We start from the raw sequence: 225455 nt of genomic DNA, 5'->3' as shown, positions 1-225455 counted from the left end.
GCGGAGTACGGAAGGGGAACGGCATGAGCGACGAGACGCGGAGCGACACCTACGCCGAACTGGCCGCGCTGGGGCCGTACGGCGTCCATCCCGGCCACGCGCTGATCACCATGGTGGAACCGCACCCGGGCCATGAGTACGGGTACAACCGCTGGTACGAGGACGACCACTACTACGCGGGCGCGATGGCGATGCCCTGGATGTTCTCCGGGCGCCGCTGGGTGGCCACCCGGGAGCTCCAGGAACTGCGCTACCCGGAGGCATCGGCGGTCGCGCAGCCCGTCACGGCTGGCTGCTACCTGTCGACGTACTGGGTGACGGACGGGCGCTACGACGACCACATGAAGTGGACCGTCGGCATCAACAAGCGGCTCAACCGGGACGGCCGGGTCCACCAGGCCCGGACCCATGTGTTCACCGCGTTCCAGGACCACGAGGCGACGGTCTACCGGGACGGTGCGGCGGGGCCCCGGGACTTCCACGCCCTGGACCACCCCTACCGGGGGCTGGTCCTCGAAGTGATCGACGCGGAAGGGGCCGGGGCGCGGCGGGAGTTGCTGGAGTGGCTGCGGTCGCGGCAGCTGCCGAAGCTGCTGGCCGGCTCGCCCGCCGCGATGGTGACCGTCTTCCGCCCCACGCCGCTGCCGGGCGACCGGATGAGCTATGTGAAGCAGGTCGAGGGTGTCGACACCCGGCTGACCCTGCTGTGGTTCCTCCAGGAGGACCCGAGGGAGTGCTGGAACGAGCACTTCACCGGGCTCGACGCGGCGGTCGCGGAATCCGGCCTGGGGCGGGTGGAGCTGGTGGCACCGTTCATCCCGACGGTGCCGGGTACCGACCTGTACGTGGATCGGCTGCGCTGAGCGGCTTCACCGGGCGGTACCGGTCGCCCGGTCTCCCGTCGGGTCGAGCATCGAGCCCCCTCGGCCAGGACGGCGGACCAGTCGAGAGGGCTGACGGCGGCACCGGATCCGGCGCCGCGATGCGCATGGGAAATCGTCGGTCAGGCGTCGACCGCATCCTTGCCGACATCACGCACGAATGCGTTCCAGGCGGCGGGGACGAACGTGATCGAGGGGCCCTCGGGGGCCTTCGAGTCACGCACCGCAATTGCCTGGGTGAGAGGGGACTTGACTTCGACGCAGGCGCCGTTGCCCCCGGAATACGAGGACTTCGTCCACTTGTCCGTAGCACCCTGACGAATGGCCATGTTCACTCCGGTTCAAAGAGTCGCGTGAATGACACCAACAGCGTTCCGGTTGGTGTGATCGACGCTACTCGCCAAGCTCCTTGCGCGAAGGGGGCGTTCACTCGACCGAGTGGTATATACCAGGTAGATCTTCCACCCGGGAGGGGCGGCGGTGTACCTTACCGCCGCCCCTCCCGTAACATCACTTCATTTTCCGCATTCCGGACCTTACGGGCCGTGCGGTGAACGGTGTTCGGCGTTCAGTCGATGCCGGGCCGGGTGTAGTCCTTCATGATCTCGGTGATGAAGTGCCGGGTCTGCTCCACATTCAGCGCCTGCGCCCGAAGATGCTCGTACATGACGCTGTAGCGCTGAACGTCATTGGCTTTCTCCAGATAGAGATCGCTGGTGACGCCCTCGATGTAGACGACGCTGGAATCGGCGGCGTCCGGGAATTCCAGAATGGCGTACTGCCCGTTGATACCGGGGTGTGCGCCCATGTCGAACGGCAGCACCTGCACGGTGACGTGCGGCAGCTGGGAGAGCTCGATGAGTTGCTCCAGCTGCTCGATCATCACCTGCTTGCTGCCGACCGTCCGGCGCAGCGCGGACTCGTCGATGACCGCCCACAGCCGCAGCGGATGCTCGGGGTCGGTGATCCGGTCCTGGCGGCGGGCCCGGACGCTGACGCGCTTGTCGATGTCGTTCGGCGGGGCCTCCGGCAGCGCTCCGTTGATCAGCGCCTCGGCGTAGCTCCGCGTCTGCAACAGCCCCGGGACCACCTGGGGTTCGTACACCCGCAGCGATTCGGCGTCGGTCTCCAGACCGATGTAGACGCTGTACGGGATGTCGCCGAACGCGTGCCACCAGCCCTGCTGGCGCGAATCCTTGGCCATCTGCATGAGCGAGTCGACGATCCGGACGTCCTCGACCTCGTACACCCCGCAGAGGTCACGGACATCGCGCTGGCTGATGGAGCGGCGGCCGTTCTCCAGGCGGCTGATCTTCGACTGCGAGACCAGCAGTCGCTCCGCCACCTCCTCGGCCGTCATGCCCTTCAGCTCGCGCAGTCGGCGCAATTCCTGGCCCAGCCGGCGTCGTCTGACGGTGGGATTGACGTTGGTCGGCACGGAAACGGCACCTCCGGCTATGTAGCTGTGCGTATCTACTGCTCAGCAGATTGCCACCCCTGGCCCCGGCCGCGCTGGGAAATGGCCACAAGCATGCGCGCGCGGGGCAGCCATGATCGTGGCTGCCCCGCGCTTGGTGCGGCTCCCGAACCGGGTCTTGGGGACGACGGTGCGGCGGTATTCGGTTGGTGCTGCCGTGCGGTGCTCAAGGTGTTGACGCGCCCGGGGTCCCTAGCCCGCCGCGGTGTGCGCCATGCTGCCGCGACGTGACTGCGACTGCACTTGCGGTTGCAACGGAACTCCGGCCGTCTGGTTGCGGCGGGGCTGTGCGACCGCCCCGTTCTGGACGTCCATCACGGCATGCGCCACGAGTCCGCCCATGGGGTCGTGTCTGATCAGGTCCCGGAGCCTGGAGCGTGATGAACGCCCCTCGTTCCCGGGATACAGGTGCTTGCCGAGTCCGACCGCGTGGGCCAGCGCGGCGAGCGCCGCGGTCCGCGGGTCCGGCGGTACGCCGGTGCGGATCGCACTGTCCAGCCTGGCTCTGATGTCCCGGCTGATTGCCGTGTCCGTCGCCTGGTAGCGAGTCGTCGGCAGCACTCCGCACATCTGGCCCGCCACGGCATGCACCATGCCGCATCGCTCCAGATGAGCGAGGTAGATCTGACGCAGCCCCAGCCGGGGCCCGCCAATCCAGTGGACCGCCCGAACCGGGCTGCCGCGTCGCCGCAGCAGTTCCAGTGCGGAGTCCAGAGTCGGATCTCCTGTCGGCCGTGGCATCACCACGGCGATACGATCCCCGTCAGGGGCTATCCGTCCTGCCAGAGCCAGCTCTACTAGCTGAGCCCCGGCGAGGCCGAGGTCGAGCGACTGCGGCTGCGCTGTGGTACCCGTGGTCGGGTCCAGAGCGAGCAGCAGAAGCTCCTCCGGAATTGTTCTGCGGCTCCTGCCCATCCATGCCTCCCCGCGTGGATGAATGACAGGGTGACCCCTCTCACATTGGTCTGTCGAGAGTGCCTGGGTGCTTTGTACGGGAACCAGTAGGTATGTCGTTCCCGTCTAGCAGCCGGGCCGGTGGTTCACACGGGACACTGGTAGATGGTTCGGACAGCGCGGGGGGTGTCCCCCGTGCCGCATGGAGGAGGCATCGGTGGCGGGCGAGTCCCCCGACAAGTCGGAGCAGCAGAAGTCGTCGGGTACGGCTCTGAGCGAAAGCGATCCGCGGCTTGCCGTCTTCCGTGAACCGTCCGCCGATGACGCGGCCGCCGGGAACGGAAGCGGAAAGACGGACACGGCCACGGCGGTCTTCCGTACGGACGCGGTGACGGACGCGGCAGCCGGGACCGGCAGGAGCGCCGACGCCGAGGCCGATTCGGACTCGGCCACGGCCGTATTCCGCGCGATGCCGTCCGAGGACGGCAAGGGCGGGAACGGCAAGGGCGGGAACGGCAAGGGCGAGAACGGAGACGGCGCGGACAACGCGGAAGCCGATGCGGATTCGGCGGCTTCGGCGGCCGAGGACGCCGAGGACTCCGAGAGCGCTGACGGCGCTGTGGGCGCCGAGGAGACCGAAGAGGCCGCAGGGGCCAAGAAGCCCGCTGTCGCTCCGGAGGAGGCGCCTGAGGCCTCTGAGGACGCGGATGCGGCTGAGGCGGCGGATGCGCCGGAGACCGCGAAGGCGGCCGAGGCCGCTGACGAGCCCGAGGGCGACGCGGCGGAGACCCCTGAAGGTGCCGAGGAGGGCGATGCGCGGCTGCGTGCGGCCGTCGTCGCCTGGGTGTCGAAGGACGGGGACGAGGCCGACGAGGCCACGGAGGGCGACGACGTCGACACGAAGGCCGCCACGTCGGAGGGCGGTGACGGTGACGGTGACGACGCGAAGGACCCGGAGGCGGACGGCGTAGCCCCGGAACCGGCGACTTCGTCGGCCGACGCGGATACGGATACGGATACGGACACCGGCGCTGATGCCGAGTCCAAGGCTGATGACGACGCGGACGAGCCGTCCGGCGACAAGTCCGGCGACGACAAGGCTGCCTCCGGCAAGGAGAAGAAGCCCGGCGCCGGGGAGGAGAAGCCCGGCGGCGAGGGCGACAAGGACGCCGACGCCGCCGAGGACAAGGGCGGGATCGATCAGCCGACCGCCATCTTCAGGGCGCCCGCCGCACCCAAGGTCGACCAGCCGACGACCGCGCTGAAGATTCTCCCGTCCGAGTCGAAGCCCGAGCCGAAGGCCGAGTCCGCCGCCGAGCGGACCAGTAAGTTCGTACCCCTGCGCGGGGACGACGCGCGGCCGGCGCCGACGCCCCCGCCCCGCACGCCGCAGACGCCCGCCGCGCAGACGCCCGCCGCGCAGACGCCCGCCGCGCCGGCTCCCGCCTCGCTGTCCACCGCCGAGCGGACCACGCAGCAGCCGATGCCGCCGAGGCCGCCGCTCGACCTGCTGGCCGAGCTGACGAACACGCCCCCGCCGCCGGAGACCCCGGTCCGCACCGCCGTCCGCAGGGTCAAGATCTGGACCCCGCTGGTGCTGCTCCTGCTGATCGTCTTTGCGATCGCGCAGGCGGTGCGCCCGCTGCCCACGCCCACTCTGGCGCTCTCCGTGAACCCCACGTACACCTTCGGCGGTGGGAAGCTGGAGATGCCGTGGCCCGGTGAGGGACAGGGCGCGGTCGAGGTCGAGGGCGTCGGTTCGCTGGGCACGTACGGCAACCAGAAGGCCGCGCCGATCGCGAGTGTCGCGAAGATCATGACCGCGTACGTGATCCTCAAGGACCACCCGATCACGGGCAAGCAGAACGGTGGCCTGATCGAGGTCGACAAGAAGGCGGGCGAAGAGGCCAACCGCCCGGACGAGTCGACCGCGCCGATCCAGGAAGGGCAGAAGTACACGCAGCGCCAGATGCTGCAGCTGCTGATGATCCCCTCCGGGAACAATGTGGCACGGCTGCTCGCCCGCTGGGACGCCAAGACCGAGGAGGCCTTCGTCGAGCGGATGAACGCGGCGGCCAAGGACCTCGGCATGACGAACTCGACGTACACGGACCCCAGCGGTCTGGAGTCCACCACCAGGTCCACGCCCGCCGACCAGCTCAAGCTGGCGAAGGCGGTCATGCAGAACGACGTCTTCCGCGAGATCGTGAACATGCCCCAGGCCGACATCCCGGGCATCGGCAAGACCATCTACAACAACAACGTGATCCTGCTTGAGCCCGGGGTGAGCGGCATCAAGACCGGCTCCTCGACCCCGGCCGGCGGCAACCTGGTCTGGGCGGCCGACACGGTCATCGACGGCAAGAGCCGCCGGATCGTCGGTGCGGTGATGGGGGCCCAGCTGGACGGCACCCTGGACGCCAAGCTGCAGCGGGCCATACAGAACAGCCTGAAGCTGATCAAGGCCGCTCAGAAGGGCGTCGTCTCCGCCCCCGTCGTCAAGAAGGGCGATGTCGTCGGGTACGTCGACAACGGAGTCGGCGGCCGGACCCCGGTGGTCTCCACCAAGGACCTCAAGGCGATCGGCTGGGGCGGACTCACCGTGAGTCTCAAGCTCGGAGCGGGCGACAAGCCGATCCCGCACTCAGCGAAGGCCGGCACCACGGTCGGCGAAGTGACGGTCGGCACGGGTACCGGGAAGGTCTCGGCGCCGGTCACGCTCCAGTCGGAGATGACCGAACCGACCTTCGGCGACAAGCTGACCCGGATCGGCTGACCGGCCACCGGGAACGGCACCGTGGCCGGAACGGTCCGATGACGGAAGGGGGCGCCGATCCCGGCGCCCCCTTTCGTACTGCTCGTACTGCGTACGTGTTAGCGTCCCGAGGCAACTCGATGACGCCGGGACGGCGTCCTCACAGGCGCACGGGGACGGGGTACGGGGCGCGCAGGCAGGCGGATCCGGGGAGACGGGGAGAGCCGTAGTGACCACCGCGGAGCCGGGACCCGGCCATGGGGCGGCCGAGAGCACAGACATGAGGGGCAGCGACATCGGCGGCGACGGCGGCGGAAGCACGCGGACGGCCGCGCCCGCCCGGGAGGACACGGGAACCGCGGACGCCTCCGCGCCGCGCACCGGCCCGTCGCGCCGGGCCCGTGCCGAGCGGCTGCTGCGGCATCCGGTGACGATCGCGACGGCCGCCGCCGCGGTCACCCACCTGCTCTGGGTCTTCTTCTTCGCGAACAGCGGCGGCGACCTCGCGGCGCAGGACGCCTGGGCCGAATTCGTCGGCCGGCATCCCGGTACGGCGTACAACCTCGCCTGGTACGGGGGCATGCACCCCGTCTCGTACAGCGTCGTCTCGCCGTATCTGATGTCGCTGCTCGGTGTGCGTACGACGATGATGGTCGCCGGGACCGTGTCGGCGGCGCTGACCGCGCTGATCCTGGTCCGGGTGCGGGCCGTCCGCAATCCGCTGGCCTGCTCGCTCGCCGGGGCGTTCGCGTATCTGTGCAACGCGCTGTCGGGGCGGGTGACGTTCGGGCTCGGGATGATGTTCGCGGTGGGTGCGACCGCCGCGGTGTTCTGCTGGCCGTATCGCTGGCGCTACAAGAGGTGGGCGAAGGCAGCCGTCGCCGCGCCGCTCGCCGCGCTCGCGACCGCGAGCAGCCCGGTGGCCGGGCTGTTCCTGGGCGTGGTCGCCGCCGCGCTGTTCCTGAACAAGCGGCGCCCCGGCGCCTACGCGCTGGGCCTGGCCCCGGTCGCGGTGGTGGCGCTGTCCGCGTGGCTGTTCCCGTTCTCCGGCACGCAGCCGATGTCGGTCGCCACGCTCTCGCTGCCGTTCATCTTCTCGGTGCTCGTCTTCGTCCTCGTACCGCGCGACTGGAAGACGGTCCGCACCGCCGCCGCCGTGTACGGCGTCGGGACGCTGCTGACCTACTTCATCGACTCGCAGATCGGCTCGAACATCACGCGGATGGCGATGCTCTTCGCCGGGGTGGTGTTCCTCGCCGCGCTGCCGTACACCGCGCCGCGCTCCCGGCGCTGGTACGCGCTGGTCATCGCGTTCACCGGGCTGAACTTCTGGATCGGTTTCAAGGGCGTCGACGACATCGTCCGCACCGCCCCCACCGCCTCCTGGGCACGCGAGCTCGCCCCGCTGGTCAACGAGCTCCAGCAGGTCGGCGCCGAGCGGGGCCGGGTCGAGGTCGTGCCCGCGAGCAGTCACCGGGAGGCGTCCGCGCTCGCGCCGTACGTCAACCTCGCCCGCGGCTGGAACCGGCAGGCGGACATGAAGCGCAACCCGCTCTTCTACGACGACACCCTGAACAGCGCCAACTACCGCCAGTGGCTCGACCGCTGGGCGGTGCACTACGTGGTGCTTCCCACGGGGACCCCGGACTCCAACGGCGCGGTGCAGGAGGCGCAGCTGGTCGACGGCGGGCTGCCGTACCTGAAGCCGGTGTGGTCCGACGCCAACTGGCGGCTCTTCGAGGTGGACGGCCCGGTGCCGCTGGCCGATCCGCCGGCCACGGTGGACCGGGCCGAGGCGGGCGAGCTGACCATCCACGTGAGGACGCCGGGCCGGATCCTGATCCGCATCCCGTACTCGCGCTGGCTCGCCGTCGTCGACAGCGAGGGCCGGGGGGTGGAGCGGCCGCAGGAGACCGAGGAGTCCAAGCAGCGCGAGGACGAGAACACACCGCGGACCTTCGTCAACACCAACGGCTGTCTGTTCAAGGTCGAGGAGGACGCGGACGGCGACGAGTGGACGGAGCTGCTCGCGCCCCGGCCGGGCGTGTACCGGCTGGCCGCCCCGTACCAGCTGTCACCCGGCACGCCGTGCCCGGAGGAACTGCGCTGACCCCCGCGCCGCCTGGCGCGGCGCGGGGGTCGCAAAGGCCGTGGGACTGAGGCCGACCGGTCCCGCTACAGGCGCTTCGCGCTGCGCAGCGTCGCCGCGTAGTAGCCGTTCCCGTCGAGCCGGGACGTGCCGCCCTTGTCGCCGATGGTCGGGCCGTTGGCCTCCTCGCGGCTGGATATGAAGATCTTGTGGCCCTCGGAGTCGTGCCCGACGTACATGCCGACGTGGTCCAGACGCTCCTTGGTCCGCTGGTCGAGCTTGAAGAAGACCAGGTCACCGGGTTGCAGGACGTCGATGTTCTTCGGGCGGTCGGCCGAAGTGATGCCCTTCAGCTCGATCACGTCGGTGCCGCGGTCGGAACGGGCCATGCCGTTGGCGGTGCGCGGCAGGCCGTCGCCGGACTTGTCGGTGGCCATCAGCGGGTAGCGGGCCCGGTAGCCGAACACCGTACGGATGAAGCCCGAGCAGTCCATCGAGCGGGCGCGCTCGGTGCGCGGCTGCATCGTCATGCCGTTGCGGAAGGTGTACGGGATGCCGAGGTAGTCGAAGAAGTCGGACTCCTCCAGCCGCAGGTCGTTGCCCTCGCTGCCGTTGGGGTTCAGCGGACCGAAGTTGGCGTCACCGGCGTACGGGACCCCCTCGTCGTCCTTCTTGACCGGGGCCTCGGCGATGTACTGGAAGGCGGTGGCGAAGAGGTCGTCCTCCTCGCTGCCGAAGAACTCCTTGAACCAGTCCTTGAACCACTTCTCGTTCTCGGAGCCCTTCTTCCACTGGTACGGCATCAGCCGCACCCAGTCCTCCGTGACGATCTTGGTCGTGGTGGTGGTGGGCTCGGTGAAGGTACGGCTGGGGCCGGTGAGGGTGGCGGTGCGGGCGCCGTCCGTGAAGGTGGCGAGGACCTCGCCGTCGGTGCCGCGCAGCAGGGTGCGGTTCGGGTTGCGCAGCCGTTCCCAGCGCTGCTCGCCGGACTTCAGGTTCGACGACTTCAGCGCCGGGTTGTCGGTGACGGCCTGCACGGCGGGGGCCTTGGCCTGTTCGTCCTTGCGCAGTTCCACGGTGAGGTAGGCACTGCCCGCGAGCAGAGCGGTCACCGTGACGGCGTGCAGCACCTGGCGGGGGCGGCGCTTGGTCTTGGCACTCATGAGTCAGTCAGCTCCGGAAGGTTCGGGTCAGACGGTCGGCAGCGCGCCGAGCAGGATTCCTGCGGTGAGAACGACATAGGCCATGAGCGTCACCGAGCCGGTCGCCAGCAGGGTCGCGCCCTTGGGCTGGCGGACGAGCTGGTACGCGATCAGGCCGGGGACGATGAAGCCCAGGGTCTGGTTGGTGTACATCAGCGGGAACTCGATCGACAGCACGATCATCAGCGTCGCCTGGAAGATGACACCGGTGAGGACGACGGTGGAGAACAGCCGCTTGCCGTAGAGGATCACGACCTTCTGGAGGCCGAGCACCGCGACGTACGTCAGCACGGTCACGCCGACCACCATGGCCGCGCGCTGGAGGTCCTCGACGAGGGTGAGCGCCAGCCAGCCCGGGGTGATCATCCCGCCGGGGGAGAGGTTGGTCGTCAGGTAGCAGACCAGCGAGAACATCAGCCCCAGGGCGATGCCTATGGCGGCAATCTCGGGGGTGAGGACGGAGGGGATCAACGGGGCTCTCCTGGGTATTCCTGCTGGGCCGGGTGTTCCTGTCGGGCCGGGTCTTCCTCAGCAGGGGCGGGCGGCAGAACGGGCTCGAACAGACCGCGTACGCGAGGCGCGGCGGGCGGCTGCGGCTGCGGCTGCTCGGCCGGGGTCTGCGGACTCCGATGCGGTGGCTCGTGCCGGTTCTGCGGGTGGCTCTGTGCGTGACTCGGTGCGTGGCTCTGCTGGTGCTGCGTCTGGTGCTGCGGCTGAGGGCGTGGGGGCTGCTGGTAGCGGGCCTCGTACGCCTCGGGGTACGGCTGGAACGGGTCGATGTGCGGGGTGTAGCGGGGGAGCGCCAGGGTCTCGTCGTGCCGCGGCTGCTGCCGGCTGTGCTGCGCCTGCTGTGGCTGCTGCGTGTGGGACGGCTGCTCGGCCTGGGGCTGAGGTGACTGCTGCCGTTGGGGCGGGACCGGCGGGAAGAGGGCGGCGGAAGGGGTGCCGACCGGGTTTCCGGCAGGCCCCCCGGCGGGGTTTCCGACGGGGTTCCCGTCCGGGCCGGTGGCGTCGGCCGCCTCCGGGAACGGCGCGGTGGCGGCAGGCGCGGTGGCGGCGGTGTCGGCCGGTGCGGGGGCGGACTGCTGCTGCGGGGCCTCGTCCAGGACCTCGTCCGGGGTCTCGTCGGCCGGCAGTTCGGCGAGGTGTTCGAGCAACAGCTCGCCCTGCCCGTGGATGTTGCCGATCGCGACCAGCGAGGACTCCGGCCCGAGGTGTCCGAGCAGCTCGTTCATGAACTCCTCGGGGTCGCGCTTGTCACCGCCGAGGTCGACCGCGGTGTGGCGCCACTCGGAGGGGATCGCGTCGATGGCGCTCTTCGCCGGGTGACCGATCACGAACACCTTCTCCGGCTGGAGCTCGGGGATGATCTGCCCCATCTGGCCGTTGCGCTCGACCCGGTCGGGGCGGCAGTTGATCACGACGTTCAGCGGCCGGTCGATCGCGCCCAGGTCGAGCAGCTGGTTGATGTTCATCAGCGTCGACTCGGGGTCGTTGGCCGCGAAGACGTTGGCGAAGCGCAGCCGCTTGTCGTCGTGGGTGCGGTACCGCTCGACCGAGAGGACACCCGGGTCCGGCGGGGCGTCGTACATGCCCTGGAGCGCCGTCTGCCGGTCCACACCGAGGAGTTCGGCGACGGTCAGCGCGATCGCCACGTTCTCCTTGAACGTGAACCAGCTGAAGCCGCGCAGCTCCTCGTCGCTGACCGTCTCCGGATCCGCGTAGATCAGCTTGCAGTCCCGGGCGTCCGCCTCCTCCTGGAGGATGTGGAAGCGGTCCTGCTCGGCGGTGACACAGATGCCGCCCTCCGGCATGGAACGGCACAGCGAGCGGGCCACGTCGTCGAGCGTGGGGCCCATCTCGGCCAGGTGGTCCTCACGCACGTTGCACAGCACGCCGATCGTCGACCGGATCAGCTTGGACTGGTTGATCTCCTGGAGCGCCGGCATGACCGCCATGCACTCGATGACCAGCGCGTCCGGGTTGTAGGAGGCCGCACGCCGCACGATGCCGATCTGCTCCACGACATTGGCGATGCCGAACTTGCGGTAGACCGGTTCCTCGGTGGCGTCCGGGTGGATGAAGCGGGCCGCGGTGCCGGTCGTCTTGGCGACGGTGACGAGGTCACCGCCGCGCAGGGCGCCCGCGCACAGGCGGGTGATGGAGCTCTTGCCGCGGATGCCGTTGATCAGCACCCGGGTCGGTATCCGCTCCAGATTGGTGAAGTGGCGCCGCTGTTCGACGATGCCGGAGATCAGGAGGATCGCACAGCACACGACGAGCACGCCGTAGAGGAAGAGCACGGCCGTTCAGTTCCTTCCGACCAGGGGAGCGCTGTCTCGTTTGCGCTGCTCCTGGAGCTGCTGCCGGACAATTTCCAGACTGCGGGTGACCGCGCCGACCTCGTCGTGGTGGTGCGGGAAGAGCACGGTGCGGCGGTCGCCGTCGGCCAGCGACTCGGCCTGTCCGGCCAGTTCGCGCAGCGGACGTACGACCACGATGTACAGCCAGCCGAGGCAGGCCACGGCAGCGGTGACGCCGAGCAGGCCGGCGAGAACGGTGCGGTTCTGCAGGTTGTACTCGGGGATGGCGAGGCCGGACGCGGGCTGCCAGCTGACCACCGTCCAGCGGAGCTGCTTCGCGGCGCCGCCACCGGCGAAGGGCGAGGCCGCGGCGACCTGGACGCCGTCACCGTCGCGGTAGACGACGGCTCCCGCGGGGGCGTTCATACCGACCCGCTGGTTGGTGCCGGAGACCAGTTCGTCCAGCCGCTCGGGCAGGGAGTCGAAGGCGAGGTAGCCGGTGTTGCCGCCGATGACCCGGTGCTCGCTGTCGACCACCCGGACCTGGCCGAGCCCGGGGCGCTTGAGCAGCGCGTTGATGAAGTCGATCCGGAACTCGCCGATCACCATGGCGCCGTTGCGGCCGGGGATCTCCGCGTACCCGGCGACGGAGGGCTCCTTGCCGGACTCGTTGAGGACGGTGATGGGCTGGGAGAGCGGCTTGCCCTTGGAACCGCCGGGCAGCGCGTGCGGCTTCTCGCCCGCACGGGCCTGGATGGTGCCGTCGGCGGAGCGTACGTAGATCGAGCGGTAGCGCTGGTGCTCGGTACGGGTGCGCTCCAGGACCTTCTCCATGTCGTCGGGCGAGGTGCGGTTGCCGATCAGCGAGGAGACGGAGACCAGGTCGGCGTGGCCCTCGTTGAGTGCGCGCCGGACCCGGTCGGAGATGGTGTGGGTGCGCTCGCGCTGGTCGCTGACGACCTGCTCCGGTACGGCGACGGTGGAGTCGGCGCGGTTGAAGAGCAGCAGCATCGGTGCGGACCAGGCCAGCAGCAGGACGCCGGAGATGACGATGAGCGCGCGGCTGCCGAGCCGGCTGCGGCGGCCGGGGCGGGACGGTCCGGAGCCGGTGTCCCCCGCGGTCCCGTCCGCCGGTTCGCCGAGGAGCTGGCGGCGCAGGCGTTCCAGGGCGCGTCCGATGCGCGCCGTCTCGCCGAACCGGGGAACGGAGACCGGGCGGGTCAGATCGCCCCGGGTCAGCCGGCGGCTCTCCAGGAACAGCTTCAGCAGCGGCCGTTGCACGGTGCCGAGCAGCAGCGCCACCGCGAGTGCGCCGATGAGCAGCAGGGCGGCGGCGGAGACCAGGCCGAAGAAGGGGCCGGCGACGCGGGTCGGGTCCTCGGCGACGTCGACCATGGCGACGACGGTGAGCCCGAGCGAGGTGGCGAGGGTGCCTTCGCCGGGCTGCGAGCCGGCGAGCGCGGCGTAGCCGGCGACGGCGCGGTCACCGCGGACGGAGTTGCCGCGCAGGCTGCCGCTGACCCCGGGGAAGCCGCCGGAGCCGGGCTCCTTGGCCTTGAGCGGGTGCTGCTTGGTCTTGGTGGCGGCCGTCTCGGCGAAGGAGTCCAGCTGCTTGGCGGAACGTTTCGCGTCCGCGCGCTGCTTCGCGGTCTTGACCTGTTCCGGCTCCGCGACACCGTCCCGGCTGAGGATGTGGCCCGTGGTGTCGACGACGGCGATCGAGCGGAACTGGCCCTTGCTGACACCGGGGAAGCGGAGGCTGTTGGAGGCGATCAGCAACTGCTGCGGCCGGTCCGGCCAGGACAGCAGGGCGAAGGCGAGCAGTCTGCTCTCGCCGTTCTGGAGCCGCACGATGCGCGGGCTGAGCCCGTCCTTCTCGGCGAGCTTGCCGGTGTCGACGGCGGTGACGGGGACGTTCTCGCCGCGTGCGGCGAGCATCCGGCCGGACTCGATCTCGACGACGGCGGTGCCGGTCCACTTCTGGTAGACGCTGCCGATCTTGTCGAGAACGGCGTCGGGCGAGACCGGGTCACCCGCACTGAAGAGCCCGGCGGTGCGGGTCAGGTCGGTGACGCTCTCGTCGATCGAGGCACGCATCGTGATGGCGCCGTCCTCGGCGAAGTGCTGCTGTGAGGTCAGCACCGCCTCGGGTACGGAATCCTGGCTCGCCCGCCCCAGCCCGAGGGCGGTGATACCGGCGAGGGAGAGCAGCAGCGCGGAGAGCACCGCGATGGGGGGCCGAATGCCACCCAGCAGCGACATATCGGCCCGTCGGCGGACCTTGTGCCGCCGCTTCGAGGACGAAGCGGCCATCGTGTTCCCCTTTGACTGTCTGCTCGGTTCCGGCGTGCTGAACGAGGCACAGCCGTTTGCTGGACATAAATGCTTTACGGAAGGTTGTGCGGAGAGTAGCGAGTGTGAGATTTCCGACGCTTGCGGCCGGGATGGAACCGCGGCCGTTCCGGGCAGCGCTTCGCAGGTCAGTGGCTTCGCCGGGTGGGCGGCCGGGCGGGCTGGGTGAGCCGGCCGGGCGGATCGGACCGGACGGGGCCGGGCGGGGCCGGATCCGGTCTACAGGACCTGATCCGGGCTCGTCCGGGGCTCACTCCGGACCGGCCCCGGACGCACCCCGAACCCGTCCAGGGCTCTTTCCGGGCTCACTCGGGACTCACTCGGGACCGCTCCGAACCCGCTCAGGGCTCTTTCCGGGCTCACTCGGGCAGGTCCTTCAGGGGTCTCAGCCCGTCATCGACGGCGCCCCGGTTGAGCAGGGTGCCCTGGGTCCGCTGGAAGGCCATCCGGTATCTGGCCCGTTCCGCGTCCGGCAGGTCCTCGTCGTTCTGCAACGCACCGGCCAGATCCACCAGCCGGTGGTCCTTCACCACCGCCGCGTCGGCCTCCTGCGCGCCGGCGGCGTCGGCGTCCGGTGGAATCGTCAGCAGCGTCGGTACGTACCGGGCGTCGACGTCCCAGGTGTCACCGCGCTTGTGGAACTCGAACCAGCCGATGACGCCTTCCTCGGTCAGCCCCGACGGCACGTCGTGCCGCGCCACCTGATTGCCCAGGCCGTACGCGATCCACGTGGAGCCGATCTTCTCCATCGGCTGCACCACATGGGCGTGATGGCCGATCACCAGGTTGATGCCGGTCTCCCGGGCCAGCTTGCGGGCCAGCTTCAGCTGCCCGTTGCTCGGGTCCGGATGGTGCTCGCGCCCCCAGTGGATGCTGAGGATCACCACCTCGGCACCGGCCTTGCGGGCGGCCTTCTCGGCGGCGGCGATCCGCTTGAAGTCGGTCTGGTTGGTCAGCCACGGCTTGTCGGCCGGGACCTCGCGCCCGTTGAAGCCGAAGGCGTAGGACAGCTGGGCGACCTTCACGCCCTTCACGTCCATGATCAGCGGCTTGGCGGCCTCGGCACTGTCGCGCGCCGACCCGGTGTGCTTGAGCCCGGCCTCGTCGAGCGCGTCGAGAGTGCGCCGTACGCCGGAGGCACCGTGGTCGAGAGTGTGGTTCGAGGCCGTCGAGCAGGTGTCGTAGCCGACGTCCTTGAGCGCCGTGGTGATCTGCGGCGGCACGGTGAAGTCGGGGAAGCCCTCGAACGGGCCGTTGGGCTTGCCGGCGACCGGCTCGAAATGGCAGATCGCCAGGTCGGCCTTGCTGATCACGGGTTTGACCCCGGCCATCAGCGGACGGAAGTCGATCTTCTCGCCGGCGCCCTTGGCACCCTTGGCGTCCTTGCGGCCCTGCTCGGTCAGCTGGGGGTGGATCAGAACGTCGCCGGCTGCGGCGACGGTGAAGGAAGGTCCCTCCTTCGCGTCCGCGGAGTCGCTGTCACCGCCCGGAACCGAACAGCCGGCGAGGGCTGCGAGGAGGAGCACGGGCGCGGTGGCACGAGCGACGGAGGCGGAAGGCGAGTAGCGGGACACCCCTAATATTTTTATATGTCTATGGTGCGGAATCCGACAACGAAGGTAACGATCAAGCGAACACTGATCGGTATTGCCGTGACGGTCGTCACCCTGGGGGCGCTTGTGGCCCTTTTCGTACCATTCGGTGGCCGGGGGGCGGATGCCGCGAACGGGGACGGCCGCCGGGGGAGCTCCACGGCCGGCGACCCTGATCGTGACCGCGACCGCGTCGATCTCGCGCGCCGCGTCACGGACTTCACCAGGGACACGGTGGCCCGGAGTGACTATGTGCCGCCGCTGCGTGCCCAGCGCCGTACCGCCGCCGAGGCCGTCGGCCTCTTCCTCGACGGCCGGCGGGCCGAGGCGGGCCGCCGCCTCGACGACATCGACTTCGGCATCAGGACGTACACCGACACGGCGACCGGCCGCAGGTTCGCGGAGATCGCCGACCGGGCGGCGGAGGGCCGCCGGGGCTGGGGCCGGGTCTACATCGACCTGAGCGCCACGTCCCGCTGGTCGGTGCAGGTCCCGCACCCGGTCGCCGATTCGGGCAGCGAACAACTCGGCATCGGAGTACTGCGGGCCCGGCGGGGCGGCGTACTGGTCATGGCAGGCGCCCATCGCAACGCCGACAAGAAGGGCCGCGCCGACGTGGCCCACCGCAGGGACACCGTGTTCGACGCCGTCTGCGACGAACTGGCCGCACGCCGTTTCCCCGGTCTCCAGGTCCACGGCTTCGCCGACAGCACCGAACCGGACTACGACGTGATCGCCTCCCTGGGCTCGGCGGACAAGGGCCTCCCCACCGCCCGCCGCGCCGCGACGGCACTGCGCCACGAGGGCTTCGCCGTCTGCCGCGCCTGGGCCCGCCGCTGCGCACTGGAGGGCCGCGGCAACGTACAGGGCCGGGAGGCGGAGGACCAGGGCGTGCCGTTCCTGCACATGGAGTTCAGCCGCACCGTCCGCGACGACGCGGCCCGGGTGCGCCGGGCGGCGGCGGCGATGGCGGCGTCCCTGCCTTCCTGAACGGCGGCGCCGGTTCGGCCCGGAGCGGGTGGGAACGGTTCGGCGGGTGCCGAAGAGTCACCGATCTAGCGTCACCCCATGACGGAAACGAAGCACGCCCCCGCCACTTCCGAAGCCCCCGACGGCCTCGGCATCCCCGACAGCCTCGGCATCCCTGACAGAGTCGGCATCCCCGACAGCGTCGGCATCCCTGACAGGCCCTACAGCCCCGATGGTGGTTCCGATGTCGGCTCCGCCGGTTGCCTCGCCGGTGGTCCCAGCGGCGGTTCCGGCAGTGGTTCCAGCGGCGGTTCCGACATCGGCCCCGGCGGCGGTTCCGACATCGGCCCCGGCAGCGGTTCGGACGTCGGCCTCGGCGGCGGTTCGGACGTCGGCCTCGGCGGCGGTTCCGGCGGCGGTTCGGACGTCGGCCCCGGTAACGGTTCGGACGTCGGCCCCGGCGGCGGCCCCGACAGCGGTTCCGACGATGGCTCCGCCGAGACCCTGACGACGGACGAGCGCGACCCCGCGCAGCTCCTGACGACCATGGTCGACCGCGTCCTTGCCCTGGCCGCGACCTGGACCTCCTGGGACGGCCGTCCCGTCCCCGCCGGTGACCGGCTCTACACCCCGCACAAGGCGATCCGCCGCGTCGCCGACCACATGGTCGACCACCTCGCCGAGATGGAGGCCCGGCTGGCCGGCGAGCAGACGCAGCCCGATCACTGGCACGCCTCGGCGACCACCACCGCGGCCGACCTCGCCCCCTTCACCGGAGCCGACCTCGACGAAGCACGCAGTCGGCTCACCCGACTGGCCAGGATCTGGGCGAACCGCCTGGACACCCTGACCCCCGACGAGCTCGACCGCTCGGCCGGAACGGGCTGGACCTTTCGCCAACTCGCCTTTCATGTAGCCGAGTCGGACTACTACGCGGAGTCCGTAGGAGACCTGACGGACCCTCTGCACCTCTTCGGCTCCGCGTGATCCGGGAGCCTCGTTCCTGGTTGCCACGGGGTATCGGCCCTGTGCCCTGGCTTCCCGCCGCGCCCCCGCCCTCGTCCTCGCGGGCTTCGCGGCCTCCGGCTCCTGGGCCCTCGCGTTCACCGCCGGGGCGGGCTGCGGCCTCTGCCGGCTGACTGCCGTGACGGCCCGGCCGCTCACCGGTACGGTGACGGCCGAGCACCCGGGACGGACACAGGACGACGGCGACCACCCGGGCTGACGCCCGATCAAGGAACAACGGGGACGAGCACAACAGTATGGGCGCGAGCACCGATGCCAACGGGGACGCGAACGGGGACGGGAGCGCGAACGCCAACGGGAGCGCGAACGGGGACGCGAACGCCAACGGGGGCGCGAACGCCAACGCCAACGGGGACGCGGGTGCCAACGCGAACGCGGGTGCGGGCGCTGCGTCTACAGACCCCGCCACCCCGACGCCGGCATCCGAAATGCTCTCCGCCGTACGGGCCGGCGACGCCCGTTCGGTGGAAGCCCTGCTCTCGGCAGGCGCCGACCCCGACGCGTGTGACGGGAACGGAACTCCCCTGCTGTGCCTGGCGATAGAGGCGTACGCCGACGAAGTCGTCCGCCTGCTCGTCACACACGGCGCCGACCCCGACCGGTGCGGACCGGACGGCGTGCGACCACTGCGCAAGGCCGTCGACTCGGGCTCGCCCGCCGTGGTCGGTGCCACTCTGCACGACACCGCCGAGTGGCACCGCCACCGCGAGACCGAACTGCTGGAGGCGCGGAGCCTCGCCCGGCACTGGTACGAGACGGGCGTCGAGGCGGAACTGCGGCGCCGTACGGGCGCACAGGGCGCGGTCGCCCGTACTCACGTCCAGGACGACGAGTACACCGACGTCGACGAGTTCACCCTCGGCGGTGCGACCGTACGCGACGGGCCCGCGGCGATCCTGACGGAGCTGGAGAAGGCACTCGGTCTCCGAACTCCCTTCGAGGAGCTGCTGGACCGGGCGTTGACCCACCCCGACCAGCAGCACACCACCTGGGCGGCCTCCACCTTCCTCCTGTCCCACCGCCGCGACCGGGAGACCTGGGACGCGGCGGCGGCCCTCAGCGCCGACCCGGACCCGGTGCACCGGCTGTTCGGCGCCGAAGTGCTGCGGCTGACCCACCTGTTCGACGAGAGCGAGGAGGACGGGTTCGCGGCTCCCACGCTGGAACTGTTCCTGAACCGGTCGGCCCGGGAACAGGACGGTACGGTGCTCACCGAGCTGCTGACCGGCCTCGCCGAGCACGCCGACCCGCGCGGCGACGAGCGCCTGCTGTCCCATGCCGGTCATCCCGATCCCCGCGTGCGACACGCGGTGGCCTCCGGTTTCGACAGGTGGACCCCGGCCTTCTCCGCCACGGTCCGCAAGGCATTGGTGGACCTGATGGCGGACCCGGACGCGGAGGTCCGGCAGGGCGCCTGTCGCACGGTCGCCGACAGCAGGGACCGCGCCCCCGAACTGGCCGAGGCGATGGCCGCGCTGCTGGACGACGCGAGCCGCGCGGTCCGGGTCAGCGCCGTTCAGGGCCTCGCCCGCCACGACGACGAACGGTGCGTGGAAGGAGCCCGCCGCCTGCCTCCCGCACCGCCCGGGACCTCGTACGAGTACGAACTCGACGAGGTGTGGCGGTACGAACGCCGCCGCGACGGCCGCTGAAACCGGATCGGACTTCCGTGCACGCCCTAGGCTTGCCCGCGTGATCGAAAACGGAGATGGGCTCGCCTGGCTCGACCGGGGCCTGTACGGCTGCTACCTCACCTTCGCGGAGGGCATACCGGCCGAGGAACTGGCAGTGCGACTGGGCGCTCCGCCGGATTCTCCGGTACTGGACGCGGAAACCGTCGCGGCGATCGAGCGGGCCGCGCCACCGTGGGAACGGTCCGTCCCCGACATCGGCCGCATCGGGGACGCGGGCAACGGCTGGTCGTTCGTACTGCTGCCCTGCACCGCGTACTGGGAACACGGCCGCACCGGCCCCGGGAGCCCGTACGGCCACCACCCCTCGCACGGCATCCGCACCGTGAGCGCCGTCCACACCGGCATGGACCCGGCCCAGCTCGATGTCATGCACGACGGGCAGCACCTCTGGGGCTACTCCGACAGCGGATTCAACGGCTCCCGCCCCGACCTCCTGAACACCGCCCTGGCCGCCCTGGGACGGAACGCGGACGCGGACGAGGACGGCGAAGTCCCCCCGGACACCCTTTCGTACGAGCTCCTGTACACAGCCCTGGGCAACTTCTTCGGCCTCAACGGCCTGCCCCGCGCCGCCATCGAGAACGACACCCTGCCCGGCATGTTCTGCGAACCCCGTGAACTGCCCCGCCACGAGTACGCCGACGCCCCCGCCGGCCCGTACGGACCCTGCGAGCAGTGCGGCGGACCGATGACCCTGAGCCATGTGGCGAAGGAGGTGGGGAGCTACGTCCTCTACTGCGACCGGTGCCAGGCCCTCGGCGGGTACCGCGTCGAAAGCCTGACACGCACTGAGGAACGCACCGTCCCCAACCCCAAGTGGGCAGACGTCGATCCCGGTCAGTCGCGAACGAGACAGAAGGGGTGACCTGCCGGGTCCGCGTAGATCCGCCAACCACGCGTGCCCTCACCGGCATCGAGCAGCGAGGCTCCGAACCCGAGCACCTCTTCCTGGGCCAGATCGAGATCCGTGACACCCAGATCGAGATGGAACTGCTGCGGGTGAGCGGCATCCGGCCACTGCGGCGGCCGGTGGTCCTCCACCCGCTGGAACGCGAGCACGAACCCCGAGTCGGTATGGAGGGTCGACCAGCTGTCATCGAGCGACCACCGAGGGTCCGGCCGATCCACCGCGCCACCGAGAAGCGCCAGATAGAACCGGGAAAGCTCACGCACATCGGAACAGTCCAACACCACGCACTGCACCTTGGCGATCATGAGCAGCAGCGTAGACCGCCTGCGACACCCGCTTTAGGAGTTTTCCCTGATCAAGGCCGTGACCTGCATGAACGTCGGTCGAGGTATGTCTGGCCCGGGAAATCCCTCCTCCGTAGTTCTCACATGTTCGCGGTGATTCCCGGCCTCATGTGTGCTGAATCCGTTCCACTCGATCCCCTCCGCCTGCGCGGGCTACGTGAGCAGGGCACCGATCAGGCGCCCCCTCAACATGGCACGGCCACCGCCAAGAGATTGCCGTCCCCAAGGTGCAGCCATCCCCGGCCAGGAGCGATTGGCCTGCCGACAACGGAGTCTCCCGTCTTGATGCCGATCCGATCACCGGCGTGCCGCTCTTGAGGAGACAGAAGGAGGCCGCGGTGGGCCTTCTTCGCCTTGTCCAACCAGGGATAGTGCGGCCGGAGCTTGCCTTCGTCGCCGGCCAGGACCAGCGCCGTGCCCTCGTCGAAGCCGTGCTCCAGCAGGTTCCGCAGCACACGCCGGGCATCGCACTCGCCCAAGACCTCCGCGTCGTCCATCAAGGCAACGATCGGCTCCTGAGGGGACGCGCCCGACAACGCCTCCTCGAACTCGTCGTGCCCGATGTTTTCCTGATCGAAGCAGGCCACCACGCCGTCTCGGTCAGCCAACTCCCGTAGAGGCGAAGGCCTGGGCGCGGCCAACACGACTTGGGTGCCCGATGCGAGCAGAGAGCGCGCCATGGTCACCAGTGCCGTGGAGCGACCTGCCCCAGGGGGCCCGGCCACGGCGAACGCGGGTACTGTACCGGAGGCGAGATCAGGGCCATACGTGGTCAGATCCTCGCCTCCGGCGCCTCCGACTCCTGCGAGTGCCCACATCCTCGTTGCCGCCGGGTCACGCATCGACCACGCCTCGTCGAAGCTGATACTGGGCGGCAACACGTCCGAGCGCTTCTGTGCCTCCAAGGCAGCACGGGCCGCGTCCCAGAGGCCGAGCAACAGGACGTGATCCTCCATTTGGAGCCCTGCCATGTGAGAGAACGCGACGAGCGCATCGCGCTCAGGCAGTTCATCGTGGGTGTACCAGCGGATCCACGCATCCGACGAGACGCCTGTCTGGTTCTCCATGTCGGTGAAGGACCACTTGCGTTTCAATCTGTGTTCGTCGAGGCGCCTGTGCAGTGTGACCAGCTCCAGTCGTGCTGGAGAGATGGGCACCTCGAACTCTCGGCTCCTCACGCCGTAGAACGTCGCATTCGCCGGCCGTCGCTCCTCCGCGGCATCGGCCATTCTGGAGAAGCCATCGCTGCGGCGGACCACACCAAGAAACACCCTTAACGCGTCCTTGTCGTACCAAAGGGCCTGGGCTGCGTTGAGAATCAGCCCTTTCAGGGACTCCTCCGCGTAGTTGAACTGTGCAGTGGCTCGTTCACGGCTGGATGGCGTCTCTCTGCCAGTCGGTGGGTCTTCCGCTGCTTGCCCGCCCGAGTCCTTCGTGTCCTGCTTCGGCGAGTCCTCGGAAGGGGCAGCAGTGTCGTCCACGTCGTCATCGTCGGCAGATGCGCTATCCGCTGGAGGCTGTACTGACGCTTGGGTGACTGTTTCCCTGACGACTTGCTTCCACATGCCCTTGAAACGGCTGACCTCACCGTCTACATCGTCGTGTCCACCGACCTCGGCCAGCACGTGAACGATGACCTCAAGGCGGCCCCACGGTGGGCGATCTGGCTTCTGGAAGGTGTCCAGCACTGCCTGGTGATTCACGATCCAGTAGTCCTGCGCATCCTTCCCGACGCGGTCGCGAATGGTCCGCGCTGATGGGAGCCCTGCGTCAAGCCGCAGATCGTGGAGCTCGTCGTTCAGCTTCTTCAGGTCAGGCTGGTCAGCCAACTCGGGCCTCTTCCACGGCTGAGCGACCACCGTCTCTGCCCCCTTCTGATGATTCTGCGTCAGTTCGTGTAGGTCATGCGGGTCGGCGCCTGCACTCACGAGCGTCAGGATCTGTCACACGCTGTCATTGAGCGGCTGTTCTTGGCCGATGCTGTCAGCGATCGTCTTGAGCCGTCAGGGCAGTCCGTGAGGCGCCCACGCTGGTTGCACAACCCAGTCGGTGCCACATGGAAGGTAGATCCTCATGGAACAGATCAGCGTGCGCCTCGTAGTCCTCCTGTTGGTCGGAGTCCTTGTCTTCGCTCTGACCCTGAATACGCCCGAAGCCGGGGCGGCCTTGGTGGGAGCCACGGCGGTGGTGGCGCTTCTCGCCCAACTCATGAGCCGCGAGTGACTCTGCTGTGGCAGCACCATCGGTGGGCGCCGAGGTCGCTGATTTCGGGCCTACTCGTATGCCCAAGCCCGTCCGGTCTGCCGGTACTCCTCCACGGGGATCGGCTCCACTCCGGTGCGCATGCGGGTGGTGTAGAGGAAGCCGTCGAGGTGGTCGATCTCGTGGTGGATGAGGCGGGCGAGGCCGCGTTCGTACACGGTGGTCACGGTCTCGCCGGTCAGGGCGGTGGTCTCGACGGTGATTTTCAGTGGGCGGGAGACGAGGCCGCGGACGTCGAAGAAGCTCAAGCAGCCCTCGTACTGCTCATCTACCTCGTCGGAGCGGGCGGTGATCACCGGGTTGAGCAGGATGATGGCGGGGGCGTCACTGGGCGGGTGGACGACGGCGGCGGCGCGTGCGATGCCGACCTGCGGGGCTGCGATGCCCATGCCCTTGGCGAAGGGGTGGACCTGGCCGATTCGCTCCATGGCGGCGAACAGCTCGTCCACGATGCGTTCGGCCTCGTCGCGCTCGGCGGGCAGATTGAAGGCCCGGGCCGGTTCGGCGAGGATGCCGGCGCCGTGCTGGACGACTCCGAGATCTCGCATCTGCTGGCTGGGCCGCACGTCCATCAACTGAACTCCCCTTGATCCGTGTCCGTTTCGTGTTCGGGTCGCGCCCGGAACCGCCACTCCAGACGGTACCGAGCGTGCAGGGCAGGTGTGGTCGTGATCCACGTGAATTGCCGTAGTTCACCGTGGTCGCTGCGGACGGGAGGGGTTCGTAGCGGGGAGGCTTCGGCGGTCATCGAGGTCTCTGTGCCCCAGACCACGGGGTCGAGGGCGGCGGGGAAGGCGAGCTGGACTTCGAGTTGTTCGGTGGGCAGGCGTACGGCTCGCTGGAACCAGTTGCCCCATTTGTCGTCGCCGACGTTGTAGGCGTACTCGATCCACACGGACTCGCCGGGGTAGAGCGGGAAGCGGCCGTGCTCGTTGTCGAACAGCAGCCAGATTTCCTTGAAGGCGTCGCGGTCGTGTTTGGCCTGCCAGCGCATCGTCTCGCCGCGGCAGGTGGCGGTGAGGTCGAGTTCGTCCCAGGTCAGCGGGTGGGCTCGGTAGTGCGCGTTGGACTGCTCAGGGTCTCCGGGGTAGCGGTCCACGGAGATGCGGATCAGGTAGCGGGTCACCGGCTCCTCGCCGGTGTTCCGCAACCGTCGGCGCATGGTCAGCCGGTACGAGCTGCCGTCGTACTGAAGCCGTGCCGCGTCGTGTTCGACGACGAGGGCTGATCCGGTCGCATACGGCTGTTCTGGCCTGCGCTGGGCGGGTGGCGCCGCCGCCGGCCGCCGGGTACGGGCCTTTGCCTGCTCGTAGTCGCACCAGCGTCTCCAGATCGCCTTCCCGGCGTTCAGCGACTCGTCGGCGAGACGCGAGAACTCCTCGCTGGGCTTATGGCGGCCCGACTCCACGTGACTGACGTAGGACGGGTCGAAGCCCATGGCCAGCGCTAACGCCCTCTTGGACATGCCGCGTACTTCCCGCCAGCGCGCCACCTCGGCCGCGTAGTCCTCGGCCGCCTGCTCGGCGGAGGTCTCCTCGCCTTGCGCTTCCATCGAAGCCCCGCGCCATCGTTGGTGAGCATGAATGAACCGTGAGTGATCCAAGTTCACCATCCCGTCACGGCCTGCGTCGCCGTTTTCCTTCCCTTACTGGCCCGGACCGATCCTCCGGGCGAATGAGGGAGGCGAAGCAACATGCGCGTGCTGTACCTGCTGAACATCTCGAACCCCGACCGGCTTTCGGCCGACTCGGGGTGGATCTTCGCGGACCTGCTTGCCCCGGCTCTGGCGGATGCCGGAGCGGAGGTGACGGTCGCGGCCCCGGCTCCGGCCGGGGATGCCCGCTGCGGATTCCACCAGACGAAGGTGCCGGGGACGAAGTACCGGGCCCGCTTCTCCGCGGACATCGACGAGCTGGTGGCACTGATCCGGGCGGAGAAGCCCGACGTGGTCGTGGCCAACCAGATCGAGGAGACCCCGGCTATCCGCACGGCCCTGCTGGAGGCCGGATCCAACGCCCTACTGGCCGGCTACTGCCACTACCTGCCGTTCTCCTTCACGGGCGGCGGCCAGCTCCAGCTCGACCCGTCCCTGAACGACGCGGGGCTCGGGCGGCCGGTGCTGCTGGCGTTCGCCGCCGGACTGGCCGCCTGTGACCGGGTGCTGGTCCACTCCTCCACGGCCGCGTCCTGGGTGTCGGCGGCAGCCGCCCGGATGGCCGTGGACCTCGGCGAGAGGCTGCGAGTGGTGCCCGCCCCGCGTGACGAGCGTCTGGTACGCGACCCCGCCACCACGCAGCCCGCCTCCGGCGCCGGGGCGATCGGCGTCTACAACCACCGGCTCTACGCGCACTACGGCACCGGGCAGTTCGTGGACCTGGCCCGCGACCTGGTCGCGTCCGGCACCGTCAGGCTGCGGGTCATGGACCTGTTCGGCCAGCGCCGGGCGGAGCGCAAGGGCCTGGACGACAGCCCCGAGAAGATGCGTGACCAGCTTTCCGCCCTGCCGCACGTGCAGGTCGTCTCCGACCAGGGAGACCGCGTCCGCTACAAGGACCTGCTGGCCGACGCGCGCTTCGGCATCGCCCCGTTCCGGCCCGGCTGCCCTTGGTCAATGAGCGTGATCGACTGCCAGGGCATGGGCCTTCCGGTCATCTCGCCCCGCCTTGGCTGGCTCGCCGAGCACATCGACCCCGAGCTGTGCTTCACCACCCCGGCCGAGGCCGTCGCCTTGGCCGAACGGCTGGCCACGGACACCGAATTCCATGCCCTGCACGCCAAGCGGGCCCACGCCTCCACCGCCGACCTCGCCCCCGCCCTGATCGCGGCCCGCTACCTGGAGGCCGTCTCGTGAACGGCTTCGACGCGGTTCTCCTCTCGTACGACGAGCCGATGGCCACCTCTCTGCACTCCCGGCTCCAGCGCACGCTCGGCGGCACGGTCAAGCGCCTGCACGGCGTACACGGGATGCGCCGGGCCTATCGTCTGTGTGCCGAGGTCGTCGACCACGAGCAGTTCTTCCTCGCCGACGGGGACTTCGCCATCGACGCCGGCTTCGACCCCGCCACGGTGGACCCGCTGGACGAGGGCGTGTCGATGCGGGTCTGGCGGGCGGTCAACCCGGTCAACGGTCTGACCTACGGCTACGGCGGGCTGAAACTCGTCCGCCGCAGTGCCCTGCGAGAGATGGGCGAGGCCGTGGACGTGCTGGCCGCCCTGCCCGGACGGATCGAGTTCGCCCAGGAGACCGCGGGGATCACGAGGTTCAACCAGAGCCCCTTCCACGCGTGGAAGGCCGGTTTTCGTGAGTGCGCGATGCTCGCCCGCGGCAGCGAGTACGGCATGGCCGACGGCGACGCCCACCAACGGGTGGAGGCATGGACCAAGAGCCGCAACGGCGAGTTCGCCCCGTACGCCGCTGCCGGGGCCCGCGAAGGGGTTGCCTTCGCCAGGGAGTTGGCCCGCGCCCCCGGAAAGTTCGACCACCTCAACGACCCCACGTGGCTGCGGGCGAGGTTCACCGCCGCCCACGGGGACCAGGCGGTGGCTGGGTGACCGGCCCCCTGGTGCTGATCGAGCCGTACGCCGACCGCCTGGGCGGGCACCACCAGCGCACACTGGTGGCCCTCGCCCAGGCCCGGCCCGGCAGCCTGGTGATCGCCCCGCACGGGATCCTCCACGAGGCGGTGGCGGCCCTGCGCGAGGCCGGGGCCCAGCTGGTGACCGCACCGGCCGGGAACCCGGCGGCCGTACTGCTGGCCGCCTCCCGCCTCGCGGCCGGGCTCTCCAGGGCTGGGCTGCGGGTCTTCCGCTCGCGCCGCTGGCCGCACTTCCTGCGGCGGCTGCCGCACCAAATCACCCTCGTCGCCCGGTGCCTTGCGGAGGCGTCGGCCATGAGGACCGCCCGCCAGCTGGAGCCCGGCGCCGAGGCGGTGGTGATCCTGAGCGCGAGCGAGGCCCTGCACGGTGCCGTCGCTCTCCTCGGAGGGCTGCCACACCTGCGGTTCGTCCACGAACAAGTCACTACCGAGGATGCCGCCGTGCGGTTCCTCGGCCGGCTCGCCCGCCGGGGCGAGAGGCACGTTCTGGCGGTGTGCCCGACCCAGGCCGTAGTCGATCAGTTCACGGCAGCCTTCCCGGACCTGCCTGCGGTGGTGCGGGCCTTCGCGGTCGACGACGGCCGCTGCCTCACCGACGCCGAACGCGACGGCGGCCGTACCGCCTTCGACATCCCCACCAGCGAAGCCGCGGTGTGCCTGGTCGGCGGCTGGTGGCCCTACAAGGACATCGGAGGCATCGACGTCGCCCTGACCCTGCTGAAGGAGCCGCTGCACCTGGTGGTCACCGGCATCCCGCTCGACGAAGCCATGCTCGCCCGATGGTGTGACCTGCCGAACGTCCGCCTCCACACGGTGCCCGGACCGGTCAGCGAATCGGTGCTGCGGCTGGTCTACGCCGCCGCCGACGCCGCCCTGGTCACCCGCCGCCCCGGCGTCGGCAAGGAGTCCGGGCTCGTGATGGACGCCGCCCGCCTCGGCGTTCCCCTGGTCGTCTCCGACCACGACCCCGGTCTCACCGCCCGCCTGAGCGGCCGGCCCTGGGCCTTGACCTTTGCCGCCAGCGCCCCGGACGCCCTCGCCGAGGCCCTGCACAGCGTCATCCGTCAGCCGCCTGAGCGGCCCGGCCCCGAGGCGCCCCACCTGTTGGGGATGTGGTCGGCGGCCGGGCAGGCCGACTTCCTCGCCCGCACCTTCGCCTCGCTGCGTACGAAGGAGCCCCGATGCTGAGCACCCCTCCCGCGCTGATCGCCGTCGTCGGCCCGGTCGAACCCCCGCTGCTGGCCGCCTGGGTCCGCCACTACCGGTGGCTGGGCGTAGAGCGGTTCCTGATCGCCTTCCACTTCCCCGAGCACGTGCCCGACCAGCAGCGGCACGGACTACAGGCCGCCAGCCGCGAACTGGGCATCATCCCCACCGGCACGAGCGTCGGCCCGTGGCACGAGCACACCAACACCCAGCTCAGAGAAGCCCTGCGCCATCGGGCTGGCCCGGGCTGGCACCTGCTCGCCGACGCCGACGAGTTCCAGCAGTACCCCGCCCCGCTGAGTGGGGTGATCGCTCAGGCCGAGAAGTCCGGACGCCGCGTGGTGGGCGGCCTGATGCTCGACCGGATCGCCGTGAGCGGGCGCCTGACCGGCTGGAGGCCCGAAGGCGGACTGGATCTCGCCTATCCCCTCGGCGGGCACCTCACCCACCGGCTCCTGCACGGAGACCCCCGCAAGATCGTTCTCGCCCGCCACGATGTCACCGTGGCGGGCGGCAACCACAGGGCCCCCGGACAGCGTCCGGATGCCGACCGTATCTGCGCGGTTCACCACTTCAAGTGGCGCCCGGGTGTCCTGGACGACCTCCGCCGCCGGGTCCAGCACTTCTCGACCGGCACATGGCAGGAACAGACTCCGGCCGTGCGCGACGAGGCCAGCCGCCTCCTGTCGCACGTCGGCCAGCACGGCGGCGTGATCAACACCAGCGATCCGCGGTTCGCCTTCCGCCGGGTGAGCCTGGACCGCATGCCGTTCAGCTGGTCCAGCGAGGCCCGCAGCATCGTCACGGCTTGGCGACCGCACGCGCACACCGGCCAGGACCGGAGAGAATGAACGCGCCCACGGACAGCTCGTCGCGGAAGGGATGGCCACGTGCCGCTCGCCGTTCTCCTGGCCGGTATCACCGGCTCCGGGAAGACAACCGTCGCCCAGGCCCTGGCTGACCACGGCTACACGCGGCTGTCCGTGGACGAGGAGGTGCACCGCCTCCACGGCCGATACGGCGTGGACTACCCCGAGGACACCTACTTCGAGCGCGAACGGCCCGTGGTCGAGGCGATCCGGCAGCGGTTCGTCAGGGAGCTGGAGGCCGGCAACGACGTCGTCCTGGACCACGGGCTGTGGCGGCGCGCCGAGCGCGACGCCTGGCAGCAGGCCGCCCGTGAAGCGGGCGGCCACCCGGTCGTGGTCCACCTCCCTGCTGGCCGAGAAGAGCTGATTGGACGCCTAGCCGAGCGCAACCGGCGCAAGGACGCCAACGCCCTCACTGTCACCCCCGAAGCCCTCGATGACTTCTTCGCCCGATTCGACCCCCCGGCCGACGACGAAGAAGTCATCGTCTACATCGGAGACCTGGACGCGCTCGTGGCGGCGCTGTCAGCGGTCAGGCACAGGCAGGACTGAAACAGACTCCCACTGACTGCTCGGTGTCACCGACCACGGCGTGGTCCAGCCGCATCGGCAGCAAGCTGTTCGATCTCCCCCGGCACCTTTCGCTCGTCGACGACGAAGAGCCGGCCGCGACGGTCACGTCTTCCTCGGCCCCAGGGCGGACAGCTGCGGCGCAGCAACTTTCGCGACGACTGGACCAAGGCGCGTGACACGGTGGGCATCGCTGCCGATGTCCACTTTCACGATCTTCGACACGCGGGGAACAACTTGGTCGCTGCTACGGCGAGCACGTGAGCTGATGACGCGCATGAGGCACAGCACCGCCCGCGCCGCGCTGATCTATCAGCACGTGATCGCCGATCGGGACCGCGCAATCGCCGACCGGTTGGGGGTGTTGATCCACAAGCAGTAGGGGGACGCCGGGGCGCAGTGGCACATGCATGGCACGGACGTGATCATGCAAAAGGGCCAGTTCGAGAGGATCAAGCCTCTGAACTGGCCCTTAGTGCTGTGCCCCCGGCAGGATTCGAACCTGCGACACCCGCTTTAGGAGAGCGGTGCTCTATCCCCTGAGCTACGAAGGCGGAGCCTGTCGGAAGCCGGTCCGGAAACCCTGTCGGGGATGCCGCGCCCGGTGAGACAAGCGTCCTGGTCGGACCGCTACTGGCTGACTGACCGCTGACAGCCTAGCGGATCAGGCCTGCGGGGGTCGCCCTGCATTGCCGCCTTCGTGGGCTGTGCTCGGTTGTGTGCCGCGTGGGTGCGCGCGTGGCCTGGGTCTCGGTGCTGTACCGGGCCCGCGCCAGGGGCCGTGCATGGGCCCTGGCGCCTGGTCCTTTACCTGTCCTCGTCCCAGCCCCGTGCCTGGCCTCCCGGCTGTTCCCGCAGCTGGCCGCGTCCAGGCCAAGGCCCCGGTCCCGGTCCCGCCCCGGGGTGCATCACGGGCGTGCCCCGCCCCCCGCTGCCCCGGCTGTGCGTTCGTCGGTTTGGGTGGGGTTGTAAGGGGGCTGTTCGTGAGGGGAGTTGGGGGTGGGCGTACCGTTCTGACTGACCAGCAAGAACCGTTGTGCAGCAGGCACGGGGGTATTTCCGCATGTCTTGTACGCACCGCAGATCTCGGGTCTTCCCCGGAGTGGCTGGTGTCGCCGTGTGGGCGGGCGGGGTGTGGTGGTGTGTCGGGGGACGGGGACTTCCGGGCCGGGTGCCGCACGGCGGGTGACCGTCGATTCGTCGAAGGACCCCCCATGAAACGCCCCTATGTTCCCTTCCTGGCCGCCCTTGCCTTTGCCGTCGTTCTCGTCGGAGTGATCGCGTTCAGCGGCAGCAGTCCGGGTACCCCCTCGGGATACCACCGCAACAAGGACGGCACGCTGACGATAGAGAACGCGCACCGCCCGGTCTCGCCGGCCTTCATGGGGGCCGATATCGACGGGAGGCCGGTCCAGCTCTCCGACTTCGCCGGGAAGACGGTCGTGGTCAACGCGTGGTCCTCCCGGTGCGATTCCTGCCGCAAGGAGATTCCGGTTCTGGTGCGGTACCACCGGAAGATGGAGAAGCAGGGTGTCGTTGTGCTGGGGATCAACCGGGACCGGTACGCCGACGAGGCGCGGGACTTCGTGAGTGAGTTCGACATGCCCTATCCCAGCGTTCTCGATCCGGGCGGCAAGCAGTTCTTCGCGCTACCCAAGGGGTTGCTGAGCACTCAGGGGCTGCCCGTCACCCTTGTCATCGATGTGCGCGGGCGGATCGCCGCGACGGCGTCCGAGGTCGTCAGCGAAGGCCGGCTGGAGGGGCTCGTCGCCGCCGCTCGGGCGTCTTGACGCGGGGCGGGGGCGGGCATAGCGTCGCGAATGTACTGAGCAAGCGCTTAGAGAGGTCGTTCGTGCCGCACATCGACCCGGCCCCCGCCGCCCCCGACCCGGAGGCCGCCGCAGCCGCGGCCGAGGCCGCCGCGCGTATCGAAGCCGCGCTGACCGGCCCGGGCGCCCCGTTCGCCGTGGTCCGGGTGGAGGACGGGGTGCACGCCGGGTCGCTCGTGTACGCGGACGGGCCCAGGACGCTGCGGGAGTTCGTGGAGACCACCTGGGCCTTCGGGGACCGGCCGTTCCTGGTCTCGGCGGAGCGCAGCTACTCGTACGCCGAGTTCTTCGCCGCCGCTTCCGCGCTGGCCTGCCGGATGGCCGACGTGTACGGGCTCCGCCCGGGAGACCGGGCCGTCGTCGCGATGCGGAACCACCCCGAGTGGCAGATCGCCTTCTGGGCCGTCCAGCTGGCCGGCCTGGTCGCCGTACCGCTCAACGCCTGGTGGACCGAGGAAGAGTTCACGTACGCGCTCGACGACTGCGAACCCCGGGTGCTCCTGGTGGACGGGGAACGGCTGCCCAGGGTCGCCGGGTGGGCGGCCGGCAACGGGGCGCGCGTGGTCGTCTTCCACGGGGAGGGGACGGTCCCGGACGGGGGCGGGGGAGCCGGGCGGATCGAGCGGTACGAGGATCTGCCCGCGGCCGATCCACTCGCCGCGCCCCCCGAGGTCGAGATCCGGCCCGAGGACGACGCGACGATCATCTACACCTCCGGCACCACCGGCCGGCCCAAGGGCGCGGTCGCCACCCATCTCGCCCAGGTGGGAGCGGTGCTCAACCCGCGGTTCCACGCGGCCGCCTCCGCGCTCGGGCGCGGGCTCATCCCGGGGCAGGGGCCCGCCCCGGTGTCGCTGCTGACGTTCCCGTTCTTCCACGTCGCCGCGTTCACCGGCTTCTACGCGGCGATGGCGGCGGGCGGCACCCTCGTGCTGATGCGGAAGTGGGACGCCGAGGAGGCGCTGCGGCTGATCCGCGCGCACGGCGTCACCCACTACGCCGGCGTCCCGGCGACCGCGCTCCAGCTCCTGGCCGCTGCCGAGCGGACGGGCGACGGCCTGGAGGGCCTGCAGATGCTGAACACCGGCGGGGCCGCCGCACCGCCCGATCTGGTCGCCCGGCTGACCGCCCGGCACGGCGACCGCATCGAACCCCGCAACGGCTACGGCCTGACCGAGACCAGCGGCGGCGTCCTGGCGAACTTCGGCGCCGAGTACCGGCTCCACCCGGGCAGCGTCGGCCGCCCCACCCCCACCACCGAGGTGCGGATCGCCGGGCCCGCGGGCGAGGCGCTGCCCGAGGGCGAGGTCGGGGAGCTGTGGCTGCGCGGCCAGTCCCTGGTCCGCGGCTACTGGCGCGACGAGGCGGCGACGGCCCGGGCGTTCACCGGCGGGTGGTTCCGGACCGGTGATCTCGCCGTGGTGCGGGAGGGGCGGGTCAGTGTCGTCGACCGGATCAAGGACATGGTGATCCGCGGCGGGGAGAACGTGTACTGCGTCGAGGTCGAGGCCGTGCTGCACGACCACCCGGACGTCGAGGACGCGGCGGTGCTGGGGGTTTCGCACCCGGTCCTGGGCGAAGAGGTCGCCGCGGTCGTGTGCCTGCGGGCGGGTGCCACCGTCACCGTCGAGGAGTTGCGGGCGCACGTCGGGCGCAGCCTGGCCGCGTTCAAGGTCCCGGCCCATGTGCTCGTACGGGAGGAGCCGCTGCCCCGGAATCCGACCGGGAAGATCCTCAAGCGCGAGCTGCGCGGACCCGTCGAAGCCGAGGTCCGGGGTGAGTGAAGGGGACTGAGCGAAGGGGGCTGAGTGAGGGGGACCGAAGGGGGGAGTGGGCGAAGAGGAGGGGCGAAGGGGAGAGGGGGAGTGAGGGTGGGGGAGCGGTGTGTGGTCCGGGCCGAGCGGGGTCAGGGGCGTCGCGGGCGCCAGGGGGGTCAGGGGCGCGTTATGCGGACCCGGTAGTTTCCCTTCTCGTCCTTGTCGACCACGGATACGCGTATTCCGTTGCTCCGGTCGGTGAAGGTCTCGCCGGGCTGGAACGTGGCGTCGGACAGTTCGGCGTGCACATTGGGCAGCCGGGTGCAGCCGGCGCTGCCCTTGGTGCTGTCCGCCACCGACACCGGGCCCTGCCCGGTGTCGACGTCCGAGCTCACCTTGTAGATCAGCACGCCAGGCCGGCAGATGGCCCGGTCGTTGCCGGCCTGGGTCCGTACCTCCACCGCGTAGCCGGACTCGCCGCTCAGCGGTACGAACGCCAGCTTGGTGCCGCCCTTGGTGGCCAGCGGGCCGAGCACGTGCTCGCTGGTGCCGGAGCGTGCGGCGCAGCTGATCTGTTTGTTGTCCAGCCAGCCGAGCTTCCACTTGTGCCAGCCCAGCAGGTCGTTGTTGGCCCCCCAGTCCTCGGACATGATGTCCCAGTGCCCGACCGAGCCGCCGCCCTCCATCGTGTAGAGGTCGGGGAGGCCGAAGACATGGCCGTTCTCGTGCGGCAGGACCCGGTAGCCGGTCTGTTTGAACGATCCCGAGCCGTCGTCCTGGCGGCTGTAGATGAAGGACGTGTTGGCGAGGGGGACGCCGTCCGCCTTCGGGGCGTCGTCGTTGCCGGAGAAGGTCACGGACAGGACGGTGTCCAGGGCCGAGGGGCCGGCGTTCGGGGTGACCAGGATGTTGACCAGGTCGTACGCGGCGAAGTCCACCTTGGGATCGGCGGCGGTGACGATGTCCTGGACGAGGTGGCGGTAGCCCGGTTCGTACGGTGAGCCGCGCTCCATCCCGTACTCCGAGAACGGCAGTGGCATCCGCAGCCAGGACTTCAGCGGGGCGTCGGGGACATAGGTGAGGCGGCCGTACGATCCGGTCCGGAACCAGTCGGTGGTCTGCGGGAAGAATTCGGCGTACCGGTCCATCGCCTTGCCGGCACCCGGTGCGTCGGGGAAGTCGATCATCAGGTTGAGGGCGCGGATCCTGCCGGTGGAGCGGGCGTAGCCCTCCGGGGTCGGCATGCCCTCCGACATCTGTACGCCCATGGTCGCCGGTATCCGGCACGGGGCGATGCCTGCGGAACGGGCGGTGGCCACCGGTCCTGCCGAGGCCCGGCTGGCTATCGGGAGAGTGCTGCTCGCTGTGGCCATCGCGGCTATGACCAGGGCGGTTGCGGAGGCGAGCGCGATCGGGCGGCGGTGGCTGCGTATCCGGTGGCGGGGCTTCTGCATATAGCGCCTCGGGGTCCGCGGCAGTCGGCCGGCCCTGACTGCGCTCTGCGGATCAGCCTGTTGCGGGTGGTGCGGTGCCGCTCGTTGGGTGCGCCGTTCGGCTGGTTTTCCCGCACAGGGATGTGGCTCAGGTCACATCGGAATGGGGAAATAAGCGGGGAGCTGTTCCCCGTTTGAATCGGTGTCCCCCGCGAAACGGGGAGACGGTCCCCGGTTACGGGAAGCTTGCATCCTGGACAACGGCGACCGTCACAGCAGGAGTGGTGGAAGAAGCGGAAGCAGAAGGAGGCCGTCGTCGTGAAGACCGTCAGCCGAGTCGCCACCGGAGCGACGCAGCCCCGGGCGCCCCGTCCGCGGGCCGACGCGCTGCGCAACCGGGAGCGGATCGTGACGGCCGCGCGTGAGATGTTCGTCGAGTTCGGGCCCGATGTGCCGCTCGACGAGGTCGCCAGGCGCGCCGGCGTCGGCAATGCCACCCTCTACCGGAACTTTCCCGACCGGGCCGCGCTGGTGCACGAGGTCGTGCTCGCGGTCACCTCCCGGACCACCGACCGCGCCGAAGAGGCGGCGGCCGAGGAGGCCGACGCCTTCGCCGCGCTCAGCCGTTTCGTGCACGCGGCGGCCGACGAACGGGTCGGGGCGCTGTGCCCGATGCTGTCCGGCGGCTTCGACAAGGACCATCCCGAACTGCTCGCCGAGCGCCGGCGCCTCGAAGAGGCCGTCGAGGGGCTCGTGGCGCGCGCCATGTCCGCGGGGCGGCTGCGCACCGACATCGCCGTCGGTGACGTACTCGTCGCCCTCTCTCAGCTCACCCGTCCGCTGCCCGGTATCGGCTGCCTGGACATCGACCGGTTCACCCACCGCCATCTACAGCTGTTCCTGGACGGACTACAGGCTCCGGCCCGGTCCGAGCTGCCCGGAACGGCGGCGACCTTGGAGGACCTGCGGCGCCGGCCATGACATTCGCGCCGGGCTCCTGAGCCAGGGCGCGCGCGACGCGGTTGTCACGGCCGCCGCGACCGCCACGCCTTGAGCATTCCTTTCGCCTTCACCGACCGCCCGTCCACCGTCTTCTGTTCACCGTCTGCCCGTTCGCTCTCCGTCCGTTCGCTCTCCGTCCGTTCGCTCTTTGTCCGTTCACCGTCCGTCCGTTCCCTGTCTGTCCTTTACCGGCGTTTCGTCCCGGTTCACGAATCTCTTCGCGCCTTCGCGTGCCTGCGTGCGCGTGCGCGTCCTTAGGTGGGTACCCCCATGCCAAAAACAGCCGATATCCGACTCCCGGACCCCAGCCGCTGGAAAGCGCTGGCGTTCATCGCCCTCGCGCAGCTGATGGTCGTGCTCGACGCCACGATCGTGAACATCGCGCTGCCGCACGCCCAGACGGCACTGGACATATCCGATGCCAACAAGCAGTGGGTCATCACGGCGTACGCCCTCGCCTTCGGCGGGCTGCTTCTCTTCGGAGGCCGGATCGCCGACCTCTGGGGCCGTAAGCGGACCTTCGTCGTCGGTCTGATCGGCTTCGCGCTGGCGTCCGCGCTCGGCGGCGCGGCGCAGAACCAGGCGATGCTCTTCGGCTCCCGCGCGCTCCAGGGCGTCTTCGGCGCGCTGCTCGCGCCCGCGGCCCTGTCGCTGCTCGCCGTGATGTTCACCGATGCCAAGGAGCGCGCCAAGGCGTTCGGCATCTACGGTGCGATCGCCGGTGGCGGCGGCGCCGTCGGGCTGATCCTCGGCGGTTTCCTGACCCAGGCGCTGAACTGGCGCTGGACGTTCTTCGTCAACATCCCGTTCGCGATCGTCGCGGCCGCGGGCGCGTACTTCGTGATCCGTGAGCCGGCCGGCAGCCGCAACCGCGCCTCGCTCGACATCCCGGGCGTGGTCCTGTCCGCGCTGGGCCTGGTCTCGCTGGTGTACGGGTTCACCCGCGCCGAGTCCGCGGGCTGGTCGGACGGGCTGACCATCGGCATGTTCGTCGCCTCCGCGGTGCTGCTGCTCTCCTTCGTCCTGATCGAGTCCAAGGTCAAGTCGCCGCTGCTGCCACTGCGCGTCCTGCTGGACCGCAACCGCGGTGGTGTCTACCTCTCGCTGGGTCTGGCCGTCATCGCGATGTTCGGGCTGTTCCTCTTCCTGACCTACTACCTCCAGGTCGTGAAGGGCTACTCGCCGATCAGGACCGGCTTCGCCTTCCTCCCGATGATCGCGGGCATGATCACCGGCTCGACGCAGATCGGTGCCCGGCTGATGACCCGGGTTCCGGCGCGCAAGCTCATGGGCCCCGGCTTCCTGGTCGCCGCCGTCGGCATGCTGCTGCTGACGCAGCTGGAGATCGGCTCCTCCTACGTCGGTCTCATCCTGCCCGCGCAGCTGCTGCTGGGGCTGGGCATGGGTACGGCGTTCATGCCGGCCATGTCGCTGGCCACGCACGGTGTCGAGCCCCGGGACTCGGGTGTCGCGTCCGCGATGGTCAACACCTCGCAGCAGGTGGGCGGCGCGATCGGTACGGCGCTGCTGAACACCATCGCCGCGTCGGCCGCGACGGCGTACGCCACCTCGCACGCCGCGCTCGGCGCGAGGAACCCGGAGCTGCTGAAGCTCCAGTCGATGGTGCACGGCTTCACCGGCGCCATCTGGTGGGCCGTCGGCATCCTGGTGGTGGCCTCCGCGATCGCGGTGACCTTCATCAACGCCGGCCGTCCTTCGGCGGGCCCGGCGACCGGAGGCTCCGGTTCGGGTGAGACCGACGGGGTCGAGGACGAGTTCAAGGTCCCGGTCGTCGCCCACTGACGGCCGTGCGTGACGTGTGACATGGCTGTGCCCCGGTTCCGCTTCGGCGGGACCGGGGCACAGCCATGTCACGGTTCATCCGCGTCACGGTTCCTCCGTGTCACGGCTCAGGTGCGTACACGCATGTATGTGCGCGTACATGCGGGCGTGCAGGTACGCGTGCGGGAGTGCGGGCGTGCAGGTACGCGTGCATGCGGGTGCGCGGGCGTGCGGGTGCGGAGGATCTGTGCGGTTCAGCGCAGCCAGGGCAGGTCCGCGTCCGTGCCCTCCGGCTGCAGACCGGCGGCGACGACCTGCATGATCTCGCCCAGCGAGCGCACCTGCTCGGGAGTGAGCCGGTCGAACATCGCCTGGCGCACGGCGTCGACATGGCCCGGTGCGGACCGGCGCAGCATCTCGAAGCCGTCGTCGGTGAGGACCGCGTTCTGGCCGCGCTTGTCGGACGGGCAGTCCTCGCGGCGCACCCACCCGCTCTTCTCCAGGCGCGCGACGGCGTGCGAGAGCCGCGATCGGGTGATCTTGGCGTCCTTGGCCAGTTCCGTCATCCGCTTCTGGCGGCGGGGGGCCTGGGAGAGCTGGACGAGCAGTCCGTAATAGATGTGCGGCATGCCGGCATCGCGCTGCAACTGGCGGTCGAGGTGGTCCTCCATGAGCGTGGTGGCGTGGAGGTACGCGCGCCACACGCTCTGCTCTTCGTCGGAGAGCCAGTGCGGCTCGCCGGTGGATGCCGTGGTCATGTACTCCACTGTACGACCTTTTCTTGAAAGTTGAACTAGATAGAGCTAAGGTCTCCGGAGGAAGGAAGCTTGAAGATTAAAGAACCCTTCCTTCTCAAAAAGGCGCCTGTAGAAGGCCCAGTAGAAGACTTACCCGGATCAGCAGCGGATGGGGAGTGCCATGACAGTCACCGCGGAGCGCATGCCCGCCCTCTACCTCTCCCATGGCGCCCCGCCACTGGCCGACGACCCGGTCTGGCCCGGCGAACTGGCGGCCTGGTCCGCCGGACTGCCCCGCCCGCGCGCGATCCTGATGGTCTCCGCGCACTGGGAGGAGGCCCCGCTGGCCCTCGGCGCCACGGAGACGGTCCCGCTCGTCTACGACTTCTGGGGCTTCCCCGAGCACTACTACCAGGTGCAGTACGCCGCCCCGGGCGCGCCGGAGCTGGCGGAGAGCGTACGCAAGCTGCTGCGCGGCGCCGGTACGCCGGTCCAGGACATCCCGGACCGCGGGCTCGACCACGGGGCGTACGTCCCGCTCGTGGAGATGTTCCCGGGCGCGGACATTCCGGTACTCCAGATCTCCATGCCGACGCTGGACCCGCAGAAGCTCATGGACATCGGGCGCAAGCTCGCGCCGCTGCGCGACGAGGGCGTCCTGATCGTCGGCAGCGGCTTCTTCACCCACAACCTGGCCGCCCTGCGGCACGCGGGCGGCACCCCCGGTTGGTCGGCGGAGTTCGACGACTGGGGGGACCGGGCGCTGCGGGCGCAGGACATCGACGCGCTGCTCGACTTCGAGAACAAGTCCCCGGCCGGCCGGCTGGCCCACCCGCGCACCGAGCACTTCGCACCGCTCTTCGTGACGCTGGGCGCCTCGGAGGGCGAGCTGGACCGGGGGCGCAGCGTCATCGACGGGTTCTGGATGGGGCTCGCGAAGCGGTCGGTGCAGTTCGGCTGAGCCCGGCGCCGGCCGCGTCGTGGGGGCGACGGGTGGTGCAGGGCCGGTGAGTGTTACAGGGCCGGTGGGTTCAGTTCGATGGAGCGGAGTGCGGCGGCGAGGGCCGTTCCGTCGCCGACGTCCAGCGCGGTGTCGGTGAACTTGATGGTGTGATCGTCGCCGTGCGCCGCCGCCCGCGCGAACAGCTCGTCGGCGGAGGCGGTCACCGGTGTGTACGGAGCGGCCTCGGCCGGGCTGTACGCGGCGGTGACCGCGGCGCTCGCCGCCCACGCGGCCCCCAGGCTCGGCACCCAGAGCGCGCGGGGGAGCGCGGGCAGGGTGCGCAGTACGGCGTTGGGCGCGGTCGCGGCGTGCACCAGCATGATCGGCTCGCCGTGCCCGTGCGTGGCGAACCGGTGGGTCGCGGCCCGCACCAGCTCCGCCAGCCGCTCCCGCGCCTCGTCCGGGTCGTCGGTGAACCGCTGCGGCCACACCGGGAACGCGGTGAGCTGCGCCAGCCGGTCCCGGATGCCGCCGTCCTGCTCGGGCACCGGCGGCACGGCGTCCAACGCTGCCGCGGCGGTGGGTGCGGGGGCGAGCGGGGCCAGTACGGGCAGCGGCTGGTGGCGGGCGGCCCAGTATCCGAGGCCGTGGGCGAGTTCGGCGATCCGGGGCGCTGTCGCCTCGCCGGCGAGCAGGGTGCGTACGGAGTGGCCGACCCGGATCACGGGGTGGGTGGCGCCCGCCGCGATGCCGGGGAGCAGTCGCGGCCACCACTCGGTGAGGACGTCCCGCCACGGGCGCTCGGCCGTCTCCCGCTCGAAGTACGCCGTCCAGTCCGCGATCCGGCGCGGTTCGCCGAGGGCCTCGCGCCAGTTCTCCGCCGTCACCCGGGCCGCGGTGTCCGGCATGTCCTCCAGCTTGTGGCTGTAGTGGTCGAGCCAGCGGTGGACGGCCGGTGCCTGACCGTGCCGGACCAGCGCCTCGACGGCCATGGGGCCGTGGTTGCTCAGCCAGCCGTTGCGCTCGGGGCCGGATACGTGGAGGCGTTCCAGCGCCTCGTCGAGGGTGCCGGTGGTGTCGTCCGCGGTGCTTCCCGTACCGTCCGCGGTGTTCCCCGTGTCGCCTGTGGTGTTCTTCAGGTCGTCCGGCGTGTTCCTCGTGTCGTCCGCGGTGTTCCTCGTGTCTTCCATACGGGAGCACGCTAGGCGCGCGGTCCGCGCGGCGTAACGGACCTCGGACCCGGATCGGCACCGGCCGTGGGACTAGGGCTGCGGCCCCAGCCGCTTCTCGTACCAGGCCACGTCCCAGTACGTGCCGAACTTCCGGCCCACTTCTGCGTACGTACCGACATGGCGGAAACCGAAGCGGTCGTGCAGCCGGACGGAGGCGTCGTTGGGCCGGGTCACGCCCGCGTACGCGCGGTGCACGTCCTCGCCGGTGAGCGCCTCGAACAGGGCCGTGTAGAGGAGCGTGCCGATGCCTCGGCCGGTGGCCCGGGGGGCGCAGTACACGCTCACCTCGACCGAGGTCGAGTACGCCGCCTTGGGGCGGAAAGCGCTGCTGGTGGCGTATCCCAGGATCGAGGCGGGGCCGACAAGCCGGACATCCTGAGCAACCAGAAGGCGGTGCGGGCCGTCTTCAGGGTGGGAACGCAACCAGGGCAGCCGCTGTTGGGGAGTGAAGAGGGTCGTGTCGAATGTGACCGTGGTCTCACGCACGTAATGGTTGTAGATGTCCGTGAGTGCCACCAGATCACCCTCGATGCCCGGCCTGACCTGCACTTCTGCCCGGCTCTCCGGCATGCGCACCCCCTCGTGGCGGCACAGGGTACTGCATGATCGCGAAAATGAATGCCAGGCGTGGGAATTCTGTCCGGATTCCAGTCGTTGTTTCCATCGGATGCAGGGCACCCGGAAGGGTGTCGCGACCTACTCAGCAAGGGAGCACGCATGGCAACCCGTGCCGTCGCCCGTCGTTCGTCCACCACCGGTGGGACCAGCCGGGCAAGCAGCGTTCGCGCCGCGGGCGGGGAGATCGCCGATCGCGACCTGGTCGGCATGTACCTGGACGAGATCGCGCGTACGCCGCTGCTCGACGCCGCGAAGGAGGTCGAGCTGTCGCAGACCGTCGAGGCGGGCGTCTACGCCCGGCAGATACTCGACGGCTCGGTCGACAGCAAGGCCGGTGGAGCCACGCGCGAGGAGCTGGAGGCGCTGGTCGCCGACGGCGAGCGCGCCAAGGACGTATTCATCCGTTCCAACCTCCGGCTCGTCGTTGCCGTCGCCCGCCGCTATCCGCGGGCCGGGCTGCCTCTGCTCGACCTGATCCAGGAGGGCAATGCGGGCCTGGTGCGCGCGGTCGAGAAGTTCGACTACGCCAAGGGCTTCAAGTTCTCCACGTACGCGACGTGGTGGATCCGTCAGGCCATCACCCGCTCCATAGCCGACCAGTCCCGTACGATCCGGCTCCCCGTCCACCTGGTGGAGGAGCTCGGCCGGATCCGCCGGGTGCAGCGCGAGTTCAACCGCGAGCACGGCCGTGAGCCGGAGCACGCGGAGATAGCGGCCGAGCTGGACTCCACGCCGGAGCGCGTGGGCGATGTGCTGGACTGGGCGCGTGACCCGGTCAGTCTCAACATGTCCGTGGACGACGAGGGCGAGACCCAGTTCGGCGATCTGCTGGAGGACACCTCCGCGGTGTCGCCCGAGCAGTCGGTGATGACGCTGCTGCGCAGTGAGGAGCTGGAGGACCTGATCGGCAAGCTCGACAACCGCACGGCCTCCATCATCCGTATGAGGTATGGCATCGAGGACGGCCGCGAGCGGACCCTCACCGAGGTGGGCAAGCAGCATGGCCTCACCCGCGAGCGGATCCGGCAGATCGAGAAGCACGCACTGCTGGAACTGAAGCGAATGGCCCACGACACGGGTTTTGACGCTGCGGCGTGAGCCTTCGTCCAGTAACCTCCGAAATAGGTCGCTTCGAGTGACCTCCCAAAGCTGAGTCCCGGCGCCCACCCCCCCCTGGCGCCGGGGCTCATTCTTTTGCCCCGGAGTCGAGGGGGCGCCGAGGTCAGGGTGTTGCCGCGCGGGTCATCAGGGTGTCGCCGCGCGGGTCAGGCGGGCGCCCAGATCGCCCAGGTACTCCACCATCTGCGGCGGGCCGTGCACGGTGAAGTCGCAGTCCACCAGCGCCAGCCGGAGCGCCACCCACTCCAGCGAGTCCGCGAGCACCGCCCGCAGCCGGCAGGTGTTCTCGCCGGTCCGCTCCAACGGGCCGATCGCGGCCGGCAGCCGCGCGGACACGAAGTCCGCCGGGGCCGCGAAGCTCACGTCGACCTCCAGCTCCGGCTGCCGGCGGGCGATGGAACCGGCGAGGAACTTCGCCGCGTCCCCCGTGGGCAGCGCACGCGGGGTGAACCGGGCCCCGGTGGCGAACGGCTCGCTCACCCGGTCGACCCGGAACGTACGCCAGTCCTCGCGCCCCAGGTCGTACGCGACGAGGTACCAGCGCCACCCCGTGCTCACCAGCCGGTACGGCTCGGCCTCGCGCTTCGACTCGGCGCCGTCGCCCGCCCGGTACGCGAACCGCAGCCGCTCCTGGCCGGTGACCGCGGACGCCATCACGGTCAGCGTCCGCGGGTCGATGGTCGAACCGTCGCCGCGGGTCAGCGGCATCGTCGCGTTCTGCAGCGTCGAGACCCGGTGGCGAAGCCGGGACGGCAGCACCTGCTCCAGCTTCGCCAGCGCCCGCACCGACGCCTCGTCCACCCCCTCGATGGCGTGCCCGGCCCCCGCCCGCAGGCCCACGGCGATGGCCACCGCCTCCTCGTCGTCGAGCAGCAGCGGCGGCATCGCGGTGCCCGCGACGAGCCGGTAGCCGCCGATGGAGCCGCGCGAGGCCTCGACCGGATAGCCGAGCTCGCGGAGCCGGTCGATGTCCCGGCGGATGGTGCGCGGGCTGACGTCCAGCCGCTCGGCGAGCTCGCTGCCCGGCCACTCGCGGGGCGTCTGGAGGAGCGACAGCAGATTCAGCAGTCGTGCCGGGGTGTCGGTCATGGGCTCAGCCTTCTGCCTGGGTGCCGGTCCACTGCCCGGACGTGCGGGGTGCCGGTCGGCTCGTGCGGGGTGTCGGTCGTCTCATCAGGATGCCCATCCATTGGGTCATGAACTGACCTAATCGCTGTTTAGTTTCTTCATATGACTTCTTCCGCACCTCTGTCGTCCACGGCATCCGGGCCCACGGTGTCCTCGGACCCGTCGGACCGGCGACGCTGGTTCGCACTCGCCATCGTCATGACCGCGGCCTTCATGGACCTGGTCGACGTCACGATCGTCAACATCGCCATCCCGAGCATCCAGGAGGACACCGGCGCCTCGTTCAGCTCGATCCAGTGGATCACCGCCGGCTACGCGCTGGCCTTCGCGGCCGGGCTGATCACCGGCGGTCGGCTGGGTGACATCTACGGCCGCAAGCGGCTGTTCCTCATCGGCATCGGCGGCTTCACGCTGGCCTCCGCGCTCTGCGGCTTCGCCGTGAACCCGGAGATGCTGGTCGCCTCCCGCATCCTCCAGGGCGGCACCGCCGCGCTGATGGTCCCGCAGGTGCTGTCGATCGTGCACGCCACCTTCCCGGCCCACGAGCGCGGCAAGGTCTTCGGCCTCTTCGGCGCGATCGTCGGCCTCGGCGCCGTCTCCGGTCCGCTGCTGGGTGCGCTGCTCACCGAGTGGAACATCGCCGGTCTCGAATGGCGGCCGATCTTCCTGATCAACCTGCCCGTCGGTATCGCCGGACTGCTGCTCGGCCGGAAGTTCATCACCGAGTCCAAGGCCCCGAAGGCGCTCCGGCTCGACCTGATCGGCGTCGTCCTGGTGACGCTGGGCATGCTGATGCTGATCTACCCGCTGACCCGTGGGCGCGAGCTGGGCTGGCCGGTGTGGGGCTATGTGTCGATGGGCGGCAGCCTGCTGGTGTTCCTGGCCCTGGTGGTGTTCGAGCGGTCGAAGGCGCGCAAGGACGGCTCGCCGCTGGTCGAGCTGTCGCTGTTCCGGGTCAAGAGCTTCGCGGCGGGCATCGCGGTGCAGCTGACCTTCGGCATCGGGCTCGGCATCTTCTTCCTGGTCTGGACGCTCTACATGCAGATGGGCCTCGGCTGGAGCGCGCTCCGGGCCGGCACGACCGGTGTGCCGTTCTCGATCGCGGTCTCGTTCGCCGCCGGGATCTCCGTGCAGAAGCTGGTGCCCCGGTTCGGCCGCAAGGTCCTCCAGGCGGGTGCGGCGCTGATGGTCGCCGGACTGCTGATCTACATCTGGGAGTCCGACCGGTACGGCATGGGCATCACGTCCTGGCAGATGATCCTGCCGCTGGTGGTCATGGGCACGGGCATGGGCCTGATCGTGGCGCCGCTGACGGACATGGTGCTCTCCGAGGTGCCGAAGGAGCACTCCGGTTCGGCCTCCGGGCTGATCAACACCGTGCAGCAGATGGGCAACGCGCTCGGCCTCGGGCTGGTCGCGGTCGTCTTCTTCGGCTCGATCGACGACCGGCTGGCGCCGCCGCAGGTGGGCCCGGCGTTCGCGGAGGCGTTCCAGCACTCGCTGTGGTGGGTGGCCGGGGTGCTCGCGGTGATCTTCCTGGTGATGTTCGCGCTGCCCGCGCGGCCGCAGCGGCAGGCGGAGGGCGGCGAGGAGGCCGACGGCACGGGGGCAGACGCGGGTGTCGATGTGGGTGCGGGTGCGGGAGTGGGTGCGTCCGGGGCGGGCGGCTCCGACGTCGTGAAGGAGCCCGCGCTGACCTCCTGATCGGTGCCTTCCGGGGCTCCGGGGCTCCGGGTCTCCAGGTCCTCCGGGAACGCGGGTGCCCGCACCCTTCGGGGTGCGGGCACCCGCGTGTTCGTGTCGCTGTCCGTACCGGCTTTCGGAGCCGGGGCCGGGGCCGGAGGTCCAGGGGCGGGCCCGGGGTTCGGGGTCAGCAGATGCGTGTGCGGCTCTCCATGGCCCCGCGGGCGGAGTCCTCGTCGCCGTAGACCTCGCACATGTGGCGACCGTCCGGCGTGGCCGTGTGCTCGACCTCCCACAGGCTGGTCTCACTGCCGTCGAGAAGCAGGAAGGCGTGCTCGTACAGGGTGAATCCGGCGTCCCGTCCGTCCACCTGGCACTGCCGGCCGAAGACCTGGGTGATGTGGTGGGCGAAGGCGGCACGCAGCAGCCGGGCGGTCTCCTCTCCGGGGCTGTCGCTGTTCTCCGCGCGACGCAGTACGCGGCGGGCGTGGTCGGCGGAGTTGTCCGGGGCGTACATCCGGGGCAGCGGGGCCGGGGGAGCCGCCATCAGGACCGTGAGTATCTCCAGGTCGGCCTGCGGCCCGTCGTCCCCGAACACCGGGACCTCACCGAAACTGCCGGTCAGCCTGGCGGCGGCGACATGGGCATCGGCCTCGTCGTCGTACAGCTCGTGGTGCCTGGGATCGGGCTCCGCGCGGGAGTGCGGGCCGACCGCGCTCCGCTGGCCTCCGTGCACCAGCTCCCAGAGGGAGAGGGCGGTGCCGTCGGACAGCAGATACGTATGCCGGTAGGTCTCGCGGTGGAGTACGGAACTGTGGTGCGAGGAGTGCAGGGAACTGCTGTGGGCGAGCGCGGTACCGAGTCTCTCGACCGTGCTGTCGGGCAGGTCGAAAGAGTTGAGTGCCCGTCGCAGGAGTCGCTCGAGGTGCTGCTCGGTTGTCTCGTACGGATCGCTCAAGGTGCTGTCTCCAGGCCGTTGCCGCGTGTTACTTGCTGCGTGCTTAACGTAGTCCCTGGGTCCGACATCGTGACCGGGGTTCAGGAAAACGTATGGCGCACGCAGATGGTTCCTGGCGGTTCGTCCGAACTTCCTTACTCCGCAGGCGAGTCGGGCCCCGGGGTGCTGCCCGCCGAGGGGCGTGGGGCGGGCGGCGGTATGTCGTAGAGATCGCCGTACGAGGGGTAGCGTCCGCCGCCGGGGCGGCCGTCGACGCTCCGAGCTGCGCGGACGGCCTTCACGATGGCGCGCGCGAGCACATCCGCGCCGGCCGCCAGCAGGTCGTTGAGCGCGATCGGATTCCGCGGATCCAGCGGCCGCTCGCAGGTGGCCAGCGCGAAAACGGTGTCCCCGTCGGTGAGCAGATGTACGGGACGGACGGCGCGCGCCAGCCCGTCGTGCGCCGTACCCGCGAACTTCTGCGCCTGGGCCCGGGTGAGGTCGGCGTCCGTCGCGACGACGGCGAGCGTGGTGTTGAGCGGGGGGCGTGCCTCGGCGTCCCGCACCTCGGCGAGCCGCTGTTCCGCCGCACGGACTGCCTCGGGCGCCGGGTGCACCGGCGGTTCGGCGGCGCCGTACTCCCCGTACAGCACCCCGGTACGCGGATCGACCACCGAGCCCGCCGCGTTCACCACGACGAGCGCCCCCACCGTGATCCCGGAGGGCAGCAGCAGGCTCGCCGTGCCCACGCCGCCCTTGAGCTGCCCGGCGACCGCGCCCGTACCGGCGCCCACGTTTCCCTCGGAGACCGGCGCCCCCGGCTCTGTGGCCGCCGCGTCCTCCACCGCCGCACGGCCCGTCGAGGCGCCGGGGCGGGCCCGCCAGTCGCCGCCCCGCCCCAGGTCGAAGACGCAGGCGGCGGGGACCACCGGCACCACCTGCGCCGGGCCGGGGCCGACCCGCACCCCGCGCCCCTGCTCCTCCAGCCAGGCCATCACCCCGGACGCCGCGTCCAGGCCGTAGGCGCTGCCGCCCGTCAGGACGACGGCGTCGATGCGCTGCACCAGATTGCGCGGATCGAGCGCGTCCGTCTCCCGGGTGCCCGGACCGCCGCCGCGTACATCGACGGCCGCGACCGCACCGCCCTCGGGGGCGAGGACGACGGTGGTGCCGCTCAACGCGCCCTCGCCCGGCACCTGCGCATGGCCCACGCGCAGCCCCGCGACATCGGTCAGCGCGTCGAGCGGCCCGGCGGAAGGGCCTGCCGGCTTCAGGGGATCCCGGGACTTCCGGGGCTTCTGGGGTTCTTCCGTCACTGCTCGCTCCTCACCGAATGCTCCTCGCCACGCGCACCGCACCGAGCGGCCACCCAGCGGGCCACCGGGTCGGCCACCGGGTGTGCCGCGGGCTGATCCGTCGCCGTCCGTCGGCCCGGCCGTCCACGGCTCCGGCCGGTCGTCCTCCGTGCCCCACCCTCCAGGGGCTCCGGTCGTCCGTCGTGCTCACCCGGCCGGGGCTCCGGTCGTTCTTCGTGCTCACCCGGCCGGGGTGGGGCGCCGGGACAGCACCACCCCCACGGCCACGGCGGCCGCGGCGACCAGACCAGCCGCGAACACCGCCCACCCGCCGGCGAACGTGCAGGCCAGGATGGCCAGCGCGGCCACCGGGAGGGCCAGTTGCTCCGCGAGGTCGCGCTTGAAGTGGCGGGCGTGCAGCGTCCACACCGTCAGCAGGAAGAGCGCGGAGGGAATGGTCACCGCTGCGGCGGCCACCGTGTCCGAGACATGCGCCTTGCCCACGGCGTGCTCCACCGCCACCTCGATGCCCGCGCCGATGGCGGCCGCGGAACCGAAGATCAGGTAGTGCCCGTATCCCCAGATGAACGCTTCCCTGCTGCCGCGCAGGTAGTCATGGATCGGCACGGCGAAATAGATCCACCAGGCGGAGAAGACGATCAGCAGCCCGCCCGCGGCGATCGGCAGCAGTTCGCCGAGCGCGTCGTGCTCGTCCACCGCCTCCTGGACCGCGACCGTGGCCGCCGCGATCGTCTCGCCCAGCACGATGATCGTGAACAGTCCGTACCGCTCACTGATGTGGTGCGGATGCCAGCTCGTCGAGCGGTCGCGCTCGGCGATCGCGGGAACGGACATCTCCGCGAGGGCGAGCACGACGAAGGCGGCGGTACGGACCGGGCCCGAGTCGGCGGGCAGGAACAGCATGGCGATCCAGCCCAGTTGCACCACCGTGATCCCGACGGCGTACCGCAGCGCCACCCGCCGCTCGGCGCCCTCGGTGCAATTCGCGGCGCGCAGCCACTGGCTGGTCAGCGCGAGCCGCATCACCACGTAGCCGAGGACGACGACAGTCCAGTCGCCCGCGTCGAAGGCGCGCGGCACCCCGGCGGCCAGGATGAGCACACCGGTGATCTGGACGAGGGTGACGACGCGGTACAGCGGGTCGTCGGTGTCGTAGGCCGAGGCGAACCAGCTGAAGTTGACCCAGGCCCACCAGATCGCGAAGAAGACGGCCGCGTAGCTGCCGACTCCGGTGAGGGTGTGGCCCTCGGCGACGGCGTGCACCAGCCGTGCGCCCGCCTGGGCCACGGCGACGACGAAACACAGATCGAAGAAGAGTTCCAGCGGGGTCGAGGCGCGATGTTTCTCGGTGCGGCTGCGAGCCGTCATTACGGGCATGGGAGCCAGCACACCAGACGGGGAACGGCCCCGCTGAACGGGGCATGCCCCGGATGGACGATCGGGCTCACCCGGCCGAGCCGTAAATCAGGACCAACCGTCAGATACCGCCCTACGGTGACGGGGTGACCGAGCCGCCAGAACCCTCCGACGTAGCCGCGCAGCCCATCCCCGGTGCACACACCGGCTCCGCCGAGGCGCCCGGCCCGGCAGGTCCGGCCGGTCACGGCCCCACGGGCCCCGCGGGCTCTGCGGGCTCTGCCGGTCCCACTGGTCCTGTAGATCCCGCAGGTCCCGCCGGTCCTGCCGGTCCTGCCGGTCCTGCCGGTCCTGCCGGTCCTGCCGGTCCCACCGGCCCCGCCGGGGCCCGTTCCGTCACCGGCCGGGCGACCGCGGCCGGTGTCATCGTCTCCGTCCTCCTGATCCTCGCGATCGTGCTCGGCAGCCGGCTGCTGGAGAACTTCGACTCCGCCCTTCTCCCGTACGCGGTCGCCACCGTCTTCCTCGCCTTCGGCGTCGCCTACCGCTACACGGTCTGGGTCTCCGCCCCCGGCGCCCGACGGTTGTTCAACCAGGGGTGGCGGAGCTTCTTCTCGGCGGCCAACTTCCGTAAGGCGCCCACCGCGCTGCCCCGGATGATCGCCACGTACCTGGGCTTCCAGAAATTCCTCGGTGCCCGCTCGCACGCCCGCTGGGCCGCCCACCAGCTGATCTTCTGGGGCTGCATCCTCGCCGCACTGATCACCTTCCCACTGACCTGGGGCTGGTTCACCTTCACCTCCGGCACCGGCTCGGGGCCCGGCTACGAGATGCGTATCTGGGGCTTCAAGATCATCGGATTCGACTCCCTGGACATCCTGGGCTGGCTGATGTTCCACGGCCTGGACATCGCCGCCGTGCTCGTCATCCCCGGCGCCTCGTACTTCCTGTGGCGCCGGATGAAGGACCGCGGCGCCATCACCGGCCAGCGTTTCGCCTACGACCTGGTCCCGCTGATCGCACTCATCGTCATCTCCGTGACCGGTCTGCTGCTCACCTTCTCGTCGATCTTCCTGCACGGCGGCGGATACGAGTTCCTGGCGGTCCTCCACATGGTGTCGGTGGTGTTCACCCTCATCTACATCCCGTTCGGGAAGTTCTTCCACATCGTCCAGCGCCCGGCCGCGGTCGGCATGCAGCTGTTCAAATACACCGCCCGGCAGGACCAGGAGGTCTTCTCCTGCCGCCGCTGCGAGGAGCCCATCGACACCGGGCCCTATGTCGAGAACCTCCGCGGCACCATGCGCGACCTCAACCTCGACTTCGACGAGTGGGCCGAATACTGCCCGCGCTGCAAGCGGGTGCTGCGTGGCAGCGCCTATCTCTCCCAGGTGAAGAAGGGCTACAAGTGACCGCGGATCCGCGTGCGGCCGACCCCGGCAGGGCCGGTTCCCGTACGGCCGTTCCTCTCGACCCCTCCCTCGCTCCGCCCGGCACCCGCGCCTTCCGTGACGCGGGCGGGATCCCCGCCGACCGATGGCGCGCCGACCAGGACGGCGAGACACTCGTCCCCACCCACTGCTGCTTCTGCGGAGTGCAGTGCGGGATGTATCTGCGCGTCGACCGTGGCGGCAAGGTCTTCGGCGTCGAACCCCGCAACCACGACATCAACCGGATGCGGCTGTGCCCCAAGGGGATCAACGCGTATCAGCAGGTCAACCACCCCGACCGGCTCACCGCCCCGCTGATGCGCCGCTCCCGCGACGAGGACTTCCGCGAGGTCTCCTGGGACGAGGCGCTGGACTTCACCGTCGCCGAGATCAGGCGCATCCAGCAGAGCCACGGGAACGACGCCTTCGGGCTGCTCGGCGGAGCCAGTCTCTTCTCGGAGAAGACCTATCTGGTCGGCAAATTCGCCCGGGTCGCCCTCAAGTCCCGGCACGTCGACTACAACGGCCGGCTCTGCATGGTCAGCGCCGCGGGCGCCAACAAACTCGCCTTCGGTATCGACCGGGCCGGCAACCCCTTCTCCGACATCCTGCTCACCGACTGCCTGCTGATCGCGGGCTCCAACGTCGGCGAGTGCTTCCCCGTGATGACCCAGTACGTGTGGGGAGCCCGGGACCGCGGCGCGAGCCTGATCGTCGTCGACCCGAGGGAGACCGCGATCGCCCGCACGGCCGACATCCACGTCGCACTCAAGCCGGGCACCGATTCGGCCTTCTTCAACTCCGTGCTGCACGTGGTGATCGAGGAGGGCCTGACCGACGAGGCATACCTCGCCGCCCACACCACCGGCTGGGAGGAGGTGAAGGCCAAGGTGGCCGAGTATCCGCCGTACCGGGCCGCCGAGATCTGCGGTATCCCCGTCGAGCAGATCACCCAGGTCGCCCGGGCCTTCGCCCGCGCCCCCAAGGCCATGGCCTGGCACGCCCGAGGCATCGAGCACCACTCGCAGGGCGTCGAGAACTGCCTCAGCGTGATCAACCTCTGCACCGCCACCGGCCACATCGGCAGACCCGGGGCCGGCTACGGCACCATCACCGGCCAGGGCAACGGGCAGGGCGGCCGTGAGCACGGGCAGAAATCCGACCTCCTGCCCGGCGGCCGCTCGATCATGAACGAGGAGCACCGCAGGCAGATCTGCGAGATCTGGGGCATCGAGGAGTCCGAACTTCCGCCCGCCGGCACCTCGATGATGGAAATGGTCTGGCAGATGCAGCGCCGCGAGATCCGCGGCCTGATCGGCATCTGCAACAACCCCTTCGTCTCCCTCCCCAACTACAGGGTGGTCAAGGAGGGGTACGACGCCACGGAATTCCACGCTCAATTCGACTTCTTCCTTTCCGAGACCGCTGCCAACGCACATGTCGTCTTTCCCGTCACCACCTGGGCCGAGGACGAAGGAGTGATGGCCAACGCCGAGGCCCGGGTGGTCAAGCACAACAAGGCCCAGGACCCGCCGCCCGGTGTACGGACCGACACCTGGGTGATGTGCGAACTCGCCAGACGCCTCGGCGCGGGCGACAAATTCGCCTTCGCCGACTCCCGCGCCGTCTTCGACGAACTGCGGACGGCCTCCGCCGGCACCGTCAACGACTACTACGGCATCACCTACGAACGGCTGGAGGAGACCGGCGGCATCGCCTGGCCCTGCCCCACCACCGACCACCCCGGCACCCCTCGGCTCTTCGAGGACGGCAGGACCTACCACCCCGACGGCAAGATCCATCTGCAGGTCGTCGAATGGCACCCGCCGATGGACCCCTACGACGACGAGCACCCCATGTCGCTCACCACCGGGCGCACCGTCGCCCACTTCCTCTCCGGCAACCAGACCCGCCGTCTGGGCGCCCTCGTGGAACAGACCCCACGCCCCTGGGCCGAGCTCCATCCCTCCCACGGCTTCCGCGACGGCGAACCGGTCCGCGTCGTCACCCGGCGCGGCAGCACGGTCCTCCCCGCACTGGTCACCGAGGCGATCCGCCCCGACACCGTCTTCATCCCGTACCACTGGCCCGTCCCCACCGCGGCCAACGCCCTCACCATCGACGCCCTCGACCCCCGCTCCAAGATTCCCGAGTACAAGGTGTGCGCCTGCCGCATCGAGCACGCCGAGAAGATCGACGACGTCCCCGCACCGCCTGTCGCACCCGGCCAGGTCAGCTACCCGGAGACCCAGGTCTCCCGGACCGACCCGCTGCCGCCCACGGCCCCCCAGGGGCGTGGCACCTCGGAGAGGAGCTGACCGTCCCATGATGGGCAGAACGATCTTCATCGACCCGGGGCGCTGCATCGGCTGCCAGGCCTGCGTCTCCGCCTGCCGGGAATGCGACTCGCACCGCGGCAAGTCGATGATCCACCTCGACTACACCGACGAGGGCCGGTCCGTGGCCTCCCTCCCCACTGTCTGCATGCACTGCGAGGACCCGGTCGCCCCGTGCGCCGAGGTCTGTCCCGCCGACGCGATCCTGGTGACCGCCGACGGTGTGGTGCAGCAGGCCGACACCACCCGCTGCATCGGCTGCGCCAACTGCGTCAACGCCTGCCCCTTCGGCGTCCCGAAGATCGACCTCCAGGCGAAGCTGCAGATGAAATGCAACCTCTGCTACGACCGCACCGCCTACGGCCTCGCCCCCATGTGCGCGACCGTCTGCCCGACCGGGGCGCTGTTCTACGGGACCGTCGAGGAACTCCAGGCGGAGCGCCCCGGCGTCCAGGTCGCCGACACCTTCAGCTTCGGCCGGAGCGAGGTGCGCACCGGCGTGGCCATGGTCGTTCCCGCCGACCGGATGCAGTGGCCGGTGCCCGGCGGCCTTCCCGTCGTCGAGATCAACGGGAAGGACGTCCGCCGATGAGCGTCACCGAACAGCCGCCCTCCGGCGATCCGCGCGAAGCCCTGCACGACCGGATCGCCGCCGACTCCCTCACCACCCGGCGCGACTACCTCCGGATCGTGACGACCGTCTCCGGCGGGCTCGCCGTCGGCGGGCTAGGTGTGGCGGCCGGAATCCTGCCGCGCCACGGCGACCCCGACAACGACAGGACACCCTCACCGAGGAGGATCGCCGCCCAGCTCCTGCCCGGTGAGTCCGTCGCCTTCCACTACCCGGACGAGGAGGACAAGGCGGTCGCCGTCCGGCTGGACGACGGCACCCTCGTCGGCTATTCCGCGATCTGTACCCATCTCGCCTGTGCCGTGCTCTGGCGCAAGGACCGGGGTTCCGAGGGCGAGCTGTACTGCCCCTGTCACGAGGGCGTCTTCGACGCCCGTACCGGAGAGGTCACCGCCGGGCCGCCACCGCGTGCGCTGCCCAAGGTGGTGCTCATCGAGCAGGACGACGGCAGTATCTGGGCCATCGGCACGACGCGCTCGGGCGAGAGCGTCGAGCAGGGGCTGTGCCGCCGGTTCCGCGCCGACCGCCCGGACCTCGCCTCCCGCATCGGCTGCCCCGCCGTCGAAGGCGGCGGCGCGGAGGGACCTGCGGCCGCTGAGCCGGGGACCGCCCGGACCGGGGCCCGGACCGAGGGCGATACGGGGGCCCGGGCCGAGGCCGACACCAGGGTCCGGGCCGAGGCCGAGACTTCTGGCAGGCGGACATGAGCGACGCCCCTCAGCCCTGGAACCCGGAGCCCCCGGAGTACCACCCGGGAAGTGCCCGTCCCGAACTCAACCGGCCGGTCCACGAGCGCTATCCGCAGATCCGCGCCACAAGCGGCTACGGCGACCCCCGGGTCCGCCACACCGGCCCCGGGCCGGGTGCCGGTACCGACCAGGAGCCCGAGCGGTCCTCGAAACTGACGGCCCGGCTGGCCCTCGCCATGACGGTGGTCATCGGCCAGCTCTGGGGACTGACCGTCATCATCGACGCATGGATGGAGGGCAACACCGGCACGGCCTGGTGGGGCGCAGGCTTCCTGTGCCTGTCGTTCCTCGTCGTCCTCGGGCTGTGGCTGATCGACCCGAAGGACCGCTGACCGCCGCCGTACCCTTGACGTATGAGCACCGCCCCCGCCCCCGGCCCGCGCGATTCGAAGCCCTCCCGGCCGGACCGGCCGAAACCGAGACCGGCTCTGATCTTCGACGATCCGCTGGACCAGCAGTCCGCGGACGATACGGACCAGGGGTGGGGCGAGCGGGCCCCGGCCGGTGGCAGCGGCGCCGATCTGGCGCGCTTCCTCGACGAGAAGCCGCCCCACCACATCTGATTCCCCGCCCCGTGGTGGTCCGGCGGCGTTGCCGCCGGTTCTTCCGCTACGCGTCGCGCTACTCGTCCTGGCCCCGGCCCGGGGTCTTGCCGGTCTCGCCCGCCGGGCCGCCGCGCTGCGAGACGAGGGTGTCGCGGATCTCCTTCAGCACCTCCAGCTCGCTCACCTCCAGCGTCTCCTGCACCCCGTCCTTCGCGGCCTGCATCGCTGCCCGCTTGGCCAGGTACTTGGCCATGGGCAGGACCATGAGGAAGTACACGACGGCTGCCGTGATCAGGAAGCTGAGGGTGGCACTGAGCACCGAACCCCACAGGATCCGGATGCCCTCGGTCGCCTCGCCCGTCTTCGGGTCCGTGACGCAGGGGCCCTTGAGGCAGGAGCTGTAGGCCTCCAGGTCCTTGGTGCCGAACGCACCGACCAGTGGGTTGATGACTCCCTTGACGATCGAGTTCACGATCTGGGTGAACGCGGCACCGATGACGACGGCGACCGCCAGATCGATCACATTGCCGCGCGTCAGGAAGGCTTTGAACCCTTCCAGCAGACTGACCTTCTTCTCGCTCACAGGTGAGCCTTCCTTCGCGTGTGCTGTAGGCGGAGCAAACTCCTCCGCAACTTACGGCAGTACGCGTTGAAACCACCCAATTCTCGTGTTTGTTCAGGTGACTTGATCGATCGCCAGTGCGAATCAACACAAGATCACCGCCAGTTGGGACGAGATGCCCGCGCCGGCCAGTGCGGTGGCCGTTTCCCGGGGAACGGCCAGCACGATCAGCGCACCGTTCTGCGCGGAGTCGTCGGCGCCCCGGAAGCCGTCGGAATCCTCGAAGCCTGCGGCACCGTTCGCCGCGGTGTGCGGCACCTCGGTCACCCGCGCGCCCTTCGCCAGCACCCGGGCCCCGGCGCCGGTCCCGCCTCGGACCTCCCCGGCAGCGATCACGTCGACATGGTCGCCCGGCCGCAATAAGCGCACCGTCCCCGCATCCGCGATCCGGACCGGAGCGGACACCAGCCGGGCCGCTCGCCGGACCCGCTCCGGCGCCGCCCCCGCCGCGCCACCGGCTCCCGCCCCGTACGCGGCATCGCCGCCCGTGTCCGTACCGCCACCGCCCAGTCCGGTGGCGGCGAGTGCGGCGGCCGTCAGGGCCAGCCCGGCCGCGAGGGCACGACGCTGCCGCCACAACGCTCGCCGCAGCCGGTGCCCACCGCCTCCGTGCACCCGCAGCGGTTCGAACGCGGGCACCCCGCAGGGCGGTGGCGTCGGCGACGGGGGCGGCAGCGGCGGGAATGACATGGGGGACGAGGAAGGCGCGGAAGGCGCGGACGATGCGGACGATGCGGACGATGCAAGCATGGTCGATACCACCTGCTGTGAGGAGTGCGTGGGGAGTTCCGGACGAACACCCCTCACGATCCACCGTCCGCGAGATTCCCGCTGAAGTCTGTGGACAGCACCGGAGTTGTGGAAAACTCCGTCACCCGCTCCCCGGCTCACGCCGCACAGCGCCCCGTCCCGCGGCCCCGCCCCGCTAGGGCAGCTCGATCCCCGGCTTCAGCCCGTCCAGCGCGTGCGAACACGGACAGTCCCGGTCCGCTTCCGCCGGCAGTGCGGCCACCACGTCGAAGAGGACCGAGCGCAGCCGGTCCACGTTGGCCGCGAACACCTTCAACACGTCCCCGTGCGAGACGCCGTCGCCCGCCTCCGCGCCCGCGTCCAGGTCCGTCACCAGGGTCATCGTCGTGTAGCACAGGCCCAGCTCACGGGCTAGGACGGCCTCCGGGTGCCCGGTCATCCCGACCACCGACCAGCCCATCGCCGCATGCCAGCGCGACTCCGCCCGGGTGGAGAAGCGCGGCCCCTCGACGACCACCAGCGTCCCGCCGTCCACCGGATCCCAGTTCTCCGCGCGGGCCGCGGCCAGGGCCGCCCTGCGCCCTTCGGGGCAGTAAGGATCGGCGAAGCCCAGGTGCAGGACGTTCGGCTCCGCCCCGTCGGCCCGGATCTCCCCGTCGTAGTACGTCTGAGTCCGGGCCTTGGTCCGGTCCACCAGCTGGTCGGGGACGAGCAGGGTGCCAGGTCCGTACTCCGGGCGCAGACCGCCCACCGCGCACGGGCCGAGCACCTGACGTACGCCGACGGAGCGCAGCGCCCACATGTTGGCCCGGTAGTTGATGCGGTGCGGTGGCAGGTGGTGGCCGCGTCCGTGGCGGGGGAGGAAGGCGACCCGGCGGCCGCCCACCTCGCCGAGGAAGAGGGAGTCGCTCGGCGGTCCGTACGGGGTGTCCACGCGCACCTCCGTGACGTCCTCCAGGAAGGAGTACAAGCCCGAGCCGCCGATGACACCGATCTCTGCGTTCACCATGCGATCACAGTAACGGCGTGCGAAACACACCGGGATCCCCGCCCTGGGACCGGACCGCGCTGCTGAGGCCGGATCCCCGCCCTGGGACCGGACCGCGCTGCTGAGGCCGGATCCCCGCCCTGAGGCCGGATCCGGGTTGCTGAGACCGGGATCCGCCGCCCTGGCACGTGATCCCCGTCCTGGTACCGGCACGCGCCCGCATCTCCCATGCCCGGAAGCACCCGAGGTGCCCGAGGTACCCGAGGCGGTGGAAACGCCCGGAGCCCCGCCGAACGGATCGGCGGGGCTCACGGGTGGAAGTGCGGTTCGGCTCAGGCGGCCGATGTGCCGCTCGTCGAAGAAGCGGACGACGAGGACGACGTCGAGGAAGAAGAGGAGGCGGAGGACTTCGAGTCGGATCCCGTCGATGCCGACGACGTCGAAGACGACGAGGAATCGGACGAACCGGAACCGGAAGCCTTCGCCGATGACGAGGCCGGCGTGCTGCTCGACGAGGAGCCACGGCTGTCGTTCCGGTAGAAACCGGAACCCTTGAAGACGATGCCGACCGCCGAGAACACCTTCTTCAGGCGTCCATCGCAGCTCGGGCACACGGTGAGGGCGTCATCGGTGAACTTCTGCACCGCCTCAAGGCCCTCGCCACATTCGGTGCACTGGTACTGATAGGTCGGCACTTGCTCCTCCTGGCACTCTGACTCAATGAGTGCTAACGACGCTCCATACTGACGTATTCCGCAGCATCAGTCCACCGTGACCGGCTTCCGGTGACCGATCCCACGTGCCACGGTCCGTCCCGGGGCGGCCGGTACGAGCCTGGAACGCAGCGAAATCAGGGTGATCAGGGCCAGTACGGTCGCCACGAGCGGCACCAGGAAACCGGTGGCGGCACCGTGGGCGTCCGCGAGCTGCCCGGCGACCGTCACGGCCGCCGCCTGGCCGAGCGCGACCGAGCCGGTCAGCCAGGTGAACGCCTCGGTCCGGGCGGACCCCGGCACCAGCGCCTCGACCAGCGTGTAGCCGCTGATCAGGGCCGGGGCGATGGAGAGCCCGACCAGAAGTCCGAGCCCGGCCAGCAGCGGCACCGAGTGCACCGCCCACAGTCCGGACGCGGTCACGGTCAGGGCCGCGTACCCGACGATCAGCCGCCGTCGCGGCCCGCTCTTCCAGGCGATGGCACCGCAGGCGATCCCGGCCAGCATGTTGCCGGCCGCGAAGACGCCGTACAACAGGCCGTTGGCTCCCGGGCGGCCGATCTCCTCGGCGAAGGCGGTCAGCGAGACCTGCATGCCGCCGAAGACCGCACCGATCCCGAGGAAGGTCACCGCGAGCACCCGCACGCCCGGCACGGACAGGGCCGAGGCATGCCGCTGGGAGGTGCCGGAATCGGCGTTGCGCACCGCGGGCTGGGTGCGGTGCTGTGCGGCGAAGAGCAGCCCGCCGATCAGGGTCAGCGCGGCCTCCGTGATCAGACCGGCCGCCGGGTGCACGCCGGTGCACAGCGCGGTGGCGAGCACCGGGCCGATGACGAAGGTGAACTCGTCCGTCACCGATTCGAAGGCGGCCGCGGTGGACATCAGCGGCGAGGCCTCGCGGCCCGGGGCCGCACCGAGCACCGCCGCCCAGCGGGCCCGCACCATCGGTCCGACCTGCGGAACGGACGCACCCGTCGGCACGGCGGCGACGAACATCGCCCACAGGGGCGCGTCCGCCAGCGCCAGCGCCGTCAGCACCGAGACGGACGCCGCGTGCACCAGGACCCCGGGCAGCAGGACGGCACGCTGGCCGAAGCGGTCGGCGAACTTGCCGGTCTGCGGCGCGAACAGAGCCATGGAGACACCGGTCACGGCGGCGACGGCGCCCGCGCTGCCGTACGAGCCGGTGGTGTGCTGGACCAGGAGCACGATGCCGATGGTCAGCATCGCGAAGGGCTGCCGTGCGGCGAAGCCCGGAAGAAGAAATGTCCACGCACCCGGGGTGCGCAGCAACTGCCCGTATCCGGGGCGGTCGGTGACCGTGGACGCCACGGTCCATGCCTTTCTGCCGCCTGGTGGCCGAGCTCCCGCCGGACGGCCGGCACGGATGGGTGCGGGCTCGTTCGTGCGGGTGCTGCCGAGAGCTGTCCTCTTCGCGCGGAACTGCGGTAGATGCCGGGCGCTCAGCAGAGGCGGAGGACGCCACGACCGCCATACGGTCGCGCCAGCTCTGCGTCAGGCAGAGTTGGTCGTTCGGGTTGGTCGATCGGGTCGACCGGCCCCACGACGGGGGTCGATCGATCCCTTCATGATACAGGCAGGGAGCCTTGCGCACCTGTGAATGTGCGCAAGGCCTCCATCGAGGCCTCGGATCGCAAGTAAGTACCTCGGCTCTCGCACCGTCACGAGAAGCGCTCGTGCGGTCACGAGAAGTGCTCGCACGGTCACGAGAAGCGCTCGTGCGGTCACGGGAGGCACTCGTGCGGTCACGAGAAGTACTCGTGCGGTCACGAGAGGCGCTCGTACGGTGGCGGATGACACCCGAACAGTCATGGAAGCACCCGCGGTACGTGCTCTCAGCGGTGGGTCTTCGGGCCGCCTCCGCTCGTCTTCCCCAGCCGTTTCACGGCCTTCAGGGCATGTGACATGTCGTGCGTCGCATCGTGTGCCGCATGCGGCCCCGTCCGACCCGCGTCCCCGGAACCGCCGCTGCCTCCGCCGCCTCCGCTGCCGGCCCCCAGCCAGCCCGCGAGCTTGCCGCCCTGGCCGACCGCGTGCAGCCGTTCCTCCGCCGCGTCGCGCACCGGATCGGTGGTGACCACCAGCAGTTCGTCGCCGCGCCGCAGCACGGTGGAGGGCGCGGGGACGAAGCTCTTGCCGTCGCGTACGACGAGGGTGACGGCGGCCCCGGCGGGCAGCCGAAGCTCCCCCACCTCCACGCCGTGCATCTTCGACCGGCCCGGGATCGCGACCGACAGCAGATGGCCGCGCAGCCGCTCCAGGGGCGCCGACTCGATGCCCAGGTCGGCGGTCTCGCCCGGATCGTCGGCGATCTTCAGGGCCTTGGCCAGCCAGGGCAGGGTCGGTCCCTGGATGAGGGTGTAGACGATGACCAGCACGAAGACGATGTTGAAGACCCGGGTGGAGCCCTCGACCCCGGCGACCATCGGGATGGTCGCCAGGATGATGGGCACCGCGCCGCGCAGCCCCGCCCAGGACATGAGCGCCTTCTCCTGCCAGGGCAGCCGGAACGGCGCCAGCGAGATGAAGACCTCCAGCGGGCGCGCCACCACGGTCAGCACCAGCCCCACGATGACCGCGGGCCAGAAGTCGTCGAGCAGGTCGTGCGGTGTGACCAGGAGGCCGAGCAGTACGAACATGCCGATCTGCGCGATCCAGCCGAGTCCGTCCGCGAAGCCGCGGGTGGCGGGCCAGTGCGGCAGCTTGGCGTTGCCGAGGATCATCGCGGCCAGGTACACGGCGAGGAAGCCACTGCCGTGGGCCAGGGCGCCCGCCGCGTACGCGGACACCGCGATGGCCATCACCGCGATCGGGTAGAGACCGGACGCGGGCAGCGCCACATGACGCAGCCCGTACGAGCCGAGCCAGCCGACGGCGATGCCCACGGCGGCGCCGATCGCGAGCTCCAGGGCTATCTCGCCGACCAGTACGTACCAGCTGTCCACCGGCCCCCTGGTGGAGAAGGCGACCACCAGGATCACCACGGGGGCGTCGTTGAAGCCGGACTCGGCCTCCAGCACACCGGTCACCCGGGCCGGCAACGGCACCTTGCGCAGCACGGAGAAGACCGCGGCGGCGTCCGTCGACGAGACGACCGCGCCGATGATCAGCGACTGCCGCCAGTCCAGGCCGACCAGGTAGTGCGCCCCGGCCGCCGTGACACCCACGCTGATCGCGACGCCGACCAGCGAGAGCATCACCGCGGCCGGCAGTGCCGGTTTGATCTCTTTCCACTTCGTGCCGAGGCCGCCCTCGGCGAGGATCACGACCAGCGCGGCATAGCCGATGACCTGGGTCAGTTCCGCGTTGTTGAACTTGACGTCGAAGAAGCCGTCCTGCCCTATGGCGATCCCGATGCCCAGGTACAGGAGCAGGCTGGGGAGCCCGCTGCGCGAGGAGACACGCACCGCCGCCACCGCGACGAGCAGTACGAGTGAGCAGACGAGCAGGAGTTCGTTGAGCGTGTGGACAGACAGTGGCCGTTCCTTCCCTGCGTACGCCTGCCGAGTCGAACGTGTCGATCTGATCGGACGGTTCGATCCGATCGGGCGGCCCGATCCGATCGAGCGGATCGACCCTCGGCATCGGCCGTTGGCGGCCGGTACTTCGTTACCTTACCTAATCTTTAACGTTTTCTTGATGCCTTCGAGCATTCGTACGATCGCTACGCAATTCGAATCATCCCGATACCGCGTCAGAGCCGTCCCGGCGCTGCGCCTATGGTTGCTCCTGCACTCCCAGGACCACCTGCCCCTCGAAGGACAGCGATGCCCGCCAACACAACCGCCTCTTCCGGTTCCACCGGCGCCACCGGTTCCGCCGGTGCGAAGACCGGCAGGAAGAAGGGGCGACGTGCCCGCCTGATCGTGATCGTGCTGGTGCTGGCGCTCGTCGCGGGTATCGGATACGGGGCGTTCTGGTCCGTATCCACCGTGCGGGCCTCGTACCCGCAGACGACGGGGTCGACGAAGCTCGACGGCCTCGACGGGAACGTGGACGTCAAGCGCGACAGTTACGGAATCCCGCAGCTGTACGCCGACACGGACGCCGACCTCTTCCGCGCCCAGGGCTTCGTCCAGGCGCAGGACCGCTTCTGGGAGATGGACGTCCGTCGCCACATGACGGCCGGCCGGCTCTCCGAGATGTTCGGCTCGGGACAGGTCGAGACGGATTCCTTCCTGCGCACGCTGGGCTGGCGCAAGGTCGCACAGGAGGAGTACGACAACGTCCTGTCCGAGGAGACCAAGAAGAACCTCCAGGCGTACGCGGACGGTGTGAACGCCTACCTCAAGGGGCGTGACGGCAAGGACATCTCCGTCGAGTACGCGGCCCTCGGCTTCACCAACGACTACAAGCCGACCGAGTGGACCCCGGTCGACTCGGTCGCCTGGCTCAAGGCCATGGCCTGGGACCTGCGCGGCAACATGCAGGACGAGATCGACCGTTCGCTGATGGCCAGCAGGCTCGACGCGAAGCAGATCGAGGACCTCTACCCGCCGTACCCGTACGAGAAGCACCGCCCGATCGTCGACCAGGGCGCGGTCTCCCCGGTCACCGGGAAGTTCGACCCGGACGCGACCCCGTCCGACAACATCGGCTCGGACACCGCGCAGGGCGCCACCGAGGGCCTGAACACCCAGCTCTCCTCGCTCTCCGACACCCTCGACCAGATCCCGGCGCTGCTCGGCCCGAACGGCAACGGCATCGGGTCCAACTCCTGGGTGGTCTCCGGCGACTACACGACGACCGGCAAGCCGCTGCTCGCCAACGACCCGCACCTGGCGCCGCAGCTGCCCTCGCTCTGGTACCAGATGGGCCTGCACTGCCGCGAGATCAGTGCGAAGTGCCAGTACGACACCGCGGGCTACACCTTCTCCGGCATGCCCGGCGTGATAATCGGCCACAACCAGGACATCGCCTGGGGCTTCACCAACCTCGGCGCCGACGTCACCGACCTCTTCCTGGAGAAGGTCTCCGGCGACGGCTACCTGTACGACGGCAAGGTCAAGCCCTTCACCGTCCGTGACGAGGTCATCAAGGTGGCGGGCGGCAAGGACCGGACGATCACCATCCGCGAGACCAACAACGGCCCGCTGGTCTCCGACCGCAGCAGCGAGATGGAGAAGGTCGGCCAGAAGGCCCCCGTCACCAACGCGGCCCCGGACCGGGCCGACGGCTACGCGGTCGCCCTGAAGTGGACCGCGCTGGAACCGGGCAAGTCCATGGACGCCGTCTTCGAGCTGAACCGGGCCAAGGACTTCAAGACCTTCCGGGCGGCGGCCGAGCACTTCGAGGTTCCCTCGCAGAACCTGATCTACGCCGACACCGAAGGACACATCGGCTACCAGGCACCCGGGAAGATCCCGGTCCGCCTCAAGGGCGACGGCACGATGCCCAGCCCCGGCTGGTCCTCGAAGTACGGCTGGGAGAAGGATCCGATCCCCTTCGACGAGCTGCCCTACGAGTACGACCCGAAGCGCGGCTACATCGTCACCGCCAACCAGGCCGTCATCGACGAGAAGAAGTACCCGCACCTGCTGACCAAGGACTGGGGCTACGGCAGCCGCAGCCAGCGGATCGACGACCTCATCCAGTCGAAGATCAAGGGCGGCGGGAAGATCTCGACCGAAGACATGCAGAAGATGCAGATGGACAACACCAGCGAGATCGCCGCGCTGCTGGTGCCCGAGCTGATGAAGATCAACATCTCGGACAAGAGCGTCCGCGAGGCGCAGAAGCTCCTGGAGGGCTGGGACTACACCCAGGAGTCCGACTCGGCCGCGGCCGCGTACTTCAACGCGGTCTGGCGCAACATCCTCAAGCTGGCCTTCGGCAACAAGCTGCCCAAGGAGCTGCGGGTCGAGGGCGAGTGCCTCAACGTGCCCAGGGCCGGCGGTTCGGGTCCGGTGGACGAGCAGCACAGGCTGGTGCGCGAGTGCGGCCAGCGTGCCGCGGACTCCGCCCAGCCCGACGGCGGTGACCGCTGGTACCAGGTGGTCGCCGAGCTGATGGACGACCGGAACAGCGACTGGTGGAAGGCGCCGAAGAGCGGCCGGGACGAGGCGACGGACAACCGCGACCAGCTCTTCGCCCGTGCCATGGAGGACGCCCGCTGGGAGCTGACCGCCAAGCTCGGCAAGGACATCAGCACCTGGAGCTGGGGCCGGCTGCACCAGCTGACCCTGAAGAACCAGACCCTCGGCACCGAGGGCCCCGGCCTGCTCCAGCGGGCGCTCAACCGTGGCCCGTGGAACCTGGGCGGCGGCGAGGCCGCGGTGAACGCCACCGGCTGGAACGCGGCGGGCGGCTACGAGGTCGTGTGGGTTCCCTCGATGCGGATGGTGGTCAACGTGGGGGACTGGGACAAGTCCCGCTGGATCAACCTCACCGGCGCCTCCGGGCACGCGTTCAGCGCGCACTACACCGACCAGACCGACAAGTGGGTCAACGGTGAACTGCTCGACTGGTCCTTCGGCACCAACGCCGTCGGCAAGTCGACCACCGACACCCTGACCCTCAAGCCGTAGGGCGAGAGCCCCGGGGCCTCTCGTTCGGATCACGCCGGGCTCGCGTGATCCGGGCGAAGGACCCTAGCGGTTCGTCCGGCGGCTCGCCGCCGGTGTCACCACCACATCGACGGGGTGGTCGTGCGGTTCCTCCGGGACCCGCGCGACCACCTCGTCGTCGTACAGCAGGACGATCAGCGCCGGATGCGCGCCCGCCGCGGTGAGCCGCGCCAGCACCCGGTCGTAGCTGCCGCCGCCACGGCCGAGCCGCATGCCCCGGGCGTCCACCGCGAGTCCCGGCAGGAGGACCGCGTCGGCCTCCAGCACGGCTTCGCGGCCCAGTGGCTCCGCGTCCGGCTCCAGCAGCCCGCGGCCGGCCCGGACGAGACGGCCGGGCCCTTCGTACGGCGCCCAGTCCAGATCGTTGTCCGCGAGGAGCACCGGCAGCAGCACCCGCACCCCGCGGGCGCGCAGCGCGTCCAGCAGAGTGCGGGTGCCGGGCTCGGTGCCCACCGAGACGTACGCGGCGACGGTACGGGCCCCGGACAACTCCGGAAGAGACAATGCGTTCCGGGACAGAACCGTATCGGCGTTCTCCACGTCTTCCCCGGTCAGAAGGCGTCGCGCGGCCAGCAGTTCACGTCGGAGCAGCGCTTTTCGGGACATCTCTGTGCTCAATGGGCACCCCAGATCTCTCACATGTGCGTATAGGCGTACAAAGTTAACCGGAGCCTCATCTTCCTCACATACGCACCGGTTATGGTTCTGCGCATGACTCAGTCGCACCCCAGGATCAGCAAGGCTGTCATTCCGGCCGCGGGGCTCGGTACCCGCTTCCTGCCGGCCACCAAAGCCACTCCCAAGGAGATGCTGCCTGTGGTCGACAAGCCCGCGATCCAGTACGTCGTCGAAGAAGCGGTGACCGCCGGACTCTCCGACGTACTGATGATCACCGGCCGCAACAAGCGCCCGCTGGAAGACCACTTCGACCGCAATTACGAGCTGGAGTCCGCGCTCACCCGCAAGGGAGACGCCGAACGGCTCAAGAAGGTCCAGGAGTCGAGCGACCTGGCCACCATGCACTACGTCCGCCAGGGAGACCCGCGCGGCCTCGGCCACGCCGTGCTGTGCGCCGCGCCGCACGTGGGGGACCAGCCGTTCGCGGTGCTCCTCGGCGACGACCTGATCGACCCGCGCGACCCGCTGCTGGCCCGCATGGTCGAGATCCAGGAGCGCGAGGGCGGCAGCGTCATCGCGCTGATGGAGGTCGCGCCGGAGCAGATCCACCAGTACGGCTGCGCGGCCGTCGAGCCCACCGCCGAGGGCGACGTGGTGCGCATCACCGGCCTCGTCGAGAAGCCCGAAGCGGCCGAGGCGCCCAGCAACCTCGCCATCATCGGCCGTTACGTCCTGGACCCCGCCGTCTTCGGGATACTGCGCAGGACCGAGCCCGGCCGCGGCGGCGAGATCCAGCTCACCGACGCACTCCAGCTCCTCGCTGAGGACGAGAAGGCGGGCGGCCCGGTGCACGGCGTCGTCTTCAAGGGCCGCCGCTATGACACCGGTGACCGTAGCGATTACCTCCGTGCCATTGTCAGACTCGCGTGCGAACGTGAAGACCTGGGCCCGGACTTCAAGACCTGGCTCCGCAGTTACGTCACTGAGGAGATGTAGCACCTTGAGCAGCACGATCTGGTCGGTGGACGAGCACCTGGACGACATTCTCGGCGCGGTGCGACCGCTCGAACCCATCGAGCTGCAACTGCACGACGCCCAGGGCTGCGTCCTGGTCGAGGACGTCATGGTGGAGATCGCCCTGCCGCCCTTCGACAACAGCTCGATGGACGGGTACGCGGTCCGGGTCGCCGATGTCGAGGGCGCCGACGAGGAGTTCCCCGCGGTGCTCACCGTCATCGGTGACGTCGCGGCCGGCAGCGACGGACTGGCCGGCGACCGGAGCCTCGGCCCCGGCGAGGCCGCCCGGATCATGACCGGCGCCCCGCTGCCGGCCGGAGCCGAGGCCGTGGTCCCGGTCGAGTGGACCGACGGCGGTACGGGCGGCGGCCCCGCCGACACCATGCGCTCCCTGCGGGAGGACCCGGAAGGGGCGGGCGGCGAGGTCCGGGTGCACCGCCCGGTCGAGGCCCGCGCCCATGTCAGGGCCCGCGGCAGCGACGTGAAGCCGGGTGATCTGGCGCTGAGCGCCGGATCGGTGATCGGCCCGCCGCAGATCGGCCTGCTCGCCGCGATCGGCCGCTCGACGGTGAAGGTGCGGCCCCGGCCGCGCGTCGTCGTCATCTCCACCGGCAGCGAGCTGGTCCAGCCCGGCGAGGAGCTGACCGGCGGCCGGATCTACGACTCGAACAGCTTCGCGCTCACGGCCGCGGCCAAGGACGCCGGAGCGATCGCCTACCGGGTCGGCGCCGTCACCGACGACGCCGACACGCTCCGCGCCACCATCGAGGACCAGCTGATCCGGGCCGACATCGTGGTCACCACCGGAGGCGTCAGCGTCGGCGCGTACGACGTCGTCAAGGAGGCGCTGTCCTCGGTGGGCGACGAGGACGAGCCGGGCAGCGGCATCGACTTCCGCAAGCTCGCCATGCAGCCCGGCAAGCCGCAGGGCTTCGGCTCGATCGGCCCCGACCACACCCCGCTGCTGGCGCTGCCGGGCAACCCCGTCTCGTCGTACATCTCCTTCGAGCTGTTCGTACGGCCCGCGATCCGCGCCCTGATGGGCCTCAAGGAAGTGAACCGCCCCACCGTCCGGGCCGTGCTCGAAGCCGACAAGGCGCTTTCCTCGCCGTCCGGCAGGCGCCAGTTCCTGCGCGGTACGTACGACGCGGAGGCCGGCACGGTCACCCCCGTCGGCGGTTCCGGATCGCATCTGATCGCGGCCCTGGCCCAGTCGGACGCGCTCATCGTGCTGCCCGAGGACGTCACCTCCGCCGAGCCCGGCACGGACACCGAGGTGATCCTGCTCCGCTGATCCCGGGGCGGTGGCGGTACGGTGTCTGGCGCTGTGCCTTCCCGGGGACACCCCCGGGCCCCCGGCCCGCACCCCGGTGCGGGCCCAGTGCCTGTCCGGCCCTGATCCGGCGGACAGGCACTGGCGGGCAACCGGCGCCCTACCGCGAGGCGGAGTTAGTTGAGTACGCAGAACAGGCTGACGCACATCGACGAGGCGGGCGCGGCCCGCATGGTCGACGTCTCGGAGAAGGACGTCACCGCGCGGGTGGCCCGCGCGAGCGGCCGGGTCCTCGTCTCGCCGCGCGTCGTCGAGCTGCTGCGCGGCGAGGGCGTCCCCAAGGGCGACGCCCTCGCGACCGCCAGGATCGCCGGGATCATGGGCGCCAAGCGCACCCCCGACCTGATCCCGCTCTGCCACCCGCTGGCCGTCTCCGGCGTCACGGTCGACCTGGGTGTCGCCGACGACGCGGTGGAGATCACGGCCACCGTGAAGACCACGGACCGCACGGGCGTCGAGATGGAGGCCCTGACCGCCGTCTCGGTCGCCGCGCTCACCGTGATCGACATGATCAAGGCGGTCGACAAGTCGGCGGTCATCTCGGACGTACGGGTCGAGTCGAAGTCCGGCGGCAAGTCCGGCGACTACCGGCGCACCGAGGAGCTGCGGCGCGTCGAGGCGGACGGAGCGGACGCGTGACCGCGCCCGGGGCGGACCGGCCGGCCGAGCCCCCGCTCGGCGGGGCGCTGACCACCCCCTACGCCGCCCTCGTCGTCACCGCCTCCAACCGCGCCTCGGCCGGCGTCTACGCCGACAAGGGCGGCCCCCTGATCTCCGAGGCGCTCACACAGCTCGGCTTCGCCGTCGACGGGCCGCAGGTCGTGCCCGACGGCGACCCGGTCGAACAGGCCCTGCGGGCGGGAGTGGCCGCGGGGTACGACGTCATCGTCACGACCGGCGGCACGGGCATCTCGCCCACCGACCGCACCCCCGAGGCCACCCGCCGCGTCCTGGACCACGAGATCCCCGGCATCCCCGAGGCGATCCGTGCCGAGGGCCGCGAGAAGGTCCCCGCCGCGGCGCTCTCCAGGGGCCTGGCGGGCATCGCGGGCGGCACCCTCATCGTGAACCTGCCGGGCTCCACCGGCGGGGTGCGCGACGGACTCGCCGTCCTCACCCGTCTTCTGGTGCACGCCGTCGACCAGCTGCGCGGCGGCGATCACCCCCGACCGGGGAGCCCGAGCTGAACGTCTCGACCTGGCCGGTGGTCCTCAGCGACGGCGCGATCGTGCTCCGCCCGATCAAGCTGCGCGACCAGCGCATGTGGCGCGAGGTCAACCGGCGCAACCGCGACTGGCTGCGCCCCTGGGAGGCGACGGTGCCGCCGCCCGCCCCGGGCGGCCCGGTGGCCCAGCGCCCCACGTACCGTCAGATGATCCGCCACCTGCGCGCCGAGGCCAACGCGGGCCGGATGCTGCCGTTCGCCATCGAGTACGAGGGCCGGCTGGTCGGTCAGCTGACGGTCGCCGGGATCACCTGGGGCTCGATGTGCTCGGGCCATGTCGGCTACTGGGTCGACCAGGACGTGGCCGGCCGGGGCGTGATGCCGACCGCCGTCGCCCTCGCCGTGGACCACTGCTTCCGCACGGTCGGACTGCACCGGATCGAGGTGTGCATTCGGCCGGAGAACGGGCCCAGCAGAAGAGTCGTGGAGAAACTGGGATTCCGCGAGGAGGGCCTGCGCCCGCGCTATCTCCACATCGACGGCGCCTGGCGCGATCACCTCATCTACGCGCTCACCGCGGAGGAAGTGCCCGACGGGATGCTGCGGCGCTGGCACCGGTCGCGACCTGGAACGCCGCGGGAAATAAAATAAGTGTTCGATATTGATCGGCGGTTGGCCGATGAAGGACGCACAAACAGCCACGGTTGATCCGAACAATCGCAAAAAAAGTCCGTGATATCAGCCGGATCGTGCGACACACCGGGCCAATTGGCGGATGCCCCCGTGCAAACCCCTCTACGGTGTGAGACGTGAGCAGCAGCGGCCTCATCTACGCAGTCATCGTCGGGGCCTGGGCCGCCTACCTGGTGCCGATGTGGCTCCGCAGGCAGGACGAGCTCAACGAAGCCCGTCCGACGGAACGCTTCAGCACCGCCATCCGGCTGCTGTCCGGACGGGCGGCGATGGAGCGCCGGTACGCCAAGGAGCTGCGGGAGCGCACCGCCGAGGAGGCGGAGCCCGACGCCGACCCGGACGTCGCCACGGACCGAATGGTCTCCGTGGACGTCCGGGCCTTCGCCGCGCCCGACGCACAGACCGAAGCCCGGGTGCACGATCCGGAGCGCGCCGTCGAGGAGCGCCCCGAACCGGCACCGGCCCCCGCCCGGCGGGCCCGTCCGCGCCCCGGCGCGACGGACGCCGAGCGCGCCCGGCGCGCCAAGCGCCTCCAGGTCCTCGCGCGCCGGCGGCGCACCACCGTGGTCCTCTTCCTGGCCTTCACCCTCGGCGCGGTCGTCGCGGCCGTCGGCGGCCTGCACTTCCTCTGGGCGCCCGCGGTTCCGGCGGTGCTGCTGAGCACGTACATCGTGCATCTGCGGGCCCAGGAGCGGCGCCGGTTCGCCTTCACCATGGACCGTCGCCGGGCCGAGGTGGCGGCGCAGCACCTGCGCGAGAACCGCCCCCGCAGGCACCAGCCGGACACGGCGGCCCCCGCCGAGCCCGACGAGGAGCCCGAAGCGCGCCGCCCCGAACCGGAGCCCACGCCCGCGGTCTCCCCGCAGGAGGCCGGCCGCCGCGCCCTGGTCGAGCAGACGGACCACGCGGAATGGGTGGACCAGCAGCGCGAACGCGGCCGGACCCAGGGCGACAGCTGGGAGCCGGTCCCGGTCCCGCTGCCGACCTACGTCACGGCCCCGGTCGCCCCACGCGCGACCGGCGGCGTCGAGGTCGGCAACCCGGAGACCTGGAGCGCGGCCCGCTCCAGCGCCGCCGAGCCCACCCAGACGGGCACCTCGCACCCCGCGGCGCCTCCGGTCGACCCGGCGCCGCGCCAGCGCACCAACCATTCCCGCCGTACCCGCGACCGGGGCCGGACCCCGCTCTTCGACCAGTACGAGGAGGGGGACCGCCCCCGGGCGGCCAATGAGTGAGCCGGGTCCGGGCCCGTTGCGCCGCCGCCACGGCTGACCAGCGCGGACCGGATTTCCGAGCACCCCGTCGAGGGTGCTAGAGTTTCACTCGTTGCAAGGGCCTGTGGCGCAGTCTGGTAGCGCACCTCGTTCGCATCGAGGGGGTCTGGGGTTCAAATCCCCACAGGTCCACCGCACACACGAGATCCCGTCCGATCGAAAGATCGGGCGGGATCTTCGTCGTTCCGGGGGTCGTTCAATGTCTGTCCGGGGTGATGGGCGGCGGCGTACCGGGTCACGCGGGCTGCCCGGCAGGTGGCCGGCGGCTGCCGAGGGAGGCGGACCGGTCCGATCGCCCGGGGCCGGTGATCGTGATGGGTGGCCGTGATGCTGCTCGATCAGGGGTCGGCCGGCGGGTTGCCGCCCCATCCGGGCCACCTGGCCGGGTGCTCGGCGGTGCATCGGGTCGCCGGTGTCCATGCCGGCACCCTTGAAGCGACGGGCCGGCCACCGGGCTCGGGGCCCGGTGGGCGGTTGCTCGTCATGTCACGGCGTGACTGGGGCGGAACACCCGTGGCCCTTCGCCGAGCGCTCGGCGAACGCCCGCAGTGCCGCACGTTCGTAAGCGAGGTCCGCGTCGCTCACGGGGTACTTGAGATGCTCGCCCGCGTCGGCCGACGGCCGCAGGGTGAACAGCGCCGGGCCGTCCGGGCACTTGGCCGACGTCCAGCTCATCCGGCCACCGCGGTCGCGCTGATGCGCGGGTGTGTCGGCGTCCGGTGTGCCCGCGAAGGAATTCTCCGAGGCGAGGAACAACTGCTGCTGCGCGTAGGGGCCGAAGTCCGCTTCGAGTGCGTAGCGGGTCCTGTGGCCGGCGTCGGCGAGCAGGCACGTCTCGTGGGGGGCGCCCCCGCGGGCCGTCTCGGTGGCGATCGCCATGCCGTGTGCGGCGGGAATGCCGGAGCAGGTTCCCTCCGCCGTGCCGAGCGGCTCGTAATCATCCTCGGTCACCGGCAGGTCGAGGCTGCTGACGGGCTTCCCGAGTTCGGCTCCGCAGTGCCGGGCCTTCGAGGCCCTGGACGCGGTGGAGGTGGCGATCCTGGTGAACTGCGGCCTTTCGGCCGGGTCGTCCAGTGACGCGCCGCCATCTGTCGTGACGGATATGTACAAGCCCTTGGCACTGCTTGTCCCGGTGCACTTCAGGACCAGACTCGTGGTCGTGTCCTCGTACTCGGCGGCGCTGAAGAGATCCGCTGCCGCATCGTCCTTCGGCCTGGCTCCGAAGAGCCCTGTCCACCCGTGGCCGACCGGCACGGCGAACGCCCACGGAGCGCCCGTGAAGAGGGAGTCCGGGCGCTTCCCGGTCTGGGGGATGTCGAGGATGCGGATCTCGACGGCGCCGCCGTCGGACACGTCCACCTCACACCTCACCAGACCCTCGCCGCGTCTTTCGTTCTCGATCTCGACGGCTCCCGTTCCGAGGGCGCCGCGCACCACGTTCCGGTCGAGCAGGCCGTCGCAGGCTCCGTCGAGCGCCGATTCGTCGCTCCAGCGCTGGAAGTCGCCGTGCACCTGGAGGTACCCGGCGACGGCGACGGCCGCTGCGACCAGGGCCACGACCGACCGCAGGACGATCCGTCTCACCGCCATCCCTCCACCTCTCCCAGAACCTTGGATTCATGACACCCCTGCTGCCGGGGCCAGCCGTCGGGGTCGGCGAGATAGCTGTCCATCAGTTTGCGGGCGTCCTTGGAGTACTTGGTCCGCTCCGCCTCGGTGAGCGTGTCCGCGCCGAGGTCGTTGGTCTCCATGCGGACGGTGACCCGGTGGTACGTGCTGCCCGCGGCGCATTCCGACCCTGCCCACAGGGCGAGTTCGCGCATGCCCGAGTCCGGGATGTCCCTGGTCCGTCTCCCGTGGCGGAAGCCGAAGCTGTCACCGGAGCTTTCGTACTGGGCGTCGGCCGACTCCCTGAGCGGCCCGGACCAGCTTGCCGCGGAGACCTCGACGACCGCACCGTCGCGTGGTGTCGGATCGGTGTCCAACGGGTCCTCGCGGTTCAGGACGGTGGCCGTGCAGACGCTCACCAGCCGTGAGCCCTGCAGATCACCACCGGCGGTCCACTTGCCGGGGAAACCCGCTCGCCTGCCGACCCCACGGCACTTCTTGACCCCCAGACCCGGCTCGTCGATCCCCACGACCTCGATGTTGCCGCCGTCCGCGTCCTTGGTGACATGGGCCTCGTAGGTGTCGAGGACCCGGGTGGGCGGCCTCAGTGGGGAGCCGCCGCACTTCTGCGCGGCGGTGATCCCGTTGGCGACGTGGACCGCGGTACGGAAGTCGTGGAGATACCCGGCCTGCTTCCCCTTGCCGGGAACGGGCAGATCGACATCGGCCGTGACGTACATTCCCGACGCCTCGCGGGCCCGCCCCGTCAGCCCGCCGGGGCACTCGGCGACGACCCATGTCCGCCCGCGATCGTCCACCCGGCCGGTGAGTCCGGGCGCCTCGTACCCGTCGTTGCCGGCACCGGGCAGGATGTCCTCGGCCCGCAACGTCATCGGCATCTCGGAGACGAGCGCGACGGCCTGCACCCGCACCGATCCGTGCCCCGGCCAGGCGACGGAGCAGTTCACCAGGGAGTGGCTGTCCTCACCGGGATCGAGCACGGTGCCGTACTGACTCACCTCGCCCGCGACGTCATCCGGTACGAGGCCCCGAAGCTCCTCGTAGGGCAGCAGCCCGGCACAGGCATGCTTCAACTGCGCCCGGTTCGCCGCCGTACGACCATGCTCGGCCGGCCGGTCGTCACCCCCCGAGAAGAACACCACCCCGGTGACGAGCAGCACGAGCGGCAGCCCCATGAACAACGGCTTGCGCAGCCTCGACGGCACTCGGTCCACGGAGCCCCTCCCCCTGCCACTGGCGGACTCGGGTCGTCGCCGGTGGATCGAACAATGGAACCTATCAGAGCCCGCAGCCCCAACGGCCGGGTGTTTGCAGGGCCTTGGAGGACGGCCGTGCGCGGTCCTCCTCGGCTGCGGTGCAAGGTCCTCGACCGTGCAGAAGGAGACTTCATCGCTCGCCGGCAGGAGCCGGGACGGCGCGCCTTCCAGCGGTCTCGCGGCGAAGTGGGAGATCCAGCTCGTTCCGGCGGAGGCGGGGAAGCGATCTTCGCCGTTCCGTGAGAGGTGCCCCGGGAGAGGCGCTCCGGGAGTGATGCCCGGGCGTGATGCCCCTGGAGGGGTGTTCCTGGAAGGACGTTCCGATCGGCTGTGGCACTGCTGCCGCTGCTCGGCCGTCGGTCGGCCGGCCGGCAGCGGTAGCTCGGTGCCCCGTGGATCCGTGGGCCATCACTCCCGACGGATCGAGGGAAGCATCAGGTCTTTCACCTCGCCCCAGCGGTCCAGCATGTCGGCCTGTTCGTTGAGGGTGTCCGCGATGTGTTGGACGCCGAAGAAGGCCGCGACGAGCGCACGTGCGGCGGCCTCGGGCTTGAGGCCCGGGCGCAGTTGGCCGGCGCTCTCGGCGGCCCTGAGCAGATCGGTGAGCAGCAGCGTCCATCCGACGAAGGGTGCGGGAAGGCGGACGGCGAGGTTGGAGCGTTCGATCTGGAGCCGGGCGCTGGCTTGGACGATCGGCTCCTCGTGGAAGGCCCTGGCGACGCGGTCGAGGAGGAGCTCAAGGGTGCCCAACGGGCTCAGGCCCTGCGCCTTCACGTCCTTCACCAGCGATGGCCAGCGCGCGTAGTGCTCCTCCACGACGTATGCGGCGAGGTTCTCCTTGCTGATGAAGTGGTGGTAGATGGCCCCCTTGGTCACCTCTGCCTGTACGGCGATCTCCTGGAGCGATGCCTCGCGGAACCCCTTGGCGGCGAACTCCATGGCCGCGACGTCCAGGATGATCTGCCGGGTGCGCCGCGCGCGCTCCTGGCGCATGGGTGGACCCTCGTCGGCGATCTGGAACCGCCACGGACTTTCGATGTCCAGGTCGAACTCACCCGGTTCGCTGATTTCAGCCACCCTTGCGCCCCTTCCGGTCACGTGTTGTCGTCCATTGAAATATATACCTTCCGGTGGGTATCTTTTTGCTCGCCGCGGGTGCCTGCTTGTGGGTTCGATGTGGACCCTCGCTTTCGGCGCGTGCCCGGGCCTGAGTCAAGGACCCGTGGGGGGGAGATCTGTAGTGTCTGTCATCAATCATGACGTTTCCGGTCTGATGCGACCTGAACAGAACATATCGGTCCGACCGTTGTCCTTCGAACGAGCAGTGTCGAGAACCCTGGTCCACAAGGCCGCTCCGTCCGAGGTCTTCCTGACGGACATGGTTCGCGCATCGGCCGACCGGTACCGCGTCGCCGCGAAGTGGCCCGAGCGGCACACCCTTTTCGGAACGGGGCCGCGGCGTACGCTCGATCCGCTGCTGCTCGTCGAGACCGTTCGACAGGCCGGACTGTGTCTGACGCAGCGGTACTACGACGTGCCCCAGGACCATCAGTTCGTGCTCTCCAGTCTGGAGTACGAACTCGACACGTCACCCCGGTCGATCGACGCCGGGCGGGCCGTCGACACCGCTGTGATCGAGGTCCGTTGCCAGGTCGAGGTCAGCCGCGCGGACTACCTGAGCATGTCCCTCGACGCCGTGATCCTCACCGAGGACGGCATCCGGCTCGGCCAGGTCGGCTTCTGCTGGCGCTCGCTCTCCCCTCAGCGGTACGAGCAGCTGCGCTTCAGCGGCGAGGGCCCCCGCGCCCCCGCACCCGACGGCACGCTCGCCGACCCGGTGGCCACGCCGGCCGCCGTCGGGCGCTCGCACGGCAAGGACGTCATGCTGGCGCCGGGCAACAGCGTCCGCAACTGGCGGTTCAGGTTGGACCGGCAGCATCCCGTCTACTTCGACCACGCCTGTGACCACATACCCGGCATGGCCCTGCTGGAGTCCTTCCAGCAGGCGGCATGGCTGATGTCGGCCCATGCCGAAGGCGTCGACGCCGAGAACTGGCTCTGGAGCCCGACGGCAGGGGCCCTGACGTTCCAGTCCTTCGGCGAGCTGGACGCCCCGACCACGATCGACGCCGAAGTGGCACAGGAACCGTCCGCCTACGGGCAGCACGCCGTGCGCGTCTCGGCGACGCAGGGGGGCACCGTTCTGGCCACCGCGGCACTGCTGGGTTCCGGCTTCTCCGTGGCCGGTGGAGGCATGCTGTGACCACGGCCCTGTCCAGTGCGGCGCTCGACTCACTTGCCGGCCGGGCGGGCCGGGCCGCGGGGGCCGCACATGAACATCGCCGGCTTCCCGCCGAACTGGCCGAGGCCGTGTCGGCCTCCGGGTTCACCCGGCACTTCGTGCCCGGACGGTGGGGAGGCGAGGAGGGCACGTTCACCGGGTTCGCCCGGGCCGGCACGGCTCTCGCCGAGGAGTGCGCCTCGACCGCCTGGTGCGCCGCGCTCTACGCGGCGCACGGCCGACTCGCCGCGTATCTCCCGGAGGACGGGCAGCGCGACCTGTGGGGCCGGTCGCCCGATGTGCGGATCGCCGCGGCGGTGATGCCGCCCGCCGGCCGGGCGGTGGCGGAGGGCGACGGATGGTCGCTCAGCGGTGAGTGGGCGTTCGCCAGCGGCATCGACCATGCGCACTGGGCGCTGCTGGCCGGCCGGACCGGCGCGGACGAAGAGCGGACGGTCCGGGTGTTCGCCGTGCCACGCCACGAGTTCGAGGTCCTCGACACCTGGGACAGCACCGGGCTGCGGGGCACCGGCAGCAACACCGTCCGCGTGAAGGACGTCCTCGTCCCGTCCCACCGCACCCTCACGCCGGCCGAGCTCGCGCACATCGACCCCGACCGGGCGCGCTGCCACCGGGTGCCGTACCCGGCGGTCGCCGGAATCCAGTTCCTCGCGCCCGCGCTCGGGGCGGCGCGGCGGGCCCGGCAGGCGTGGATCGGCGACATGTCCGCACGGTGCCGCGCGGACGGCCGCCCCGCACACACGACGGTCACCGCCCAGCAGGTTCTGACGCGCGCCTCGGCCGAGATCCATGCCGCGGAGCTGCTTCTGGCAGAGGCGGCCCGACGGGCCGACGAGGACCCCGTCACCCCTTCCGTCGTGGCGGAGAACGTACGCGACTTCTCGGTCGCCGCCGAACTCTGCGAGACCGCGGTCGGCCGTCTGGTCCGCGCGGCGGGTGCCCGCGCCCTGACCGGGAGCAGCCCGCTGTACCGCGCCTGGCAGGACGTGTGTGTCGCCACCGGCCATGCCTCCCTCGGGTTCGAGGCGGCGAGTGCCCACTACGCGCAAGCGGTTCTCCCGGCTGCCGGGACAGAGGCATGAGGAACCCGCGCATAGCCTTCTTCGACGTCGACGAGACGCTCGTCGCCGCCAAGTCGATGCTGAGCTTCTGGAATTTCTGGCAGCGTGAATCCGGAGCGGGAAAGCCGGGCCGACCGGCCCCGATTCCGCTGGAGAGGCTCCTGGAGCTGCCACGGGAGGAAGCCAACCGGGCCTACTACAGGTATTTCGCGGGTGTACGCCGGACCGAACTGCTGGCCGCCGGGCGCCGGTGGTACAGGGCGGCGCGCGACACCGACGCCGTCTTCCTTCCCGCGACTCTGGACCGGCTCAGACTCCACCAGCGTCAGGGCTTTCGCATCGTCCTCGTCTCCGGGTCGCTGAGAGCCTGCGTGGACCCCATAGCCGAGGCGGTCGGAGCGGACAGGGTGCTCTGCACCGAGCAGGCGGTCACACGGGACGGGGTGCTGACCGGCGGGCTGATCCGCGCCATGATCGGGAGTGCCAAGGCGCGTGCTGTCGCCGAGGTCCTCGACGCGTGGAACGCGGATGCCGGGAACTGCTACGCCTACGGGGACCACCCCAGTGATCTCCCCATGCTGCGTGCCGTCGGTCATCCCGTCGTCGTGGGGCAGCACCGGCAGCACACCGAACTGGCGACGATCGCGCTCACCGAGGGGTGGCCCACCCTGCCGGCGGCTCCGGCGGGCGACCGCCGGCCGGTGGCGGCCGTTCGGACGGGCCACCGATGAAGCGACAGCGGCCCACCGGGGGATACGTGCCCCATGTGCCGCGCAGGGTGTCGCAGACCTCGCCGACGGTGGCGCCGGCGGCGAGGGCGTCCTTCATCGGGTAGAGGACGTTGTCCGTACCCACAGCGGCTCGCTCCACCTGGACCAGGGCTTCTGCGACGCGTTCACCGCACCGCCACGCCCGCAGCTTCGCGAGGCGTTCGGCCTGCCGGGTCTCGACGGCCGGGCCGACGCGGTGCGACTCGTCACCGTGGTGGCCGCAGGCCGGGACGATGCTCCACCTCGGGATCTCGGCCCGGCAGTACGTGAGGACGTCGGCGGCCAGCCGCAGTGAGGGCCCCGGCGGGAAGACGCGGGCGCCGCGCGCGATGTGCTCCTCGGGCACACCGTTCCGGGTGGTGCCGGTGAGCTTCTGGGCCGGGACGCCCTGTTCCTCGCCGACCAGTTGGTAGAGCAGCAGGAGCAGCGCGGCCGGGGCGTCGATCGTCATGGACGTGGAGACCCGGTCCAGCGGGATCCCGTCGAACAGCACCCGCATGTCGTCGACCGAGTCGATCGCGACCCCGGCCCTGCCGACCTCGCCGGACGCGATCGGCGCGTCCGAGTCGTGACCCGTCCGGGTGGGCAGGTCGAAGGCGACGGAGAGTTCCGTCGCCCCGTCGGCGATCAACCGCCGGTAGCGCGCGTTGGACTCGCCGGCCGTGCCGAAGGCCGCGTACCGCCGCGTCGTCCAGGGGCGGTACGCGCACATCGCCGGACACACGCCTCGGGCGGACGGGTACGTGCCCGGCCTCCCAGGCTGCGGATCCCGGTTCCGGCCCTGCGGCGCCGACGGGCCGTGCGCCGGCCGGACGGGCAGCCCGGAATCGGATGCGCGCGCCATGGGTGTGCCTCCTCAAGGTTGCGGTGGTGGTGCGAGGGAGCTATCGCCAGACCATCAAGAGCCTGGGGTTCTCCAGCACGGCTGCGGTGTCGGACAGCACCCGGGCGCCCAGCTCGCCGTCGACCAGCCGGTGATCGAACGTCAGGGACAGGGTGGCGACGTCGCGCACCGCCGGCTTCCCCTTGTGCACCCACGGCTTTCTCCGGACGGCCCCGAAGGCCAGGATCGAGGCCTCGCCGGGGTTGAGGATGGGCGCCCCGCCGTCGACTCCCAGAGCGCCGATGTTCGTGATGGTCGTCGTGCCGCCCCGCAGGTCGCCGGGGGGAGTCCGGCCGCTCCGGGCCTGGGCGGTAAGAGTCGCCAGGGACGAGGCGAGCCGGTCCATGGAGAGCCGTCCCGCGTCCTTGATGTGGGGAACGATCAGGCCTCGCGGGGTGGCCGCGGCGATGCCCAGGTCGATGCGCCGTCTGAGGACGATCTCCTGGTTCGGCTCGTCCCAGACGGCGTTGATCCCGGGGTGGCGCCGCACGGCCGTGAGGTACGCGGTGGCGACCAGCAGCAGCGGACCGACGGGAACGTCCCCCAGCTCACGGGAGGCCTTCAGCCGCCGGACGAGTTTCATCGAGCGCGTCATGTCGACGTCGATGAACTCCGTCGCGTGAGGTGCGGTGAAGGCCGAGGCCACCATCGCCCGGGCGGTGGCCCGACGCACACCACGAACCGGTATGCGCACCTCCGAATCCTCGGCGGCAGACCCGGCATCGGCGGGCCCGGCCACAGCCGTGGGGTCGTCCCCGCGTCGTGCGGCATCCAGAACGTCCTTCCGTGTGATCACACCGTGGGGCCCCGAGGGCCGGACGTCGGCCAGCTCCACCCCGTGGTCCTTGGCCAGCTTGCGCACCGGCGGCTTCGCCCGGGGTGTTCCGGGGGACGGCTCCGCCGGCCCGGGGCCGGCGGAGGAGAGCCCGCCGGCGGGCTTGCGGGGGCGCCGACGCACGGTTGTCGCCTCGCGCGGTCCGTAGCCGACCAGCACCTCCTGCCGTTCGGCGGGGGCCGTGGTGACCGCGATGATGGGGGATCCGACCTGGACGGTCTCACCCGGAGCGGCGAAGATCTCGGCCACGACACCGTCGTAGGGGATGGGCAGTTCGACGGCGGCCTTCGCGGTCTCGACCTCGCACACCGGTTGCCCGTCGGTCACCGTTTCGCCCACCTGGACACGCCAGTCGATGATCTCGGCCTCGACAAGTCCTTCACCCACATCGGGCATGAGGAACAACTGCCGGGTCGGGGAGGCGGCGACGGTCATCGGGGTACAGCTCCTCGGAAGTCATGGTGCGTCAGTGTTCGATGGCCCGGTCGACGGCGTGCAGCACCCGGTCGAGATCGGGGAGGTAGGCGCCCTCCACCCGGGACGGGGGATAGGGCGCGTGGAACCCGCCCACGCGCAGCACCGGAGCCTCCAGGCTGTAGAAGCACCGCTCGTGCAGCCGTGCCGCCAACTCGGCTCCGAGGCCGAGGAAGACGGGCGCCTCGTGCACCACGACAGCGCGGTGGGTGCGTTCGATCGACCGCTGGAGAGTGCCGAAGTCGACGGGTGACAGCGAGCGGAGGTCCACGACCTCCAGGCTCCGTCCCTCGTCCGCCGCGGCGGCCGCGGCCTCCAGGCAGACCTTCACGGTGGGGCCGTACGCGATGAGTGTCAGGTCCCGGCCCGGCCGCACCACGGCTGCCTCGTGCAGGCCCCGCGGAGCGGCGGACGTGTCGAGCTCCGCCTTGTCCCAGTACCGGCGCTTGGGTTCGAGGAAGATCACGGGGTCGTCGGACGCGATGGACTGGCGCAGCATCCAGTACGCGTCGTTCGCGTCGGCGGGTGACACCACCCGCAGACCGGCCGTGTGCGCGAAGTACGTCTCGGGCGACTCGCTGTGGTGCTCCACCGCGCCGATCCCGCCCGCGTAGGGGATGCGCACGGTGACGGGGAGCCGGATGTGTCCCAGGGAGCGGGCGTGCATCTTCGCCAGCTGGCTCACGATCTGGTCGAAGGCGGGGTAGACGAACCCGTCGAACTGGATCTCCAGCACCGGACGGAAGCCGCGCAGGGCCAGGCCGATGGCGGTACCGACGATCCCGGACTCGGCGAGCGGTGTGTCCACGACCCGTTCGTCGCCGAAGTCCTTGTGCAGGTGCTCCGTGACCCGGAAGACGCCACCGAGCCGGCCCACGTCCTCGCCCATGACCAGTGTCCTGGGGTTCTCTTCCAGCGCGAAGCGCAGGGCGTCGTTGAGCGCCTGGACCATGGTGGTGCGCGTCACGTGGTCGCTCCCTTCGTCCCGGGGTGCGGTGCCCCGGGCGCCGGTGTGTCGTCGGCGAACCCGGCGAGGTAGGCCGCGTGGTCGGTGCGCTCCTCGGCCACCAGGGGATGGGGCTGTGCGTAGACGTGCCGGAAGATCAGCTCGGGGTCGGGATCGGGCATGCCGCGAATGCCCGCCCGCAGCCGCCGGGCGAGTGCCTCGCCCTCCTCGTCGACCTCGTCGAAGAAGTCCTGGTCGGCCCACCGCTCGCGCAACAGGCAGGCGCGCACCCGGGCGACGGGATCGCGTCCCTCCCAGGCCTCCTGTTCGCCCGGCGGGCGGTAGCGGCTGGGGTCGTCGGACGTGCTGTGCGGCGCCATCCGGTACGTGAACGCCTCGACGAGTACGGGGCCTTCACCCGTGCGGGCCCGCTCCAGGGCCCACCGGGTCACCGCCAGGCAGGCCAGTACGTCGTTGCCGTCGACGCGCAGTCCGCGGAAGCCGAAGCCGGCGGCCCGCCGATGAAGGGGAGCACGGAACTGGCGGTCCGTCGGTTCGGAGATGGCCCACTGGTTGTTCTGGCAGAAGAAGACGACAGGGGCGCCGTACACGGCGGCGAAGTTGAAGGCCTCGCTCACATCGCCCTGGCTGCTGGCGCCGTCACCGAAGTACGCGACGACGGCGTCCCGCGAGCCTTCCTTGGCCAGGCCCATGGCGTATCCGGTCGCATGCAGGGTCTGTGCGCCGATGACGATCGTGTAGAGGTGGAAGTTCTTGTCCGCGGGGTTCCAGCCGCCGTGGTTGACGCCTCGGAACATGCCCATCAGGTCCATCGGATCAACCCCCCTGCACCAGGCGACGCCGTGCTCCCGGAACGTGGGGAAGGCGTAGTCCCCCGGGCGCAGCGCCCGCGCCGAGCCGACCTGGGCGGCCTCCTGCCCCAGGGAGGAGGTCCACAGGCCCAGCTCGCCCTGGCGCTGGAGGGACGCCGCCTCGCTGTCGAAGCGGCGGACCAGTACCAGGTCCCGGTACAGGGCGCGCACCTCGTCGGCCGATGTGTCGAGCGAGAACTCCGGGTGGGCCACCAGCTCGCCCGCGGGGGTGAGCAGCTGAACCATGGGCTCGCACGGGGCGGCAGTGCCCGGGACGTCGGCCGGGGCGGCCCCGGTACGCGGAAGATCGTCGACGGTCACAGTTCGTTCCTCGGTCGCAGGGCCGCACGGCCGGTGGCCACGGTCGTTCCGTCGCGGTCCGCCGCCATGAGCGAGACGGACCCGTGATGCGGACCGGTCCCTCGGGCCGGCCGGTCGGTCACCCGCAGTCCGGCGGATTCGCCGTCGATCACCAGGGGCCGGGAGAAGCGCAGCGAGAGCTCGTACGGACGGCCCCGGCCCGCCCCGGTCCTCAGGTGCTGCTCGGCCAGGGCGAAGGTGAGCATGCCGTGGGCGATGACTCCGGGGAATCCGGCTTCCAGCGCGGCGTCCTCGGACAGGTGGATGGGGTTGTGGTCCCCGGACACCGCGGCGTACTCGCGCACCAGCGCACGGTCCACGCAGATGCCGGGTGCGGGGTCCCGCGCGGGGCGGGGGCGGACGGGTGCGGGGGCCCTGGCGGGAGCCGCCGTGCCGGGCGCCCTGTGGACGAGCAGCGAGCCGGCTTCCGCGACGGACTCCGTGCCGACGGCCAGGTGCACCGACACCTCGGTCATGACCCCGTTCGCCAGCGCCTTCGTCGAGCGGATCGCGCACGCGCAGACCAGCTTTTCGCCCGCGTGGACCGGCCGGAGCAGACGGATGCTCTGCGCGCCGTGGAGCGCGACCGTTCCCGGCGGACCGTCCGCGAACAGCTGCCCGGAAGCGCGCACGGCGACGGCGGCCAGCAGGGCGAGCGGCAGCACCGTGCCGTCCTGGACGCTTCGGTCCCCCTCCGTACCGGAGGCCCGTTCGAGCATGGCGCGGAAGCGGTGGAGCTCTTCGGCCGGCACCGTGTGGTGCCCCGTGGCGGAACGCGGACCCTGCCGGGCGCACTGCTGGGGAGCGGTCATGGTCAGCGCCCCGGCCGCTTGCGCAGCAGGCACGTCAGACGCGCCGTGCAGACCAGCCGGTCCTGCTCGTCCCGGATGGTCACCTGGTAGGTGCCCACCTGCGAGCCCTGGTGAAGGGGCTCGCACACACCCGTCACCAGTCCGTCCCGGGCGGCGCGGTGGTGCGTGCAGTTCAGTTCGAGACCGACGAGCATCCCGTCGGGCGCCACGTACGCCCCGGCGGCCAGCGAGCCCAGCGTCTCGGCGAGCGCCGCGCTGGCGCCGCCGTGCAGGAGACCGTAGGGCTGCCGGTTGCCCGCGACCGGCATGGTGGCGACCACACGCTCCCGTGTCCACTCCTGGACCTCTATGCCGAGCCGGTGTATCAGCTGTTCCGCGAGCACCTCTTCGGGCAGGCCGGCCATCAGCTCGGCCAGGGATTCCTTCATGCCGCCTCTCCTGTCCGGCCGGCCCGCTCCGCGACCGCGACCAGGGGGAGCAGGGATCCGTACGGAGAGCTCCCGCCCTCGTACCCGGGCGGCCGGGAACCTTCCCCGGTGCCGACGGCGCGGCGCAGCAGCACCGCCACGGCCAGGTCCTGCTCCGGCGGTCGCGCCGACCGGCCGAGCCGGGCCACCTGGCCGTACGCGGCGCGGGTGCGCGGATTGACGGCCAACTCGACCCCGATCAGGAGGACCTGATCCAGTTCCGGCTCCTGCGAGAGCAGCAGCTCGGCCGCCTCCCACGCCTGCTCGGCCACGCCGTGGTCGGCGGCGACGCAGGAGACAGGTCCGGTGAGCCCGTACTCGATGGTCAGGTGCCCCAGGATCGACGTGGTGACGGACTGGAAGAAGAGCAGCGGGTTGTGCACCCGGCCGCTCACCAGCTTCCGGCTCGCCAGGTCGGACGTGGTCGCGTCGCCGGCCACCGTGGCCAGGACGACGGCCGTGGTGTCCGGGTACGGGCCGACCAGCGCGTTCCCGGTGCCGTCGGCCGGCGGATCGCCCAGACAGCGGCGCACGGTCTCATGGACCAGCGGGTTGAACGTCGAGGCGACGAACCCGGGCACCACGGGCAGTCCGGGACCGTCCGGCCGATGGGTGAGGTGCGCCGCCGCGACCACCCGCAGGGGCCCGCCGGCGGTGCCGGGCTGCTCCCGTGCGGGGTTCGGCGCTGCAGTGGATGTCACGGCTTCTCCAGAATGATCGCAGTGTTCAGGCCCCCGAAGCCGGCGTTGAGCGAGAGCACCCGGTCCAGGCGCGCCTGCCGCGGCTCATTGGGTACGCAGTCGAGGTCGCACTCCGGGTCCGGCTCGTCGTACCCCGCGGTCGGCGGCACGGTCTGGTTCTCCAGCGCCTGAAGTCCCACGACCAGTTCGACCGCGCCCGTGGCCTCCAGCATGTGGCCGGTCATGCTCTTGGTGGAGCTCACCATCAGCCGGTCCGCACGGTCGCCGAAGGCTTCTCGCAGCGCGGCGGTCTCCGCCGGGTCGTTGAGACGCGTGCCGGTCCCGTGGGCGTTGACGTACTGGATGCCGTCCGGGCCGACGCCGGCCTTGGCCAGCGCACGGCGCACCGCACGTGCCATGCCCAGCCCCCGCGGGTGCGGCTGCACGACGTGATGGGCGTCGGCGGACATGCCGTAGCCGCGGATGCGCGCCGACGACCGGGCGCCGCGCCGCAGAGCGTGTTCCTCGGACTCCAGCACGATGGCCGCGGCGCCGTCGCCGAGCAGCATGCCGCTGCGCCCCTGGGCGAACGGCCGGAGCTGCCCGTCCCTCGCGAAGGTACGACCGGAGTCGAACTTGGCGAACTGCTCCTCGTCGACCAGGTAGACACCCCCGACCACGGCGACGTCGACCTGCCCTGCGCTGATCATCCGGCAGCCGTGGATGACGGCGCCGGCGGAGGCCACACAGGCGTTGATGAACGCCAGGCGCGGCCCGGCGAAGCCGAACTCCGCCGCGATGGCCTCGGGGATGCCACCGGCGAAACTGCGGTGCACGTCCGCCGGATCGGAGGGCCGGCCCGCCGCCTCGTTCTCCCAGAAGCGGTGCAGGCCGGTGAAGTCGCCCTGCGTCCCCATGAGTACGGCCACCCGGCGGGGATCCACCGCCCCGGGGTCCTGCGGATCCAGCTTCGCCGCCGCGAGCGCGCCGCGGACGCAGCCGAGGACCGTGTCCAGCTGGCGCGGCGCGTTCTCCCGGCCGCCGTACGTCGCCGCGTACCGGTTGCGGAACGGCGTGGTGTCGAAGCGCTCGATGGGGGCGAACGCGTCGCGGCCGGTGAGGACATGGTCCCGCAGCGCGTCGACACCCGCGCCGAACGCGGTGAACACGTCGTAGCCCGTCACCCGCACCTCAGTCGGCATCGGTTCCACCCTTTCGGTGTGCGGTAGTTGTCACGGCCCCGACGGACCGCAGATAGGTGTGGATCCCGCGGACCGAGTCGAAGTGGTCGAGATCGGCCCCGTACGGGTCGATGCTGATGCCGTGCTCCTCTTCCAGTACGTGCTGGAACCACACCAGCGCGAGTGAGTCGAGGGTGATCGGGGTGTCGTCGCCCAGGGCCTCGGTGCCCGGCACGATCTCGGGGCGGCACAGCAGGCCCCGGACCTGGTCGATGGTGATCACGCAACCGCCTCGGCGGACGCGTCCTCCCGGTGGGCGGCAACCGCCGCGACGAACTCGCCGAGGGTGGCGGTCGGCTGGGCCGCCGGGTCCTCGTCGGCGATCTTGGCTCCGTACTCGTGCTCCACCTGCACCAGCAGCTCGACGAGCGCGAGCGACTCCAGCTCCAGACCGCCGGGGCCGAGCGGGAGGTCGTCGGAGACGGACTCGTCCACCTCGGGGAAGATCTCGCTGATGATGCCGATGACGAAGGAACGGATCTGGGATGCCATGACAGTTCTCCTTGACGGTGAGAGATCGGGGTTTTCGCCGGCGGGCGGTCAGCCGCGCGGGACACGCACCTGGCCATTGGTCACGCGGACCGGGTCGACGAGCGGCCGTACGGGGTCCGTCGGCGCCGTGTAGTCGACCCCCGGCAGACCGAAGCCGTTGAGGGCGAGCGCCTCGGCCCGGTGGGCCGCCGGGTCGCCGAGCTGCCCGACGGTGTCGCTGTCGACCCGCGCGAGGCGGTTGTCGACCTCCTCCTGGACGTCCGGACGCAGTTCGAGGTCGTCCAGCCGCAGACGCCCCAGCTCGTCCGTCACCACGGAGGGCACCGGCTTCGCCGAGGGGTCGAGCGCCTCCGGGTACAGCCCTCCCAGCAGCCGGTACGCCTGCTCCATGGGGCCTTCCTGCAACCCCGCCTCGCGCATGACCCGGCCGAGCAGCACGGTGTACAGCGTCTGTGCCGGGATGACCTGGCTGGCCTGGGTGACGAGGGCTCGCATCACCGCGGTCACGGCGCGGCCGCCGACGCGGCGGAGCCGGGCATCCAGGTCACGGCCGGTGGCCTCCAGGTGCTCCTTGGCCCGGCCGAGCGTGCCGGCCCGGTACGTGGGGGCCAGCGCGGTGTTGCCGACGTAGCTGAAGGCGACCGTCCGGGCTCCGGGCGCGAGGACGTCGGCGCTCTGCAGCGCGTCGATCCACCGACGCCAGTCGTCCCCGCCCATGACGGTGACGGTGTCCCGGATCTCCTCCTCGGAAGCCGGGTCGAGCGTCGCCCGGTCGACCTTGCCGGTCGCGCTGTCGTAGGTCTTCGCGCTGAAGGGCCGCTCGATCGTCTTGAGCGCGGAGCGATGGGTCCGGCCGGTCTCCGGGTGGGCGCGACGGGGTGCCGCCACGCTGTAGACGACGAGGTCCACGCTGCCCAGGTCGTCGCGGATCGTCTGGATGGTCCGGTCCTTCGTGGCATCGCTGAAGGCGTCTCCCACGACGGTGCGCGCGTAATGACCCTCGCGCTCCAGCTCCGCCTCCGCGGCAACGGTGTTGTACCAGCCGGGCGTCGCCGTCCGGTTGGGTGTGCCCGGACTCTCCTGGCACACGTTCAGCGTGGCTGCCCCGGCGCCGATGGAGACGGCGATCCGGGCCGCGAGGCCCAGCCCCGCGGAACCACCGACGACCAGGACGTTGCGCGGCCGGCCCGGTCCGGTGAACCTGTCCTGCCGACGGGCGTGGGCCACGTCGCGCCGTACGCGCTCGGCGCAGCCGTCGGGGTGGGCGTTGGCGCACAGAGCGCCTCGCAGCATCGGTTGGATGATCACGTCACGACCTCACCGCGGGTGGTTGCGGAGCCGGCCATCCGCGAGACCAGCAGTTCGCGATTGCGGATGAGCTTTCCGTTGCTCGTGCGGGGGACCGCGGGGGCGAGCTCGAACCTGCGCGGGATCTTGTAGTGGCTCAGCCGGTCCCGGCACCACGCCTGGAGCTCCCGTACGCCGATGCCGCCGCTCGTACCGACGAACGCCTCGATGGTGCCGCTGAACAGCACCACCGCCTCGGTGACATGGGGGTGCTCGGCGAGTGCCAGCTCGACCTCGCGCAGATCCACCTTGAGACCGCCGATCACCACGAGCGAGTCGGCGCGGCCGTGCACGGAGACGATCCCGGTCGGCTCGTCGATGCCGGCGAGGTCGTGCGTGCGCAGCCAGCCGTCGACGAACCTGTTGTCCACGTCGTTGGCGTAGACGTAGGGGGAGACGTCGGCACGGACCTGGAGCTCACCGCCCTGGACGCGTACCTCCATGCCGGGGGCCGGCGTCCCCACGGCGGGCGGAAGGTGCCGCCCGGCCAGGTCCGTCGCGATGATCCCGGTCTCGGTCATTCCGTAGGCCTGGCCGATCCGGATGCCGTATCGCTGCTCGAACTGCTCGTACACCTCTGGCCGGATGGCCTCCCCGCCGGAGACGGCGAGTCTCAGGGAAGGGAGCGGTACGGGCTCGGAGACCCGGTTCAGCAGTTCGAAGTGGAACGGGACACCGAACAGGACCTGCGCCCCGCTGTCGGCCAGGGTGCGCAGCAGTGTCCGGGGCTGGGCATTGGGCGTGAACACCAGCGTGGCGCCCGCCGACAGTGCGTGCAGCACGCCGCCGATCAGCCCGAAGGAGTGGGTGAGGGAGTTGCCCAGCAGAACCTTCTCGCCGGCCGTGGGCATTCCCTCCAGGCCGGCGAAGCGGTCGAGCTCGGTCAGCAGCGAGGCCCCGGTGCGACCGATGATCTTCGGGTATCCGGTGGCGCCGGAGCTGAACTGCAGCAGTGCGTTGGCGTTGCCGGCGGCGTGTCCGCCGCGGCGCCGCTCGACCTGGATCTCGCACTCGTCCTGGAAGACGACACGTACCGCCCCGGACGCTCCGGAGGTGATGAGGTACTGCGGTTCGCAGAGGTTGACCAGCCGGTTGACCTCCAGCCGGGTCAGCCGGGGGTCCATCAGGATGACCTGGGCGCCGCGCAGCCACAGCGCGAGGACGGTCCACAGGTAGCTGTAGCTGGGCACCATCTGGACGGCGACGGTCGTGCCCGGCCCGATGCCGCGGACGCCGAGGAGCTCGTTCAGCTCGGTCACCTTGCGGCGCAGGTGCTCCCAGGTGATGTCGGACTGCGCGGTGGCCCAGACCGTGTCGGCGGGCTGTGCCGACAGGGCGTTCTCGATCCAGCCGCCGAGGGCTGTCCAGTCCTTGGGTGGCGCGTTCTCCATGAGTTCTCCGTCTCAGGAATCGATGGCCGCAGGTGCGCCCGCGCACGGGCGCACCCGGGCGGTCGGCTCACTTCTCGATGCAGAACTCGCCGACGGGCCAGCCCACGTGGCGCTTGTCGGTCGGCGTGTAGCCGAGCAGCTGGTCGCCGGACTTCAGCTCGGTGACGTTGAGGACCTTGGCGCCGGGGCCGAGGACCCGCACGTGCCAGTCGTCCTGCACGGTCAGGCTGACCTCGACGCCCTCGGGCGACTTGGCCTTGATCGTCAGCAGCGGGCGGGACTCCAGCTTCACCCGGCCCACCGCTATGCGGCGGGTGCGCCCGTCGGCGCCGACGCCGAGCACGGTCGCGCCGGCCTTCAGCTCGCTCAGGTAGTTGGTGCGGTTGTCCGCGCCGTAGGTGTACGAGTGCAGGGCGCCGGCGTTGACGCGGAAGGGGCGCGTCGGCATGTACGGCAGCGGGTGGGTCTCACTGACGCAGAGCACGAAGCCGTGCGCGTAGGAGCCGACGAGGATGCCCTCGTCCTTCTCGAAGTGGGTGCAGGTGTCCACACAGACCCGGTCCCCCATGCCCGTGTGCTCGATCGACTCGACCGTCAGCGTGGTGAGTTCGAGCGGATCGGTCCGGGCGGCGAGCAGTTCGGCCAGCTTGAAGACGTCGTCGGCGTTCTTCGGGGCCATCATCACGCCCTCCGAACCCTTCTCCAGGACGCCGACGACGATCTCGGCCTCCTCCAGATCGCCGACCTCGCAGATCAGCTGCCCCTCGGAGCGGTCGGCGGCCGCGATGACGATCTCCAGCGGGATCTTGGTCGGGTCGCGGAACCTGACCACGGTGTAGGGCAGGGCCGCAGCCGCGGCGCAGGCGAGATCGAGGGTGCGCTGGTCGACGACCTCGACGAAGGAGGTGGCGGACTTCTCGCCCGCGAGATGCCGCAGGCGCAGCTCGTTGAGCTCGTCGTCGTCCGCGACGGTCACGGCGACGAGATCGGCCGGCCCGGTCTGCGCGGTGGCGGTGCCGTCCCCGTCCTGCGCCGGACGGTTCGGCGACGCGGCCTCGGCCGGCGGGAACAGCACCTTCTTGATGGTGGGCGGCAGGGTGGCGAGCACATCGGGACGGGAGTCGACGATGCCGTCGAGGCGGGCGTGCACGGCGGCGTCCACGACGGCGGGCACCTGCTCGGCGGCGACGGAACGGAGGTCGATCCAGGCGAACTTCACGGATTCCCCAAGGAGAGTAGAGGTTGGTGCGGGACGGGCGTCGGTCGGTCAGGCGGAGCGGACCGCGTCGTACAACTCGGCCACGGAAACGGGCAGTTCGGTGTTCGGGTGCGGGGCGTGGACGATGCGGGCAAGTTCCCGTACGAGGTGCTCGGGATCCCGGCTGGTGAACACCCGCCGGCCGACCGCGAGGCCGCTGCAGCCCGCGTCGAGTGCCGAACGGGCATACGTCGTGAGGTCCTCGGCGGACTGCGGGCCGCCGGCCACCAGGATGGGGACCGGGCAACTGGCCACCACATCGGCCATGGCGCTCATCGGCACGGCCGCCGAGGTCTTGATCAGGTCGGCGCCCAGGTCGACGGCGATGTTCACCACATGGGCCAGCAGCCGCGGGTCGTGCGAGTCGCTGATGCGCGGCCCGCGCGGATAGATCATCGCCAGCAGCGGCATGCTCCACCGCTGGCATTCCGCGGCCACCCGGCCGAGATCGGCGAGCTGCTGGTTCTCCGTGTCGGAGCCGACGTTGACGTGGACGCTGACGGCGTCGGCGCCCAGCCGTACCGCCTCCTCCACACTGCCCACCAGTACCTTCGCGTTCTGGTCGGCCGCGTGGGAGGTGCCGGCACTGAGATGCACGATCAGCGCGCACTCGCGCAGGTGGGCGGGGTCGATGCTGCCGACCCGGCCCTTGTGGACGATCACCGCGTCGGCGCCGCCGCTCACGAGGGCGGCCATGAGGCCGTCGAAGTCCTCGGCGTCGGCGACAGGACCGTCGGAGACGGAGTGGTCCATCGGAACGAAGAGATAGCGCCGGTCGGCTCTGCGGGAGAGCCGGCTCAAGCGGACTTCCTTTCCTGAGGAAAGGGGTCGAGACATTACATGGCCGCCCTTCATGGAAGAAGAAATCTTCCGTTCGGCAGTGATAACCGCCATGAATTCGCTGCGGTCGGAAAGGAACCTACGAGGGCCTGAGGATTCCGGTCAAGGAATCACTTCCCCCTCTTCTGTGCGACGAAAGAGCCTGGCCAGGCGGAGGGCGTCGTTTTTGAGAGGCCGTCCGGGCGCTCTGAACGGGCACCCTCGACGTGCACCTTCGGGCAGGTTCCCAAAAACCGTCGGGCAGGCATTATGGCCACCCTTTTATGGCATGCAGACTGTTTACCCGACTGTCCGCACCAACGGCGCTGGCGCCCGACTCCGATTTCCGAAGGATGGGGGATTACGACTGACAGGAAGGTGGCGGCACATGAGTTCGGCCATTCACCAGGAGACCGTCCGGCCCGCGCCTGTCGACTTCCGTCGGGCCATGGGACGGTTCTGCACCGGCGTCACCGTGATCGCCTGCGGGACCGACGACTCCACCGATGCGATGACGGCCAACGCGATGACCTCGGTCTCCATCGATCCCTTGATGCTCCTGGTCAGCATTCGCACCGCCGGGCGGCTGAGCGGTCGACTGGGCATCGGTTGCTCCTTCTCCGTGAGCGTTCTCTCGGAGGCCCAGGAGGAACTGTCCGCGCTCTTCGCCAGACCGGACCGGCCCCGGGGCGCCGAGGCGTTCGAACGGCTGGGCTCATGGCGGGGTCCGGGCGGGAGCGCTCTGGCCGCCGGGGCGCTCGCGGCGTTCGAGTGCACCGTCGAAGCCGAGTACCCGGGCGGCGACCACACCCTCTACCTGGGCCGGGTCACCGCGGTGCACCAGGGGCCGGCCGAGGCCAGGCCCCTCCTCTACTACCGGGGGGGCCACCCCAGGCTCCTCGACCCCCTATCGCTCACGGCTTTCGACCAGCCGCAAGAGGTGGAGACCATCCATGCCTGATACAGACAGGGGCCTCGCGGCCCGCACCCTGCCGGCTCCGGCCGGCGCCGACCCGGACGTCGTCATCGTCGGCGCCGGACCCGCCGGTCTGCTGCTGGGGCTGCTCCTCGGCCGTCGCGGCCGGAGCGTGCTGCTCCTGGAACGCGCGCCCCGGCCCCGGCCCGGACCCGGCAACGGCATCTGCCCCATCCTCCAGCCGGTCACGCTGGGGGTCCTCGACGATCTGGGCCTGCTCCCGGACCTCGCCGAGGGCACCACACCCGTCACCCGCGGCGAGGTCGTCGCGGGCGCGGCCGCGGTGGCCGCCCACTCCTACGGCGACCTGCCAGGGGCCCCCGTCGACCACGCGCTGCCGGTGTCGATCCTTCAGCTGCGCGACGTGCTCACCGAGGCGGTGCGTGCCACCCCCGGGGTCGAGATCGTCTACGACGCGACGGTCCACGGACTGCCCGCGCGCGCGGACGAGGAGCCGGGCGTCCGCTCCGTGCGGGTGGAGACCGAGGCCGGTGTCCGCACGCTGCGACCGGCGCTCGTGGTCGGCTGCGACGGCAAGCACTCGGCGGTCCGCGGCATGGCCGGAATCACCGCGCGGACCCGGACCTACACGCACGGCTATCTCGAACTGCGCGTACCCATGCCGGAGTTCTGGGGCACCACGATGCGTGCCTACTTCACGGCCGACGGATACATGCTGGGTACTCCCATCGCCGACGACCAGCTCCTGTTCGTGTGGATCACCGCTCCGGAGATCGCCGAGCGGGCGGTGAACGGCCCGCTGCCCGACCTCGTCGAGCGGTTCGCCGCCGGGATCCCCGACGCCGCCGGCTGGATCCGCGACCACACGCACGACCGCTCCCAGTTCCGGGAGTTCGCCCACCACATCGTGCGGCCGGAGCGCTGGGTCGACGGCAATGTCCTGCTCGTCGGTGATGCCGCGCACGGCGTGCACGTGTACGGCGGCCAGGGGCTGAACCTCTCGCTCCAGGATGCCGCCTGCCTCGCTCAGGCCTGCGACGAGGCGCTGAGCGGCAAGGACGCCGGCGCGCTGCACCGGTTCGAGGAGGTGCGACGACCGTACGTCTCGGGGTTCCAGGACATGCAGGAGGCCCATCTGGAGGCGCTCGCCACCGCGGCGACGAGCGGGCCGCGGCAGCGGGACCGCGGTGACGGGCAGCATCTGCCGGAGTTCGCCCCGCTCGCGCTCGGCCAGCCGGAACTGCGCACGGCACTCGCGCACGCCGGCCGGCCGGCCGGAACGAGGTCCTGACCCGTGGCGGACATCGACCTGAACGCCTATCTCGCCCGTATCGGCTACGACGGTCCTCTTACCCCGACGTCCGAGACGCTGCGCTCCCTGTGCTGGGCCCATGTCCGCAGCGTTCCCTTCGAGTTGCTGGACGGCCCCGACGGGATCACCCCGGCCATCGATCCCGAGGGCGTCTTCGAGAAGGTGGTGCGGCGACACCAGGGCGGGGCCTGCATGGAGGTGAACAACCTCTTCGCCACGCTGCTGAGCCGTCTCGGATACGACGTCACGCCCCTGGCCGCACGGCCGTGGCTGCCGCAGGAACGGGCGTACACCGAGTCCGCCGACCACATGGTGCTGCTGGTCCGGCTCGACGACGCCGACTGGCTGGTGGACGTCGCCTATTCCCAGCTCACCGCGGTCGACCCGATCCGGATCGACGGCACGGTGAGTCACGAGCGGGGCTGGGACTTCCAAGTGCTCCGGGAGGGCACCGAGTTCGTCGCCAGGCGCCGGGGCGCGAGCGGCCGGTGGACGCCCGTCCACCGGTTCACGCTCGAACCGCGCGGCGAGCAGCACTTCGACACGATCGTCGACCTGTACCTGAATCCGGCACGTGACTCGCCCATCCCGCGCACCTTGATGTGTTCCCGCGTGACCGCCGAGGGCAAGGTCCTGCTCGTCAACGACTTGTTCATCGAGGCCGTGGGCGGCGTGGAGCACAGCAGCAGGATCGAGACCCCGGAGGCCTGCCGTCGCGCCGTGGACAGGGTCCTCGCCGGCCATCCGCAGCTGGCCGAGCGCGCTGTGCGCATCTGGCAGCGGTTGATCGGAGACCGGCTGCTCACGGCGACTCCCGGCGCAGGCACCACAGCGCACAACCGTGAGGAGATACGCCAATGACCAGGCCGTACATCGGCTTCGGAGCCTTCATCTCGCCCCTGCATCCGCCCGGCGAGGATCCCTCGCTGCTGATGTGGCGGGACATGGAACTGGTGGAGTGGCTGGACCAGCTCGGTCTGGACGAGGCATGGGTCGGTGAGCATCACACCGGTGGGTGGGGAACCATCGGCTCGCCCGAGGTCTTCCTCGCGGCGGCCGCCGAGCGGACGAAGCACATCCGTCTGGGCACCGGGGTGACGAGCCTGCCCTACCACCACCCGTACATGGTTGCCTCCCGCATCGTGCAGCTCGACCACATGACACGCGGCCGCGTCATCCTCGGCGTGGGCGCCGGTTCGTCGCCCGGGGACGCCCACATGCTGGGGATCGAGCCGGGGGAGCAGCGCCGTATGAACGGTGAGGCGCTGGAGGCGGTGCTCGAACTCCTTGAGGGCCGAGGCCCGGTGAACCGCAAGACGGACTGGTTCGTCCTGCAGGACGCGCATCTGCAGCACCGGCCCTACCGCCGGGAGGGGATCGAAGTGGCGATCTCCAGTGCCACCTCACCCCTGAGCATGCAGCTGGCAGGCCGTCACGGGCTGAGCACGCTGTCCTTCGCCTCGCCCCGGCCGGGCGGCTCGCCGCCCGACCTGCGGCGGCAGTGGGAGTACGCGGAGGAGGCGGCGGCGGCGAGTGGGCGGAGCGTCAGCCGGGAGAACTGGCGGCTGGTGGTCAATGTGTACGTCGCCGAGTCCCGGAAGCAGGCGCTGGAGGACCTGAGGGTCGGATCGGCTGCCTGGATGCGGGGCTATTTCGGCGACATCGTGGGCTTCCCGGTCGACTCGCTCGGCGTCGAGCCCGGCCGCGAGATCGAGTTCCTGGTCGAGTCGGGAGCCGCCATCGTCGGGTCGCCGGACGAGGTGTCGGAGGGCATCGAGCGGCTCTACGAGTCCAGTGGCGGCTTCGGCAAGCTGCTCGTCACCGGCGCGGACTGGGCGTCCCGGGAGAACACCAAGCGGAGCTTCGAACTGCTCGCGCGCTTCGTGGCCCCCCGGTTCAACGGTTCGCTGAGGAGCCTCGACTCCTCGCGGGACTGGGTGATGTCCCGCCGCGGCGAGTTCGTCCCGCAGGCGTTGAACGCCGTCAAACGGGCCTTCTCCGACTCGGGCGTCGACGTTCCTCAGCTGACGGTGCCGGAGCGGCCCGAGCCGGCCTGAGCCGGCCGGGGCGGCATTCGGACGGGGCCGTGGGCAGCTGCCCACGGCCCCGTCCCGCCGCGGTCCCGCCGCCCGGTCACGTCCTTCCGTAGGCCCGGATGAACATGCTGATGCCGCGCTCGACGATCGCGTCGATCGTGGCATCGTCCAGGTCCACCTGGCCCAGCATCGAGGCCAGTTGGGCCTCACCGATCAACAGGGCGCGCAGCTGCCGGGCCGCTGCGTCGGCATCGTCCACCGAGAGGTGCCCGCCCTCGTGGAGGACCGTGAGCCGGGCGGCGACGTCCCGGATGCTCGCCTCCTGGTCGATGCCGCGCAGGGCGTTGTGCAGCGACTCCTCCAGCGGAGCGTCGGCCAGTACCCGCCAGCGCAGGGCGGCCGTCTCGTCGCAGAGCATCAGGCGCACCCAGCGACGGCCGAAGTCGACGAACTGCGCCCGGAGGTCGGTGCCTCCGTGCGCCGCGATGGTCTCCTCCATCACGGTCTGGAACTGCGCGGCCATGGGATCCATGGCGAGCTCCACGACGCAGCCGATCAGGGTGTCCCGGTCGCCGAAGTGGTTGTAGAGCGTCTGCTTCGCCACGTTGGCCTCGGCCGCGATCGTGTCGACGCTGCCCCGGGCGAATCCGTCGCGCAGGAAGACGCGGGCGGCCGCCTCCAGGATCTGCGCCCTGCGGTCCCGGCCGCCGTGCTGTCGGCGCCGACGCGGGCTCTGCGCCTCCGCCGGGACCGGTGTCTCCGTCCGCTCGCTGCCTGCCATCGGCACCGCCCCTCTCACTTGCCGACTTGACTTCTGGACGCCCCAGTCTAACATTCAGAAATAGACGGACCAGTCTAAGTTTTGTGACTGTGCGCGCTCTGACTCCACCCCCATCCGGAAGGGAAATCCAGCCATGCCCCCACGCACCCCGAAGCCGTCCGGAGCGGCACAGCCCGATCAGATCGACTCCGGGCTCTGGTGGCTGTGCGGTGTTCTCGTCCTGGGCGCCGTGACCACGCTGCTCGACGGAACCATCGTCAATGTGTCGATCGACGCGCTGTCCCACGAGTTCGACGCGTCACTCGGCACGATCCAGTGGACGATCACCGGGTACCTCCTGGCTCTCTCCCTCGTGGTGCCGCTCTCGGGCTGGGCCATGGAGCGATTCGGCGCGCGGCGGATGTGGCTGACGGCACAGGCGCTGTTCCTGGTCGGCTCGGTGCTCTCCGGCATCGCCTGGTCCATCGAGAGCCTGGTCGTCTTCCGGGTGATCCAGGGGCTCGGTGGCGGCATGGTGATGCCCATGGCCCAGGCCATGCTGGCCCGTGCCGCCGGACCTGCGCGCATGGGCCGTGTCATGGCCGTGGTCTCCGTGCCGGCGATGCTCGCGCCGGTCATCGGCCCGGTCATCGGCGGCGTCTTCGTCGACCAGCTGAGCTGGCGATGGATCTTCTTCGTCAACATCCCCATCGGCCTGGCGGCCATCGTTCTCGCCTGGATGAAACTCCCGGCCGACCGGCCGACCGGGCGCCCGCGACTCGACGTGGCCGGCATGCTGATGCTCTCTCCCGGTCTGGCCTTCCTGCTCTACGGCATGGCCCAGAGCGGCACCGAGGGCTTCACCGGCAGCGGGAGCCTGCCGTGGACCGCGACCGGTGCCGTCCTCATCGCGGGCTTCGCCGCACACGCCCTGCGCACCCGTCACGTACCGCTGATCGATCTGCGGCTGTTCGCCGACCGCGGCTACTCCGCCGCCGTCATCACGCAGTTCACCCTGAACGCGGCCGTCTTCGGCGCGATGTTCCTGCTGCCGCTCTACTTCCAGCTGGACCGCGGCGACAGCGTCCTGAAGGCCGGCCTGATGCTGGCTCCGCAGGGTGTCGGCTACGTCATCGCGATGGTCGTCGCCGGCCGGGCGACCGACCGGCTGAGTCCCGGGTCGCTCGCACTGGTGGGCGTGGTCCTCACACTGCTCGGCACCGTCCCGTTCGTGATGCTGGACAGCGGTTCCGGCTGGCTGCTGCTGGCCGCCGCGATGACGGTGCGCGGCATCGGGGTCGGAGTGGTCACCCTGCCGAGCCTGGCCGCCGCCTACCGTTCGCTGCCCCCGGCGGCGATGCCGCGTGCTTCGAGCGCGATGAACATCTTCCAGCGTCTCGGTGGCTCGATCGGCACCGCCGTCGTCGCGACCGTGCTGCAGCAGGCCCTCGCCGGCCGGGGACAGGGCGCTTCGCTCAACGACGCCTTCAACGAGTCCTTCTGGTGGGTGGTCGCCTTCACCGCGGTGACGTTCGTCCCGGTCCTTCTGCTTCCCCGTAAGCCCCCCGCCTTCGCCCCCGCGAACCAATCCCCCGTCGCCGGGCGCGAAGCGGCCTCCGCCGGTCACTGAGATCCACGACCGTCGCGAAAGGCCGTGCCGACCGCTCCGGTCCCGTGAACAGCGGGACCGGAGCGGTCACTTCCTCATCTCCGCGACGACATGGGCCCCGGACGGTACGCACACCGTCCGGGGCCCATGTCGGGTACGGAGACTCACACCAGGCAGACGACCTTTCCGAACACCTCGCCCGACTCGATCGCCGCCAGCCCCTGGCCGGCCCGGGCCAGCGGCAGGACCCGGTCGATGACCGGGCGCACTCCGGTGCGCACACAGAAGGACGCCAGCCGGGCCAGCTGAGCCGCCGTGCCCATGGTCGTACCCACCACGGACAGCTGATTGGCGAAGATGCGGCCCAGGTCGGCCGCCGGGGAGCCGCCCGACGTCGCGCCCGAGACCACCAGCCGGCCGCCCCTGCGCAGCGCCTTGAGCGAATGCGGCCAGGTCGCCTCGCCGACCGTGTCCAGCACGGCGTCGGCCTTGTGCGGAAGCCGTTCGCCGGGGGCGACGACCACCTCCGCGCCGAGCTCCGCGAGCCTGCGCCTCTTGTCCGCGCTGCGGCTGACCGCCCAGACGCGATAGCCGGCGGCGTGGCCCAGGCTCACCAGCGCGGTGCCCACGCCTCCGCTCGCGCCCTGCACCAACACCGTGGAGCCCGGCTCCGCCCCGGACTTCTCGAACAGCATCCGGTACGCGGTCAGCCACGCCCCGGGCAGGCACGCGGCCTCGGCGAAGCTGAGCTCGGGCGGCTTGGGGATCAGGCACCGGCGGGGCACCGCGACCCGCTCGGCCAGGGTCCCCGGCTGCTCCACGGACAGGAACTGCGAGCCGGGGTCGAGCGTCTCGTCCCCGCCTCCGGCCAGCGGGTCGCCGATCACGGGGTAGACGATGACCTCGTTGCCGTCCTCGTCCACGCCCGCGGCGTCACTGCCCAGTACCACCGGCAACTGCCCGGGGACCAGGGCGACACCCCGCAGCGTCCACAGGTCGTGGTGGTTCAGCGCCGCGGCGCGGACGGACACGACGGCCCAGCCCTCCGGACGCTCCGGCTCCGGCCAGGGCCCGGTGCGCAGCCCTTCCAGCGGGGCGTCCGGCACCGACCGCTCGGCCACAACGGCGTACACCGGCTCACCCCGCGCGCAGGCACAGCGTGCCCCAGACGAAGCCCGCGCCGATGCCCGAGACCAGCATCAGGTCCCCGGCCGCGATCTCCCCCCGCAGGCGGGCCTGGTGGAGCACCGTGAAGACGGTGGCGGCCCCCGTGTTGCCGTAGCGGTCCACCGTGATCCCGGCCCTGGAGCGTTCCACGCCGAGTTGGTCCATCACCTCGTGGACGATGTTCAGGTTCGCCTGGTGCAGTACGTAGTGCTGGATGTCCTGCGGCTGGAGCCCGGCGCGTTCCAGCGTCGTGCGGATGCTCCCGGGGAGACGCTTCGTCGCCTCGACCCAGACGGTCCGGCCGTCCATGCGCAGGTACTGCCCGCCGTCGGCAGCGGTCTCGGGCGTGGTGGGGAGACTCGTCCCGCCCGCCGCGATCTCCACCGCATGGGACAGGGAGGCGTCCATGTCCCAGGCGAGCAGGCCGTACCCGGGCGTCGTACGCCCCATCACCACGGCACCCGCCGCGTCTCCGAAGAAGACGCGGGTCGAGCGGTCGGCGGGATCGGTGACACGGGACAGGCACTCGGCACCGATCACCAGAACGTGGCGCATGTGGTCGTTCTGCAGGAGGTGGGAGGCGACCAGCATGCCGTAGGCGCCCCCGGCGCAGGCCGCTTGATTGAGGTCGAGCGGGAAGGCGCGGTCCGCTCCCAGCGCCTCCTTGACGATCAGGGCGGTGGACGGCAACGGCTGGTCGAAGGTGAAGGTGGCCACGATCACCGCGTCGAGGTCCGAGGCGGCGATCCCGCTGTCCGCGAGGGCCTGAAGCGCGGCGTCGACACACATGTCGGACGTCGTCCGTCCGGCCTCCAGCCACCGCCGCTCCCGGATCCCGGTCCTGGTCCGGATCCACTCGTCCGTGGTGTCCAGCGTCCCGACCAGTTCCTCATTGGTCACGACCCGGCCAGGTACGTGCGCACCGGTGCCCGTGATCCCGACGGGAACACGCAGCCCGCTCGTGGAGATGCCGGTGCCGGACGCGACGGCACCGCGCTCGATGGTCTCTTGCATGTCTGCTCGCTTCCCCGCCGGCCCTCGACCCCGGTGAACAAGGGCGGCGGCCGCAGCGGTTGTATGCCCCGCCGGCCGGCCACGACAGTGGGGGCGGCCCAGCGAGAGCTCGATTCGTGCACGGGCCAATTCCGTGGGGCTGGAGAGACGGCCTCGAACACGAGGCATCCAGCGGACAGGACCCTAGGCAGGCCGGCCGCGACGGGCCATCCTCAACCACCCGGCCCGTTCCGGGCGGCACGAGTGGTCCGGTGACGGCGCCGGCCGGACTGCCCGAACGGACACCCGCGCCACCCCTGTCGGGGCGGTGGTGATGAGGCACGCGGAATGGCCGTTCCCGTGCGTCCCGCCCGCGGCGAGACTCCTGATCGTCGGGAGACGGCCGGACCGATCGCAACCCTGGCGCCCCGCCGGCCTGGCCCTTCGTCCGCTCGCGAACCGAGCGGACGGTCGTGCCCGTACGGGCCCACCGGCCCGTACGGTCCCCGCCCCGCCTCCCGGAACGTCCCCCTCCCCGTCACGTACCGCCCAGCGACTCGCCACAAGGAGCATCGCCCGATGGAAGACATTGCAGACAGCACCCGCCGCGGCGTAGGGATCCGAGCCATCGGCGGCTACCTGCCGGAGCGCGTGGTGACCAACGCCGAGCTGGAGCAGTCGCTCGACACCACCGACGCCTGGATCCAGGAGTTCATCGGCGTGAAGACGCGCCGTTGGTCCGCGCCCGAGGAGTGGACCTCGGACCTGGGCGCCGCGGCACTCCTCGACGCCTGCCGACGGGCGGGAGTCGATCCGGAATCGGTCGACCTGGTCATCTGCGGCACCTACACGCCCGATCACCACATCCCCGCCACGGCCGTGGCCATCATGGGCAAGCTCGGAATCCGGGGCGTGCCGGGATTCGACGTCAACAGCGGCGGTTGCCCCGGCGGCACCTTCGCCCTGGACGTCGGCGCCAAGTATGTGGCGTCCGGCGCCTATCGACGCGTCGCCGTCGTCCTGGCCGACGTCAACACGAAGATCTTCGACCCGGAGGACCGCACGGTCGGCGTCATCTTCGGGGACGGCGCCGCCTGCTATCTGCTGGAGCCGGCCACGACCGGTGCCGGCGTGGGCACGACCCTGCTGCGCAGCGACCCCACGGGCTACACCACCGCGTATGTGAAGCGGGAGAAGCGCACCTGGCCGGACGGCAGTCCCAAGCAGTCGGCCTTCGGCGACAACTTCGCCCACATGCACGGCCGCGGCGTACGGGACTTCGCGCTGGACCGGGTGCCGGGCTTCGTCGAGGAGCTCGTCAAGACCAACCATCTCGCCCTGGAGGACATCGACCTGATCGTCTTCCACCAGGCCAACTACCGCCTCATCCATGTGCTGATGGAACGTCTGGGTCTGCCGGTCGACCGCACGATGACCAACGTCCAGAAGTACGGAAACACCTCGGGCGCGGGCGTCCCGCTCGTGCTGCGGGAGGCGCTGGACAGCGGCCGGATCAAGGCCGGCAGCAACGTCGTCATCGTCTCGTTCGGCGCGGGCATGAGCCACGGGGGCACGGTCATCCGCTGGGCCGCCGAAGAGGACTTCGGGCCTGCCGCATGAGCGCCGTTCCCGCTACCGCGGCCCCGCCCGGCCCGGTGGCCGTCATCGGGGCGGGCACCATGGGGGCCGGTATCGCCCAGGTGGCGGCGGCCGCGGGCCGAGAAGTCGTCCTCTACAGCCGCACCCGCGCCACGCTCGACCGGTCCATGGCCACGATGGACGCCTCCCTGCGGCGGCTCGCCCGCAGGGAGAGCGCGACCCCGGAGGCCTTCGACACCGACCGGGTGCTCGGACGCGTCACGCTCACCACCGAGCTCGACGCGTGCTCCCCGGCCGCCGTGGTCATCGAGTCCGTGGCCGAGGAACTCGGTCTGAAGCGACGTCTGTTCGCCGAGCTGGACGGAATGTGCGCCGAGGCGCAGGTGCTGGCCACCAACACCTCGCAGCTGCGCATCGGCGAGATCGCCGCGGTCACCCGCCGTCCCGAGCGTGTGGTCGGGACGCACTTCTTCGCGCCGGTACCGGTCATGCGGCTGTGCGAGATCGTGCGGGGGCCGGCGACGTCGGACCGGACCGTGGAGGCGGTGTGCGCCTTCGCCGAGGAGATCGGCAAGCAGACGATCGTCGTCCACCACGACACCCCTGGCTTCGTCACCACCCGGCTGCTCTCGGTTCTCATACTGGAGGCGATCCGCATGGTGGAGGACGACACCTGCAGCGCGGCCGACATCGATCTGGCCTGCCGGCTGGGGTTCGGCCATCCCATGGGGCCACTCGCCTCGGTCGATCTGAGCGGACTGGACGTCTTCCACTCCGTGGCCAAGGGCCTGCACGACACCACGGGCAACCCGTTGTACGAGGTCCCCGCCCTGCTCGGTGAACTCGTCGCCGCCGGCCACCACGGGCGCAAGACGGGCCGCGGCTTCCACGCGTACGCCGGGCCGGACCCGGCGGGGAGCGACCGCCCATGAACGAGCCGCGCGAGCGCGCCTTCACCAGGCTCGACGTCGAATGGGACCACGGCATCACGCATGTGACGCTGCGTCGCCCGGAGCACCGCAACGCCATCGATCTGCGGATCGCACAGGAGCTGCTGGAGGTCTGCGTGGACGAGCGGACGGCCACCGGCCGCTGTGTCCTGCTGGACGGGGCGGGCGACCACTTCTGCGTCGGGGGCGACCTGAAGTCCTTCCGGGCACAGCCAGACCTCCCCAACCACCTGATGCAGGTGACGAGTTACCTGCACGCGGCGATCGTCCGGCTGGCCGCCATGCCGGCTCCGCTGGTGGTGGCGGCCCGTGGACACGTCGCGGGAGCCGGCCTGGGACTGGCCTGCCTCGCCGATGTCCTGCTGACCGAAGAGGGGTCGACGTACCGGGCGGCCTACGGCGCCATCGGGCTCACCCCCGACGCGTCGACCAGCCATCTGCTGCCCCGGCTGGTCGGACTGCGCCGGGCCCAGCGCATGACGCTTCTGGGCCATGTCGTGGACGCCGAAGAGGCCGAGCGCTGGGGGCTGTCCAGCGAGACGGTGCCCCGCGGACGACTGCGGGAACGGGCGTGGGAGGTCGCCACCCGGCTCGCCGCCGGCCCCACCGTGGCGTTCGACGAGACCAACCGGCTGCTGCGGACCGCCTTCGCCCGGACCCTGGGCGACCAGCTGGAGGACGAGTCCAGGACCCTCAGCGCCGTGGCCGCGACGCCCGACGCGCTGGAGGGTGTCTCCGCCTTCACCGAACGCCGTGACGCCGTGTACGGGGGGCGGCGATGACCGACCCCGTCCTGCTCGTCGAGCGGCGCGGACCCGTTGCCGTGCTGACCCTCAACCGCCCGGCCGCACGCAACGCGGTCGACTCCGCGCTCGCGGCACGGCTCGGCCGCGCCCTCGAACTTCTCGACGCCGACCCGGAGCTGAGGGTGGGCGTGCTCGCCGGAGCGGGCCCGGCCTTCTGCGCCGGAGCCGATCTCAAGGCATTGGCGGCCGGGGAACCGGTGCACGATCCGGAGCACCCGGAGTGGGGCTTCGCCGGGATCACCCGTCACCCGCTGCGCAAGCCCCTCGTCGCGGCGGTGGAGGGTGCCGCACTGGGCGGCGGTACGGAGATCGTGCTCTCCTGCGATCTGGTCGTCGCCGGTGCCGAGGCGCGGTTCGGTCTGCCGGAGGTGACCCGGGGCCTGCTCGCCGGAGCGGGAGGGCTCGTCAGGCTGCCGCGGCAGATCCCCGTTCGGGCGGCGATGGAGGCCGCGCTGACCGGGGAGTCCGTTCCGGCCGGTACGGCGAGGGAATGGCACCTGATCAACCGGCTCGTCCCGGCGGGTGAAGCGCTGGCGACCGCGCTCGTCCTCGCGGAGCGGATCGCGGCGAACGCCCCCCTGTCGGTCCGGGCCGGCAAGCGGCTGGTGCGGCTGGCCGCGACAGGCTGCCCCGAGTCCGAGCTCTGGGCCGAGAACGACGAGTGGAGTGCCGCCCTCCTGGCGTCCCGCGACGCCGGGGAGGGCCTTCGGGCTTTCGCGGAACGCCGGACACCGGTCTGGACCGGGCACTGAGAGGGAGCGGCATGGACATCGAGGGAAACGTCGCGCTGGTCACCGGGGGAACCTCCGGTCTTGGACTTGCCACGGTCCGGCGGCTCGCCGCCTGCGGGGCCCGGGTGGTCTTCCTGGGGCGGTCGGCCGAGCGGGCGGAGAAGGTTCTGGCGGACCTCGGCGATGCCGCGGTCTTCGTACCGGGGGACGTCACCCGTACCGAGGACGTGGCCGGCGCGGTCGGCAGGGCCGTGTCGCTGGGGCGCCTCGGAGCGGTGGTGTGCTGTGCGGGTGTGGCACTGCCCGGCCGCACGGTCGGCCGGGACGGCCCGCTGCCCATGGAGACCTTCGAGCAGGTGGTCCGCGTGAACCTGCTGGGGACCTTCGACACGGTCCGGCTCGGTGCCCTGGCCATGGCGCGGAACGAACCGGTGGACGGGGACCGCGGCGTGGTGGTGTGCACGTCTTCGATCGCGGCGTACGAGGGCCAGGAGGGGCAGGTCGCCTATACCGCGTCCAAGGCGGCGGTGGCGGGGATGACCCTGCCGCTGGCCCGCGACCTCGCCCGGCACGCGATCCGCGTGGTCACCATCGCGCCGGGGCTGTTCGAAACACCCATGGTCGAGGGGCTCTCGCGCCCGGCCCGCGAGGCACTCACCCGGCAGACCCCCCATCCGGTGCGCCTGGGACGGCCCGAGGAGTTCGCGTCACTCGTGTCGCACGTCGTCGAGAACCCGATGTTCAACGGCGAAGTCGTACGGCTCGACGGGGCGGTGCGCCTTGGCCCGATCTAGGCACGGCTCCGCGCACATCTGGTACGCCCGCCCGTCGGCGGGGCGGCAGGACCGGGCCGCACTGCTGACTCTTCTGTCGGAGGAGGAGCTGACCCGCCACGCCCGGCTGCCGGAGCCGCTGAGGGCCTCGTACGTCACCGCGCACGCGCTGCTGCGCCTGGCCGTGGTGGAGCATCCGGGCGGTCCGGGCGGCCTCGCGCTCCGGGACGTCCCGCTCGGCCGGAACGCCATGGGGCAGCCCCGGGTGGACGGGGCACCACAGCTGCACGTCAGTCTCTCCCACACCGCGGGAGGCGTCCTGGCGGCTTGTTCCGCCGGCCCGGTCGGGGTCGACATCGAGCGCGTCAGACCGCTGACCGGGAGGGACGCACTGGCCGGGAGGGTATTCGGACCGGCCGGCCTCGCCCGTTGGCGGGCCACGCCCGGCGAGTGCCGGGATTCCACGCTGCTGAAGTGCTGGACGTGCAAGGAGGCCGTGCTGAAGGCCGCGGGGACGGGCCTGATGGGAGGGCTCTCACGCGTGCGGCCGGGGCCCGGTCCGGGGAGCTGGCTGGCGCCGGACGCACGGGGACGGGAGTACGGCGTACGCCCGTGGCGCACCGCGGCACTGCCGGTGGACCCGTCGCACGTCGCCGCGGTGGCCGTCGCCGCGCCGGACGGGTCAGACGAGCCCTTCCTGGAGGGCGAGGGCCACCGCGAGCGTGCGGTTCGGGGAGTTGAGCTTGGCCAGCAGGTTGGTGACGTGCCGTTTGGCGCCGTGTTCCGAGATGCCGATACGTCGGGCGATCTGCTTGTTGCTGAAGCCCTGCGCCAGGAGCGCGAGGACCTGCTGCTCGCGGGGGGTGAGCGAGGCCTTGCGCACCGAACCGGATGAGACCGGCCCGCGTACCCGGGCCATCAGACTGCGGGCCATTCCCGTCGGCAGGGGCATGTCACCGCCCTCCAGTTTGGCGATGGCCTGCTCAAGGCTCGACGCGGTGAGTTCCGACTGCATGAGAAATCCGTGCGCGGACAGCATGACCGCTTCGTCGATGGCTTCCAGCCGGAGATCCTCCAGCAGCAGCAGGATGCGTGCGCCGTGCTCCTCGGCGTCCTTCACGAGCGCCGGCGCCAGTGGGCTGGAGCCCTGGCACATCACGATCCCGGGCCGCCGCTCACCCATCAGCTCACGCGCGGCGATGGGGCCACTGCACGACCACACCCGGGCGACCGAGGGGAGGTCCCGCAGCATGTTGAAGACGCCGCACCGGACCAGCTCGCTCTCCAGCGCGACGAGTACGGATATTCGGGGCGGCGAGGTCTGTTCCTCCGGCCGGTTCTGCAGCTCGTCCAGCATCTTCCATTCGCAATCTGTTCGGATTGGACAGGGGCGGGGAGGGGGTGCCCTGCGCATACGTGGAAGTGCGGCGACGTCATGCCCGCCCTTGGATCATGGACCACGTCAGGTGCGAGAGACGTTGTACGGCGGCGTCGGCGGAGTCCTTGTCGGTGTCGAACTCGCCCTGCGCCCACCGGGAAATGAGGGCGACCAGTCCGCCGCTCACGTAATGGGCGCGGGCCAGCAGATCGCCCTCGGCCGGATTCTCCGTGTCGGTGGCGGTGAGCTGCTCGTACCAGGCCTGGGCGAGCCGGCGCTGCAGACGTGCGATGAAGCGCGGGCTGCCGTCCTCGCCCAGCATGCGTCCGTACAGGGCCCGGTGCCGGTCGACATGGGTGAACAGCTTGACGAGGTGCCCGGGGGCGGGGTCCGACTCCCCGGTGGGCAGGCCCGCTGCCGCGGTCAGCCGGCAGGCGCGTACGGCATCGACGATCCCGCTCATGGTGCTGTCGGTCGCGTCGAGGAGCAGGTCCTCCCGGTCCTTGTAGTGGAGGTACACCGTTGCCCGGTTGACCTCGGCCCGCTCCGCGATGTCGGCCATCGTGACCGTGTCCAGGTCACGCTCCGTCGACAGGTCCAGGACGGCTCGGCGCAGCTGCGCTCTGGTGCGCCGGGCGCGGGGGTCCCGCGAGGCGCCACGTGTGTTCGACGTGTTCTGCATGAGCCCAGTTTTCCACGACCCGTGACGCTAAAGCAACACGTGTCGCTTACTTTACGGGAGTCGCACAGTGCGGCCTTCCCCGTCGGCCCCACCGAGGAGCATGGAAATGCGTACAACGAACGAGGCGTACATCATCGACGCGGTCCGCTCTCCGGTGGGTCGCCGCGGCGGCGCGCTGGCCGGGGTCCACTCCGCCGATCTGGCCGCCCATTCCCTCTCGGCCCTGATGGACCGAACCGGCGTGGACCCGGCCGCGGTCGACGACGTGTACCTCGGCTGCCTGGACCAGATCGGTTCGCAGTCGGGCGACATCGCGCGCACCGGCTGGCTGGCCGCCGGACTCCCGGAGTCCGTTCCCGGGGTCACCATCGACCGGCAGTGCGGTTCCTCCCAGCAGGCCGTGCACTTCGCGGCCCACGCGGTCATGAGCGGGCAGTCCGGACTCGTGGTGGCCGGCGGTGTGCAGAACATGTCGCAGATCCCGCTGACCGCCGCTGCCATCGTCGGCAAGGACTTCGGTATGCCCGACCCGTACTCGGGCTCGCGCGGGTGGCGCAAGCGCTACGGGAACGAGCCCGTCACCCAGTTCCACGCCGCGGAGAAGATGGCCCGTCACTGGGGGATCGACCGTGCCGACATGGAGCGTTTCGCCCTGGACAGCCACCGCAAGGCGGTGACCGCGATCGACAGCGGCTGGTTCGACCGCGAGATCGCCCCGTACGAGGACGACGAGACCTCTCTCCTCATGGACGAGGGGCCGCGCCGTGACACGACCCCGGAGTCCATGGCGAAGCTGAAGACGCTGTCGCCGACAGGGAGGCTGACGGCCGCCACCTCGTCGCAGATCGCGGACGGCTCGGCCGCCCTGCTGATCGCCTCGGAGGCGGCCGTCCGGGAGCACGGCCTCACGCCGCGGGCCCGGATCCATCAGATGACCGTGGTCGGCGACGACCCCATCATGATGCTGAGCGCCCCCATTCCCGGCACGCGCAAGGCGCTGGAGCGGGCCGGTCTGACGACCGGCGACATCGACGCGGTGGAGATCAACGAGGCCTTCGCGCCGGTCGTCCTCGCATGGCTGCGGGACGTGGACATCGCTCCGGAGCGGGTCAATCCGTGCGGCGGCGCCATCGCCCTGGGGCACCCGTTGGGCGCGACCGGCGCCCGGCTCATGACGACACTGCTGCACCAGCTGGAGCGCACCGGCGGCCGGTACGGCCTGCAGACGATGTGCGAGGGGGGCGGTCAGGCGAACGTCACCATCATCGAGCGGCTCGGCTGACCCCGCCGCGCGGGAGGGGGCCGGCCGCCCGGCCCGCCCCCTCCCGCACCGGTGTCAGCGCTCGTAGGCGGGGGTCATGGCCGCGGCGACGCGCAGGTGCACGGCCGCCTCGGCGTCCCTGCCCCGGCGCTCCAGCGTGCGCCCCAGCAGCAGACGGGCGTAGGAGTCGTCCGGCGACTCGGCCACCAGCCGCTCCAGAACGGTCTCGGCCCTGTTCAGCTGGGCGGAGCGGAAGTAGGCGCGTCCGGCCAGCAGCCGGACGCCGCGGTCCTCCCCCTGCTCCTCCAGCAGCGGCGCCAGCAGGGTGAGACAGCCCAGCGGGTCGCCGAGGTCGAGGAGGGCCTCCGCCTGGCGGAAGCGTTCGACCTCGGCGGGCACCTCCCGCTCCTTCCTGCCTTCGCCGTGGCGCAGGAACTCGGCGATGGCCTCGGCCGGTTGGGCCCCCGTGAGGGAGTGGCCCGCGATCACGAGCGTCGGCGAGGACTTCACGCCCCGGGCCTTCCCGGAGAGCAGTGACTCGCGGACGGTCCTGTCACCCGCGCCCTCGCTCAGCAGCGTCCCGCCCTGCGGGAATCCGGCCTGCCGGGCGATGTCGGCGAGCACCTCATGGGCGCTGATGTCCCGGCCCTCGACGAAGTGGGCCCGCATGACGCCCTCCGCGACGGCACCCTGGACGAGCGGGCCGGCGGAGTCGAGGGCGAGCGCCAGGAGCCGGTGAGCGGCATGGCTGTCGGCCCGCCAGGCCGCACCCCACCGCGGGCCGATTCCCTCCTCCGCGGCGATGCGTGACACCCGCACACGGTTCTCGGCCGGCGACACCCCCGGAGCGCACTGGCTCAGCGCGGCGTCCACCACGGGGTCGCGCAGCTCCTCGGACAGCGGCACCGCGCGTTCGGGAGCCATGGGGTCGATGCGGAAGGGGCGCCAGACCACCTCCGCCCGGATCTCCGGCGAGTCGGCGAGCGCCCGCTCCAGGCGGCGCTTGCCGATGTAGGCCCAGGGGCAGACGACATCCGCCCAGACTTCGACTCTCATGCGGGCATGTTATTCGACATGAGTCGCGTACGCGACTCATGTCGAACAAATGGCTCGTGGCGGCGGCACCGGCGGCGGGCGCCCCCGCGCCCCGGTGGTCCGTCGCGCGGAAATGCGCCACCGGGGCCGGAAGTTGGGGCGGGGCGCGCGTCGCCTACGCTGGAAGCGCTTACCCGCTCATGTTTTCTCCGTACCGAGAGGAGCGCCCAGTGACGGTCGACAAGCCCGAGCTCCGGATCGACACCAGTAAGCCCCATCCCGCGCGCGTCTACGACTGGCTCCTGGGCGGCAAGGACAACTATCCGGTCGATCAGCAGGTGGCGGAGCGGCTGCCCGCTCAGGCGCGGGGCAACGCGGCGCGGAACCGGGCCTTCATGCACCGGGCCTCCGCCTGGCTGGCGCGCAACGGGGTCGATCAGTTCCTCGACATCGGTACCGGCATCCCCACCGAGCCCAATCTGCACCAGGTGGTCCAGGACATCACGCCGTCCGCCCGGATCGTCTACGCGGACAACGACCCGATCGTCCTGCGGCACGCGGAGGCGCTGCTGATCAGCAGGCCGGAGGGGGCCACCGACTACATCCACGCGGATGTGCGGCAGCCGGAGGCGATCGTCGAGCACGCCCGGGGACTGCTGGACTTCGACCGGCCGGTCGCCCTGTCCCTGATCGCGCTGCTGCACTTCCTGCCGGACGACGAGGACCCGTACGGCATCACCCGCACCCTGGTCGACGCGTTGCCGCCGGGCAGCTTCCTGGTGCTCTCGCACGGCACGGCCGACCAGCACCCGGAGCTCAAGGACGAGACCGAGGCCACGTACAAGAAGGGGGCGATCCCGCTGCGGATGCGCACCCGGAGCGAGGTGGAGCCCTTCTTCGAGGGGCTGGAACTCGTCGATCCCGGGCTGGTCTTCGCCACTCAGTGGTACCGCGAGGAGCCCGCGCCCGTGCAGGAGCGCAGCGGCTTCTACGTGGGCGTCGGCCGGGTGCGCTGAACCCGGGCCCACGAGTCGCGGGCCGACGAGTTCCGGGCCGATGAGTTCCGGGCGGTGCGGCGGTCCTTCTTTCCGGGAGCATGAACGGGAAGGTGGAGCGATGACCGAACTGAACGATGTCCTGAACGAGTACGTCGGCGACGGGGCGGCGCCCGGTGCCGTGGGGCTGGTGGCCCGGGGGGACCGGGTCGAGGTGGTGGCCGTCGGATCGGCCGATGCGCGGGGCACGGTCCCGATGGGCCGGGACTCGATCTTCCGCATCGCGTCGATGACCAAGCCCGTCGTCGCCGCCGCGGCCATGATGCTGGTCGAGGAGGGCCGGATCGCGCTGAACGAACCGGTCCGGCAGTGGCTGCCGGAGCTGGCGGCACCGGTGGTGGTCCGTACGCCGTCCTCCCCGGTCGACGACGTGGTTCCGGCCGAGCGGGTCATCACGGTGGAGGACCTGCTCACCTTCCGGGCCGGGTACGGCTTCCCGTCGGACTTCTCGCTGCCCGCGGTCGGGCTGCTGTTCAGTGAGCTGAAGCAGGGGTCGCTGGAGCCGCAGCTCGTCCCGGCGCCGGACGCGTGGATGGACGCGCTGTCCCGTGTCCCGCTGCTCCACCAGCCGGGGGAGGGGTGGCTGTACAACACCTGCTCCGACATCCTCGGGGTGCTGATCGCCCGGGTCTCGGACCGGTCGCTGCCCGAATTCCTGGCGGAGCGGCTGTTCGGGCCGCTGGGCATGGCCGACACCGGATTCGTCGTGCCGGCGGCGAAGGCCGGCCGGTTCACCAGTTTCTACCGGGCCGATCCGGAGGGCGGCGGGCTCCGGATCGCCGACGGTCCGGGCGGGCAGTGGAGCAGCATGCCCGCGTTCCCGTCCGGTGCCGGCGGGCTGGTCTCGACCGCCGACGACTGGTACGCCTTCGCCCGGATGCTGCTCGCCGGGGGAGAAGGGGGGAGCGGCGGCGTGCGCCGGCTGCTGTCGCGGGACTCGGTGCGGCTGATGACCACCGATCATCTGACCCGGGCGCAACGGGACAGCGGCGCGCTGTTCCTGGAGGGCCAGGGCTGGGGGTACGGCGGGTCGGTGGACGTCGAGGCCGTCGATCCCTGGAACGTTTTGGGGCGCTACGGCTGGGTGGGCGGCACGGGAACGGCGGGACACCTCACACCGGCCACCGGCACCGTCTCCGTTCTGCTGACCCAGCTGGCGATGACCGGACCGACCCCGCCCGCGTCGATGCGGGCGTTCTGGCGGTACGCCGCCGACGCCTGACGGCCCGGGCGTACGGCCGCTACCGCAGCGGCTTGGCGAAGCAGAGGCTGCTCTCGTACGTGCGGTAGTGGCCGAACTTCTCGCAGGGGACGTAGCCGCTGGACGTGTACAGCGCGATCGCCTCGGGCTGCTGGTCCCCGGTCTCCAGCACCATGCGGGCCCGGCCCGCCGCCCGCGCGTCGTCCTCCAGGGCGGCCAGGATGCGGCGGGCCAGTCCGTTGCCCCGGCCCTCGGGTATCACGAACATCCGCTTGAGCTCGGCGTCGCCGTCCGAGTAGCCCTCGTCGTTGCGGTCCTGGGTGCGCCAGCCGCCGGTGGCGACGGGGCGGTCCCGGGCGTCGTAGGCGAGGAGGTACAGGCCGTTCGGCGGCTCGAACATCGTGGGGTCGAGCGGTGTGACATCGCCCTCGTCCCCGTACCGCTCGGCATATTCGAGCTGCACCTGGTCGTTGAGTCTGACGGCATCGGGGTGGTCGAAGGACCGAGGGTGGATAATCATGCGGATTATGGTACATGTATGCGTGAGTTGAATGTCGGTATCGTGCCGGGATGCTGACTGTCACCACCGTCAATGTGAACGGGCTCCGCGCCGCCGCCAAGAAGGGCTTCGTCGAGTGGCTGGCCCTGACCGAAGCCGATGTGATCTGCCTCCAGGAGGTACGGGCCGAGCCGCAGCAGCTGCCCGAAGAGGTGCGTGAGCCGGTCGGCTGGCACACCGTGCACGCGCCGGCCGCCGCCAAGGGCCGGGCCGGGGTCTCCCTCTATCTGCGGCGTGCGCCGGAGCGCGTGCAGATCGGGTTCGGCGGGTTCGGGGACGCCGGGAGCGAGGAGTTCGACGCGAGCGGGCGGTACGTGGAGGTCGACCTGCCGGGCGTCACGGTCGCGAGCCTGTATCTGCCCTCCGGCGAGGTCGGGACCGAGAAGCAGGACGAGAAGGAGCGGTTCATGGCCGCGTTCCTCCCGTATCTGAAGGGCCTGAGGAAGCGCGCCGCGGCCGACGGCCGCGAGGTGGTGGTCTGCGGCGACTGGAACATCGCCCACCAGGAGGCGGACCTCAGGAACTGGAAGGGCAACAAGAAGAACTCCGGCTTCCTCCCCGAGGAGCGGGAGTGGCTGACCCGGGTCTTCGACGAGGCCGGGTACATCGATGTCGTACGGGCGCTGCACCCCGACGTGGAGGGGCCGTACTCGTGGTGGTCCTACCGGGGGCGGGCCTTCGACAACGACACCGGCTGGCGGATCGACTACCAGGTGGCGACGCCGGGACTGGCCGGGCGCGCGGTGAAGGGCTGGGTCGAGCGGGCCGCGACGCACGGTGAGCGGTGGAGCGACCACGCGCCGGTGACGGTGGTCTTCGAACAGTAGAGCGTGCGAACGAGGTGAGTGCCGGGCGGTCCGGGCCGGGAAGTATCCCGGCGTGCGATCGAGATCGAGAGAGTCCGCCCGGCAGCGGTCTTCGCGTGACCGCCCGTCAGGGTGCGGGGTCCGGCGGCGGTTCACCGGCGCCTTCGCGGCGCAGCCGCCGGTCCAGTGCCATGGACAGCTCGGCGTCCACCACCGCGCGGGCCAGCGGCCGCAGCTGCGGCGGCTCGGTCTCGTCGTCGCCCCGGCCCTCCAGGACGCCGGTGAAGAGTTCGGCGAGCGCGTCGGCGTGCTCACGGACCCGGCGGCCGGCCGCCAGCACGGTGGCGAGCGGCACTCCCTCGCGCACCAGCTGGGACGACACCTCCAGCAGGCGGCGGCTGATGTGGACGATCTCGTCGCCGTCGGTGGCGAGATATCCCAGTTCGAGGGCGGCGGCCAGATTCTCGGGGGTGGTCTCGCCCTCGAAGTAGTCCGCGAGCTGCTCGGGGGTGAGGCGCACCGGGGTCTCCTCGGTCGGCTCGCCCAGGCCCAGCACCTCGGCGACATCGCGGCCGCTCTCGAAGGTGCGGGCGAGATCGGCGATGCCGGTGAGGGTGTGGCCGCGTTCCAGCAGGCCGGTGATGGTGCGCAGCCGGGCCAGGTGGTGGTCGTCGTACCAGGCGATGCGCCCCTCGCGGCGGGGCGGCGAGATCAGCCCGCGCTCACGGTAGAAGCGCACGGTCCGCACCGGGATGCCGGCCTCCTTGGCCAGCTCCTCCATGCGGTATTCGCGGTGCTCGCGTCCTTCGGCCACCCCCGCACCCTACCGGCCCCGCCGGCGGCCCGGGCCGCTTGTTGTACCGCCGGTAACTTTCCCCTGCCGCACCCCTACCCATTGGTACGGAGCTGCTCTACTCTCCCAACAATGCCAGTGATTGCTGGCAGAGTCGTGTGACGTACCGCGGGAGGCGGCAGCATGGCCCAGCACGAGCACGTACGAGTGGCGGTGATCGGATCCGGATTCGGGGGCCTCGGGGCCGCGGTCCGGCTGCGCCGCGAAGGCATCACGGACTTCGTCGTCCTGGAGCGGGCCGATTCCGTCGGTGGCACCTGGCGCGACAACAGCTATCCGGGCTGCGCCTGCGACGTACCGTCCCACCTGTACTCGTTCTCGTTCGCACCCAACCCCGAGTGGCCGCGCACCTTCTCCGGGCAGGAGCACATCCGCGCCTACCTGGAGCACGTCGCGGACACCTTCGGGCTGCGCCCGCACCTCCGGCTGAGCCATGAAGTGACGATTATGCGCTGGGAGCGCGAGGAGCTGCACTGGGTCATCGAGACGGCGAACGGGGCCCGCTTCACGGCCGACGTCGTGGTCTCCGCGACCGGTCCGCTCTCCGACCCGAAGACGCCGGACATACCCGGCCTCGCCGACTTCCCCGGCAAGGTCTTCCACTCGGCCCGCTGGGACCACGACGCCGATCTGACCGGCAAGCGCGTCGCCGTGATCGGCACCGGCGCCTCCGCCATCCAGATCGTGCCCGCGATCCAGCCGAAGGCCGGCAGCCTGACGCTCTTCCAGCGCACCCCGCCCTGGGTCATGCCGCGCATGGACCGGAAGATCAGCGGCGCCGAGCGCTGGCTGCACCGCGCCCTGCCGGTCACCGGCACGGCCCGCCGCGGACTGCTCTGGGGCATAAGGGAGTTGCAGGTCAGCGCCTTCACCAAGCACCCGGGCGAGCTGGGTCTGGTCGAGAGCATAGCCAAGGCCAACATGGCGCGGGCGATCAAGGACCCGGAGCTGCGGGCCAAGCTGACCCCCTCGTACCGCATCGGCTGCAAGCGCATCCTGCTCTCCAGCGCCTACTACCCGGCGCTGGCGCAGCCCAACGTGGACGTGGTCGCCTCCGGCCTGGCCGAGGTGCGCGGCTCCACGCTGGTCGCCTCCGACGGTACGGAGACCGAGGCGGACGCGATCATCTTCGGCACCGGATTCCACGTCACCGACATGCCGATTGCCGAGCGCGTGGTGGGCGCGGACGGCATCACGCTCACCGAGTCCTGGAAGGACGGCATGCAGGCGCTGCGCGGCGCCAGCGCCGCCGGCTTCCCCAACTGGATGACGATCATCGGCCCCAACACCGGGCTCGGGAACTCCTCGATGATCCTGATGATCGAGTCCCAGCTGAACTACATGGCCGACTACCTGCGCCAGCTGGACGTGCTGGGCGGGCGCGTCGCGCTCGACGCGCGGACCTCGGCGGTCGGGTCCTGGAACCGCCGCGTCCAGGAGCGGATGAAGCGCACCGTGTGGAACACCGGCGGCTGCAACAGCTGGTACCTGGACGCCAACGGGCGCAACACCACGGTCTGGCCGGGCACCACCGCCGAGTTCCGCAGGGCGACGCGGCAGGTCGACCTCTCGGAGTACGAGGTCGTACGGGTACCGAAGCAGGCCCCCGCCGCAAAGGAACCGGCAGCCGGGAAGGCCGTCGCCGAGGAGGTCGTGGGATGAGCCGGCTGCTTCGGCGCGACGGCGCACCTCCGGTCCCCACGCGCGAACTCACCGTGCGCTCCGCCGACGGCGCCCGCATCCACGTCGAGGTGCACGGCCGCGACGGCGCCCCGGCCGTGGTCCTCGCGCACGGCTGGACGTGCAGCACCCGCTTCTGGGACGCGCAGACCAGGGACCTCGCGGCGGACCACCGGGTCGTCGTCTACGACCAGCGCGGCCACGGCGGCTCGCCCGCGGTCGCCCCCGGGGGATGCGGCACCGACGCCCTCGCCGACGACCTCGAAGCGGTGCTGGCCGCCACCCTGGAGCCGGGTGAGAGGGCCGTGCTCGGCGGGCACTCCATGGGCGGCATGACGATCATGGCCGCCGCCCGGCGGGCCGGTCTGCGCGAGCACGCGGCCGCCGTACTGCTGTGCAGCACCGGGAGTTCGCGGCTGCCGCACGAGTCGACGGTGGTACCGGTGCGGGCCGGTTCGGTGCGGACCCGGATGACCCGGGGGATCCTCGTGGCGTCGGCCCCGCTGGGGCCGGTCACGCCGATTACCCGGCGGGTGCTCAAGTACGCCACGATGGGAGCGGGGTCGGCCCCGGAGCGGGTGGATGCCTGCGCCCGGATCGTGCACGCCTGCCCGAGGAAGGCCCGGGCCGCCTGGGGGCGGGTCCTCGCGGACCTCGATCTCGACGCGGGCGTACGGGAGTTGCGGGTGCCCACGGCGGTGATCGCGGGTACGGCGGACCGGCTCACCCCGATCGGGCACGCCCGCGCGATCGCGGCCGCGCTCCCCGACGGCCTGGGGCTCACCGAACTGACGGGCCTGGGCCACATGACGCCGGTGGAGGCGCCGGAGGCGGTCACGGCGAAACTCCGGGAACTGGTCGCCGCGTACCTCCCGGCGGGTGCGGACGCGGGCACGAAGACGGATTCGAGTGCGGGCACGGGTACGGCCGAGAAGGAGGAGGTCGCATGAGCGGCAGCAGGAGTCTCGAAGGACAGGTCGTCGTCGTCACGGGCGCGGCGCGCGGCGTGGGCGAACTGCTGGCCCGCAAGCTCTCGGCGCGCGGCGCGAAACTCGCGCTGGTCGGGCTGGAGCCGGACGAGCTGAAGAAGGTCTCCGAGCGGCTGCACTCGGAGAGCGACCACTGGTTCGCGGACGTCACCGACCACGAGGCGATGGCGCGGGTCGCCCAGGAGGTCAAGCAGCGGTTCGGGAAGATCGACGTCGTCGTCGCCAACGCCGGGGTCGCCGCGGGCGGACCGTTCGTCGACTCGGACCCGGACGCGTGGCGCCGGGTCATCGAGGTCAACCTGATCGGCGGCGCGGTGACCGGGCGGGCGTTCCTGCCGGTGCTGATGGAGAGCCGGGGTTACTTCCTCCAGATCGCCTCGCTCGCGGCGATGACGCCGGCGCCGATGATGACCGCGTACTGCGCGTCCAAGTCGGGCGTGGAGGCGTTCGCGCACAGCCTGCGGGCCGAGGTCGCCCACCGGGGCGTGAAGGTCGGGGTCGGCTATCTGTCCTGGACGGACACGGACATGGTGCGGGGCGCCGACCAGGACGACGTGATGCGCGAACTGCGCCAGCGGCTGCCCTGGCCGGCGAACCGCACGTACCCGCTTGGCCCCGCCGTCGACCGGATCGTCGCCGGTGTCGAGCGCCGCTCCCCGCACGTGTACGCGCAGTGGTGGCTGCGCGGGATGCAGTCCGTACGGGGCTACCTGCCCTCGCTGATAGGCGTCGTCGGGCAGCGGGAGGTCCGGAAGTTCGGATCGCGGCTGGACAGTGTGAGCAAGGGCCTCGTGGGCGCCGGGGGCGCCGCCGACCAGGACGCGAGGGCGGCGGCTACGCAGCGTAAGTGATCGACATGCGGTGGATGCCGGGTCCTGCGACGCTGAACGAGGTCCTCACGGACCGCCCCCAAGCATCCACTAGGAGTGAACAGCATGGGTATCGCAGACCAGTTCAAGGACAAGGCGCAGCAGCTCGCCGACGAGGCCAGGAAGAAGGCCGAGGAAGGCCGGAACAAGGGCCAGGAGCGGATGGGCACCGAGGGCCGGGAGCGGACGCAGAACGTGTCCGAGCGGGCCTCGAAGACGTCGCAACAGGGCCGTGACAAGGCCCGGGGCACCGCGGACGAGCTCCGCGAGCGCCGCGAGCGCTGACGAGCCTCCGCGACACTGCGCGTTGTACGTGAGGGGCGCGCCCGGATCTCCGGGTGCGCCCCTTCCGCGTGGCGCGGACCGGGGGCCGGCGGCCTCGGTCCCGACGCTCTCGGTCCCGGTGGCCCCGAGGCACTCGGTGGCCCGAGGCCCCGGTGGTCCCGGCGGCCCCGGTGGTCCCGAGGCCCCAAGGTCCCGGTGGTCCTGGTAGTGGTCTTGGCGGTCTCGCCCAGCCCCGCCCCGCCCCGGCCCGGTCTGGTCTCAGTCCTGGTCCGTGGCCGGGTGCACCAGGTCGCTCGGGTCGGTGTTCGCCCCGCACAGCACCACGGCGATCCGCTCGCCTCCGCGCGGCCGGTAGCCGCCCGGCGCGGTGAGTGCGGTCAGGGCGGTGGCGGCGGCGTGCTCGACGGCGACACGGCGGTGGTCCCACAGCGCCTGGCGGGCGCGGACGATCTCGCCGTCCGGCACCAGGACGGAGTGGACGTCGTTCTCGTGTGCGGCGTGCAGGGCCAGGGCGGTGGCCCGTCGGGCGCCGAGGGAGTCGACGGCGACCGAGTCGACGGTGACGTCGACCGGGCCCCCGGCGTCCAGGGCGGCGTTCAGCGCACGGCAGTTCTCCGGCTCGACGGCGACCGTGCGGATGCCGTGGTGCCGGGCGGCGGTGGCGACGCCGGCGAACAGACCGCCGCCACCGACCGAGACCACCACGGTGTCCAGGCCGGGGATCCGGGCGTGGATCTCCTCCAGCAGAGTGCCGGCCCCGGCGGCGATCAGCGGATGGTCGTAGGCGTGCCCGGCGAGCGCGCCGGACGAGGCGGCGAACTCCTCGCACGCCTCCAGGGCCTCGGCGTACTCCGCGCCGACGAGCCGCACGTCCGCCCCGTAGCCGCGCAGCTTGGCGACCTTCACCGCCGGGGCGACGCTCGGCAGGAACACCGTGGCCCGTACGCCCTGCTGCTGGGCGGCCCATGCGCAGGCCAGCCCGGCGTTGCCGCCGGAGGCGATGGTCACGCCCGCGTCCGGCAGGGTGCCCGCCTCGCGGTGGGCCTGGATGAAGTTCTGCGCGCCGCGCGCCTTGAAGGAGCCGGTGTGCTGCATGAACTCCAACGCGTACCAGAGTTCGTAGGGCTCCTCGGACCCCGCGCGGAGCGTGTCCTGCGCGCCGGGTGCGACGGTGACCGGGCGGATGCGTCCGGCGGTCCGTTCGGTGGCGGCCTTGATGTCGTCGTACGTGAGGTTGTTGCCGAACAGGTCCGTGTCCCGGTCGCCCATGTCTTTCCACTCCAGCAGTCGTCGAATCGACCAGCTTATGCAGCGGCCGGCTCCGATGCGGTGCGGGCCCTTCCCGACGCCGTCCGCGTCCCACCGTCCCACCGTCCCGCGACGCCCTCACCATGTGCGACGTCCTCACAGGTCACAGCGTGGGACGTCCCCCGAGCGCGTCACCTGCCCGGCGGCCCTGGCAGCCCCTCCTCCCCGCCCCGCAATGTGGTTGCGGAGCCGGCCGACGGGGCCGGTTCGACTTCGGGGAGGGAACAGAATGCGAACCATGACGAGGGCGTTCGTCGGCGTCACCACCGCCATCGCGATCGCCGGTGGGGGAGTGGCGGCCGCAGGCACCAGCTTCGCGGCGACCGGTCAGGCGACGAACGCGGCGGCGAGCGCCACGGCCGTCACCCCGCAGGCGATCGTCAACCTCGGCCTCAACGCCACGCAGGCCAAGAAGCTCCAGCGCGACCTGAAGGCCAACTGGGGCTACAAGGGTGCCATCGACGGGCAGCTCGGCCCGGACAGCTGGAAGGCGATGCAGCGCTTCCTGAAGCAGTGGGGGTACAACGACGGCATCGACGGGATCGTCGGCCCCAACACGGTGAAGGCGATCCAGCGCTGGCTGAAGGCCAACTGGGGCTACACGGGCGGGATCGACGGCGTCGCCGGTGCGGGCACCAAGGCCGCGCTGAAGCGGTACTGCAACTCCTGAGTCCGTCGTACGCGCCGGGGGCGGGCTGTGCGGTCCCCGGCGCGTACGGTCCGTTCGTCCGGGGGATTCAGCCCGTGAAGCACTCGGGGCGACTGCCCGGAACCTCCAGGCAGATCCTGGTGCCCGCCCCGCTGTCACCGGCGGCCATCGGTGTCGCCAGGTACTGCCCGGCGTCGCGGCCCCCTTCGGCCGTGACCCGCTGGGTGTGGCCGGTCGGCAGCGACAGTTCGACCCGGTCGCCCGGCAGCAGCCCGGTGGACCGCACCCACACGGTGTGGCAGAGCCGGGCATGGCGCAGCTCCAGACGCCGCCCGCCGGACGCGGTGTGGGTGGCGAGGGTGGTGATCATCCCGGCGCCGCCGCAGCCCATCGCCACGGGGCTCCGGCCCTCGCAACCGGCGGCCCGGCAACCGGGGTTGCGCACGAGCGGTTCCGTGGCGGCGCGGGACCGCCCGTCCGGCCCTCCGTCGAGGAGGGCGGCCGCGGCCAGACAGGCCACCACCACCCCGGCCACGGCGACCGCCCACCACCGCACGCCCGAGCGGGAAACGGGGGCGGGCCGGCCGGTGGCGGCCCGGTCCGGTTCCTCCGGTACGGGTGCGGGCACGGGCCGGGCCCGTCCGCTCCACTCGGCGTCCGCCAGCTCCCAGAGCGCCAGCAGCCGGCCGGCCGGCGTCCCGGTCAGTTCGCACAGCGCCTCGACCGCCTGGCGCGGCACGGGCTTCTTGCCGTTGAGATAGCGCTCCCACGACGACTTGCTGTACGGGGTACGGGCCGCCAGTGCGGCCAGGCTCAGCCCGGACCGGTCCCTGATCTCCCGCAGCCGCTCCGCCAGTTGGCCGCTCACGACCGGGACCGTCATCGGCGCAGCTCCCGCCAGGTGTCCGGGCCGATGATGCCGTCCACGACCAGGTGGCGTGCGCCCTGGAACTTCTTGGCGGCACCCTTGGTGCGCTCGTCGTACAGCCCGTCGAAGACGCCGGGGCTGAAGCCCTTCTCACGCAGCAGGCACTGGGCCTCCACCACGTCGAACCCGGTGCTGTTGATGTCGAGCAGCATCTCGTGGGTGTCGCTGTGCCCCGCCCGCAGCTCGCCGCCCTTGCGCCGTACGTCGCAGGCGTAGGTCTGCCCGCGCAGGTAGCCGGACCCGGCCGCCACGGCACCGGCCTTCTCCGCCGGGGCGCCGTCGTCCCACGCCCCCGCGACCAGCAGCCCGCCCCCGAAGGAAACGGCGACGGCCAGCGCCACCGCCCCGAGCGTCCACTTCAGCGGCACGGTGCGCCCCGCCCGGGGCGGCGTCTGCTCCTGTTCGTCCTGCTTCTGTTCGTCCTGTTCCTGCTCGTCCTGTTCCTGGTCGTCCCGGCCCTGCTCCCGCGTCGGCTGGTCAGGCCGTCCGGCAGCTTCCTCGGTGCGGGCCCGCTCGGCGACCTCGTACAGCACGACGAGCCGGGTGGGCTCCGTACCGCAGACCTGCGCCAGTTCCTCGACCGCCTTGCGCGGCACGGGCTTCTTGCCGTTCAGATACCGTTCCCACGAGGAGCGGCTGTAGCTGGTCCGGGTCGAGAGCGCGGCCAGGCTCAGGCCGCTGTGGTCCTTCAACCTGCGTAAGTGGGCGAGAAGTTGGCGTTCGCTGCTGGGCAGCTCTGTGGGCAGCTCTTTCCATCGCGGCATGCGGATTCCCCCCGGTTCTTCCTGCCGTTGCCTTAAATAGTGGGGTATCCGGGCTCCACGCGCGAGGAGTTGACGCCCTCGGGCGACGCCGTCCCCGTGGTCGGGATACGGGTGGAACCGGTGTCGATCACGGAAGTGCACTTGTCCGCGCGGCCGTGGAGCCGGTAGGAACCATGCGTGACCGATCAAGGGAAATTCGCGCGCGCTGTCATAGCCCTCTCGTCCGTCGTCGTCGCCGGGTGTGCCCTCACCGTGACGATCAAGGTGATGAACACCGATACCGAGGCGCTCTACCCGCCGCGGCTGCTGGACCAGGAAGCGGTGGAACTGCAGGTCGCCCGGGCCGCGCGAGGGCCGAAGAACCCGTCCAGGGACGGGGTGAAGTGCCCGACGGCCATGGAGGCCAAGAAGGGCAACAAGTTCGACTGCGACGTCCTGGTCGGTTACAACGACAAGACGGTCACGGTCGAGGTCCTCGACGACCAGGGCGATCTCAGTACGACCGCCTCCTGACGTTGACGGCCAGAGCCCTGCCCACTGCCACGGGGCTCAGGAACCGCAGCGGACCGATCAGCCGGGCCGCGAACATGTACATGTGCCGCGCCATCGATGCGTCGCGCGCCGCCGCCGCGAACATCAGCCGTTCCATGGCCTTGAACGGGCGGGACCTGGCGTAGTCGACGGCCAGTTGCTGGTGACCGGTCAGCCGTCGCCGGTGCCTGCGTGCGTACGTCGTGAGGGATGCGTCGAGGTCTTCCCGCAGCCCGGTGGCGGCCGGGGCGGCCGGGGCGACCGCCTCGGCCAGCCATTGCGCGGTCTGTAGGGCCCACCCGCATCCCACTCCCCACAGCGGGTCGCTGGTGAGGGCGGCGTCGCCGATGAGCGCGACGCCGGGTGCGGTCGGCCTGCGGGTATGGAGCGGGTAGTCGACCGTGCCGATGAACTTCGATACGCGCTCGGCGGAGTCGATGGGCGGCGCCTCGGGCAGGGCGCGGACGAATTCCAGGAAGCTGCCCTCCAGGTTCTCCTTGAAGGCAGGCAGCCGCTTCTTGTCCGGGAGCACCGCGAGGACCGTCACTCCGTCGTCATTGGGGAACGCGTACGCCATGTCGGGTTCGAGGAACCAGGCCTGACCGATCCCGTCGACCAGCGGCAGGTCGCGGAAGTGCGCGAGATAGCCGAACCGCCCGTTCGCGTAACTCTTGGTGGGCACCTCGGCGAACTTCGCCACGGCCGAGTCCTTGCCATCGGCCCCGACCACCAGCCGGGCCCGGATCTCACGCTCGCCCTGCGGCGTCGAAACCCGCACCCCCACGGCCCGCCCGGCTTCCCGGACCAGCCCGGTCACCCGGTGGCCGAGCAGCAGATCGACCCCGGGGGTCTCGGCGGCAAGGGACCTGATCAGCGGATCGAGGGTGCTGCGCCGCACGTTGTACCCGTGCGGCAGCTCGGGACCCTCCGGTGCGGCCTTCGGCTCGATCCATCCCCAACGGGTATGCCAGCGGGCGTCGTTACGGACCGCCCCCGCCTCCTCAAGAGCGGGTACGAGGCCGAGCTCGTCCAGCACCGGGTAGGCGTTGGCCGTGATGGAGTGGGTGCAGAGCACCTTGTACGCCTCGGGGTCCGAGCGGCGTTCCAGCAGTGCGACGCGGACGCCGCGCCGAGCGAGCAGGATCGCGGCGGCGCTGCCGGCGAGGCCCGATCCGCTGATGACGACGTCGTACTCGGGTCCGGCGCTGTCAGGGATTGTCATGTGCCGATCATCCCGCAATTCCGGCTGGTTACCCGGCTTTTGGCCCGGGGAGTGCGTCAAGCCACCTTGACGGCCTCGACGAACGGCGTCCAGGCGGACGCGGGGATGAGGAGCACGGGTCCTTCGGGGCGCTTGGAGTCGCGGACGGGGGCGAGGTCAGGGTGTCCGTCTGCGACTTCGAGGCAGTTGCCGCCGGAGACGTGACTGCTCCTGTACCCGATCGCAGTATTCAAGTCCGGTGACGTGAATGCCATTTCGGTATTCCTCTGCCGCTTTCTCGATCATGGCGAGGGAATTCTCCGGCGGTAAGGCGGTGGCCATCAGAAGGTCGTACGACCTCCGATACTGCTTCACGAGGCTTGGATCGTCGACCGCGACTCCGTGGTACTGGCCCTCCGTGTAGGCGAGCGGGGGAGCGTCCGGCTCCGTGCGGCAGCGTGTGAGGCATTCGTCACAGTCGGCAACGAAAGGTGGACTTCCCCCATGGACGACACGTACGGCCTCACCGGCCACGACATCGGCCCGGACATCGACGCGCTCCGTTCCGCGCTCGCCGCGCACGGCATCACCCTGCCGACGCTCGGTGTCGATCCGCTGACCTTCGCCGCGCGGTCGACCCGGCCGCCGCTGGTCTCGCTCGGGAACTGCAATGTGGCGACCGCGCGCCGGATGGCCGAGGTGCTGCGTTCGGCGGCCGGGGGATGAGCCCGTTGCCGATCGCGGTGGACCTGCTCGCCGTGCCGAAGGCCGTACCGGAAGTGCGGCGCACCCTGCGGGAGCGGTGCGGGGGTGTGGACTCGCCCGATCTGCTGCTCTGCGTCAGCGAGTTGCTGACCAATGTGATCGTGCATCTCGGGGAGGGGACGCCGGTCACGCTCCGGGTCAGCGGCACGCGGACCGGCAGGGTCCGGGTCGAGCTGAGCGACCCCGAGCCGTGCGCCTGGCCGGCACTGCGCAACGCGGCCGGTGGTGACGAGTCGGGGCGGGGGCTGGTGCTCGTGGACGCGTTGGCACTGCGGTGGGGGATCGAGCAGCGGCCGTACGGGAAGACGGTCTGGTGCGAGCTGCGGGCCCCCGGCCCGCTCCTCGACGAGGGGCGGGCCGGTGAAGGAGGTCAGCGCAGGGTGAGCGGGGTCTCGGAGCCGACGCGGGTCAGCTTCTCCGGGTTGCGGACGTAGTAGAGGCCGGTGATGTGGGCGTCCTCGATCCGGAACGCCACGACGCCGTCGATCACGCCGTCCAGGCGCAGCAGGAACGCCGGGTTGCCGTTGGCCAGGGTGGGGCTGATGGTGATCGTGGCGGTGTTCTTGCCGGTGCCGCCGACGAGGTAACGGGCCACCTTGTCGGCGCCGATGATCGGCCGTCGGGCGGCCTGCTTGATGCCGCCGCCGTCGCCGAGGAGGACCACGTCGGGGGCGAGCACGTCCAGGAGGCCCTGGAGGTCCCCGGTCTCCAGGGCGCGCCGGAACGAGTCCACCGCCGCCCGGGACACGCTCGCCGGGACCGTCGCACGGGGGCGGCGGGCATCGACGTGCTTGCGGGCGCGGTGTGCGATCTGGCGGACGGCCGCGGGGGTCTTCTCGACGGCGGCGGCGATCTCGTCGTAGTCGACGGCGAAGACCTCGCGCAGCACGAAGACGGCGCGCTCCGTCGGCGACAGGGTCTCCAGGACGAGCATCAGGGCCATCGACACGCTCTCGGCGAGCTCGACGTCCTCGGCCACGTCCGGCGCGGTGAGCACCGGTTCGGGAAGCCAGGGGCCGACGTACGCCTCCTTGCGGCGCGACAGCGTGCGCAGCCGGTTGAGGGACTGCCGGGTGGTGATCCGGACCAGGTAGGCGCGCTGGTCCTGCACCTTTTCCGGGTCGACCTCGACCCATCGCAGCCAGGTCTCCTGGAGGACGTCCTCCGCGTCGGCCGCCGACCCCAGCATTTCGTAGGCGACGGTGAAGAGCAGGTTGCGATGGGCGACGAAGGCCTCGGTCGCCGGGTCGGTGGTGGCGTGGTCGTCGTTCACTTCTTGCCTCTCCTCGGCGATCAGCGCTCGGCCCGCGGGGCTCAGGCCGTTTGCCCGGCGGTGGCCGGTGCCTCGGCGCGTCCGGCACGCGGGCCGCTCTTGCGGGCCTCGGTCACCAGCTGCTTGACGGTGGCCCTGCAGACGATCTCCTTGAGCTTCGCACCCGGGCGGCCACCCAGGAGCAGCGGGATCGCGTGGTCGTTCACGGAGGCGAACTGGAAGATCCCGGTGCGGCGGCCCAGGCTCATGCACTGGCCGGCGAACCGCACCTTCAGGGGTGCGGGCCGCTCGCCCGCGATCCGGCTGAGCACCGTGCGGGCGGCGCGCGAGCCCAGCTGGCCCGCGGCCTGGCAGCTCATCCGGAACGGCGTGCCGGCCGGTGCCGCCGCGTCCCCGGCCGCGACGATGCGCGCGTCGTCCACGCTGGTCAGCGTCTCGTCGGTGCGCAGGCGGCCCACGGCGTCGGTGGACAGCCCGCTGCGGGCGGCCAGGTCCGGCACGCTGAATCCGGCGGCCCAGACGGTGACCCCGCTGGGGAGTTCCCGGCCGTCGTCGAGCCGTACGGCGTCGGCGGTCACGGCGGCCACCCGCGCTCCGGGGCCCTCGACCACGGTCACCCCGAGCCCGGCGAGGGTCCGGGCGACCGCGCGGCGGCCCCGGGGGTGCAGATACGGGCCGAGCTCCTCGCCGCAGACCAGGGTCACGGCCCGGCCCTCCTCGGCCAGTTCGGCGGCGGTCTCGATGCCGGTCGGGCCCGAGCCGACCACGGTCACCGGGGCCGTCGCGGGTGCGGCGTCCACCAGCGGGCGCAGCCTCCGCGCCTCCTCCAGAGTGGCGATCGGGTGGGCGAACTCCGCCGCGCCGGGCACGTCCGGTGCGGCGCTGGAGCTGCCCACCGCGTAGATCAGGTAGTCGTAGCCGACCGTCGAGCCGCCCGTCAGTTCCACGCCGCGCCCGGCCGCGTCGATCGTCGCCACGCTGTCGACCACCAGCCGGACGTTCCCGGCCAGGACCTCCGCGTAGTCGACGACGGCGTCATTGCTGCCGCCGACCAGCTGGTGGAGGCGGATGCGCTCGACGAAGTCGGGGCGCGGGTTGATCAGTGTGACGGTCACGTCGGCCTGCTGGGCCAGCCGGTTGGCGGCGGTGACGCCCGCGTAACCTCCGCCGATCACGACCACGCCGGTGTTCTTGTTCATGGTGTCTGCGTCTCCGTCCGGTTCCGTTGCCTGCTTACGGCATCAAGACACCGGACGGAGGAGAGCTGTGACAGGGCGTGAGCCAGATCACCCAGGCCGCCCCCGTAACGCCTGGTTGACCGGCGTCAGGCGTCCGGGTGAGGTGCCTCTCCACATACGGTGAATCACTATGTGTGTCTGATTGACTCCGGAAGGTTGCGAAGGCTTGCCTACGAGCCTTTGGGCCTTTCCTCAAGGAGAACTTGCATGTTCAAGAGCAGGGGTGCCCGCTCTCTCGTCCTCGGCGCTGTGGGCGTGTCCGTCCTGGCGGTCACCGCCGGGGTGGCCGTTGCTGTGGCCGACAACGTCAGGGCCCCGTACGCGCAGGCCGGCGCGACGGTCGAGAGCAACGGCACGGTGCGGCTCGCCAAGGGGGTCGAGGACGTCAAGCGCCTGGGCCCCGGTGATTACTGCGTGACCTTCAGCGACCCCGACTTCGCTCCGAACAAGGTCCTCCCCAGCGTCACGTCGCTCAGTCGCGGCAAGGTCGTGGCCTACTCGTGGGGGTCTGCCGGTACCAGCTGTGACATGACCAAGCGGCAGGCCAGGGTCTGGGCCACGGACACCGACGGCAACGTCTCCGACGCCTGGTTCTCCATCGTCATCCACTGATCGGGCTCACCGGTCAGTGATCGCTGATCGCTGAACACCGACGCCCGCCGGCCTGCTTCCGGCCGGCGGGCGTCTCGTTCGTGTGCGTCACATCGCGCCGTGCCGCCCGGGAACGCGGCCGACGCGGCCGACGCGACTACCTCGGCGGCAGCGGCGGCCGTCGCCGGTCCGGGACGTCGTCGTACGTCGGCGGGGTCGCGGCCGGCTGGGCGGCCAGCAGGTCCAGGGCGACCCGTACCGCGTCGTCGAGTACCGCGTACCGGCCCTCCGCCCAGTCGAGGGGGGTGCGCAGCGCCTCCAGGTCCGGTTCGACGCCGTGGTTCTCGACCGACCAGCCGTAGGTGTCGAACCAGGCCGCGTTCATCGGCACCGTGATCACCGTGCCGTCGCCGAGCCGGGTCCGGCCGGTCATGCCGACGACGCCGCCCCAGGTCCGCTGGCCCACCACCGGGCCGAGCTTCAGCAGGCGGAACGCGGCGGTGATCATGTCGCCGTCGGAGGACGTCGCCTCGTCGGCCAGGGCGACCACGGGGCCGCGCGGGGCGTTGGAGGCGTAACTGACCGGCTGGGCGTTGCGGGTCAGGTCCCAGCCGAGGATCCGGCGGGTCAGCTTCTCGACGACCAGCTCGCTGATGTGTCCGCCCGCGTTGCCGCGCACATCGACGATCAGGGCCGGGCGGGACACCTCCATGCGCAGGTCCCGGTTGAACTGCGCCCAGCCCGAGCCGCCCATGTCGGGGATGTGCAGATAGCCGCACTTGCCGCCGCTCAACTCCCGTACCACTTCCCGGCGTTTGGCCACCCAGTCCTGGTAGCGCAGCGGCCGCTCGTCGACCAGCGGTACGACGGCGACGCGGCGGGAGCGGCCCTCGTCCCCGGCCGGGCGGAAGGTCAGCTCGACGGTGGTGCCGCCCGCCGCCGTGAGGAGCGGGTACGGTCCGGTCACCGGGTCGACGGGGCGGCCGTCGACATGGGTGAGGACCGCACCCTCCCGGATGCCCGTACCGGCCAGCGGGGAACGGGCCTTGGAGTCGGAGGAGTCGCCCGGCAGGATGCGCCGGATCATCCACTCGCCGTCCCGGCACACCAGGTTCGCGCCGAGCAGGCCGATCGCCCGCTGGTAGTGCGGCGGGCCCTCGTTGCGGCGGGCCGGGGCCACATACGCGTGCGAGGTGCCGAGCTCGCCCAGGACCTCGCGCATCAGATCGGCGAACTCGTCGGGGGAGGCGACCCGTTCGACCAGCGGGCGGTACTGGTCGAGCACCGCCGTCCAGTCGATGCCGCACATGTCCGGCTCCCAGAAGTAGGAGCGGATGATGCGGCCGCCCTCCTCGTACGCCTGCCGCCACTCCGCCGCCGGGTCTACCTCGTGCAGGATGCGGCGCAGGTCCAGGTAGACGGTGGTGTCGCTGTCGCCGGTCTCGGTGGCGGGCACGGCGCGCAGCTCGCCCTCGTCCATGACGACCAGCCGGCTCGCGTCGCCGCTGACCGCGAACCAGTCGAGATGGGAGACCAGTTCGGTCTTCCTGGCCCTGGTGATGTTGAAGTGTTCGAGGGTGGGGCGGCCCGACATGTCCGACGGGTTGGCGAAGGTCTCGCCGAGCGCGCCGGAGATCGGCCACCGCAGCCAGACCAGCCCGCCGCCGCTCACCGGGTGCAGGGCGGAGTACTTCGACGCGGAGACCGGGAAGGGCGTCACCCGGTTCTCCAGGCCCTCGAACTCGACGGTGACCGTCGACGGCCCCTCGCCCGTGCCGATGTCGGGGGTGTCGTCGGCCGGGTCGAGCCCGCCCGCCGCCGGGCGGCCCTCCGGGGACAGGGCGAACGGGGAGGGCGTGGCGGAGGAGAGCGGCACCAGGTACGGGCGGCAGCCCAGCGGGAAGGAGAGGTCGCCGGTGTGGACGTCGTACACCGGGTCGAAGCCGCGCCAGGACAGGAAGGCGAGATAGCGGCCGTCGCCCGTGAAGACCGGGTTCTCGTCCTCGAAGCGGCCGTTGGTGACATCGACGATCACGGGCGCGCCGGTGCCCAGGATGCGGGCCAGCTTGATCTGGCGCAGCGAGCGGCCGATGCCGGGGTGGGACCAGGTCAGCCAGGCGCCGTCCGGGGAGAACGCCAGGTCGCGGACCGGGCCGTTGATGGAGCGGATCAGCTCGGTGGGTTCGCCGGTGGAGGTCTCCTCGTCGGTGTCCAGGAGCAGCAGCCGCCCGTCGTTCGTGGCGATGGCCAGGCGTTCGCCGTCCGGGTCGGCGATCAGTTCCTGCACCCTGCCGACCTGGCCGGAGGCCATCCGGCGCGGCTCGCGGTCGCCGCTGGCACGGGGCAGGTACGCGATCTCGATGGCGTCCTCGCCGTCGGCGTCGGTGACGTAGGCGACCTGGCCGCCGCTGCCGAGCATCTCGGGCAGCCGGACCCTGACCCCCGGGGTGTCGGCGATGGTGCGGGCGGGGCCGTCGCGGTGGGTCAGCCAGTACAGGCTGCCGCGTACGGTGACGGCGCTGGCCCGGCCCGTCTCGTCCACGGAGAGCGAGTCGACGTTGCTGGCGGCCGGGACCTGGTGGACGCGCCGCCCGGTGCGCGGCCCGCCGAGCCGGACCGACAGCTTGCGCGGCACCGCGTCCGGCGACGCCAGGTCGTCCACCAGCCACAGATCGCCCGCGCACTGGTAGACGACCCGGTGCCCGTCGCTGGAGGCGTGCCGGGCGTAGAAGGCGTCGTGGTCCGTGTGGCGGCGCAGATCGCCGCCGTCGGGGCGGCAGGAGTAGAGGTTGCCGACGCCCTCGTGGTCGGAGAGGAAGGCGATCCGGCCGCCGACGAACATCGGTGAGTCGAGATGGCCGCCGATGTCCGGGAGCAGCCGCTTGCCGTGCAGCCACAGCCGGCCGGTCGCGCCGCCCCGGTAGCGCTTCCAGGCGGCGGGTTCGTGCGGCGGGGTGCCGGTGAGCAGCAGGGTGCGCCGCTCGTCGTCGATGTCGGCGACGTCGATGCCGGAGACCGGGCCCCAGGGCAGCTTGCCGCCGGGGCTGCCGTCGGTGGGGACGCTGTAGGCCCAGGAGACGTGCGAGAACGGCTGGCTGTGCGAGGACACGGCGAGGATCTGGGCGGCGTCCCCGGGATCGGGGGTCCAGCCGCAGACCCGGGTGTCCGTCGACCCCCAGTAGGTGAGCCGGCGGGCCGGGCCGCCCTCGACCGGGACGAGATGGATCTCGGGATCGAGGGTGCGCCAGGTCGTGTACGCGATGCGGCTCCCGTCGGGGGAGAAGCGCGGATGGCTGACCCTGGTCCGGTCGATGGTCAGCCGCCACGCGCGGCCGGGCGGCTGCCCCTCGGGCGCGAGGGGGGCGACCCAGAGGTCGTCCTCGGCCGCGAAGCAGAGCAGATCGTCGTGGAGGTGCGGGAAACGGAGATACGCGGCGTCGTCACTCACCCTCCAATGCTTTCCGCGCGGAAGGGCCCCGGCAACTCGTGACGCGGTACCGGTTGTGGTGCGGAACACAAGCGAAACGTTTTCGTTTCGCTGGACGGCCGGGGTACCGTCGATGTGTACGAAACAGTTTCGTTCGATTGACTGACGTACGAGAACCCGAACAGGAGGTCGACACGTGGCACGCACCCGGCTCACACCCGAGCGTGAGAGCGAGCTGTACGCCGCCGTGCTCGACCTGCTCCGCGAGGTCGGTTACGACGCCCTGACCATGGACGCCGTCGCCGCCCGCACCCGTTCCAGCAAGGCCACCCTCTACCGCCAGTGGGGGAGCAAGCCGGAGCTGGTCGTCAAGGCCCTGCGGCACAACAAGCCGGTGTCCCTCGAAGAGATCGACACCGGGTCGTTGCGCGGCGACTTCCACGCCGTGGTGGGCCGTACCGACGACTGCCAGATGGAGAAGGACTCCGCGCTGATGCGGGGCCTGAGCCATGCCGTCCACGAGAATCCCGATCTCTACCAGGCCCTGCGCGACCTGCTGATCGAGCCGGAGATGACCGGCCTCGACCTGCTGCTGCGCCGAGCCGTGGACCGGGGTGAGGTGCGTCCGGACAATCCGGCGCTGAAATACGTCTCACACATGCTGATCGGCGCTTTCGCCGCCCGGCAGCTGGTCGAGGACCGCTCGGTCGACCAGGCGTTCCTCAACGATTACGTCGAATCCGTGGTCTTCCCCGCCCTCGGAGTCTGACGCCCCGGACCGCCCCGCGTGGTCCGTCCCCGTCGTACCGCCCCGCGTGGTCCGTCCCCGTCGTACCGCCCCGCGCGGTCCGTCCCTGCCGCACCGCCCCGCGCGGTCCGTCCCCGTCGCACCGCCCCTCCCCAAGCCCCACCTGACACGTCGCTCTCGTCGTCGGGCTGGTTCCTCACGCCCTTTTCCACTCACACGACCTGACCGGGAGTACGCCCCCGTGGCCACATTCCTCTACAAGCTCGGACGGCTCGCCTTCCGGCGCCGCCGCTATGTCGCCCTGATCTGGGTGGCACTGCTGGCGCTCGCCGGATTCGGCGCGGCCTCCGCGTCCACCGCCACCTCCAGCTCCTTCTCGATCCCGGGCACGGAGGCGCAGCGCGCCTTCGACCTGCTGGAACAGCGCTTCCCGGGAGGCAGCGCCGACGGTGCGACCGCCCGGGTCGTCTTCAAGGCGCCCGACAACGGGAAGATGTCCGACCCGGCGAACAAGGCCGAGGTCGACAAGGTCATCGGCGAGCTGAAGTCGGGCTCGGACCAGATCGCCTCGGTCTCCGACCCGTACACCGCCGGTGCCGTCAGCAAGAACGGCTCCACGGCGTACGTCTCGGTCTCCTACAAGGTCAACTCGATGGAGCTGACCGACGAGACCCGTGAGGCACTGGAGGACGCGGGCCACGCGGCGCAGAAGAGCGGGATGACCGTGGAGATCGGCGGTGACGCGCTCATGGTGATCCCGGAGACCGGGGCCACCGAGATCATCGGTGTCGCCCTCGCCGCGATCGTGCTGGTCATCACCTTCGGCTCGCTGATCGCCGCCGGGCTGCCGCTGCTCACCGCCCTGATCGGCGTCGGCATCGGTGTCTCGACGATCACCGCGCTGGCGAACGTGCTGGACCTGGGCTCCACCACCTCCACCCTGGCGATGATGATCGGCCTCGCGGTCGGCATCGACTACGCGCTCTTCATCGTCTCCCGCTACCGCGCCGAGCTGGCCGAGGGCAGGGAACGCGAGGAGGCGGCCGGACGGGCCGTCGGCACGGCGGGCTCCGCCGTCGTCTTCGCCGGTCTCACCGTCGTCATCGCGCTGGTCGGTCTCGCCGTCGTGAACATCCCGATGCTGTCGAAGATGGGCTTCGCCGCGGCCGGCACCGTCGCCATCGCCGTACTGATCGCGCTCACCCTGGTCCCGGCCCTGCTGGGCTTCGCGGGGAAGCGGGTCCTGGGACGCAAGGCGCGCAAGGCCGCCGGCGCCCCGGCCGGCACCGAGGACAAGCCGAACATGGGCACCCGCTGGGCGCGGTTCGTGCTGCGCAAGCCGGTGTGGGTGCTGCTGGTCGGCGTCATCGGCCTGGGCGCGGTGGCCGTACCGGTCGCCTCCCTGGAGATGGGCCTGCCCGACGAGGGCTCCCAGCCCACCAGCACCACCCAGCGGCGCGCCTACGACCTGCTGTCCGACGGCTTCGGCCCCGGGTTCAACGGGCCGCTGATGGTCGTCGTCGACACCGCGGACAGCTCCGACGGCAAGACCGCCGCCAAGCAGGTCACCGACGAGATCTCCGGCATGAAGGGCGTCGTCGCCGTCACCCCGGCCCAGTTCAACAAGGCCGGCGACACCGCGATGATCACCGTGGTCCCGAAGGACCGGCCGAGCTCCGTCGACACGGAGAACGTGGTCCACGCGATCCGGGACGCGGGCAAGGACATCAAGTCCGACACCGGCGCCGAGGTCCTGGTCACCGGCTCCACCGCGATGAACATCGACTTCTCGCAGAAGATGAACGACGCGCTGCTGCCCTACCTGGCGCTCGTCGTCGGCCTGGCCTTCCTGCTCCTGATGGTGGTCTTCCGGTCGGTGCTGGTGCCGCTGAAGGCGGCCCTCGGCTTCCTGCTCTCGGTCGTCGCGGCCCTGGGCGCGGTCGTCGCGGTCTTCCAGTGGGGCTGGCTCGGCTCGCTCTTCGGCGTGGAACAGCCCGGCCCGATCATGTCGATGATGCCGATCTTCATGGTGGGCGTGGTCTTCGGCCTCGCGATGGACTACGAGGTCTTCCTCGTGACCCGGATGCGCGAGGCGTACGTCCACGGCGAGAAGCCCGGCCAGGCGATCGTCACCGGCTTCCGGCACGGCGCCCGGGTCGTCACGGCCGCGGCCGTGATCATGATGGCCGTCTTCGCCGGCTTCATCGGCTCCAGCGAGCAGATGGTCAAGATGATCGGCTTCTCGCTCGCCATCGCCGTCTTCTTCGACGCGTTCGTGGTCCGTATGGCGATCGTGCCCGCGGTCCTGGCCCTGCTCGGCCACCGCGCCTGGTCGCTGCCGCGCTGGCTGGACCGGATCCTGCCGAACGTGGACGTGGAGGGCGAGGGGCTGCGTGAGCAGCTCGACGAGACGCCCGGCGGTGAGAGCGGGGGCGAGCGCGAGCTGACCCGGGTCTGAGCCGCGAGGCGAGAGCCGCGACGAGTCTCCGGGCCCGCGTCCGAGCGGAGCGCGGCCCCGGAAGCGCCGGTTACCTGTGGGGACGGGGGACCGGGGCAGTGGGAGAAGCCCCCGTGCGAGCGGCACGGGGGCTTCTCCCATGCGGTTCCGGGCCGGCCCGCCCGGCACGGTCCGAACGGGACGCCCCGAGGGCTGTCCCGCCAGGAATTGCGGGACAGCCCTCAGGCGTGCGCGGGCGGCTTGGTGCTCTCGGTGTGCGTCCGGTGCAGGAAGCGGATCAGCGGGGCGCTGTCGAACTGCACCACCTCGACGCCGTCGGCCGAGTGGTTCTCCACGACCAGCTGGGTCCGTCCGCACGGCCAGACGCGGATGCCGCCGCGCTCGGTGGGGCCGCGCAGTCCGCCCTCCAGCAGATCGCGGCCGAACGCCCAGTCGGCGCCGCCGGGGAAGGCGACATGGACGGTGCGCGGGTCCTTGTCGGCGTCGTACAGCAGGTCGACCGGTATCGCCGGGAGATCGGGGGTGTCGTTGACGAGCCAGGCATCCGCCTGCTCCTGGATCACGGGGGGCATGACACGACTCCTCCTGTGTGTACTGCTTCGCCCTCCAATGTCCCACATTTCCGGCCACTGGCGCGGGGAACAGCTGCGCACGGGTACGGGGGACGCGGCTGCGCACGGGTGCGGGAACGGCTGCGCACGGGTGCGGGGGACGCGGCTGCGCACGGGTGCGGGAACGGCTGCGCACGGGTACGGGGGACGCGGCTGCGCACGGGTGCGGGGAACAGTTGTGACGGAGTCGCTCTTGCGAAGGGTTTGCAACAAGGCCCTATCATTGAGCGGTTCACGACATCGTCCGCGGCCGCGCACGACCGCAGGAAGCGGAGCCCCCATGCATGTACCCGACGGATTCATCAACGCGCCCGTCTCCGCCGCCGCCGGAGTCGTCGCCGCGGGTGCGGTCGCCGTCAGCCTGCGGGGCGCCCGGCGGGAGCTGGACGAGCGCACCGCGCCGCTCGCCGGTCTGGTCGCCGCGTTCATCTTCGCCGTGCAGATGCTGAACTTCCCGGTCGCGGCCGGCACCAGCGGACACCTGCTGGGCGGGGCGCTGGCCGCGATCCTGGTCGGGCCGTACACCGGCGTGCTCTGCGTGACCGTCGTCCTGCTCATGCAGGGCATCCTCTTCGCCGACGGCGGCCTCACCGCGCTCGGCGTGAACGTCCTCGACATGGGCATCACGACCACCGTCGTCGCCTACGCACTCTTCCGCGGACTGCTCGGGGTGCTGCCGAAGACCCGGCGCTCGGTGACCGCCGCGTCCTTCGTCGCCGCCCTGGTCTCCGTACCGGCCGCGGCCGGCGTCTTCACGCTGATCTACTGGATCGGCGGTACCACCGACATCCCGATCGGCAAGGTCTTCACCGCGATGGTCGGGGTCCATGTCCTGATCGGCATCGGCGAGGCCGTGATCACCGCGCTGACCGTCGGCGCCGTCATCGCCGTACGCCCCGACCTGGTGCACGGCGCCCGCGGGCTCGGCTCCTCGCTCAAGCTCCGGATCGACGGCGAACTGGTCGACGCCCCGGCCCCGGCCACCTCCCCGGCCGCCCCGGTCGCCGCCCGCTCGCACCGGAGGATCTGGGCCGCCGGCCTGGTCACCGCCCTCGTTCTGGCGGGCTTCGTCTCGTACTACGCCTCCTCCAACCCCGACGGCCTGGAGAAGGTCGCCGCCGACCAGGGCATCGACAGGAAGACCGAGGAGCACGCGGCCAAGGACTCCCCGCTCGCCGACTACGGCGTCAAGGACGTGTCCGACGCGCGGATCTCCGGCGGCCTCGCCGGGGTCATCGGCGTCGCCGCCACCGTCGTCGTCGGCAGCGGAGTCTTCTACGTGGTCCGCCGCCGCCGTACGCCGGACGCCCCCGCGGACACCACGCACGACACGGAATCCGTCTGACATGGGCGCGGGACACGCGCACAGGCTCTACCGGCACGGCCACTCGCCGATCCACGACCTGCCGCCGCACTGCAAGATCGCCGCCGCCTTCTGCTTCGTCGTGGTCGTCGTCTCGACGCCCCGCGAGTCGATGTGGGCGTTCGCGCTGTACGCGGTGCTGCTCGGCGTGGTCACCGCACTGGCCCGCATCCCGGCGGGCCTTCTGCTCAAGCGGCTGCTCATCGAGGTGCCGTTCGTCGCGTTCGCGCTGCTCATGCCGTTCGTGGTGCCCGGCGAGCAGACCCACGTACTCGGCCTCTCCGTCAGCGTCCCCGGCCTCTGGGGCGCCTGGAACGTCCTCGCCAAGGGCACCCTCGGCGTCGCCGCCTCCGTGCTCCTGGCCTCCACCACCGAACTGCGCTCGCTGCTGCTCGGCCTCCAGCGGCTCAAGCTGCCGCCGCTGCTCGTCCAGATCGCCTCCTTCATGATCCGGTACGGCGACGTCATCACCGACGAGATGCGCCGGATGTCGATCGCCCGCCGCTCCCGGGGCTTCGAGGCGCGCGGCGTACGGCAGTGGGGCGTCCTGGCCAAATCGGCGGGCGCCCTGTTCATCCGGTCCTACGAGCGCGGCGAACGCGTCCACCTCGCGATGGTCAGCCGCGGCTACGCCGGATCCATGCCGGTCATCGACGAGGTGACCGCCTCCCGCACCCAGTGGGCGTACGCCGCGGCACTCCCCGTCCTCGCCCTCGCCGTCTGTCTGCTGGGATGGACCCTATGAACCGGCCCACCGCCCCCGCCCCGTCCCTGGAAGTCAGCGGCCTCGCCTACGCCTACCCCGACGGCCACCAGGCGCTCTTCGGAGTGGACCTCACGGTCGCCCGGGGCGAACGCGTCGCCCTGCTCGGCCCCAACGGCGCCGGCAAGACCACCCTCGTCCTGCACCTCAACGGCATCCTCGACGCCGGGGCGGGCACCGTCCGGGTCGCCGGTCTCCCGGTCGGCAAGCGCGACCTCGCCGAGATCCGCCGCCGCGTCGGCATCGTCTTCCAGGACCCCGACGACCAGCTCTTCATGCCCACCGTCCGCGAGGACGTCGCCTTCGGACCGGCCGCCTCCGGGCTGCGCGGCGCCGAGCTGGAGGCACGCGTCACCGAGGCGCTGGAACAGGTCGGCATGGCCGAGTACGCGAACCGCCCGCCGCACCACCTCTCCTTCGGCCAGCGCCGCCGCGTCGCCGTCGCCACCGTCCTCGCCATGCGGCCGGAGATCCTCGTCCTGGACGAGCCCTCCTCCAACCTGGACCCGGCCTCGCGGCGCGAACTCGCCGACATCCTGCGGTCCCTGGACGTCACCGTGCTCATGGTCACGCACGACCTGCCGTACGCACTGGAGCTCTGCCCGCGCGCGGTGATCCTCAGCGAGGGCGTCATCGCCGCCGACGACCGCACCCAGGACCTGCTCTGCGACGAGAAGCTGATGCGCGAACACCGCCTGGAACTGCCCTTCGGCTTCGACCCGCGTTCCGTGACTGTGAACATGAGGTGACCTGCCACTCCTGCCGCCCGCGACGGGATGCACCATGGGGGGATGAGCGGGAGCGCAGGAGCAGACGTGGACGTACGCGGCACGGTGGCGGCCGGATTCGAACCGGTCAGGGATGCCTTCATCCGTAACTTCGAACAGCGCGGTGAACGCGGCGCGGCCGTCACCGTCTACCGGGACGGGCACAAGGTCGTCGACCTCTGGGCCGGTACGAGAGACGTCGACGGCGCCGAACCCTGGGCCGTGGACACCGTGCAGATCGTCCGCTCGGCGGGCAAGGGCATCGCCGCCGCCGTACCGCTGCTGCTGCACCAGCGCGGCCAACTCGACCTGGACGCCCCGGTCGGCACGTACTGGCCGGAGTTCAAGGCGGCCGGCAAGGAACGCGTACTCGTCCGCCACCTCCTGTCCCACCGGGCGGGCATCCCCGCGCTCGACTGCCCGCTGACCCCCTCCGAGGCGGCCGACGGGATCTCCGGCCCGCAGGCCGTCGCCGCCCAGCGCCCCCAGTGGGAACCCGGCACCGACCACGGCTACCACGCCCAGACCTACAGCTGGCTCATCGGCGAACTGGTGCGCCGGGTCACCGGACGCACCGTCGGCCGCTGGATCGCCGAGGAGATCGCCCGCCCGCTCGGCCTGGACTTCTGGTTCGGCCTCCCGGCGGACGAGGCACACCGGGTGGGCCGGGTCGGCCCGGTCGAGACGCCCGCCGCGGGCGACGGCAACGGCGGCGTCCTGCGGCTGCGCCCCAAGCGCTCCGTCAGCGAGGCCTACCGCGACCCGCAGTCCCTCACCCGCCGCGCCTTCGGGGCCATCGACCCGCTCCCCGACGAGAACGACCCCGGCTACCGGGCGGCCGAACTCCCCGCCTCCAACGGCATCGCCACCGCCCGCGCGCTGGCCCGCTGCTACGCCGCGATGATCGGCCCGGTCGACGGCCACCGCCTGTTCGCCCCGGCCACCCTCACCCTGGCCCGCACCGAGGAGTCCGCGGGCCCCGACCGGGTCCTGGTCGTCAACACCCGATTCGGCCTCGGCCACATGCTCCACGGTCCGGCGTCCCCGCTGCTCGCCCCCGGCTCGTTCGGCCACCCCGGCCGGGGCGGCTCCCTCGGGTTCGCCGACCCCGAATCCGGCATCGCCTTCGGTTATGTGACGAACGGTCTGCAGAAGGGAGTAACCGCCGACCCCCGTGCCCAGGCCCTGATCAGGGCAGTACGGTCGGCGCCATGACTACTCCACACCCCACGGGTCCGCGATTCGACGGCCACGGCGTACTCATCACCGGAGCGGGCCAGGGCATCGGCGCGGCCACGGCCCGCCGACTGGCCTCGGAGGGCGCCCGGGTCCTGGTCACCGACCTGCAAGGGGACCGCGCGGAGCGCACCGCCGCCGCGATACGCGAGACGGGCGGCGCCGCCGAGTCGCTGCCCTGCGACGTGGCCGACCAGGCGGCCGTCGAGGCGGCGGTGGCCCACGCGGTCGCCGCCTTCGGCTCCCTGGACGTGCTGGTCAACAACGCGTACTCCTGCACCAGGGACGTCCCGCTCTTCGAGGACGAGCCCGACGAGTCCTGGCAGCGCGACCTGGACATCACCCTCACCGGCCCCTACCGCTGCGCCCGCGCCGCCCTCCCGCACCTGGTGGCCTCCGGCCGGGGCGCGATCGTCAACATCGGCTCGGTCAACGGCGAGCAGGACTTCGGCAACCACGGCTACAGCGCGGCCAAGGCGGGCCTGGCCAGCCTGACCCGCACCCTGGCCGGCCACGCGGGCCCGCGTGGCGTCCGCGTCAACCTGGTCGCCCCAGGCACGATCCGCACCGCCGCCTGGGCGGGCCGCGACGCGGAACTGACCCGGGTGAGCGCCGTCTACCCCCTCGGCCGGGTCGGCGAGCCGGAGGACATCGCCTCCGCCGTCGCCTTCCTCGCCTCCCGCGACGCGGCCTGGATCACCGGGACGACACTGCGCGTGGACGGCGGGCTGACGGCGACGAACTACGGGTTCCGGCAGGCGGTCGCGGGGGCCTGACCGAGGCGGAAACGGCCCGCCCCGCGCCCGGGTCAGGCGAGCGCGGGGTGGATGAGCCGCCCGTTGAGGATGAGGGACGCGGCCTGCTTGAGGCGGCGCACCCGCACACTGATCTCGTAACCCCTGATGCCTTCGGTACGGGCGAAGCGGCCGCTGAGGTAGCGGTAGAAGTCCGGGGTGTCCTTGCAGATGACCACGGCCATGATGTTGTGCCTGCCGCTGATGGCCGCGGCGAAGGCGCACTCGTCGTGCCTGCTGATCTCCTCGCCGATCTCCTGGAGCCGGGGCAGCTCGACCTGGAGCCAGAGGGTGGCGTTGAGCTCGTAGCCGAGGCGTTCGGGCACGGCGTCGATGTCGAAGACCAGCGACCCGCTGCCCTCCAGGGCCTCCAGCCGGCGGGCCACGCGCGGCTTGGACCAGCCGGTGGCTTCCGCGAGGCGGGTGTGGGAGGCGCGGCCGTCCTCCGCCAGCGCTTCGAGGAGCGGGTGGTCCTCCTCGGTCGGGGTGAGCGGGGGCCCGGTGGGGGTGGGGAGCTCCGCGGTCAGCAGCCGCACCTGCTCGTCGGTGAGCGAGCCCTCCCGCCCGGTCCAGCCGGCCGTGTCCGGGGAGCCGAAGCCGTGCACGAGCAGGTCGACGTTCAGGTCCAGGACCGAGGCGGCCCGGGGAAGCTGTCGCAGCAGCACGTCGTCGCGGGCGGTCCCGGCGGGCGAACGGATGATGCAGATGATCTCCGAACCGCCGGACGCGATGCTGGTGTACGCGACCTCCGGCCTGCGGGCCAGGGAGTCCGCGAGGGGCCCCACGGCGTCCGGGCGGCAGCGCAGCCGCGCGATCCACTCGGACCGGCCGTGGGCGGCCGGGCTGCTCAGCCCGACGACGCGGATCACGCCACTGCGGCGCAGGGCGTCGTAGCGGCGGGCCACGGTCTGCTCGGACACCCCGACGACCTGACTGAGGCGGCGGAAGGAGACCCGCGGCGAGCAGCTCAGGCCATGGATGATTTTGCGGTCCAGGTCGTCAGGCATGAATGAATGGTCACATGAGAAGCCCCATGATCGGCGGTTCTGTGACGTTTGCCGGGATCGCTTGGGGATTGATCGACGGTCGGGGCGAAGCTGGTCGGCGGCTCTGCGGGTGACCGGCGGACCGCGCGGAACGCGGTGGTGCACCGGTCACCCGTGAGCGGGCGCACGCCGGACGGCGGTGCCCACATCGCAGCCGGTGCCCGCGCGGCACCCACCCCGCAGCAGAAGGAACCTCTTCGTGAACTCCGCAACGACACAGGACAGATCAGGGCGGGGCGTCACGCTCGTCATGGCCTGCCTGGGCGTCTTCGTCGCCTACCTCCCCGTGACCACCGTGTCGGTGAGCCTGCCGGCCATCCAGCGGGCCCTGGGCGCCTCCACGTCCCAGCTGTCCTGGGTCTCGGACGCCTTCGTGCTGCCGATGGCCGCGCTGATCCTGACCACCGGGGTCTGGGGCGACGTCCACGGCCGCAAGCGGGTCTTCCAGGCGGGCATGGCCCTCTGCGCGCTGGGCGCGGCGATCTCGCTGTCCTCGGACTCCGTGCACGCCCTGTGGGTGGGGCAGGCCGCCTCCGGGCTGGGGGCGGCGGCGCTGCTGCCGACGACGCTGGCCCTGATCAGCCACGCGGTCCCCGACCACCGGGAGCGCGGCAGGTTCATCGGCCTGTGGGCGATGTCCCTGATGGCCTCGCTCGCCGTGGGCCCGCTGATAGCGGGCGTGCTGCTGGAGCACGTCGCGTGGCGCTGGATCTTCCTCCTGCCCGTGCCGGTCTCCCTGATCGTGCTGGTCGTCGCGGCGTTCCTGCTGCCCGACTCGCGCGCCCCGCACGGCCGCCGGCTCGACTGGCCCGGACAGATCAGTGCGGCCGTCGCGGTCACCGCGGTCGTCTACGGCGTCATCGAGGGCGGCGCGGACGGCTTCGGCGCGCCCGCCGTGGTGACGGCCCTGGTGCTCGGCGCGGTCTCCGCCGTCGTGTTCGTCGTCGTGGAGCGCCGCAGCGCCAGCCCGATGCTCGACCTGGCGCTGTTCCGCAGCCCGGCCTTCACCGCCACCGCCCTGGTCGCGATGATCAGCTTCCTCGGGCTGATCGGCTTCTTCTTCGTGCTGAGTCTCTACTTCGGCATGGTCCAGCACCTGACCACGATCGAGGCGGGGCTGCGCATGGTGGTGGTGTCCGGGGTGGCCCTCGTCGTCGGCGCGCCCATCGGACGCCTGATGCACCGGGTCTCCGCCCGGGTCCTGATCACCGCGGGCCTGGTCGTCGCGGCGGGTGCGATGCTCTCGCTGACCGGCGTCGACGCCCACACCTCCTTCGGCTCGATCGTCTGGCGGCTGGCCCTGCTGGGCCTCGGCATGGGCGCCGTGCTCACCCCGATGACCGCCTCCGCGGTGTCCTCCGTCCCGTACCACCTGGCCGGGATGGCCGCCGCCGGGAACAACGCCTTCCGCCAGGTCGGTGGCGCCCTCGGCCCCGCCGTGCTCGGTGCCCTGCTGACCACCCGGGCCCTGGACGCGCTGCCCGGCCGCCTCGCCGACGCGGGGGTGCCCGCCGAGGCGAGCGCCCGAGTCCTGGACACCGCCCGTGAGCAGGGGCTCGGCGCCGTGGCCGGACTCCGCCTGGACGCCGCCACCGGACCGGCCCTGTCGGCCCTGGGCGACTCCTTCCTCGACGGCATGCGGCTCTGCCTCACCGTCTCCGCCTCGCTCGCCCTGCTGGCTGCCCTCGCCTGCGCCGTGCTCCTGCGCCCGGCCGCCAAGCCGGCGGCTCCGGCGGCTCCGGCCGCCGAGGAACCGGCGGCCCGCCCGGCGCCGGTCCCGGCGGGCTGAGCGCCCGCCGCGCGCGGATCGGCCCGGCTCAGACGGCCCTGAACTCCCCCGCCTTGACGCCTGCCACGAAGGCGGCGAAGGAGGCGGGGGAGGTGTGCAGTACGGGTCCGCCGGGGTTCTTGGAGTCGCGGACGGGGACGGTGCCGGTGGCGAGTGCGCTGCTCGGGGCCCACTCGACGCAGGAACCGCCGTTGCCGCTGTAGGAGGACTTGACCCAGGGGAGGGAGGGGCAATCGGTCATCAAGGGGTTCCCTTTCGCGCTTCGCCGAACATGGCCACGGATGCCGCTTGGGAGAACGCCTCGGCCTGAAGCTGATGGCAGTACCTCACCAACGGCAGTACGGATGTCAGTTCCCTGTCCAAGTACCCATTGGTTTCAGACTCCACGTAGGACACCACTGAGCGGTCGGGCATGGTCAGAAGATTCACCAGCCGGTTGAACGGCCGGCGCTCACCCACGGAGCAAGGGGCCACCTGGAGCACGGTGTCCGGCCTCTCAGCGCACTCGATCGGATGGGCCATCTGGCGTTCCATGACCGCTGCCCCTCCGATCACGCGACGGATGCAGCTCTCGTCCAGCACCACGATCAGTATGGGCGGGACGCGTCGCACCAAGGCCGCCTGCCGCTCCATCAGCGCCTCGACCCGCTCCGAAGCCTGATCCGGGGTGATCGTGCCCCGCCTCGCATGCCCCTCTTCGATGGCTGTTGCGTACTCCGGCGTCTGAAGCAGCCCCGGAATCACCCCCACGTCGAACATCCGGATCTCGGCCGCACGATTTTCCTGCCCCAGGTACTCCGGAAAGCCCTCCAGCAGACTGCCGTTCCGAAGCTCTGCCCACGCACGCTCGAACGAATCGGCGGTGCCGGTGAATCCGAAGACAGTATCCGCGCTCCGCGAAAAGCGGAGCGTTGGCGGTTTGCGGCCAGTTTCGACGGCGGAGATATGCCTGCCCGAGTACCCCGCCAGGCTGGCCAGTTCGTCCTGCGTCCACCCGCACGATTCGCCGTACGAGCGTCATCCTTCCGGCCCTGAACGAGCCGGGCCTCTACCTTTCCAACGTCGCCTCGCTGGAAGGCGGCCGTGGACGGTTGGCGGAGTTCCACTACGCCGACGCAGATCTGCGTGACCTCGACCTCACCGACACCCACCTGCTCGACGGGCGGATCACCCGGCCTGAAGGCCCAGCGCGCTCGGCTGGAGAAGCTGCGCGTCGACTCCGTGGAGTTCGCCGGCTGCGACCTGACCTCCCTGCAATGGAGCGACAGCAAGGTCTCCCGGGTCGTGTTCAGTCGCTGCAAGCTCATGGGCGCCACGCTTGAGGACGTCACGCTCGACAACGTGCTCTTCGAGAACTGCAGGATCGACTACAGCACCTTCGTCCGGGTCCGGGCCGCCGGGCCGGTGATCCTCTCGAAGTGCACGCTGCGCGAGACCACCTTCACCGCCTCCGAACTGTGCGCTGCCCTGATCGACGACTGCGACCTGCGGCTGACCGAGTTCGACGGCGGGAAGTACCGCGGCCTCGACCTTCGGGACAACGACCTCTCCCAGCTCCGCGGCCTGGCCTCCCTCAAGCAGATCGTCATCGACCAGGCTCAGAAACTCCAGCCGGCCCAGGCTCTCACCACCGAGCTGGACGTCACCTTCGGCGAAGACCTCGACGACGAGTAGCCCCGAACCCGTCCGAAGAGGAACGGCCATGGGCTGTCCCGTACGCAGATCGGCACTGTCGGAGGCGCGGCGGCGGACGGGATAACCGGGGGCTGCGATCTCGACGGTGGCCCCCGCAGCCGGGTCGCGCCCCTGAACCCTGCCCCGCGGCCGCCGGGCTCAACTCGTGTGCAGCATCAGCCCGATGCCGACGACCATCAGACCCGCCGCCGCGATGCGCGGTGCGCCGAACCGTTCCTTGAAGAACAGCGTTCCGATGGCCGCGCCGACGATGATCGACGACTCGCGCAGCGCCGCGATCGGGGCCAGTGCCGCTCGCGTCTGGGCCCACAGGACGAGGCCGTACGCCGTCACCGACAGGGCCGCGCCCAGCAGTCCGCGTACGGCGAACGGGCGCAGGGAGGGCAGAAGTCCGGCGCGGCGGCGGTACAGCGCGTAGGCCGGGATGGCCAGGCCCTCCAGGATCATCAGCCAGGCGATGTAACCGAGCGGGGTGCCCGAGGCGCGTACGCCGACGCCGTCCACCGTGGTGTACCCGGCGATGGCCAGGCCGGTCGCGAGGGCGGCCAGCAGGGCGGGCCAGTCGGGGCGCCTGCCGGAACCCCGGATGCCCCAGAGGGCGAGCCCGACGAGCCCCGCCGAGGCCACCGCGACGCCGGCCGTGGCCCAGCCGTCCGGGTGCTCGCCGACGAAGACCGCGGCGAGGACCGTCACCACCAGCGGGGCCGTACCCCGGGCGATCGGATACATCTGCCCGAAGTCGCCCAGGGTGAACGAGCGCATCAGCAGCAGCATGTACGCCACATGGAGCCCGGCCGAGACCAGCAGGTACGGCCAGGCCCCGGCGGCCGGGAACGGTACGAAGCAGGCGGCGGCCGCGCCGATCAGCAGCCCGCCGCCGGAGATCAGGGTGAAGGAGAGGAGCTGGTCCTTGATCGCGTGCGCGATCGCGTTCCAGCTCGCGTGCGTGACCGCCGCGACCAGGACCGCGAGGGCGACCAGCGGGGTCACTCCGACTGCTCGCGCACGTCCACCACGGTGCCGCCGGCGTGCGCGACCAATGACTTGGGGTCGAGCGGGAAGACGGTGTGCGGGGTGCCCGCCGCAGCCCACACCACCTCGTGGTCCAGCAGCCCGCGGTCGGCCAGCACCCGGGTCCTCGTACGGTGCCCGAAGGGCGGCACGCCCCCGATCGCGTACCCGGTCGTCTCCCGCACCAGCTCGGCGCCGGCCCGCTTGACCTTCCCGGCGCCCAGCTCCGCGCGTACGAGCTCCACGTCGACGCGCGAGGAGCCGTCCATCAGGACCAGCACCGGGACGCCGTCGGCCTCGAAGATCAGGGACTTGACGATCTCGCTGAGCTCGCAGCCGATCGCGGCGGCCGCCTCGGCGGCGGTACGGGTGGCCTCCGGGAACCGGCGGACCTCGACATCGAGGCCCAGTTCCCGCAGGGCCTCGGCGAATAGGGGGTGGGCTTCGGCGGAGGCATCGGAAGTACTCATGCCCCGCACGCTAGCGAAGGCGGGCCGGGACACGCGACGGTGTTCCACGCGTCGGACCCGCCTCCGCGGGCCGGGCCGCCCGTCCGCGTCAGGGCCCCGTCCGCGTCGGGGGCCCGCGTCAGGATCCCGTCCGCGTCAGGGCCCCGTCCGCGTCAGGGGCCCACTCGCGTCGGGAACCGCCCGCGTCAGGACCCCGCCCGCAGCACCGCCGCGACCACCGGGCCCGCCGCGTCGCCGCCGTGTCCGCCGGCCTGGACGACCGCGGCCGCGGCCAGGTCGTTGTTGAAGCCGGCGAACCAGCTGTTGGAGGTGGCCTGGCCGTCCACCTCCGCCGAGCCCGTCTTGGCGCCCTTGTCGCCGACGACCGAGGCCATCGCGGCCTTGCCGGTGCCCCAACTCGCGGTCTGGCGCATCATGTTGGTGACCTGCTGGGAGACGTACGGGCGCAGCGAACGGGCGGCGGTGGCGATCGGCCGGTTGTCCAGCTCGCGGTCCACGATGATCGGCTGGCGGAAGGTGCCGGTGCGTGCGGTGGCGGTGATGGACGCCATGTTGAGGGCGTTCATCTGGACCGTGCCCTGGCCGATGTACTGGGCGGCCGCCTCGCCCCCGGTCGTCTCGGGCACGCTGCCGTCGACGGAGATGACGCCGGTCTGCCAGTTCAGGCCGATCCCGAAGACGTCACGGGCCTCCTTGGCCAGCGCCGCGTCGTCCTTCGTGTCGTCGATCAGCTTGATGAAGGCCGTGTTGCAGGACCGGGCGAAGCTGGTCGTCAGGGTGCCGCTGGGGATCGAGAAGTCGTCCAGGTTCTTGAAGGTGCGGCTGTAGTACGTCGCGGTCGGCGGGCACTCGATCTTCTGGTCGGCCGAGGCGAGGCCCTTCTCGATGAGCATCGCCGCCGTCACGATCTTCATCGTCGAACCGGGGGCCTGCTTGCCCTGCATCGCCGCGTTGAACCCGGTGGCCGGGTTGTTGGCGACCGCGCGGATCGCGCCCGTGGACGGCTTGACCGCGACGACGGAGGCCTGGCTGAACTTCTTGACGGCCACCTCGGCCGCCGCCTGGGCATCGGCGTCCAGGGTGGTCCGCAGCTTGCCGGGCCGGCCCTTGGTGAGGGTCAGCAGGGTCTTGTCGGGGCTCTTCGCGTCCGCGTTCTCGATCACGGTCTCGATGCCCGCGATGCCGCCGGCCTTCTCGCCGTACTTCGCGCGCAGCGCGTCCAGGATCGTGCCCAGCGAGGGGTACTTCTCCTTGGTGAGCGGCCTGCCGTCGTGGTCGAGGGCCTCGATCGACGGGGTGGACGCCGCCCCCGTCCGGAGCGTCGCGCCGTCCGTCAGGTCCGGGTGGATCACGGTGGGGGCCCAGTCCACCAGGGGCCTGCCGGTGGTCAGTCCGCGCACCACGGTCAGCTCCGAGGCGTACGACCAGGGCTTGGACTTCCCCTCGAAGGAGACGGTCGCCTTCACCGTGTACGGCACCTTCGCGCCGACCGCCGGGCCCGGGGTGATCACCGCCTCGGTGACATGGGCGCTCTCGCGGTAGCCGGTGAGGGCCGGTCCGGCCTCGGCCGCGTTGTTGGTGAGCTGGGACGCGGCGTCCGCGTCGCCGTCCGCCCACGCCTTGAGGAACTTCTCCGACGCGTCGTCGATCTCGGCCTTGGTGACCGGGCCCGTCTTCACCTCGGCGGACGCGGACTTGCTGTCCGTACCGCCGCCGCCCCCGCCGTTCAGCCCGTCCAGGACGTTGTACGCCCCGTATCCGACGCCGCCGACCACGACCGCGAACACTCCGCCGACTATCGCAACCTTCGCTCCACTGCGCATTGCTGCAGTCCCCCTCCCCAGGAGTTCCCCTTGAACGTGTTCAAGGGGATGCTGCTCGGCACCCTACGGGACGGTGGTGAAGGCGGGGACAGTTGTTATCGGAACGCGATATGTGCGGCCCGGGCTTGCCGGCCGTACCCGAATCTCCTGTCGGGCGCCGCGATGTCGCGTAATATGTGCCAACGGTGACTGACTATTACACGACCGTTGCTCGGGGAGGGCCTGATGGTTGCGGACATGATCGGTACCTGGGTGGAGGGCTGGGCCGTGTCACGACGGACGCCCCCGCCGGTCGCGAAGCCCTGGGGCCACTTCATCGAAGTGGCCGGCGACCCCGCCGAAGTGGGGCGCCACGTCCTGCCGGTGGCCGATGAGGCACTGGTCCGCAGCGCCGCCGCCTCCGTGACCCTGCCGCGGACCTGGATGAAGATGCCGGCGGAACCCGGGGAGCTCGAACCGTGGCTGCCGAAGGGCTGGGAGGTGGCCTGGGCGGACACCGGGCACCTGATGGCCATCGACCTGGCCGCCACGGAGCCGGTGGCGCCCGACGGGTACACCGCCACCGTGGAGACCGTCGGCTCCGTCGTCCACGTCCGGGTGCTGGACGCGCTCGGCGAACAGGCGGCCAAGGGACAGATGGCGATGCTCGGAGAGGACGCGGTGGTGGACCGGGTGGGGACCGAGGAAGCCCATCGGCGGCGCGGGCTGGGCCGGTTCCTGATGCGGGTGCTCGTCGACCACGCCCTGGAACAGGGCGCGGCCCGGGGCGTACTCGGAGCGACCCACGCCGGGCGGGCGCTGTACGAGACGCTGGGCTGGAAGAAGCACGCGACGCTGGCGGAGTGCGTCTACCGGGCGTGAGCACGACCGGGGCCGAGGCGGGGGAGTGCCGGAGGACGGGGGGCCGGTGAACCACCGAGGGGCCGCGGTCGACGACCGCGGCCCCTCGATGGTCCCGCCCGGCTAGATCCAGGTGTCCAGCCACATCCGCTCGCGCCACGACCCGTCCGGGATCGGCGTGCCCGTGTAGATCGGCCAGAAATAAATGAAGTTCCAAATGATCAGCAGGACCAGGACGCCCGCCCCGATCGCGCCCAGTGTCCGGCGGCGTTCGCCCGAGGGATCGCCGGTCATCAGGCCCAGCTCCTGTTTCGGCCCCGTACCGGCCGCCGGGCCCAGCATCGCGCCGATCATCATCGTCACCGCCAGACACAGGAACGGCACGAACACCACCGCGTAGAAGAGGAAGATCGTCCGCTCCTGGTAGAGGAACCAGGGCAGCCAGCCCGCCGCCACGCCGCAGACGATCGCCCCCGCCCGCCAGTCGCGCCGGAAGAACCACCGCCACAGCACGTACACCAGGGCGAAGCACGCCGCCCACCACAGCAGCGGCGTCCCGATGGCCAGCACCTCGCGCGAGCACTTGCCGGCCGCCGACGCCGCGCAGCCCTGCTGCTCCTCCCAGAAGTACGAGACCGGCCGGCCCAGCACGATCCAGCTCCACGGATTGGACTGGTAGGTGTGGCCGGACGTCAGGTTCACATGGAATTCGTAGACCTGGTACTCGTAGTGCCACAGGCTGCGCAGCCAGTCCGGCAGCCAGGTCCAGTCGCCTCCCCGGCCGTCGGTCTGCGCCCAGTTCCGGTAGTAGCCCTTGCCGGTGACGATCCAGCCGGTCCAGGAGACGAGGTACGTCAGGATCGCGACCGGGACCGTCGAGACGAACGCCGGCACCAGGTCCCGCTTCAGCACCGCCAGGTACGGACGGACCGCGCCCGCGGTCCGGCGCGCGCCGACGTCCCACAACACCGTCATCAGGCCGAAGCCGACCAGGATGTACAGGCCGTTCCACTTGGTGGCGAAGGCCAGTCCGAGCATCAGGCCCGCGGTGATCCGCCAGGGCCGCAGGCCGAGCCGCAGATTCTCCGCGACCTCCGCGTCGGGGCGCAGCACCCCTTCCTCGTCGACCGGCAGCGCCGCGGCCAGTCTGCGCCGGGCCCAGTCGCGGTCGATCAGCAGCGCGCCGAACGCCGCCAGCACGAAGAACATCAGCACCAGGTCGAGCAGCGCGGTGCGGCTCATCACGAAATGCAGACCGTCCACCGCGAGCAGGGCGCCCGCCAGGCAGCCCAGGAACGTCGAGCGGAACAGCCGCCGGCCGATCCGGCACAGCATCAGCACCGACAGCGTGCCGAGCACCGCCACCATGAAGCGCCAGCCGAACGGCGTGAACCCGAAGAAGTGCTCACCCAGCCCGATGATCCACTTGCCGACCGGCGGGTGCACCACGTAGCCCGGGTCCACCGGGACGTCCACCTTCGACGGGTCCGCGAGGATCAGCTTGTCGATGTCCTTGGGCCAGTCGCCCTCGTACCCCTGGTTGATCAGGGCCCAGGAGTCCTTGGCGTAGTACGTCTCGTCGAATATCAGCGCGTGCGGGCTGCCCAGGTTCCAGAACCGCAGCACCCCCGCGACCAGCGCCACGAGCAGCGGACCGCCCCACGCCGACCACCGCACCAGGCGTTCCGCCATCGGCGGGGAGATCCCGAGCACCGCCCACAACTGGACGCCGGGCCTGGCGTACGGCGGGACGAGCCGCTCGCGCAGCCCGATCCCGGGCCGGGGCGAATGGCCGAAGCGGCGCAGCCGCTGCTGCCAGGAGGCCGGATCTTCGCCGTGCGGTTCCCCGGCGTCTTGGCCCTGTCGGGCTTCGGGCGCAGTACTCGTCACCGCGCCATCGTAGGGAACACATCTGTGCGGGCGCTGTCGCCCGTGCTGGGAGGATGGCTCTTGTGACTGGAACGACTGGAACGCTGGTACTCGCAGGAACCCCCATCGGCGACGTGGCGGACGCCCCGCCGCGGCTCGCCGCCGAGCTGGAGACGGCGGACGTCGTCGCCGCCGAGGACACCCGCAGGCTGCGCCGCCTCACCCAGGCGCTCGGCATCCACACCACGGGGCGGGTCGTCTCCTACTTCGAGGGCAACGAGTCGGCCCGTACGCCCGAACTCGTCGAGGCGCTGACCGGCGGCGCCCGCGTGCTGCTGGTCACGGACGCCGGGATGCCGTCCGTCTCGGACCCCGGCTACCGGCTGGTGGCCGCCGCCGTGGAGAAGGACATCAAGGTCACCGCGGTGCCCGGCCCGTCCGCCGTGCTCACCGCGCTCGCCCTGTCCGCGCTGCCCGTCGACCGCTTCTGCTTCGAGGGCTTCCTGCCGCGCAAGGCGGGCGAACGGCTCGGCCGGCTCCGGGAGGTCGCCGACGAGCGCCGCACCATGGTCTTCTTCGAGGCCCCGCACCGCCTCGACGACACCCTCGCCGCGATGGCCGAAATCTTCGGCGCCGACCGCCGGGCGGCCGTGTGCCGGGAGCTGACCAAGACGTACGAGGAAGTGAAGCGCGGCCCGCTGGGCGAACTGGCCGTCTGGGCGGCCGAAGGCGTACGCGGCGAGATCACCGTCGTCGTCGAGGGCGCGGCCGACTCCGGACCCGAGGAACTGGACGCCGAGGAGCTGGTACGCAGGGTGCGGGTGCGCGAGGAGGCGGGGGAGCGGCGCAAGGAGGCCATCGCCGCGGTCGCCGCGGACGCGGGTCTGCCCAAGCGCGAAGTGTTCGACGCGGTCGTCGCGGCAAAGAATGCGGAGCGGGCCGCCCCCGGGAAGGGCAAAGGACTATCGTGAAAAGCAAAGCGAGAGCCGCGCACCGGGCTTTTCTGCCACGAGATGGCCAAAAGCGCTCCAACAGTCGACAGGGTCCGATGCGCTCCTGCCGGTAAGGGCGTCCACTGGTCAGGGACGCATTCTCCGGAACGTTTGTCCGGAGTGCCTGTCCGGCGGACAAAGGAGCGGGCATGAGTGAGATCGCAGAAACCACCGCGCACGAGGCGTACGCATTCGCCTGCATGAGGTGTGGACACGGCTGGGAACAGGCCTTCGAGATAGAGCACCACGTCGACGGCTCCAACAACGCATTCGTCATCTACAAGGCGGACGGGGAGCAGGTGCCCTCGCCGCTTTCCCGGCCCACGTGCACGAACTGCGGCGGACACGTGGTCCGGATCATGCGGGCCGGCCGGGTCTCGACCGTCCAGCAGCTGCTCCACAACCCCAAGCCGGCGCGGCCGGCGATCCAGGACGGCGAGGCCGTGGCCGCCGCCCCCGCGGGCACCGGACACCACTGGCACCTGTCCGACCTGCTGCACCCGTTCCACCGGAAGTAGGCACCCCCTCCGCCGACGGCGGGCACCCCTTCCGCCGGAGGCGGGCACCCGGCTCCCCGCGGGCCGGGCGCACCGGCGGGTCCTCGTACGATCGTCGTCATGAGCCGTACCGAAGCCCCGCCGCTGCCCGAACCCCTCCGGGTACCGGTCGCCGATTCGCACACCCACCTGGACATGCAGGACGCGACCGTCGAGGAGGGCCTCGCCAGGGCCGCCGCGGTCAATGTGACCACCGTGGTCCAGGTGGGATGCGACGTGGCCGGTTCGCGGTGGGCCGCCGAGACCGCCGCCGCGCACTCGAACGTGCACGCGGCGGTCGCCCTGCACCCCAACGAGGCACCGCGCATCGTGCACGGCGACCCCGACGGCTGGTCGCGCCAGGGCGCGCGGGAGGGCGGCGGGCAGGCGGCGCTGCACGAGGCGCTCGCGGAGATCGACGCGCTGGCCGCGCTCGACCACGTACGCGGTGTCGGCGAGACCGGACTGGATTACTTCCGTACCGGCCCCGAGGGCATGGCCGCCCAGGAGGAGTCCTTCCGGGCGCACATCGAGATCGCCAAACGGCACGGCAAGGCGCTGGTCATCCACGACCGCGAGGCGCACGCGGACGTCCTGCGGATCCTCGCCGACGCGGGCGCCCCGGAACGCACCGTGTTCCACTGCTACTCCGGCGACGCCGACATGGCCCGGATCTGCGCGGACGCCGGATACTTCATGTCCTTCGCCGGCAATGTCACCTTCAAGAACGCCCAGCCGCTGCGGGACGCCCTGGCCGTCGCCCCGACGGAACTGGTGCTGGTCGAGACGGACGCCCCGTTCCTGACCCCGGCCCCGTACCGGGGGCGCCCCAACGCGCCCTACCTCGTCCCCGTCACCCTGCGCGCCATGGCGGCGGTGAAGGGCCTGGACGAGGACACCCTCGCGTCGGCCGTCTTCGACAACACCGCCAGGGCCTTCGACTACTGACCGCGGCGGCCGCCGCCGTAGGCTTACCGGGTGAGCACCACTGAGCCCGACGCCCTCCTGGGCCCCGCAGACATCCGCGAGCTGGCCGCCGAGCTGGGCGTACGCCCGACCAAGCAGCGCGGCCAGAACTTCGTCATCGACGCCAATACGGTCCGCCGGATCGTGCGGACGGCGGAGGTCCGGCCGGACGACGTCGTCGTCGAGGTCGGCCCGGGGCTCGGCTCGCTGACCCTGGCACTGCTGGAGGCGGCGGACCGGGTCGTCGCCGTCGAGATCGACGACGTGCTTGCGGGCGCGCTGCCGGCCACCGTCGCCGCCCGGATGCCGGGGCGGGCCGACCGGTTCGCGCTGGTGCACTCCGACGCGATGCTGGTCCGGGAACTGCCCGGACCGGCGCCGACCGCACTGGTCGCGAACCTTCCGTACAACGTCGCCGTGCCGGTCCTGCTGACGATGCTGGAGCGCTTCCCGTCCATCGAGCGCACCCTCGTCATGGTCCAGGCCGAGGTCGCCGACCGGCTGGCCGCACGGCCGGGCAACAAGGTCTACGGCGTGCCGTCGGTGAAGGCCAACTGGTACGCGGACGTCAAGCGGGCCGGCTCCATCGGCCGCAACGTCTTCTGGCCCGCCCCGAACGTCGATTCCGGCCTGGTCTCCCTGGTCCGGCGCACCGAGCCGATCGCGACGAGCGCGAGCCGGACCGAGGTCTTCGCGGTCGTCGACGCCGCCTTCGCCCAGCGCCGCAAGACCCTGCGGGCCGCCCTGGCCGGCTGGGCCGGCTCCGCACCCGCCGCCGAGGCGGCCCTGGTCGCCGCCGGGATCTCCCCGCAGGCCCGCGGCGAGTCGCTGACCGTCGAGGAGTTCGCCGCCATCGCCGAGAACAAGCCCGCCGGGACCGCCGGGAACGAGCCCGCCGGGACCGCCCGGAACGAGCCCTCCGGGAGTGGCGAGTGAGCGTCACCGTCCGCGTACCCGCCAAGGTCAACGTCCAGCTGGCGGTCGGCGCCCCGCGCCCCGACGGCTTCCACGACCTGGCCAATGTCTTCCTCGCCGTCGGCCTGTACGACGAGGTCACCGTCACCCCCGCCGACGAACTGCGGATCACCTGCTCCGGCCCGGACGCCGTCCAGGTACCGCTGGACGCGAGCAACCTCGCCGCCCGCGCCGCGATCGCGCTGGCCGAGCGGCACGGCATCGCACCCGATGTGCACATCCACATCGCCAAGGACATCCCCGTCGCCGGCGGCATGGCGGGCGGCAGCGCCGACGGCGCCGCCGCACTGCTGGCCTGCGACGCCCTCTGGTCCACCGGCGCCACCCGGGACGAGCTCCTCGCGATCTGCGCCGAGCTGGGCAGCGACGTCCCGTTCAGCCTGGTCGGCGGCGCCGCCCTCGGCACCGGACGCGGCGAGCGGCTCACCCCGATCGAGGTCGGCTCCGCGTTCCACTGGGTCTTCGCGGTCGCCGACGGCGGGCTCTCCACCCCGGCCGTCTACGGCGAGTTCGACCGGCTGACGGCGAACACCGACGTCCCCGTACCGGAAGCCTCCCCGGCGCTCCTCGGCGCACTGCGCACCGGCGACGCCACCGCGCTCGCCGAGGCCCTCTCCAACGACCTCCAGCCCGCCGCGCTCTCCCTGCGCCCCTCACTCGCCGACACCCTCGCCGCGGGCACCGCGGCCGGCGCCCTGGCCGCCCTGGTCTCCGGCTCCGGACCGACCACCGCGTTCCTGGTGGCGGACGAGGAGTCGGCCCGCAAGGTCGCCGAGGCCCTGCTCACCTCCGGCACCTGCCGCAACGCACGGACGGCGGTGTCCCCGGCGCCAGGAGCCATGGTCGTCTGACGGCGCCCGCGATGTGTCCGGGAGCGGGGGCAGGACGGTGCCGCCCGCCGCTACCGGCCGTAGTGATAGCGGCAGGCGACGATGCGTACCTCGTCCTCCACCACGCGGTAGACGAGCCGGTGTTCCTCGCTGATCCTGCGGGACCAGTAGCCGTGGAAGCCGTGCCGCAGGGGTTCCGGTTTGCCGATGCCCTCGTTCCCGTTGCGGACGACGTCCTGGATCAAGGCATTGATCCGCTTGAGGACCTTGCGGTCCTGGGTCTGCCACCACACGTAGTCCGCCCAGGCGGATTCGTGCCAGATGAGCTTCATTCGAGGAGCTCCTGTACCTCGCCGCCGCCGTTCTCCAGATCGTCGATCGCCGTCAGGACACGACGCGCGTTCTCGGGGCTGCGGTACAGGTAGGCCGTCTCCTTCAGGGACTCGTACTCGTCGAGAGCCACGATCACCACGGGCTCGTGCCCGGCACGCGTCACTATGACTTCTTCGCGGTCGTTGACCACGGCGCTCAGGGTCTCCGCGTACTTGGCGCGCGATTCCGTGTAGGTCATGGTTCGCATACTCGTCCTCCCGGCGTGAGCCCATGTACAGGAAGCTGTACGTACAGGAAAATGTACGTACAAGGTGCCGGGAAGGCAAGGCGCCCGCGAGTCCCCGTCTCCGGAGCCCCGTACCCTGGGAAGCCGATCGATCCCCCTGGGCAGGAGTGAAATGGCCGTCAATCTGGTCAATGTCGAGCAGGTCAGCAAGGTGTACGGCACCCGTGCCCTGCTCGACGGCGTGTCCCTCGGGGTGTCCGAGGGGGACCGGATCGGGGTCGTGGGCCGCAACGGCGACGGCAAGACGACGCTCATCCGGATGCTCGCCAAGCTGGAGGAGGCGGACAGCGGACGTGTCACCCACAACGGCGGGCTGCGGCTCGGCGTCCTGACCCAGCACGATTCGCTCGACCCGCAGGCGACCATCCGCCACGAGGTGATCGGCGACCTCGCCGACCACGAGTGGGCGGGCAGCGCCAAGATCCGCGACGTACTCACCGGACTCTTCGGCGGCCTCGCGCTGCCCGGCTTCGAGCACGGCCTGGACACCGTCATCGCCCCGCTCTCCGGCGGCGAGCGGCGCCGGATCGCGCTGGCCAAGCTGCTCATCGCCGAACAGGACCTGATCGTCCTCGACGAGCCGACCAACCACCTCGACGTCGAGGGCATCTCCTGGCTGGCCGGCCACCTGCGGGCCCGCCGCTCCGCGCTCGTCTGCGTGACCCACGACCGCTGGTTCCTCGACCAGGTCTGCACCCGCATGTGGGACGTCCAGCGCGGCACCGTCCACGAGTACGAGGGCGGCTACAGCGACTACGTCTTCGCGCGGGCCGAGCGGGAGCGGATCGCCGCGACCGAGGAGTCCAAGCGGCAGAACCTGATGCGCAAGGAGCTGGCCTGGCTGCGCCGCGGCGCCCCCGCCCGCACCTCCAAGCCCCGCTACCGCATCGAGGCGGCCAACGAACTGATCGCCGATGTGCCGCCGCCGCGCGACACCAGCGAGCTGATGAAGTTCGCCAACGCCCGGCTCGGCAAGACCGTCTTCGACCTGGAGGACGTGACCGTCCAGGCGGGCCCCAAGACGCTGCTCACCCACCTCACCTGGCAGCTCGGCCCCGGTGACCGGATCGGCCTGGTCGGGGTCAACGGCGCGGGCAAGACCTCGCTGCTGCGGGCGCTGGCCGAGGCGGCCCGCACCCAGGGCGACGCACAGCCCGCCGCCGGGAAGGTCGTCGTCGGCAAGACCGTCAGGCTGGCCTACCTCTCCCAGGAGGTCGCCGAGCTCAACCCGAACCTGCGGGTGCTGGAAGCGGTCCAGCAGGTACGGGACCGGGTCGACCTCGGCAAGGGCCGCGAGATGACCGCGGGCCAGCTCTGCGAGCAGTTCGGCTTCTCGAAGGAGAAGCAGTGGACCCCGGTCGGCGATCTCTCCGGCGGTGAGCGGCGCCGGCTCCAGATCCTGCGCCTGCTGATGGACGAGCCGAACGTCCTCTTCCTCGACGAGCCCACCAACGACCTCGACATCGAGACCCTGACCCAGCTGGAGGACCTCCTCGACGGCTGGCCCGGATCGATGATCGTGATCTCCCACGACCGGTTCTTCATCGAGCGGACCACGGACCGGGTGATGGCGCTGCTCGGTGACCGCACGCTGCGGATGCTGCCGCGCGGCATCGACGAGTACCTGGAGCGCAGGCAGCGGATGGAGGAGGCGGCCACACCCTCCGCCGCCCCCGCGCCGGCCAGGGAGAGCGCCCCGGCCGCGACGGTCTCCCCGCAGGCCGCCCGTGCCGCGAAGAAGGAGCTCCAGAAGGTCGAGCGGCAGCTCGACAAGATGTCGACGCGGGAGACCACCCTGCACGCGCAGATCGCGGAGCACGCCACGGACTTCGAGAAGGTGGCGAAGCTCGACGCCGAACTGCGTGAACTGGTCGCCGAACGCGACGAGTTGGAGATGCGCTGGCTGGAACTGGCGGAGGACGCCTGATCGCCACGGTGCGTCAGGTGTGACCGCCGGGGCTTTCGGGGCTCCGTACGAACCGCGGTCCGGCCAGTACGGACAGCCTCCGCAGCCGTACGGGCAGTTCCCGCAGGGGGTGGTACGGGCAGCCTCCGCGCGGCTGACCGACCCGGTGGCCGAAAAGGCGTGGGTGGTACAAAGAAGCCCCGCTCGACAGCCGTAACACCGCGGGATCCATGCCTGATTCGCTCCTTTCCGGGGAGTCCAGGGGTTTCGGCCCCGTTGTGTTCCACGGAATCGCGGGGGAGACCGGACCGGGCACCGGACCGCACGAAGGGGGACGTGCCGATGACCCAGCCGCCCGGCCAGCAACCGCCGCAGGGAGGCTTCGGGGCTCCGTACGAACCACAGCCCGGCTCGTACGGGCCACCGGCCCAACCGCCGACGCCACCGCAGTCCCAGCCGCAGCCCCAACCGCCGGCGCCACCGCGGTCCCAGCCGCCGGCGCAGCCTTCGGGGCAGGTCGCCGGCCCGTACGGCACGCAGCCGCCCAGTCCGTTCGGGCCGCCGCCGGCCCAGCCGCCCGGCCCCTACGGGCCGCCGCAGGCCCAGCCCGGTCCGTACAACGCGCCCGCGCAGCCGGGGCTTTACGACGCGCCGACGCAGCCCGGGCCGTACGGTGCGCCGTCGTCACCGCGGTCCGGTGGCCCCACGGGCAGTGGTGGTGGCGGGTTCTTCCGGGGCAGGCGGGGCGCGGTCGTCGGTGCCGTGCTCGCCGTGGCGCTGCTGGCGGGCGGTGGCGTCTGGCTGGCGACGAGCGGGAGCGGCGGGAAGAAGCCCACGGCGAAGACGGGCGCCGACCCCGCGCCGGGTCCCTCCACCGGTGAGAAGTCCAAGGGCAAGGAGAAGGACCCGGGACCGGGCGCCCTGCGCGCGGAGGCCGACGGGATCAACGCCAAGCGCAAGGACGGCGAGGCGAAGGTCCAGTGGCTCCAGGAGGGCGGCGTCGACCTGCCCCGCAACGGCGAGAGCGTGTACGGCCCCTGGTTCGTCGGCGGCACCGTCGTCAAGGCGATGTTCCACACCGTGTCCGGCTATTCGGTCGCCGACGGCAAGCAGAAGTGGAGCCTGCGCCTGCCGGGCAGGCTGTGCGGGGCCCCCTCGCAGGCCACCACCGACGGCAAAATCGTCTTCGGGGTGCAGACCGGCAACGGCAGCGAGGCGGAGTGCAACGGCCTCCAGATGGCCGACCTCACGACCGGCAGGGCCGGCTGGTACAAGACCTTCGAGCGGCAGGGCACCTGGGACCTGCTCTCCGACATCGCGATGGCGATCAACGGCGACACCGTGACCGTCGGGCGCAAGACCAGGACGGACGCCTTCCGGGTCAGTGACGGCAAGGTGCTCTTCGGGAAACTTCCGGGCAACTGCCAGCCGTTCGGCTTCGCGAGCGGACCGCTGGGGATCGCCGCGGCCAGCTGCCAGACGGCGGCCGACGACCACAAGGAACAACTGGTGGAACGGATCGACCCGGCCAGCGGGAAGGTCCTGTGGAAGTACGAGGTCAAGAAGGGCTGGGAGGTCTCGCAGTTCTACTCGGTCAGCCCGCTGGTCGTCTCCCTGAAGAAGGGACAGGACTGGGCCATCGTCATGCTCAACGCGGACGGCACCTACCGCTCCCAGCTGGTCGGCGGCACCGAGAACTACCGGGTGGAGTGCGACACCGATCTCATCACCGGCGGCGGAAACCTCGACAACTGCCTCGGGGTGGCAACCGACGACCGGACGGTCTACCTGGCGACCAAGCTCGGCGAGTCCGACACCACCACCCCCAACAAGGTCGTCGCCTTCGACGTGAGCACCGGTCGGGTCAAATGGAAGGCCGACGCCCCGGCCGGACAGACCATGATGCCGATGCGGGTGGAGGACGGCCGGCTGCTGGTGTTCGTGGAGTCGTCGACGGACCGGGCCGGCGCCATCGCGTCGCTGCCGCCGACCGGTGGCACACCGCGGCTGCTGCTGCGGCACCCGGACGCGGGAGTACGGACCGAGCGCTCGCTCTTCCAGCCCCGGGTCGCCTACGTGAACGGCCGCTCCCTCCTGATGAGTACGAGCATCAGCGGGGTCGAGGACGGGGACGAGGAGCGGGCCAAGTCGATGGAGATGTTCGGCAACTGACGGACACCGAGGCGTAACGGAGGCATCACGGGGCGGTTCTCCCTTGGGAACAGGGGGTGGACCGCCCCGGTGCGCGGGGTCTCGCGGGTGGTACAAAGAAGCCCCGCTTGACTGACGTAACACTGCGGGATCCATGCCTGATTCGCTCCTTTCCGGGAAGTTCAGGGGGTTTCGACCCCGTTGTGTTCACGGAATCGCGGGGGAGACCGGACCGGGCACCGGACCGCACGAAGGGGGACGTGCTGATGACCCAGCCGCCCAGCCAGCAACCGCCGCAGGGAGGCTTCGGCGCGCCGCAGGAGCCGCCGCCGGGAAGTCCTCAGCCGCCCCAGGGCCCGCCGCAGACCCCGCCGCCCGCCCAGCCGGGCTACGGCTATCCGCAGGCACCCGGCCAACCGCCGGGCCAGGCCCCCGGCTACGGCTACCCGCAGCAGCCGGCCCAGCAGCCGGGCCCGTACGGCCAGCAGCAGCCGGGCCCCTATGCCCAGCAGCCGGGTCCGTACGGTCAGCAGCAGCCCGGCCCCTACGGGCAGCAGCCGGGTCCGTACGGTCAGCAGCAGCCCGGTTACGGCTACCCGCAGCAGCAGTACCCCGGCGCCCCCGCCCCGAGCGGTCCCGGCGGCGGTCCCTCCAAGCGCAAGCCCGCGATCATCATCGGTGCCGCGGCCGCCGCGCTCCTGGTGATCGGCGGCGGCATCTTCGTCGCCACGAGCGGGGGCGACGACGACAAGAAGCCCGTCGCCAAGGAGAGCGGGGACGCGAAGCCGAGCGGTTCGCCCTCCGTCAACGAGGGCAACGGAAACGGCGACGGTGACGGCCGCGAGGGCGACGACGACCTCAACGCCGGGCGCAAGGCCGGCGAGGCGAAGGTCCTCTGGCTCCAGAAGAACGACATCGACCTGCCGCGCAACGGCTCCGACGTGTACGGCCCCTGGGTGGTCGGCGACACGATCGTCAAGGGCATGTACCGCTCGATCTCCGGCTACTCGGTCGCCGACGGCAAGCAGAAGTGGACCCTCAAGCTGCCCGCCGACCTGTGCGCGGCGCCCGCCCAGCCCGCGGCCAACGGCAAGATCGTCATCGGGGTCAAGAACGGCACCACCGACAAGGCGAACTGTGCCGATCTCCAGATGATCGACCTCGCCACGGGCAAGACCGGCTGGAAGAAGTCGATCAAGAAGAACGGCACCTGGGACTTCCTGTCGGACATCTCGCTGGCCATCAGCGGCGACACCGTGACGGTCGGGCGCACCGGGAACTCCAACGCCTACCGGGTCAGCGACGGCAAGGAGCTGTTCGGCAAGCCGTCGGGCATCTGCCAGCCGTTCGCCTTCGCCGGCGGGGCCAAGCTGATCGCCGCCTCCAGCTGCCGCACCGACGACGTCGACAACCCGCAGCACCAGATCCAGCAGCTCGACCCGAACACGGGTAAGGCCATGTGGACCTACCGGCCCAAGCGTGGCTGGGAGATCGACAAGGTCTACTCGGTCAGCCCGCTGGTGATCTCGCTGAAGAAGGACAAGGAGTGGAGCGTCCTCGCGCTGAAGGAGAACGGTGCGTTCCGCACCGGCATCACCAGCGACAAGGGTGACAAGTTCGCCCCGGACTGCGGCAGCGCCTTCGCCATCTTCGGCAAGTCCCTCGACGGCTGCACCGGGGTCGCCGCCGACGCCAACACCTTCTACATGGCGACCGCGCCGGACTCCAGCGGCAGCGCCCGCACCAACAAGGTCGTCGCGTTCGACCTGAACACCGGCAAGTCCAAGTGGAAGGCGGCCGCCCCGGCCGAGCGCACGGTGAAGCCGCTGCGCATGGAGGGCGGCAATGTGCTGCTCTACGTGGAGACCGCCTACGAGAAGGGCGGCGGCATCGCCACCCTCGCACCGACCGGCGGCACCCCCCGGATGCTGCTGCAGCACCCCGCGTCGACGTCCATGATCGAGCGCGACTTCTACAACATGAAGGTCCTCTACGCGGGCGGCCGTTCGTTCATCGCGAGCGGCCGGGTCAGCGCCAGGAACGACAAGGAAGAGCTGGAGACGAAGACCATGATGGCCTTCGGCAACTGACGGCTCACGAGGCCCCTCGGCGGCAGAAACCGGCCGCCGGAGCCCCACGGCTCATGACCGGCAGCGGTCGGCGCACGACCGACCGCTGCCGGACCCGTCCCACCGACTCCCTTTCCCCCAGAGGTACGTACGCCATGACGCAGCCGCCCAACGATCCGCCCCAGGGCGGATTCGGTGCCCCGCAGGACCCCCCACAGGGTGGGTTCGGCGCCCCGCAGGAACCCCAGCCCGGTGGGTTCGGTGCCCCGACGCCGCCGCCCGCCGACCCGTTCGGCAAGCAGCCGGCCACCCCGCCCGCGGGCGGGTTCGGCGCCCCGACCCCGCCGCCCGCGGACACCCCGCCGCCCACCGGCGCCCCGCAGCAGCCGGGCCCCGGCTACGGCTACCCGCAGGCCCAGCCGCCGCAGCCCGGCTACGGCTACCCGCAGGGCCAGCCCACGCAGCCCGGCTACGGCTACCCGCAGGCGCCGGTGCCCGGACAGCCGCAGCAGGGCTACGGATTCCCCCAGGGCATGCCGCCCGGCCAGCCGCCGCAGCAGGGGTACGGCTACCCGACCACCCCGATGCAGCAGCCGCAGCCGCCCCAGCAGGACGGGAACGGCGGCAAGAAGTTCAGCACCCAGATGCAGATCATCGTCGCCGCCTCGGTGGCCGTGGTGCTGATCGTGGCCGGCGGCATCTGGTACTCCTCCGGCGGTGACGACGGGAAGAAGGAGGAGGCGTCCCGGTCCGGTGGCACCACCACCGAGGGCAAGGGCGGCCAGGGCGGCGGCAACGCCGTCGACGGCGCCGGCAAGGAGAAGGTGCCCGCGGACCCCAAGTCCAAGGTCGCCTTCCAGCTGCCGCTGCCCAAGGTCACCGACGTCACCAAGGTCGACGGCTCCTGGCTGACCGACAAGGCGTACGTGAAGACCGGGCTGAACGAGATCGTCGCCTACGACCTGGCCAAGGGCACCAAGCTCTGGTCGATCCCGCTGGCGGGCCAGGTCTGCGCCGCGTCCCGGCACATGTCCAAGGACTTCAAGACCGCGGTCGCCTTCCAGCAGAGCAAGCCGACCAAGGCGACCAAGTACCCGCCGTGCAACCAGGTCGGCGCGCTCGACCTCGCCACCGGCAAGCTGATGTGGAGCAAGTCGGTGACCGCCGCCACCAGCGGCGACGCGGAGGTCAGGTTCGACGAGGTCACGCTCAGCGGCACCACGGTCGCCGCGGCCGGAACCGAGGGCGGCGCCGCCTTCGACCTCAACACCGGCGCCGAGCGCTGGAAGCCCAAGGCCACCACCGACGGCTGCTACGACAAGGGGTACGGCGGCGGCGAAGCGCTCGCGGTGGTCCGCAAGTGCGGTTCGTACGACGACCCGCAGCTCGTCATCCAGGCGCTGAACCCCACCACCGGGGCGCCGATCTCCTCGTTCAAGATGCCGCCCGGTGTCGACTACGCGAGCATCGTCTCCACCAAGCCCCTGGTCGTCGCGGCCGACGTCGGCGACACCGCCGGTGACGGCAGTGGCATCTCGGACTTCTTCTCGATCGACGCCTCCACCGGCAAGCTGCTCACCCGGATCGCGGCGGACGCCGAGAAGTACGCCGCGCGCTGCGCCTCCACCGAGGTCGAGAGCTGCAGCCAGCTGGCCGTCGGCAACAACCGCATCTACGTGCCGACCGAGGACCACGAGGGCACCGGCGAGTACGGCGACACCAACGAGATCGTCTCCTTCGACCTCACCACCGGCAAGCCGACCAGCGACAAGGCCGACGCGGGCGACCGCTACACGATGTTCCCGATCCGCATGGACGGCGGCAACATCATCGCCTACCGGGTCCCCCCGTACGACAAGGGCGGCCAGGTCGTCTCCATCGACGGCGCCACGTTCAAGCAGACGGTGCTGATGGAGAACCCGAGCGACAAGTCGATCCGGGACGCGGAGACCAGCTTCACGCCGGACTACACCGAGTTCCGCTACAACGACGGGCACCTGTACCTGTCCAGCACGATGGTCAGCAAGCCGAGCGGTTCGCTGGACACGAGCCGACGACTGGTGGTCAGCTTCAACAGGCCGTAACAACAGGCCGTAACAACAGGCCGTAACAACAGGCCGCACGCAGGCGGGGGTGGTGTCCGGGCAACGGGCGCCACCCCCGCGCACGTTCGGGGCCGGGCACACCGCAGGCCCTGCGGAAGTGATCCGTAACGGTCGGCGGGCCGATCACAACGACGACCAGTCGGACATGACGCACCATCAACCGGTCCCGAACGCACGCCGATCCGGCGTTCCGGCTCCTTTTGGCCGGTAAGACGCCCGCGGCGTCGAACAAGCGTGTAGCTTGCCGGGTCAGGAAGGCCGGGGGGCCCGGTGTGCCGGTGCAACGGGGGTGTGCTCGATGGGCGTGCGGCTCATGGTGGTCGATGATCACAGACTGCTCGCCGAGGCACTCGCCTCGGCGCTGAAACTGCGGGGCCACCGGGTCCTCGCGGCCGCCGCACCGACCTCGGGGGCGGCGGAGCTGGTGGTCAGCAGGGCCCCGGACGTCTGCCTGTTCGGCACCGCGGCCCCGGCCGAACCCGGCGCCTTCGACCCGATCGTACGGATCCGGCGCGAGCGCCCGCAGGTGGCCGTCGTGGTGCTCGGTCCGGTGCCCAGCCCGCGCGGGATCGCGGCGGCCTTCGCGGCGGGGGCCGCGGGGTACGTCCGCCACGACGAGCGCATGGAGGGCGTCGAGCGGGCGATGGTCAAGGCGCGAGCCGGAGAGGCGGCGGTGGCGCCGCAGCTCCTCCAGGGGGCCTTCGCCGAGCTCCTCAATCCCGCCGCCGCGCCGGACGACGAGGGGCAGCGGCTGTTGCAGATACTCACCCCGCGCGAGGTCGAGGTCCTGGTGCGGGTCGCCGAGGGCGAGGACACCCGGCTGATCGCTGCCGGGATGCGGATCGCGCCCAGCACCGCGCGCACGCATGTGCAGCGGGTGCTGATGAAGCTGGGCGTCGGCTCCCGGCTGGAGGCCGCGGCGCTCGCGGCCCGCACGGGGCTGCTGGACCACGCGGCACCGACCGAACCGCCGGGGCTGCCGGGACAGGCGGGATAGCCGGGCCTGCCGGGACAGCCAGACCAGCCAGACCAGGCGGGACGGCCAGACGGGCCAGACCGGCCAGACGGGCCAGACGGGCCAGACCGGCCAGACCGGCCAGACCGGCCGGGACAGCGAGGCGGCGGCCGAAGCGTTGAGCCGTGGCTCGTTCCCGCAGACATGACGAACACCACGCACCACGCACCGGGGCCGTGCCAGGCCGCCGGGCGTGGACCACTCATTGACGTCATTGTTGACTTGTGGTTCATTGTGTTTGTTTATGTTTGGAGGAACCTGGTGAAGAAGACGGTTACGACGCTCGCCGACGGCCGGGAGCTGCTCTACTACGACAGTCGCGACGACATCGTCCGAGACGCCGTCGACCGGCGTCCCCTGGACCCGGTCTCGACCTCGTCCGAGATCCGTCGCGATCCGTTCCTCGGCGACAGCGTCGCCATCGCCTCGCACCGCCAGGGCCGCATCTACCACCCGCCGGCCGACGAGTGCCCGCTCTGCCCCTCGCGGGAGGGCCGGCAGAGCGAGATTCCCGAGGCCGACTACGACGTCGCCGTCTTCGAGAACCGCTTCCCCTCGCTGGCCGGCGACTCCGGCCGCTGCGAGGTCGTCTGCTTCACCTCCGACCACGACGCGTCGTTCGCCGACCTCACCGAGGAGCAGGCCGCCCTGGTCCTTTCGGCCTGGACCGACCGCACCACCGAGCTGGCCGAACTCCCTCAGGTCAAGCAGGTGTTCTGCTTCGAGAACCGGGGCGCCGAGATCGGCGTCACGCTCGGCCACCCGCACGGGCAGATCTACGCGTACCCCTTCGTCACCCCGCGCACCGAGCTGATGTTCCGCTCGATGGCCGCCCACCGCGCCGAGACCGGCGGAAATCTCTTCGACGACGTGGTGGCCCGCGAGGAGAAGGACGGTTCCCGGATCGTCATCGACGCCGAGCACTGGGTCGCCTTCGTCCCGTACGCCGCCCACTGGCCGTACGAGGTCCATCTGCACCCGCGCCGCCGCGTCCCCGACCTGCGGGAGCTCGACGAGGCCGCACGCACCGAGTTCCCACAGGTTTATCTGGAACTCTTGAGGCGATTCGACCGGATCTTCGGCCCCGGAGAGCCGCCGACCCCGTACATCTCGGCCTGGCACCAGGCCCCGTTCGGGGTCCCCGGACGGGAGGACTTCGGCCTCCATCTGGAGCTTTTCACCATCCGACGCACCTCCGGCAAGCTGAAGTTCCTCGCGGGTTCCGAATCCGGCATGAACGTGTTCATCAACGATGTGCCGCCGGAGGCCGCGGCCCAGCGACTGCGAGAGGTAGCGAGCGAGTGAGCAAGCCCCAGAAGAAGTACCTGGTCACAGGCGGCGCGGGATACGTCGGCAGCGTGGTCGCCCAGCACCTGCTGGAGGCCGGGCACGCGGTCACCGTTCTCGACGACCTGTCGACCGGGTTCCGGGAGGGCGTCCCGGCCGGGGCCGAGTTCATCGAGGGCCGCATCCAGGACGCCGCGAAGTGGCTGGACGCCTCCTACGACGGCGTGCTGCACTTCGCCGCGTGCTCCCAGGTCGGCGAGTCCGTCGCGGACCCGGAGAAGTACTGGGTGAACAACGTCGGCGGCTCCCTCGCGCTGCTCGCCGCGATGCGCGACGCCGGGGTCCGCACTCTGGTCTTCTCCTCCACCGCCGCCACCTACGGCGAACCGGCCACCACCCCCATCACCGAGTCCGACGCGACCGCGCCCACCAACCCCTACGGCGCCACCAAGCTCGCCGTCGACCACATGATCACCGGCGAGGCGGCCGCGCACGGACTGGCCGCGGTCTCGCTGCGCTACTTCAACGTGGCCGGGGCGTACGGCAGTTGCGGGGAACGGCACGATCCCGAGTCGCACCTCATCCCGCTGGTCCTCCAGGTCGCGCTCGGCCGCCGCGAGTCGATCTCCGTGTACGGCGACGACTACCCGACCCCCGACGGCACCTGCGTCCGCGACTACATCCACGTCGCCGACCTCGCCGAGGCCCACCTGCTGGCGCTGGACGCGGCCACCGAGGGCGAGCACCTGATCTGCAACCTCGGCAACGGCAACGGCTTCTCGGTGCGCGAGGTCATCGAGACCGTCCGCGAGGTCACCGGCCACCCCGTCCCGGAGACCGCGGCCCCCCGCCGCGCCGGTGACCCCGCCGTGCTGGTCGCCTCCGCCGCCACCGCCCGGGAGCGGCTCGGCTGGACGCCGTCCCGCGCCGACCTGACCGGAATCGTCACCGACGCCTGGACGTTCGCCCGCCGAGAGGAGCCCACCGCCCCATGACCGAGAACACCGGGACGACCGCCGCCCGCACCGAGCCGACCGCCTCCCTCGCCGAGCTGACAGCCTCCTTCACCGAGCTGTACGGACACGCGCCCGAAGGGATCTGGGCGGCCCCCGGCCGGGTCAACCTGATCGGCGAGTACACCGACTTCAACGACGGCTTCGTGATGCCGCTCGCGCTGCCGCACACCGCGCTCGCCGCCGTCGCCCGCCGCACCGACGGCGAACTGCGACTGCACTCCACCGACGTACCCGGCGGCGTCGTCCAGCTCCGGCTCGACGACCTGGCCCCGCACCAGGGGCACGGTTGGGCGGCGTACCCCGCCGGAGTCGTCTGGGCGCTGCGCGAGGCCGGTCACCCGGTCACCGGGGCGGACATCCAGCTCACCTCCACCGTCCCCACCGGCGCGGGCCTGTCCTCGTCCGCCGCGCTGGAGGTCGTCACCGCGCTCGCCCTGAACGATCTCTTCGAACTCGGTCTCTCCGCACCCGAGTTGGCGGTCCTCGGTCAGCGCGCCGAGAACGACTTCGTGGGCGTGCCCTGCGGGGTCATGGACCAGATGGCGTCCGCCTGCTGCACCGAGGGCAACGCGCTCCACCTCGACACCCGCGATCTCACCCGGCGCCAGATCCCCTTCGACCTGGCCGCCCACGGACTGCGGCTGCTCGTGGTCGACACCCAGGTCAAGCACGCGCTCGGTGACGGCGCCTATGCCGAACGGCGGGCCGGCTGCGAGGCGGGCGCGGCGGCACTCGGCGTCCGGACGCTGCGCGAGGTGCCGTACGACGGCCTCGGCGCGGCCCTGGACACCCTGGCCGGGGCCGGTGTCGACGAGTCGGTGGTGCGCTACGTACGCCATGTGGTCAGCGACAACGCGCGGGTGGAGCAGGTCATCGCGCTGCTCGACGCGGGCGATGTGCGGGCCGCGGGCCCGGTCCTGAACGCCGGACACGTCTCGCTCCGCGACGATCTGCGGGTCTCCTGCCCGGAGCTGGACCTGGTGGTGTCGGCGGCGAACGGGGCCGGGGCGCTCGGCGCGCGGATGACCGGTGGCGGCTTCGGCGGCTCGGCGATCGTGCTGGTGACGGAGGAACAGGCGGACACGGTCGCCAAGTCGGTGCTGGAGGCGTTCGCCGCGGCGGGCCACACCGCCCCGCGGATCTTCCCGGCCGTCCCCTCGGCGGGCGCCCGCCGCCTCGGCTGAACACCGCTGCCGGCCCGGCCGGGCCGGCAGCCCTTCGTCCGCTTCCGGCACAGAACGAAACACGTGCCACATCCAGGAGGCGGCCGGAGCCGGTCAGTTCTGCGAATCGGCTTCCGCCACGGCCCGTCGGTCGTACCCTGATGCACAGCACCGGTGGGGGCCGGTGCTGATTCAGGGGTACGAGACAGTCGGGTGCGGCGCCCGGGGCGGGCGGTGGCCGGGACACGGCGGCGGCCGTGGAACCATGGTCCATCTCTCCGATCCGGGGGCCGTACCCGTACTGGTTCGGTCCCTTTCGGCGGGCCGGGGGTGGCCCCAGGAACAGACGCGGCATGGGGGTGCCTGTGGTTCGTATCCGGGTTCTCGTGGTGGACGACCACCGAATTTTCGCCGAGTCGCTCGCAGCGGCGCTCGCGGCCGAGCCGGACGTCGATGTGGCGGCGGCGGGCAGTGGCCCCGCCGCCCTGCGATGCCTTGAGCGGGCCGCCGCCGAGGGGCGCGGCTACGACGTGATGCTGGTCGACGCCGAGCTGGGCATCCTGGGCACGGCGGGCGGCCGGCGGGCACCCGTGCCGGTCCCCGCCGACGGGGAGAGCGCCCCGGTGGACGGCATCTCCCTGGTGGCCGGGGTCCGTTCGGGCCGGCCGTCCGTACGCACGGTGGTGCTGGCCGAGAAGGACGACCCGGTCCGGGCCGCGCTGGCGCTCCAGGCCGGGGCGTCGGGCTGGGTCGCCAAGGACTGCTCGCTGCAACGGCTGCTCACCGTCATCCGGGGCGTGCTGCGGGACGAGACGCATCTGCCTCCGGCGCTGCTCACCGGCGTACTGCGGGAGCTGACGGCGGCGCGCAAGCACCGCACCGAGAGCGAGCAACTGGTCGAGTCGCTGACTCCGCGCGAACGCGAGGTGCTGCGCTGCATGGTGGCGGGACTGGGCCGCAAGGCGGTGGCCGAGCGGCTCTTCCTCTCCCCGCACACGGTCCGTACCCATATGCAGAACGTGCTGGGGAAGCTGGGAGTGCACTCCACGCTGGCCGCGGTCGCGCTGGCCCGGCGCGCGGGAGTCGGCCCGGCCGAACCGGGTCCGGCGAGCCCGGCGCTAACCGGGGATGTTGTCGAACGGGGCGGTCAACTGGCGTAGCAGTCCGGCCAGTTCGCCCCGCTGCTGGGTGGAGAGCTCGCTCAGGATGGCGCGCTCCTGGGCCAGCAGCCCGGCCAGCGACTGATCGGCCTTGTCGCGGCCCTCGGCGGTCAGCCGGACGAGCACGCCGCGGCGGTCGCTGGGGTCGGGGAGGCGCTCGACGAGGTTCTTCTTGGTCAGGCGGTCGATGCGGTTGGTCATCGTGCCGGAGGTGACCAGGGTCTGGGTGAGGAGCTGGCCGGGGGAGAGCTGGTAGGGGGCGCCCGCGCGACGCAGCGACGTCAGTACGTCGAACTCCCAGGGCTCCAGATTGTGCTCGGAGAAGGCGATCCGGCGGGCCCGGTCCAGATGGCGGGCCAGGCGGGAGACGCGGCTGAGCACCTCGAGTGGTTCCACGTCGAGGTCGGGGCGCTCGCGGCGCCATGCAGCGACCAGTCGGTCGACCTCGTCCTCCATGTGGATCAGTGTAGATGGTCCCTCGACATGAAGTCTCTTGAATTCAAGTGTCTTGACATCAAGATATCTCTGACGTGATCCTGAACCCATGACCACACCCACCTGGGACCCGCAGCAGTACCTGCGCCACGCGGACCACCGCACCCGCCCCTTCCTCGACCTCCTCGCCCGCATCGCGGAACTCCCGGCCACCCCCGCACCCCGCATCGCCGACCTCGGCTGCGGCGCCGGCAACGTCACCGCCCTGCTCGCCGACCGCTGGCCCGAAGCCCGCATCACCGGCTACGACAACTCCCCGCAGATGCTCGAACGGGCCCGCGCCCACGCCGGCCCCCACCTGGGCTTCGCCGAGGCCGACGCCGCCACCTGGACCCCCGCCGAGCCCTACGACCTGATCGTCTCCAACGCCCTGCTCCAGTGGGTCCCCGGCCACACCGACCGCTTCCCCGCCTGGCTGGACGCGATCACCCCCGGCGGCACCCTCGCCTTCCAGGTCCCCGGCAACTTCGACCAGCCCAGCCACGTCCTGATGCGCGAACTCGCCGGCTCCCCGCGCTGGCGCGACCGCCTCGCCGGCGAACTGCGCCACGCCGACGCGGTCCTCACCCCCACCGCCTACCTCGACGCGCTGACCGCCCCCGGCATCACCGCGGACGTCTGGGAGACCACGTACCTGCACCTCCTGCCCGGCCAGGACCCGGTCCTCGACTGGGTGAAGGGCACCGGCCTGCGCCCCGTCCTGACCGCGCTGGCCGACGACCCCGAGGCCCGCGACGCCTTCCTCACGGAATACCGCGACCTTCTCCGCACCGCCTACCCCCAAGGCCCGCACGGCACCGTCTTCCCGTTCCGCCGCATCTTCGCCGTCGCCCGCAAGGAGAAGTGATGATCGCCGCCCTCGACCACGTACAGCTCGCCGCCCCGGAAGGCTCCGAGGACGCCCTGCGCGCCTACTACGCCGACACCCTCGGCATGACCGAGATCCCCAAGCCCCCGGCCCTCGCGGCCCGCGGCGGCTGCTGGTTCCAGGCGGGCCCGGTCCAGCTCCACCTCGGCATCGAGCAGGACTTCCGCCCGGCGAAGAAGGCCCACCCCGGCCTGCGCGTCACGGACATCGAGGCGTACGCGGCCCGGCTGGAGGCGGACGGCGCACCGGTCCGGTGGGACCACGACCTGCCGGGACACCGGCGCTTCTTCAGCCACGACCCGGTGGGCAACCGGCTGGAGTTCCTGGAGCGGACGGACGGCTGACCGCCACCGTCACAACTCGTCCTGCGCCTCGCGGGTGATGTCGATGTCGATCGGGAACGGCACACCCGTCTTGAGCCGGTCGTGGTGGATCCCCGTCAGCGCATACGCCTTGGACACCGGATCCAGCTCGTACACCCGCACCACCGGGTGGTTGTCGGTGCCGGCCATGTCGACCAGCCAGAAGTTCGGGATACCGGCCGAGGCGTACTTCCCCGGCTCGGTGTCACGGTCGCGGGCCTCGGAATCGGGCGAGACGACCTCCACGGCGAGCAGGACGTCGGCGGCCTGGAAGCGGGTCTGCTCAAGATCGGTGGCGGCGTCGGCGCGGACGACGGACACATCGGGTTCCGGACCGTTGCGCTGATCCAGTACTACGGTCATCTCGCGCTCGGCCTTCTGGTCGGCCGGGATCGTGGCACGCAGGCCGTTCATCAGCAGGTCGATCATCTTGGCGTGGAAACGGCGCTGTGGACTCACAAAAACCAGGCTCCCGTCGAGCAACTCCGTGTGCGGCGGGAGATCGGGCAAGGTGAACAGATCGGCCACCGTGTATCCGTCCTGGGGCGGCACCGGCCAGCGGGAGCTGTGCGCGGTGAACGGCTCGGCGGTCATGATTCCTCCCATGGACGGGATTCTGGGCCTGCTCCCTCACGGTAGCGGTCGGAATCGAGCAGCGTCATCACAAGGAGTGACGCCGGGTCGGTGTCGATCTCGGTCCAGACGAGGAGACCGCCGCATACGCGCCGCTGACCCCAGTCGGTGGCCAGGTCGTCGACGATCAGCAGCCCGCGTCCGTCCTCCCGGTCCGGCGATGGCGCGCCCGCCGCGGTCGCACGGCCCTGTCCTTCGTCGAGCACTCCGTACGTCGTGCCGATCCTCGTTGTGTCTATTGGCTGATCCGATGGGATGGCTCGGAGCCGCAAGACAAGGCGGCATCGAGTCAGACCGACAGTAATTAAGAGAATGTCTCACGTAGAACTCGTAACACGATCTTGTGACCTCAGGCGTTGCATCGCTGTCCGGGCATAGAGATCGAGTTCCAACCCAGTGCCCAGTAGCTACTGAGAGGTCATATGGGATACGCGGGAGTTGCTGTGATGGTTATAGGTGGGCTAGGCCTGATCGTCTCAACAGGGGGGCAACGCGACTGGAACAACTGGACAAGACGCCAGAAGGCGGGGGCCTCGCTGAGTGCTGTGATCCTCGTAGCCGGACTCATTCTGATGGGCATCGACTCTGGATCTGGTGCCTGATCCTGGATGCACCGGTTCGGCCTGGGAGCGGGTGGGCTCCCAAGCCGGTAGGTGCGGGCTGCAGGGGCGGGAGGTGGGTAGGTGGCGGCCCTCACTCGGAGGCTGCGAAGAATGGCGACGACCTTCTTTTTTTGCTTGGCCCGAGATCATTGCCCGGCTGCCCCAGACGTGTTCGTAGGCCTTGTTGCCGTGCATGGCGGCCATCGCGGTCGGGCCCGCGCTCCGGCCCGACGCAAGCGGCTCCCCTTCGGACAGCTCCGCACCACCCAGTCCGCAGCGTCCGGCACCCGAGGCTTCGTCGGCGGCACCAACGACCCCACCGGCCTCACCCACCTCGGCGCGCGCGAATACGACCCCGCCCTCGGCCGTTTCCTCTCCGTCGACCCCGTCATCGACGTCAACGACCCGGCGCAGATGAACGCGTACAGCTACGCCCACAACAGGGCAGCAAATGGGTTGGCACCAGACACCCAAGAAGGACCCGGATTCCCAGAAGCGCTACCGCGCATATCGGGCCAACCCCAGCACGTACAAGGTCTACCACTACGATGCAAAGAAAGCATCGCAGTCCAAGGCCCGAGCGACGGCACGGATGAAAGCATCGCTGGCTGCCCAGGCAAAGGCTGATGCCCAACGCCGTCAGAAGGACGCCGTCCTGGAAAGCATCAGCAAGTCCATCGGGAGAATGGTCGACCAGGTCTTCGCGTCTGGTGGAGACGTGCGAACACACGGCATATGTTTGGCACTGCACGGCGGCGTCGGTGGAATGGGAAATATTGGCGGCTGCGCCCTTGCCACCAAGACATCAAATGGATCATGGGAGTTCGGGCTGAGCGGCACCGCAGGCATTTCGGGGGTGGGTGGAGGTCTGTCGGGCGATGTCTCCTACCTTCAGAGCAATGCGGACAAGATAGGTCAACTCGAAGGCTGGGGACTGGACAAGGGGGCGTCGGCTCACTACTACGGTGGTCTGACGGCAAACCATGAAGCCGCCTTCAATCTGGACGGCAGCTGGGGGCGCAATTCGCGCGGAGAGCAGGTCTGGGGCACCAACGTCGGAGGCGGCTTGGGTGTTGAGGCAGGTCTGGAAGCCGGAGTGAACCACACTTGGACTTATACACACTGAACGCAGTCTTCTGGCCTGCCACCCGCCGGTTGACGGGGGCAGGCCAGGGGGCTGTGCAATGTCTACGGTAATTGTCGCAGGAGCGTTGTGCTGTTTACTTAGCTTTCGGGGGATCTCATGCACAGTACATATCGAATTATGGATGGAGCGCCTTGATAATTATCTTCTCGTTGATCTTCATGCTAATGGGTTTCAGTCTGTGCAAGAACTGGCTAGGTGTCACCGACTGGATATCCGGCGGATACATAACTCCGACACCTTCGACTCATCATCTGTCTCTTCCATGGCGTTTTGCTCGCGGATTCGGGGCGTTGCTCATAGCGTTCGGAATCTTCATAGCGGTCGTCTTTCTCTGGGGCGTTGTGCGTGACGCCGGGGGGCTGTGATGGTCTTCCTGGTTTTCATGGCACTCTTCCTGCCTCTGGGGTTGCTGGTGCTGAGAAATTCGGACAGGTGGACACAGGGGTTCAGGGAAGCGCTTGAAGGGGCAGGGATGCGGCGGGGCCTGATCTCTGGGATCGCTGTGGGCTGGACCGTAGTCGGGGCTCTGGCCGTCGTGGCGATCCTTGTTGTGTCTATTGGCTGATCCGATGGGATGGCTCGGAGCCGTAAGACAAGGCGGCATCGAGTCAGACCGACAGTAATTAAGAGAATGTCTCACGTAGAACTCGTAACACGATCTTGTGACCTCAGGCGTTGCATCGCTGTCCGGACATAGAGATCGAGTTCCAACCCAGTGGCCAGTAGCTACTGAGAGGTTATATGGGATACGTGGGAGTTTGCTGTGATGGTTATAGGTGGGCTAGGCCTGATCGTCTCAACAGGGGGGGCAACGCGACTGGAACAACTGGACAAGACGCCAGAAGGCGGGGGCTCGCTGAGTGCTGTGATCCTCGTAGCCGGACTCATTCTGATGGGCATCGACTCTGGTGCACGCCTTCATCCGAAACGGAATGGGCTACGAGATCCGCGAAGTTGCCAACCCCAATTGCTGGGCCTACTGGCTCAACATCCCGGTTTCCTGCCCTGGCGACACCTTCGTTGTCGACCGCTCTTGACGGGACCGTCTTGGCTGCCGTGGAGCTCGTGCCGGGCCAATGTTGTTGGCGCCGATGGCCGGAGACGGTCGATGGCCAACTCTGCGAGCAGCGTCCGCCTGCGTGCCGTTCGGTCTTCGTCCGGGGGCCGGTACTGGGACGCAGGCATGCCACAGACGCTCCCGGGCTGATCCGGCCGAACGGGTGACCACCCCTCGTTCAGCTCTTGCGGTGCCCTATCAGCCTCGGCTTCGCCTCCAGGTTCTCCAGGCCGTGCCAGGCCAGGTTCACCAGATGGGCGGCGACCTCCGACTTCTTCGGCTTGCGGGCGTTCACCCACCACTGGCCGGTCAGGGCGACCATGCCGACCAGTGCCTGCGCGTACAGCGGGGCCAGCTTCGGGTCGAAGCCGCGGGCCTTGAACTCCAGGCCCAGGATGTCCTCCACCTGGGTGGCGATGTCGCTGATCAGGGAGGCGAAGGTGCCGGTCGACTGGGCCACCGGGGAGTCGCGGACCAGGATCCGGAAGCCGTCCGTGTACGTCTCGATGTAGTCGAGGAGGGCGAACGCCGCCTGCTCCAGGAGTTCGCGCGGGTGGCCGGCGGTCAGCGCGCTGGTGACCATGTCCAGGAGCTGGCGCATCTCACGGTCGACCACGACGGCGTACAGGCCCTCCTTGCCGCCGAAGTGCTCGTACACCACCGGCTTGGAAACACCGGCACGCGAGGCGATCTCCTCGACCGAGGTGCCCTCGAAGCCCTTGTCGGCGAAGAGCGTACGACCGATGTCCAGCAACTGCTCGCGACGCTCCTTGCCGGTCATCCGCACCCGGCGGGCCCGCCGGGGGGAGGAGGAAGGACGGTTTTTCTCGCTGCTGGTACTGGAGTCGGTCGCCACGTCGTCAATCATGCCGCGTCGGCGCGCTCGCGGTCGCGCCGGGCGTCGATACGGCGGGACTCGATCCGGGCGGAGTCCGGCCAGCGCACGTCGTGCGCCCAGCCCAGCATCTCGAACCAGCGGATCAACCGGGCACTCGAATCGATCTGACCGCGCATCACGCCGTGCCTGGCACTCGTCGGATCCGCGTGGTGCAGGTTGTGCCACGACTCGCCGCAGGACAGGACCGCCAGCCACCACACATTGCCCGACCGGTCACGCGACCTGAACGGGCGCTTGCCGACCGCGTGACAGATCGAGTTGATCGACCAGGTGACGTGGTGCAGCAGGGCCACCCGGACCAGCGAACCCCAGAAGAAGGCCGTCGCCGCCCCCCACCACGACATCGTCACCAGACCGCCGACCAGCGGCGGCAGCGCCAGCGAAACGATCGTGAGGGTGAGGAAGTGACGGGAGACGGCGCGCAGTGCCGGGTCCTTGATGAGATCGGGGGCGTACTTCTGCTGCGAAGTCTGCTCCTCGTCGAACATCCACCCGATATGGGCCCACCACAGGCCCTTCATCAGCGCCGGCAGGCTCTCGCCGAAGCGCCACGGCGAATGCGGGTCGCCCTCCGCGTCGGAGAAACGGTGATGCTTGCGGTGGTCGGCCACCCACCGCACCAGCGGACCCTCCACGGCCAGCGAACCGGCCACGGCCAGGGCGATGCGGAGCGGTCGCTTCGCCTTGAAGGAGCCATGCGTGAAATAGCGGTGGAAGCCGATCGTGATGCCGTGGCAGCCGATGAAGTACATCGCCACGAGCAGGCCCAGATCGAGCCAGCTCACACCGCGGCCCCAGGCCAGCGGCACCGCCGCGACCAGCGCCACGAACGGCACCACGATGAACAGCAGAAGGGCGATCTGCTCGATCGACCGCTTGTTGTCCCCGCCGAGCGTGGCGGAGGGAAGAACGCGACCGTCGGCCGACGATGGCTGGGCATCGTCGATCACAGCGGGGCTGGTGTTCATGGGGGGTCCCCTGGGGAGGAGGGATACGACGGACAGCTCTGGCTACGCACCCGTAACCTACGGCAACGTAAGTATGGCAGCGGAAGGGCGCATCGCACGAGAGCACGACGGGCCGCCCATCGAGCGGAAACCCGATCGGGCCGAGAGCGGCGCCCACGGCGTGGACACCTATCCTGGTGGGGTCGGACAGCGCGGTCCGCACTCTGCTTTCCCGGGGTGGCGTCAGCACCGCTGCCTGTCGTGGCCCCGGAGACCCTCGGGGCAGCTGCCTGCCGCGGCCCCGGGAGAACCCCCGTGCTCAACCACTGCAAGGAGCCGCACACTGTGAGCAGTGCCGACCAGACCCCTGCCGCCAGCCCCGAGCTGCGCGCCGACATCCGCCGCCTCGGCGACCTTCTCGGCGAGACCCTCGTACGCCAGGAGGGTCAGGAACTCCTCGACCTCGTCGAGCGCGTCCGCGCCCTGACCCGCACCGACGGAGAGGCCGCGGCCCAGCTCCTCGGCGACACGGACCTGGAGACCGCCGCACAACTCGTGCGCGCCTTCTCCACCTACTTCCACCTCGCCAACGTCACCGAGCAGGTCCACCGCGCCCACGAGATGCGCGACCGCCGCGCCGCCGAGGGCGGACTCCTCGCCCGGACGGCCGACCGGCTCAAGGACGCCGACCCCGACCACCTGCGCGAGACCGTCAAGAACCTCAACGTACGACCCGTCTTCACCGCACACCCCACCGAGGCCGCCCGGCGCTCCGTCCTCAACAAGCTCCGCCGCATCGCCGCACTCCTGGAGACCCCCGTCGTCGACGCCGACCGGCGCCGCCAGGACCTCCGCCTCGCCGAGAACATCGACCTCATCTGGCAGACCGACGAACTGCGCGTCGTCCGCCCCGAGCCGGCCGACGAGGCCCGCAACGCCATCTACTACCTCGACGAACTGCACGCCAACGCGGTCGGCGACGTACTGGAGGACCTCGCCGCCGAACTCGGACGCGTCGGCGTCGAACTGCCCGCGGGCACCCGCCCCCTCACCTTCGGTACCTGGATCGGCGGCGACCGCGACGGCAACCCCAACGTGACACCCGCCGTCACCTGGGACGTACTGATCCTCCAGCACGAGCACGGCATCACCGACGCCCTCGAACTCATCGACAACCTGCGCGGACTGCTCTCCAACTCCATCCGCTACACCGGTGCCACCGACGAACTGCTGACCTCGCTCGAAGCCGACCTGGAACGCCTCCCCGAGATCAGCCCGCGCTACAAGCGGCTGAACGCCGAGGAGCCCTACCGGCTCAAGGCCACCTGCATCCGGCAGAAGCTCGTCAACACCCGCGAGCGCCTCGCCTCCGGCACCCCCCACCGCCCCGGCTGCGACTACCTCGGCACCGCCGAACTCATCGCCGACCTCGCACTCATCCAGACCTCACTGCGCGAGCACCGCGGCGGACTCTTCGCCGACGGCCGGATGGACCGCACCATCCGCACGCTCTCCGCCTTCGGCCTCCAGCTCGCCACCATGGACGTCCGCGAACACGCCGACGCCCACCACCACGCACTGGGCCAGCTCTTCGACCGGCTCGGCGAGGAATCCTGGCGCTACGCCGACATGCCCCGCGACTACCGGCAGAAGCTCCTCGCCAAGGAACTCCGCTCCCGCCGCCCGCTCGCCCCCACCCCGGCCCCGCTCGACGCCGCCGGCGAGAAGACCCTCGGCGTCTTCCACACCGTCAAGGAAGCCTTCGAACGCTTCGGCCCCGAAGTCATCGAGTCCTACATCATCTCGATGTGCCAGGGCGCCGACGACGTCTTCGCCGCCGCCGTCCTCGCCCGCGAAGCCGGACTCATCGACCTGCACGCCGGCTGGGCCAAGATCGGCATCGTGCCGCTCCTGGAAACCACCGACGAACTGCGCGCCGCCGACGTCATCCTCGACGAGATGCTCGCCGACCCCTCCTACCGCCGCCTCGTCTCCCTGCGCGGTGACGTCCAGGAGGTCATGCTCGGCTACTCCGACTCCTCCAAGTTCGGCGGCATCACCACCTCACAGTGGGAGATCCACCGCGCCCAGCGCCGACTGCGCGACGTCGCCCACCGCTACGGCGTACGACTGCGCCTCTTCCACGGCCGCGGCGGCACCGTCGGCCGCGGCGGCGGCCCCTCGCACGACGCGATCCTCGCCCAGCCCTGGGGCACCCTGGAGGGCGAGATCAAGGTGACCGAACAGGGCGAGGTCATCTCCGACAAGTACCTCATCCCCGCCCTCGCCCGCGAGAACCTGGAACTGACCGTCGCGGCCACCCTCCAGGCCTCCGCGCTGCACACCGCACCCCGCCAGTCCGACGAGGCCCTGGCCCGCTGGGACGCCGCGATGGACACCGTCTCCGACGCCGCGCACGCCGCGTACCGCAAGCTCGTCGAGGACCCGGACCTGCCGACGTACTTCCTCGCCTCCACACCCGTGGACCAGCTCGCCGACCTGCACCTGGGCTCGCGGCCCTCCCGCCGCCCCGGCTCGGGCGTCTCGCTCGACGGACTGCGGGCCATCCCGTGGGTCTTCGGCTGGACCCAGTCCCGCCAGATCGTCCCCGGCTGGTACGGCGTCGGCTCCGGGCTCAAGGCACTGCGCGAGGCCGGCCTCGACACCGTCCTGGACGAAATGCACGAACACTGGCACTTCTTCCAAAACTTCATCTCCAACGTCGAGATGACCCTCGCCAAGACCGACCTGCGCATCGCCCGCCACTACGTCGACACGCTCGTCCCCGACGAACTGAAGCACGTCTTCGACGACATCGAGGCCGAGCACGCGCTCACCGTGTCCGAAGTCCTCAAGGTCACCGGCTCCACCGAACTGCTCGGCACCAGCCCCGTGCTCCAGCAGACCTTCGCCATCCGTGACGCCTACCTCGACCCGATCTCCTACCTCCAGGTCTCGCTGCTGGCCCGCCAGCGCGAAGCCGCCACACGCGGCGAGGAAGCCGACCCGCTGCTCGCCAGGGCCCTGCTGCTCACCGTGAACGGTGTCGCCGCGGGCCTGCGCAACACCGGCTGACCCACCGGAACGCGGGCGCGGCCCCGCTCACAGCGCGACGAACGTCGCCACGAGCAGGGCCGCACCCGCGATCCCGGTACCCCAACCGGTCCGCGACAGCCGCAGACCACCACCGATCACCAGCCCCGCCAGCACCAACGCACCACCCAGCGGCACCCAGGCATGCAGAAACCCCGGCGTCCCGGTCCGCACCACATCGTCCGTACCCGGCTTGACCACCACGGGGAACCGGTCACCCCGCCGCGCCGCGACGGACTTGTCGATCGTCACCCTGCTCCGTGCCGTGGCCTGCCCCGAGGGTGCGAACGGACCCGTGCAGACATCGGCACCACAACCGGTCACGGTCATCGTGCCGTGCTCACGGCCCTTGGCCAGAACGATGTGGTGGGCCTCGTCCCAGGACGACAGCACACCCGCCACCAGCAGCAACAGGACGACACAGCCCATGGCGGCGTTGCGGACGTAGACCAGGGCGCGGTGGGAGGAGCTCCGCTTCATGGGGAGCGATCCTTGGGCAGACCGGCACCACCGGTCAACTCGTGGCCGAAAATCGCCGGGGTACCGGCAGGAATGTCAGAGATGTACGCGCACCGCGAGTCGGCGGCGCCAAGAGTTGTACGCGCCACCGCGAGCCGGGCGCGCCAAGAGTTGTACACGCCACCGCGAGCCGGGCGCGCTAAGAGTTGTACGCGCTCTGCGCGCGCTCCAGACCCTCCGCGAGGAGACACTCCACCGAGTCCGCCGCCCGGTCCACCAGATACCCGAGCTCCTTGCGCTCGGCGGACGAGAAGTCCTTCAGCACGAAATCCGCGACCTGCATCCGCCCCGGCGGCCGCCCGATCCCGAACCGGACCCGGTGATAGTCCGCCCCCATCGCCTTGGTCATCGACTTCAGCCCGTTGTGCCCGTTGTCGCCGCCACCCAGCTTCAGCCGCAGCGCCCCGTAGTCGATGTCCAGCTCGTCATGGATCGCCACGATGTGGTCCGTCGGAACCTTGTAGAAGTCGCGCAGCGCCGTCACCGGACCGCCCGAGAGGTTCATGTACGACATCGGCCTGGCCAGGATCACCCGCCGGTTCGCCGGCCCGGGAGGACCCATCCGGCCCTCCACCACCTGCGCCTGTGCCTTCTGCGCCCGCTTGAACTTGCCGCCGATCCGCTCGGCCAGGAGATCGGCCACCATGAAGCCGACGTTGTGCCGGTTCGCCGCGTACTCGGGGCCGGGGTTGCCGAGGCCCACGATGAGCCAGGGGTCGGTGGCGTCGGACATCTCTCGGTCTCCTCGCGTGCGACGGCTGAAACGGCTGAACGGCTGAACGGCTGAACACGGCTGTTCGCGGCCGATCACAGGGGAACGGGGCGGCGGGTCCTCGTACAAGGAACCGCCGCCCCGTCAGTCAAGCAGTGCGGGCGAGGCTCAGGCCTCGGCGCCCTCGGCCTCGTCACCGGCGGTCGGCTCCTCGGCCTGCGCGGCGACGACCTGGAGCACCACGGCGTCCTCGTCACCGGCGAGCACGGAGCCCTTGGGCAGCGGGATGTCCTTGGCGAGAACGGACGCACCGGCGTCCAGGCCCGCGACGGAGACCGTGACGGACTCGGGGATGTGGGTGGCCTCGGCCTCGACGAGCAGGGTGTTCTGCACGTACTCCAGCAGGTTGCCGCCCGGGGCCAGGTCGCCCTCGACGTGCACGGCGACCTCGACGTTGACCTTCTCGCCGCGCTTGACGGTCAGCAGGTCGACGTGCTCGATGTCGCCCTTGAGCGGGTTGCGCTGCACAGCCTTCGGGATGACAAGGGCGTCCTTGCCGTCGATCTCCAGGCCGATCAGGACGTTGGCGGTCTTGAGCGCCATCATCAGCTCGTGACCCGGCAGGGTGACGTGGACCGGCTCGGCACCGTGACCGTAGACGACGGCGGGGACCAGGTTGGCGCGGCGGGTGCGACGGGCGGCGCCCTTGCCGAACTCGGTACGGACCTGGGCGGCGAGCTTGACCTCAGCCATGACTGCACTCCTCGTAAGGTGACGAAACTTGGACGGTCACCCGGCCCACGACAGGCCTGCTACGAAGAGCGCGTCGATAACGGACCGCCGTACATACGAGTACGGCCTCCCTCGCCGAGCAACTCGCTGAGTCTACCCGGCGGGGAGGCCGCTCCCAAAGTGGATCTTCGGAAGCGCTGTTCCCGCCGCTCCCGCTGGTCCTTTCGCTCCTGCTGGTCCTACTGCTCCTCGAAGAGGCTCGTGACCGAGCCGTCCTCGAAGACCTCACGCACCGCGCGCGCGATCGTCGGCGCGATCGAGAGCACCGTGATCTTGTCCAGCTCCAGCTCGCCCGGGGTCGGCAGGGTGTCCGTGAAGACGAACTCGCTGACCTTGGAGTTCTTCAGCCGGTCCGCGGCCGGACCCGAGAGCACACCGTGCGTCGCCGTCACTATGACGTCCTCGGCACCGTGCGCGAACAGCGCGTCGGCGGCGGCGCAGATCGTGCCACCGGTGTCGATCATGTCGTCGACCAGGACACAGACCCGGCCCTTCACATTGCCGACGACCTCGTGGACGGTCACCTGGTTGGCGACGTCCTTGTCACGGCGCTTGTGCACGATCGCCAGCGGGGCGTCCAGACGGTCGCACCAGCGGTCGGCGACGCGAACACGGCCGGCGTCCGGCGAGACGATCGTCAGCTTCGTGCGGTCGACCTTCGCACCGACGTAGTCGGCCAGGATCGGCAGCGCGAAGAGGTGGTCGACCGGGCCGTCGAAGAAGCCCTGGATCTGGTCCGTGTGCAGGTCGACGGTGAGGATGCGGTCGGCACCCGCCGTCTTCATCAGGTCCGCGACCAGACGGGCCGAGATCGGCTCGCGGCCGCGGTGCTTCTTGTCCTGGCGGGCGTAGCCGTAGAACGGCACGATCACCGTGATCGAACGGGCCGAGGCGCGCTTCAGCGCGTCCAGCATGATGAGCTGCTCCATGATCCACTTGTTGATCGGAGCGGTGTGGCTCTGGATCAGGAAGCAGTCGGCGCCGCGGGCCGACTCCTGGAAGCGGACGTAGATCTCACCGTTGGCGAAATCGAAGGCCCTCGTCGGCACGAGGCCGACACCCAGCTGGTGCGCAACCTCCTCGGCCAGCTCGGGGTGGGCGCGGCCGGAGAAGAGCATCAGTTTCTTCTCGCCGGTCGTCTTGATCCCGGTCACAGCACAGTCTCCTCAGACGTGTCACTGGCGCTGCACGCATGTGTCCCGATGCGCAACGAGCCAGCCGAAATGGGGTGAGCATCTATCACGGTACGCCGTGCGCGGCATACCTGTTTCCGGTCAGCTTTCGCTGTTGCGCTCCGATACGGCGGCCTGAGCCGCCTGCGCGGCGCCGCTCCCCGGACGCTTGCGGGCCACCCAGCCCTCGATATTCCTTTGCTGGCCGCGGGCGACGGCCAGCGAACCGGGCGGTACGTCCTTGGTGATGACCGAGCCGGCCGCGGTGTACGCGCCGTCCCCGACCGTGACAGGCGCCACAAACATATTGTCCGACCCGGTACGGCAGTGGGAGCCGATCGTGGTGTGGTGCTTGGCCACGCCGTCGTAGTTCACGAAGACGCTGGCGGCACCGATGTTGGTGTGGTCGCCGATCGTCGCGTCGCCGACGTAGCTCAGGTGCGGGACCTTGGTGCCCTCGCCGATCGTGGCGTTCTTCATCTCCACGTACGTACCGGCCTTGGCCTTCGCGCCGAGCCTGGTGCCGGGCCGCAGATAGGCGTACGGACCGACCGTCGCGCCCTCGCCGACCTCGGCCCGGTCCGCGACCGTGTTGTCCACGCGGGCGCCCGCGCGGACAACAGTGTCGGTGAGCCGGGAGTTGGGGCCCACCTCGGCGTCCTCGCCGATGTGGGTGGCGCCCAGGAGCTGGGTGCCCGGGTGCACGATCGCGTCGCGCTCGTAGGTGACGGTGGCGTCGATCAGCGTGGACGCCGGGTCCACGACGGTCACGCCGGCCAGCATGGCGCGCTCCAGCAGCCGCTGGTTCAGCAGCCGCCGGGCCTCGGCGAGCTGGAGGCGGTTGTTGATGCCGAGGATCTCGCGGTGGTCCCCGGCGATCGAGGCGCCGACCCGGTGCCCGGCCTCGCGCAGGATGGAGAGGACGTCGGTGAGGTACTCCTCGCCCTGGCTGTTGTCGGTGCGGAGCTTGCCGAGGGCGTCGGAGAGCAGCCGGCCGTCGAAGGCGAAGACCCCGGAGTTGATCTCCCGGATCGCGCGCTGGGCGTCGGTGGCGTCCCTGTGCTCGACGATCGCGGTGACCGCGCCGTCGGCCGGGGCGCGGACGATGCGGCCGTAGCCGGTGGAGTCCGGCACCTCGGCGGTGAGCACGGTGACGGCGTTGGAGTCGGCCGTGTGGGTGGCGGCGAGCGCGGTGAGCGTCTCGCCGGAGAGCAGCGGGGTGTCGCCGCAGACGACGATCACGGTGCCGTCGACGGTGCCGCCGAGCTCGTCGAGCCCGACGCGCACGGCGTTGCCGGTGCCCTTCTGTTCGGCCTGGTGGGCGGTGCGCAGCCGGTCGTCGACGGCGGTGAGATGTGCGGTGACCTGCTCGCTCCCGTGGCCGACGACCACGACGAGGTGCTCGGGGTCCAGCTCGCGGGAGGCGGTGACGACATGTCCGACGAGCGACCGCCCGGAGATCTCGTGCAGAACCTTGGGGGTCTTCGACTTCATGCGGGTGCCCTCACCCGCTGCGAGGACGACGACGGCTGCCGGGCGGTTGGCGCTCACGGGTATGTCCTTCGGCTTCGGGTGGGGGACATCCGAAGGATACCGGGGGGCTGGTGAGCGGACATGGGTGAGGGCCCCGGCCTTGGAGGCCGGGGCCCGTCATGAAGCTCCCGGGGAAGGAATCGAACCCTCATTCAATGGACCAAAACCATTTGTCCTGCCATTAGACGACCCGGGATGGATTGTCCGTCGTGTCCGATTTCGTTGATCGGCCGTCGAGGCAGCCCCTACTATGCCGTACCACCAGCCCTCGATGCGACGGTACAGGTCGGCACTTTTCAGAACTCGCACCACCAGACAGCCCCGGTAACCCTCCCCGACGTTCTTCCGGTTGGTCCTCGGGGAGTGGGTCTTGATCGTCGTCCTGCCGAACGCGGACGTGTCGGCGCCCGTCAGGTCGGTCCAGAACCGCTCCGCCGACGCGACGTCGGCCGTCCTGGATCCGGTCATAGGTCATGCCCTGGAGCCGTAACTCCCGGGCCTTCGCGCGAAGGCCGTCCTTGGCGTTCGGGCGTTTCGTCCACTCCGGGGCCGGTTCGCCCTCCAGGAGGCGGTTCAGGATGTCGTTGTTGTTCACAAGCAACCGGTCGCGGATCTGCCGGCGGCTGAGGCCCTCCCGGCGTAGGGCGATGGCCTGATCGCGCAGGTCTTCGAAGTTGGCGTACCTGCTCGTGATTTCCGTCATGCGACGAGCGTCGTCCGGAATGCGGACGTCCGGTACGAAAGTGTGCTCGATTCACCATTTCAAGCGATAAATAGTCGTTCTACCTCTGTTCGGCGGACGCACGTGCTGTCCAGGTCGCCCGAAATTGAGGTGCGGCCGCCCGTAGGCTGGACGGCATGACCGCAACGGGGGCAGACCGGGAAGCGGCGGGACCGACCACCCGCGGCTACTGGTGGTGGGAACGGCGGCGCAGTGTCGCCCTGGATGTGGGGCTCGCGCTCCTGTCGGCGCTGGAATGCGCACTGGAGGGGGTGGAGTTCGCCGGGGACACCGGGCTGCCGGTACCGGCGGGGGTGTTGTTCGGGCTGATCGCGGGGGCCGTGCTGGTGGTGCGGCGGCGGTGGCCGATCGCCGTGGTGCTGGTCGCGATCGCGACGACGCCCGCCGAGATGGGCTTCCTGATGGGCCTGGTCGGCCTCTACACGCTGGCCGCCTCCGACGTGCCGCGGAGAATCACCGCGGTGCTCATGGGCATGTCCTTCATGGGGACGTTCATCGTCACCTATGTACGGCTGCGGCAGAGCGTCGACGAGCAGGCCGATTTCGGGCCCGGCAACTGGTACGTACCGCTGATGTCCCTCTTCATGTCGCTCGGGCTGACCGCGCCGCCGGTGCTGTTCGGCCTCTACATAGGGGCCCGGCGGCGGCTGATGGAGAGCCTGCGGGAGCGGGCGGACTCGCTGGAGCGGGAGCTGTCGCTGCTCGCCGACCGGGCCGAGGAGCGGGCGGAGTGGGCGCGTACGGAGGAGCGCCACCGGATCGCCCGCGAGATGCATGACGTGGTCGCCCACCGGGTCAGCCTGATGGTGGTGCACGCCGCCGCGCTCCAAGCCGTCGCGCCGAAGGACCCGGCGAAGGCGGTGCGGAACGCGGCGCTGGTCGGTGACATGGGCCGGCAGGCGTTGACGGAGTTGCGGGAGATGCTCGGGGTGCTGCGGGCGGGGGAGTCGGTGACGGCCCGGGCGACCTCGGTGCCGCTCGCCTCGGTCGGTCAGGCCGCGGCCGCCGCGGCTGCCGCCGCCGCCAGGGAGGACGGGCCCCGGCTGCACGAGGTGGAGACCCTGGTGGGGGAGTCCAGGGCGGCGGGGATGACGGTGGAGCTGTCGGTGGACGGTGAGGCCCGCGGGTATCCGCCCGAGGTCGAGCAGACCGCGTACCGGGTGGTGCAGGAGGCCCTGACGAACGTGCACAAGCACGCGGCGGGTGCGAAGACCTGGGTACGGCTGGCGCACCGCGACGCGGAGGTCGCGATGCAGGTGGAGAACGGTCCCTCGGACGCGGCCACGGCGGACGCCGGGCTGCCGAGCGGGGGCAACGGCCTGGTCGGGATGCGGGAGCGGGTGCTGGGGCTCGGCGGTGTCTTCGTCTCGGGCCCGACGGACGCGGGCGGTTTCCGGGTGTCGGCGGTACTGCCGTCCCGCGGGGCCGCCTGAGCCGGGCCCGACGGGCCGGTGTTGTGGGGCCCGCCCGGGCCCGTGGGTTCGGGGCGGTCCGGGCCCCGGGGTGCGGGGGCGGCCCGGGATGAGGCGGTCCGGGGCGGCGCGGATTCCGGATCTGCGGATTCCGGATCTGCGGGGGTCATCCGGGACGAGGCGGCCCGGGCCGCGCGGATTCCGGATCTGCGGGGTCAGTCCGAGACGAGGCGGTCCGGTTGGATGCCTGCGAGCAGGGTGGCCAGTGCCTGGTCGATGTCCGGGCCGAGGTACCAGTCACCGGTGTGGTCGATGCTGTAGACGCGGCCCTCGGTGTCGATCGCCAGGACCGCCTGTCCGTCCCCTTCTTCGCCAAGCGGGCTGACCTCGGTCTCCAGGGCCCGGCCGAGGTCGCCGAGGGTGCGGGCGAGGTGGAGGCCGCTCAGCGGGTCGATGCGGACCGGGGCCGGTGCGATCTGGCGGCCCGGTGCGGACGCGGTGATGTGGAGTCCGCCGAATTCGGCCCACGCCTCCACCGCCGCCGGGAAGACCGCGTGCTGGTGGCCGGCGGGCGAGGCGTGCGAGCGCAGTGCGTCGGCCCACTCCTCGGCCTGCCGGATGTCCCAGCGGCCGGGCTGCCAGCCCGCGGCGCGCAGCGCGGCGTCGACGGAGACGGGGAAGCGGGTGGTGGAGTTGCGGTCGCGGTCCGCCGGGCCCGTCTGTTCGGGTACGTCTTTTCGGTCGTGCATCGGCGTGCGGTCAGCCCTTCTCGGCGGTGGTCGCCGCCCCGGTGGTCGTGAGGTCGACGGGACGTACGCCGAAGTGGGCGAGCATCGCCGTGCAGGAGCGGCACGGTGGCGCGTAGCTGCCGTGCATCGGGTCGCCGTCCTCACGGATGCGCCGTGCGGTGAGCCGCGAGTGCTTCAGGGCGCGCCGGGCTTCGCCGTTGGTCAGCGGCTTGCGCTGGGCACGCTTGGAGCGGTTCGATTCCGCGGCGGTGAGTTGCCGGGAGAGCAGTATCGCCTCGGGGCAGCGGCCGGTGAAGCGTTCCCGCCGGCTGCTGGGGAGGGTGTCGAGGAAGTCCTGGACGAGTGGGTGCAGTACGGGGGGCTGGTCGCCCTTGCCCGCGGTGCAGGTCAGTGTCTCGCCGCGGACGGACAGCGCCGCCGCGACCGCGGGCAGGATGCCGTCGCGCCGGTGTTGCAGGCGCGGTGCGCGGCCGGTCTCGGTGCTGCTCCAGCTGAGGCGTGGATCCCCGGATGTGACTGATTGTGCGGTGTGCATGGTGCTTTCCCTCCCGTGCCGGCAGCGGTAGCTGCGCGATGTGCACGCCCCCGAGTTGCGGTGACAGCCTGCCAAATGTCCCGGCTGGTGGGGAAGCTGGGGCGGTGAAACATGTGTCCGTGTCGCCCGTCCGTGGTGGGAGCGTCGCTCGTCAGTCACGCCGTTGTGACGGTTCGTGACGGATGCGGAGGGGGAGGCGTAGGACAGGTCACATGGGCGAGACCAGCCCTTGCGCCACCGCATAGGCTGTGCCCGGACCGGGCCTGCCAAGGGCTGGGCCGGTCCTCACCAGCCAGACGCAGCAGGGGGCAACCGCCATGACGACAGGTCGGCTCGGTCAGCAAGCCGCGCCACCGAACGCGGCCTACGCCGGGCAGCTCGTGCATTTCCCGGACCCGGTCCGGGCGTCCCGCCACCCGGGCGGCGTGCGCATGGACGGGAACGGCAGCCCGGACTTCGCGCCGTACGCGCGTGCCGTCGCCGAGATCGCCGAGCCGCCGCAGGGTTTCGGGGTCGACGAGCTGCGGCTCACGGACTACGTCTCGGCCAATGCGGCGCTGGCGGCGAGCGGTCACGAGCTGTGGGACACGATTCCGGCGGTCGCGACTCCGCACGGCTGGACGTGGCACCACGTGCCCGGCTGCCGGCGCATGGAGCTGGTCCCGGTCGAGGTGAAGGCGCTGCTGAGGCATCACGGTGGCCTGGCCTCGACGGCGGTCGACCACAACAAGCGGGGCACCCGCCCGTTGCAGGAGACCCGGCCCGCGCATTTCCGGCTGCCGAAGGGGGCCGTGGCGGTGAGCGAGTCGCAGGTCCTGGGGGTCGAGGAGGATCTCGGCTACCGGCTGCCGGGTGCCTACCGTTCGTTCCTCAAGGCGGCGGGCGGTTCGGCGCCGGTCGGTGCGGCGCTCGACGCGGAGCTGGGGCTGCTGGTCGACCAGCCGTTCTTCACGGTGCGCGAGCAGGCCGCGGTGAACGACCTGGTGTACGTCAACAAGTGCTTGCGCGACCACCTCACCAAGGATTTCCTGGGCGTCGGTTTCGTCCAGGGCGGGATCGTCGCGGTGAAGGTGAAGGGCGACGGCGTCGGTTCGGTCTGGTTCTGCCCGTACGACGACGCCCGGGACCAGGACGGCTGGAACGTGCAGGAGCGGGTGGACCGGCTGCTGCTGCCGTGCGGCAGTGACTTCGACGCCTTCCTGCAGCGTCTGGCGGGCAATCCGCCGGAGCTGGAGACCGTGGCGAACCTGATGGTGGACGGCGGCTTCGCGCGGGCCGTCCCGGTGGAGGGGTGAGCGCGATGGTGACCTTTGCGCAGGCGCAGGAGCGCGCGGACGAGTGGATCAACGGCGATGTGCCCGCGTACCAGCACCGTGAGGTGCGGGTGCGGGAGTTCGAGCTGGGCTTCGTGGTGTGGGGCGAGGACCGTGCCGAGGGCCCGGTCTCGGACGGTGGCCGGCAGCGGCTGGTGATCGCCAGGGACAGCGGTGAGGCCACGCTGTGGCCGGGGCTGCCGGTGGGTGAGGTGATCCGGCGGTACGAGGAGGAGTACGGCGTCGGCGCGGCTGCCGCGGCTGCTCCGGAGCCGCCGCAGCGCATCGATCTCAATCAGACGTCGTTCCTGTTGAGCCCCCCGGAGTGGCTCCAGGAAGCGGCCGACAAGCTGGGCATCCCGGATCGTCGTGAGGGCCAGGGCCAGGGCTCGTCGGCTCCCGCCGCTCCGGCGTCCCCGGCCGCGCCGGTCTCGCCGGCTCCGTCCGTCACTCCGCCGCCCGCCGTCCCGGTCGCCCCGGTCGGTCAGGCGTCGCCGGGTTCGTACGGCGGTCAGGTCGCGTACGAGCCCACTGCCAACGACGGTGTTCCGGCTGCCGTGCCGAACGTGCCCGCCGGGTCCACCCCGTGGGCGGGTACGGACACGAACGCGGACACCGATGAAGGGGCGGTGCCGCTGCCGGCCACGGTGTTCGCGCCGCCTCTCTCGGGTGCCGACGACGACGGCACTCCGCCGCCGGTCGTGCCGGCCGACGCGCCGACGGCGCTGATGTCGGGCGGCAGCCAGTTGCCGCGGACGGCGATCGTGCCGGGTCTCGGCCCGCAGGGCGGCGTACCCGGTGCTCCGTCGGGTGCTCCGGGTGCTCCGGGCGCGGGTGGTGCCGGTGACATCGCTGATGCGGCCACCAGCAAGGCCGTCGTGCCGCCGCGTGGCGCGCGTGGTGGAGGCCCGTCGGCCCCGCCGCCGCCCGGTGCTCCGGGAACCCCGGGTGCCAGGCCGGGCGCGCCCGTACCGCCGCCCTCGGGACCGGGTGCGCCCGGCGCCCCGGCGGGCGGGTACCTGCCGACGCAGCTCGCTCCTCAGACGGGCCCGCCCGGTCCGCCCGGTGCCCCCGGCGCGCCGCAGCCGCCCGGTCCTCCGGGTGCGCCCGGTGCTCCGGTGCCGCCTCCGCCGCCCGGTTCGACGCCTCCGCCCGGTGGCGGGATGCATCATGCCGCGACGATGCTGGCCGACCCGAGCATGGGCGGCACGGGTCCGCTCCAGCCGCCCGCGCCTCCCGGCCCGCCCGGCGCCCCCGGCCCCGTACCGCCGAATGGGCACACCCCGCCGCCCGCGGCGTACGGCTATCCGCAGGCGCCGAACGGTCAGCCGACCGTCGGGCCCGGCTATCAGGCCGTGCTGCGCTACCGCGGGCCCGACGGCAGCGAGCAGCAGCTGATCCGGCGTTCGGCGCCCGGCACCCCGCACCCCGAGTGGCAGATGCTGCACGAGCTGCGGGCGATGAACGTGCCGCCGCAGCAGGTCATCGAGCTGCACACCGAGCTGGAGTCCTGCGAGCTGCCCGGTGGCTACTGCGCGCGGATGATCCGGGAGACCTGGCCGCAGGTGCGGATCACCAGCGTCGCCCCGTACGGCACCGATCACGCCAGCCGTCAGCAGGGCATGCAGCATCTGCTCACCCACCAGGGCGAGCTGCACCAGGTGGCGGACGGTCCGGCCCGTCCGGCGCCGGTGCGGGCCCCGCTTCCGCAGATGCCGCCCGCGATGGCGGCGCCGCCGGAGGCCATCGCGGAGGAGCTGCTGCAGACCTTCGGGCCGCAGGGCATCTGCCGCTTCGACCAGCGCGCCGTGTCCCGTCAGGGCGTGCCGGAGACCGTGGCGCGGACGCTGGTGTGGGCGGGGCTGCCCGCCGACTTCGGGCCGTTCTTCTGGGCGCAGCCGGGTCAGCCGGTGGTGCCGACGCTGGCCGAGCTTGCCGCGCAGCGCCAGGTGCAGCCCGCCCCCGACGCGGGGTCGTACCTCGTCATGGGGTCGGACTTCGGGCGGGCGATCTGTGTCCAGTACGGGACCGCGAACATCGTGGCCGTGCCGGTCGAGGCGGGTCCGGGCGGGCAGTCGGTGCTGCCGCAGTTCGTGAACACGGGGCTGCCGGAGTTCCAGCGTTCGCTGGCGCTGCTCGGCCGGATGTGGCGGCTGCGCTTCGGGCTCAACCCGGAGCAGGCGGGCCGCTGGACCGTTGACTTCCAGGCCCAGCTGGTGGCGCTGGACCCGGCGGCGCTTGCGTCGCCGGAGAGCTGGTGGTCGGTGCTCCTGGAACAGATGTGGGACGGGTTGATCTGACCCGGCAGGCCCGCTGACGGCGCCCGGTTCCCGAGAGGGGCCGGGCGCCGTGCTGTGTGCCGCGTGTTGTCCATGTTGTCTGTGATGCCTGTCGCTTCCGTCCGGAATGCAGCCAATCGATTCCGACTTCTTGACCAATTGCCGCATCCTTGACGTATTGCTGGTGGGTCGGAGAGTCGGAAAGAGGCTTCAAGGATGAGTTCTGCACCGGTGTCCGCGCATGGCTTCGTCGGCGTACGGGGACGTGGCTACCGTCCGGAGCAGGTGGACCGCATGGTGGCCGGTCTTTCGGCCGAGCGGGACGCGGCGCTGGACGAGGTGTCCCGGCTGACGGCGCTGGTGGAGGAGCTGTCGGCGGAGTCGGTCCGGCTGAGCGAGGTCGTCGCCACGCTCGCCCCGCAGAACTACGAATCGCTGGGCGAGCGCGCCCAGCAGATCCTGGCCCTCGCCGGGAGCGAGTCGGAGGCCGTACGGGGCGCAGCCCAGGAGGAGGCGCAGGCGCTCACGGACGCGGCGGACGAGGCGGGCCGGGCGCTTCGCGCCTCGGCGCGGGCGGACGCCGAGGCGATGCGGGCGGCGGCCGTGGCCCACGCCGAAGAGGCGCTGGCCACGGCGCAGAGCACCGCCGACGAGGCGGTCGCCGAGGCCCGTACGGAGGCCGCGGAGGTGCGGGAGCGGTCCGAGGCCATGATGACGGAGACGAGCCACCGCACCGAGAGCGTCCTCGCGCACCAGGAGCAGGAGCACTCCGAGCGGTGGCAGGCGGCGGAGCTCGAACTGGCCGGCGCCGAGGCCGCGCAGTCGGCGCACCACGACGAGCTGACCGAGCAGGCGGAGGCCCGGTTGGAGGAGGCGCGGCGGGCGCTGGCGGAGACGGAGGAGGCCGCCCGGCACGGCCAGGAGGACGCCGAGGCGCGGGCCGCGGAGCTGATCGCGGAGGCCAGGGTCGGTGAGGAGCGGGTGGTCCGGGAGACGGAGCGGATCGTGCGGGAGCACGAGGAGGGCCGCGACGAGGTGCAGGCGCACATGGCCCACGTACGGAATTCGCTCGCGGCGCTCACCGGACGGGTGGCCCCGGCGGAGGACTGAACCGGCTGCTCGGCGGATCGCGATCCGATCCGATCTGACCCGGCCCGGCCCGATCTGGTCCGACCCGGCCCGACCAGGCCCGGTCCGCCCCGACCCGGTCCGCCCCGACCCGGTCCGATCCGACCCGGCTATGCGGGCGTTTCCGCAGCCGCACGGAACCGTCCGAGGAGTTCCTGCGCGGGCGCGCTGTCCGCGTCGAAGCTGTGGAGCCCCGCCCGCTCGTCCGGGACGGCCGGTCCCCACAGCCGTACGTCGTGGCAGTGGAAGCAGAAGGCCAGCTGGAAGAGCAGACCGGTGGCACTGTGGACCCGGATGCCCCAGCCCGGGGTGAAGCAGCGGCGCATCTCGCCGTCCGGCAGGTCGGCGACCAGTGCCAGGACCTGATCGACCTGGGGTGCCTCCCAGTGGGCTACCTCGTCCCCGGTCAGGTCCTCGGCGCCGAAATGCCTGTTCGGGTCGGTGATGCGGACGACCTCGATCAGTTCGGCCGTCTTGTGGATGATCGGGAGCAGCATGCGAACAGAATCGCCGACCTGGTTCGCCTGTGCCAGGGGCGTACGCGCCTCGCATCGAGATCCGAGATCCGGGAGCCGTGTTCCGGGCTTCGGGCTTCGGGCTTCGGGAGCCGGGCTTCGAGCTTCGGACAGGACCTGTGCACTCTTTCGGGTGACGGGGCGGAGGTCCGGGGCCGGGTCTTGAGCTTCGGGCTTCGGGGGCCGGGATCCGGGTGTCGGGATTCGAGCGATGTCATACAACCGGTAGGGAAATGAAGGGGGTTGGGAAAACCTCCCCACCCTCCCGGACCCGTCGCGGCCAGCAAGTATGACTAGTCGTGACCGACTTGCGGCGCGGAGTCGCGGCTGCTTACGGTGCCAACGCAACGACCCCGACGCGGTGTTACCAGCACCGGCCGGGGTCTGACCCCAAGATCGAAGAGAGCGATCCCGTGGCTGTTTCAGACCTTAGCCCTGCCCTGCGTGCGTCCGCATCCTCGCGCCCGCACCCGAAGGCCCGCCCCGGCTACGGAAAGCGATCCGTTCCGGAGCAATGTCCGCCGCCCGAGGCCGACTTCACGTTGCTGCCCGAGCGCGAGCGGCACATCGCGGGTTATGTGGACGCGCTGCCCGAGGGGGCGGCGATGGACATCAAGTCGCTGGGGAAGAGCCAGCCCCTGTACGGACAGATGGCCATCGGCAGCGCGCTGCGGGCCCTGGGAGTGGCCGGTCATCTGCGGCACGTCCGGTGCCTGAGTGGCGAGAGCGACGGCCAGGTCCGCTGGGTCACGCGTACCTTCTGGTCGCGGGCCGCTCACGACAACGAGTGGTGGGACGCCTTCCTCGCTGCCGAGGAGCGCCGGTCCGCACCGCTGCCGACCGCGAAGCCGGTGGAACCCCCGGCGCCTGCGCCCGCGTCTGAGCCCGAGCCCGTACACGTACCGCAACAGCGCACTGCGGAGCCCCAGCCGCAGCCGCAGTCACGGCCAGGACCTTCTCCCGCCTTCGCCGCCCTGGCCCGCCTGGGCCGTACCGACTCCCGCCTGGCCCTCTCGGCGGCGGACTGCGCTGCACTGGAGCGGGCGGCCGCCGAGTGGTTCGCGCGCGGCGTGGACGCCGACTACCTGACGCACGCACTCACCGCCGGGCTCCCAGCGTCCGTCGACTCACCCTTCGGCTTCGTCCGCCGCCGCCTCCACGACAAACTCCCGCCCCGCCTGCCCGCCGCGCCCCCGACCGCGCAGGCAACTCCCGTACGCCGCCTGATGGTCGAGTGCACCGAGTGCGGTGCGCCCGGGAGGCCCGAGGCGTTCCGTGACGGCCTGTGCAGGCACTGCCGGGAGTCCGGTCCGGCGGTCTGACCGATGCCGTGGGGTGGCGGTCTCCGCCCTGGGCGACGGCAGTCCCGTGCAACGACGACAGCCCCGCGTACCCTCCACCCGGAGTGTGCGGGACTGTCGTCGTGCCGCCTGCCGACAGCATGCCGTGGAGCGTGCGGCGGCCGGGTTCAGCGCCGGGCCGCCGGTGGTACTCCCGCGAGGATCCGGGGCTCCTCGCTCTGGTAGAGGCGGCGTGCCGCCGGGGCCGTGTGGCGGGGGAGCACCGTGCCGAGCCAGCCCGCCAGGAATCCGGCCGGGATGGAGACGAGCCCGGTGGTGGTGTACGGGAACCAGTTGAAGTCGTGGTCGGGGAAGACCGAGCTCGGGGAGCCGGAGACCAGGTTGGTGCCGGTGATCAGCACCAGGGTGGTGAGGGTGCCGACGATGAGGGTGCAGAGCAGTCCGGTACGGGTGAAGCGTCGCCAGAACATGCTGTAGAGGAGCGCCGGGGCGAGCGCGGACGCGCCGACGCAGAACGAGAGCGTCGCCAGCGCCTGTACGTTCCAGTGCCTGGCCACGACCGCGAGTGTGGTGGCGAGCAGCCCGATCACGATCGCCGAGGCCTGTGCCGTACGCATCTCGGAGAGGCCGGCCAGCGGCTTGCGGTCCGGGTCGCGCACCCCGTGCAGTCCGTGTGCGAACAGGTCGTGGGCGAGGGAGTTGGCGCAGGACAGGATCATTCCGGCGACCGAGGCGAGCAGCGTCAGGAAGATCGCCGTCGTCATCGTCGTGATGATCAGGGCCCCCAGTTGCGTACCGTTGGCGACCTCTCCGCTGATCTGGAGGATCGCGCTGTTCCCCGAGGCCCCGGCGGCGGTGATGCCCTCGTGGCCGACGAGCGCGCCCGCGCCGAAGCCGATCACGACGAGCAGCAGGCAGATCCCGGCGACCACGGAGACCGCCCAGGACATCGAGCGCCGGACGGCCTGTGTGGAGCGGGCACTCGACATGCGCATGGTGACGTGCGGCAGGCAGGCGGCGCCGAGCACCACGGTCAGCTCGGAGCTGACCATGTCGAGCCCGCTGCCCTCGAACTGGAGCCCCGAGCGCAGATAGTCGGCGCCCGCGCCGCTGCTCTGGCGGGCGGCCGAGATCAGTGAGTCGGTGTTCCAGTCGAACCGGTTCATGATCATCACGGCGATGGTGAACGCGGCGACGAAGAGGACCACGGTCTTCACGATCTGGATCAGCGAGGTGCCCTTCATGCCGCCGATCGCCGCGTAGCCGATCATCAGGGTGCCGAGCCCGATGATGGCGCCGGTGCGGAATCCGGAGGTGTCGAATCCCAGGATGAAGGCGAGGAGATCGCCGCTGCTGGCGAGCTGGACGACCATCATCGGGATGAGCGCGGCGAGGGTGGCCGCGCAGGCGGTGATGCGGACGGCGCGGCCGGGGGCGCGGCGGATCAGTACGTCGCCCATGGTGAACCCGCCCGCGTTGCGCAGCGGTTCGGCCAGCAGGAACATCAGCAGCACGAGCGAGAGGGTGATGCTCAGGGCGAGGATCATCCCGTCGTAGCCGGTGAGGGCGATGATGCCGGTGGTGCCGAGCACGGTGGCCGCGGAGAGGTAGTCGCCCGCGAGGGCGAGCCCGTTCTGCAGAGGTGAGAGCGAGCGGGAGCCGGTGTAGAACTCGTCGACGTCGTCGCGGTCCGGACCGGTCATCACGCAGAGCAGCAGTGCCACGGTGCCCACGGCGAGGAAGGCCACCAGGGACATCGACTGCGCGGAGTTGTCGAATCCGTTCACCGGGCCGCTCCCGCTCTTCGTATCCGGGCGGCGAGCGGGTCGACCGTGCGCCGGGCGGTCCGCTCGTACAGGTGGATGGCGAGCAGGGTCACGGGGAGCTGGCAGAGGCCCAGCGCCAGGCCGAGGTTGAGGCCGCCGAACAGGGGGCGGTCCAGCAGCTCCTTGGCGTATCCGGAGAGCAGCAGGAAGACCACGAAGTAGCCGAGCGCGGTCAGTGCCGCGGTGCGCCGCAGCAGCCGGTACGCGGTGCGCAGCCGGCGCAGGTCGCTGTGGCGGCCGGGGGTGGTCGCGGGGGTGTCGGCCCCGTTCGGTGAGCCGGGGTCCGGTGTGGTGTCCGAGCTCTGCCAGGGCAGCAGGTAGTCGGGGTGGTGCGGGGGCGGCGGCCGATGCTGCGGGGCGGGCTTGGGCAGCGGTCCGGGCCAGGAGGAGTGGGGGGTCGGGGGCGGGTTTCCGTGCGACATCGGGGTGCTGCTCCTTGCATGGCTCGGGTCCTGGGGCGGGCGGCAAGGCAGGAGTGCGGGTGCGTGCGGATGCGCGAACATTACTCGTGGGTACGGTAGTTGGGGAATGGGTGGCGCGAATTACCAGCGGTAATGGCTCAGTTGTGTGAGGCCGGGTGAACCGGAGATGGCGTCCGGCTGTGAACGCGGCCTTCCGGCGCGGTCCCCGGTACACCTTTGATCGAAGCCCCTGACACCGGTCTCCACCCACGGGTCGAGACCCTTAGGGGGAGCTCCTTACAACTGGGCAGGGGCGGTTCCTCCCGGCGGAGGACGTGACGGCGGGGGCCCGTTCCTTAACGTGTTTCCTACACCACGGAAAGCGGCTGAATCCGAGCGCCGGGGCGGTGGGAACCGGGGGTACGGGTGGGGAAAACCCCACCCGGGAACTGCGCCGGGCACCAGTGCGCCGGACCCGCATCCGACACCAGAATCTGTACGTGCGCCGACACATGCCGCATGATGACCGACATAGGAGATAAACCGTGACAACGGCTGTAGCCACTCCCAGGCACGGGGGCACTGGAAGGAACGCGGCCGTCGCTGCTCGGGCGCGGCAGGTCGTCAAGGCGTACGGGGCGGGGGAGACCCGGGTCGTCGCGCTGGACCATGTGGACGTGGACATCGCCCGTGGGCAGTTCACGGCGATCATGGGCCCGTCCGGCTCCGGCAAGTCGACCCTGATGCACTGCCTGGCCGGCCTGGACACCGTGAGCTCGGGGCAGATCTTCCTCGACGAGACCGAGATCACCGGGCTCAAGGACAAGAAGCTCACCCAGCTCCGCCGGGACCGGATCGGCTTCATCTTCCAGGCGTTCAACCTGCTCCCCACGCTGAACGCGCTGGAGAACATCACGCTGCCGATGGACATCGCGGGCCGCCGGCCCGACGCCGACTGGCTGCGGCAGGTCGTGGAGACCGTCGGTCTCGCCGAGCGGCTGAAGCACCGCCCCACCGAGCTCTCCGGCGGCCAGCAGCAGCGCGTCGCGGTGGCCAGGGCGCTCGCCGCCCGCCCGGAGATCATCTTCGGCGACGAGCCCACCGGGAACCTGGACTCCCGGGCCGGCGCCGAGGTGCTGAGCTTCCTGCGCAGGTCGGTCGACGAGCTGGGCCAGACCATCGTCATGGTCACCCACGACCCGGTGGCCGCCTCCTACGCGGACCGGGTCCTCTACCTCGCCGACGGACGCATCGTCGACGAGATGCACAGCCCGACGGCCGACCAGGTCCTCGACCGGATGAAGGACTTCGACTCGCGCGGGCGGACGTCATGACCGTCTGGAAGACATCACGGCGGAACTTCTTCGCCCACAAGGGACGCATGGCGCTCTCCGCCGTCGCCGTCCTGCTGTCGGTGGCATTCGTCTGCGGCACCCTCGTCTTCACCGACACCATGAGCACCACCTTCGACAAGCTCTTCGCGGTGACCTCGGCCGACGTCACCGTCAGCCCGAAGACCTCCCGGGACGACGACCGGCTCCCGGAGAACGGCAAGCCCGCCACGATCCCCGCGTCCGCCGTCGGGAAGGCCGCGAAGGCCACCGGCGCGAAGTCGGCCGAGGGCGCGGTCTCCAGCATGTCCGTCACCGTCGTCGACAGCCACGACAAGAACATGGGCTCCACCACCGGCGCCCCGACGATCGCGGGCAACTGGACGCGCAACGACCTCCGTTCGATGGAGATCACCTCCGGCCACGGACCGCGCGGCCCGACCGAGGTGATGGTCGACGCCGACACCGCCGAGAAGCACCACCTGAAGCTCGGCGACGAACTGCGCACCATCACCGCCAACGGCGACATCGAGGCGCGGATCAGCGGCATCGCCACCTTCAAGGTCACCAACCCCGGTGCCGCGGTTGTCTACTTCGACACCGCCACCGCCCAGACCAAGCTGCTCGGCCGGCCCGATGTCTTCAGCCTGATCTCCGTCACCGCCGAACCGGGCGTGGCCGACGAGCAGCTGAAGAAGAACGTCGCCACCGCGCTCGGCGACACCTCCGCGTACAAGCTCCAGACGCAGAAGCAGGCGGCGGCCGCCAACAAGGACTCGATGGGCTCCTTCCTCGACGTCATGAAGTACGCGATGCTCGGCTTCGCCGGGATCGCCCTCCTCGTTGGCATCTTCCTGATCGTCAACACCTTCTCGATGCTGGTCGCCCAGCGCACCCGCGAGATCGGCCTGATGCGGGCCATCGGCTCCAGCCGCAAGCAGGTCAACCGGTCCGTGCTGATCGAGGCGCTGTTCCTCGGCGTCGTCGGCTCACTCCTGGGCGTCGGCGCGGGCGTCGGCCTCGCCGTCGGCCTGATGAAGCTCATGGGTGCCATGGGCATGGAGCTGTCCACCGGCGACCTCACCGTCGCCTGGACGACCCCGGTGGTCGGCCTGGTGCTCGGCGTCGTCGTCACCGTCGTCGCCGCGTACTTCCCGGCCCGCCGCGCCGGGAAGATCTCCCCGATGGCCGCCCTGCGCGAGGCCGGAACCCCGGCGGACGGCCGGGCCGGCCGGGTCCGGGCCGCGATCGGCCTGGTCCTCACCCTGGGCGGCGGCGCCGCGCTCCTCGCCGCGACGAGGGCCGACAGGTCGAGCGAGGGCTCGCTGCTCCTCGGCGTGGGCGTGCTGCTCACCCTCATCGGCTTCATTGTGATCGGCCCGCTGCTGGCCGGCCTCGTGGTCCGGGTGCTGAGCGCGGTCATGCTGCGGATGTTCGGCCCCGTGGGACGGCTCGCCGAACGCAACGCGCTGCGCAACCCGCGCCGCACCGGAGCCACCGGCGCCGCCCTGATGGTCGGTCTCGCCCTGGTCGCCTGCCTCTCGGTGGTCGGCTCCTCCATGGTCGCCTCGGCCACCGAGGAGCTCGACAAGTCCGTCGGCGCCGACTTCATCGTCCAGCCGGCCGGCGGCGACGGCGCACCGATCGTCGACCAGGCGGCGAAGGCCGTCGAGGCGGCGGGGGACATCGAGCACGTCACCTCGTACAAGTCCGTCAGCGCCTCGCTCACCGCCCCCGACGGCACCACCGCGAAGGACGCCCTGGTCGCCGCCGACCCCACGTACAAGGACGACGTCCGCCGCGAGACGGTCTCCGGCGACCTCTCCGACGCGTACGGCAAGGACGCCATGTCGGTCGGCGACACGTACGCCACCGAGCACCACGTCAAGGTCGGTGACCGGATCACCGTCGCGTTCAAGGGCGGTGGGACCGCGAAGCTGAAGGTCGCCGCGATCACCTCGGACGACGTCAACATCGACAAGGGCGCGATGTACACCAACATCACGACCGCCGCGCGCTACGTCCCCGCCGACACCCTGCCGCAGAACATGATCATGTTCGCGAAGGCCGCGGACGGCAAGGAGAAGGAGGCGTACGCCGCCCTCAAGGGCGCCCTCGCCAAGTACCCGCAGTACGAGGTGAAGAATCAGGCCGACTTCAAGCAGCAGCTCAAGGACCAGATCGGCCAGCTGCTGAACATCGTCTACGGCCTGCTGGCGCTCGCGATCATCGTCGCCGTGCTCGGAGTGGTGAACACCCTGGCCCTGTCGGTGGTCGAGCGGACCCGGGAGATCGGCCTGATGCGGGCCATCGGGCTCTCCCGCCGCCAGCTGCGCCGGATGATCCGCCTGGAGTCGGTGGTCATCGCGGTCTTCGGGGCCCTGCTCGGTCTCGGCCTCGGCATGGGCTGGGGCACGGCGGCCCAGAAGCTGCTCGCCCTGGAGGGCCTGGGCGTCCTGGAGATCCCCTGGCCGACGATCCTCACGGTCTTCGTCGCCTCGGCCTTCGTCGGACTGTTCGCAGCCCTGGTACCGGCGTTCCGGGCGGGCAGGATGAACGTCCTGAACGCGATCGCCACCGACGGGTGACGCGGGCGGCCCGCGTAGACTGACCGTTCCGGCCCCGGGGTGTTCCTCCAAACACCCCGGGGCCGGATTTCGTATGCCCCTACAAGGCCGCCCGGCCGTACGGAGCACCGCGTTGCGCCCCTGCCCGGAGGGACGTCGTCCGGTTGCACGATGCTGCCGTGACCTGTGCAGCAAGCTGACACGGACGCCTCTGCTGCCGCGCCTTCCCCGCTGGCATCGTCGTCCTGCCGGGACACCCCCGGCGGGACGCCACTGTCGAAGGGGACACACGTGTTCAGTTCCTCGCTCTCACGTCGGCCGGCCATCGTGACCCGTACCGCCGCCGCCGTCACCGGTATCGCCCTCGCCTCGCTCGTGCTGGGCGCCCCCGTGGCCTCCGCCGCCCAGGGGCCCTCGGCGGACGGACCGCGTCCCGCGCACGGCGCCTCGCGGGTCTGCGAGGACTTGGAGGCGATCCTCGCCCAGCTCCCGGTGTCCGCCCCGGTCCCGGTGTGCAAGCTGGTCAACGGCTGGGACTAGGGCCCGCCCCCGATGCGGTTCCAGCTGCTCGGTCCCCTGACCCTCGCCGACGGCTCCCAGGCCGTCGTACTCCCGCCGTCGAAGCCGACGATCCTGCTGGCGGCGCTCCTCCTGCGCGCCAACTCCGTCGTGTCCGCCGACTACCTCCAGCGGGCCGTATGGGGAGAGGAACAGCCGGCCACCGCCAAGGCCGCACTCCAGACCTGTGTGCTGCGGCTGCGCAGGCTCTTCACCAAGCACGGTGTGACCGAGACGTCGATCGAGGCGGTCCCCGGCGGCTACCGGATCACCGCCGAACCCCACACGCTCGACCTGCTCGGCTTCCGGGACCAGGTGCGCCGCGCCGTACTGCTCTCCCACGACCCGGAGACGGAGCTCTGCGAACTGAAGGACGCGCTGTCGCTGTGGCAGGGCGCGCTGCTCGCCAACGTGCGCTCCGACGTGCTCCACCGGGACGAGGTGCCGCGCCTGGCCGAGGAGCGGCTACGGAGCGTGGAACGGGTCTGCGACCTGCTGCTGGGCCTGGGCCGCCATGGTGAGGCGCTCGTCGAACTCTGGACCGCTACGCGCGTATACCCGGGGCACGAGCGGCTCCACGAGCAACTGATCGAGGCGCTCTACCGGACCGGGCGGCAGACCCAGGCCCTCGCCGAGTACCGGAGGGTCAAGGAGTTCCTGCTGGACGAACTGGGGGTCGATCCCTCGCCCGCCCTCCAGCAACTGGAACTCACGATCCTGCGCGGCGAGGACCTGGGGCCCGGTGGCGTCCGGGCGCCGCTGCCCTCGCTCCCCGGGGCGGGGGTGGTGGAAGGGGCGGTGGTGCCGGTGCCGCGCCCGGATCCGGCTGCGGCCCTGGTTCCGGCCCCGGTTCCCGCTCCGGTGGAGGAAGTGGCCGATGAGGTGGCCGTGGTGCCTGTGGCACCCTCCGGTACGCCCACGGCTGCCGCGGTCCGGCCGGTGCCGAACTTCACCGGCCGGGAGGCCGAGACCGCCGCGATGACCGCCAGGCTGACCGCGTACGCCGCCGACGCCGACCGGCACCCGCCCATCATCCTGGTGTCGGGGGCCCCAGGTGTCGGCAAGTCGGCCCTCGCCCACCACGTCGCCCACCTGATGCGGGACGCCTTCCCCGGCGGGCGGCCGGTCGTCCGGGCGACCCGCCCGGACGGCGAGGCCCGCCCCGCCACCGAACTCGCCGCCGAGGTGAACGCGGCCCTCGGTGCGGGAGGCGCGGGAGGTGCGGGAGGTGCGGGGGATACGGACGGTGCGCGGGTCCTGCTCGTCCTCGACGACGTCGTCGACGCCGACCAGGTACGCCCGCTGCTGTCCGCCGTCGCACAGGCCCGGGGCGCGGTGATCGTCACGAGCCGGATGGGTCTCGCCGGACTCGTCGCCACACACGGCGGCTGGGTGCACCGGCTCTCCGTGTTCACCGCGGCCGAGTCGTACGCCCTGCTGGTCTCCGTCCTCGGAGCCGAACGCGTCGAGGCGGAACCGGAGGCGGCCCGCCGGCTGACCGGGCAGTGCGGCCACCTGCCGCTCGCCCTGCGCATCCTGACGGCCCGGCTGCTCACCCGGCCCGCCCTGTCGCTCGGCGACGCCGTCGACTGGTTCGGCGACGACCCGCTGGCCCGGCTCGCCCTCCCCGACGCCCCCGGCCTGTCCGTGACCGCCGTCCTCGACGGGGCGCTGGCCCGGCTCGACCCGAGGCTGTCCGAGGCGTTCCGCCGGGCCGCGACCGGCACCGGGTCCGCCTTCACCGCCGACGACGTCCCGGGCACCACCGAGGCGGTGCTGGAACGGCTCGCCGACGCCGGGCTGCTGGAGGACGGCCCGCCCGGCCCGTACCGGATCCATGAACTGCTCCGCGCCCACGCGCGAAGAACCGACCAGGAACGCATCCGCCGCACAGAGAAGGTGTGACCCCCATGGCCGAGACCGCCGCCACCACCGAGCGCGCCCCCGACGCCGCGCCGACGGCCGACACCGCCCCCGCCGCATCGGCCTTCGACACCCTGGCCGGGACCAGGCCGCGCATCCGCCGCGACGTGCTGTTCACCGAGACCCCGGGCGGGGTGCTCTTCCACAACGCCGACGGCGGCTTCCACCTGACCGGCCGCACCGCCTACCGCTTCGCCTCGCTCGTCGTGCCCCATCTGACCGGCCACCACCGGCTCGCCGACCTCTGCGCGGGCTTCGGCCCCGCCCAGCGCGCGATGGCCGCGGAACTCGTCAGGACGCTCTACGCCCGCGACTTCGCCCGCGACGTACCCGCGCCCGCCACCGGACCGGCCCCGGTGGACGACGACGTCGCCGAGCGCTTCGCCGCGCAGATCGCCTACATCGACCACTACACCGACGAGGCACCGGAACGCTTCGCCCGCTTCCGCGCCACCCGGGTCGCCGTGCTCGGCGACGACGAGACCGCCCGCTGGTGCGCGCTGAGCCTGCTGCGCAACGGCTGTGTGCGCATCGGTACCAGCACGGCGTTCGACGACGTCACCGCCGAGGCCGGCCGGGCCGCCGCGCACACCGAACGGATCAGCGCCGGGGCCGGGGCGGACTGGGCCGGGCTGGACGGCTACGACGTCGTCGTGGTGACCGGTGCCGGGGCCGGGGCGCGCACCCACCGGCTGCTGGCCGCCGGGGTGCCCGAGGGCCGGACCCTGATCCCCGCCTGGCTGTTCGGCGAGCGCCTGGTCGTGGGCCCGCGGTCCACCGCCACCTCCACCGGCTGCTGGGCCTGCGCCGTGCTGCGGCTGGGCGGCAACGTGGACGCGGGCGCGGCGGCCGAGCTGTGGAGCGCGGCGGCGGGGGCGGTGCCCGCCGCCACGGACACCGTGACCGGGCCGGTCGCCGCGATGGTGGGCAACCTCCTGGGGTACGAGATCTTCCGCCTCACCACGGGCGCGCTGCCCGCCGAGACCGAGCGCCAGGTCCTGATCCAGGACCTCACCTCGCTGGACGTCATGGCCGAACCGGTCGCCCCGCACCCCCGCTGCGCGCGCTGCGCGGGCCCGGTCGCCGCCGGGTCCGCCCCGGCCCGGCCGGACGGACTGGCCCTGCCGGTCACCGCGACCGTGGAGACCGCCCGCGACGCCGAGGGGCTGGTCGACGAACTGAACCGGCGCGGCGCGGCGATGGTCCGCCCGCACACCGGGATCTTCCGGAGCTGGGACGACGAGTCGCTGACCCAGACCCCGCTGAAGATCAGCCGGATCGAGGTGGCCCTCGGCGCCGGGGAGCGGCGCCGGATCGCCGCCTTCGACGTGCACCACCTGGCGGGGGCGCGGACCCGGGCCCTGTACGCGGCGGCGACCGCGTACGTCGAGCACGTGGTGCCGCTCGACGCCTCGGCGTCGGGAGCCGGGCAGGTGCCGGGAGTTGGACGGGAGCCGGGTGCCGGGCAGGTGCCGGAAGCCGGACGTGCGCCGGAGGCCGGGGCGGTGGGCCGGGTGTTCGGGCCGGACGTGCTGACCACCGGCGGCGGGACCGGCGCGGTCCCGGCCGCCTGGATCACCGCCACCTCGCTGACCGGCGGGGAGACGGTCCGGGTGCCCGCCGCGGCCGTGCGGCCCTTCGGCGCGTACAACCGGGACCGCGTCCACCTCGCGACGGCGGCCGGATCGGGCGCCGGGGCCGACGCACGGGAGGCGGCGGGCACCGGGCTGATGTCGGCGCTCGCGCACGACGCCCTGCTGCGGGCGGTCCGCTCCGCCACCGAGGTCCGCCCGGTCGCGGCCGACGGCGACGACCCGGAGCTGGTGTTCCTGCTGAAGTCCGCCGCCAACCTGGACCTCGCCGTGGAGCTGCTGGACCTGGGCGAGCAGGCGCGCACCACCGCCCAGGTGGTGCTGGCCCGCGAGGCAGACGGCGGCGCGGCCCGGGGCCGCTGGGCGGTCGGCGCGGGGCTCTCGCGCCGGGCGGCGGCCTGCGCGGCGCTGCGGGACCTGCTCGGGCAGGCCCAGCTGGCCGCCGAGGACCCGGACACCCCGGTGGACACCGGCGACCCGCTGGTCCGGGACCTGGCTGCGGCGAGCGTCGCGGTGGCCGGGGAGCCGGTCGCGGTGGACGGGCCCGACACCACCTTCGAAGCGGTGCTGTACGCGCTGCGGGCGGCCGGCCGGGACGCCCTGTACGTGCCGACGACCCCGGCCGACCTCGCCGCGGGCGGCATCAGCACCGCCCGGGTGCTGCTGACCGCGGACGGCGGTGCGGCGGACGCGGAGGGCGGCTCCGATGCCCGTTGACGCCCCGGCCCGGGAGACCTCCGCACCGGCCCGGACCGCGCACGCCCTCGCGGCGGCGCTCCGGGAGGCGCTGGCCCGGCACGGCACCCCGCCCCCGCTGGACGTGGCCCCGCTCGGGGTGGACGACGCCTTCGCCGAGGTACCCGGGACGGCGGACGCGTACGCCTCCGGCACCGTGCCCGCCGTGCCCGTGCGGCTCTACGGGCGGCACGCCGTCGTCGGTCCCTTCGCGCCCGGCGCGAATACGGCGCCGGTCTGCGTACGGTGCCTGGAGCGCCGCTGGCAGGCGGCCCGCTCCGTCGCGCTGCGCGAGGCGCTGGAGCTCGGCTCCGGCACCCGGGCGGCCGGGGAGTCCCCGTACCCCACACCGTTCGCCGTGCACGCCCTGGCCGCGCTCGTCGCCGCCCGGCTGGCCGGGACCGGGCCGCGGACCGGGGCCCGCCCGGCCGTCCACCTGGTGGACCTGGAGACGCTGACGGTCCGCCACTACCCGTTCGTCCCCGACCCCGAGTGCCCGCGCTGCGGAACGAGCGAGCCGGACACCGCCGGGGCGGCGGAGCTGGTGCTGCGCCCCGCGCCCAAGCGCCGCCCCGGCGGCTTCCGGGTCCGGGACATCGAGGCGTACGACCTGCCGGTCGAGCCCTACGCCAACCCGGTGTGCGGCTCGCTCGGCCCCTCCGTCGTCCAGGACGTCTCCTCCACCTCCACCTCCGCGACCATCGGCTGCTTCTCCATGCGCTCCGGCGAGTACCTGCGCGAGACGTTCTGGGGCGGCCACGCCGACAGTTACGCCGAGTCCATGCGGATCGGGGTGCTCGAAGGGCTGGAGCGGTACGCGGGCATGCGGTCCCGGGCCAAGCGGTCCGCGACGACGGACTCCCTGAACGCCCTGCGGGCCCGCGGCGAGCACGCCCTCGACCCCCGGACCTGCGGGCTGTACTCGGACGCCTTCCACCGGGCCAACCCCCGGGTCGTCCCCTTCACCCCGGACCGGCGCATCCCCTGGGTCCAGGGCTGGTCGCTGCGCGACCGGCGCACGGTCCTGGTGCCCGAGGTCCTCACGTACTACCACGCCCCCGGGCTGGAGAACCGCTTCGTCCAGGAGAGCTCCAACGGCTGCGCCTCCGGCGGCTGCCTGGAGGAGGCCGTCTACTTCGGGCTGATGGAGGTCATCGAGCGCGACGCCTTCCTGCTCACCTGGTACGGGCGGGCCGCGCTGCCGGAGATCGACCCGGCCACCAGCCGCCGTCCCGCCACCCGGCAGATGATCGACCGGCTGGAGATGTACGGCTACGAGGCCCGCTTCTTCGACACCCGGATCACCTTCCCCGTCCCGGTCGTCACCGGGGTGGCGGTGCGCCGCGACGGCGGGACCGGCCTGATGTGCTTCGGCGCCGGGGCCGGGCTCGACCCGGAGGCGGCACTGGCCGGGGCACTCTGCGAGATCGCCACCGACGCCGTCAACCTGGCCCACCGCACCGAGCGCGACCGGGAACGGCTGCGCGCCATGGCCGCCGACTTCGACCGGGTCGAGGCGCTGCACGACCACCCGCTGGTCTACGGGCTGCCCGAGATGGGCCACCACGCCCACTTCCTGACCGGCGTACCGGGCGCGCCCCGCCCGCCGAAGCACTCCTTCGACGAGCTGTACGGGAACGGGTCGGTGCTCCCGGTCTCCGACGACCTGCGCGAGGACCTGACCCGGTGCGTGGACGCCGTCACCGCCGACGGCTTCGACGTGATCGTCGTCGACCAGACCATGCCGGAACAGCGCGGACTGGGCCTGACCACGGTCGGCGTCCTGGTGCCGGGGCTGCTGCCGATCGACTTCGGCCGGAGCCGGCAGCGCGCCCTCGGCATGGACCGGCTGCGCACCGCGCTGCGCGCCGCCGGGCTGCGCGACCGCGACCTGACCGACGCCGACCTCAACCCCGCCCCGCACCCCTTCCCGTGACCGAGGAGCCCGCCATGGGGTACGCCCATGAATACGCCACCGCGATCCTGCATCGCGGCCGCATCCCGATGGACCCCGCCGACTTCGTCCCGAACTGGTCGGACGGGCCGCGCAAGACCAAGTTCTACCCCGGCACCGACAGCCTGCCGCTGCCCGACTGCGGCTACCCGGCCGACGCCGACCTGGACCGGGGGCTGGCCCAACACGCCTGCGGGGACGGGGCGTTCGACCTGCCGCTGCTGTCCGGGATGCTCCGCGACTCCTACGGGCTGACCGGCCGCCGCCTCGGCGTCCAGGCCAACACCGACCTGAACGCCCTGCCGTTCTACCCGCTCGCCAACTGGTCCCGGGGCACCGCCTCCGGCGGCGGCCTCTACCCGGTCGCCGTGCACTGGGTCTCCGGGCCCGGCGCCCCCGTACCGCCCGGGGTGCACTACTACTCCGCCCGGCACCACGCCATGCGGCGGCTGCTGACCGGCGACGTGACCGGCGAGGTGCGGGCGGCGCTCGGCGACGGGGCGCCCGGCCCGGACACCGACCAGTACCTCGTCCTGTCCGTCAAGTACTGGCAGAACGCCTTCAAGTACAACAACTTCTCCTTCCACGCCGTGACGATGGACATCGGCGCCTGCGTGCAGACCTGGCGGATGTGGGCCGGGGCGCGCGGACTCCGCGTCGAGCCCGCGCTCTGGTTCGACGAGGAACGGCTCGGGCGGCTGCTCGGCGTCGACACGGCACAGGAGGGCGTCTTCGCCGTCGTCCCGCTGAAGTGGTCCGGCGCCGCCACCACCGGCACCCCCGCTCCCGCCCCGGCGCCGGTGGCCGTGCGCCACCGCGACCAGGAGCGCTCGCGCACCGTCCTCACCTTCGACGCGCTGCGCCGGATGCAGGCCGTGACCGCCGCCGGGGCCACCGAACGCCCCGCCCCCGAAGCCCTCGCCCCGGCCGCCGCGCACCCCGCCCCGCCGGACCGCCCCGTTACGGCGCTGCCGCCCTGTCCGCCGCTCACCACCGACGTGCGCACCGCGCTGCGCGACCGGCGCAGCAGCTTCGGCCGCTTCGACGCCCGGCACCCCATGACCGCCGGGCAGCTGGCGGCCTGCCTGGCGGCCTCGGCGGCCGGTTCGACGATCGGCGGGGACACCGGCGGGCAGCGGCTGGCGAAGCTCTACGCGTTCGTCGGCCATGTCGACGGGATCGAGCCGGGGGCGTACGAGTACGACCCCGGGGCGCACACCCTGTGCCTGGTGAAGGCGGGCGCCCCGGGCGCCTTCCTCCAGAAGAACTACTTCCTGTCGAACTACAACCTGGAGCAGGCCGCGGCCGTCCTGGTGCCGACCGTGCGCACCGGAGCGGTCCTCGACGCCGTCGGGGACCGCGGCTACCGCCTGGTCAACGCCGTCGTCGGGGCGATCGCCCAGACCACGTACACCGCCGCGTCCGCGCTCGGCGTCGGCTGCGGCGTCGCGCTCGGCTTCGACAACATCTCGTACATCGAGGAACTCGGCCTGGACGGCACCGGCGAGGCCCCGCTGCTGATCATGATGATCGGCAACGAGCGGCCCGCCCCGGCCGACTTCCGGTACGAGATCGCCTGAGGGCGCGGTGAGCACCACGACACGACGACCGGAACGAGAAGGGGAGACCTCGCCATGACGCCGGACCACCCGGCCACCGCCGCCCCCGCGGCGGTCACCCGACCCCGCTTCATGCTGCGGGTCGCCGGACTGCCGCTCGACAGTGTGCGGGGCCTGCGCTGCCCGGACAGCCGTCGCTGGGCCGACGACGTCCTGCGCGCCACCGAACAGGTGCGCGCCGACGGCGAACGGCTCGCCGACCTGCTCCACGACCTGGTCGGCGGCAGCGAGGACGAGACGCTGCGCCGCACCCTGCTCGCGTTGCGCCGCGACATCTTCAACAACCGGCTGCCCCGGCCCGCGGCCGCCGACCACGCCCTTCGCCTGGTGCGCGGCCTCGACGCGGCGGCCGGCACCCGGGCCGGCGAGGCGCTCGACTCCTGGCTCACCGGCCGGCGCGGCCTGGAGGAGCGGCGGGCGGCGGGCGCCGCCCTGCTCGCCGAGGAGACCGTCCGGGCCCGCTCACACCTGCGCGCCCTGGCGGGGGAGGAGCGGCTGCGCCGGGCGCTGCCGCTCGCCTCCCCGGACCTGGACGCCCGGCTGGACACGTACGTACGGTCCGACGCCGCCGTCCCGCCGGACAAGAGGCAGCGCAAGATCGAACGCTCGCTGCTCTCGTACCTGTACCGCACGGCCTGCAAGACCAGCCCGTTCTCCACCTTCACCGGGGTCGCCCTCGGCACCTTCTCGGACGGCGACCAGGGCCTGCGGGCCCGGGTCGAGGACACCTGGGACGGGCGGCTGCGGCTGAACGTCGCCGCGATCGGACGGCTCACCGAGGCCGTGGTCGCCGACCCGGTGCGCCGGGCCGACCTGCCGGTCGCCCCCGCCTCCGGCTGGGGCCGTGACGACGACCGGGTCCGCTACGTCCGCCGCTGGATCACCCAGGGCGAGGAGGACACCGCCGTCACCTTCGACGCGGTGAAGGACCGGCTGTTCTTCCTGCGCCGCAGCGGCACGCTGGAACGCCTCCTCGGCCTGTTCGAGGAGCGCACCACCCTCCGGTACGGGGAGCTGGCCGACTGGCTCGCCGAGGACCGGGGCGCGGACCCGCAGGAGTGCGCCCAGTACCTCCGGGCGCTGCTGGACATCGGCATGGTGCAGGTGCCGTGCCTGCGTACCGAGGTCCACGACACCGACCCGCTGAGCGCCCTCCAGGACTCGCTGCGCGGCCTCGGCCGCCCCTGGGCCGACCGGCTCGCCGGGCGCCTGACGGACCCGGCGTCCGCCGTCGCGGCCTTCGCCGGCGCGGACCCGGCCGGACGCCGGGCGCTGATGGGCGAGTTGCGCACCTCGCTGCGCCTCCTCCAGGAGGAGGAGCTGGGCGTGGACGGGGCCCGCGTCCCGCAGACCCTGCTCTACGAGGACGTGGCGGCCGGGCGGCACACCGAACTCTCCGCCGCCGCCTGGGAACGGCTGGCCGCCGCACCGCTCGGGGCGGTGGAGCGCGTCCTGCCCGCCTTCGACCTGACCCTGCCGCAGCGCATCACGTTCAAGGGCTTCTTCCTCGCCCGGTACGGGCAGGGCGGACGCTGCGACGACCTGCTGAAACTGGTCCACGACTTCCACGAGGACTTCTTCGACCAGTACATGTCGTTCACCGCCAAACGCACCACGTTCGACGCGGACGGCACATACGTCCCCGAGGAGAACTGGCTGGCGCTGCCGCAGCTCAAGGCCCTCGACACCGCCCGGCAGACCTTCGTCGAGCGGATGCGCGCCCTGTGGGCGGACTGGGAGTCCGACCCGGCCGGCGGCGAGGAGATCCAGGTCGACGGCGAACTGCTGGACGAGGTGGCCGCCCGGCTCGACACCCTGCGCGGCGGGTTCGCCCCGCTCGCGCACCATGTGCAGATCGCCGACCGGCCCGGCGACCCGCTGGTCGTGCTCAACCGCTCCTACGGCGGGGTGTCCTTCCCGTTCAGCAGGTTCACCCATCTCTTCGACGGCCTCGACGAACAGCTCCTCGCCGCCACCACGGAGCTGCTGCCCGCCGGAGCCGTCCTCGCCGAGGTCACCGGCGGGCCCGTCACCAGCAACCTCAACCTGCACGGCCGGCTCACCGAGTACGAGATCGTCTGCCCCGGCGAACGCGGCACCCTGCCCGAGGCGAACCGCATCCACCTGGACGACCTCCACCTCGTCCACGACCCCGGCGAGGACCGGCTGGTGCTGCGCTCCACCCGGCTGGGCAAGGAGGTCGTGCCGGTCTACCTCGGCTACCTCGTCCCGCTCGCCCTGCCCGAACTGCCCCGCACCCTGCTCCTGCTCTCGCCGACCTCGATGTCCCCGCTCAACGTGTGGGGCGGCGTCCCCGAGGGCGCGGCCACGGGCGGGGTCACCGGACGGCCCCGGGTCCGGCACGGCAGCGTGGTCCTCGACCGCCGCAGCTGGAGCGCGCCCGCCGCCGTGCTGCCGCTGCGCGCCCCGGGCGCCGCGGACGACGTCTGGTTCCTGGACTGGCAGGCGTTCCGCCGGACCCACGGACTGCCGGACCGGGTCTTCGCGACGATCGCCGACAGCGGGGCGCGCGGCGCGACCGGCGCCAAACCCACCTACGTCGACTTCGACAGCCCGCTCTCGCTGGGCGCGTTCGAGGCCCTGATCAAGGCCGCCGGGGCCCGCGTCGTGTTCCGGGAGATGCTCCCCGACGAGAACGGCCTGCACACCGTCTCCGGCCGGGGCCACCACGTCGCCGAACTCGCGGTGGAGACCGCCACCCCCGTCGAAAGGACCGACCCGTCATGAGTACGGCGCCACCCGCGCGGACCGCCACCGCCGCCCCCGCCGCCACCGGCAGTGCGGGGGCCTGGCAGGCCACCCACATCTTCTACGCCGCCAACCCGCGCCCCATGCTGACGCAGTGCGTGCGCCCACTGGTCGAGGAACTGGAGGCGGACGGCCTGATCGACGGCTACTTCTTCATCAACTACTGGCTGGAGGGCCCGCACGTCCGGCTGCGGATCAAAGCCGCGGCCCCCGGCGCCGAGGCCGAGGTCAGACGCCGCACGGAGGCGGCGGTGGACGCGTTCCTGACCGAGCGCCCCGCCCTGTACGAAGTGGACTCCGGCTTCCTCAACGACTTCTACAACACCCTGTTCGACATCGAGTTCCCGGGCGCCGAACGCGGCCACTACACCGACGACCGGGGCCGGATGCGGCTGCGCCCCAACAACTCGCGCAGCGCCGAACCGTACGAGCCGGAGTACGGCAAGTACGGCGGCCCGGCCGGGATCGAGCTGGCCGAATGGCACTTCCGGCACTCCAGCGACCTGGTCATCGACGCGTTCCGGACGAAGAACCTCCATCTGCGGACCGTGCTGCTCGGCACCTCCGCGCAGCTGATGATGGTGATGGCCGCGGCGTTCCTGCCGGACCGCACGGAACTCGCCGACTACCTGGACAGCTACTACGAGTTCTGGCACAAGGCGTTCCCCGGCACCGGGTTCATCGGCAGCGAGGAGTACGACCGCAACTACGCCGCCATGGCGCCCGGCCTGGCCGCCCGCTTCACCCGCGTCCGCGCCGCCACGGCCGAACGGGGCGAGGGGGCGGCGCGACTGCCCGGCTTCCTCGCCGGCTGGGCCGAGCACTGCGCCGAACTGCGGGAACGCGCGGTCTCGTTGAGCCGCGACGGCGATCTGGTGTTCCGGTCCTGGGACGGCGAACGGGACGAGGTCGTCACCGACCCCGCGGCCGCGCTGCCCCTGCTCCTCTCCCCGTACATGCACATGACCAACAATCGGCTGCATGTGACCATCCGGGACGAGGCGTACCTCTCGCACGTGCTCGGCCGGGCGCTGCGGGAGCCGGGATGAGCACCACCCCGCCCGGGGCCGCCCGGGGCCTCGACGACTACCGGCCCGAGCTGCGCCCCCAGGTCCTGCTGAGCGACGCGCTGCTCCAGGGCACGGCGACGGTCCACCTGATCAAGGACACCTCCGGCGGCGGCTCCTTCAGGGTCGGCCCCAAGGAGCACTTCCTGATCGCCCGGATGGACGGCAGCCGCAGCCTGACGGAGATCGGCGAGGAGTACGCGCGGGAGTACGGGCGAAGGCTGGACGGGGCCCGCTGGCAGCAGATCCTGCGGATGCTCGGTACGCGCGGACTGCTGGCCGGGGCGCCTTCGCCCGCGCCGGGGTCCGCTGCCGCCCCCACCGCTCCCGTTCCCGCTGCCGCTGCCGCTGCCGTTCCCGCTCCCGCTCCCGCTCCCGTTCCCGGGCGCGGGCTGCTGCGGGGCAGCGTCCGGCTGGTCGCCGACGCCGACGCCACCACCGACCGGCTGCACCGGGCGGTCGGCTTCCTGCTGTCGCCCGGCCGGCTGGCGCCGCTGCTCGCCCTGGTGCTGGCGATGGAGGCGGTGGTCGCCGTCCGGTCGGGTGAACTCCTCGACGCCACCGCCGAGTTGTTCACCAACCCGGTACTGCTCGTCGGCATTGCCACGCTCCTCTGGTTCAGCACCGCGCTGCACGAACTCGCCCACGGGGTGGTCGCCCGGCACCACGGCGGTACCGTGGCCGAAATCGGACTGCGCTGGCGGCTTCCTGTGATCATCATGTATTGCACCGTCGACAACTACCTCTATCTGGGCTCCCGTTGGCAACGCATCCAGACGGCGGCGGCCGGCGCGGTGATGAACCTGCTGTTCCTGCTCCCGTTCTGTGCGCTGTGGCTGTTCGCCCCCCTGGACACAGCCACGCACGACGCGCTCGGCGCGCTGCTGCTCCTGGGCAGCGTGCAGGCGCTGGCCATGCTCGTACCGCTCCCGCCGCTCGACGGCTACCGGATCGCGAGCCAGCTGTGCGGGGCCACCGAACTGGCCGCCTCGACCCTGGTCTACCTGCGCCTGGCCGCCCGCCGCGACCCGGCGGCGGCCGGCTACCCGCGCCGGGCCCGGACCGTGTACCGCGCCTACGGGCTGAGCGCGGTGCTGACGCTCGCCGCAGTCCTGGCCGCCGCCGTGGCGGTGGCCCACCACCTGCTCCCCACCTGACCCCCGCCGCCCCGCACCCCGCGCAAGGAGAGTTCCATGACCCCCACCGCCCCCTCCGCCTCCCCGGGCAACCAGGCAGGCCCGGACGGCGACCGGTCCGCACCCGCCGTCGTCCTCGACACCGTGCGCAAGACGTACGGGGACCGGCACGCCGTCGACGGGGTGTCGTTCACCGTGCGGCGCGGCGAGTTCTTCGGACTGCTCGGGCCCAACGGAGCCGGCAAGACCACCCTCGTGGAGATCATGGAGGGCCAGCGCAAGGCCGACTCCGGCACCGTCACCGTCCTCGGCACCAGCCCCTGGCCGCGCAATCCCGAACTGCTGCCCCGGCTCGGCGTGCAGACCCAGAGCTCGGCGTTCTTCGTCCGCCTCACCGCCCGCGAGCACCTGCGCACCATGGCCGCGCTCTACCGGACGGACCACGCGGCGGCCGACCGGGCCCTGGCCTCCGTCGGCCTCACCGAACAGGGCGGAACCCGGGTGGACGACCTCTCCGGCGGCCAGCGCCAGCGCCTGGCCATCGCCTCCGCACTCGTCCACGAGCCCGAACTCATCTTCCTGGACGAGCCCACTGCCGCCCTGGACCCGCAGGCCCGGCGCGCGCTCTGGCAGGTGCTGCGCGAACTCAAGAGCGAGGGCCGCACCATCATCTACACCACCCACCACCTCGACGAGGCCGAGGCGCTCTGCGACCGCGTCGCGATCATGGTGGAGGGCTCCGTCGTCGCCCTGGACAGCCCCGCCCACCTCGTCGCCGCCGCCGCACCCACCACCCGGCTCGTCGTCCCCGACGACCGGATCACCCCCGAACAGGCGCGGGCCATCGACGGCGTCGACGCCGTCACCGAGGAGCCCGGCGCCCTCGTGCTGGAAACCCTCGAATCCGGCAAGGTCCTCGCCGCGATCGACGCCCTGGCCGGGCTGCGGGGCGTACAGACCCGCACCGCCGGTCTGGAGGACGTCTACCTGACGCTCACCGGCTCCACCCCAAAAACCCCCTGACCCCCCACGCACCGCACCGACTTCAGCAGCGATACGGAGACCCCCGATGAGCGCATACGCGGCGCTGAGCCAGGCCGGATACCGGGCCTACACGCGCGACAAGACCACACTGTTCTTCACCTTCGCCTTCCCGCTCATCTTCCTCGTCGTCTTCGGCCTGATCTTCCACGGGCAGACGGTCGAGGAGAGCGGCCGCCCCTACATCAACTACATCGCCCCCGGCGTCCTGTCCTGGGGCGTCGGCAACGCCGCCGTGTTCGGCGTCGGCTTCGTCCTCATGCAGTGGCGGCGCGACGACATCCTGCGCCTCATCCGGATGACCCCGACACCGGTCTCCGCCGTCCTCGCCTCCCGGTACGTCCTGGCGCTCGGCATCGGAGCCGTCCAGGCCGTCCTGTTCGTGGCCATCGCCCTGCTGCCCTCCTTCGGCCTGGAGCTGGACGGCCGCTGGCCGCTCGCCCTGCCCGTCCTGGTGCTCGGCATCACCGCGTTCCTCGCCCTGGGCGTCATCGTCGGCAGCTACGCCCGCACCCCGGAGGCCGTCGCCGCCGTGGCCAACTGCCTGATGATCCCCATGGCGTTCCTGTCCGGCTCGTTCTTCCCGCTGGACGCGATGCCGGGCTGGATGCAGAACCTCTCCCGGGTGCTGCCACTGCGCTACCTCAACGACGGGATCTCCGGTTCCCTCACCGGCGCCGGCGCCCCCGGCGACATCGGGGTGGCCTGCGTGGTGCTCGCCGGGTTCGCCGTCGTCCTGGGCGCGATCGCGATGAAGACCTTCCGCTGGAGCGACAAGTCATGACGGCGGCGCCCGCCATACCGCCGGTGCGCGGCGAGACCCCGGTACGCGGTGAGCCCCCGGTGCGCGGCGAGACCCCGCTGGAGGACGCCCGTGCCGCCCTGCACGCCGAACTCGCCCGCCGCCACCGGGACCTGCCCGCCCCGACGGCCCTGCCCGTACCGCTCGTCGTCCCGCTCGGCGCCGCCGACACCCTCGGCTTCGGCGCCCCCGACCCGTACGCGGAACTCCGCCCGGCCGCCAACGTCCAGCTCACCTCCCGCGCCGTACTGATCGGCCCCTGGGGCGGCGGGCCCGGGGCCGCCGCCTGCGGCCAGTGCCTCGCCATGCGCTGGCAGCGGCTGCGCAGCCGCTCCGAGCGCGAGGCCCTGGAAACCGGCCGGTCACCGCACGGCGCCGCGCACTGGCCGGTCCTCACCGCCTACGCCGCCGACGCCGTCTGGGCCCTCTACCGGGCGGCCCTCGGCGGCGGCCACGACCTGCCCGACGCCACCCCCGCCGACCGCGCGCTGCCCCGGGTCAGCCGGATCGACCTCGTCACCCTCGCCACCGCGACCTTCCCGGTCCTGCCCGAACCGCTCTGCCCCTCCTGCGTCCAGGAGGTCCCCGACACCGCCGAAGCGGCCCGCATGCACCTGGGCCCGGCCCCGAAACCCGACCCCGGCGGCTACCGGCTGCGGCCCCTGTCCTCGTACCCGCTGCCGACCGCCGCGCTCGTCAACCCGGTCTGCGGCACCCTCGGTTCGGACCTCTGGATCAACCCGACGTCCACCACCACCGCACCCGCCGCGGGCACCCACTTCGTCCGCGGCTACGCCGGGCTCAACGACGTCACCTGGAGCGGCCAGGCCAACAGCTACGGCACCAGCCGCGTCCTCGCCCAGCTGGAGGGCCTGGAACGCTACGCGGGCACCACCCGCAGACGCGGCACCTCACCCGTCGTGGACAGCTACCACCGCGTCGCCGGCCACGCCGTCGACCCCGCCGCCTGCGGCCTCTACGCCCCCGAGACCTACGCGAACGACCCGATGGTCTCCCCGTTCGACCCCGACCGCCCCATCCCCTGGGTGTGGGGCCACTCCCTGCGCGACGACCGGCCGGTCCTGGTACCCGCCCGGCTCGCCCACTACAGCGCCGGGGTCGAGGCCGACAACTTCGTCTTCGAATGCTCCAACGGCTGTGCCACCGGCGGCAGTCCGGAGGAAGCGATCCTCTACGGCCTGCTGGAGATCATCGAACGGGACGCCTTCCTGCTGGCCTGGCACAGCCGGACCCCGCTCACCGCCATCGACCTCACGACCTGCCGCTCCCCGGCCGTCCGCAGCATGACCGACCGGGCCGGCCTGCACGGCTACGACGTCCACGCCTTCGACACCCGGATGGACCTGGGCGTGCCCGTCGTCACCGCCCTCGCGGTCCGCCGGGACGGCGGGTACGGCACCCTGTCGTTCGCCGCCGCCGCCGGATTCGACCCGGAGGCCACCGTCGAGTCCGCGCTGTCCGAGGTCCTCACCTACATCCCGCACCTGCCCTACCAGGTCGCCGAACGGCACGCCGAACTCACCGCCATGGCCGCCGACTTCGGCCGCGTCCGCCAGCTCAAGGACCACGCCCAGCTGTACGGGCTGCCGGAGATGACGGAACACGCCCGGGAGTACCTGGAACCCGTCGCCGTCCGCCCGCTGGCCGACACCTTCGCCGACTGGCAGCCCCACCGCCCGCGCACCGGGGATCTGCTGGACGACCTGAACCTGGTGCGCGACCGGCTCGCCGCCGCCGGGCACGATGTCATCGCCGTCGACCAGACCACCCCCGAACAGCGCCGCATGGGCCTGTACACGGTCGCCGCCGTCGTCCCCGGCCTGCTGCCGCTGGACTTCGGCTGGGCCCGCCAGCGGGCCCTGCTGATGCCCCGGCTGCGCACCGCGCCGCGGGTGGCCGGACGGCGCGCCGACGACCTGCCGGAATCCGCGGTCAAGCGGGTCCCGCACCCGTTCCCGTGAGACAGCGCACAGGCCCTCTCCGTGCCGTGGGCACGGAGAGGGCCTGCGGCCCCGCGGACGGCGTACGACCGGTGAACCGGTCAGGCGCAGCAGGAGGTGGTGCTGGTGGTGCTGGAGCAGGTCGAGGTCGAGGAACAGGACGTCGAACCGGCGAGCACGACCTCGGCGGCGTCCGAGTAGTCCGAGATCTCGAAGGTCTCCGACTCCAGCTCCAGGATCTCGTCGGCGAGGGTGGCGAGCTCGGTCTTGGGGGCCATGGTGTTCTCCCTTGGTTCCCGGGGACGGGCCGGCCGCTCCGGCGCCGTTCCCCTGCGACGAGGCCATTCCAGCGGCGGCCGCTGTCGGATCGGCAGCGGTTTCGCTGTCAGACCGCTGACACCCCCTCTCAACCGCTGACACACCCCGTCAGCGGAACGCCGCGCTGCTGAAACCGGGGCGGCGCACGCTGAACCGGTCGGCCCCCCACGGACCCGGCGGACCGGGACGACCACGACGACCGGGTCCGCCCGGCGGAACGAGGTGAGATGACATGCAGGAGACAGCCCAGTCCCCGCCCGGCCGCCCGCCGGTCCCCCCACCGGGCCCCGGGCCCGGCGCTCCGGGGCCCGCGGTGGAGCGGGAGGTCCTGCGCCCGGCACTGGAGCTGTACCTCGACGCCCATGCCCACCCCGAGCTCCCCGGCGCCGAGCGGCGCACCGCCGGACTGCTCGCCGCCCGGCTGGAGTCGAGCGGCTGCACGGTGACCCGGAACGTCGGCGGCGGGCACGGACTCGTCGGCGTCCTGCGCAACGGGGACGGCCCGACGGTCCTGCTCCGCACCGAACTCGACGCCCTCCCCGTCACCGAACGCACCGGCCTGGCCTACGCGAGCACCGTGCCCGGGGTGATGCACGCCTGCGGCCACGACCTCCACCTCGCCGCGCTCGCCGGGGCGGCGGACACGCTCGCCCGGACCCGGTCCGCCTGGCGGGGCACCGTCCTGCTGGTGGGCCAGCCCGCCGAGGAGACCCTGACCGGGGCACGGGACATGCTGGCCGACGGCCTGTACGAACGCTTCGGCACCCCGGACGCGGTCCTCGCCCAGCACACCTCGCCCGCCCCCGCGGGCACCCTCGCGCACGCCGAGGACCCCCGTACGCCCCTGATGGCGGCGAGCGCCTCGGTGGACATCACCATGTACGGGCGCGGCGGCCACGCCGGGACGCCGCACCTGGCCGTCGACCCGGTCCTTACGGCGGCGGCGACGGTGCTGCGGCTCCACTCCTCCGTCACCCGGGAGACCGCCCCGGCCGAGCACCCGGTCCTGACCGTCGGCAGTCTGCGGGCCGGTGGCCCCGGCAACGTGATCCCGGAGACCGCGGACCTCTCGCTCTGTGTGCGGGCGCTCTCCGAACCGGCCGTGGACCGGATGGTGGCCGCCGTGCTGCGGATCGTCCGGGCCGAGTGCGCGGCGGCCGGCTGCCCGGCGGACCCGGACGTCACCGTCACCGCCCGCTCACCCGCCCTGCCGACCGACCCGGCCGCCGGCGCCGAGGTGCGCCGGGCGCACGAGGAACTGTTCGGCCCGCACCGGGTCGTCGGCACCGGACCGCTCACCGCCACGGAGGACTTCGCCCGGTTCGGCACCGGTGGCGTACCGACGGTCTACTGGCTGCTCGGGGTCACGGGGGCGGCGCGGTGGCGCCGGGCCCGGGACGGCGAGCCGGTACCGCCGAACCACTCGCCGGAGTTCGCCCCCGATGTCCGTACCGCCCTGCCCGCCGGGATCGCGGCCATGGCGTCGGCCGCGCGGCGGCTGCTGGCCCGGCCGGAAGGCGGCCCGGCATGAGCCGCCGGGGCGAGACCGCGTACGGCACCGGCCATGTCGACCTGGTCGCCGTCCGCCGCGACGGGACGGCCGCGACCGGCGAGACCACCGTCGTACGGCTGCTGAGCCTGCTGCCCGCCCACTGGCTCTGCACCCTGCGCTCGGTGGGCCCCGACCGGATCGACCTGCGCATCGACCTCGACGGGCACGTCGACCGGGGCACGGTCCGCCGGGCCGTCGCGGCAGCCCTCGCCGACCGGGCCCTGGACGGCTGGACCGAGGAGCCCTGAACGGAGACCGCGCGGATCCGAGGGGCTGCGCGCGGCCTCCGTTCAAGGCTCCTCGGATCCGCGCAGCCCCTCGATTCCGGCCGGCCCCTCGGATCCGGCCGCGCACCCCTCGGGGCCACGCAGCCGGTCAGATCCAGCCGGCCGCCCCTGCATCCGGCCCCGCACCCCTCAAGCCGCGCAGCCCGTCAGATCCAGCCGCGCTCCCGGGCGAGCAGCGCGGCGTGGGCGCGGCTCGCGGCGCCCAGGGTCTGCATCAGATCGGCCACGTGCCGCCGGTAGGTGCGTACCGAGACGCCCAGTTCGCGGGCGCCCGCCTCGTCCTTGCCCACGGAGCACATGGACACCAGCACCCGGCGCTCGGTCTCCGACAGACGGTCGTCCGGGGCCGGTGCCACCGGGCCGTCCGCCCGGTCGAGGTCCGCCGCCTGGTCCCAGATCTTCTCGAAGAGGGCGATGATGTTGCTGACCAGACCGCCGCGGTGGGCCAGCAGCGCGCCACGCGAGGTGTCGCGCGGATCCACCGGTACGAGCGCCGCCTTGCGGTCGTAGACCAGCAGCCGCTCGGCGCTGTGCTCCGTCACCCGGATCATCGCCCCGTGCTCGGCCAGCTCCCGCAGATAGGCGGCGGTCGGCCGGTCCCGCAGGGCGTCCTGGACCACCACGTTCCGGATCTTCACACCGCGCCGCAGACAGCGCAGGTCCAAGGGGCGCGAACGGGCGATGTTCTCCGGCGACAGCCGGGTGTACGGCTCCACGGAGAGGATCTCGTCCCGAGCGAAGAACGCGAGGTCGTCGATCCGGTTGCGGATCTGCGCGAGCCCCTCCAACTGCTCGATCCCGAGCGGGGGAGGCTTACGGGTGTACTGCTCCGCGCGCAGACCGTCGATGACGTGCCGGGACCGGGTGACCCGCTGGAACTCCTGGTGCAGGGCGTGCAGCCGCAGGTCGATCAGCCGGGCCACGGCGGTCTCGGGATCGGTCGGGTGGACCCGCAGATCGGCTTCCTCGGGGTGGAGCAGCTTCAGCTCCTGGAGCCGCTCGACACAGGCACGGGCGGCCTGCGGGGTCGTGTGCAGCAGCAGGTGCAGGTCATCCGTGGTGGTGCCGGGATTGCGCAGGAAATGCCGGTAGATCTCTTCCTCGGCCGCCGAGACTCCGTACACGGACATCTCGTTGTCGCCCACGTGTGCCCCCGCTGCCTGGTCCCTGCACGGCCGCGCACCCCCGGTGGTCGATCATGAGTGTGGGTCCGCGGCTGCCGCGCTGACTGCCCGTGCACCTGCTTGTGGAATCTTTCGGCCAAAGAGTAGACGCTGAGATCTTTTCTGTGAGGACCCCAGACACAACTGTGTACGGGGCGGAGATGAACGGTGTGTGTTCTGCGACAAGTGGCCGTCCACGTACGACGGACGGTCACCTCCGTCTTTGCCTCCGTCTTCGCCCCGCACCACCGCCCCGCGACACGATTCCGGTCGGCGACAAGGGCCTCGGCCGACGCGCGACGCCCCGGGGAGGGCACGTCGTCCGGTGCGCCGGGCGGGCCGGCAGCAGCATCCCCCGGCAGCCGCCACCACGTCCGGCAGCCACCACAATGCAACGGCAACGGCAACGGCAACGGCAACAGCCCTCGTCCTCGCTCTCGCCCTCGCCATCGCCCCGTCCCCGCCCCGCCCCGGGGCCGCTTCCGGCCTGTCGGCGCCCCGTGCGGCGATGATCGCGGGCGCGGCTGTCGTACGGGCGTCGTACGCTGGATTCACCCCGGCCCGTGATACGTGTCGGGCCCTTCGCGTTGCCCGTCCCTGGCAGCAGCCGGCTGTCGGGACCTGCCCTTCGTTACCGGACGGAAGCCCTTCATGAGCCTGCACGGTCTGCTGGATGTCGTCGTACGTGATCCGGCGCTCGACGAAGCGGTGAAGGCCGCCGGCGACGGCCACCGGATGCATGTCGACCTCGTCGGCCCGCCCGCCGCCCGCCCCTTCGCCGTCGCCGCGCTGGCCCGCGAGACCGGGCGCACCGTGCTCGCCGTCACCGCGACCGGCCGGGAGGCCGAGGACCTGGCGGCCGCGCTGCGCACCCTGCTGCCGCCGGACACGATCGCCGAGTTCCCGTCCTGGGAGACGCTGCCGCACGAGCGGCTCTCACCCCGCTCGGACACGGTGGGCCGCCGTCTCGCCGTGCTGCGGCGCCTCGCGCACCCGAGGGCGGACGACCCGGAGACCGGGCCGGTCTCCGTCGTCGTCGCGCCGATCCGCTCCGTGCTCCAGCCGCAGGTCAAGGGGCTCGGCGACCTGGAGCCGGTGGCGCTGCGCATCGGGCAGAGCGCGGATCTCGGCAAGACGGTCGAGGCGCTCGCGGCGGCCGCGTACTCCCGGGTCGAACTGGTCGAGAAGCGCGGCGAGTTCGCCGTACGCGGCGGCATCCTGGACGTCTTCCCGCCGACCGAGGAGCACCCCCTTCGGGTGGAGTTCTGGGGCGACGACGTCGAGGAGATCCGCTACTTCAAGATCGCCGACCAGCGGTCCCTGGAGATCGCCGAGCACGGGCTCTGGGCGCCGCCCTGCCGCGAGCTGCTGCTCACCGACGAGGTGCGGGAGCGGGCCGCCGCGCTCGCCGAGGCCCACCCCGAGCTCGGCGAACTCCTCAACAAGATCGCCGAGGGGATCGCGGTGGAGGGCATGGAGTCCCTCGCCCCGGTCCTGGTCGACGACATGGAGCTGCTGCTCGACGTGCTGCCGGAGGGCGCGATGGCACTGGTCTGCGACCCGGAGCGGGTCCGCACCAGGGCCGCCGACCTGGTCGCCACCAGCCAGGAGTTCCTCCAGGCGTCCTGGGCGGCCACCGCGGGCGGTGGCGAGGCCCCGATCGACGTGGGCGCGGCCTCGCTGTGGGGCATCGCGGACGTCCGGGACCGGGCCCGTGAGCTGGGGATGATGTGGTGGTCGGTCTCCCCGTTCGCCGCCGACGACGAGCTCGACGAGGACACCCTCAAGCTCACGATGCACGCCCCGGAGGCGTACCGCGGCGACACCGCCCGCGCGCTCGCCGACACCAAGGGGTGGATCGCCGACGGCTGGCGCACGGTGTACGTCACCGAGGGCCAGGGCCTCGCCTCCCGCACCGTCGAGGTGCTGAGCGGCGAGGGCATCGCCGCCCGCCTCGACCCGGACCTGGCGGAGATCTCCCCGTCCCTCGTCCATGTCTCCTGCGGCGCGATCGACCAGGGCTTCGTCGACCCGGCGCTGAAGCTCGCCGTGCTCACCGAGACCGACCTCACCGGCCAGCGCACCGCCACCAAGGACCTGGGCCGGATGCCGGCCCGCCGCCGCAAGACGATCGACCCGCTGACGCTGGAGACCGGCGACTACATCGTCCACGAGCAGCACGGCGTGGGCCGGTACATCGAGATGGTGCAGCGCACCGTGCAGGGCGCCACCCGCGAGTACCTCCTCGTCGAGTACGCCCCCGCCAAACGCGGCCAGCCCGGCGACCGGCTGTACATCCCGACCGACCAGCTGGAACAGGTCACCAAGTACGTCGGCGGCGAGGCACCCACCCTGCACCGGCTCGGCGGCGCCGACTGGACGAAGACCAAGGCGCGCGCCAAGAAGGCCGTCAAGGAGATCGCCGCCGACCTGATCAAGCTCTACTCGGCCCGGATGGCGGCCCCCGGCCATGTCTTCGGCCCCGACACCCCCTGGCAGCGCGAGCTGGAGGACGCCTTCCCGTACGCGGAGACGCCGGACCAGCTCTCCACCATCGCCGAGGTCAAGGAGGACATGGAGAAGTCCGTCCCGATGGACCGGCTGATCTGCGGCGACGTCGGCTACGGCAAGACGGAGATCGCGGTCCGGGCGGCGTTCAAGGCGGTCCAGGACGGCAAGCAGGTCGCCGTCCTCGTACCGACGACCCTCCTGGTCCAGCAGCACTACGGCACCTTCACCGAGCGCTACTCCCAGTTCCCGGTCAACGTGCGGGCGCTCAGCCGCTTCCAGTCCGAGTCCGAGTCCAAGGCGACCCTCGAAGGGCTCCGCGAGGGCTCCGTCGACCTGGTCATCGGCACCCACCGGCTCTTCTCCTCCGAGACCAGGTTCAAGGACCTGGGCCTGGTCATCGTCGACGAGGAGCAGCGCTTCGGCGTCGAGCACAAGGAGCAGCTGAAGAAGCTCCGCGCCAACGTGGACGTCCTCACCATGTCCGCGACGCCGATCCCCCGTACGCTCGAAATGGCCGTGACGGGCATCCGCGAGATGTCGACGATCACCACGCCGCCCGAGGAGCGCCACCCGGTCCTCACCTTCGTCGGCCCGTACGAGGAGAAGCAGATCGGCGCGGCCATCCGCCGTGAACTGCTCCGCGAGGGCCAGGCGTTCTACATCCACAACCGGGTCGAGTCGATCGACCGCGCCGCCGCCCGTCTCCGAGAGATCGTCCCGGAGGCCCGGATCGCGACGGCCCACGGACAGATGTCCGAACAGGCCCTGGAGCAGGTGGTGGTGGACTTCTGGGAGAAGAAGTTCGACGTCCTGGTCTCCACCACGATCGTCGAGTCCGGCATCGACATCTCCAACGCCAACACCCTGATCGTGGAGCGCGGCGACAACTTCGGCCTCTCCCAGCTCCACCAGCTGCGCGGCCGCGTCGGCCGTGGCCGCGAGCGCGGCTACGCGTACTTCCTCTACCCCCCGGAGAAGCCGCTCACCGAGACGGCCCACGAGCGCCTCGCCACGATCGCCCAGCACACCGAGATGGGCGCGGGCATGTACGTGGCGATGAAGGACCTGGAGATCCGCGGCGCCGGAAACCTCCTGGGCGGCGAGCAGTCCGGCCACATCGCGGGCGTCGGCTTCGACCTGTACGTACGCATGGTGGGCGAGGCGGTCGCCGACTACCGGGCCTCCCTCGAAGGCGGCGTGGAGGAGGAGCCGCCGCTGGAGGTCAAGATCGAGCTCCCGGTGGACGCCCACGTCCCGCACGACTACGCGCCCGGGGAGCGGCTGCGCCTCCAGGCGTACCGCGCCATCGCCTCCGCCAACACGGAGGACGACATCAGGGCCGTCCGCGAGGAGCTCACCGACCGCTACGGCAAGCTCCCCGAACCGGTCGAGAACCTCCTCCTGGTCGCCGGCCTGCGCATGCTGGCCCGTGCCTGCGGCGTCGGCGAGATCGTCCTGCAGGGCCCGAACATCCGGTTCGCCCCGGTCGAGCTGCGCGAATCGCAGGAGCTGAGGCTGAAGCGCCTCTACCCGAAGACGGTCATCAAGCCCGCCGTCCACCAGATCCTCGTCCCGCGCCCCACCACCGCCAGGGTCGGCGGCAAGCCGGTCGTGGGGCGTGAACTGCTGGCCTGGACGGGGGAGTTCCTCACTACGATCCTGGGGTCGTAGCTCCGGAACGCCTCGCGCCTCGGCCCCGTCGGATTTCCGGCGGGGCCGAGCTTTTTCATGGGGTGGCCGGTCTCTTGAACGCGAGCCAGACGGTCTTGCCGACGATGTGGTGGTCGACGCCGAACTCCGCGGCAAGTTCATCGACCAGGAATAAGCCGCGCCCCGAGCAGCAGTCGTCTTCCGCGTGCTGGATCGCCGGTCGTCCGCCACCGCTGTCCCGCACTTCCAGGCGCACAAGATCCTCTGTTGCGCGGAGGCGGACGGCGAACTCCCTTCCCGGCGGGACGCCGTGCAGCAGGGCATTGGTCGCCAGTTCCGAGACGCAGAGCCTTATGTCCTCGATCAAGGGTGTGAGCTGCCACTCCGTGAGTACTTCGACGACGAAGTCGCGTGAGGCACCGACAGAGGTGCGTCGTCGGGGAAAGCGCCGTTGCTGCGACAGAGACACGGTGGTCCACCGTCTTGCTCGTGGGGCATCGGTCGCGAGTAACAGCGGTACAGCGGTTAGCGCTAAGGAATGATCTTCGATGCCGGGGGCGGCCCGGCCGGAACGGGCGCACGCTGGAGGTGTGGCTGAGGACCGGAACGCCGAGCTTGCCGCTCTCGCCCGCCAGGCCGTGGCAGCCGCGGGCGGCCTGCGGCTGCTGGTCGAGCGGATGGGCGATCTCGGCTGGCGGATGCAGGACTACCGCGACGAGGACCTGCTGAACGTCGCCTCCGCCCTGCGCGGCACCGCGATCCTGATCGCCCTCGACACCGAGGACATGGACCTGCACGAGGAAGTCACCGGGCGCCGGGTGCACGAGGTGCACGATGTCGCCGAGTGGCTCCGAGAGCACGGCGAAGGCGACGGCCGGCCGTTACCCTGCCGACCCGGGCCGGTTGTCCCGGCCGCCGGGGATGACCCGCAGGACGGGGCCGGCGGGGGCGAACTCGCCGAGGTCGAGAGCGGCGTCGCGTCCGCCCGCGCGGGACGCCGGGCCCCGCCCCCACCCCGGGCGGCAGCGGCGCGAGGTCCTGGGACACCCTTCCGTCCCAGCTGTGATTCACGTCACTGCCGGCGGCTCGGTGCAGCACCCGGCCCCGTTCCGCCGTCATGGGGGCAGTGATCGGGACGGGACGAGGAGAGGAGGTCGGCGGGTGAGGTTTCGCAGGAGCGGTCCGGGCAACGGATTCACGGAGTTCGTCGCACAGCGGTCGGGAGCGTTGTTCCGCACCGCGTATGCGCTGACCGGTGACGTGCACGTGGCCGAGGATCTGGTGCAGGAGGCGCTGGAGCGGGCGTGCCGACACTGGCGGAAGGTCGAGGTGGCGGACTCGCCGGAGGCGTACGTGCGCAAAGTGCTGGTCAACCTGGCCAACGACCGCTGGCGGCGGCTGTCGCGCCTGGGCGAGCGCCCCGGGCTGTCGGGGGTGCCCGAGACGGCCGACCCCCGGGACCGGTTCGGGCAGGTGGATCTGCGCGCGGAACTGATCGAGGCACTGCTCGGGCTGCCGATGGGCATGCGCAGCGTGGTGGTCCTGTACTACCTGCACGATCTGGACGTCCGGCAGGTCGCCGGCGTCCTGGACATCTCTTCGAGTGCGGTGAGGTCCCAGCTCGCCCGCGGCCTGGCCAAGCTGCGCGATTCCGTATCGGGCGCCCAGGCGCCGCACACCCCGTCGGCCGCTTTCGGAGGTACGAAGTGAGGAACACGTCGTCCGGACCCGCCCCGTTCGAGCCGGGCCTCGAAGCCGAGCTGCGTGCCGCGGTGGCCTCCTTCGTCGACGGGCCGACGGCGCCGGTCGTCGACGCGGCCGCGATCGAGCGAGCCGTCAGCCGCAGCCGCACCCGCCGGGCGCTCCTCGGCACCGCTGCGGCTTGCTGCGTGCTGGCGTGCGCCACGGTGGGGTTCTTCGCGCTGAAGCCCGTGCCGCCCGCGCCCGGCGCCTCCCCGTCCCTGTCCCCACCGGCGAACGGGGCGTGCACCCCGCTCGCCACCGGCACCCCCAAGAGCGGAAGCGCCGATGCGACTCCGACACAGGAGCAGGAGCAGACCGCGGGAGCGGGCATCGCGCTGCCGGACCTGGCCGGCATGCCGGTCGAACAGGCCGGAAGCCTGCTGCGCGGACTCGGACTGAGCTGCACGATCATGCGGCACACGGACTGGAACGCTCCCGCCGGGCAGGTGATCAGCAGTGCCCCCCGGGGCGGCGCAGAACCGGTGGCACCGGGCTCGTCCGTCCTCCTGCTGGTCTCGACGGGCAAACCCGGCAGAACCTGAGCGACCGGGCCCTTCGGCCCGCGCACCGGCAGGACGGCGCCCCGTCCTGCCGGGCAGGGGAGCCACCCGGAGCGGGGGAACGGCTGCGGGTGGCGGGCTCCGATGCCGTCAGCCGCGCAGCTCGCTCGGCATCGTCTTTGGGTCGCGGAGGTCCTGCCCGAGGCGGCGGCCCCGACCGGCGCGGACGCGGGCCCGGCGCGCCGCGTCCGCGCAGGTCGTACCGGACGCCGGTCGACCGGCGTCCGGTGGTGCTGACGCCCTGTAGAAAGAACCGGGTAAAAGAACCCGCCCTCCCTCCCGGAGCGGGAAGGGAGGGCGGGTGGGGGCGTTGCCCCGACGTCGAGGTACCCCTTGAGCTCGGCGACCAGCATCACGAGGCACCGCCGGCGGCGAAGGTGGCCGGCACGGACGGCACCGCCTGGGCAGGCACGGGCGAGCCGGCGGGGGCATCGTCCGGGCCCATGACGTCCTCGCCGTGGTTGCAGCAGGCCCCGCACAGCAGGCGCCAGCCGCCGGGCCTTCTCGGGATGTTGTAGGCCACGTGGTCGTCATCGCCGTCGTTCTTGCGCAGGTCCCAACCGCACTCGGCGCACAACAGGCCCGTCCGGGCGGCCTGCTTCTCGCTCCACCACGGCCAGGCCGCCGCCATGTTCGTGCGGATGCAGAGCCCCATCTGCCCGGGGGAGGGCTGGAAGTACACGAAGCCCCAGCCGGGCGCGTCCTCGGGCATCGGGGTGCGACGCTCCTTGAGGGAGGGCATCCACACCTCCGGCGAGGGCAGGTCCTTGGTCGCGATCCGCACCTCCTAGCCCTTGCGGGCCCGCTTGGAATGGTCGTTCGCCAAGGGGAACCGGTAGGCCGTCACGATCTCGCAGGGCACCTGCAGCACCGCCAGGTCCGCGGCGACCTCGTCGGCGTCGGGCCAGTACTCCCCGCAGTCGGCCTCGCGCCAGAACGCCAGACCGTCACGGTTGAGCACCCCGCCGCAGTTGACCCGCCCGACCATGCGGCGCTGGGCCGCCCTCTGAGGCGGGCGACGTCCTCGTCCAGGACGTCGTGCTCGCGCTGGTCGGCGGGCAGCGCCCGCAGCTGCTCGACGGCGGCGTCGAGGTAGCGGGTGTTCCACAGCACCACGGCATTGAGGACCAGTCCGAGGCTGGCCAACTGGTCCTCCTGGCCGTCCTTGTAGGCCTGCTGGATGTGGCCGCGCTGGCCGTGGCAGATCGCGCGGGCCAGGGTGTGGCGGGACTCCTGCACGGTGAGCTGGCGGTTCATCCGGCGCCGGTAGGTGTCGTCCACCGGGTCGACCAGGTCGAAGAG

Annotated in this window: 201 protein-coding genes, 3 tRNA genes and 7 pseudogenes (1 of these 211 running past the window's edge); 115 read left to right on the top strand and 96 right to left on the bottom strand. The window is 71.3% G+C overall.

All coding sequences use genetic code 11. The features are described 5' to 3' along the window. The first annotated feature begins 23 nt into the window (after positions 1-23). On the top strand, positions 24-863 hold the full coding sequence (locus ACGF8B_RS23565) for a hypothetical protein (protein WP_392741751.1): 840 nt from the start codon (positions 24-26) through the stop codon (positions 861-863). A 140-nt stretch (positions 864-1003) separates the two neighbouring features. Here the strand turns inward: ACGF8B_RS23565 and ACGF8B_RS23560 are convergent, their stop codons facing one another. The 3 genes from ACGF8B_RS23560 to ACGF8B_RS23550 form a co-directional block, all read right to left on the bottom strand. Continuing rightward, positions 1004-1210 (bottom strand): DUF397 domain-containing protein, encoded by a 207-nt coding sequence (locus ACGF8B_RS23560; RefSeq protein WP_259928426.1) that lies wholly within the window; start codon positions 1208-1210, stop codon positions 1004-1006. Between the two features lie 239 nt (positions 1211-1449). Beyond that, complete coding sequence (locus ACGF8B_RS23555; protein ID WP_342285409.1) at positions 1450-2319, bottom strand: helix-turn-helix transcriptional regulator; 870 nt, start codon at positions 2317-2319, stop codon at positions 1450-1452. Between the two features lie 231 nt (positions 2320-2550). After that, positions 2551-3273, bottom strand: coding sequence for a GPP34 family phosphoprotein (locus ACGF8B_RS23550; RefSeq protein ID WP_350982622.1), 723 nt, complete (start codon positions 3271-3273; stop codon positions 2551-2553). Between the two features lie 196 nt (positions 3274-3469). Here ACGF8B_RS23550 and ACGF8B_RS23545 point away from each other — a divergent pair, with 196 nt between their 5' ends. Both ACGF8B_RS23545 and ACGF8B_RS23540 read left to right on the top strand, forming a co-directional pair. Beyond that, the gene (locus tag ACGF8B_RS23545) at positions 3470-6028 is read left to right on the top strand and encodes a D-alanyl-D-alanine carboxypeptidase (RefSeq protein WP_392741746.1); all 2559 of its coding nucleotides are present in this window, start codon (positions 3470-3472) and stop codon (positions 6026-6028) included. 208 nt (positions 6029-6236) lie between these two features. Beyond that, positions 6237-8117, top strand: a complete 1881-nt coding sequence (locus tag ACGF8B_RS23540; protein ID WP_392741743.1) for an MFS transporter — start codon at positions 6237-6239, stop codon at positions 8115-8117. 65 nt (positions 8118-8182) lie between these two features. Here ACGF8B_RS23540 and ACGF8B_RS23535 read toward each other — a convergent pair whose 3' ends face one another. From ACGF8B_RS23535 to ACGF8B_RS23515, 5 genes are all read right to left on the bottom strand, one after another. After that, entirely contained in the window at positions 8183-9259 is a 1077-nt protein-coding gene (locus ACGF8B_RS23535; RefSeq protein WP_392741740.1) for a C40 family peptidase, read from the bottom strand. Between the two features lie 27 nt (positions 9260-9286). Further along, positions 9287-9769, bottom strand: coding sequence for a poly-gamma-glutamate biosynthesis protein PgsC/CapC (locus ACGF8B_RS23530; RefSeq protein WP_093540014.1), 483 nt, complete (start codon positions 9767-9769; stop codon positions 9287-9289). After that, complete coding sequence (gene pgsB, locus ACGF8B_RS23525; RefSeq protein WP_392741736.1) at positions 9766-11601, bottom strand: poly-gamma-glutamate synthase PgsB; 1836 nt, start codon at positions 11599-11601, stop codon at positions 9766-9768. Before pgsB ends, ACGF8B_RS23530 begins: the two co-directional genes overlap by 4 nt. 6 nt (positions 11602-11607) lie before the next feature. Continuing rightward, positions 11608-13914, bottom strand: coding sequence for a HAMP domain-containing protein (locus ACGF8B_RS23520; protein ID WP_392741733.1), 2307 nt, complete (start codon positions 13912-13914; stop codon positions 11608-11610). 398 nt (positions 13915-14312) lie between these two features. After that, positions 14313-15527 (bottom strand): CapA family protein, encoded by a 1215-nt coding sequence (locus ACGF8B_RS23515; protein ID WP_392741730.1) that lies wholly within the window; start codon positions 15525-15527, stop codon positions 14313-14315. 78 nt (positions 15528-15605) lie between these two features. Here ACGF8B_RS23515 and ACGF8B_RS23510 point away from each other — a divergent pair, with 78 nt between their 5' ends. From ACGF8B_RS23510 to ACGF8B_RS23495, 4 genes are all read left to right on the top strand, one after another. Further along, positions 15606-16535, top strand: coding sequence for a hypothetical protein (locus ACGF8B_RS23510; RefSeq protein WP_392741727.1), 930 nt, complete (start codon positions 15606-15608; stop codon positions 16533-16535). A gap of 78 nt (positions 16536-16613) precedes the next feature. Next, positions 16614-17501, top strand: coding sequence for a hypothetical protein (locus tag ACGF8B_RS23505; RefSeq protein ID WP_392741724.1), 888 nt, complete (start codon positions 16614-16616; stop codon positions 17499-17501). A gap of 275 nt (positions 17502-17776) precedes the next feature. Further along, positions 17777-19192, top strand: coding sequence for an ankyrin repeat domain-containing protein (locus tag ACGF8B_RS23500; protein ID WP_392741722.1), 1416 nt, complete (start codon positions 17777-17779; stop codon positions 19190-19192). Positions 19193-19232: 40 nt separating this feature from the next. Then, positions 19233-20099: a hypothetical protein gene (locus ACGF8B_RS23495; RefSeq protein ID WP_392741719.1), complete on the top strand. Its 867-nt coding sequence runs from the start codon at positions 19233-19235 to the stop codon at positions 20097-20099. On the opposite strand, the gene ACGF8B_RS23490 is transcribed toward ACGF8B_RS23495, so the two are convergent. Together ACGF8B_RS23490 and ACGF8B_RS23485 are read right to left on the bottom strand one after the other, a co-directional pair. Next, positions 20072-20449 (bottom strand): VOC family protein, encoded by a 378-nt coding sequence (locus tag ACGF8B_RS23490; protein WP_392741716.1) that lies wholly within the window; start codon positions 20447-20449, stop codon positions 20072-20074. The genes ACGF8B_RS23495 and ACGF8B_RS23490 overlap by 28 nt on opposite strands. A 224-nt stretch (positions 20450-20673) precedes the next feature. After that, complete coding sequence (locus tag ACGF8B_RS23485) at positions 20674-22416, bottom strand: ATP-binding protein (protein WP_392741714.1); 1743 nt, start codon at positions 22414-22416, stop codon at positions 20674-20676. A gap of 145 nt (positions 22417-22561) precedes the next feature. Here ACGF8B_RS23485 and ACGF8B_RS23480 point away from each other — a divergent pair, with 145 nt between their 5' ends. Beyond that, positions 22562-22711, top strand: coding sequence for a hypothetical protein (locus ACGF8B_RS23480; protein ID WP_392741711.1), 150 nt, complete (start codon positions 22562-22564; stop codon positions 22709-22711). Positions 22712-22761: 50 nt separating this feature from the next. Here the strand turns inward: ACGF8B_RS23480 and ACGF8B_RS23475 are convergent, their stop codons facing one another. Both ACGF8B_RS23475 and ACGF8B_RS23470 read right to left on the bottom strand, forming a co-directional pair. Next, positions 22762-23322 carry a peptide deformylase gene (locus tag ACGF8B_RS23475; protein WP_392741709.1) on the bottom strand — a complete coding sequence of 187 codons (561 nt, stop codon included), beginning with the start codon at positions 23320-23322 and terminating at the stop codon, positions 22762-22764. Beyond that, the gene (locus ACGF8B_RS23470) at positions 23322-24302 is read right to left on the bottom strand and encodes a multiprotein-bridging factor 1 family protein (RefSeq protein WP_392741706.1); all 981 of its coding nucleotides are present in this window, start codon (positions 24300-24302) and stop codon (positions 23322-23324) included. The genes ACGF8B_RS23475 and ACGF8B_RS23470 overlap by 1 nt, the downstream gene beginning before the upstream one ends. A gap of 141 nt (positions 24303-24443) precedes the next feature. On the opposite strand from ACGF8B_RS23470, the gene ACGF8B_RS23465 reads away from it, so the two are divergent. The 6 genes from ACGF8B_RS23465 to ACGF8B_RS23440 all read left to right on the top strand — a co-directional run bounded on the left by ACGF8B_RS23465 (position 24444) and on the right by ACGF8B_RS23440 (position 29373). After that, entirely contained in the window at positions 24444-25601 is a 1158-nt protein-coding gene (locus tag ACGF8B_RS23465) for a glycosyltransferase (protein ID WP_392741703.1), read from the top strand. Then, positions 25598-26302 (top strand): hypothetical protein, encoded by a 705-nt coding sequence (locus tag ACGF8B_RS23460; protein ID WP_392741700.1) that lies wholly within the window; start codon positions 25598-25600, stop codon positions 26300-26302. Before ACGF8B_RS23465 ends, ACGF8B_RS23460 begins: the two co-directional genes overlap by 4 nt. Beyond that, the gene (locus ACGF8B_RS23455; RefSeq protein WP_392741698.1) at positions 26299-27534 is read left to right on the top strand and encodes a hypothetical protein; all 1236 of its coding nucleotides are present in this window, start codon (positions 26299-26301) and stop codon (positions 27532-27534) included. The genes ACGF8B_RS23460 and ACGF8B_RS23455 overlap by 4 nt, the downstream gene beginning before the upstream one ends. Continuing rightward, positions 27528-28403 (top strand): glycosyltransferase family 2 protein, encoded by an 876-nt coding sequence (locus tag ACGF8B_RS23450; protein ID WP_392741695.1) that lies wholly within the window; start codon positions 27528-27530, stop codon positions 28401-28403. Before ACGF8B_RS23455 ends, ACGF8B_RS23450 begins: the two co-directional genes overlap by 7 nt. 39 nt (positions 28404-28442) lie before the next feature. Further along, positions 28443-28973 carry an AAA family ATPase gene (locus ACGF8B_RS23445; protein ID WP_392741692.1) on the top strand — a complete coding sequence of 177 codons (531 nt, stop codon included), beginning with the start codon at positions 28443-28445 and terminating at the stop codon, positions 28971-28973. 295 nt (positions 28974-29268) lie between these two features. Then, positions 29269-29373: an integrase gene (locus ACGF8B_RS23440; RefSeq protein WP_392741689.1), complete on the top strand. Its 105-nt coding sequence runs from the start codon at positions 29269-29271 to the stop codon at positions 29371-29373. 99 nt (positions 29374-29472) lie between these two features. Here the strand turns inward: ACGF8B_RS23440 and ACGF8B_RS23435 are convergent. Beyond that, positions 29473-29545: transfer RNA gene (locus ACGF8B_RS23435), tRNA-Arg, on the bottom strand. 660 nt (positions 29546-30205) lie between these two features. On the opposite strand from ACGF8B_RS23435, the gene ACGF8B_RS23430 reads away from it, so the two are divergent. Continuing rightward, a complete protein-coding gene (locus ACGF8B_RS23430; RefSeq protein WP_392741686.1) occupies positions 30206-30781 on the top strand; it encodes a TlpA family protein disulfide reductase in 576 nt (191 codons plus the stop codon). A gap of 62 nt (positions 30782-30843) precedes the next feature. Continuing rightward, positions 30844-32604 (top strand): class I adenylate-forming enzyme family protein, encoded by a 1761-nt coding sequence (locus tag ACGF8B_RS23425; RefSeq protein WP_392741682.1) that lies wholly within the window; start codon positions 30844-30846, stop codon positions 32602-32604. 149 nt (positions 32605-32753) lie between these two features. On the opposite strand, the gene ACGF8B_RS23420 is transcribed toward ACGF8B_RS23425, so the two are convergent. After that, positions 32754-34031: a M6 family metalloprotease domain-containing protein gene (locus ACGF8B_RS23420; protein ID WP_392741680.1), complete on the bottom strand. Its 1278-nt coding sequence runs from the start codon at positions 34029-34031 to the stop codon at positions 32754-32756. Between the two features lie 297 nt (positions 34032-34328). On the opposite strand from ACGF8B_RS23420, the gene ACGF8B_RS23415 reads away from it, so the two are divergent. Together ACGF8B_RS23415 and ACGF8B_RS23410 are read left to right on the top strand one after the other, a co-directional pair. Further along, positions 34329-34991: a TetR/AcrR family transcriptional regulator gene (locus tag ACGF8B_RS23415; protein WP_392741678.1), complete on the top strand. Its 663-nt coding sequence runs from the start codon at positions 34329-34331 to the stop codon at positions 34989-34991. 291 nt (positions 34992-35282) lie between these two features. Beyond that, entirely contained in the window at positions 35283-36815 is a 1533-nt protein-coding gene (locus ACGF8B_RS23410; protein WP_392741675.1) for an MFS transporter, read from the top strand. A gap of 233 nt (positions 36816-37048) precedes the next feature. Here the strand turns inward: ACGF8B_RS23410 and ACGF8B_RS23405 are convergent, their stop codons facing one another. Further along, positions 37049-37561, bottom strand: coding sequence for a MarR family winged helix-turn-helix transcriptional regulator (locus ACGF8B_RS23405; RefSeq protein WP_266418153.1), 513 nt, complete (start codon positions 37559-37561; stop codon positions 37049-37051). 151 nt (positions 37562-37712) lie between these two features. On the opposite strand from ACGF8B_RS23405, the gene ACGF8B_RS23400 reads away from it, so the two are divergent. Continuing rightward, positions 37713-38492: a dioxygenase gene (locus ACGF8B_RS23400; RefSeq protein ID WP_392741671.1), complete on the top strand. Its 780-nt coding sequence runs from the start codon at positions 37713-37715 to the stop codon at positions 38490-38492. 53 nt (positions 38493-38545) lie between these two features. On the opposite strand, the gene ACGF8B_RS23395 is transcribed toward ACGF8B_RS23400, so the two are convergent. Beyond that, a complete protein-coding gene (locus tag ACGF8B_RS23395) occupies positions 38546-39664 on the bottom strand; it encodes a questin oxidase family protein (protein ID WP_392741668.1) in 1119 nt (372 codons plus the stop codon). A 72-nt stretch (positions 39665-39736) separates the two neighbouring features. Further along, a complete protein-coding gene (locus ACGF8B_RS23390; protein ID WP_392741665.1) occupies positions 39737-40276 on the bottom strand; it encodes a GNAT family N-acetyltransferase in 540 nt (179 codons plus the stop codon). A 147-nt stretch (positions 40277-40423) separates the two neighbouring features. On the opposite strand from ACGF8B_RS23390, the gene ACGF8B_RS23385 reads away from it, so the two are divergent. Further along, positions 40424-41422, top strand: a complete 999-nt coding sequence (locus ACGF8B_RS23385; protein WP_342282210.1) for a sigma-70 family RNA polymerase sigma factor — start codon at positions 40424-40426, stop codon at positions 41420-41422. 147 nt (positions 41423-41569) lie between these two features. Here ACGF8B_RS23385 and ACGF8B_RS23380 read toward each other — a convergent pair whose 3' ends face one another. Beyond that, complete coding sequence (locus ACGF8B_RS23380) at positions 41570-42532, bottom strand: helix-turn-helix transcriptional regulator (RefSeq protein WP_392741661.1); 963 nt, start codon at positions 42530-42532, stop codon at positions 41570-41572. 141 nt (positions 42533-42673) lie between these two features. On the opposite strand from ACGF8B_RS23380, the gene ACGF8B_RS23375 reads away from it, so the two are divergent. Next, positions 42674-44275, top strand: a complete 1602-nt coding sequence (locus ACGF8B_RS23375; protein ID WP_392741658.1) for an MFS transporter — start codon at positions 42674-42676, stop codon at positions 44273-44275. Positions 44276-44441: 166 nt separating this feature from the next. On the opposite strand, the gene ACGF8B_RS23370 is transcribed toward ACGF8B_RS23375, so the two are convergent. From ACGF8B_RS23370 to ACGF8B_RS23360, 3 genes are all read right to left on the bottom strand, one after another. Then, positions 44442-45212, bottom strand: coding sequence for a DUF6227 family protein (locus ACGF8B_RS23370; protein ID WP_392741655.1), 771 nt, complete (start codon positions 45210-45212; stop codon positions 44442-44444). A 134-nt stretch (positions 45213-45346) separates the two neighbouring features. Continuing rightward, positions 45347-46465: a P1 family peptidase gene (locus ACGF8B_RS23365; protein WP_392742033.1), complete on the bottom strand. Its 1119-nt coding sequence runs from the start codon at positions 46463-46465 to the stop codon at positions 45347-45349. Between the two features lie 261 nt (positions 46466-46726). Continuing rightward, positions 46727-47884: a low temperature requirement protein A gene (locus ACGF8B_RS23360; protein ID WP_392741652.1), complete on the bottom strand. Its 1158-nt coding sequence runs from the start codon at positions 47882-47884 to the stop codon at positions 46727-46729. A gap of 404 nt (positions 47885-48288) precedes the next feature. On the opposite strand from ACGF8B_RS23360, the gene ACGF8B_RS23355 reads away from it, so the two are divergent. The 6 genes from ACGF8B_RS23355 to ACGF8B_RS23330 are packed head-to-tail and all read left to right on the top strand — an operon-like array spanning position 48289 to position 53572. Then, positions 48289-49275, top strand: coding sequence for an MFS transporter (locus ACGF8B_RS23355; protein ID WP_392742030.1), 987 nt, complete (start codon positions 48289-48291; stop codon positions 49273-49275). Then, positions 49272-51611: a molybdopterin oxidoreductase family protein gene (locus ACGF8B_RS23350; RefSeq protein WP_392741649.1), complete on the top strand. Its 2340-nt coding sequence runs from the start codon at positions 49272-49274 to the stop codon at positions 51609-51611. Before ACGF8B_RS23355 ends, ACGF8B_RS23350 begins: the two co-directional genes overlap by 4 nt. Before the next feature lie 7 nt (positions 51612-51618). After that, positions 51619-52221, top strand: coding sequence for a 4Fe-4S dicluster domain-containing protein (locus tag ACGF8B_RS23345; protein ID WP_259928467.1), 603 nt, complete (start codon positions 51619-51621; stop codon positions 52219-52221). Beyond that, positions 52218-52967: a ubiquinol-cytochrome c reductase iron-sulfur subunit gene (locus tag ACGF8B_RS23340; protein WP_392741645.1), complete on the top strand. Its 750-nt coding sequence runs from the start codon at positions 52218-52220 to the stop codon at positions 52965-52967. Before ACGF8B_RS23345 ends, ACGF8B_RS23340 begins: the two co-directional genes overlap by 4 nt. Then, a complete protein-coding gene (locus tag ACGF8B_RS23335) occupies positions 52964-53341 on the top strand; it encodes a hypothetical protein (RefSeq protein WP_342282203.1) in 378 nt (125 codons plus the stop codon). The genes ACGF8B_RS23340 and ACGF8B_RS23335 overlap by 4 nt, the downstream gene beginning before the upstream one ends. A gap of 21 nt (positions 53342-53362) precedes the next feature. Then, positions 53363-53572 (top strand): hypothetical protein, encoded by a 210-nt coding sequence (locus tag ACGF8B_RS23330; RefSeq protein ID WP_392741642.1) that lies wholly within the window; start codon positions 53363-53365, stop codon positions 53570-53572. Positions 53573-53630: 58 nt separating this feature from the next. Here ACGF8B_RS23330 and ACGF8B_RS23325 read toward each other — a convergent pair whose 3' ends face one another. The 6 genes from ACGF8B_RS23325 to ACGF8B_RS23300 form a co-directional block, all read right to left on the bottom strand. Next, positions 53631-54137, bottom strand: a complete 507-nt coding sequence (locus tag ACGF8B_RS23325; RefSeq protein ID WP_392741640.1) for an MscL family protein — start codon at positions 54135-54137, stop codon at positions 53631-53633. Between the two features lie 123 nt (positions 54138-54260). Further along, the gene (locus ACGF8B_RS23320) at positions 54261-54866 is read right to left on the bottom strand and encodes an RcpC/CpaB family pilus assembly protein (RefSeq protein WP_392741637.1); all 606 of its coding nucleotides are present in this window, start codon (positions 54864-54866) and stop codon (positions 54261-54263) included. A gap of 235 nt (positions 54867-55101) precedes the next feature. Next, positions 55102-55935: an S-methyl-5'-thioadenosine phosphorylase gene (locus ACGF8B_RS23315; protein WP_392741634.1), complete on the bottom strand. Its 834-nt coding sequence runs from the start codon at positions 55933-55935 to the stop codon at positions 55102-55104. A 311-nt stretch (positions 55936-56246) separates the two neighbouring features. Beyond that, positions 56247-56609 carry an FmdB family zinc ribbon protein gene (locus tag ACGF8B_RS23310; RefSeq protein ID WP_392741632.1) on the bottom strand — a complete coding sequence of 121 codons (363 nt, stop codon included), beginning with the start codon at positions 56607-56609 and terminating at the stop codon, positions 56247-56249. Positions 56610-56675: 66 nt separating this feature from the next. Further along, the gene (locus ACGF8B_RS23305; protein WP_392741629.1) at positions 56676-57959 is read right to left on the bottom strand and encodes an MFS transporter; all 1284 of its coding nucleotides are present in this window, start codon (positions 57957-57959) and stop codon (positions 56676-56678) included. A 524-nt stretch (positions 57960-58483) separates the two neighbouring features. Continuing rightward, positions 58484-60064, bottom strand: coding sequence for a potassium/proton antiporter (locus ACGF8B_RS23300; RefSeq protein ID WP_392741626.1), 1581 nt, complete (start codon positions 60062-60064; stop codon positions 58484-58486). 351 nt (positions 60065-60415) lie between these two features. Between ACGF8B_RS23300 and ACGF8B_RS23295 the strand changes: the two genes are divergently transcribed. Further along, on the top strand, positions 60416-63175 hold the full coding sequence (locus ACGF8B_RS23295) for a penicillin acylase family protein (RefSeq protein WP_392741623.1): 2760 nt from the start codon (positions 60416-60418) through the stop codon (positions 63173-63175). Positions 63176-63238: 63 nt separating this feature from the next. On the opposite strand, the gene ACGF8B_RS23290 is transcribed toward ACGF8B_RS23295, so the two are convergent. Beyond that, positions 63239-63820: a 5-formyltetrahydrofolate cyclo-ligase gene (locus ACGF8B_RS23290; RefSeq protein WP_392741620.1), complete on the bottom strand. Its 582-nt coding sequence runs from the start codon at positions 63818-63820 to the stop codon at positions 63239-63241. Between the two features lie 105 nt (positions 63821-63925). Between ACGF8B_RS23290 and galU the strand changes: the two genes are divergently transcribed. The 7 genes from galU to ACGF8B_RS23255 all read left to right on the top strand — a co-directional run bounded on the left by galU (position 63926) and on the right by ACGF8B_RS23255 (position 69446). Next, entirely contained in the window at positions 63926-64828 is a 903-nt protein-coding gene (gene galU, locus ACGF8B_RS23285) for a UTP--glucose-1-phosphate uridylyltransferase GalU (RefSeq protein WP_317867664.1), read from the top strand. A gap of 4 nt (positions 64829-64832) precedes the next feature. Further along, positions 64833-66143 (top strand): gephyrin-like molybdotransferase Glp, encoded by a 1311-nt coding sequence (glp, locus tag ACGF8B_RS23280; RefSeq protein WP_392741616.1) that lies wholly within the window; start codon positions 64833-64835, stop codon positions 66141-66143. Positions 66144-66302: 159 nt separating this feature from the next. Then, complete coding sequence (moaC, locus tag ACGF8B_RS23275; protein ID WP_392741613.1) at positions 66303-66821, top strand: cyclic pyranopterin monophosphate synthase MoaC; 519 nt, start codon at positions 66303-66305, stop codon at positions 66819-66821. Then, on the top strand, positions 66818-67369 hold the full coding sequence (locus ACGF8B_RS23270) for a molybdenum cofactor biosynthesis protein B (RefSeq protein ID WP_392741610.1): 552 nt from the start codon (positions 66818-66820) through the stop codon (positions 67367-67369). Before moaC ends, ACGF8B_RS23270 begins: the two co-directional genes overlap by 4 nt. Before the next feature lie 17 nt (positions 67370-67386). Further along, positions 67387-67998: a GNAT family protein gene (locus ACGF8B_RS23265; RefSeq protein ID WP_342282191.1), complete on the top strand. Its 612-nt coding sequence runs from the start codon at positions 67387-67389 to the stop codon at positions 67996-67998. A gap of 158 nt (positions 67999-68156) precedes the next feature. After that, positions 68157-69275 (top strand): gephyrin-like molybdotransferase receptor GlpR, encoded by a 1119-nt coding sequence (glpR, locus tag ACGF8B_RS23260; RefSeq protein ID WP_392741607.1) that lies wholly within the window; start codon positions 68157-68159, stop codon positions 69273-69275. Positions 69276-69372: 97 nt separating this feature from the next. Then, positions 69373-69446, top strand: a tRNA-Ala gene (locus ACGF8B_RS23255). A 354-nt stretch (positions 69447-69800) separates the two neighbouring features. Here ACGF8B_RS23255 and ACGF8B_RS23250 read toward each other — a convergent pair. The 3 genes from ACGF8B_RS23250 to ACGF8B_RS23240 all read right to left on the bottom strand — a co-directional run bounded on the left by ACGF8B_RS23250 (position 69801) and on the right by ACGF8B_RS23240 (position 73276). Then, positions 69801-70898: a hypothetical protein gene (locus ACGF8B_RS23250; RefSeq protein WP_392741604.1), complete on the bottom strand. Its 1098-nt coding sequence runs from the start codon at positions 70896-70898 to the stop codon at positions 69801-69803. Further along, complete coding sequence (locus ACGF8B_RS23245; RefSeq protein WP_392741601.1) at positions 70895-72157, bottom strand: hypothetical protein; 1263 nt, start codon at positions 72155-72157, stop codon at positions 70895-70897. Before ACGF8B_RS23245 ends, ACGF8B_RS23250 begins: the two co-directional genes overlap by 4 nt. Before the next feature lie 450 nt (positions 72158-72607). After that, complete coding sequence (locus tag ACGF8B_RS23240; RefSeq protein WP_392741598.1) at positions 72608-73276, bottom strand: ScbR family autoregulator-binding transcription factor; 669 nt, start codon at positions 73274-73276, stop codon at positions 72608-72610. Between the two features lie 247 nt (positions 73277-73523). On the opposite strand from ACGF8B_RS23240, the gene ACGF8B_RS23235 reads away from it, so the two are divergent. The 3 genes from ACGF8B_RS23235 to ACGF8B_RS23225 are packed head-to-tail and all read left to right on the top strand — an operon-like array spanning position 73524 to position 76293. Next, on the top strand, positions 73524-74462 hold the full coding sequence (locus tag ACGF8B_RS23235; RefSeq protein WP_392741596.1) for a ScbA/BarX family gamma-butyrolactone biosynthesis protein: 939 nt from the start codon (positions 73524-73526) through the stop codon (positions 74460-74462). Then, positions 74459-75583 carry an acyl-CoA dehydrogenase family protein gene (locus tag ACGF8B_RS23230; RefSeq protein ID WP_392741593.1) on the top strand — a complete coding sequence of 375 codons (1125 nt, stop codon included), beginning with the start codon at positions 74459-74461 and terminating at the stop codon, positions 75581-75583. The genes ACGF8B_RS23235 and ACGF8B_RS23230 overlap by 4 nt, the downstream gene beginning before the upstream one ends. Beyond that, on the top strand, positions 75580-76293 hold the full coding sequence (locus ACGF8B_RS23225) for an HAD-IB family hydrolase (protein ID WP_392741591.1): 714 nt from the start codon (positions 75580-75582) through the stop codon (positions 76291-76293). The genes ACGF8B_RS23230 and ACGF8B_RS23225 overlap by 4 nt, the downstream gene beginning before the upstream one ends. On the opposite strand, the pseudogene ACGF8B_RS23220 reads toward ACGF8B_RS23225, so the two are convergent. From ACGF8B_RS23220 to ACGF8B_RS23150, 15 genes and pseudogenes are all read right to left on the bottom strand, one after another. Further along, a pseudogene (locus ACGF8B_RS23220) lies at positions 76211-76519 on the bottom strand (methylmalonyl-CoA mutase family protein); the annotation flags it as partial. The gene ACGF8B_RS23225 and the pseudogene ACGF8B_RS23220 overlap by 83 nt on opposite strands. 12 nt (positions 76520-76531) lie before the next feature. Beyond that, positions 76532-77176: pseudogene (locus ACGF8B_RS23215) on the bottom strand (methylmalonyl-CoA mutase family protein); the annotation flags it as partial. Between the two features lie 40 nt (positions 77177-77216). After that, positions 77217-78485, bottom strand: a complete 1269-nt coding sequence (locus ACGF8B_RS23210; protein WP_392741588.1) for a dihydrolipoamide acetyltransferase family protein — start codon at positions 78483-78485, stop codon at positions 77217-77219. Between the two features lie 31 nt (positions 78486-78516). After that, complete coding sequence (locus tag ACGF8B_RS23205; RefSeq protein ID WP_392742027.1) at positions 78517-79476, bottom strand: alpha-ketoacid dehydrogenase subunit beta; 960 nt, start codon at positions 79474-79476, stop codon at positions 78517-78519. 11 nt (positions 79477-79487) lie between these two features. Beyond that, a complete protein-coding gene (gene pdhA / locus ACGF8B_RS23200; protein ID WP_392741585.1) occupies positions 79488-80663 on the bottom strand; it encodes a pyruvate dehydrogenase (acetyl-transferring) E1 component subunit alpha in 1176 nt (391 codons plus the stop codon). Then, entirely contained in the window at positions 80660-81514 is an 855-nt protein-coding gene (locus ACGF8B_RS23195; protein WP_392741582.1) for a MaoC family dehydratase, read from the bottom strand. The genes pdhA and ACGF8B_RS23195 overlap by 4 nt, the downstream gene beginning before the upstream one ends. 2 nt (positions 81515-81516) lie before the next feature. After that, positions 81517-81942, bottom strand: a complete 426-nt coding sequence (locus ACGF8B_RS23190) for a PaaI family thioesterase (protein ID WP_392741579.1) — start codon at positions 81940-81942, stop codon at positions 81517-81519. Then, on the bottom strand, positions 81939-82682 hold the full coding sequence (locus ACGF8B_RS23185; RefSeq protein WP_392741576.1) for a ketosynthase: 744 nt from the start codon (positions 82680-82682) through the stop codon (positions 81939-81941). Before ACGF8B_RS23185 ends, ACGF8B_RS23190 begins: the two co-directional genes overlap by 4 nt. Beyond that, positions 82679-83863: a beta-ketoacyl-[acyl-carrier-protein] synthase family protein gene (locus ACGF8B_RS23180; protein WP_392741573.1), complete on the bottom strand. Its 1185-nt coding sequence runs from the start codon at positions 83861-83863 to the stop codon at positions 82679-82681. The genes ACGF8B_RS23185 and ACGF8B_RS23180 overlap by 4 nt, the downstream gene beginning before the upstream one ends. Then, on the bottom strand, positions 83853-84125 hold the full coding sequence (locus tag ACGF8B_RS23175; protein ID WP_392741570.1) for an acyl carrier protein: 273 nt from the start codon (positions 84123-84125) through the stop codon (positions 83853-83855). The genes ACGF8B_RS23180 and ACGF8B_RS23175 overlap by 11 nt, the downstream gene beginning before the upstream one ends. After that, a complete protein-coding gene (locus ACGF8B_RS23170) occupies positions 84122-84394 on the bottom strand; it encodes an acyl carrier protein (RefSeq protein ID WP_317860540.1) in 273 nt (90 codons plus the stop codon). Before ACGF8B_RS23170 ends, ACGF8B_RS23175 begins: the two co-directional genes overlap by 4 nt. 48 nt (positions 84395-84442) lie before the next feature. Next, positions 84443-85687: an enoyl-ACP reductase FabV gene (fabV, locus tag ACGF8B_RS23165; protein WP_392741567.1), complete on the bottom strand. Its 1245-nt coding sequence runs from the start codon at positions 85685-85687 to the stop codon at positions 84443-84445. Between the two features lie 11 nt (positions 85688-85698). Next, on the bottom strand, positions 85699-87132 hold the full coding sequence (locus ACGF8B_RS23160; protein ID WP_392741565.1) for a class I adenylate-forming enzyme family protein: 1434 nt from the start codon (positions 87130-87132) through the stop codon (positions 85699-85701). Between the two features lie 67 nt (positions 87133-87199). Further along, a complete protein-coding gene (locus ACGF8B_RS23155) occupies positions 87200-88351 on the bottom strand; it encodes a 3-dehydroquinate synthase II family protein (RefSeq protein WP_392741563.1) in 1152 nt (383 codons plus the stop codon). Between the two features lie 48 nt (positions 88352-88399). After that, complete coding sequence (locus tag ACGF8B_RS23150) at positions 88400-89227, bottom strand: 2-amino-3,7-dideoxy-D-threo-hept-6-ulosonate synthase (protein WP_392741560.1); 828 nt, start codon at positions 89225-89227, stop codon at positions 88400-88402. Between the two features lie 370 nt (positions 89228-89597). Here ACGF8B_RS23150 and ACGF8B_RS23145 point away from each other — a divergent pair, with 370 nt between their 5' ends. The 4 genes from ACGF8B_RS23145 to ACGF8B_RS23130 are packed head-to-tail and all read left to right on the top strand — an operon-like array spanning position 89598 to position 93515. Then, the gene (locus ACGF8B_RS23145; protein WP_392741554.1) at positions 89598-90170 is read left to right on the top strand and encodes a flavin reductase family protein; all 573 of its coding nucleotides are present in this window, start codon (positions 89598-89600) and stop codon (positions 90168-90170) included. Further along, positions 90163-91437 carry an FAD-dependent monooxygenase gene (locus ACGF8B_RS23140; RefSeq protein ID WP_392741552.1) on the top strand — a complete coding sequence of 425 codons (1275 nt, stop codon included), beginning with the start codon at positions 90163-90165 and terminating at the stop codon, positions 91435-91437. Before ACGF8B_RS23145 ends, ACGF8B_RS23140 begins: the two co-directional genes overlap by 8 nt. A gap of 3 nt (positions 91438-91440) precedes the next feature. Continuing rightward, complete coding sequence (locus ACGF8B_RS23135) at positions 91441-92319, top strand: arylamine N-acetyltransferase (protein ID WP_392741549.1); 879 nt, start codon at positions 91441-91443, stop codon at positions 92317-92319. Then, positions 92316-93515, top strand: coding sequence for an LLM class flavin-dependent oxidoreductase (locus tag ACGF8B_RS23130; protein ID WP_392741546.1), 1200 nt, complete (start codon positions 92316-92318; stop codon positions 93513-93515). The genes ACGF8B_RS23135 and ACGF8B_RS23130 overlap by 4 nt, the downstream gene beginning before the upstream one ends. A 76-nt stretch (positions 93516-93591) precedes the next feature. Here ACGF8B_RS23130 and ACGF8B_RS23125 read toward each other — a convergent pair whose 3' ends face one another. Then, entirely contained in the window at positions 93592-94275 is a 684-nt protein-coding gene (locus tag ACGF8B_RS23125) for a TetR/AcrR family transcriptional regulator (RefSeq protein ID WP_317860556.1), read from the bottom strand. Positions 94276-94408: 133 nt separating this feature from the next. Here ACGF8B_RS23125 and ACGF8B_RS23120 point away from each other — a divergent pair, with 133 nt between their 5' ends. After that, positions 94409-95884 (top strand): DHA2 family efflux MFS transporter permease subunit, encoded by a 1476-nt coding sequence (locus tag ACGF8B_RS23120; protein ID WP_392741543.1) that lies wholly within the window; start codon positions 94409-94411, stop codon positions 95882-95884. Between the two features lie 143 nt (positions 95885-96027). Here the strand turns inward: ACGF8B_RS23120 and ACGF8B_RS23115 are convergent, their stop codons facing one another. Both ACGF8B_RS23115 and ACGF8B_RS23110 read right to left on the bottom strand, forming a co-directional pair. Beyond that, positions 96028-96996 carry a zinc-binding dehydrogenase gene (locus tag ACGF8B_RS23115; RefSeq protein WP_392741540.1) on the bottom strand — a complete coding sequence of 323 codons (969 nt, stop codon included), beginning with the start codon at positions 96994-96996 and terminating at the stop codon, positions 96028-96030. 4 nt (positions 96997-97000) lie between these two features. Next, a complete protein-coding gene (locus ACGF8B_RS23110) occupies positions 97001-98044 on the bottom strand; it encodes a 3-oxoacyl-ACP synthase III family protein (protein ID WP_392741537.1) in 1044 nt (347 codons plus the stop codon). Positions 98045-98602: 558 nt separating this feature from the next. Here ACGF8B_RS23110 and ACGF8B_RS23105 point away from each other — a divergent pair. The 6 genes and pseudogenes from ACGF8B_RS23105 to ACGF8B_RS23080 all read left to right on the top strand — a co-directional run. Beyond that, positions 98603-99643 carry a 3-oxoacyl-ACP synthase III family protein gene (locus ACGF8B_RS23105; RefSeq protein WP_392741535.1) on the top strand — a complete coding sequence of 347 codons (1041 nt, stop codon included), beginning with the start codon at positions 98603-98605 and terminating at the stop codon, positions 99641-99643. Further along, positions 99640-100554, top strand: a complete 915-nt coding sequence (locus tag ACGF8B_RS23100; RefSeq protein ID WP_392741532.1) for a 3-hydroxyacyl-CoA dehydrogenase family protein — start codon at positions 99640-99642, stop codon at positions 100552-100554. The genes ACGF8B_RS23105 and ACGF8B_RS23100 overlap by 4 nt, the downstream gene beginning before the upstream one ends. Further along, the gene (locus ACGF8B_RS23095) at positions 100551-101354 is read left to right on the top strand and encodes an enoyl-CoA hydratase/isomerase family protein (RefSeq protein WP_392741529.1); all 804 of its coding nucleotides are present in this window, start codon (positions 100551-100553) and stop codon (positions 101352-101354) included. The genes ACGF8B_RS23100 and ACGF8B_RS23095 overlap by 4 nt, the downstream gene beginning before the upstream one ends. Next, positions 101351-102130: a crotonase/enoyl-CoA hydratase family protein gene (locus ACGF8B_RS23090; protein WP_392741526.1), complete on the top strand. Its 780-nt coding sequence runs from the start codon at positions 101351-101353 to the stop codon at positions 102128-102130. The genes ACGF8B_RS23095 and ACGF8B_RS23090 overlap by 4 nt, the downstream gene beginning before the upstream one ends. An 11-nt stretch (positions 102131-102141) precedes the next feature. Continuing rightward, positions 102142-102903 (top strand): SDR family NAD(P)-dependent oxidoreductase, encoded by a 762-nt coding sequence (locus ACGF8B_RS23085; RefSeq protein WP_392741523.1) that lies wholly within the window; start codon positions 102142-102144, stop codon positions 102901-102903. A 229-nt stretch (positions 102904-103132) separates the two neighbouring features. Continuing rightward, positions 103133-103417 (top strand): annotated as a pseudogene (locus ACGF8B_RS23080) (4'-phosphopantetheinyl transferase family protein); the annotation flags it as partial. A gap of 147 nt (positions 103418-103564) precedes the next feature. Here ACGF8B_RS23080 and ACGF8B_RS23075 read toward each other — a convergent pair. Next, positions 103565-104239 carry a response regulator transcription factor gene (locus tag ACGF8B_RS23075; RefSeq protein WP_392741520.1) on the bottom strand — a complete coding sequence of 225 codons (675 nt, stop codon included), beginning with the start codon at positions 104237-104239 and terminating at the stop codon, positions 103565-103567. 76 nt (positions 104240-104315) lie between these two features. After that, a complete protein-coding gene (locus ACGF8B_RS23070) occupies positions 104316-104942 on the bottom strand; it encodes a TetR/AcrR family transcriptional regulator (protein ID WP_392741517.1) in 627 nt (208 codons plus the stop codon). 106 nt (positions 104943-105048) lie between these two features. Between ACGF8B_RS23070 and ACGF8B_RS23065 the strand changes: the two genes are divergently transcribed. Further along, on the top strand, positions 105049-106224 hold the full coding sequence (locus tag ACGF8B_RS23065; RefSeq protein WP_392741514.1) for an acetyl-CoA C-acetyltransferase: 1176 nt from the start codon (positions 105049-105051) through the stop codon (positions 106222-106224). 54 nt (positions 106225-106278) lie between these two features. Here ACGF8B_RS23065 and ACGF8B_RS23060 read toward each other — a convergent pair whose 3' ends face one another. Further along, the gene (locus ACGF8B_RS23060; protein WP_392741511.1) at positions 106279-107259 is read right to left on the bottom strand and encodes a DsbA family protein; all 981 of its coding nucleotides are present in this window, start codon (positions 107257-107259) and stop codon (positions 106279-106281) included. A 209-nt stretch (positions 107260-107468) separates the two neighbouring features. Here ACGF8B_RS23060 and ACGF8B_RS23055 point away from each other — a divergent pair, with 209 nt between their 5' ends. After that, positions 107469-108254: an SAM-dependent methyltransferase gene (locus tag ACGF8B_RS23055; RefSeq protein ID WP_392741508.1), complete on the top strand. Its 786-nt coding sequence runs from the start codon at positions 107469-107471 to the stop codon at positions 108252-108254. Between the two features lie 100 nt (positions 108255-108354). Further along, on the top strand, positions 108355-109515 hold the full coding sequence (locus tag ACGF8B_RS23050; protein WP_392741506.1) for a serine hydrolase domain-containing protein: 1161 nt from the start codon (positions 108355-108357) through the stop codon (positions 109513-109515). Between the two features lie 19 nt (positions 109516-109534). Here ACGF8B_RS23050 and ACGF8B_RS23045 read toward each other — a convergent pair whose 3' ends face one another. Then, a complete protein-coding gene (locus ACGF8B_RS23045) occupies positions 109535-110014 on the bottom strand; it encodes a GNAT family N-acetyltransferase (RefSeq protein ID WP_392741503.1) in 480 nt (159 codons plus the stop codon). 50 nt (positions 110015-110064) lie between these two features. On the opposite strand from ACGF8B_RS23045, the gene ACGF8B_RS23040 reads away from it, so the two are divergent. Continuing rightward, the gene (locus ACGF8B_RS23040; protein WP_392741500.1) at positions 110065-110880 is read left to right on the top strand and encodes an exodeoxyribonuclease III; all 816 of its coding nucleotides are present in this window, start codon (positions 110065-110067) and stop codon (positions 110878-110880) included. Positions 110881-110986: 106 nt separating this feature from the next. Here ACGF8B_RS23040 and ACGF8B_RS23035 read toward each other — a convergent pair whose 3' ends face one another. Then, positions 110987-111640, bottom strand: a complete 654-nt coding sequence (locus ACGF8B_RS23035) for a MerR family transcriptional regulator (RefSeq protein WP_392742024.1) — start codon at positions 111638-111640, stop codon at positions 110987-110989. Between the two features lie 195 nt (positions 111641-111835). On the opposite strand from ACGF8B_RS23035, the gene ACGF8B_RS23030 reads away from it, so the two are divergent. The 4 genes from ACGF8B_RS23030 to ACGF8B_RS23015 all read left to right on the top strand — a co-directional run bounded on the left by ACGF8B_RS23030 (position 111836) and on the right by ACGF8B_RS23015 (position 115535). Then, on the top strand, positions 111836-113374 hold the full coding sequence (locus ACGF8B_RS23030; protein WP_392741498.1) for a flavin-containing monooxygenase: 1539 nt from the start codon (positions 111836-111838) through the stop codon (positions 113372-113374). After that, positions 113371-114342 carry an alpha/beta fold hydrolase gene (locus tag ACGF8B_RS23025; RefSeq protein WP_392741495.1) on the top strand — a complete coding sequence of 324 codons (972 nt, stop codon included), beginning with the start codon at positions 113371-113373 and terminating at the stop codon, positions 114340-114342. Before ACGF8B_RS23030 ends, ACGF8B_RS23025 begins: the two co-directional genes overlap by 4 nt. Beyond that, positions 114339-115232 carry an SDR family oxidoreductase gene (locus ACGF8B_RS23020; protein ID WP_384750171.1) on the top strand — a complete coding sequence of 298 codons (894 nt, stop codon included), beginning with the start codon at positions 114339-114341 and terminating at the stop codon, positions 115230-115232. Before ACGF8B_RS23025 ends, ACGF8B_RS23020 begins: the two co-directional genes overlap by 4 nt. A gap of 84 nt (positions 115233-115316) precedes the next feature. Next, positions 115317-115535 carry a hypothetical protein gene (locus ACGF8B_RS23015; RefSeq protein WP_392741492.1) on the top strand — a complete coding sequence of 73 codons (219 nt, stop codon included), beginning with the start codon at positions 115317-115319 and terminating at the stop codon, positions 115533-115535. Positions 115536-115793: 258 nt separating this feature from the next. Here ACGF8B_RS23015 and ACGF8B_RS23010 read toward each other — a convergent pair whose 3' ends face one another. Next, positions 115794-116804: a threonine/serine dehydratase gene (locus tag ACGF8B_RS23010; protein ID WP_392741490.1), complete on the bottom strand. Its 1011-nt coding sequence runs from the start codon at positions 116802-116804 to the stop codon at positions 115794-115796. A gap of 268 nt (positions 116805-117072) precedes the next feature. On the opposite strand from ACGF8B_RS23010, the gene ACGF8B_RS23005 reads away from it, so the two are divergent. Next, the gene (locus ACGF8B_RS23005) at positions 117073-117513 is read left to right on the top strand and encodes a peptidoglycan-binding domain-containing protein (protein ID WP_392741488.1); all 441 of its coding nucleotides are present in this window, start codon (positions 117073-117075) and stop codon (positions 117511-117513) included. A 67-nt stretch (positions 117514-117580) separates the two neighbouring features. Here the strand turns inward: ACGF8B_RS23005 and ACGF8B_RS23000 are convergent, their stop codons facing one another. Both ACGF8B_RS23000 and ACGF8B_RS22995 read right to left on the bottom strand, forming a co-directional pair. Beyond that, positions 117581-118360: a helix-turn-helix domain-containing protein gene (locus tag ACGF8B_RS23000; RefSeq protein WP_392741486.1), complete on the bottom strand. Its 780-nt coding sequence runs from the start codon at positions 118358-118360 to the stop codon at positions 117581-117583. Between the two features lie 11 nt (positions 118361-118371). Then, a complete protein-coding gene (locus ACGF8B_RS22995) occupies positions 118372-119184 on the bottom strand; it encodes a helix-turn-helix domain-containing protein (RefSeq protein ID WP_392741483.1) in 813 nt (270 codons plus the stop codon). A 177-nt stretch (positions 119185-119361) separates the two neighbouring features. Between ACGF8B_RS22995 and ACGF8B_RS22990 the strand changes: the two genes are divergently transcribed. Further along, positions 119362-119697: a DUF4333 domain-containing protein gene (locus ACGF8B_RS22990; protein ID WP_342282172.1), complete on the top strand. Its 336-nt coding sequence runs from the start codon at positions 119362-119364 to the stop codon at positions 119695-119697. Here the strand turns inward: ACGF8B_RS22990 and ACGF8B_RS22985 are convergent. Genes ACGF8B_RS22985 through ACGF8B_RS22975 form a run of 3 tightly spaced genes read right to left on the bottom strand, consistent with a single transcriptional unit; the run spans position 119678 to position 121450 of the window. Then, positions 119678-120937, bottom strand: coding sequence for an NAD(P)/FAD-dependent oxidoreductase (locus ACGF8B_RS22985; RefSeq protein ID WP_392741480.1), 1260 nt, complete (start codon positions 120935-120937; stop codon positions 119678-119680). The genes ACGF8B_RS22990 and ACGF8B_RS22985 overlap by 20 nt on opposite strands. Positions 120938-120993: 56 nt before the next feature. Continuing rightward, positions 120994-121170 carry a DUF397 domain-containing protein gene (locus ACGF8B_RS22980; RefSeq protein WP_342282170.1) on the bottom strand — a complete coding sequence of 59 codons (177 nt, stop codon included), beginning with the start codon at positions 121168-121170 and terminating at the stop codon, positions 120994-120996. After that, on the bottom strand, positions 121094-121450 hold the full coding sequence (locus ACGF8B_RS22975) for a Scr1 family TA system antitoxin-like transcriptional regulator (protein WP_392741476.1): 357 nt from the start codon (positions 121448-121450) through the stop codon (positions 121094-121096). The genes ACGF8B_RS22980 and ACGF8B_RS22975 overlap by 77 nt, the downstream gene beginning before the upstream one ends. Here ACGF8B_RS22975 and ACGF8B_RS22970 point away from each other — a divergent pair. Both ACGF8B_RS22970 and ACGF8B_RS22965 read left to right on the top strand, forming a co-directional pair. Continuing rightward, positions 121421-121642, top strand: a complete 222-nt coding sequence (locus tag ACGF8B_RS22970; protein ID WP_392741473.1) for a hypothetical protein — start codon at positions 121421-121423, stop codon at positions 121640-121642. The two genes, ACGF8B_RS22975 and ACGF8B_RS22970, sit on opposite strands and share 30 nt — an antisense overlap. Then, complete coding sequence (locus tag ACGF8B_RS22965; protein ID WP_392741470.1) at positions 121639-122115, top strand: ATP-binding protein; 477 nt, start codon at positions 121639-121641, stop codon at positions 122113-122115. Before ACGF8B_RS22970 ends, ACGF8B_RS22965 begins: the two co-directional genes overlap by 4 nt. Here the strand turns inward: ACGF8B_RS22965 and ACGF8B_RS22960 are convergent. Both ACGF8B_RS22960 and ACGF8B_RS22955 read right to left on the bottom strand, forming a co-directional pair. Next, a complete protein-coding gene (locus ACGF8B_RS22960; RefSeq protein ID WP_392741467.1) occupies positions 122052-122954 on the bottom strand; it encodes an RNA polymerase sigma-70 factor in 903 nt (300 codons plus the stop codon). The two genes, ACGF8B_RS22965 and ACGF8B_RS22960, sit on opposite strands and share 64 nt — an antisense overlap. A 41-nt stretch (positions 122955-122995) precedes the next feature. After that, positions 122996-124153 carry an NAD(P)/FAD-dependent oxidoreductase gene (locus ACGF8B_RS22955; protein ID WP_392741464.1) on the bottom strand — a complete coding sequence of 386 codons (1158 nt, stop codon included), beginning with the start codon at positions 124151-124153 and terminating at the stop codon, positions 122996-122998. Positions 124154-124399: 246 nt separating this feature from the next. Between ACGF8B_RS22955 and ACGF8B_RS22950 the strand changes: the two genes are divergently transcribed. Next, positions 124400-124804: a hypothetical protein gene (locus tag ACGF8B_RS22950; RefSeq protein ID WP_392741462.1), complete on the top strand. Its 405-nt coding sequence runs from the start codon at positions 124400-124402 to the stop codon at positions 124802-124804. 136 nt (positions 124805-124940) lie between these two features. On the opposite strand, the gene ACGF8B_RS22945 is transcribed toward ACGF8B_RS22950, so the two are convergent. Next, positions 124941-128231 carry a S41 family peptidase gene (locus ACGF8B_RS22945; RefSeq protein ID WP_392741459.1) on the bottom strand — a complete coding sequence of 1097 codons (3291 nt, stop codon included), beginning with the start codon at positions 128229-128231 and terminating at the stop codon, positions 124941-124943. 175 nt (positions 128232-128406) lie between these two features. Between ACGF8B_RS22945 and ACGF8B_RS22940 the strand changes: the two genes are divergently transcribed. Beyond that, entirely contained in the window at positions 128407-128979 is a 573-nt protein-coding gene (locus ACGF8B_RS22940; RefSeq protein WP_392741456.1) for a TetR/AcrR family transcriptional regulator, read from the top strand. A gap of 220 nt (positions 128980-129199) precedes the next feature. After that, positions 129200-131416, top strand: coding sequence for an MMPL family transporter (locus ACGF8B_RS22935; protein ID WP_392741454.1), 2217 nt, complete (start codon positions 129200-129202; stop codon positions 131414-131416). 221 nt (positions 131417-131637) lie between these two features. Here ACGF8B_RS22935 and ACGF8B_RS22930 read toward each other — a convergent pair whose 3' ends face one another. After that, on the bottom strand, positions 131638-131988 hold the full coding sequence (locus ACGF8B_RS22930) for an SsgA family sporulation/cell division regulator (RefSeq protein ID WP_342283840.1): 351 nt from the start codon (positions 131986-131988) through the stop codon (positions 131638-131640). Between the two features lie 319 nt (positions 131989-132307). Between ACGF8B_RS22930 and ACGF8B_RS22925 the strand changes: the two genes are divergently transcribed. The 5 genes from ACGF8B_RS22925 (at position 132308) to ACGF8B_RS22905 (ending at position 136932) form a co-directional block, all read left to right on the top strand. Beyond that, complete coding sequence (locus ACGF8B_RS22925; protein ID WP_392741451.1) at positions 132308-133372, top strand: energy-coupling factor ABC transporter permease; 1065 nt, start codon at positions 132308-132310, stop codon at positions 133370-133372. A 1-nt stretch (position 133373) separates the two neighbouring features. Further along, the gene (cbiQ, locus tag ACGF8B_RS22920) at positions 133374-134135 is read left to right on the top strand and encodes a cobalt ECF transporter T component CbiQ (protein ID WP_392741448.1); all 762 of its coding nucleotides are present in this window, start codon (positions 133374-133376) and stop codon (positions 134133-134135) included. After that, positions 134132-134902 carry an energy-coupling factor ABC transporter ATP-binding protein gene (locus ACGF8B_RS22915; RefSeq protein ID WP_392741445.1) on the top strand — a complete coding sequence of 257 codons (771 nt, stop codon included), beginning with the start codon at positions 134132-134134 and terminating at the stop codon, positions 134900-134902. The genes cbiQ and ACGF8B_RS22915 overlap by 4 nt, the downstream gene beginning before the upstream one ends. A gap of 66 nt (positions 134903-134968) precedes the next feature. After that, positions 134969-136135, top strand: coding sequence for a serine hydrolase domain-containing protein (locus ACGF8B_RS22910; RefSeq protein WP_392742021.1), 1167 nt, complete (start codon positions 134969-134971; stop codon positions 136133-136135). After that, positions 136132-136932, top strand: a complete 801-nt coding sequence (locus ACGF8B_RS22905) for an SDR family NAD(P)-dependent oxidoreductase (RefSeq protein ID WP_392741443.1) — start codon at positions 136132-136134, stop codon at positions 136930-136932. The genes ACGF8B_RS22910 and ACGF8B_RS22905 overlap by 4 nt, the downstream gene beginning before the upstream one ends. Positions 136933-136964: 32 nt before the next feature. Here the strand turns inward: ACGF8B_RS22905 and ACGF8B_RS22900 are convergent, their stop codons facing one another. Next, positions 136965-137957: an Lrp/AsnC family transcriptional regulator gene (locus ACGF8B_RS22900; protein ID WP_392741440.1), complete on the bottom strand. Its 993-nt coding sequence runs from the start codon at positions 137955-137957 to the stop codon at positions 136965-136967. A 289-nt stretch (positions 137958-138246) separates the two neighbouring features. Here ACGF8B_RS22900 and ACGF8B_RS22895 point away from each other — a divergent pair, with 289 nt between their 5' ends. Continuing rightward, positions 138247-139785, top strand: a complete 1539-nt coding sequence (locus tag ACGF8B_RS22895; RefSeq protein WP_392742017.1) for a DHA2 family efflux MFS transporter permease subunit — start codon at positions 138247-138249, stop codon at positions 139783-139785. A 28-nt stretch (positions 139786-139813) separates the two neighbouring features. Here ACGF8B_RS22895 and ACGF8B_RS22890 read toward each other — a convergent pair whose 3' ends face one another. From ACGF8B_RS22890 to ACGF8B_RS22880, 3 genes and pseudogenes are all read right to left on the bottom strand, one after another. Then, positions 139814-140026, bottom strand: a complete 213-nt coding sequence (locus ACGF8B_RS22890) for a DUF397 domain-containing protein (RefSeq protein ID WP_392741437.1) — start codon at positions 140024-140026, stop codon at positions 139814-139816. Continuing rightward, a complete protein-coding gene (locus tag ACGF8B_RS22885; protein ID WP_392741434.1) occupies positions 140026-140544 on the bottom strand; it encodes a DUF5753 domain-containing protein in 519 nt (172 codons plus the stop codon). Before ACGF8B_RS22885 ends, ACGF8B_RS22890 begins: the two co-directional genes overlap by 1 nt. A 114-nt stretch (positions 140545-140658) precedes the next feature. Beyond that, positions 140659-140778: pseudogene (locus tag ACGF8B_RS22880) on the bottom strand (helix-turn-helix domain-containing protein); the annotation flags it as partial. Between the two features lie 132 nt (positions 140779-140910). Between ACGF8B_RS22880 and ACGF8B_RS22875 the strand changes: the two are divergent. After that, a complete protein-coding gene (locus ACGF8B_RS22875) occupies positions 140911-141459 on the top strand; it encodes a pentapeptide repeat-containing protein (RefSeq protein ID WP_392741431.1) in 549 nt (182 codons plus the stop codon). Positions 141460-141618: 159 nt separating this feature from the next. On the opposite strand, the gene ACGF8B_RS22870 is transcribed toward ACGF8B_RS22875, so the two are convergent. The 3 genes from ACGF8B_RS22870 to ACGF8B_RS22860 form a co-directional block, all read right to left on the bottom strand. Then, positions 141619-142470 carry an EamA family transporter gene (locus tag ACGF8B_RS22870; protein WP_392741428.1) on the bottom strand — a complete coding sequence of 284 codons (852 nt, stop codon included), beginning with the start codon at positions 142468-142470 and terminating at the stop codon, positions 141619-141621. Continuing rightward, on the bottom strand, positions 142467-142961 hold the full coding sequence (locus ACGF8B_RS22865; protein ID WP_392741425.1) for a YbaK/EbsC family protein: 495 nt from the start codon (positions 142959-142961) through the stop codon (positions 142467-142469). Before ACGF8B_RS22865 ends, ACGF8B_RS22870 begins: the two co-directional genes overlap by 4 nt. A 185-nt stretch (positions 142962-143146) precedes the next feature. After that, the gene (locus tag ACGF8B_RS22860; protein ID WP_392741422.1) at positions 143147-144784 is read right to left on the bottom strand and encodes a penicillin-binding transpeptidase domain-containing protein; all 1638 of its coding nucleotides are present in this window, start codon (positions 144782-144784) and stop codon (positions 143147-143149) included. A gap of 237 nt (positions 144785-145021) precedes the next feature. On the opposite strand from ACGF8B_RS22860, the gene ACGF8B_RS22855 reads away from it, so the two are divergent. Continuing rightward, positions 145022-145645, top strand: coding sequence for a GNAT family N-acetyltransferase (locus tag ACGF8B_RS22855; protein WP_392741419.1), 624 nt, complete (start codon positions 145022-145024; stop codon positions 145643-145645). Between the two features lie 102 nt (positions 145646-145747). Here ACGF8B_RS22855 and ACGF8B_RS22850 read toward each other — a convergent pair whose 3' ends face one another. Next, complete coding sequence (locus ACGF8B_RS22850; RefSeq protein ID WP_392741416.1) at positions 145748-147514, bottom strand: dolichyl-phosphate-mannose--protein mannosyltransferase; 1767 nt, start codon at positions 147512-147514, stop codon at positions 145748-145750. A gap of 53 nt (positions 147515-147567) precedes the next feature. Between ACGF8B_RS22850 and rsmI the strand changes: the two genes are divergently transcribed. The 5 genes from rsmI (at position 147568) to ACGF8B_RS22825 (ending at position 151813) form a co-directional block, all read left to right on the top strand. Then, entirely contained in the window at positions 147568-148464 is an 897-nt protein-coding gene (rsmI, locus tag ACGF8B_RS22845) for a 16S rRNA (cytidine(1402)-2'-O)-methyltransferase (protein ID WP_392741413.1), read from the top strand. A gap of 170 nt (positions 148465-148634) precedes the next feature. After that, positions 148635-149003, top strand: coding sequence for a hypothetical protein (locus tag ACGF8B_RS22840; RefSeq protein WP_342283828.1), 369 nt, complete (start codon positions 148635-148637; stop codon positions 149001-149003). Positions 149004-149102: 99 nt separating this feature from the next. After that, positions 149103-149969, top strand: coding sequence for a TatD family hydrolase (locus ACGF8B_RS22835; RefSeq protein WP_392741410.1), 867 nt, complete (start codon positions 149103-149105; stop codon positions 149967-149969). A 30-nt stretch (positions 149970-149999) separates the two neighbouring features. Further along, positions 150000-150923: a 16S rRNA (adenine(1518)-N(6)/adenine(1519)-N(6))-dimethyltransferase RsmA gene (gene rsmA, locus ACGF8B_RS22830; RefSeq protein WP_392741407.1), complete on the top strand. Its 924-nt coding sequence runs from the start codon at positions 150000-150002 to the stop codon at positions 150921-150923. Next, positions 150920-151813: a 4-(cytidine 5'-diphospho)-2-C-methyl-D-erythritol kinase gene (locus ACGF8B_RS22825; RefSeq protein WP_392741404.1), complete on the top strand. Its 894-nt coding sequence runs from the start codon at positions 150920-150922 to the stop codon at positions 151811-151813. The genes rsmA and ACGF8B_RS22825 overlap by 4 nt, the downstream gene beginning before the upstream one ends. A 50-nt stretch (positions 151814-151863) precedes the next feature. On the opposite strand, the gene ACGF8B_RS22820 is transcribed toward ACGF8B_RS22825, so the two are convergent. Next, positions 151864-152124 carry a Txe/YoeB family addiction module toxin gene (locus ACGF8B_RS22820; RefSeq protein ID WP_392741401.1) on the bottom strand — a complete coding sequence of 87 codons (261 nt, stop codon included), beginning with the start codon at positions 152122-152124 and terminating at the stop codon, positions 151864-151866. Next, positions 152121-152372 carry a type II toxin-antitoxin system Phd/YefM family antitoxin gene (locus ACGF8B_RS22815; RefSeq protein WP_392741398.1) on the bottom strand — a complete coding sequence of 84 codons (252 nt, stop codon included), beginning with the start codon at positions 152370-152372 and terminating at the stop codon, positions 152121-152123. Before ACGF8B_RS22815 ends, ACGF8B_RS22820 begins: the two co-directional genes overlap by 4 nt. Positions 152373-152523: 151 nt before the next feature. Here ACGF8B_RS22815 and ACGF8B_RS22810 point away from each other — a divergent pair, with 151 nt between their 5' ends. The 9 genes from ACGF8B_RS22810 (at position 152524) to ACGF8B_RS22770 (ending at position 166283) form a co-directional block, all read left to right on the top strand. Continuing rightward, complete coding sequence (locus ACGF8B_RS22810; protein ID WP_392741395.1) at positions 152524-154338, top strand: ABC-F family ATP-binding cassette domain-containing protein; 1815 nt, start codon at positions 152524-152526, stop codon at positions 154336-154338. A 321-nt stretch (positions 154339-154659) separates the two neighbouring features. Continuing rightward, positions 154660-156489, top strand: coding sequence for a PQQ-binding-like beta-propeller repeat protein (locus ACGF8B_RS22805; RefSeq protein ID WP_392741392.1), 1830 nt, complete (start codon positions 154660-154662; stop codon positions 156487-156489). A gap of 245 nt (positions 156490-156734) precedes the next feature. Continuing rightward, positions 156735-158558 (top strand): PQQ-binding-like beta-propeller repeat protein, encoded by a 1824-nt coding sequence (locus ACGF8B_RS22800; protein WP_392741389.1) that lies wholly within the window; start codon positions 156735-156737, stop codon positions 158556-158558. A 134-nt stretch (positions 158559-158692) separates the two neighbouring features. Then, complete coding sequence (locus ACGF8B_RS22795) at positions 158693-160621, top strand: PQQ-binding-like beta-propeller repeat protein (RefSeq protein WP_392741387.1); 1929 nt, start codon at positions 158693-158695, stop codon at positions 160619-160621. A gap of 319 nt (positions 160622-160940) precedes the next feature. Then, positions 160941-161639 carry a response regulator transcription factor gene (locus ACGF8B_RS22790; RefSeq protein WP_392741384.1) on the top strand — a complete coding sequence of 233 codons (699 nt, stop codon included), beginning with the start codon at positions 160941-160943 and terminating at the stop codon, positions 161637-161639. A 279-nt stretch (positions 161640-161918) separates the two neighbouring features. Further along, positions 161919-162962 (top strand): galactose-1-phosphate uridylyltransferase, encoded by a 1044-nt coding sequence (galT, locus tag ACGF8B_RS22785; protein WP_392741381.1) that lies wholly within the window; start codon positions 161919-161921, stop codon positions 162960-162962. Further along, positions 162959-163939, top strand: a complete 981-nt coding sequence (gene galE / locus ACGF8B_RS22780; RefSeq protein WP_392741379.1) for a UDP-glucose 4-epimerase GalE — start codon at positions 162959-162961, stop codon at positions 163937-163939. Before galT ends, galE begins: the two co-directional genes overlap by 4 nt. After that, positions 163936-165144 (top strand): galactokinase, encoded by a 1209-nt coding sequence (gene galK, locus ACGF8B_RS22775; RefSeq protein ID WP_392741376.1) that lies wholly within the window; start codon positions 163936-163938, stop codon positions 165142-165144. The genes galE and galK overlap by 4 nt, the downstream gene beginning before the upstream one ends. A gap of 332 nt (positions 165145-165476) precedes the next feature. Continuing rightward, entirely contained in the window at positions 165477-166283 is an 807-nt protein-coding gene (locus ACGF8B_RS22770; protein WP_392741373.1) for a LuxR C-terminal-related transcriptional regulator, read from the top strand. Here the strand turns inward: ACGF8B_RS22770 and ACGF8B_RS22765 are convergent. Continuing rightward, positions 166242-166739 carry a MarR family winged helix-turn-helix transcriptional regulator gene (locus tag ACGF8B_RS22765; RefSeq protein ID WP_072487439.1) on the bottom strand — a complete coding sequence of 166 codons (498 nt, stop codon included), beginning with the start codon at positions 166737-166739 and terminating at the stop codon, positions 166242-166244. The genes ACGF8B_RS22770 and ACGF8B_RS22765 overlap by 42 nt on opposite strands. 88 nt (positions 166740-166827) lie before the next feature. Between ACGF8B_RS22765 and ACGF8B_RS22760 the strand changes: the two genes are divergently transcribed. Together ACGF8B_RS22760 and ACGF8B_RS22755 are read left to right on the top strand one after the other, a co-directional pair. After that, complete coding sequence (locus ACGF8B_RS22760; RefSeq protein ID WP_392741369.1) at positions 166828-167625, top strand: trans-aconitate 2-methyltransferase; 798 nt, start codon at positions 166828-166830, stop codon at positions 167623-167625. Then, complete coding sequence (locus ACGF8B_RS22755) at positions 167625-167990, top strand: VOC family protein (RefSeq protein WP_392741366.1); 366 nt, start codon at positions 167625-167627, stop codon at positions 167988-167990. Before ACGF8B_RS22760 ends, ACGF8B_RS22755 begins: the two co-directional genes overlap by 1 nt. A gap of 9 nt (positions 167991-167999) precedes the next feature. Here ACGF8B_RS22755 and ACGF8B_RS22750 read toward each other — a convergent pair whose 3' ends face one another. Together ACGF8B_RS22750 and ACGF8B_RS22745 are read right to left on the bottom strand one after the other, a co-directional pair. Then, a complete protein-coding gene (locus tag ACGF8B_RS22750; protein ID WP_392742014.1) occupies positions 168000-168602 on the bottom strand; it encodes a Uma2 family endonuclease in 603 nt (200 codons plus the stop codon). Then, positions 168599-168847 carry a hypothetical protein gene (locus ACGF8B_RS22745; protein WP_392741363.1) on the bottom strand — a complete coding sequence of 83 codons (249 nt, stop codon included), beginning with the start codon at positions 168845-168847 and terminating at the stop codon, positions 168599-168601. Before ACGF8B_RS22745 ends, ACGF8B_RS22750 begins: the two co-directional genes overlap by 4 nt. A gap of 507 nt (positions 168848-169354) precedes the next feature. Between ACGF8B_RS22745 and ACGF8B_RS22740 the strand changes: the two are divergent. Both ACGF8B_RS22740 and ACGF8B_RS22735 read left to right on the top strand, forming a co-directional pair. Next, a pseudogene (locus tag ACGF8B_RS22740) lies at positions 169355-169633 on the top strand (RHS repeat-associated core domain-containing protein); the annotation flags it as partial. Between the two features lie 61 nt (positions 169634-169694). Then, the gene (locus ACGF8B_RS22735; protein ID WP_392742055.1) at positions 169695-170369 is read left to right on the top strand and encodes a hypothetical protein; all 675 of its coding nucleotides are present in this window, start codon (positions 169695-169697) and stop codon (positions 170367-170369) included. A gap of 1256 nt (positions 170370-171625) precedes the next feature. On the opposite strand, the gene ACGF8B_RS22730 is transcribed toward ACGF8B_RS22735, so the two are convergent. After that, on the bottom strand, positions 171626-172315 hold the full coding sequence (locus tag ACGF8B_RS22730) for a TetR/AcrR family transcriptional regulator (RefSeq protein ID WP_342285153.1): 690 nt from the start codon (positions 172313-172315) through the stop codon (positions 171626-171628). Then, positions 172312-173313, bottom strand: coding sequence for an acyl-CoA desaturase (locus ACGF8B_RS22725; RefSeq protein ID WP_392741360.1), 1002 nt, complete (start codon positions 173311-173313; stop codon positions 172312-172314). The genes ACGF8B_RS22730 and ACGF8B_RS22725 overlap by 4 nt, the downstream gene beginning before the upstream one ends. 324 nt (positions 173314-173637) lie before the next feature. Here ACGF8B_RS22725 and ppc point away from each other — a divergent pair, with 324 nt between their 5' ends. Next, on the top strand, positions 173638-176367 hold the full coding sequence (gene ppc, locus ACGF8B_RS22720) for a phosphoenolpyruvate carboxylase (RefSeq protein WP_392741357.1): 2730 nt from the start codon (positions 173638-173640) through the stop codon (positions 176365-176367). A 27-nt stretch (positions 176368-176394) separates the two neighbouring features. On the opposite strand, the gene ACGF8B_RS22715 is transcribed toward ppc, so the two are convergent. The 7 genes and pseudogenes from ACGF8B_RS22715 to ACGF8B_RS22685 all read right to left on the bottom strand — a co-directional run. Next, on the bottom strand, positions 176395-176865 hold the full coding sequence (locus tag ACGF8B_RS22715) for a hypothetical protein (protein WP_392741354.1): 471 nt from the start codon (positions 176863-176865) through the stop codon (positions 176395-176397). A gap of 178 nt (positions 176866-177043) precedes the next feature. Then, on the bottom strand, positions 177044-177637 hold the full coding sequence (gene pth, locus ACGF8B_RS22710; protein ID WP_259933959.1) for an aminoacyl-tRNA hydrolase: 594 nt from the start codon (positions 177635-177637) through the stop codon (positions 177044-177046). A gap of 147 nt (positions 177638-177784) precedes the next feature. Further along, the gene (locus tag ACGF8B_RS22705; RefSeq protein WP_392741351.1) at positions 177785-178369 is read right to left on the bottom strand and encodes a 50S ribosomal protein L25/general stress protein Ctc; all 585 of its coding nucleotides are present in this window, start codon (positions 178367-178369) and stop codon (positions 177785-177787) included. A gap of 218 nt (positions 178370-178587) precedes the next feature. Next, on the bottom strand, positions 178588-179562 hold the full coding sequence (locus tag ACGF8B_RS22700) for a ribose-phosphate diphosphokinase (protein ID WP_266915380.1): 975 nt from the start codon (positions 179560-179562) through the stop codon (positions 178588-178590). 120 nt (positions 179563-179682) lie between these two features. After that, positions 179683-181131 carry a bifunctional UDP-N-acetylglucosamine diphosphorylase/glucosamine-1-phosphate N-acetyltransferase GlmU gene (gene glmU, locus ACGF8B_RS22695; RefSeq protein ID WP_392741347.1) on the bottom strand — a complete coding sequence of 483 codons (1449 nt, stop codon included), beginning with the start codon at positions 181129-181131 and terminating at the stop codon, positions 179683-179685. Between the two features lie 107 nt (positions 181132-181238). Continuing rightward, positions 181239-181309 (bottom strand) — tRNA-Gln (locus tag ACGF8B_RS22690). A gap of 20 nt (positions 181310-181329) precedes the next feature. Continuing rightward, positions 181330-181816 (bottom strand): annotated as a pseudogene (locus tag ACGF8B_RS22685) (hypothetical protein); the annotation flags it as partial. Between the two features lie 155 nt (positions 181817-181971). Between ACGF8B_RS22685 and ACGF8B_RS22680 the strand changes: the two are divergent. Continuing rightward, the gene (locus ACGF8B_RS22680; protein ID WP_392741344.1) at positions 181972-183288 is read left to right on the top strand and encodes a sensor histidine kinase; all 1317 of its coding nucleotides are present in this window, start codon (positions 181972-181974) and stop codon (positions 183286-183288) included. A gap of 194 nt (positions 183289-183482) precedes the next feature. Here the strand turns inward: ACGF8B_RS22680 and ACGF8B_RS22675 are convergent, their stop codons facing one another. Next, positions 183483-184016: an SUKH-3 domain-containing protein gene (locus tag ACGF8B_RS22675; RefSeq protein WP_392741342.1), complete on the bottom strand. Its 534-nt coding sequence runs from the start codon at positions 184014-184016 to the stop codon at positions 183483-183485. A gap of 10 nt (positions 184017-184026) precedes the next feature. Continuing rightward, the gene (locus ACGF8B_RS22670; protein ID WP_342285166.1) at positions 184027-184551 is read right to left on the bottom strand and encodes a YwqJ-related putative deaminase; all 525 of its coding nucleotides are present in this window, start codon (positions 184549-184551) and stop codon (positions 184027-184029) included. Positions 184552-184868: 317 nt separating this feature from the next. Here ACGF8B_RS22670 and ACGF8B_RS22665 point away from each other — a divergent pair, with 317 nt between their 5' ends. The 3 genes from ACGF8B_RS22665 (at position 184869) to ACGF8B_RS22655 (ending at position 189253) form a co-directional block, all read left to right on the top strand. After that, complete coding sequence (locus tag ACGF8B_RS22665) at positions 184869-185846, top strand: SMI1/KNR4 family protein (protein WP_392741339.1); 978 nt, start codon at positions 184869-184871, stop codon at positions 185844-185846. 5 nt (positions 185847-185851) lie between these two features. Next, a complete protein-coding gene (locus tag ACGF8B_RS22660; protein ID WP_392741336.1) occupies positions 185852-188164 on the top strand; it encodes an SUKH-4 family immunity protein in 2313 nt (770 codons plus the stop codon). A gap of 195 nt (positions 188165-188359) precedes the next feature. Beyond that, positions 188360-189253, top strand: coding sequence for a cellulose-binding protein (locus ACGF8B_RS22655; protein ID WP_392741333.1), 894 nt, complete (start codon positions 188360-188362; stop codon positions 189251-189253). 128 nt (positions 189254-189381) lie between these two features. On the opposite strand, the gene ACGF8B_RS22650 is transcribed toward ACGF8B_RS22655, so the two are convergent. Next, entirely contained in the window at positions 189382-189768 is a 387-nt protein-coding gene (locus ACGF8B_RS22650; protein WP_392741331.1) for a hypothetical protein, read from the bottom strand. 431 nt (positions 189769-190199) lie between these two features. Here ACGF8B_RS22650 and ACGF8B_RS22645 point away from each other — a divergent pair, with 431 nt between their 5' ends. Then, on the top strand, positions 190200-191108 hold the full coding sequence (locus ACGF8B_RS22645) for a MarR family transcriptional regulator (protein WP_392741328.1): 909 nt from the start codon (positions 190200-190202) through the stop codon (positions 191106-191108). Between the two features lie 146 nt (positions 191109-191254). On the opposite strand, the gene ACGF8B_RS22640 is transcribed toward ACGF8B_RS22645, so the two are convergent. Both ACGF8B_RS22640 and ACGF8B_RS22635 read right to left on the bottom strand, forming a co-directional pair. Next, positions 191255-192874, bottom strand: coding sequence for a cation acetate symporter (locus ACGF8B_RS22640; RefSeq protein WP_392741325.1), 1620 nt, complete (start codon positions 192872-192874; stop codon positions 191255-191257). Then, positions 192871-193335, bottom strand: coding sequence for a DUF485 domain-containing protein (locus tag ACGF8B_RS22635; protein ID WP_392741322.1), 465 nt, complete (start codon positions 193333-193335; stop codon positions 192871-192873). Before ACGF8B_RS22635 ends, ACGF8B_RS22640 begins: the two co-directional genes overlap by 4 nt. A 524-nt stretch (positions 193336-193859) precedes the next feature. On the opposite strand from ACGF8B_RS22635, the gene ACGF8B_RS22630 reads away from it, so the two are divergent. The 13 genes from ACGF8B_RS22630 (at position 193860) to ACGF8B_RS22570 (ending at position 214390) form a co-directional block, all read left to right on the top strand. After that, a complete protein-coding gene (locus tag ACGF8B_RS22630; protein ID WP_392741319.1) occupies positions 193860-194648 on the top strand; it encodes an ABC transporter ATP-binding protein in 789 nt (262 codons plus the stop codon). Next, complete coding sequence (locus ACGF8B_RS22625) at positions 194645-197233, top strand: ABC transporter permease (RefSeq protein ID WP_392741317.1); 2589 nt, start codon at positions 194645-194647, stop codon at positions 197231-197233. The genes ACGF8B_RS22630 and ACGF8B_RS22625 overlap by 4 nt, the downstream gene beginning before the upstream one ends. A 270-nt stretch (positions 197234-197503) precedes the next feature. Then, complete coding sequence (locus tag ACGF8B_RS22620) at positions 197504-197752, top strand: hypothetical protein (protein ID WP_392741314.1); 249 nt, start codon at positions 197504-197506, stop codon at positions 197750-197752. 12 nt (positions 197753-197764) lie between these two features. Then, positions 197765-199675, top strand: coding sequence for a BTAD domain-containing putative transcriptional regulator (locus ACGF8B_RS22615; RefSeq protein ID WP_392741311.1), 1911 nt, complete (start codon positions 197765-197767; stop codon positions 199673-199675). A gap of 5 nt (positions 199676-199680) precedes the next feature. Then, a complete protein-coding gene (locus tag ACGF8B_RS22610) occupies positions 199681-202002 on the top strand; it encodes a TOMM precursor leader peptide-binding protein (protein WP_392741308.1) in 2322 nt (773 codons plus the stop codon). Further along, on the top strand, positions 201992-203956 hold the full coding sequence (locus ACGF8B_RS22605) for a TOMM precursor leader peptide-binding protein (protein WP_392741305.1): 1965 nt from the start codon (positions 201992-201994) through the stop codon (positions 203954-203956). Before ACGF8B_RS22610 ends, ACGF8B_RS22605 begins: the two co-directional genes overlap by 11 nt. A gap of 14 nt (positions 203957-203970) precedes the next feature. Further along, a complete protein-coding gene (locus ACGF8B_RS22600) occupies positions 203971-205554 on the top strand; it encodes a nitroreductase family protein (RefSeq protein ID WP_392741302.1) in 1584 nt (527 codons plus the stop codon). Positions 205555-205608: 54 nt separating this feature from the next. Next, on the top strand, positions 205609-208341 hold the full coding sequence (locus ACGF8B_RS22595; RefSeq protein WP_392741299.1) for a lantibiotic dehydratase: 2733 nt from the start codon (positions 205609-205611) through the stop codon (positions 208339-208341). Then, positions 208338-209411, top strand: coding sequence for a lantibiotic dehydratase C-terminal domain-containing protein (locus ACGF8B_RS22590; RefSeq protein ID WP_392741295.1), 1074 nt, complete (start codon positions 208338-208340; stop codon positions 209409-209411). Before ACGF8B_RS22595 ends, ACGF8B_RS22590 begins: the two co-directional genes overlap by 4 nt. Further along, positions 209408-210586, top strand: a complete 1179-nt coding sequence (locus tag ACGF8B_RS22585) for a M50 family metallopeptidase (RefSeq protein WP_392741292.1) — start codon at positions 209408-209410, stop codon at positions 210584-210586. Before ACGF8B_RS22590 ends, ACGF8B_RS22585 begins: the two co-directional genes overlap by 4 nt. Positions 210587-210622: 36 nt before the next feature. Beyond that, complete coding sequence (locus tag ACGF8B_RS22580; protein WP_392741289.1) at positions 210623-211588, top strand: ABC transporter ATP-binding protein; 966 nt, start codon at positions 210623-210625, stop codon at positions 211586-211588. A gap of 46 nt (positions 211589-211634) precedes the next feature. Continuing rightward, a complete protein-coding gene (locus tag ACGF8B_RS22575; RefSeq protein ID WP_392741286.1) occupies positions 211635-212390 on the top strand; it encodes an ABC transporter permease in 756 nt (251 codons plus the stop codon). After that, complete coding sequence (locus ACGF8B_RS22570) at positions 212387-214390, top strand: TOMM precursor leader peptide-binding protein (protein ID WP_392741283.1); 2004 nt, start codon at positions 212387-212389, stop codon at positions 214388-214390. Before ACGF8B_RS22575 ends, ACGF8B_RS22570 begins: the two co-directional genes overlap by 4 nt. A gap of 80 nt (positions 214391-214470) precedes the next feature. On the opposite strand, the gene ACGF8B_RS22565 is transcribed toward ACGF8B_RS22570, so the two are convergent. After that, positions 214471-214647: a thiazolylpeptide-type bacteriocin gene (locus tag ACGF8B_RS22565; RefSeq protein WP_073790073.1), complete on the bottom strand. Its 177-nt coding sequence runs from the start codon at positions 214645-214647 to the stop codon at positions 214471-214473. 272 nt (positions 214648-214919) lie between these two features. Here ACGF8B_RS22565 and ACGF8B_RS22560 point away from each other — a divergent pair, with 272 nt between their 5' ends. After that, positions 214920-216218, top strand: a complete 1299-nt coding sequence (locus ACGF8B_RS22560; RefSeq protein ID WP_392741280.1) for an amidohydrolase — start codon at positions 214920-214922, stop codon at positions 216216-216218. Next, the gene (locus tag ACGF8B_RS22555) at positions 216215-216487 is read left to right on the top strand and encodes a hypothetical protein (protein ID WP_392741277.1); all 273 of its coding nucleotides are present in this window, start codon (positions 216215-216217) and stop codon (positions 216485-216487) included. Before ACGF8B_RS22560 ends, ACGF8B_RS22555 begins: the two co-directional genes overlap by 4 nt. 185 nt (positions 216488-216672) lie before the next feature. Here the strand turns inward: ACGF8B_RS22555 and ACGF8B_RS22550 are convergent, their stop codons facing one another. Beyond that, entirely contained in the window at positions 216673-217671 is a 999-nt protein-coding gene (locus ACGF8B_RS22550; RefSeq protein ID WP_392741275.1) for a helix-turn-helix transcriptional regulator, read from the bottom strand. 669 nt (positions 217672-218340) lie between these two features. On the opposite strand from ACGF8B_RS22550, the gene mfd reads away from it, so the two are divergent. Next, positions 218341-221871 carry a transcription-repair coupling factor gene (gene mfd / locus ACGF8B_RS22545; protein WP_392741273.1) on the top strand — a complete coding sequence of 1177 codons (3531 nt, stop codon included), beginning with the start codon at positions 218341-218343 and terminating at the stop codon, positions 221869-221871. 55 nt (positions 221872-221926) lie between these two features. Here the strand turns inward: mfd and ACGF8B_RS22540 are convergent, their stop codons facing one another. Continuing rightward, positions 221927-222319, bottom strand: coding sequence for an ATP-binding protein (locus ACGF8B_RS22540; protein WP_392741270.1), 393 nt, complete (start codon positions 222317-222319; stop codon positions 221927-221929). Between the two features lie 121 nt (positions 222320-222440). On the opposite strand from ACGF8B_RS22540, the gene ACGF8B_RS22535 reads away from it, so the two are divergent. From ACGF8B_RS22535 to ACGF8B_RS22525, 3 genes are read left to right on the top strand one after another with little or no spacing between them, the layout of a single operon-like run. Then, positions 222441-222980 carry a hypothetical protein gene (locus ACGF8B_RS22535; protein ID WP_266738324.1) on the top strand — a complete coding sequence of 180 codons (540 nt, stop codon included), beginning with the start codon at positions 222441-222443 and terminating at the stop codon, positions 222978-222980. A gap of 31 nt (positions 222981-223011) precedes the next feature. After that, positions 223012-223560, top strand: coding sequence for a SigE family RNA polymerase sigma factor (locus ACGF8B_RS22530; RefSeq protein ID WP_392741267.1), 549 nt, complete (start codon positions 223012-223014; stop codon positions 223558-223560). Next, positions 223557-224135 carry a PASTA domain-containing protein gene (locus ACGF8B_RS22525; RefSeq protein ID WP_392741264.1) on the top strand — a complete coding sequence of 193 codons (579 nt, stop codon included), beginning with the start codon at positions 223557-223559 and terminating at the stop codon, positions 224133-224135. The genes ACGF8B_RS22530 and ACGF8B_RS22525 overlap by 4 nt, the downstream gene beginning before the upstream one ends. A gap of 370 nt (positions 224136-224505) precedes the next feature. Here the strand turns inward: ACGF8B_RS22525 and ACGF8B_RS22520 are convergent, their stop codons facing one another. Beyond that, positions 224506-224937, bottom strand: a complete 432-nt coding sequence (locus ACGF8B_RS22520; protein ID WP_392741261.1) for a hypothetical protein — start codon at positions 224935-224937, stop codon at positions 224506-224508. Between the two features lie 224 nt (positions 224938-225161). After that, a pseudogene (locus ACGF8B_RS22515) lies at positions 225162-225455 on the bottom strand (Tn3 family transposase); its annotated part runs 1911 nt beyond the window's last position; the annotation flags it as partial.

Source organism: Streptomyces sp. NPDC047917 (genome assembly GCF_043204345.1).
GTDB classification, from domain to species: Bacteria; Actinomycetota; Actinomycetes; order Streptomycetales; family Streptomycetaceae; genus Streptomyces; species Streptomyces sanglieri.
This window is presented reverse-complemented; position numbering and strand designations above follow the sequence as displayed.

What these genes read in the sequence shown, in the direction of transcription:
- ACGF8B_RS22670 (WP_342285166.1), bottom strand. Translation starts at nt 184,551, where the DNA reads ATGCACACCGCACAATCAGTCACATCCGGGGATCCACGCCTCAGCTGG.
- ACGF8B_RS23380 (WP_392741661.1), bottom strand. Translation starts at nt 42,532, where the DNA reads ATGACCGACACCCCGGCACGACTGCTGAATCTGCTGTCGCTCCTCCAG.
- ACGF8B_RS23095 (WP_392741529.1), top strand. Translation starts at nt 100,551, where the DNA reads ATGAACGAGCCGCGCGAGCGCGCCTTCACCAGGCTCGACGTCGAATGG.
- ACGF8B_RS22885 (WP_392741434.1), bottom strand. Translation starts at nt 140,544, where the DNA reads ATGTTCGACGTGGGGGTGATTCCGGGGCTGCTTCAGACGCCGGAGTAC.
- ACGF8B_RS22755 (WP_392741366.1), top strand. Translation starts at nt 167,625, where the DNA reads ATGATCGCCGCCCTCGACCACGTACAGCTCGCCGCCCCGGAAGGCTCC.
- ACGF8B_RS23550 (WP_350982622.1), bottom strand. Translation starts at nt 3,273, where the DNA reads ATGGGCAGGAGCCGCAGAACAATTCCGGAGGAGCTTCTGCTGCTCGCT.
- ACGF8B_RS22725 (WP_392741360.1), bottom strand. Translation starts at nt 173,313, where the DNA reads ATGAACACCAGCCCCGCTGTGATCGACGATGCCCAGCCATCGTCGGCC.
- ACGF8B_RS22635 (WP_392741322.1), bottom strand. Translation starts at nt 193,335, where the DNA reads ATGTCGCACGGAAACCCGCCCCCGACCCCCCACTCCTCCTGGCCCGGA.
- ACGF8B_RS22970 (WP_392741473.1), top strand. Translation starts at nt 121,421, where the DNA reads ATGGACGACACGTACGGCCTCACCGGCCACGACATCGGCCCGGACATC.
- ACGF8B_RS22950 (WP_392741462.1), top strand. Translation starts at nt 124,400, where the DNA reads ATGTTCAAGAGCAGGGGTGCCCGCTCTCTCGTCCTCGGCGCTGTGGGC.
- ACGF8B_RS22985 (WP_392741480.1), bottom strand. Translation starts at nt 120,937, where the DNA reads ATGACAATCCCTGACAGCGCCGGACCCGAGTACGACGTCGTCATCAGC.
- ACGF8B_RS22905 (WP_392741443.1), top strand. Translation starts at nt 136,132, where the DNA reads ATGACTACTCCACACCCCACGGGTCCGCGATTCGACGGCCACGGCGTA.
- ACGF8B_RS23410 (WP_392741675.1), top strand. Translation starts at nt 35,283, where the DNA reads ATGCCAAAAACAGCCGATATCCGACTCCCGGACCCCAGCCGCTGGAAA.
- ACGF8B_RS23210 (WP_392741588.1), bottom strand. Translation starts at nt 78,485, where the DNA reads ATGACCGTCGCCGCCTCCCCGACCCGGCAGTTGTTCCTCATGCCCGAT.
- ACGF8B_RS23505 (WP_392741724.1), top strand. Translation starts at nt 16,614, where the DNA reads ATGACGGAAACGAAGCACGCCCCCGCCACTTCCGAAGCCCCCGACGGC.
- ACGF8B_RS22650 (WP_392741331.1), bottom strand. Translation starts at nt 189,768, where the DNA reads ATGCTGCTCCCGATCATCCACAAGACGGCCGAACTGATCGAGGTCGTC.
- ACGF8B_RS23140 (WP_392741552.1), top strand. Translation starts at nt 90,163, where the DNA reads ATGCCTGATACAGACAGGGGCCTCGCGGCCCGCACCCTGCCGGCTCCG.
- ACGF8B_RS23035 (WP_392742024.1), bottom strand. Translation starts at nt 111,640, where the DNA reads ATGGAGGAGCTGGCCAAGGAGGCCGGCATCCCGGTGCGGACCGTGCGC.
- ACGF8B_RS23335 (WP_342282203.1), top strand. Translation starts at nt 52,964, where the DNA reads ATGAGCGACGCCCCTCAGCCCTGGAACCCGGAGCCCCCGGAGTACCAC.
- ACGF8B_RS22605 (WP_392741305.1), top strand. Translation starts at nt 201,992, where the DNA reads ATGCCCGTTGACGCCCCGGCCCGGGAGACCTCCGCACCGGCCCGGACC.
- ACGF8B_RS22565 (WP_073790073.1), bottom strand. Translation starts at nt 214,647, where the DNA reads ATGGCCCCCAAGACCGAGCTCGCCACCCTCGCCGACGAGATCCTGGAG.
- ACGF8B_RS23100 (WP_392741532.1), top strand. Translation starts at nt 99,640, where the DNA reads ATGAGCGCCGTTCCCGCTACCGCGGCCCCGCCCGGCCCGGTGGCCGTC.
- ACGF8B_RS23290 (WP_392741620.1), bottom strand. Translation starts at nt 63,820, where the DNA reads ATGTCCCGAAAAGCGCTGCTCCGACGTGAACTGCTGGCCGCGCGACGC.
- fabV (WP_392741567.1), bottom strand. Translation starts at nt 85,687, where the DNA reads ATGCTGCGAGGCGCTCTGTGCGCCAACGCCCACCCCGACGGCTGCGCC.
- ACGF8B_RS23225 (WP_392741591.1), top strand. Translation starts at nt 75,580, where the DNA reads ATGAGGAACCCGCGCATAGCCTTCTTCGACGTCGACGAGACGCTCGTC.
- ACGF8B_RS23010 (WP_392741490.1), bottom strand. Translation starts at nt 116,804, where the DNA reads ATGGGCGACCGGGACACGGACCTGTTCGGCAACAACCTCACGTACGAC.
- ACGF8B_RS23030 (WP_392741498.1), top strand. Translation starts at nt 111,836, where the DNA reads ATGGCCCAGCACGAGCACGTACGAGTGGCGGTGATCGGATCCGGATTC.
- ACGF8B_RS22890 (WP_392741437.1), bottom strand. Translation starts at nt 140,026, where the DNA reads ATGACCGATTGCCCCTCCCTCCCCTGGGTCAAGTCCTCCTACAGCGGC.
- ACGF8B_RS23450 (WP_392741695.1), top strand. Translation starts at nt 27,528, where the DNA reads ATGCTGAGCACCCCTCCCGCGCTGATCGCCGTCGTCGGCCCGGTCGAA.
- ACGF8B_RS23195 (WP_392741582.1), bottom strand. Translation starts at nt 81,514, where the DNA reads ATGACCGCTCCCCAGCAGTGCGCCCGGCAGGGTCCGCGTTCCGCCACG.
- ACGF8B_RS22915 (WP_392741445.1), top strand. Translation starts at nt 134,132, where the DNA reads ATGAACCGGCCCACCGCCCCCGCCCCGTCCCTGGAAGTCAGCGGCCTC.
- ACGF8B_RS22610 (WP_392741308.1), top strand. Translation starts at nt 199,681, where the DNA reads ATGGCCGAGACCGCCGCCACCACCGAGCGCGCCCCCGACGCCGCGCCG.
- ACGF8B_RS22750 (WP_392742014.1), bottom strand. Translation starts at nt 168,602, where the DNA reads ATGACCGCCGAGCCGTTCACCGCGCACAGCTCCCGCTGGCCGGTGCCG.
- ACGF8B_RS23015 (WP_392741492.1), top strand. Translation starts at nt 115,317, where the DNA reads ATGGGTATCGCAGACCAGTTCAAGGACAAGGCGCAGCAGCTCGCCGAC.
- ACGF8B_RS23340 (WP_392741645.1), top strand. Translation starts at nt 52,218, where the DNA reads ATGAGCGTCACCGAACAGCCGCCCTCCGGCGATCCGCGCGAAGCCCTG.
- ACGF8B_RS22995 (WP_392741483.1), bottom strand. Translation starts at nt 119,184, where the DNA reads ATGCCGCGATGGAAAGAGCTGCCCACAGAGCTGCCCAGCAGCGAACGC.
- ACGF8B_RS22600 (WP_392741302.1), top strand. Translation starts at nt 203,971, where the DNA reads ATGGGGTACGCCCATGAATACGCCACCGCGATCCTGCATCGCGGCCGC.
- ACGF8B_RS23160 (WP_392741565.1), bottom strand. Translation starts at nt 87,132, where the DNA reads ATGGAGAACGCGCCACCCAAGGACTGGACAGCCCTCGGCGGCTGGATC.
- ACGF8B_RS23395 (WP_392741668.1), bottom strand. Translation starts at nt 39,664, where the DNA reads ATGGAAGACACGAGGAACACCGCGGACGACACGAGGAACACGCCGGAC.
- ACGF8B_RS22835 (WP_392741410.1), top strand. Translation starts at nt 149,103, where the DNA reads ATGAGCCGTACCGAAGCCCCGCCGCTGCCCGAACCCCTCCGGGTACCG.
- cbiQ (WP_392741448.1), top strand. Translation starts at nt 133,374, where the DNA reads ATGGGCGCGGGACACGCGCACAGGCTCTACCGGCACGGCCACTCGCCG.
- ACGF8B_RS23400 (WP_392741671.1), top strand. Translation starts at nt 37,713, where the DNA reads ATGACAGTCACCGCGGAGCGCATGCCCGCCCTCTACCTCTCCCATGGC.
- ACGF8B_RS22795 (WP_392741387.1), top strand. Translation starts at nt 158,693, where the DNA reads ATGACGCAGCCGCCCAACGATCCGCCCCAGGGCGGATTCGGTGCCCCG.
- ACGF8B_RS22560 (WP_392741280.1), top strand. Translation starts at nt 214,920, where the DNA reads ATGCAGGAGACAGCCCAGTCCCCGCCCGGCCGCCCGCCGGTCCCCCCA.
- ACGF8B_RS23430 (WP_392741686.1), top strand. Translation starts at nt 30,206, where the DNA reads ATGAAACGCCCCTATGTTCCCTTCCTGGCCGCCCTTGCCTTTGCCGTC.
- ACGF8B_RS23085 (WP_392741523.1), top strand. Translation starts at nt 102,142, where the DNA reads ATGGACATCGAGGGAAACGTCGCGCTGGTCACCGGGGGAACCTCCGGT.
- ACGF8B_RS23075 (WP_392741520.1), bottom strand. Translation starts at nt 104,239, where the DNA reads ATGCTGGACGAGCTGCAGAACCGGCCGGAGGAACAGACCTCGCCGCCC.
- ACGF8B_RS22575 (WP_392741286.1), top strand. Translation starts at nt 211,635, where the DNA reads ATGAGCGCATACGCGGCGCTGAGCCAGGCCGGATACCGGGCCTACACG.
- ACGF8B_RS23520 (WP_392741733.1), bottom strand. Translation starts at nt 13,914, where the DNA reads ATGGCCGCTTCGTCCTCGAAGCGGCGGCACAAGGTCCGCCGACGGGCC.
- ACGF8B_RS22815 (WP_392741398.1), bottom strand. Translation starts at nt 152,372, where the DNA reads ATGCGAACCATGACCTACACGGAATCGCGCGCCAAGTACGCGGAGACC.
- ACGF8B_RS23440 (WP_392741689.1), top strand. Translation starts at nt 29,269, where the DNA reads ATGAGGCACAGCACCGCCCGCGCCGCGCTGATCTATCAGCACGTGATC.
- galK (WP_392741376.1), top strand. Translation starts at nt 163,936, where the DNA reads ATGACCGAGAACACCGGGACGACCGCCGCCCGCACCGAGCCGACCGCC.
- ACGF8B_RS22855 (WP_392741419.1), top strand. Translation starts at nt 145,022, where the DNA reads ATGATCGGTACCTGGGTGGAGGGCTGGGCCGTGTCACGACGGACGCCC.
- ACGF8B_RS23005 (WP_392741488.1), top strand. Translation starts at nt 117,073, where the DNA reads ATGCGAACCATGACGAGGGCGTTCGTCGGCGTCACCACCGCCATCGCG.
- ACGF8B_RS23500 (WP_392741722.1), top strand. Translation starts at nt 17,777, where the DNA reads ATGGGCGCGAGCACCGATGCCAACGGGGACGCGAACGGGGACGGGAGC.
- ACGF8B_RS22895 (WP_392742017.1), top strand. Translation starts at nt 138,247, where the DNA reads ATGGCCTGCCTGGGCGTCTTCGTCGCCTACCTCCCCGTGACCACCGTG.
- ACGF8B_RS22595 (WP_392741299.1), top strand. Translation starts at nt 205,609, where the DNA reads ATGACGCCGGACCACCCGGCCACCGCCGCCCCCGCGGCGGTCACCCGA.
- rsmI (WP_392741413.1), top strand. Translation starts at nt 147,568, where the DNA reads ATGGCTCTTGTGACTGGAACGACTGGAACGCTGGTACTCGCAGGAACC.
- ACGF8B_RS22660 (WP_392741336.1), top strand. Translation starts at nt 185,852, where the DNA reads ATGGTGACCTTTGCGCAGGCGCAGGAGCGCGCGGACGAGTGGATCAAC.
- ACGF8B_RS23020 (WP_384750171.1), top strand. Translation starts at nt 114,339, where the DNA reads ATGAGCGGCAGCAGGAGTCTCGAAGGACAGGTCGTCGTCGTCACGGGC.
- ACGF8B_RS23390 (WP_392741665.1), bottom strand. Translation starts at nt 40,276, where the DNA reads ATGCCGGAGAGCCGGGCAGAAGTGCAGGTCAGGCCGGGCATCGAGGGT.
- ACGF8B_RS23360 (WP_392741652.1), bottom strand. Translation starts at nt 47,884, where the DNA reads ATGCCCGTAATGACGGCTCGCAGCCGCACCGAGAAACATCGCGCCTCG.
- ACGF8B_RS22730 (WP_342285153.1), bottom strand. Translation starts at nt 172,315, where the DNA reads ATGATTGACGACGTGGCGACCGACTCCAGTACCAGCAGCGAGAAAAAC.
- ACGF8B_RS22925 (WP_392741451.1), top strand. Translation starts at nt 132,308, where the DNA reads ATGCATGTACCCGACGGATTCATCAACGCGCCCGTCTCCGCCGCCGCC.
- ACGF8B_RS22820 (WP_392741401.1), bottom strand. Translation starts at nt 152,124, where the DNA reads ATGAAGCTCATCTGGCACGAATCCGCCTGGGCGGACTACGTGTGGTGG.
- ACGF8B_RS22655 (WP_392741333.1), top strand. Translation starts at nt 188,360, where the DNA reads ATGAGTTCTGCACCGGTGTCCGCGCATGGCTTCGTCGGCGTACGGGGA.
- ACGF8B_RS22765 (WP_072487439.1), bottom strand. Translation starts at nt 166,739, where the DNA reads ATGGAGGACGAGGTCGACCGACTGGTCGCTGCATGGCGCCGCGAGCGC.
- ACGF8B_RS23065 (WP_392741514.1), top strand. Translation starts at nt 105,049, where the DNA reads ATGCGTACAACGAACGAGGCGTACATCATCGACGCGGTCCGCTCTCCG.
- ACGF8B_RS23090 (WP_392741526.1), top strand. Translation starts at nt 101,351, where the DNA reads ATGACCGACCCCGTCCTGCTCGTCGAGCGGCGCGGACCCGTTGCCGTG.
- ACGF8B_RS23040 (WP_392741500.1), top strand. Translation starts at nt 110,065, where the DNA reads ATGCTGACTGTCACCACCGTCAATGTGAACGGGCTCCGCGCCGCCGCC.
- ACGF8B_RS23535 (WP_392741740.1), bottom strand. Translation starts at nt 9,259, where the DNA reads ATGAGTGCCAAGACCAAGCGCCGCCCCCGCCAGGTGCTGCACGCCGTC.
- ACGF8B_RS23385 (WP_342282210.1), top strand. Translation starts at nt 40,424, where the DNA reads ATGGCAACCCGTGCCGTCGCCCGTCGTTCGTCCACCACCGGTGGGACC.
- ACGF8B_RS23180 (WP_392741573.1), bottom strand. Translation starts at nt 83,863, where the DNA reads ATGCCGACTGAGGTGCGGGTGACGGGCTACGACGTGTTCACCGCGTTC.
- ACGF8B_RS22675 (WP_392741342.1), bottom strand. Translation starts at nt 184,016, where the DNA reads ATGCACGACCGAAAAGACGTACCCGAACAGACGGGCCCGGCGGACCGC.
- ACGF8B_RS22760 (WP_392741369.1), top strand. Translation starts at nt 166,828, where the DNA reads ATGACCACACCCACCTGGGACCCGCAGCAGTACCTGCGCCACGCGGAC.
- ACGF8B_RS22680 (WP_392741344.1), top strand. Translation starts at nt 181,972, where the DNA reads ATGACCGCAACGGGGGCAGACCGGGAAGCGGCGGGACCGACCACCCGC.
- ACGF8B_RS23070 (WP_392741517.1), bottom strand. Translation starts at nt 104,942, where the DNA reads ATGCAGAACACGTCGAACACACGTGGCGCCTCGCGGGACCCCCGCGCC.
- ACGF8B_RS23375 (WP_392741658.1), top strand. Translation starts at nt 42,674, where the DNA reads ATGACTTCTTCCGCACCTCTGTCGTCCACGGCATCCGGGCCCACGGTG.
- galU (WP_317867664.1), top strand. Translation starts at nt 63,926, where the DNA reads ATGACTCAGTCGCACCCCAGGATCAGCAAGGCTGTCATTCCGGCCGCG.
- ACGF8B_RS22665 (WP_392741339.1), top strand. Translation starts at nt 184,869, where the DNA reads ATGACGACAGGTCGGCTCGGTCAGCAAGCCGCGCCACCGAACGCGGCC.
- ACGF8B_RS22585 (WP_392741292.1), top strand. Translation starts at nt 209,408, where the DNA reads ATGAGCACCACCCCGCCCGGGGCCGCCCGGGGCCTCGACGACTACCGG.
- ACGF8B_RS23105 (WP_392741535.1), top strand. Translation starts at nt 98,603, where the DNA reads ATGGAAGACATTGCAGACAGCACCCGCCGCGGCGTAGGGATCCGAGCC.
- ACGF8B_RS22900 (WP_392741440.1), bottom strand. Translation starts at nt 137,957, where the DNA reads ATGCCTGACGACCTGGACCGCAAAATCATCCATGGCCTGAGCTGCTCG.
- ACGF8B_RS23295 (WP_392741623.1), top strand. Translation starts at nt 60,416, where the DNA reads ATGCCCGCCAACACAACCGCCTCTTCCGGTTCCACCGGCGCCACCGGT.
- ACGF8B_RS22625 (WP_392741317.1), top strand. Translation starts at nt 194,645, where the DNA reads ATGACCGTCTGGAAGACATCACGGCGGAACTTCTTCGCCCACAAGGGA.
- ACGF8B_RS23470 (WP_392741706.1), bottom strand. Translation starts at nt 24,302, where the DNA reads ATGGAAGCGCAAGGCGAGGAGACCTCCGCCGAGCAGGCGGCCGAGGAC.
- ACGF8B_RS23565 (WP_392741751.1), top strand. Translation starts at nt 24, where the DNA reads ATGAGCGACGAGACGCGGAGCGACACCTACGCCGAACTGGCCGCGCTG.
- ACGF8B_RS23150 (WP_392741560.1), bottom strand. Translation starts at nt 89,227, where the DNA reads ATGTCTCGACCCCTTTCCTCAGGAAAGGAAGTCCGCTTGAGCCGGCTC.
- ACGF8B_RS22930 (WP_342283840.1), bottom strand. Translation starts at nt 131,988, where the DNA reads ATGCCCCCCGTGATCCAGGAGCAGGCGGATGCCTGGCTCGTCAACGAC.
- ACGF8B_RS22805 (WP_392741392.1), top strand. Translation starts at nt 154,660, where the DNA reads ATGACCCAGCCGCCCGGCCAGCAACCGCCGCAGGGAGGCTTCGGGGCT.
- ACGF8B_RS23315 (WP_392741634.1), bottom strand. Translation starts at nt 55,935, where the DNA reads ATGGTGAACGCAGAGATCGGTGTCATCGGCGGCTCGGGCTTGTACTCC.
- ACGF8B_RS23025 (WP_392741495.1), top strand. Translation starts at nt 113,371, where the DNA reads ATGAGCCGGCTGCTTCGGCGCGACGGCGCACCTCCGGTCCCCACGCGC.
- ACGF8B_RS23170 (WP_317860540.1), bottom strand. Translation starts at nt 84,394, where the DNA reads ATGGCATCCCAGATCCGTTCCTTCGTCATCGGCATCATCAGCGAGATC.
- ACGF8B_RS23060 (WP_392741511.1), bottom strand. Translation starts at nt 107,259, where the DNA reads ATGAGAGTCGAAGTCTGGGCGGATGTCGTCTGCCCCTGGGCCTACATC.
- ACGF8B_RS22580 (WP_392741289.1), top strand. Translation starts at nt 210,623, where the DNA reads ATGACCCCCACCGCCCCCTCCGCCTCCCCGGGCAACCAGGCAGGCCCG.
- ACGF8B_RS22865 (WP_392741425.1), bottom strand. Translation starts at nt 142,961, where the DNA reads ATGAGTACTTCCGATGCCTCCGCCGAAGCCCACCCCCTATTCGCCGAG.
- ACGF8B_RS23125 (WP_317860556.1), bottom strand. Translation starts at nt 94,275, where the DNA reads ATGGCAGGCAGCGAGCGGACGGAGACACCGGTCCCGGCGGAGGCGCAG.
- ACGF8B_RS23110 (WP_392741537.1), bottom strand. Translation starts at nt 98,044, where the DNA reads ATGCAAGAGACCATCGAGCGCGGTGCCGTCGCGTCCGGCACCGGCATC.
- ACGF8B_RS22570 (WP_392741283.1), top strand. Translation starts at nt 212,387, where the DNA reads ATGACGGCGGCGCCCGCCATACCGCCGGTGCGCGGCGAGACCCCGGTA.
- mfd (WP_392741273.1), top strand. Translation starts at nt 218,341, where the DNA reads ATGAGCCTGCACGGTCTGCTGGATGTCGTCGTACGTGATCCGGCGCTC.
- ACGF8B_RS22770 (WP_392741373.1), top strand. Translation starts at nt 165,477, where the DNA reads ATGGGGGTGCCTGTGGTTCGTATCCGGGTTCTCGTGGTGGACGACCAC.
- ACGF8B_RS23145 (WP_392741554.1), top strand. Translation starts at nt 89,598, where the DNA reads ATGAGTTCGGCCATTCACCAGGAGACCGTCCGGCCCGCGCCTGTCGAC.
- ACGF8B_RS22860 (WP_392741422.1), bottom strand. Translation starts at nt 144,784, where the DNA reads ATGCGCAGTGGAGCGAAGGTTGCGATAGTCGGCGGAGTGTTCGCGGTC.
- ACGF8B_RS22800 (WP_392741389.1), top strand. Translation starts at nt 156,735, where the DNA reads ATGACCCAGCCGCCCAGCCAGCAACCGCCGCAGGGAGGCTTCGGCGCG.
- ACGF8B_RS23420 (WP_392741680.1), bottom strand. Translation starts at nt 34,031, where the DNA reads ATGCAGAAGCCCCGCCACCGGATACGCAGCCACCGCCGCCCGATCGCG.
- ACGF8B_RS23130 (WP_392741546.1), top strand. Translation starts at nt 92,316, where the DNA reads ATGACCAGGCCGTACATCGGCTTCGGAGCCTTCATCTCGCCCCTGCAT.
- ACGF8B_RS23190 (WP_392741579.1), bottom strand. Translation starts at nt 81,942, where the DNA reads ATGAAGGAATCCCTGGCCGAGCTGATGGCCGGCCTGCCCGAAGAGGTG.
- ACGF8B_RS22555 (WP_392741277.1), top strand. Translation starts at nt 216,215, where the DNA reads ATGAGCCGCCGGGGCGAGACCGCGTACGGCACCGGCCATGTCGACCTG.
- ACGF8B_RS23475 (WP_392741709.1), bottom strand. Translation starts at nt 23,322, where the DNA reads ATGGACGTGCGGCCCAGCCAGCAGATGCGAGATCTCGGAGTCGTCCAG.
- ACGF8B_RS23320 (WP_392741637.1), bottom strand. Translation starts at nt 54,866, where the DNA reads ATGTCATTCCCGCCGCTGCCGCCCCCGTCGCCGACGCCACCGCCCTGC.
- ACGF8B_RS22790 (WP_392741384.1), top strand. Translation starts at nt 160,941, where the DNA reads ATGGGCGTGCGGCTCATGGTGGTCGATGATCACAGACTGCTCGCCGAG.
- ACGF8B_RS22615 (WP_392741311.1), top strand. Translation starts at nt 197,765, where the DNA reads ATGCGGTTCCAGCTGCTCGGTCCCCTGACCCTCGCCGACGGCTCCCAG.
- ACGF8B_RS23560 (WP_259928426.1), bottom strand. Translation starts at nt 1,210, where the DNA reads ATGGCCATTCGTCAGGGTGCTACGGACAAGTGGACGAAGTCCTCGTAT.
- ACGF8B_RS23205 (WP_392742027.1), bottom strand. Translation starts at nt 79,476, where the DNA reads ATGGTCCAGGCGCTCAACGACGCCCTGCGCTTCGCGCTGGAAGAGAAC.
- ACGF8B_RS23490 (WP_392741716.1), bottom strand. Translation starts at nt 20,449, where the DNA reads ATGATCGCCAAGGTGCAGTGCGTGGTGTTGGACTGTTCCGATGTGCGT.
- ACGF8B_RS23045 (WP_392741503.1), bottom strand. Translation starts at nt 110,014, where the DNA reads ATGATTATCCACCCTCGGTCCTTCGACCACCCCGATGCCGTCAGACTC.
- ACGF8B_RS22735 (WP_392742055.1), top strand. Translation starts at nt 169,695, where the DNA reads ATGGGTTGGCACCAGACACCCAAGAAGGACCCGGATTCCCAGAAGCGC.
- ACGF8B_RS23050 (WP_392741506.1), top strand. Translation starts at nt 108,355, where the DNA reads ATGACCGAACTGAACGATGTCCTGAACGAGTACGTCGGCGACGGGGCG.
- ACGF8B_RS22715 (WP_392741354.1), bottom strand. Translation starts at nt 176,865, where the DNA reads ATGAAGCGGAGCTCCTCCCACCGCGCCCTGGTCTACGTCCGCAACGCC.
- ACGF8B_RS23120 (WP_392741543.1), top strand. Translation starts at nt 94,409, where the DNA reads ATGCCCCCACGCACCCCGAAGCCGTCCGGAGCGGCACAGCCCGATCAG.
- ACGF8B_RS22840 (WP_342283828.1), top strand. Translation starts at nt 148,635, where the DNA reads ATGAGTGAGATCGCAGAAACCACCGCGCACGAGGCGTACGCATTCGCC.
- ACGF8B_RS23480 (WP_392741711.1), top strand. Translation starts at nt 22,562, where the DNA reads ATGGAACAGATCAGCGTGCGCCTCGTAGTCCTCCTGTTGGTCGGAGTC.
- ACGF8B_RS22955 (WP_392741464.1), bottom strand. Translation starts at nt 124,153, where the DNA reads ATGAACAAGAACACCGGCGTGGTCGTGATCGGCGGAGGTTACGCGGGC.
- ACGF8B_RS23345 (WP_259928467.1), top strand. Translation starts at nt 51,619, where the DNA reads ATGATGGGCAGAACGATCTTCATCGACCCGGGGCGCTGCATCGGCTGC.
- pth (WP_259933959.1), bottom strand. Translation starts at nt 177,637, where the DNA reads ATGTCCGACGCCACCGACCCCTGGCTCATCGTGGGCCTCGGCAACCCC.
- ACGF8B_RS22705 (WP_392741351.1), bottom strand. Translation starts at nt 178,369, where the DNA reads ATGGCTGAGGTCAAGCTCGCCGCCCAGGTCCGTACCGAGTTCGGCAAG.
- ACGF8B_RS22590 (WP_392741295.1), top strand. Translation starts at nt 208,338, where the DNA reads ATGAGTACGGCGCCACCCGCGCGGACCGCCACCGCCGCCCCCGCCGCC.
- ACGF8B_RS22810 (WP_392741395.1), top strand. Translation starts at nt 152,524, where the DNA reads ATGGCCGTCAATCTGGTCAATGTCGAGCAGGTCAGCAAGGTGTACGGC.
- ACGF8B_RS22965 (WP_392741470.1), top strand. Translation starts at nt 121,639, where the DNA reads ATGAGCCCGTTGCCGATCGCGGTGGACCTGCTCGCCGTGCCGAAGGCC.
- ACGF8B_RS23465 (WP_392741703.1), top strand. Translation starts at nt 24,444, where the DNA reads ATGCGCGTGCTGTACCTGCTGAACATCTCGAACCCCGACCGGCTTTCG.
- ACGF8B_RS23330 (WP_392741642.1), top strand. Translation starts at nt 53,363, where the DNA reads ATGAGCACCGCCCCCGCCCCCGGCCCGCGCGATTCGAAGCCCTCCCGG.